The organism is Kribbella jiaozuonensis, from assembly GCF_005233875.1.
Lineage (GTDB): Bacteria > Actinomycetota > Actinomycetes > Propionibacteriales > Kribbellaceae > Kribbella > Kribbella jiaozuonensis.
This window is the reverse complement of the sequence record NZ_SZPZ01000005.1, coordinates 168,697-391,291: the sequence shown is the minus strand read 5'-3', so window position 1 is coordinate 391,291 and position 222,595 is coordinate 168,697. Positions and strand designations below refer to the sequence as shown.

Below are 222,595 nucleotides of genomic sequence, written 5' to 3'. Positions count from 1 at the left end.
GGTGAACGACTGGACCACCGAGTGGACGTACGCCGACGTGATCGAGGTCGTCGCCGGCGCCGGCGCGAACCTGGACTGCATCATGCTGCCGAAGGTGCAGACCGCCGAGCAGGTGGTCGCACTCGACCTGCTCCTCACCCAGCTGGAGAAAGTCCACGGGTACGAGCCGGGCCGGATCGGCATCGAGGCGCAGATCGAGAACGCCCTCGGCCTGACCAATGTGAACGCGATCGCGCAGGCCTCGCCGCGGGTCGAGACGATCATCTTCGGACCGGCCGATTTCATGGCGTCGATCAACATGAAGTCGTTGGTGGTCGGCGAGCAGCCGCCCGGGTACGACGTCGGCGACGCATACCACTACATCCTGATGCAGATCCTGATGGCCGCGCGGGCGCACGGGAAGCAGGCGATCGACGGCCCGTACCTGCAGATCAAGGACATCGACGGCTTCCGTCGCGTGGCGGGCCGCTCGGCCGCGCTCGGCTTCGACGGCAAGTGGGTCCTGCACCCCGACCAGATCGCCGCCGCGAACGAGGTCTACTCGCCCCGCCAGGACGACTACGACCACGCCGAGAACATCCTCGACGCCTACGACCACTACACCTCGGCGGCCGGCGGCGGCCGCGGTGCGGTCATGCTCGGTGACGAGATGATCGACGAGGCGTCCCGAAAGATGGCGCTGGTCATCTCCGCCAAGGGCCGCGCCGCCGGCCTGACACGCACCGACATCTGGCAACCGCCGGCCGACTAAGGCCCGACCTGGGCCATGATCGCCAGCAGGTGACCGTCCGGGTCGGGGAAGAACGCCATCCATTCCTCGACGCCGTCGTCGTGCTTGTGAATCAGGTGCGGGGCCTGCTCGAACTCCACTCCGCGGGCGCGGAGTTCGTCGTACGCCGTCTGGATGTCGTCGACGCGGAAGTACAGGATCGAAGGCTCGGCCGGCTCGTCGGTGGCGCTCAGGAACAGCCGCGTGCCGCCGCAGTCGAAGAAGGCGAGATCGCCGAACGTGTAGAGGTGCGGGAGGCCCAGCACCTTCCCGTAGAAGTCGACCGCGGTCGCGATGTCGCTGACCGGGCGGGCGATCTGTCCGATGTCACCTAGCTCCATGGCCTGGGCTCCTTGTCCTCGTAGCGCGCTGTCCGCGGGCACGCCGCGCCAGGTGCGAAGCTCGGCCCGGCGGTCCAGGCCGAGCTTCAGCAAGGCGTTCGCGACGTGGAACTTGACCGCGTCGACGCTGACTCCGCGGCGTTGTGCGATCTCGCGGTTCGACAGGCCGTGCCGCACCAGGTGCACCACCCGCCACTCGGCAGGTGTCAGTACGTCGGGATGTCTCGGTCGTCCGCGGGTGCCCACGTCGCCACGGTAAGGCCGGGAGGTGGGGAATTACCCTCCCCTCAGAAGCTCCAGACCTTGTAGATGCGGATCGGCTTCACCGGCGGGCCGTCCTGGTCGGGGTCGGCGATGCCGGCGGCGACCATCCGGTCGAAGGTGGACATACCGGCGATGACGTGGCCGAGGACGGTGTAGTTCGGCGCGATGTTCGCGAACGAGTGGACGACGAAGAACTCGCTGCCGTTGGTGCCCGGACCCTGGTTGCCATAGGCAACGGTGCCGCGCGGGTAGGTCTCCTTGCCGGTCACCTCGTCAGGGAACTTGTACCCCGGTCCGCCCTCTTCCTGGCGGTAGATGTCGCCGCACTGCAGTACGCCGAGCCGGGCCGAGTTCGTCAGCCGGAAGCACTGCGTCGAGTCGTAGAACCGGCTCTGCACCAGGTGGACGAAGTTGTGCACGCCACACGGTGCGTTGGCGCGGTCCATCCGGACGACGAACGGGCCGTAGTTCGTCAGGAAGAACACGTCGACCGTGCCCTTCGCCCGCGCGGTCGCGGACGGGATCCGCACCGGCTTGGCGGCCGGATTCTCGGGCGTCGGCGTGAACTCGCATTTGACGACGGGTTTCGGGCGGTGCGCCGGGGCGGCGGACGCAGTACCGGTGGTCAGCGTCGCGGCGACGAGGGCGGCCGCGATCAGGGCGGGAATCGATCGCTTCATGCGACACACCGTAGTACTCCGATCGCAGTCTGCAGAGGTTCCGGAAGGCTTTCTGAAGGATTCCACCGCGGACTCGATCCTCGGCTGCATCCCGCCTAAGGTGTTGCGGTCCACTGCGGAAGGTGTGGTTTGTGAACGGCGAGGTACTGGCAGGTCGGTACCGGTTGATGTCCCTGCTCGGCAGGGGCGGTGCAGGTGAGGTGTGGCAGGCCGAGGACATCGTCCTCGCCCGGCAGGTAGCGGTCAAACTCCTCCGGAGTCTCGACGGCGACCCCATGGACGCGGTCCAGCGGTTCCAGGCGGAGGCGCAGGCCGCAGCCCGGCTGACCCATCCGAACGTCGTCGCGACGTACGACGTCGGCGCTGCCGGCGACCGTGTCTTCCTGGTGATGGAGCTCGTCCAGGGCCCCGACCTCCAGAAGCTCATGCGTACTGCGGGCCTCCCGGCGGCCGAGCTGGTCACGGACATCGCCATCCAGGGCGCCCGCGCGCTGGATGCGGCCCACGAGGCCGGGATCGTCCACCGCGACGTGAAGCCCGGCAACCTGCTGCTGGCCCCTGACGGCACGCTCAAGATGACGGACTTCGGCATCGCCAAGCGGGCCGGCAACGAGACGACCGGACTGGGCGTTCTGCTCGGTACGGCGTCGTACGTGTCGCCGGAGCAGGTCCGCGGCGAACCGGCCACACCCGCGAGCGACTGGTACTCGTTCGGCTGCGTGCTGCACGAGCTCCTGACCGGTACGCCGCCTTTCACGGGTCCGACTGTCGACGTGGTGATGCGGCAGCACCTCGACGTACCGCCGCCGCCGATCACGCGTAGCGACGTACCGCCGGAGCTGTCGAACCTCGTCACGCATCTGCTGGCGAAGAACCCGGCAGACCGCCCGTCGTCGTCCGCTGACGTGGCCGCACTCCTCACACCGGCCAGCCAGACCCAGGTGCTGGCTTTCACCCCACCTGCCGCCGCTGCAGAGGTCCTTGGCGTCGGGAAGTGGGAAGAGGACGACGCGGAGACCAGCAGTGGGCACCGGGCGCCGCGACGTGCGCTCCCGCTGGCCAAGATCGGTGTGGCGGCTGCTGTTGTCGTAGCCGGCGTGGTGGGCGCTCTGCTGCTCCGGTCCGGTGTGACGACTGATCCGCCGGCACAGGCTGGTGGTACGCCGTCTGCGCCGGTGGTGAAGGCGACCAGCGCTCCCAAGGCGACACCGAAGCCGACGCCCTCGAAGACTCCGTCGAAGAAGCCCACGCCCAAGCCGACTCCGACCAAGGAGACCCAGCAGAACCCGCAGGCTGCCCTGGTGCAGAACCTGAGGACGCTGGCCGCACAGGTCCGCGCGACGCAGCAGGGCAGCCGCAGCAAGGCGCCACGCGACGCGGCGCAGCAGTTGGACCGGGCTGCCGAAGCGCTCGACCACGGCGACCTGGGCTCGGCGGCGCGGAACTTCTACGCCGCCCGGCAACGTCTGTTCGAGGCACAGCAGCACCACCGCTGGCAGGCGACGCCGCAGATCGCCGCGCTGTTCCAGACGGTCGGCCAGGCACTGCCGCGCCAGGACCACAACAACAACGACGAGTGAGCCACGCGACCTCCGTCAGGTGGTCGGTGTCACAGCGGGTGTCACCCTCGTACCGGGATGCTGAAAACCGCGATACTCGCGGGTAAGCCGACCGAAGGAGCCGAGGATGAGCAGGCTGCAGCAGACCGACGGGCTGACCGACATCCAGGAGGAGATCCTGAAGACGGTGCGCGCGTTCGTCGAGGCGGAGATCCTCCCGGTCGCCACCGAGCTCGAGCACCGCGACGAGTACCCGACCGAGATCGTCGAGGGTCTCAAGGAGCTCGGCCTGTTCGGGCTGATGATCCCCGAGGAGTACGGCGGCCTGGGCGAATCGCTGCTGACCTACGCGCTGTGCGTCGAGGAGATCGCCCGCGGCTGGATGAGCGTCTCCGGCATCATCAACACGCATTTCATCGTCGCGTACATGCTGCTCCAGCACGGCACCGACGAGCAGAAGCAGAAGTACCTGCCCCGGATGGCGACCGGTGAGGTCCGCGGCGCGTTCTCGATGTCCGAGCCGGGCTGCGGTTCCGACGTCGCCGCGATCAAGACCAAGGCCGTCAAGGACGGCGAGAGCTACGTCGTCAACGGCCAGAAGATGTGGCTGACCAACGGCGGCTCGTCGAACCTGGTCGCCGTCCTCGTGAAGACCGACGAGGGGGAGGATTCGGTCTACAAGAACATGACCACGTTCCTGGTCGAGAAGGAGCCCGGGTTCGGTGAGGTCGACAAGGGCCTCACGATTCCCGGCAAGATCGAGAAGATGGGCTACAAGGGCGTCGACACCACCGAGCTGGTCTTCGACGGCTACCGGATCGACGGCGCCCAGATCCTCGGCGGCGTACCGGGCAAGGGTTTCTACCAGATGATGGACGGCGTCGAGGTCGGCCGGGTGAACGTCGCGGCGCGCGGGTGCGGTGTCGCGCGACGGGCGTTCGAGCTGGGCATCTCGTACGCGCAGCAGCGGGAGACGTTCGGCAAGAAGATCGCCGAGCACCAGGCCGTGCTGTTCCGGCTGGCCGACATGGCGGTCAAGGTCGAGGCGGCGCACGAGCTGATGGTGAAGGCGGCCCGGAAGAAGGACAGCGGCTCCCGCAACGACTTCGAGGCCGGCGTGGCGAAGTACCTGGCCAGTGAGTACTGCTCTCAGGTGGTGGAGGACTCGTTCCGCATCCACGGCGGGTACGGGTTCTCCAAGGAGTACGAGATCGAGCGCCTCTACCGCGAGGCGCCGATGCTCCTGATCGGCGAAGGTACGGCCGACATCCAGCGCATGATCATCGGCCGTCGCCTGCTCGAGGACTACAAGCTCTGACGAACCGGCCGGCACGCTGGGTCGACAGGCGGGGCGGTGCCGGTCGGCCCAGCGTGTGGCGGGGCAGGGGAGTGGGGGGCTAGACGGGTGCCTGCGCCGGCGGACGGGTGTGGCCGGAGCCGTAGCCGGACAGCAGCCAGATGCCCAGCTGGGTGATTTCGTGGCGCACCGACGCACCGGCCCGGCGGGTGGTGATCAGGCCGGCCTCCCGCAGTACCGTCGCCTGGTGGCTGGCGGCGGCCGGGGAGATGTTGCAGCGTTTCGCCAGCTCCGTCGTCGTACAGCCGCTGACGGTCGCCTCCAGCGCGGCCGCGCGGGTCGAGCCGAGCAGTGAGCTCAGCGGATCACTCGAGAGCGCAGGTTCCGCCGACGCCTGCCGCAGGATCCCCGGCGCGTGCTGGATCGGGTACACCAGGATCGGTTTGAGGTCCGGGTCCCGCAGCTTCGTCGGTACCTGCCAGCAGAACGCCGACGGCTGCAACTCGATTCCCCTGCCATCGAGATACAGATCGCGGTCGTTCATGTCCAGCACCTGCAGGACCGGTGCCACCCACCGGACCCGCGGATGCAGCGACGACAGCAGCCGGTCCACCCCGTGACGGGCCAACGCCTCCCCACGATGGGCGTGGTCCGCGGACACATGCGTGCCGATCGACTTCCAGTACGGCGCGATCGCCGCGTCGTGGTACGTCCGGATGGCCCGGCCGAGCTTGTGCATCGACGTCCGGCCGCCCTGCGCCAGCTCCCGCGTCCACGGCGACGCCGGACGGTACGTCGCGAGCAGGTCGAGCTGGCTGCGGAGCTGCTGCCGCGGTGTGGCCAGCGTCTGCTCCAGCGCGGAGTCGAAGTCCGGTGCGGACTCCGCCGGCGTCAGGAAATCGGGGGAGTAACCCTTCGAGGGTGTCAGCTCCAGCAGCAGCCGCATCTGGTCCGGCGCGACCCTGGCCCGTACCTGACGGCGCCAGTCCTCGAAGATCAGCCGGCCGTCCGAGTGCTGCAGCATGTGCAGGCTGAGCAGCACCTCCCACAGCGGCGCCGGCTTGGTCGCGACGGTGACGCGGGCAAGGTCCCGTGGCGTGAAGTGGATTCGAAGCACAGCTGGTCCCTCCCCTTGGTCGCAGAACGTGCTCGATTCCTGACCGAACGCGACGGCAGAATTCAATCAAGGCAGCGGATCGGTCCACAACCGTTTGAACATTCCAATCCGCAAGGACTCCCGGCCATGGCAAAAGGTTGCCAAGTCGTGTTTCAGACGGTAGAGAACACCCGGGTCACAGCCAGTGGTTCCGCTTGAACAACCGGTAAAGGACGAAACACGCGGACGCCATCACGCCGAGTACGACGAAGTACGCGTACTTGAGCCGCAGTTCGGGCATGTAGTCGAAGTTCATGCCGTAGATACCGGCGATCATCGTCGGCACCGCGAGGATGGCCACCCAGGCCGAGATCCGCCGCATGTCCTCGTTCTCGGCCACCTGCACCTGGGCCAGCCCGGCCTGCAGGATCGAGCTGAGCAGCTCGTCGAACGAGATCACCTGCTCCTTCACTCGTTGCAGGTGGTCGTCGACGTCGCGGAAGTAGTTCCTGGTCTCGTCGGCGATCAGCGGGTTCCGCAGGGTCGACAGTGCGCGCATCGGCCCGGTCAGCGGCGCCACGGCCCGCTTCAGCTCCAGCACCTCGCGCTTCAGCTGGTAGACCTTGTCGATGTTCCGCCAGCCACGCGGTGTGAACATGCCGGTCTCGATCGAGTCGATGTCGGCCTGTACGGCGTCCGCGACCTCCAGGTACCGGTCTACGACGTGGTCGGCGATCGCATGCAGTACTGCGCCCGGACCGGTGGCCAGCCTCTTCGGCTCCTTCTCCAGTTCCTGGCGCAGCCCGGTCAGCTCACTGTGTTCACCGTGCCGGACCGTGACGACGAATCCGGGTCCGCAGAAGACCATGACCTCACCGGTCGCCACCACCTCGCTCGTGGCGGTCAGGTCCCGGTGCGGGACGTACGTGACCGTTTTGAAGACCGCGAACAGGGTGTCGGCGTACCGCTCGAGTTTGGGTCGCTGGTGTGCCTCGGAGGCGTCCTCGAGCGCCAGCGGGTGCAGTCCGAACTCGTGGCCGATGATGGCGAGCTGGTGGTCGGTCGGCTCGAACAGGCCGATCCAGACGAACCCCTGACCGCGCCGTGCCCTGGCCAGCGCGTCGGTGTACGAATTGACCCGCTGGTCGCGCACGCCGTCCCGGTAGAGGCCCCAGTCGATCAGAGCGCCCTCGAGCTTGCCGGTGACCACGTCGTCCGGCGGACGGCCGTCAGCACCGCCGCGGCGGGCGAAGAACCCTCCAACTCGGCGTGTCGCGCCCATGTCCCACCGTCGCCCGGCCATCACGGCGAGGCTATCAAGACGCGGTAACCAGCTGTCGGCAATGATGGGGGTGGACGCACGTGGAGAGGAACGACGATGACCACGCAGGGCATGCCCTCGATGGACCCCAGACCGACCGGCCTGACGATCGGGACGTACGACACCTACCGGGAGGCGCAGCGAGCTGTCGACTATCTCTCGGACGAGAAGTTCCCGGTGGAGCACACGACCATCGTCGGCAACAACCTGCGCCAGGTCGAGAAGATCACCGGCCGGCTCACCTGGGGCCGCGCGCTGACCGCGGGTCTGGCCAGCGGCGCGTGGTTCGGTCTGTTCGTCGGTCTGCTGCTGGGGCTGTTCACCACGGGCAACTGGCTCGCGGCGCTGCTCACCGGTGTGGTGCTCGGTGCGTTCTTCGGTCTGGTGTTCGGTGGTCTGAGCTACGCGCAGTCCGCCGGCCGGCGTGACTTCACCTCGCGGACCGCGGTGGTGGCGACGACGTACGACGTACTGTGCGACTTCAAGTTCGCTGAAGAGGCGCGGAATCACCTGGCCAAGCTGGCGCTCAAGGGCGAGGTCCACCCGCGGATGCCGGATCACACGGTGCAGCAGCCCACCCAGGACTGAGCACGACTGGTCGGGTGATGTATCTCTCGCGCCGGTGAGAGCCAGACCACGGTCCGGATGCGCCTGGACCCGGCAGCATGGGGAATCCAGGACCGAGGAGGAACCGCGATGCAGTTCGGGCGCAGCTACGAGGAGTTCGAGGTCGGTGCCGTCTACAAGCACTGGCCAGGCAAGACGGTGACGGAGTACGACGACCACCTGTTCTGCCTGCTGACGATGAACCATCATCCGCTGCATCTGGACGCGCACTACGCCGAAGAGACCACCCAGTTCGGCAAGAACGTTGTGGTGGGCAACTATATCTACTCGATCCTGCTCGGCATGTCGGTCCCCGACGTGAGCGGCAAGGCGATCGCGAACCTGGAGATCGAGTCACTCCGCCACGTCGCGCCGACGTTCCACGGCGACACCATCTACGGCGAGACCGTGGTCCTGGACAAGTGGGAGTCGAAGTCGAAGGACGACCGCGGCATAGTCCACGTAGAAACCAAGGGCTACAAACAGGACGGCACCGTCGTCTGCCTCTTCCGCCGCAAGGTCATGGTCCCGAAGAACAGCTACCTGGAAGCCAGAGGCGGAGAGCAGCCAGGCCGTCCGACCCCCACGTCCTAGCACCTCGCCCGGCCGGCTCCGCCGGCCGGGCGAGGTGGAAAAGCAGCCTGCGGCGCTGGATTCTGAGGCCTCGCGCCTGTACATCACCCGCCCGCCGGCCGGCGTAGCCGGCTGGCGGGCGGGTTGTTCGTCAGCTTAGGAACAGTTCGATGACCGGGACCTCGACGTTCGGCCTCTGAATCGGCAGCTTGAGGGTGAGGGTGTCGGGGGAGACGCCGCCCATGCGGGTGTTCTGGGCGGTTTGGTTCGGGTCGTTGGGGACGCGCTTGATCTCGGAGGCGTCGTTCAGGAGTTGGGCGTACTTGACCTTCCCGCCGAGGCCGGGGAGGTGGACGTGGCCCATCGGCCAGGAGAACAGATGCAGGTAGAGACGGTCGCCCTTCTGCGTGTAGCGAGCGTCGGTCGGCGGCGTGTACTTCGACGGCCGCGCCCCGCGGATGGAGCGCTCGTGCAGCCGCATCCACTCACCGATCGACGCCAGCGTCGCCAGCGCCCGCGGGTCGAACTCGCCGCGCCCGGTCGGACCGACGTTGAGCAGCAGGTTGCCGTCCTTGGAGACCGAGTCGACCAGCATCTTCACCAGCGTCTCCGGTGACTTCCAGTCGAGGTTGTCCCGGTCGTACCCCCAGCTGCCGTTCAGCGTCTGGCACGCCTCCCACAGCACGGGTACGCCGTCGCGCTCCATCGGACCGTCCGGCTGGTACTGCTCCGGCGTCACGAAGTCACCGGGGATGTCCAGCCGGTCGTTGATCAGGATGTCCGGCTGCAACTCCCGGACCATCGCCATCAGCTCGACCGACCGCCACTCGTCCTTGCCCTTGCCGTTGCCCGGCCCGGGCAGCCCGTCCTCGCGGTTCCGGTTCGGGTACGAGAAGTCGAACCACATGATGTCGATCGGCCCGTAGTTCGTCAGCAGCTCACGGGTCTGCGCGTGCAGGTAGTCGGCGTACACCTGGACGTCGCGTCCGGCTGCCTTCGCCTGCGCCTCCTCGTCGTACCGCTGTGGGTGGACGACGTCGATCGGGAACTCCGGGTGGTGCCAGTCGATCAGCGAGTGGTAGAACCCGACCCCGAGCCCCTCGGCCCGGCAGGCCTCGACGAACTGGCGGACGAGATCCTTGTCCTTGCCCCACGCCGTGTGCGCGACCGTGTAGTCGGACACCTCCGAGTCCCACAGGCAGAAGCCCTCGTGGTGCTTGGTCGTGAGTACGGCGTACTTCATGCCGGCCCCACGGGCCGCGCGGGCCCACTTGACCGGGTCGTACAGGTCGGGCTCGAAGTGGTCGAAGTACGGCTGGTAGTCCTCGTCGGTGAGCCGTTCGCGGTTCTTCACCCACTCGTGCCGGGCCGGCAGCGAGTACAGGCCCCAGTGGACGAACAGGCCGAACCGCCAGTCGCGGAACTTCTCGACAGAATGCGCGGGAGGCGCGTCGGTCATACAACTCTCCTTAGGATTAGCGGCCGCCCAGACCGGTCACGAGCAGGCCGCGGACAAGGTGCTTCTGCAGCAGGACCACAAGAAGAACGGTCGGGATCATCGCCATGATCGAGGCCGCCATCATCAGGTTCCATTGGGTGCCCTGCTGGCCGACGAACTGCGCCAGGCCGAGCGGCACGGTGCCCTTGTCCTCGACGCTGTTGATGATGATCAACGGCCAGAGGAAGCTGCCCCAGAAACTGATGAACGTGAAGACGGTGAGTACGGCGATGGCCGGCCGCGCCAGCGGCAGCATGATCCGCAGGAACGACCGGAACGGGCCACAGCCGTCCACCCGGGCCGCTTCCTCGAGCTCGGCCGGCACGGTCAGGAAGAACTGTCTCAGCAGGAACGTGCCGAACGCGGTGAAGGCCCACGGCAGGATCAGCGCCCAGTAGCTGTCCACCCAGCCGAGCGACTGCATCAGCCAGTACATCGGCACGATCAGCACTTCCTGCGGCACCATCAGCGTGCCCAGGAACAGCACGAACAGTTGCTCACGGCCCCTGAATTTCAACCGCGCGAAGGCGTACGCCGACATGCTCGAGGCGACGACCACCACCAGGGTGCCCGCGACCGCGACGAACAGGCTGTTCAGGAAGTACCGGTCGAACGGGGCGAACGTGAAGGCGTCCGCGTAGTTCTTCCAGCGGATCTCGGAGCCGAACAGGTGCGGCGTCGGGGTGAACACCTCGTCGGCAGGCTTCAGCGACGTCGAAACGGCGTACACCAACGGAGCGAGGAAGACGATCGCCACGACGACCAGCAGGGTGTGCGAGACACCGCTGCGGACCTTGCGGGCGGTGCTGTTGGTCTCAGACGTCATAGTTCACCCACCGCTTCTGCCCGACGAACTGGATCGCGGTGATGCCCATGATGATCACGAACAGCACCCAGCCGGCCGCGGACGCCAGTCCCATCTGGAGGAACTGCCAGCCCTGGTTGTAGACGTACATGACGATGGTCTGGGTCGCCACGCCCGGACCGCCCTGGGTCAGGATGAACGGTTGCGCGAACACCTGGAACGAGGTGATCAGCGTCAGGGTGGTGGCGAAGAACATCGACGGGGTGATCATCGGCCAGGTGATGTAGCGGAACCGCTGCAGCGGCCCGGCACCGTCGATCTGCGCGGACTCCAGCTGCGACTGCGGCACCTGGTCGATCGCGGCCGAGAAGACCAGGAAGTTGTACCCGAACCCCTGCCAGATCGACATCGCCACGATCGCCGGCATCGCCCAGTTCGACGAGCCGAGGAAGTTCGGCGCGTCGATGCCGAACCAGCTCTGCAGGCCGCCGTCGATCAGCCCACCGGGCTGGAACAACAGCCGCCAGACCATCACGTTGGCGACCATCGGCGTCATCACCGGGATGAAGAACAGCACCCGGAACACCTGGCGGCCCCTGATCTGCGGGCCGAGCCAGACCGCGAGCCCGAGCGAGACGACGACGTTCAGCGGGACGTACAGCACCACGAACAGCACGGTGTTGAGCACCACCCGGCGGAACACCGGGTCGTGCAACAGGTGCGAGTAGTTGTCGAAGCCGAGGAACGAGCGATCGCCGAACACCGGCCAGTCGAACAGGCTGATGCCCAGGGCCATCGCGGTCGGGAACAACGTGAACAGGGCCAGCCCGACCAGGCTCGGAGCCAGGAAGACCGACGCGTACCGACCGTCCCGGCGCAACGCGGGCCGGCGCCCCGCCCGGACGGCACCCGAAGGTGCGCCCGGGGGAGCGACGGTTGTCGTGTCGGTTGCCATTACGACCCAGCGCCTGCCTGGTCCTGGATGGTCTTCAGCGCCTGGTCGGGCGGGATCTCGCCGTTCAGCGCCTGCGTCCCGAACCGGTTGAGCAGGTCGGCGACCTGGACCCAGTTCTTCGAGGTGACCAGCGGGATCGAGTTCTCGGAGGCGTAGTCGATGGTCTCCTTCGCGCCGTCGATACCGGCGGCGGTGAACCAGGCCGGGTGCGCCACGGTACGGGCCGGGTACGCGCGGCCGGCCTGCGCCAGTACGGTCAGCGGCTTCTCACTCGTCATCGACATGATCGCCTGGAAGGCCGCGTCGGGCGTCTTGCAGGACCGGGAGATACCGAAGCCTGAACCGGCGGTGTAGGTCTTCGATCCGTCCGCACCGGCCGGGATCGGCGCGATACCGAGGTCGAACTTGACCTTGCCCTTGGTGTCGATCAGCGACCACGGACCGTTCAGCTGCATCGCCGCCTTGCCGCCGGTGAACTGCTGGGTCTCGAAGTCCGGGTTACCGCCCGGCACCTGCGGGGCGATCTTGTCGGTCTTGACGAAGTCGGCGTACTGCGAGAAGCCCTGCTCGAACTTCGAGTCGGTCAGGTTGAGCTTGCCGTCGGACAGCGGCTCCGCGCCGGTCATCGTCCGTACCCAGGACATCGTGCCGAGGTCGCCGGGGGTCGTCACCAGGCCGGTCTTGCCGGCGGCCGTCAGCTTCTTCGCGGCAGCCTTGAACTCGTCCATCGTCCAGCCCGGCTTCGGGTCCGGTACGCCGGCTGCCTTGAACATGTCCTTGTTGTAGAAGATCACCATCGGGCCGGAGTCGTACGGGATCGCGATCTGCTTCCCGTCCGCCTTCAGGCCGTCCATGATCGGCTTGTCGAAGTCCTCGGTCTTCAGGCCGTATTTCTTCATCAGGTCGTCCAGCGGCAGCATCGCGCTGGCGTACGACGCCATCCGCAGGCTCTGCATGCCGATGATGCACGGTGCCTTGCCGCCGGCCAGCGTGGTCCCGATCTTCGACCAGTAGCTGTCCCAGGGAGCCCCTTGGAGCTTGACGGTGATCCCGGCGTGATCGGTGTGGGCCTGGTCGGCGACCTTCTGCCAGGCGGCCTGGTCCTCGCTGCCGGCAATCCAGAACGACCAGGTCAGGTCTGCCTTGTCGGCCGATCCCGAACTACTACCGCTACTGCCGTTGTTGCCCCCGCAGGCGGCCACGGCGGTCAGGGCCAGAACCGACAGAGCGGCGGTGACCCAGCGGCGTGTCCGCGCCGGTGATGCTTTCATCGCTGACCTCCAGGGGATGTGCTAGTCATCCGATCTATAGTCGGAAGCATTCGGCGCAGTCAACACCTCAGCGCCATAATTCACGACCTGAACCGGCCATTCGGCCCTAGACATCCGATGTATCGTGCAGGAACATCGGATGTCTCAGCAGATTCAGGAGGTGAGGCGATGCGCGTCACCGACGAAGCCATCGATCGGATCAAGCAGATGATCGTGGCCGGGGAACTGCGGCCCGGCGATCGCCTGCCGCGGGAGGCCGACCTGGCCGCCCGCCTCGGCCTGTCGCGGAACTCGTTACGCGAAGCGGTGAAGGCGCTCGCGCTGATCCGGGTGCTCGAGGTCCGGCAGGGCGACGGCACGTTCGTGACCAGTCTCGATCCGTCCCTGCTGATGGAGACGATGGGTTTCGTCCTCGACCTGCATCAGGACGCGTCGGTCCTGGAGTTCTTCGAGGTACGGCGGATTCTCGAGCCGGCCGCGGCCGCCCGGGCGGCGCTGCGGATGGCGGACGACGACATTGCCGCGCTGCGCAAGATGCTCGACGAGCTGGGGCCGGAGCCGTCGGTCGAGGATCTGCTGACCAGCGACGTGGAGTTCCACAAGGTGGTGGCGCTGGGGAGTGGCAATCGGGCCCTGGCCTCGATCATCGACAGTCTGCGGCAACCGACGTACCGGGCGCGGATCTGGCGGGGGCTGACGCAGAACGACGCCGTCGCCCGGACGCTGGCCGAGCATCGCGCCATCCTCGATGCGATCGAGGGGCGCGAGCCGGAGGTGGCCAGGTCCTGGGCGACGGTTCACATCGCAGGGGTGGAGCGGTGGATCCAGGAGGCCGTCAATCTCGACGAGCCTGACCGGGGCGGTGGGGTGGGGCAAGCAAGGGGTTCTGCAGCTCCACGAGAACTGCGCTCGGCATCGGGAGGGACAGTTCGACCGCTCCGTCGGGCAACTCCAGTGGAGTACTGACGAGCTTGCTCCGCTCGGCGAGGTCGGCAAGCTCCTCGTCCGTCGGCCAGTCGGGCAGACCTTCGGCAGCCGCGGCGATGTCACCGGAGCCGATCGCCAGGGTGGTTGCGGTCGCCTCCCAGGCCGGGTCGACGCCCGGTAGCTGCAGACGAATGTTGCGGGTCAGCTCAGATGCGCCGTCCGCCTTCGTCTGATCGAGGGTGAGATTCCACAGCAGTACGGCGATCCGGTCGCGATCCCGTGACGCCCACGCCTCGACCAGGCTGTCGGCGCCGTCGCCGTCGAGGGTGACGGGGAGCTCGACCGGGCCGAGCCGGCTCAGCAGCGTCATCGCGTGGTAGCGCGGTTTTGCCAACCCACCAACGGTTTGCAGGCCGAACCCGCCGTGCAGCAGACGCGGCGGCCGACCGAGCTCCTCGAAGTGGTCCGAGGCAACCCAGTACGACAGCGCGTCGATCCGCCCGGCCGCCGACTTCATGCCGCGGAGCAGGAACACCCCGGAGAAGACCGAGTCGTTGATCGGGTTGAAGTGCGTCGGCGTCACGCCCCACTCGGTCCACAGCACCCGCGCGTCCCCGAACCCGTGCCGTTCCAGCGACGCCCGTACGTCGAGCGGCGGCGAACCGTACGTATGCGTCGACACGAAGTCCACCGGCGAGCCGTTCGCGGCTGCGTGTACGAGCAGATCGTCGACCCAACCGGCCGCGGCGGACGACGGCCCGCCGACCGCGAGGCGTGGATCCACGGACTTCACAGCCGCGGCGGAGACGTCGTACAGCTGCATCCACTCGGCCTTGGTGCCGGACCAGAAGACCTCGAGGTTGGCTTCGTTCCACACCTCGAAGTCCCAGGTCAGCACCTCGTCGAGGCCGTAGCGGTCGACCAGGTGCTGCACCAGTGCGCGCACCAGGTCGTGCCACGCCTGGTACGACGCCGGCGGCGAGATGATCGCGCCGTACTCGAAGACCTTCTTCGACGGATCACTGGCGAGCTCACGCGGCATGAAGCCCAGCTCGACGACCGGCCGCAGCCCGATCGCGAGCAGCTTGTCGTAGATCGTGTCCACGACGGAGAAGTCGTAGCCGGACTCGGTGACCACGTGCGTGTCGTCGTGGAAGATCGCGTGCGCGCGAACCGTGCGTACGCCGATCTCGTCGTGCATCCGGCGCAGCGCGTCCTCGAGCTCGACGCCGATCTCGTGCCCGCCGGTGCGGTCCGTACAGAGCAGCTGGCTGAGTCGTTCGCTGCCGACCATCGGCACCCACGGCTTGGCCAACTCGGTGCCCTCAGCAACCACATCCACCGTCACCTCGACGGCCGGAACGGTGCCATCAGCAACCAGCGGTACGGCGCCGGCCATCGCGCTCGCCCGTCCGTTCGTCGCGGTCACCTCCGGCACGCTCACCACCGCATAGCGGTACGGCGTGCCGGGCGTGCAGGTCGTGTCGACGTACGGAGGTGCCGGGATCGACAGGATGTCCCGGCTGTGATGATCGACCGGCTCCAGCGGGCCGTGCTCGCCGGCGCCGCGCAGGATCAGGTACCCGGCGGCGCCGTCGACCGGCGACCAGTCGATCGTCACCTGACCGACACCGCCGACCGCGCTGACCTCCTTGGGCGGATCGAGGTCCGGGAAGGCGAACTCGCGCTCCTCGTCACTGCGGAGCGCGATCCGCTCGTCCCAGTCGGTCTGGGCCGATCTCTGGGCGTCGTTCTGCATGAAAGAGTCTCCTACTCGAGGCCGGATTCGAACTTCTCCATCGCGATCAGCGGCCGGATCCGACTCTCCACCGTCCGGCTGCCGAAGCTGCGCCGGATCAGGTCGTTGCCGAACACGTTGCCGATGGCACCCATCACCATGGCCTGGTCGAGGGACAGGTACCGCTTCGCGATCAGCCCGGACTTCACCGCGACCGAGTCGTAGAACCCGCCACCGCCGTACGCGTGCAGGTTCTTCTCGATCTTGCTCAGGTTGTCGATCGCCTGCCGCGGTGCGTACGCCATCGCCAGGAAGGCAGCGTGCGGGGTGACGACGCCGTCGCCGTACGTCGGGTTCGGGTTGGTGCCCTCGCGACAGCCCTCGAAGCCGCCGTCGAAGTTGGTGCCCTCGAGGTCGGACGGGTAGCCGGTCGGGTCCATGCCGAGCGCCTCGACGCCGTAGACGGAGTACCCGCCCTTCGGGTTCGACGCGGGGGAGAAGCCCCAATAGCCGTACTTCGCGTCGTCGAGACCGTGCTCGATATGCGCGCGGACCGTGAGCGGGTGGTTGATGCCCCAGCTCCGCGGCGCCCAGGTCGCTTCCGGGATGAACAGGTCGGGCATCAGCGGCTCGAACATGTCGCCGCCCCACGACGGCACGATCCGCATACCGCGGTACGAGTAGGTGCCTTCGAAGACGTCCAGTCCGAGGTACGTCCGGTGCACGCCCTTCGGCTTCTGCTCCACCCACGACCAGTCACACGTATCCGGGAAGGTGCGGTACGTCGCGAAGTACTGCGTGTGCGGGACCTGACCGAGGGCGAAGCCCATGTAGCCGGCGATCCGCGCCTCGGTGTTGCAGGTGTCGTAGTGGAACTTGCGGTAGTACACGTCCGGGCCGACGCCGGCGTGGTTGCCCTTGTCGGTCTCCTCGTCCGGCGGCGGCGTTTCGAAGAATCCGCCGCGCATCAGACCGCCGGGGCGGGCGTCGGGGTTGTAGTAGAACTTGAAGTTCATCCGGCCGAGCACGGAGTCGGCCAGGGCGCGGGCGCGCGGCTCGGCGTTCCGGACGACCATCAGCGCGCAGGCGAACCAGGCGTTGTCGACACTCGACACGAACGGCGTGATCGGCTTGGTGCCGTCCGGGTCGACGGTCCGGACCGCGCCGGTGGCTTCGTCGTACCAGTTGAAGTACATCCCGCTGGGCTCGTGATGTACGGCGTTCTTCATCGTCGTCAGCGTCTGCGTGATCCGCCGCAAGGACTCCTGCGGCGAGATGATCCCGAGGTGCTTGGCGACGACCGTGCTCCACAGGTAGCCGCCGATGTTGGTGGGGGACGTGTAGTTGCTCCGCACCGGGTTCGTCACCGACTCCCCGATGTTGTCCGCGGGCAGTCCGGTGTGCTCATCGGTCATGGCGACCAAGCTGCGCCACGTGTCCCGAGCCCACCTCCCCACCAACGCCTTGTCGGACCGGCTGGGAGTCCAACCCTCTTTCAATGTCTGGGCGGGCGAGAGTGATCCGCCATAGGCGGGTGCGGTGGCGCCGGCGAGCGCGAGGGCGCCGGTGGAAGCAAGTAAGGTACGGCGACTGATGAAGGCGGTCATCAAAGGTCTCCTATTTCAGTCCGGTAATTGCGATGCCCTTGGTGACGTGGCGCTGGAAGGCCAGGAACATCACCAGCACCGGAAGGACGACCACGACCGCGCCGGCCATCAGCAGGCCGTAGTTCTGCGCGTTCTGTCCGGTCGAGTACAGCGCCAGGGCGACGGGAAGGGTGTACTTGTCCTCGGTCTGGGCGATCACCAGCGGCCAGAGGAAGTTGTTCCAGGAGCCGAGGAAGGTGAGGATGCCGAGCGTGGCCAGCGCGGGCCTGGTCAGCGGCAGCATGATCCGGGCGAAGATGCCCAGTTCGCCGCTGCCGTCGACGCGGCCGGCATCCATCAGGTCGTCGGGCAGCCCGAGGAAGAACTGCCGCATCAGGAACACGCCGAACGGCGAGACCAGGAACGGCAGGATCAGGCCGGGGTAGCTGTTCGCCAGCCCGGCGTTGGTGACGAGCACGAACAGCGGGACGAACGTGACCATGCCCGGGATCATCAGCGTGGCCATCACCACGACGAACAGGGCGTTGCGGCCCTTGAACCGGAGCTTGGCCAGTGCGTACCCGATCATCGAGCAGAAGGTCAGGTTCCCGGCCGTCACGACCAGCGCGACCAGGGTCGAGTTGACGAAGTAGCGCGGGAAGTTCGCCTTGTTGAACAGGTCGTCGTAGTTCTGCGTGGTCGCGTCCTGCGGCCACCACGTCGGCGGGACGCGGAGCAGTTCGCCCTGCGTCTTGAAGCTGCCGAGCACCATCCAGAGGAACGGCGCGGCCACGGCCACCAGGCCGAGCACTCCGATCAGGTAGATCCACCAGGTGCGGCGCATCACTTCTCCCTCAGCAGCCGGAACTGGATGAACGTGATCACCGCGATGACGACGAACAGGATGTACGCCATCGCCGTGGCCAGTCCGTAGTTGCCGAAGCCGAACTGGTTGTAGGTGTACATCGAGACCGAGATCGTGCTGTTCAGCGGACCGCCCTGGGTCATCACGAACGGCTCCTCGAAGAACTGCAGGTAGCCGATACCGGTGGTCACGCTGGTGAACAGGATCGTCGGCCTGAGCAACGGCAGGATCAGGTACCTGAATCGTTGCCAGGAGCCCGCACCGTCGATCTGACCGGCCTCCTCGACCGACTGCGGGATACCTTGCAGGCCGGCCAGGAAGATGATCATCGCGGAGCCGAAGTTCCGCCAGACCGCCATCGCGATCAGCGACGGCATCGCCCAGGTCTTCGACCCCAGCCAGTTGGGCCCGTCGATCCCGACCCAGCCGAGCACGGTGTTCAGCAGACCGGAATCGGGCGCGAGCACGAACCGCCAGATCACCGCGATCGCGACGATCGAGGTCACGACGGGCAGGTAGTACCCGACCTTGAACAACGCCTGGAACCGCTTGACGCCGCGGTCCAGCAGCACGGCCGCCCCCAGCGCGACCACCAACGTCAGCGGCACACCGATCACGACGAAGTACGCCGTGTTGAACGCGGCCTTGCGGAAGGTCTCGTCCTGGAACGCCTTGACGTAGTTCCCGAACCCGACCCCGTTCACCGAGAACGGCGTCCGCAGATCCCGCTGCTTGATATCGGTAAAACTCATCCCCAACGAACCGAGCACCGGCCCGGCCGTAAACGCGAGGAACAACAGAACGAACGGCAGGACGAGGATCCACGCCGCTGCGCTCTCGCGGGTGAGGCGACGCCGGGGCGCGCCGGCGCCGCGCATCCGCGCCGGATCGCTGGTGGAGCCGGCTCGCCGGCCCCCTTCTCTCCTACCACCCGACGAGACGCGCAGCGCCTCGTCGGGTGCCGTTTTCTGGCTCATAGGAATCAGCTGCCGCCGGCGCCGATCTGGGTGGCTTTGGTTTGGATGGCTTTGGCGGTGTCGGCGGGGGACTGGCCGGCCTTGGCCATCTTCTCGACCTCGGTGTCGAACTGCGCCGCGATCTGCTCCCAGTTGACGATCGCCGGCGGCGCCTTCGCGTCGTCGAGCTGCTTACCGAAGACCGGCAGCAGCGGGTCCGACGCGATGCTCGGGTCCTGCCAGGCGCTCTTCACGGCCGGCAGGTCCGCCGACATCTTGAACCACGACGCCTGCGTCTTCGCGTCCGACAGCCACTTGACCAGCTTCCAGGCGCTGTCCTTGTTCTTCGACGACTTGAACACCACGAAGTCCGACCCGCCGACGAACGACGTCGCGGTCTTGTTCTTCGGCAGCTGGAACACGCCGATGTTCGGCTTGATCTTGTCCCCGCCGGCCTTCGCCACCGAGCCGGCCATCCACGGACCGGAGATGAACATCGGCACCTGCCCGTTCACGAACTGCGCCTCGGTCTGGTTCGGCGGCAGGTCCGTCCCGGCGAGCTTGTCGGTGAAGAAGCTCTGGTAGTACTTGAGCCCCTCCTGCATCTCCGGCGTGTCGAACGTGAACGACTTCCCGTCGTCACCGGTGATGTTCGCCCCGGCCGACCACGCGAACGGCATCACGGTCTGCCACGACCCGGTACCACCCGGCTGCAGGTTGATCCCGTACTTCGCGCCGGCCTTGTCCTTCATCGCCTTCGCCATCGCCTTCAGCCCGTCCCAGTCCGTCGGGGGAGTGCTGAAACCGGCCTTCGCGGCGAGATCCTTGCGGTAGAACACCAGCCGCGTCTCGACGTACCACGGAACGCCGTACTGCGTGCCGCCGACCTTCGTGGTGTCGAGTGCGCCCGGGTAGAACCCGGAGTTGTCGAACCCCTGCGGCGTCGGGTCGAGCGCGCCGAGGTCGGCGAACTCACCCATCCACGTGGTGCCGACCATCGCGGCGTCGGGCACGGTGTTCGCGGTGATCGCGGTGGTGAACTTGCTGTGTGCCGCGTCCCACGGGATCGGCGTGACGGTCACGTTCACGCCCGGGTTGGCCTGTTTGAACTGCTCCACCAGCTTGGGCAGGTTCTCGCCCTCGGTGCCCATCGCCCAGACGGTCAGGTTCCCGGTCGCGGGACCCTCGCTGACTGTTGTGGTGGACTGCGCGCCGGCGTCCCCGGAGTCGCTCGACCGGCCACAACCGGCGAGTGCCAGCGCCGTGGCGGTGAGTGCAACGCTGCCGATCACCAGCCGGCGGCGGATGCTGTGGGTGAACATCTGTTGTCTCCTCATCTATTACTGCGGAGTTCCTTCTGCATCCCCCGGTCGGTGCCACAGCTGTCCCGCAGCACCACTTCTGTTGCCAGTACGTCGTTCCGCGCGCGCGACCGCTCTCCGGTCACCCGCTCGTGCAGTCGTTGCGCGGCCACCCGGCCCAGTTCGGCCATCGGCTGCCGTACGGTCGTCAAACCCGGCGACACGTACCGCGCCGCCATCACGTCGTCCCACCCGGTCACCACGACGTCGTCGGGTACGCCGACCCCGTTCGCGACGAACACCGTCAGGGCCGCCAGCGCGAGCTCGTCGTTCGCACACACCAGCCCATCTGGCCGGGTAGTTGCTCCTAGCAACTGTTCCGCGACGGTCCGGCCGGCCTCTTCGGTCAGCGGGACCCGGACGGGCTCAGGTGCCTGCAGTCCGCGGACTGCGTGCGCCTTCGCGAATCCGGCGTGCCGCTCGGCGACGTCGTACCCGCCGGCCGGGTCGCCGACGAACAGCAGGTTGTGGCGGCCATGGTCGAGCAGACGGGTGGTGAGTTGCTCGGCGCTGGCCGCACTCTCGGTGCGGACCGAGTCGCAGCCGCGGATCGGCGGATGCGCGATCAGCACCAGCGGCACGCCCGCCTTCCGCAGCCCCTCGATCGCGGGCAGTTCGAGAGCGTTGCCGTGGACAACGATCCCGTCGACGCGACCGGCCAGGTCCATCACCGTCCGGCGGGGATCCGGGTTGCCGTGCGTGACCGTGATGATCACGCTCTGACCGTGCTCGCCGGCCCAGCGCTCGTACCCCATCAGCAGGTCGCCGTAGAACGGACCGGCCAGATCGGGCAGCACGAGCCCGTGCGCCTCGTGCCGTTGGACGGCGAGACTCCGGGCAGCCCGCAACGGTACGTAGTTGAGCTCCTGCGCCGCCTGGTCAACCCGCGCCCGCGCCTTCGCCGACACCGGTCCGGTCCCTTGCAGGACACGCGAAACCGTCGCGATCGACAGCTTCGCGAGGGCCGCGACGTCGTAGATCGTCGCCGGCCGACCGGTGGGTCCGGATGCCACGGTGAACCCTCCTGAGGGGAAAGTGGAAGCGCTTACAGTTTCGATACCCTGCCCTGGATCGTTCAAACGGTCAAGGGTTCACCCTGCATCGACCGGCGGTCTGCGAGGATGCAAGCGTGACCACACAGGAGCGAGACGACCGGGTCTTCCTGGTCCGGCACGGCGAGACCGAGTGGAGCAGGTCGGGCCGGCACACGTCCGTCACCGACCTGCCGCTCACGCCCGAGGGCGAGCGGGTCGCGGCGGGTCTGAAGGAGCGCCTCGCGGGGGAGTCGTTCGACCTGGTGCTGACCTCACCGCGGCAGCGCGCCCGGCGTACGGCGGAACTGGCCGGCTACCCCGACGCCGTCGTCGACGACGACCTGGTCGAGTGGAACTACGGCGACTACGAAGGCATCACCACCGCGGACATCCGCAAGACCGTCCCGGGCTGGACGGTATGGGACGACCCGGTACCCAACGGCGAAACGCCTGCCCAGCTCACCACCCGGCTCGATCGGGTCGCCGCGCGAATCGCCGCCGTACCGGGAGATGTCCTGGTGTTCGGTCACTCGCACGCGCTCCGCGGCCTCACCGCCCGGTGGCTCGAGCTCGACGTGACCGAGGGTCGTCACTTCGTCCTCAACACCGCCACGCTCTCAACCCTCGGCTGGGAGCGAGGTTCCCCCGCAATCCTGCAGTGGAACAGCTGACCGGTCTCAGCTGAAGGTGGCGACCAGGAGGTCGACGCGGGACTCGCGGTGATCGGGGCGCAGGCGAGCGCCCTGGCTCAGGGTTGCCAAGCCGTGGAGGGAGCTCCAGAAGACCTCCGTGAGCGTTTCCGGATCGTCGGTCGCGAACGGCTCCACCGCGGCGCGGATCTCGTTGAAGGCGTCGATCAGTGAGGCGGGCGTCTCGGACCGGCCGAACTGCAGATCGGTCCGGCGGACGAACATCGCCTCGTAGACGGCCGGGTGTTGGTCCGCGTAGTCGAGGTACGCGTGCGCCAGCGCGCGCAGTCCGGCCGTGTCGTCCGTCGCGCCCGAGCGAGCCGCGCGGAACACGTCGGTCAGCTCCCCGATGCCTTCGAGCGCGACCGCGTCGGCGATCGCGTCCATGTTCTTGAAGTGGCCGTAGAGGACGGGCTGGCTGTAGTCGACGGCTTCGGCCAGGCGGCGGGTGGTGACGGCGTCCCAGCCTTCGGACTCGGCGAGGTCGCGGGCAGTGCGGAGGATCAGCGTACGGCGCTCCTCGCGAGCCCGCTCGCGGCGTGTCTGGGTCGGCATACGCCAGATCCTAGCACTGCTAGACAATCTAGCGGCGGCAGTGTTAGCGTTGCTAGGAAAGTTAGCGCTGCTAGATCAAGGAGACCCCGATGCGTCGCTTCACCACCGTCCTGACCGTCCTGCTCGGCATCTTCCCGCTCACCTTCGGATCCTGGTTCCTGTTCTCCGGGCACGGCGCCGCCGCCGGGTTCGGGATCGACCCGTGGCCGACCGGTGTCGCGGCCGGATACTTCGGCGTCAAGGGGATCCGTGACATCGTCACCGGCCTGAACCTGCTCGCCCTGTTCGCGCTCGGTCAGCGTCGCGCCACCGGCGTGCTGATGGCGATCACAGCACTGATCCCGATCACGGACATGATCATGGTCCTCAGCCACGGCGGGACCGCCGCCACCGCGCTCGGTATCCACGGTCTGACCGCGGTCGTGATGCTCTTCGACGCGTGGCTGCTGCTCCGCGAGGGCCGAACCGTCGAGGCTCCTCAGCCGGTCGGGGTCCACTCGTAGAGCTCGATCGTGCAGTACTCACGGAACCCGAGCCGCTCGTACACGGACCGCCCGGTCGGCGAAGACCCCAGTACGGCGTACTCCGCGCTCACGTCGCGGAGTGCGCCGTACGTGATCGCGGCCCCGATCCCGCGGCGGCGTAGCTCCGGGACCGTCATCACGAAGTACAGCCCGGCGACGCCGGCTCCGAGGAAGACTGTCGCAGTGCCGACGGGTACGCCGTCGAGCCAGCCGATATAGTGCTGCCACGGGTCGTCGTACCCGAGTTTCTGGTAGACCGACGCGACCCATCGGGCTTCCTTCTCGCCCTCCCCGAAGCCCTGGCCGAGCGTCGCCTCCCACACCGCCAGGGCGTCGTCATCACCAACCCGTGTGAGTGACGACCCGGGCACATTGGTTGGGACCAACTCGTCGATCCGCACAGCCATCCCCGGCTCCGAGCCTGCCGCGGCGAAGTCGGCCAGGATGGCGTCGCGAGAGATCTTCATGGACGGTCCGGCGTGCCAGGTGCCCGGCACGCCGTGTTTCTTCAACAGGGCAAGGGATTCCGTGACCGCTCGCTCGTCGGACGCCGCCACGACCGCGTTGTGATAATCGATGGGCGACCCACCGATCGTCCAGCGCGCGACCGCATCGTCCCGCTGCTCGCCACCGCCCGCGGCGCCCATCGCCATCAGCAGTTCGGCCGCGTTGTCCTCGATCGCTCGCACCAGCTCGGCGTCGTCCATCCGCCCAGTCTCGCTGATCAGGCGAACGCAGCGCGATTGCTTTCCACCCACGCGCGAAACGTCCCCGCCGGCCGAGCCAGCACCCGCTCGACGTCGTCCGTCACCGTTCGCCCGCCACCATCACGAACCAACTCCGCACCCCGCACCGCAACGGAGACGAACGCGTCGTCCAGCCCCGCCGCCCGCAACTGCTCCGCATAAACCTTGAGCGGTACGTCGACCACGCGCAACGCCTGCCCGAGGACGTCCGACATCACCGCGACCTGATCCGGCACGCTCAGCAGCTCCGGCCCGGTCAGCGTGTAAGTCTGCTCGTCGTGATCTGGCGAGACCAACGCAGCCGCCGCAACCGCCGCGACATCACGCGGATCCACGAACGCGTGCTGGCCATCCCCGGTCTGGTTGGGAATCGGCTGCCCCGCGCGAATCGCCGGCAACCACCGCAGCACGTTCGACGCGAACCCGGTCGGCCGCAGGATCGTCCACGCCAGCCCACTCTCCCGGATCGCACGCTCCCCGGCGTCGTGCCAGCTCCCAGGCATCGTCCCGATCGCCGACAGCTTCACGATCTTGCTCACGCCACCGTCGACCGCAGCCGCCACCATCGCCAGATCATGCGCCGGAACCAGAGGCCCCGGCGCACTCAGCAGGAACACCGTGTCCACGCCCTCGATTGCCTTCCGCAACGAATCGGGATCCTCGAAGTCCGCTCGGACGAAACCAGGTACCTCTCTGCGCGTCATCCCGAGGGCCGGGATGCCGGAGGCAACCAATTGACGGAGGAGCTCACTGCCGATGGTGCCCGTCGCACCCGTAACCAGGATCATGCCGCCACCCTGCCCAGCCGGGACCGCCGCAGGATAGGAACTTTCGGTACTACGGTCCGCCCCGCCGGCTGGCTACGCTCGAAGCGTGCACGACCCGTGGATCGAGACCGTCACCCTGAAGCCCGCGATCACGCCCGTCACCGTGCTGCCGCCCGACCCCGCGACCACGGTGGTGTGGCGGATGACGCGCGCGGGGGAGAGCGACGTACTCGTCGCCGGACCGCGGACAATGGCGTCGTACCACGTCACGAAGGAGCTGCCGGTGTGCGTGCGGCTCCGGATCCGGACGGGGCGTGTGATGACACTGCTCGGCACCGCCGCGGACGAACTGGTCGACCGGACGGTCCCGCTGGAGGACGTCGTCGGACCGTCGGACCTCGCCGAGCGCCTGGTCGCCTATCGCGATCGGCCCGCCGAGGCAGTCGAGGTTGTTCGCGGCTTCCTGGTGGATCAGTTGCCGGCTCGGCTGCCCGGCCGGCTGGATCTGGTGACCAATGCGGTCGCCGAGCTGTCCGACGGGATGCAGCCGCGGGTGGCCGAGACGGCGGCCGGGCTCGGGGTGAGTGAGCGCTATCTGCGGCGGGTGTTCCGTGAGGACGTGGGCGTGTCACCCAAGCATTTCGCTCGCATCGCGCGGGTGCGCAGCCTGATCGGTCAGGCCCGGCGGCCGTGGGCCGACACCGCGGCGTACGCCGGGTACACGGACCAGTCGCACCTGATCGCGGACTTCCGCTCGTTGATGGGCGTGACGCCGAAAGCGTTCGCGGCCGGCAAGGTCCCGCTCAGCAGCTGCTGAATCAGCCCGGTAGAGCGTTCCACTGTTCCAACGTGGAAACGAGCAGGGTGGTCGTCGACAACGCCAAGAACTCCGACCGCGTGACGTACCGCGCGTCCGACGCGTCGTCACCCGCGGTGAGCTTCCCGCCGACGGCAGTCGCCTCGTAGTCGCGGATCACGTAGAGCTTGCCCTGAGGACCGGGCCGTTCGACCTCGCCGACCAGATCCCCGACCTCAACGGTCAGACCGGTCTCCTCGGCGACCTCGCGTGCGACCGCGGTGGGATCGTCCTCACCGGGTTCGACCCGGCCGCCCGGGATCGACCACAGCCCACGGCCCGGCTCGTTCGCCCGCTTCACAACGAGCAGGCGGCGCTCCTCGTCGTACACGAGGGCTCCCACACAGTCGACGCGCTCCATGCACCCGAAGGATAGGTGTTCTGTGCATAAGTGCCAGGGCTCACCGGTGAACGCCTATAGCATCAGCGGTGACACTTTGACCGGCGAAGGGATTCGGACACCTCGTGCGCATCGACCTGCACACCCACTCGAACCGTTCGGACGGCACCGATCCGGTGCCCGTTCTGATGACGCACGCGCGGGAGGCCGGGCTCGATGTGATCGCGCTCACCGACCACGACACGGCCGACGGCTGGGTCGAGGCCCGGCAGGCCGCGGAGGAGCTGGGGATCGGGTTCGTGCCGGGGCTCGAGATCTCGTGCAAGCTCAACGGGATCAGCGTCCACCTGCTCGCGTACCTGCCCGACCCGTCGTATCCGCCGCTCGCGAAGGACCTGCAGGTGATCCGCGACGGCCGCACCGACCGGATCCCGACGATCGTGGCCCGGCTCAACAGCATCGGCGTACCGCTGACCGTCGAGGAGGTGCTGGCCCAGGCGACCGGTACGCCGTCCGTCGGCCGGCCGCATGTCGCCGACGCGCTGGTCGCCAACGGCACGGTCGCGAACCGGACCGAGGCCTTCGATCGGTACCTCGCCGACGGTCGCGCCGGGCATGTCCCGCATTACGCGCTCGAGCCCGGTCACGCGATCGACCTGGTCCGCGAGGCAGGCGGCGTACCCGTGATCGCGCATCCGTGGGGGCGGTCCAGCTACAAGGTGATGACCGAGGAGAACCTCGCCCACCTGGTCAAGGACCACGGCCTGGCCGGTATCGAGATCGACCACCAGGACCACTCGCCCGAATCCCGTACGGCGTTGCGCGCGATCGCCAACTCCCTGGGCATCTTCTACACCGGCTCCAGCGATCACCACGGCGCCGGCAAGATCGACCACGATCTGGGCGTCAACACCACTGAGCCCGAGCAGTTCGAGCGGCTGCTCGAGACTGCCAAGAACAACGCGGCCGCCTCCGGTGCACAGGTTCCCGAGGCCTACCTTCCGTGAACGGTGTCATCAACGTCGGGCTGCTCAGTGAGGTCGTCGTCACGCTGTTCGTGATCATGGACCCGCCGGGCACCGTGCCGGTCTTCATCTCGCTCACCGCCGGCCAGTCCCGCGCGGTGCGGAAGAAGGCGGCCTGGCAGGCGGTGCTGGTCGCGTTCGGTGTGATCGTGGTGTTCGCGGCGTTCGGTCAGCAGATCCTGCACCACCTCGGCATCACGCTGCCCGCGCTGCAGTGCGCGGGCGGTCTGCTGCTCCTGCTGATCGCGCTGCAGTTGCTGACCGATACCGCCGAGGACCCGGTCCAGACCAAGAACGTGAACATCGCCTTCGTCCCACTCGGTACGCCGCTGCTGGCCGGGCCGGGTGCGATCGTCGCGACGATGGTGTTCGTGCAGCGCGCGAACGGATCGCTGCCGGACGTGGTCGCGATCTCGGTCGGCATCATCGCGATCCACATCGTGATGTGGCTGACGCTGCGGTTCTCCGGCATCATCATGCGGATCCTCGGCGAGAACGGCGTACTGCTCGTCACCCGGATCGCGGGTCTGCTGCTGAGCGCGATCGCCGTCCAGCTCGTGGCCGACGCGGTCACCGACTTCATCAAGGCGGGATGAGCGTGCTTCCCGGGATGCCGGCGCGGTTGTTCGTCGCGACGCCGACGAAGTTGCTGACGTTCGCGGACTGCAAGCGGCGGTACCGGTACACGTATCTCGAGACGCCGCGGCCGCCGAAGGGTCCGCCGTGGGCGCACAACACGGTCGGCGCGATCGTCCACGAGGTGCTCGCCGACTTCTTCGGGCGCTGGCCGGCGGCTCGGCGTACGCCGGACGAGGTCGTCGCGAAGATGCGCTCGAGCTGGCGGAGCGAAGGGTTCCGCGACGAGCAGCAGTCGCTGGACTGGCGCGAGCGCTCCACCGAGATGGTCATCGGCTACCTGCGGGACACCGACCCGTACTACGAGCCGCGCGGAGTGGAGCGCACCGTTGCCTTCACCACCGAACGGGCGTCGCTGCGCGGACGCGTCGACCGGATCGACGAGCGCCCGGCCCGCGACGGCGGCGGCGGGACCGAGCTGGCGATCGTCGATTACAAGACCGGCCGCCGGCCGCTGACTGCTGTCGATGCGCGGTCGTCGCTGGCCATGGCTTTGTACGTCCTCGGTGCGCGTCGTGTCCTGCACAAGCCGTGCACCAGAGTCGAGCTTCACCACCTGCCGACCAACACCGTCGCCGCGGCCGACCACGACGAAGCGTCCCTCGCCCGGCACCAGAAGCGCGCGGAGTCAATGGCCGACGACGCGGCAGCCGCCGAGGCCCGCTGGCGCGAGGGCCTCACCCCAGCCGAGGCCGACGAAGCCTTCCCACCCGAGCCCTCAGCACTCTGCGGCTGGTGCGACTTCGCCAAAATCTGCCCCCAAGGCCGCCGAGAATCCCCACCCCGCGACCCCTGGGCGGGCCTCGACGAGGGCAACCAAGTCCCGGTCGCCGAGGTCGGCTGACCGCGCTGCCGCCACCGCGGCCCCCCGCTCGCTCGCCGCTCCAGCTCCCGGGGCTCCCGCTCCCCGCCCACCCGCCGGCGTGTCAGCGCCGTGTGCGTGCGGTGCCAGTGGATGGGTGAACCCTGATGGTGGACGAAAGGGGTTCGCGTGATGGGTGCGAAGACTGTTAACAAGCTGGCAGTGCCAGGTGCGACGCTGCACTATGAAGTTGCCGGGTCCGGCCCCGTGTTGCTGCTGATTGCCGGTGGTGGGACTGATGCCGGGGTGTTCTCCGGGATGGTCGGGCAGCTGGCGGCGGAGTACACGGTTGTGACGTACGACCCGCGCGGCAACTCCCGCAGCCGGTACGACGGGGACGCGACGGACGAGTGCATCGAGCGGTCGGCCGAGGACGCGCTCGCGCTGATCGAGGCGGTCGGCGGGGACGAGCCGGCGTACGTCTTCGGTAGTAGCTCAGGCGCGATCACCGGCCTCGAGCTGATCACGCGGTACCCGGACCGGGTCCGGATGCTCGTCGCGCACGAGCCGCCGTGCACCGAGGTCCTGCCCGACGCGGACGACGCCAGAGCGTTCTTCGACGAGGTGTACCAGACCTACCGCACCGACGGGCTGACCGCCGCCGACGTGGTGTTCATGATGGGCACCGGCATGGACGGCGACGCGATGCCGCCGCTGGAGGACCTGCTGCCGGAGTACCGCGAACTCGCCGAGCGCATGCAGGCCAACGCGACCAACTTCTACGAGCACAAGCTGTTGCCGTTCACCCGGTACGAGCCGGACCTGGACGCGCTGAAGCGGGTCGCGGACAAGATCGTCCCAGCCGCCGGTCTCGACTCGCACCCGCACCTGCCGGGCCGCCCGATCGAGGTCATCGCCGACCACCTCGGCTGGCCCGTGGTCCTGTTCCCCGGCGGCCACGGCGGGTACTCGAGCCACCCGGGTCCGTTCGCCACCCACCTGGCTCATCTGCTGAAGACCGACACGGTCTGACCCACGGCCACCGGTCCGGGTGCGAGTCTGAGGGGTCTCGCACCCGGACCGGTTATTTGTGTTGACGCTCCGGCGCGCCGCGGCGTACCGTCCGTTCTCTGCCTTGACAATCGGCGTGGTTCAACCATGCCTTCACAGTGGTGTCCGTACCCCCGGGTCCTGATGAATCCGGGGCGGTTTCGCGTGCCGCTGTGCTGATCACCGGCTCTCGGACACCACCACAAGTGCGAGAGGAGGTAGCAGATGGGCGTGTACTGGGCGATCGCCGTACGGTCGTTCCGGCGGTTCTCGACGTACCGGATCGCCACCGCGTCCGGCGCGTTCACGAACACCGTCTTCGGGTTCATCCTCTGCGGCATCTACCTGACCCTGTGGCACGAGCGTCCGAACCTGGGCGGGTACGACGTCTCGGATGCGCTGACCTTCGTGTGGTTGCAGCAGGGGCTGCTGATGCCGGTCGGGATCTGGGGCGCCACGACGACGGGCGAACTGGGGGAGCGGGTCCGCAGCGGTGAGATCGCGGTCGATCTGTACCGGCCGACGCATCTGCTGCTCTGGTGGCTGTCCGTCGACCTCGGCCGGGCGATGTTCCAGTTGCTGGTGCGCGGCGGGGCGCCGTTGCTCGTCGGAGCACTGGTGTTCGACCTCAAGTTCCCTTCAACACCGCTGGCCTGGCTCGCGGTCGTCGCCGGTGTGTTCCTGGCGATCCTGGTGAGCTTCGGGATCCGCTACCTGGTCGCGCTGTCCGGGTTCTGGATCACCGACACACGGGGTATGGAGCAGTTGGCGCTGGTGCTGTCGACGTTCTTCTCCGGGATGATCCTGCCGCTAGTGGTGTTCCCGGGTGCGATCGGAGACTTCGCCCGGGCGACGCCGTGGGCCGCGACGATGCAGGTGCCGATCGACATCTGGCTCGGCCGGAACCCGGGCGGGACCGGTGCGGCGCTGCTGTTCCAGCTGGGCTGGATCGTGGTGCTGCTGCTCGCCGCGCAACTGGTCACGTCGGTGGCGACCCGGAAGGTGGTGATCCAGGGTGGTTGAGCGCGTGCTCCGGGCGCCGTCGCAGTACTGGATGCTGATCATGATGTGGGTGCGGTCCTCGATGGCGTACCCGGCGTCGTTCGTGCTGATGCTGTTCAGCTCGATGGTGCTGACGGTGATGGACTTCGTCGCGATCGTGCTGATGTTCAGCCACATCTCGTCGTTCGGCGGGTTCTCGCTGGCAGAGATGGCGTTGCTGTACGCAACGGCCTCGATGACGCTCGGGATCGCGGACCTGTTCACCGGGTCGATCGAGCGGGTCGGGGAGCGGATCCGGACCGGGACGTTCGACGCGTACCTGATCCGGCCGGTGCCGGCGTTCCTGCAGACCGCGGCCGACGGGTTCGCACTGCGGCGGATCGGCCGGCCGATCCAGGCGCTGGTCGTGATGATCTTCGCGTTCAGCCGGCTCGACGTCGACTGGACGGTTGCCCGCGGCATCATGTTGGTGGTGTCGATCGTCGCCGGGACGGTGATCTTCGGGGCGATCTTCGTGCTCGGGGCAGCGTTCCAGTTCGTGTCGGTGGACTCCGCGGAGCTGGCCAACTCGTTCACGTACGGCGGCCAGACGTTGACGCAGTACCCGTTGGCGGTCTTCGGCAAGGAGATCGTGCGGGCCGTGACGTTCGTCGTACCGCTTGCCTTTGTCAACTATTACCCGGTGCTGTACCTGCTGGGTAAGCCGGCCCCGTTGGGGTTGCCGTCCTGGATCGGGTTGCTGTCGCCGCTGGTCGCGGTCGTCATGGTCGCGCTCGCGTCGCTGGCCTGGCGGGGCGGTCTTCGTCGCTATCGCAGTACTGGGAGCTGAGATGCCTGTCATTGAGTTGTCGGATGTGTCGCGGGCGTTCACGGTGACGTCGCGGGCCGGGTTGCGGCGGACGAAACGTGAGGTGCGGGCGGTCGACGGGATGTCGTTCACCGTCGAGCCGGGGGAGGTGATGGGCTATATCGGGCCGAACGGCGCCGGGAAGTCCACCACGATCAAGATGCTGACCGGGATCCTGGTCCCGTCGGGCGGCTCGATCCGGGTCGCCGGGGTGGATCCGTCGCGGCACCGGTTGAAGCTGGCGAAGCGGATCGGGGTGGTGTTCGGGCAGCGTACGACGTTGTGGTGGGACCTGCCGTTGAAGGACTCGTTCGCGGTCCTGCAGAAGATGTACGACGTACCGATGGCTCGTCATCGCGAGAACCTGGCGACGTTCGTGGCGCTGCTGGATCTGGGCGAGCTGCTGGATGTCCCCGTTCGCCAGCTGTCGTTGGGACAACGCATGCGCGGCGACATCGCGGCCGCGCTGCTGCACGATCCCGAGATCGTCTACCTCGACGAACCCACCATCGGCCTCGACGTGATCAGCAAGGCCCGGCTCCGCGAGTTCCTCGCCGAGATCAACGCCAACCGCCGTACGACGATCATCCTCACCACCCACGACCTCGACGACATCGAAGCCCTCTGCACCAGAGTCATGGTCATCGACCACGGCCACCAAATCTTCGACGGCACCTTGGACGGCCTCAAATCCAGCCAATCCGCGCCCCGCACTTTGGTCGTAGACCTGGCCACATCCCTCCCCCCGATCGAGGTCAACGGCGCCACCGTCACCAAGGTCGACGGCCCCCGCCAACACCTAACCTTCCCACCCACCACCAGCGCGGCCCCCCTCCTAGCCCAAATAGCCGCCAACTACCCGCTAGTCGACCTCTCCGTATCCGAACCCACCATCGAATCCGTCATCACCCAGCTCTACGCGCCAACACCCTCGTAGCCTGCTCCTACTCGGTGTAGCCGGCGGCTATGGAGAGTACGTCGGTGGGGTCTAGGGGTTTTGGGTCGGCGCGCCAGTCGGTGAGGGAGTCGGAGTGTTCTTCTTCGTCGAGGGTGCCGACGCCTTGGCGGATCAAGCGGCGTGCGTCGGCCGGTCCGATCGGCTCGTAGGTGAACGCGCGCTCCATGTAGAAGTCGTTGCGCAGGGCATTGTTGTCGTGGAACTTCCCGGTGTTCGCGACGTACGAGTACATGTGCTCATGCGCCAACGCCGCGACCCAGACCAGCCGCTCGCCGTCTTTCACCAGGTACAGCTTCATCGCGCGATCCCCTCGCCTCGGTCCCGATCTGTGGTCGATCGTCTTGTCAGTTCTGTCGCGCCAGGTTGTCGCTCGGTCACGATCTGTCGGGAGTCACTGTAGTTGTTGACCTTGACGCGTCGTCCGCCCAGCTCTGTGAGGCCGTCGATCCCGGCCGGCGTGCTGAGTTGCGCCGATGCTGCCACGCACTTCTCCCGTGCGGCAGTCCGCTCGGCGTCCGAGGTGGCGAGACTGCGTTCGACTTCGTACCAACGGGTCGTGAGCTCCTTGACCTCGGCGGAGCTGACCGAATGCCACTGAATCTCGAGCCGATCGATGTCCGGCGTACGGAAGTGGGCGTGAACCCCCTTGTACCGCGAGCCGTCCGTGTAGGAATGCATCGCGTACAACACCCGCCACCCGTGATCCGTCAGCGCCTCGGTGGTACTGCGGGTCGACGCGACCAGCTCGCCGGGTGATTCGGTCAGCACGGTGTACCGGAGGAGGTCCTCGACCGGATTCCGGTTGTTCGCGTCGGACCAGGTCCGGATCTTCCGAGCCAGCGACTCCGGCGACTTCACCCGACGGCTGAGCTGGTACGGCGAGCTGTCGGCGGGAATCGAGGCGAGGAACTGGGCGGTGACCCGCGGCTCGATCTCAGCTGTTCGCTGGAGCAGTTCGAGACTCTTGCGGGTCGCCTTCATGCCGTACCGGCGGGCGATGTCTGCCGGCGCGAGTGAGTCGTCGCCCCAGTCGAGCGGGCGGCCGGTCTCGAAGGCTCGCTGCAGGGCGGCGAGGTCGGGCGGATGGTCCGGCGAGCGTGGCATCTGGTCCCCTGAGGCGGTCGGCGTCTTTCTTCGACCGTAGGAAACGTGATGGACGCTGTGGGGTGGATTCTTGGATCTGTGGATAACTCGGGTGCGTTACGAAAGGGGGTGGGTGGTGACGTTGGGGTGGTGGGGTCGTTGAAATGCGGGTAGGGACCCAACCGGGTGGGTGATTCGGGGGGTAGAGAAGGTATGCCGACGATGACGGGTGAACCGGTGGCCGGTGTGGAGGTGCCTCCGGGGGACGGGCCTGGGTTTGCGGCCTGGGTGCGGCCGCATCTGCCGGCGATGGCTCGGTTGGCGGCTCGGCTGGCGGTTGGGGCGGATCGGGACGACATCGTGCAGGAGGCGCTCGCGCGGGCGTGGTCCAAGCGATCGCAGTACGACGCAAGCCGCGGTACGCCGTCAGCCTGGCTGCTCGCGATCACGGCCGACCAAGCACGCAAGGCCGTACGCCGGATGCGTACGGGCCCGCAACTGTCGCTGATCGACACGCCCGACGCCGCACCCGTGTCCCGTCCGGATGTCGACGCCCGGATGGACGTCGAAGAGGCGATCACCTCGCTGTCCGAGCGGCAGCGGCTTGCCGTCGACTGTTTCTACTTCGCCGACCTGTCGATCGCCGACACAGCTGCCGTCATGGGCTGCTCCGAAGGCACCGTCAAGTCGACCCTCTCGGACGCCCGCTCCCGGCTCCGCACCTTGCTGGAGGTCACAGAATGAAGCCGACCGACGAGATCGACGACCTGCTGACGCGGGCGGGCGCTGGCTGGCGGGCCGAGCAGGAAGCACCGCCAGAGCCCGACCTGGAGTACATGCTGACCGGCGGCCGCAAGCCCCGCCGCCGTTGGGTCCCCGCGCTCGCGGCGGCAAGCGTCGCAGTCATCGCGGCCGGAGTACTCACGGTCCTGCCCAGCCCGCCCAAGAACCCCACTGCAGCGGTCGGCAGCCCGCAACCGTTTGCCCAGGGCAACCACCAGCCGAACGACGAACTGCTGGTCAAGCCCGGCGACAAGGTCCAGGTCAGCGGCCGGATCATCGCCGCGCCAGGCAAGACCCCGGTGTTCTGCGCGCCGCTGCCGCAGACGTTGATCGGCTACCTGCCCGGCAAGGAGCCCGCACCGAGCTGCCCCGACGAGTTCGCGGTCAAGCTGAACGGCCTCGACCTGGACCAGATCTCCGACCTGAAGACGATCAAGGACGTCCGCACCGGCAGCGCGTCCGTGACCGGCATCTGGCGCGACCGGACGATCGACGTACAGCAGGTGTCGAAGCCGATCACGCCGGTCGACACGGGTCTTCCGAAACTCCCGTGCGCGGCGCCGGCCGGTGGCTGGCCGTCGAAGCCGAGCAACATCTACTCCGCCCCGGTGAAGGCGTTCCTCGAGGCGAACGCCGGTCAGTTGTACGGACCGGTCACCTTCTACCCGAACGGAACCTCGCGCAACGCACCAGTCGTGATGATGCTCGGTGTGGCACACGGAGACGTTGCCGGAGTCCGCGCGGCCTTCGAGAAGGTCTACCGAGGCAACCTGTGCGTGACCCAGGTGTTGATGAGCAACGCCGACAGCGAGCGCGTCCGGACCCAGTTGGAGACGATCCTCGGACACGACTACCTCGGCGTGTACATGAGCGGCGGCGCCGACGGCATGACCGGCGGCGCCGCACCGATCTCGCTCCTCGTGTACACCGAGCGGGTGAAAGAAGCCCTCGCTCCGGTCGGCCTGGACCTGCTCAACGTGCAGCCGCAGGTCCGACCGGTCAGCTAATCAACCTGGGTAGCCAGGCTCGGGTAGTCGTGGAAGAAGTCGACGAGCAGACGGGCGGTCGCGGCGGGCTGATCGATGGCCGGTGAGTGACCGGCGTCCGGGACGACCTCTGCCTTGACTCCGAGCGCCGCGGCCATCGCGTGCTGCACCGGGATCGGCCAGCCGTCATCCGTCTCGCCATGCAGCACCTGCACGCGTACGCCGGACTTGGCCAGCTGATCCGTCTTGTCCTCGGCGTCCGTCAGCCGCCGCGTGATCTCGGCGAGGCTGAGCGGTACATTGCTGGTGAACCGCGTCCGAAGGAAGGCGGCGACGTCTTCCGGCGGAGCGACGTACCCCGGAACCTCGCGGTCGTGGCCGAGCTTGAGGTCGTACACCTGATCGATCGGCAGGTTCTCCAGCCCGAACGCGAGCATCTGCAGGCTCTGCAGCGTCTGCTCGTCGGTGAACGCACCCGGCCCCGAGCACATCAAGCTGATCGTCGAGAACACCGACGGATCGGTCAGCACCGCCTCCCGCGCGACCAGCCCACCGAACGAATGCCCGACCAGCTGGCTGAACCCGCCGAGCGCCTTGCTCATCGCCACCACGTCAGCGCCAAGCTCCGCCAGCGAGTACGCCGACTTGTCCGCCGGCCCGGTGGTCTCGTACTGACCACGCTGGTCAACGGCCACGGTCCGCCAGCCGTACCGGCACAGGTGGTCCACCAGTGGCGTGAAGTCCTCTTTGCTGCCAGTCCAGCCGGGAACGAGCAGGACGGTGCCCAGCGGCGTACCGATCTCAGGCACCGCAGTCAGCGTGGCGAACGAGCCACGGTCGGTCTCGAGGGTCACGGGGTGCACCCCGTGCGGGAGCGTCAGCGTACGCGGCGTACTCACAAGTAAAGAGGGTAACCGCTCCCGGGTATGAGGCCGGTCCGCGGTGCGGCACAATGGCCGGGTGCCTCGCACTCTCGCGGTTGCCAATCAGAAGGGCGGCGTGGCCAAGACGACCACCGTCGCTACCCTCGGCGCAGCCTTGGGCGAGCTCGGCCAACGGGTTCTGATCGTCGACCTGGACCCGCAGGCATGCCTGACGTTCTCGGTCGGTATCGACCCCGAGGACCTGGACAAGTCGATCCACCACGTGATGCTCGGCGGCGTGAAGGCGCGGGACGTGCTGATCGAGTTCGACGACGCGCCGGACCTGGTGCCGGCCACGATCGAGCTGGCGACCGCCGAGGTGCAACTGGCCCGCGAGAGCGGCCCGGAGCAGGTACTGCGGAACGCCCTGCGGCCGCTGCGCTCGTCGTACGACTGGATCATCGTGGACTGCCCGCCGACGCTCGGCCTGCTCACCGTGAACGGGCTGTCCGCGGCGTCCGACGTCCTGATTCCCTTGCAGTGCGAGACGTTGGCACATCGTGGCGTAGGGCAACTACTTGACACCGTGCACGACGTCCAACGGCTGACCAACCCGGGCCTGCGCGTGCTCGGCGTACTCCCGACGCTGTACGACGGACGCACGACCCACGCCCGTGCCGTGCTGGAGACGATCGCGGACACGTACTCGCTCGACGTACTGCAGCCCGCCATCCCGAAGTCGATCCGGTTCGCGGAGGCGCCGGCGATCGGCGAGACCGTGCTCAGTACGGCGCCGGCCTCGCCCGGTGCGAAGGCCTATCGGGCGTTGGCCGGCGCACTGCTTCACTGACCGGTGGGCTGCTTCCGCAGCAGCCGGTGCCGGAAACGCCACAGCGGTACGGCGATGATCGCGAGCAGCACGAGGAACGGCAGCATCGCACCGACCGCGGTCGCCAGCGCGGAGAACACCGCGGTGAACGCGTTCCAGCCGCCCTTCAGACCGGCCAGGAAACCCTTGTCCTGCGTGGGTTCCGTCTCCACCGGCGGCTTGCCCTTCTCGGTCAGGGTCAGCGTGAGCGTGGCGAGATCGGTCTGCAGCGCGAGGTTCTTCTGCTTGGCCAGGAGAGCTTCCAGGTCGGACTCGCGGCGGGTGAGTTCGCTCTCGACCGAGACGATCTCGGCGATCGTGTTCGCCTTGGTCATCAGCGCCCGCATCCTGTCGAGGCTCGCGCGCTGGGACTCGATCCGGCTGGCGACATCGACAACCTGCTCGGTGACGTCGGTGGACTCCTGGTGGATCTGAAGGCGTTTGCCCAGGTCGGAGAGCCGCTGGATCGCGGTCTCGAACGATTTGGTCGGGACCTTCAGGACGAGGTTTGCCCGGGTGACCTTGCCGTCGGGGTCGCTGCCGGTGTCCTCGGACGAGACCTGGCCGTCCAGCCCGGCGATCGCGAGGACCGCCTTCTGCCGCATGTCCGAGACGTCGTCGCCCTCGACGGTCAGCGAACCGGTCTTGATGATCGCCCGCGTGATCGACGGGTCGTCGTTGCCGCTCGACTGGGACTTCCCGGCCTGTGGCTGCGCCGGGGGTTGTGCCTTGGCGTTGCCGTCGGCCGCCTCGGCCCCCTGCTTCTGCACAGGCGCGGCTTCGCTCGTGCCGCTGGTGTTGTCGCTGCTCGCCCCACAGCCGGACAGCAGCACGATCCCCGCTGTGGCCAGCACGGCTGTTACCGCTCTGATCCGCCCCATCACCCAGCCCCTCTCTCGTGGTTTCCGCCCTAGGACGGCCCACGCAGGGCTGGGTGTTGCAGGCTCAGATCACCGTTCGGAAACGGTCACTCCGGCGCGCTGAAGATCGGCGTCGTAGCCGGCGGAGCAGCCTTCTTCTCCGCAGTCTTCCGAGTACGCGCCCGCTTGACCGGCTTCTCGTCCGTCGGCTCACCGGCGTCCACCTCAGCAGCAGCCTTCGGCGCCGCGGTCTTGCGAGTCCGCGTCCGCTTCACCGGCTTCTCATCGGTGTCTGCAGTGGCCTCGGCAGCCGGCTCCTGCTTCGCCTCGGCGGTCTTGCGAGTGCGCGTCCGCTTGACCGGCTTCTCGGCCGGCTCTTCAGCTACCTCGACGGCAGCCTCGACGGCAGCCTCGACAGCCGGCGCCTCCGCGGTCTTGCGGGTGCGGGTGCGCTTGCGGGGCTTGCGGTCCTCCTCCTGCACCACCTCGGTGGCGGGCGGGACCTCGGTCTTCGTGGTGACGTCGGCGAGCTCCTCGACCGGCTGGCCGGCCCGGGTGCGCTTACGCGTCCGGTTCCGCTTCCGCCCCGACCGGGCGCCATCGCCGTCCGACCGCGCATCCGACCGGCCCTCGGAACGGTTCTCCGAGCGACCTTCGGAGCGACCTTCGGAGCGACCCTCGGACCGGCCCTCCGACCGTTCCGCAGTACCGCCGCGACGGCCACGGGGTGCCTCGTCGCGCGACTCACGGGCCTCGCGGGCCTGCGGTGCGCGGATCCGGCCCTTGGCGTCCGACGGGATGCCGAGGTCGTGGTACAGCTCCGGCGAGGTCGAGTAGATCTCCTGCGGGTCCTCGTACGGCAGGTCGAGCGCCTTGTTGATCACCTTCCACCGGGTCACGTCCGGCCAGTCGACGAAGGTGACGGCGATGCCGCTCGCCCCCGCGCGCCCGGTCCGGCCGATCCGGTGGATGTAGGTCTTCTCGTCCTCGGGGCAGGTGTTGTTGATGACGTGCGTGACGCCCTCGACATCGATCCCGCGGGCCGCGACATCGGTACAGACCAGTACGTCGATCTTGTCGCCGCGGAACCGGGTCAGGGCCCGCTCGCGCGCCTGCTGGTTCAGGTCACCGTGGATCGCGGCCGCCTTGAACCCGCGGTCCTGCAGGTCGTCGGTGAGCCGGGAGGCCTCGCGCTTGGTCCGGCAGAAGATCATCACCCGGCCGCGGTCCTCGGCCTGCAGGATCCGCGCCACCACCTCGGGCTTGTCCAGATCGTGCGCCCGGTAGACGAACTGTGCCGTGGTCGGCACCATCTGGGTGTCCTCGTGCGACTCGGCCCGGATGTTCAGCGGGTGCCGCATGTGGGTGCGCGCCAGCGCGATGACGGCCGACGGCATCGTTGCCGAGAACAACATCGTCTGCCGCAGCTCAGGAGTCTTGCGCAGAATGCGTTCCACGTCGGGCAGGAAGCCCAGGTCGAGCATCTCGTCGGCCTCGTCGAGGACGAGCACCTTGATGTGGCCGAGGTCGAGAACGCCCCGGTTCGCCAGGTCGAGCAGGCGTCCCGGCGTACCGACGACGACGTCGACGCCGCTCTTCAGCGCGTCCAGCTGCGGCTCGTACGCGACGCCGCCGTAGATCGTCAGCACGCGGACCGTACGCACGGTGGACGCGGTGGTCAGGTCCTTGGCGACCTGGATGGTCAGCTCGCGGGTCGGGGTGACGACCAGCGCCTGCGGCTTGCCGGGAGCGGCGAGCTCCTCGTAGTCGGCCTCGCCGGGGGAGATGGTGCGCTGCAGCAACGGAATCCCGAAGCCGAGCGTCTTGCCGGTCCCGGTCCGGGCCTGGCCGATCAGGTCGGTGCCCATCAGGGCGACGGGGAGTGTCATTTCCTGGATCGGAAACGGCTCCACGATGTTGACGCGGTCGAGCGCGTCACAGATCTCGGGCAGCACGCCGAGCTCTCGGAAGGTGGTCAGGCTGATCGCCTCTCACATGCTTGTGCGGACAGATTGCTCAGGGGCCGGGCGCCTTGTTACGTGAGGCGCGGGGACACTGTGCAAGCACCTCGCACCAGCTTGCCCATCTGGGCGCGTCACCGGCGAATCGCTCACCAGTGTAACCGCTCAACCTGTCAACGCCGCTTCGTGTGGTTTGCGCCACTAGAACGCCGGACAGACAGGGTGCCGAGCATCTTCCCCTCCTCCCCGTCTTTTGCTCTTTTGTCCTTTGCCCTCGCCCCCGGCCCGATAGGGTGCCGGGCATGGAGCAGACGGCCTTTGATGATCCCGCCTACCGGGCCGCGGCGGTGGATCTGCTGGGAGTGCTCGCGTACGGCGAGCTGACCGCGTTCGAACGGATGGCCGAGGACGCCAAGCTGGCGCCGACGCTGAACGACAAGGCGGAGTTGGCGGCGCTGGCGACCACCGAGTTCGGCCACTTCCAGCGGCTCCGGGACCGGCTGGTGGAGCTCGGCGTGGACCCGATGGACGCGATGAGCCCGTTCGTCACCCCGCTGGACGCGTTCCACGACCACACCGCGCCCTCGGACTGGCTCGAGGGCCTGGTCAAGGCGTACGTCGGGGACGGGCTCGCGAACGACTTCTACCGGGAGATCTCGTCGTTCGTCGACGCGGAGACCCGGGCCTTGGTGCTGGACGTCTTCGGCGACTCCGGCCAGGCCGAGTTCGTCGTCGACCGCGTCCGCGCCGCCATCGAGGAGGACCCGAAGCTGGGCGGCCGCCTGGCGCTCTGGGGCCGCCGGCTGGTCGGCGAGGCCCTCAGCCAGGCCCAGCGCATCGCCGCCGACCGCGACTCGCTCACCGCACTGCTGGCCGGCAGCGTCGACCGCCCCGGCCTCGACCTGGCCGCCATTGGCCGGATGTTCACCCGCCTGACCGAGGCTCACACCGCCCGGATGACCGCGCTGGGCCTGCAGGCCTGAGAAACGGCAACGGCCGCCTGCCCCTTGCGGGGCGGCGGCCGTTTCGTGGTGCCTGGGCTAGACGGTTTTGGCTTTGGTGTTGCGTGACGAGATGATCGCGATGACGATCGCGGCGCAGATGATCTGGATCAGGTACTGGATCCAGTCCGGGCCCGATGTGTCCTTGACGCCGAGGAAGTAGGCGATCAGACCACCGATGAAGGCGCCGATGCCGCCGCCGAGGATGGTCCAGCCGAGGCTGATGTTCTGCTTGCCGGGGAGCACCAGCCGGGCCAGCGGCCCGAAGATGATGCCCGCGATGAGACTGACGATGATCATCCAGACCCAGTACACGGTTCCTCCTTGTGAGGGATGGCGGACCTGCGCGTACCTGGTGCCCCGTGACAACCAGACCATTCACGACGCAGGTCTTAACGCCATCGTGCCCTCTCGACCGCGCTCCGCAACCCGGACACGCTCTAACGTGTCCGGACCGGGATCAGATCGCGCCGAACCCGACCTTGCGGGTCGACACCTCACCGATCTCGACGTACGCCAGCCGGTCGGCCGGGATCAGCACCCGGCGGCCCTTCTCGTCGGTCAGCTGCAGCAGACCGGTCTTGCCGGCGAGGGCCTCCGCCACCAGTTCCTGGACCTCTTCCGGGCTCTGCTCGCTCTCCAGCACCAACTCGCGATTGGCGTGCTGGACGCCGATCTTGACCTCCACGAAACCCTCCGGGCACGTTCCGACCGGCGGCTCTCGCCGGTAACGCTTTCGAGCCTATCCGCTGCCGCCGCCGAGCTCTCACCCGTCCGCCCAGAGCAGAACCTCAGCTAGCTCAGCTGTCGGTGCGGGGGAAGCCCCGGATGCCGCGCCAGGCCAGCGAAGCGACCAGACTGACCGCCAGCACCATCGACTGCTCGCGGCTCAGGCCCGCGTCCGCGCTGATCACCTCGGACACTGCCTCCGCGCAGGCCTGCGTGACCCGGTCGACCCGCTCGCGGACGGCCGGCTCGTTGGTCAGGTCGGACTCGAACACCAGCCGGAAGGCGCCCTGCGCGTTCGCCACATAGTCGTAGAACGCGTGCATGGTCGCCGCGACCCGGAGCTTGTTGTCCTCGGTGGATTTCAGCGCGTCCTGTACCGAGGCGACGATCGCGTCGCAGGAGGTGTCCAGGAGTGCCAGATAGAGCTCGAGTTTGCCGGGGAAGTGCTGGTACAGGACCGGCTTGGAGACACCGGCCCGGTCGGCGATGTCGTCCATCGCCGCGGCGTGGTACCCGTTCGCGACGAACACCTCCTGGGCCGCCTCGAGAAGTTGCGCGCGTCGAGCAAGCCGGGGCAGGCGGCTCCCGCGTTTGGGTGCTGTCTCCGGAGTGGTCGACACGGTGGCGCTCCTTCGGGTGGTGTTCACCGAATCCTACCCAGCAGTCCTCCCCGTCAGTAGCTTCCCCGCCGAACCAGCCCGATCGCGGTCCGGCGTCAGCGGTAATCGTCTTCCTCGTCGTCGCCCACCTCACGGCGCTGTTCCTCCACGTCCGCGGGGTTGGCGTCGGCGGGCAGGTCCGTCTCGGCGGTCTCCTGGAGGGGGTCCTGCTCGGTGTCGTACTCCGCGTCGAAGGCCGGGTCGTAGTCCGGGCCCTCGAAGTCGGTGTCTGACATGTCGCCTCCTTGCTCAGGTCGGTAGCGGCTGCGGATCGTCGTACAGGCCCCCGAGTACGTCGCCGTACTCCTCGATCCGGGCCAGTACGTCGTGCGGGAGGAACCGGAGCTCCTCCGGTGACGTGGCCGACGCCACCTCGTCCCAGTCGATCGGTGTGGAGACCCGTGGCTCGTCGGAGCCGCGGAGCGAGTACGGCGCCAACGTGGTCTTCGCGCTGGCGTTCTGGCTCCAGTCGATGAACACCTTGTTCGGCCGGAGCGCCTTGGTCATGTTGGCGGTCACGTTCTCCGGCAGGGCCTCCGCCAGCTGCTCTGCCAGTTGTTTGGCGAACGCACTGGTCTTCCGGGACGACGCAGGCTCGATCGGCACGTACAGGTGCATGCCCTTGTTCCCGGACGTCTTCGGCCAGCCCTCCAGACCGAAGTGGCTCAGCAGCTCCCGCAGTGCCAGTGCCACGTCGCAGCACTCCACGATCGTCGCGCCGGGCCCCGGGTCGAGGTCGAACACGATCAGATCCGCCTGCGGGTCCTTGCCGCCGTCGGACAGTCCGATCCGCCACTGCGGCACGTGCAGCTCGAGCGCGGCCAGGTTCGCCAGCCACACCACGGTCTGTACGTCGTCACACACCACGAACTCGGCCTCGTCGCGACCGGTCGAGCTCCCGGGCGTCGGCAGGATCTCCGTGCGCACCCAGGACGGCGTACCGCGGGGTGCGTTCTTCTCGAAGAAGTACGCCGCCTCGGTGCCGTCGGGCCACCGTTTGCGGGTCAGGGGCCGATCGCTCAGGTGGGGGAGCAGCAGCTCGGCCACCTGGTGGTAGTAGTCGATCACCTCGGCCTTGGTGAACCCGGTCTGTGGATACAGCACCTTGCCGAGGTTGGTGAGCTTCATGGTCTGCCCGTCCACCTCGGTCGTCAGCTGCTGCTGCGCGCCCGCCATGCGTCCCAGTCTCCACCTCGCCGGCGTCTTAACATGGGTGTCGTGGAGAGTTACGGACCAGTAACCGGGGACGCCGTGCCCCCGGAGCTGAAGCATTGGCCGGATCGGCGGGTGCCGGTCGCAGGGGTGGATCTGCTCGTCAGGGACGTACCTGGTGCGGGGCCGGATCTCCCGCCCGCCCTGTTCGTCCACGGCCTGGGCGGGTCGTCACTGAACTGGACCGCCTTGGGTCTGATGCTCAACGGCACGATCCGCGGCATCGCCCCCGACCTGCCCGGTTTCGGGCGTACGCCGATCTCCGGCGTGATCGGGATCTCCGAGCAGGCCGCAGTACTGGTCGAGCTGTTGGAGCGTGAGTTCGACCAGCCGGTGCATGTGTTCGGCAACTCGATGGGTGGGGCGTCGTCGGTCGCACTGGCCGCGCTGCGTCCTGACCTGGTGGCCTCGTTGACGCTGATCTCGCCGGCGCTGCCGCATCCGCGGGTGTCGGCCAGCGCGTTGTGGTTCACCGCGCTGGCCACGCCACGGATCGGTCCCGCCGTACTGGAGCGGTCGGCGCGGCTGCCGTTCGAGCGGCGGTTCCAGGCCTCGCTGGCGATGGTGTTCGGTGATCCGCGGTCGCTGGCGCCAGAGGTACGGGCGGCGTACGAGGCCGAGCTGCACCGGCGCGACACCGACCCGTGGGGCAAGCAGGCGACGCTGGACGGCGCGCGGAGCATTCTGCGGTCGTCGCTGGCCAGACCGCGCCGGTCGCTGTGGGCGGACGCGGCCAAGGTGGAGTGCCCGGTGCTGTTGATCTACGGCGGCAAGGACCGCCTGGTCGACGCCCGGATCCGGACCAAGGCCCAGCGCACGTTCCCGAACGCACGGCTGCTCTACCTGCCGCACTCCGGGCACGTCGCCCAGATGGAGCATCCGGAGGAGGTTGCTCGCGCGTTCCGGCAGTTGATCGAGTCGAATCCGAGGCCCGACTGAGACACGACTGAGCGACGGATCCGGTCAACTTTCCTCTCGCCTGACAAGTACTACAGATGACTTGTCGAACGAACGAGAGGACCACTGTGCGAGTGATCGGCAGAACCGCCCGAAGTCTGTCGCTGGGGATGGTCGCACTGCTCGGTGTGGGGACACTCACCGCCACCGCCGCACCGCCGCCGCCATCGGTTGCTCAAGGCAACCAGTGGGACGTACGCGCGGTGACCGGCGGCTACCAGCTCACGCTGCACCTGGACACACCTGCGCCGATGCGCGCGTCGCTTCCGCTGCTGGCGGTCGACGGCAAACCGCTCGGCGTCGCCAAGCAGTCGCCGGATCGCAAGTCGCTGACGCTGGTCAGCGCGGACCCGGCGGTGTTGAAGGCCCGCGACGTACGCCTGGTCTGGTCCGGCGACCTGGGGAAGCAGTCCGGGATGAGCCGTGGCATCACCGCGGCCGGCCCGACCGACGCCGACTGGCTGAAGGCGCGGCGTGGTCCGCTGCTGCCGGCGGACCCTGGTGCGCTGGGCAAGTACAAGGTCGACACAGCGGAGTACAACCTCGGCAATGAGGCTGTCTACCTTCCCGGGCTCAAGCACCGCTCAGAGCTGCTGGGGAAGGTGTACTCGCCGCGTGGTGCGATCGGTCCGCGGCCGCTGGTCGTCTTCCTGCACGGCCGGCACGAGGTCTGCTACGGCGAGCCGACCCACCCGTCCGACAACGACAAGCCATGGCCGTGCCCGGCGGGGATGAAGGCGATCCCGAGTTACCGCGGGTACGACGGTCCGGCGACCGCGCTGGCCGGCAACGGGTACCAGGTCGTGTCGATCAGCGCCAACGCGATCAACGCCTGGGACAGCGAGGCGTACGACGCGGGCGCGCAGGCCCGGGCCGAGCTGATCCTCGACCACCTGGCGTTGTGGCGGAAGTGGTCGACCATCGGCGGCGCACCGTTCGGCACCAGGTTCGTCGGCAGGATCGACCTGCAGAACGTGGGCCTGATGGGCCACTCGCGCGGCGGTGAGGGCGTCGCACGTGCTGCGGTGCTCAACGCGGACCGCGGTGGTCAGTACGGGATCCGTGCGGTGCTGCCACTCGCACCGACCGACTTTGCCCGTGCAACCGTTCCAGGGGTCGCGATGAGCGTCGTGCTGCCGTACTGCGACGGCGACGTGTCAGACCTGCAAGGACAGAAGTTCTACGACGACACGCGGTACTCCGTTGGTGGCGACACCGCACCGCGCTCGACGGTCACGGTCATGGGCGCCAACCACAACTTCTTCAACACCGAGTGGACGCCGGGCCAGTCCGTCGCGCCGTCGAACGACGACTGGTTCGGAGACGAGAAGGCGTCGCCGTGCGGCGCGAAGTACCCAGGCCGGTTGACGGCGAAGGAGCAGCAGGCGGTCGGGACGGCGTACGTCGCCGGATTCTTCCGGTTGCAGCTGGGGCACGAGAAGCAGTTCCTGCCGCAGTTCGACGGGTCGGACTCGCGGGCAGCGTCTGCGGGCAAGGCCGTCGTACGTGTGGTGTCGCAGGCTCCGCTGGGCTCGCGGCGGGACGTGAACCACTTCGACAAGACTCTGCCGGCCGGAGCGGTCACGGGGAAGGTGACTGCGACGGTCTGCGCCGGTGTGACCACCACGGGCCTCAGAGCAGCGACGCCGACGTGCATGGCGACGGATGACTGGTCCAACGCACCGCACTGGGGTACTGCGTGGTTTGCCGCCAAGACGCCGACCACTGCGGTCACGCAGCTGAAGTGGACCGGGACGAACGGGGTAGTGCGCGTAAGTGTGCCGGCCGGACAGCGCGACGTACGGCGGTTTGCCGCGCTGACCTTCCGCGCCGCACCGGACCCGGCCGGCGCGCCCAAGACGGACCTGAGCGTCCGCGTGGTCGACGGGCACGGGCGGGCGGCCGTCGTACCGGTGTCTGCGGTAAGTGATGCGCTGGTGCGGATGCCGGGGAGCAACGACAGCGGTCTGCCGAAGAACCTGCTGCGGACGGTGCGCATCCCGGTGTCGTCGCTGAAGGGCGTGGATCTGCGCGATGTGCGTGCGGTGGAGCTGCGTACGGACAGGGTGGCCAGCGGGTCGGCGTACGTGAGCGATCTGTCGTTCTCGTCGCCAGGCCTCGGGCTGTCGGCACCTGCGGTGCTCCTGCCGAAGCTGTCGGCGTCGAGCGTCACTGTGAAGGAGGGGGACAAGGGCACGCACCTGGTCGACTTCTGGGTGACCATGTCGCGTCCGAGCATCCGGCCGGTCAGCGTGTACGTCGAGACGAACGGCGAGCTCGGCGAGAGCGTCGGAGGCATCGGACGGCAGCTGGTGTTCCAGCCGGGACAGGTACGGCAGAAGGTGACCGTGCCGATCACCGGCAACACCCGGGACAGCTATGACCTGCCGTTCAGCCTGGTGCTCTCCGCACCGCACGACGGGCTGCTGAACGAGTCGTTCGGCCACGGCCTGGTGCTGGACGACGACCCGACGCCGACGCTGACCCTCACCAACCTGAAGACGACCGAGAAGACCGGCCTGGTCAGCTTCGGCGTCAAACTGTCCGCCCCGAGCGACAAGTACGTGTCCTTCACCGGAGTGCTCAAGGACGGTACGGCGGTGATCCGCAAGGACTACACGTCCGCCAACGACGAGGGCACCGGCCCGGTCGACCGCTCGATCGACGGCTATGTCGAGCCCGGGCAGACCACCGGTGACCTGTCCGTGAAGATCCTCGACGACAAGCTCAAGGAACCGGCGGAAACGTTCAGCGCGGTCATCCAGCAGATCGACGGCGCCGAGCTGAAGGTCCCGATGACCCTTACAGCGACGATCATCGACAACGACTAGTTCTACCGACGTGCCGGGCTCCCTGGGGGCGCCCGGCACGTCTCGTTTCTGAGACGACGCTCCCGGGATGTGGACTCCGGCAGGGGTGGCTTGGCAGGTGCGGGAACATGGGGGTGGGAGAGATGGTTGAAAACCTTCAGATCCCGTCCGACGTCTTCTTGAGGAGCCGACAACGTGTCGTCATTGCCACCGCTGGTCGAACCGGCCGATGAGCTCACGATCGACGAGGTGCGACGCTACTCGCGGCACCTGATCATCCCCGAGGTCGGGATGGCCGGGCAGAAGCGGCTGAAGAACGCCAAGGTGCTGGTCATCGGCGCCGGCGGCCTCGGCAGCCCCGCGCTGCTGTACCTGGCCGCGGCCGGTGTCGGCACGCTCGGCATCGTCGAGTTCGACACCGTCGACGAGTCGAACCTGCAGCGCCAGATCATCCACGGCCAGTCCGACGTGGGCAAGTCCAAGGCCCAGTCGGCCAAGGAATCCATCCTCGAGGCCAACCCGTACACGAACGTCGTCCTGCACGAGACCCGGCTGGACAACGACAACGTGTTCGAGATCTTTGAGCAGTACGACCTGATCGTCGACGGCACCGACAACTTCGCCACCCGGTACCTGGTGAACGACGCCGCGGTGCTGCTCGGCAAGCCGTACGTCTGGGGCTCGATCTTCCGCTTCGACGGCCAGGTCAGCGTGTTCTGGGCCGAGCACGGCCCGTGCTACCGCTGCCTGTACCCGGAGCCGCCGCCACCCGGCATGGTCCCGTCCTGCGCCGAAGGCGGCGTACTCGGCGTGCTCTGCGCGTCCGTCGGCGCGGCCCAGGTGACCGAGGCGATCAAGCTGCTCACCGGTATCGGCGACCCGTCGCTCGGCCGGCTGAACATCTACGAGGCGCTCGACCTCAACTGGCGTTCGCTGAAGGTCCGCAAGGACCCGAACTGCGCGATCTGCGGTGAGAACCCGACCGTCACCGAGCTGATCGACTACGAGAACTTCTGCGGCGCGATCACCGAGGAGGCGGCCGACGCCGCCGTCGGCTCGACGATCTCGGTGAAGCAGCTGAGCGAGTGGATCAAGCTCAAGGACAACGGCGAGAAGGACTTCGTCCTGATCGACGTCCGCGAGCCGAACGAGTACGAGATCAACCGGATCCCGGGCTCGGTGCTCATCCCGAAGGCCGACTTCCAGACCGGCGTGGCGCTCGAGAAGCTGCCGCAGGACAAGCAGCTGGTCTTCCACTGCAAGTCCGGCGTCCGCTCGGCCGAGGTCCTCGCGATCGCCAAGGGCGCAGGCTTCTCCGACGCCGTCCACGTCGGCGGCGGCGTGGTGGCCTGGGTCGATCAGATCGACCCAAGCCAACCGTCTTACTAAAACGGCATCCGGCAGGACGCGACCGCCTCAGCGGCTGCGGGGTCACCCGTAACCGCTGGGGCGTCGTCGCGTCCGGACAGCGTCCGCATGTAGGCGACGGCGTCCACCGCGGCGCGACCTACCGGCTCACCCCTCCCGAGTTGATAGGTCCCACCTCCCGGCCCGGTCAGCTCGAGTACGACGGCCGGCCGCTCACCCCAGAACGGTCCCGCGGCCTCGAGGTCGTAGACCACCTGCGCGATCAGCTCCTCGACGTACGGACCGGCGTCGAACGACCGTCCCAGCGCCTGGCACACGTCGTCGCGGTGCATCCACAGGTCGCGCGCCAGCAGGATGTCCCGCACATAGCCCAGCGACATCCGCGGTACGTCGTCCACCTGCATCGTCATCCGCCGCATCAGCTCGGGATTGCGGGAGATCCGGTGGCTGGCCTTCGCCCACACCTCGTCGAACTGCGCGCGCAGTTCGGCCGGCGGCGTACCGCGGTGCTCGTCGGCCTGCACCATCATGTGCGCGTCGAACCGCGGGATGCCGGGGTACACCCGCTTCCCCTTACGGAACCGGCGCGGGAACGACAGCGGCCGGACGACGTCCTCGGCCTGCCCGATCAGATGGCCCGCGATGTCCGCGACATCCCACTCGTCGCAGACGGTACGGCGATGCCACTCGTCCCCCTCGATCGACGCCAGCAACTCGTGCCACGCCTGGAGCTCGGCCTCCCGATGGACCCGGCACCGCGGGCGATCAGCACGCCCGATCTGTTCAGCTAGTACTGCAGTCATTTCTTCCCCCTGGTCGGTGCGTAGTGCTGGTAGAACATCTCGAGTACGACGGGCAGCAGTCGCGTGAACCGTCCCTCTTCGAAGGTCGCGTCGGGCTCGTTCGCCATCTGCTGCGAGAGCACCCCGGACGTCACCGAGGTGAACAGCGCGACCCCCTCCTCGCTCGCCGCGTCCGGATGCAACCGGCCCGCGTCGACTCCCGCCTGGAGGTGCCGCTGCAGCTCGGCCAGCACCTCCTTGGCCGGAGCGAACGCCTCCGGGCTCGGCTCGAACCCGGGCACGGTGCGCCAGAACATCAGCTGCGAGTAGACCGGGTTCTGCATGCTCCACCGGGCGAACGCCGTCGTGCCGATCAGATGCAGCTCCACGACATCGTCGGTGGTCGCGGCCGCGACGGCCTCCTGCTGCGCGGCCAGGAACAACTCGGACCCCCGCTGGAACAGCGCGTCGTAGATCGCCATCTTCGACGGGAAGTACTGGTACAGCGACGGCGGCTGCATGCCGAGCCGGCGGGCGACCGCGGACAGGCTCAGTGCCGCAACGCCCTCGACCTCCATCAGTTCGATGGCGACGTCGAGGATCTCCCCGATCGTCTCCTGACGACGGCGGGTACGGCGGTCCGGCACGGTGGTGCTCATATCATGAGGAAAACCTAAGACCATTAGGGAAGTCAATAGCTCGTAGATTTCGAGCCGCTTGTCCCACCGGCCACGTACTGTCGTGACATGTGCAGAAACATCACCGTGCTCCGGGGACTCGAGCCGTCCGCGACCTCTGAGGAGATCTACGCGGCGGCGCTGCAGTACGTGCGGAAGGTGACCGGCGTCGGCTCGCTCAGTGCGACCACGCGCGGCCCGATCGAGCGCGCGGCCACCGAGGTCGCGAAGATCACCGAACAACTGCTGGAGGAGATGCCGGCCCGCCGGACCCCGCCGCAGACCGTCCCACCGTTGCGGCGCCCCGAGGTCCGCGCGCGCCTCGGTCTCGACTAAGAGCCTTGCAATGGGGGAGGGGGCGGCAGGTCGTCCGGAGCGCCGGCACCAGGGGGTGGTGTTCGGGCTGATCGTTGCCGGTGTGCTGTTGTCGCTGACCAGCGCCAATGCCGAGACCGAGTTGTCCCGTCGTCGGCATGCTGCCTGCGACGGCACGCTGCCGCTGCCGACGAGTGCGTTCGTGCTCAGCTTCACCGGCGTGGCCGTAGGTGCGGTGGCGCTGTACCTGCTGCTGCGCTGGTTCGGGCGGAGCCGGCAGACGCTCGTGCTGATCCTGTTCTGGACCGCGGTCGCCGCGATCGTGTCCGAGGTCTTCACGCTGGTGACGGTCCTCCAACAGAGCCGTCCGATCACCGGCCTGTGCGTCGGCTAGTTGGTAATGTCGCGACCGGGAAACGGTTCCCCTTGAGGAGGCGCGGGATGCGGTTCGCGATCAAGACCAGGCCGGAACACACCACCTGGCAGCAGATGCGGGACGTGTGGGTCGCGGCGGACCAGTTCGAGATCTTCGAGTCCGCCTGGCACTGGGATCATTTCTACCCGCTCAGCGGTGACATCCAGGGCCCGAACCTGGAGGCCTGGACGACGCTCGCCGCGCTGGCGCAGGCGACGTCGCGGATCCGGCTCGGCTGCCAGGTGACCGGGATGATCTACCGGCACCCGGCCGTCCTCGCGAACATGGCGGCGACCACCGACATCATCAGCAACGGCCGGCTCGAGCTCGGCATCGGCGCCGGCTGGAACGAGATGGAGACCGCGGCGTACGGCATCGACCTGTACCCGTTGAAGGAGCGCTTCGACCGCTTCGACGAGGGCACGCAGGCGATGATCGCGCTGCTCACCGAGAAGGTCGCGAACTTCGACGGCAAGTACATCAAGCTCACCGAGGCGTACTGCAACCCGAAGCCGGTGCAGACCCCGCACCCGCCGATCACGATCGGCGGCAAGGGCCCGAAGCGGACGCTGCGCGCGGTCGCCCGGTGGGCGCAGCAGTGGAACGTGATCGTCCCGAACCCGGAGGAGTGGAAGCCACTCAAGGACGTCCTGGTCCAGCGCTGCGAGGAGGTCGGTCGCGACGTCAACGAGATCACCTGCTCGGTCAACGTCCGCGTCGACCCGGACAGCCCGCTCGACAAGGCGGTCGCCGAGGCAGCGGCGTACGGCGAGGCCGGCGTCGATCTGGTGATCATGAATCTGCCGCTCGACGCGCCGCCGTCCGTCCTGGAGCCGCTCGCGAAGGCGCTCGCACCTCTCGCCTAGATTGATCCCGTGGACAGGGAGGAATACGTCGAGGCCGTGCTGCGGGCGGTCGAGTCGATCCCGGAGGGCAGCGTCGCGACGTACGGCGATATCGCGGAGTACGTCGGACAGGGCGGGCCGCGGCAGGTCGGCGCGATCATGCGTGAGTACGGCGCGAGCGTGCCGTGGTGGCGGGTGATCCGCGCGTCCGGCGTACCGGCGGACGAGGTCGGCGACGAGCAGCTGCACCGGCTGCGGTCGGACGGGGTGCGGATCACCAACGGGCGCGTGAACCTCCGCGACGCCCGTTGGGATCCACAGGGCTGACTGTTACTCGCCGTTCAGCGGCGTGCCCGCCTGCGAGGTGCGCAGGAAGTAGATCGGGTCGTTGAAGGTGCCCGGGACCTTGCCCAGGCTCTGGATGACGGTGGCCGTACCGTTGGCGTGACCAACGGCGTACAGGTACGCCGAACCGGTGTCGGTGTCGATCGCGGCGAGCAGCGTGGATTGCGTCCCGCACTTCTCCGCGACGATCGCCTCGAAGCCCTGCCAGGTCGACGAACGGACGACCTTCACGACCGGCGACAACGGCGACGTGGTCGGGATGTGGATCGTGTACAGCGCACCGGCCTTGGTGGTGGCCAGGAACGTGTCGTACGTCGACGTCGTGCTGATCAGCGTCATCGTCTTCACGGCCGAGAACCCGGCGAACGTGCCGAGCGGGTGGAACCCTTTGGCGTCACGCTTCCACCGCACCAGCGTGCCGTCGTTGCGCATCGCGTAGAAGTACTGCCGCGTCGGCGCGGCGCCCTTCGGGTACGCCGCCCGCGCGATCGAGGTGTACGCGTTCATGTCGAACATCGCCACCCCGCGGCCCCACCACGGTCCGTCCGGCACGTTGTTGATCACCGTGCTGTAGAGCGTGTCGCCGTACAGCGCATAACCGCTGTCCGAGCTCCCGCCCTCGGGTTCGGGCTTGAACTCCCAGGTCGCGCTCGCCCGCGTCTCGCCCGGATCGGCGATCTTCGGACCGACCCGGCGTTCGCTCGCAACTGGCGGGCTGGCGGCGGACACCACCTGGTCGACATAGTTGCCCTGCGCGGTGATCGAGCCGAGGTCCAGTGAACAGATCGACTGGATCTTCGGATTCGCCGTGGTCGCCGCGGGGGCAGTGGCGGTCCCGAGACCTGCCAGCAGAACAGCCGCCCCCAGGAGGGCGGCCGTGCGTCGCATCGTCCTCATTCGGTGCTCCTCATCGTTGGTGTTGCTTCCGAGGTACTCGATGCGATCCGGGTGCGGAAAGTTATGGCTCGGCTACGTTGCCTTGTCCGGTTTCCGGCTATCCGGGCGGGGTCCGGGGTGGCTCGTCGCAGATTGTCGGTGGGGTCTGTTGGGATGGTGCGATGGTCAGCAGACAGGGGTCCCGGTATCGGTTGGTCCGGGCCGAGGGACGAAGCGCGGCGGCGCCGGTCCTGGATGCTGATCAGCAGGCGGTGGTGGATCATCCCGGCGGACCGTTGCTGGTGCTGGCGGGCCCCGGGACCGGGAAGACGACGACGTTGGTCGAGGCGGTCGTCGACCGGGTGCGCAATCGCGGACTGAGTCCGGACGAGGTGCTCGTGCTGACCTTCGGGCGGAAGGCGGCGACCGAGCTCCGGGATCGCATCACGAGCCGGCTCGGGCGGACGACCCGGGTGATGCCATCCATGACTTTCCATTCCTTCTGCTACGCGTTGCTCCGACGGTTCACGCCGGCCGACGCGTTCGACGTGCCGCTGCGGCTGCCGTCCGGGCCGGAACAGTCGTTGCGGTTGAGCGAGGCGTTGTCGGGCAGTCGCGAGGTCGGTGCGGTGCACTGGCCCGGCAGTCTGCATCCGGCGTTGAAGACGCGCGGGTTCACCGACGAGGTGCAGGCGGTGATCGGCAAGGCGCGGCAGCTCGGTCTCGACCCGGAGGACCTGTCCGCGATCGGCCGGTCGGCGGAGCGGGCCGAGTGGGTCGCGGTCGGCGACTTCTTTGAGGAGTACCTGCAGGTCCTCGACGCCGAGCAGGTGCTGGACTACTCCGAGCTCATCCATCGCGCGGTGATCCTCGCGCAGCAGCCGTCGGTGCAGGCCAAGTTGCGAGCCGAGTTCAAGGCCGTCTTCGTCGACGAGTATCAGGACACCGATCCCGGTCAGACCAAGCTGTTGCAGGCGATCGCGGGTGACGGCCGGGACCTCGTCGTCGTCGGCGATCCGGACCAGTCGATCTACACGTTCCGCGGAGCCGACGTCCGCGGTCTGCTGCGGTTCGCCGACGAGTTCCCGAATCGGGACGGCTCCGAGGCGGCCCAGATCGCGTTGGGTACGACGCGACGCTTCGGTACGACGCTGCAGCGCGTATCGCGCAACGTCGTCAACCGGCTCGGCGTACCGGGATCGCTCGACCGGGAGACGTTCGAACGGTTCCGCAACCCGGATGCGTCGGCGTGCGTGTTCGGCCCGGGCAAGGTCGAGGCGAACCTCTACTCGACGAGCGGCGCCGAGCTCGAGCACATCGCGGATCTGCTGCGACGCGCGCACGTGCAGGACGGCGTCGGGTGGCACGAGATGGCGGTGCTGGTGCGGTCCGGCAGCCGTTCGATCCCGCCGCTGCGACGAGCGCTCTCCGCGGCCGGGATCCCGGTGGACGTCGCGGGTGACGAGTTGCCGCTGTCGCGTGAGCCCGCCGTACGACCGATGTTGCTTGCGTTGCGGGCGGTGGCTGATCCCGAGACGCTGACCGTTGAGGTCGTACGGGCGTTGGCGTTGTCGCCGTTGGGGGCGATGGATGCGGGGCAGTTGCGGCGACTGGCCCGGGTGCTGCGCCGGCGCGATCGCGATGCTGCGGGCGGTCAGCGGTTGCCGCGCTCGTCGGACGAGTTGCTGCGGGAAGCGTTGATGAATCCGTTGCTGCTCGACGAGGAGGCGTCACCGGCCGAGGCGCGGTTCGCGGCGCTGGGCGAGCGGTTGCTCAAGGCAAGGAACATCGTGACCGCGGGCGCTGCGCCGGACGAGGTGATGTGGTCGCTGTGGTCCGAGTCGCCGTGGTTGCGGCGGTTGCGCGGGCAGGCCGGTTCGGGTGGCGAGATCGCCCGCACCGCGAACCGGGATCTGGATTCGTTGTGTGCGTTGTTCGACGCCGCGAGCCGGGCGGAGGAGCAGGTCGGGTTCAAGGGCGTGTCGGCGTTCCTGTCGGAGTTGGAGTCGCTGGACATCGCGGGGGACAACCGGTTCGACGGGACGTACCGCGAGGCCGGCGTACAGCTGATGACCGCGCACCGGTCGAAGGGTCTGCAGTGGCGGCTCGTCGTGGTGGCTTCGGTGCAGGAGGGACAGTGGCCCGACCTGCGGCGACGTGGGTCGTTGCTGGAGCCGGACCGGTTGGGGACGGACGGGCTGATCGATCCGTTGTCGGCCGGTGCGTTGCTGGCCGAGGAGAGACGGTTGTTCTACGTCGCGATCACCCGGGCGCGGGAGCGGTTGATCGTGACGGCGGTGCAGGCACCCGAGGCCGACGGCGACCAACCATCCCGATTCCTTGCCGAGCTGGACATTCCTTTGAAACTGGTCGCGGGCCGACCGCGGCGGCCGCTGTCGTTGCCTGGTCTGGTTGCTGATCTGCGTTGTGTGCTTGCCGATCCTTCGTCGTCGCCTGCGTTGAAGCGGGTGGCGGCGGACCGGTTGGCTCAGCTGGCGGACGCCGTCGACGACCGCGAGTATGCCTTGGTTCCGACGGCTGATCCTTCGCGGTGGTGGGGCGTGCGGGAGCGGACCGAGTCGGTGCTGCCGATCGCGGATCCTTCGCTGCCGGTGCCACTGTCCGGGAGTGCGTTGACGACGATCGTGGACTGCCCGTTGCGCTGGTTCCTGACGCGGCGTGCCGGGGGAGAGACGCCGAGTACGTCGGCGCTCGGGTTCGGTTCGGTGCTGCACGCGTTGGCCGATGCGGTCGCGACCGGGACGCTGCCGCCGTCGGTCGACGAGCTGAACGGATGGCTGGACAAGGTGTGGACGCAGCTCGAGTTCGAGTCCGCGTGGATCTCGGACAGGGAGCGCGGCGAGGCTGAGCAGGCATTGCGCCGGTTCGTCGCGTGGCACCAGGGACGGCCGGACCGGACGCTGGTGGGGTCCGAGGTGGAGTTCGACGTCCTGCTGCCGGATGAGGAGAAGCCTGCGGTGCGGGTGAAGGGGCGGATGGACCGGGTCGAGAAGGACCCGGAAGGGACTGTCCGGGTGGTCGACCTGAAGACCGGGCGGACGATCCCGACCAAGCCGGCGCTGGAGCGGCATGTCCAGCTGGCGATCTACCAACGGGCGATCAACTCGCGCCAGATGAAGAAGCTCGGCGAGGAGGCGGTCGCCGGTGGCGCCGAGCTGGTCCAGCTGCGGCACGACGACAACGGCGGCTTCCCGAAGGTGCAGCACCAAGGCCCGCTGGAAGCTGACGACGACGGCCGCACGTGGCTCGACGAAGCCGTCGATGACGCCGAGTCGATGATCCGCACCGAGCAGTTCACCGCCCAACGCAACGACGGCTGCAACCGCTGTGAAGCCCGAGCTCTCTGCCCGATCCAGCCAGAAGGCCGGGAGATCGTCTGATGGCCGCCGCTCAACTCCGGACCACTGCAGACCTGTGCGACCTCCTCGGCATCCGGTTCTCCGACCAGCAGCTGGCCGCGATCACAGCCCCGCTCGCGCCCGGCGTGATTGTCGCGGGAGCCGGCTCCGGTAAGACGACGGCGATGGCTGCTCGCGTGGTCTGGCTGATCTGCACGGGGCAGGTGAAGCCGGAGGAGGTTCTCGGGCTGACGTTCACGAAGAAGGCCGCCAACGAGCTCGACGTACGGATCCGGGACGACCTGACGAAGGCGGGCGTACTCGGATCGACCTTGCCGAAGGACGTCCACCCGCTGCTGGCGGCGCATCTGCGCAGCAACATCCCCAACTGGGAGCCTGAAGAGCCGGGCGAGCCGGTTGTGTCGACGTACCACGCGTTCGCCGGCACATTGATCGCGGAGCATGGGCTGCGACTCGGCCTCGAGCCGGATTCGCGAGTGCTTGCAGATGCGACGCGTTTCCAGCTCGCCGGTCGGGTCGTACGGCGGTCTGCAGGGCCGATCCGGTTCGCGTCGCATCACGTGCCGACGCTTGTGAACAGCCTGCTGGCGCTCGATGGTGAGCTGGCGGATCATCTGCTCCGGGCGGACGACATCCGCGACCACGACGACGCCGTACGGCAAGAGGTTGCGGCTGCTCGTAAGCAGACGGTGGAGGTCCGGAAGCTCGCTGAGACCTCGTTGAAGCGTGGCGAGATCCTGCAGTTGGTTGAGGAGTACCAGGCTTACAAGGCTGAGCGTGGTGTGGTCGACTTTGCCGATCAGATGGCGCTCGGTGCGCGGCTGGCGGAGGAGTGTCTGGAGGTCGCGGCGGTCGAGCGAGGGCGGTACAAGGTGGTGCTGCTCGACGAGTATCAGGACACGTCTGTCTCTCAGCGCCGGATGCTGACGGCTTTATTTGCTGCAGGCGATGGCCGGGGTCATCCCGTCACCGCGGTCGGCGATCCGTGCCAGGCGATCTATGGGTGGCGCGGGGCGTCGGTTGCGAACCTCGACGAGTTCCCTGAGCACTTCCCGCAGGCCGACGGCACGCCCGCCCAGCGGTACGTGCTGAGCATCAACCGCCGCTGTGGCAGTCGCATCCTCGCGGCCGCCAACCAGCACGCCGCCGAGCTCTACGAGCAGCACCCCGGTGTCATCCCGCTCGAGGCGCCGCCGGACGCGCCGGAGGGTGCGATCACGGTCGGGCTGTTCGAGACGCGCTCGCAGGAGATCGAGTGGGTCGCCGACGCGATCGTCGCCGCGCACCAGACCAGGAACCGCCGCTGGAAGGACATCGGCATCTTGATGCGGACGAACGTCGACCTCAGCGCGGTGCACGAAGCGCTGATCGCTCGCAAGGTGCCGGTCGAGGTCGTCGGTCTCGGCGGACTCCTCGCACTGCCCGAGGTCGTCGACGTCGTCGCCACGCTGCAGGCCGTCAACGACCTGACGGCGAACGCCGCGATGCTCCGCATTCTCACCGGTCCGCGTTACCGGATCGGCCACCGCGACCTGGCGCTGCTCGCCAACCGTGCCCGTGCCCTCGCCGATGCGGGCGAACGACCAGCCGCTGACGACCTGGTTGCCGCGCTGGACGCTGCTGTTGCCGGGATGGATTCGACCGAGGTCATCTCGCTCGTGGAAGCGGTCGACGATCCGGGGCGGGCGGAGTACGCGCCGGAAGCCCTGGTCCGCTTCAAGGAACTTTCGACCGAGCTCCGCGAATTGCGTGCGCACGCCAGTGAGCCGCTGCTCGATCTTGTCCGGCGTGTGATCAGCACGATCGGCCTGGACGTCGAGTTGACCGCGACGCCCGATCACGTCGACGCCGGTCGCCGCGACCACCTCGCTGCCTTTTTGGATGCCGTCGGCAACTTCGTGTCGACGGAGTCGGACGGTTCGCTCGACGGCCTGCTGGCGTATCTGGCGGCCGAGGAGGAGTACGCTGCCGGCCTCGACCTCGCCGTACCGAGTGAGGCGGACTCGGTGAAGCTGCTGACGACGCACCGGTCGAAGGGGCTGGAGTGGCCGGTCGTGTTCGTGCCGACGCTGGTTTCGAAGGTGTTCCCGTCGGATCGCGGCCGGGACAAGTGGACGACGAACGCGAAGGTGTTGCCGTGGCCGTTGCGCGGTGACGCGGACACGCTGCCGGATATCCACGACCTGTCGAACGCTGGGCTGAAGGCGTTCGCGGACGAGTGCAAGGACATGAACGCGCTGGAGGAACGGCGGCTCGGGTACGTCGCTTTCACCCGCGCGAAGGACCTGTTGGTCGCGACCGGGCATTGGTGGGGGCCGACGCAGAAGCGCCCGCGCGGTCCGTCGTCGTACCTCTCGACGCTGAAGAAGCACGCCGGTGAGCGCGTGATCGCGTGGGCGGAGCAGCCGGAGCTGACCGCGGAGAACCCGGAGTTGGCGGAGCAGACGCAGGCGCCGTGGCCGACGGCGTACGACCTGGAGTCGTACCAGCGGCGGCTCGACGCGGCGGCGCTGGTGCAGCTGTCGCGGGCGGAGGGGCCCTCGGTCGAGGCCGAAGAGTCGCTGCTGCTGGACGAGCAGGCGACGGTCGCGCGCTGGGACTCCGAGCTCGAGCGATTGTTGTCCGAGGCAAGGGAAAGCCGGAGTCGGAAGGCGTACGACGTGACCCTGCCGGCGGCGTTGTCGGCGACGCAGGTGATGCGGCTGGCGAAGGACCCGGACGGTCTGGCCGCCGAGCTCGCCCGCCCGATGCCTCGCAAACCCAACCGGGCGGCGCGTTTCGGCACCCGCTTCCATGCTTGGGTGGAAAGCTACTTCGGCCAGCAATTGCTGCTGGACCCGGACGATCTTCCGGGCGCAGCGGACGAGGACATCGTCGACGACACGGATCTGACCGACCTGATGGATGCGTTCCGCGACGGGCCGTTCGGCGAGACCACGCCGTACGAGATCGAGGCGCCGTTCGCCCTCGCGCTCGACGGTCGTGTGATCCGCGGCCGGATCGACGCCGTGTACCAGGTGGTCCGCGAGGACGGCTCTCGCGGCTATGACGTCATCGACTGGAAGACGCATCGCTCCGAGACCGCCGACCCACTTCAGCTGGCCATCTACCGAGTCGCCTGGTCAGAGCTGATGAATATCCCGCTGTCGCAAATCACAGCGGCCTTCTACTATGTCCGCACGGGCGACATCGTCCGCCCGGAAAACCTTCCGGACAAGGCGGAACTCGTGAGTCTCCTCAACGGATGAGGTCATGCCGCGGCGGCCTCCTCGAGCGCCGCGAGCAGGGCCGCGATCGCGGGTGGGTCGGGTGGCTCGCCGTACGTCGCGGCGTACACGTGCCGGCGCGAGTCGGGGATCTCGGTCGCGAAGATGCCGTCGATCCGGTGGCTGCGTAGAGCCAGACCGGGGATGGTCGTCACCCCGAGACCGGACCTGACCAGGGCCTGCATCACCACCATGTCGTCGGACGTGTACCCGACCCGCGGTTCGTAGCCCTCCACCGCGCACAGAGAAATCAGATGACTGCGGCAACGATCACAGCCGGCGATCCAGGTCGCGTCGCTCAACTCGGCCAGCGTGACCGGCCGGTCCTTCGAGAGCAGGTACACCGGGTCGTCCAGCAGATGATGCAGTCGTACGCCGGCGGGCTCCGGCTCGGTCTCGTCGTACCGGAAGACGATCGCGACATCGATGGTGCCGGTGCGCAGGAGCTCGAGCGCTTCGGGCGGATGCATATCGGTCAGGCTCACCTCGAGCCCGGGGTGCTTGCCGGCCAGCGCCTCGACGGCCGCCGGTACGAGCGATCCGATCGCCGACGAGAACCCGGCGAGACGAACCCGTCCCACCCGCAGGCCGACGTGTGCGGCGAGCTCGGCGTCGGCTGCGTCGATCCGGCCGATGATCTCCGCGGCCCGGGCGGCGAGCATCCGGCCGGTTTCGGTCAGCCGGATACCGCGGCCGGCGCGCTGCAGCAGCTGGGCGCCGGTCTCGGCCTCGAGGCGGGACAGGTGATGCGTGACGGACGGCTGCGAGTAGTGCAGTTCGCGGGCGGCGGCGGTGACCGATCCGAGGCGGGCGACGGCGTCGATGACGCGCAACTTCGTGACATCGAGCATGTATCAAACCCATCTATGGGTGAGAACGGATCTTGGCATTAGACGCTATGGGTTGAGGGGGCGCACGCTCAAGACATGACGACGACAACGACCTCCACCAGCACACTGACAGACCTCGCCGCGGGCGTTCGTACCGCAATCGGTCAGCACGCCGACTGGCACGGCACCGCTCAGCTCGTGGCCGAGGAGCTACGCCGCCACCTGCCGACTCCCGACGTACTGACAGCCGAGCAGCGCCTCGGCTCGGCAGACCGGTACCAGAGCCACACGTTGCACGTCGAGCCCGACGGCTCGTTCTCGATCATCGCCCTGGTCTGGCGCCCCGGCCAGCTGACCCGGATCCACGATCACGTCACCTGGTGCGTCTTCGGAGTGATCCAGGGCGTCGAACACGAGGACCTGTACGACGCCGACCTCAACCTGGTCGGCCAGAGCGACAACCACGTCGGCGACGTCAGCGGCTTCGCCCCACCCGGCGACATCCACCGAGTCAACAACACCTCCGACACCACAGCAATCTCCATCCACATCTACGGCACCGACGTAACCCGCATCGGCTCCAGCGCCCGCCGCTACTACAACTGACGACAGCCGGCGTGTTCTTCAGCGCTCGCGGAGTAGCTCGGCGGGGACGATCTGTGCGGGGAACGGCAGCGTCGCCTCGAAGACCTTCTCGCCGACCACGACATCTCGCTCGACGTACAGGCCGTCCACGAGTTCGAGCACGGTCAGGGTCTCTTGCTCCGGATCCAGAATCCAGTAGGACTGCACACCTGCTTGCTCGTAGACCCCACGCTTCAGCAGGAGATCCAGCATCTTGGTGCTGGGCGACAGGATCTCGACCGCGAGAGCCAGCGGCATTCGCGCGTGCTTCGAGCCGTGCTCGTCCGGACTGCAGACCAGCACATCGGGCTGGACCGAACGCTTGGAGGTCGGCCGGTAGTCGAACGGCGCAACGAGGACTTCAAAGCCGGCGGGGCAGGCGATGTTGAGTGTGCTGCTCAGTCGGACGACCGCCCGCTGGTGGACCCGCGCAGGTGCAGGCGTCACGAACAGACCGCCGTCGATGATCTCGCGCCGTCTCCCGTCGTCGGGTGCGGTGTCGAGGTAGGCCAAGGTGTAGGGCCCTGACTCAAGTGGTTCCACGGACACAATGGTGCCTCCTTCTCGGTCACTGCACCAGCATGGTGGGTACCGATGGGTGATCGACACCGTTTCGACGATCTGCCCCGGGTTGCCCCGGAATACAGGGCAATCTGCCCCGACATGCCCCGGTCTGCCCCGCTATCCAGTCAGGGCAGCGGGTGTCAGGTCGACGGGAAACGGATGGGTGGCGTGGAAGGTTTCTTCGGCTTGGACTACGGCTTGGCAGGTGTAGCCGGTGGGGGTGAGGTCCAGGATTGTCAGTTCTTGGGTGGTGGGGTCGAGGAGCCAGTAGGACGGGATGTGGTGGGTTTCGTAGAGGGTGCGTTTGAGGACTACGTCTGTCGTGCGAGTGCTCGGGGAGAGGACTTCGACGGCCAGGACCGGTGGCTGGGTGGCTGAGTAGTTGCGCGGGCAGACGAGGAGGTCGGGGCGGAGGGTGGTGTGGGGAGTCGGGCGGAAGGCGAGGGAGCCGACCGAGACGAGCAGATCGGGTGGGCAGGCTTGTTTCAGGACCACCATCAACGCGATCACGGCCGCGTGGTGGGCAGGGGGTTGGGCGCCGGTGATGAGGAGGCGGCCGTCGACCACCTCGTAGCGGCGGCCGTCGCGGGGTGCTTCAACCGTGGTCACCGCAACAGCTTGACCGATTACGCCGTACTGCGACGTGAGTTATCCACAGGCGAGCGGGTTCTCCAGCGTGCCGACGAACTGCAGTGATCCGGCAACATCCGTGAGGTCGACCATCTGCTGGTTGTTGCGGAGCTGCAGCCGGTTCAGGCAGGACAGCGCGAACTCCGGCGTGAACATGTCGTACTTCGCGAACGCCTCCGCCAGCTCCGGCGTCGCGGCCTGGTAGTCGCGCACCGCCTCCGCCACCACCGACCAGAACTCGTCGGGCGTCAGCAGACCCTCGCGATCCAGCAACGGTGACAAGAACCGGAAGATGCAGTCGAAGATATCGGTGAAGATCGACAGCAGCTTCTCGTCGTCGGGCAAATCGGCGCGCACCCGCTCCGCCTCCGCCGGGATCGGCGTCGACGGGCTCAGTACGGCGATCTCCTCCGCGATGTCCTTCATGATGACGCGGATCGGGATCGCGTCCCGCAGTACCAGGATCAGGTTCTCGCCGTGCGGCATGAACACCAGCTCGTACGCGTAGAAGCTGTGCAGCAACGGGATCAGATACGCGTCGACGTACGCGCGCAACCAGTCCGTCGGCGCCAACCCCGACGCCCGCACCAACGCCGCCGCGAGCGAAGCCCCATGCCGATCGACATGCAGCAGCGACGCCATCGTCGCCAGCCGCTCACCCGGCTCCAACGACGGCACCGGGCTCTCCCGCCACAACGCCGACAACATCTTCCGGTACGGCGAAGTCTTGTCCGTAGCGTTCTCGTAGTACCGGTTGTGGTATCCCGCCGCCGCGATCTCGCGCAGCACGCTGAAGCCGTACCGCTTCAGCACAAGGTCGTTCGAGACCACGGAATGGACCCAGTCATTGATCGCCGGCGTCGCCGCCATGTACGACGGCGACAGCCCGCGCATGAACCCCATGTTGAGCACCGACAACGCCGTCTTCACATAGCATCGCCCCGGCGCAGACCGGTTGAAGAACGTCCGGATCGACTGCTGCGGCTGGTAGACGTCATCCGTCGACCCCAGCTGAATGATGTGCCGCTGCGCGATATCGGCCGCGAAGGTGATCGACGTCTTGTTCTCCCACTGCCACGGATGCACCGGCAGATACACGTACTCCGCAGGATCGGCGCCCACGGCAACAATTCGCGCGGCGAAGCGGTCGAGCACCTCCGTCCCGAGCTCCGCGCGAAGCAGTTCGTCGTAGGACAGCGTGTTGCTCTGAGCAACCGTGGTCCGATCCCGACGCGTGGCGATCCAGGTCAGCCGCACCGGCGCCCCGGTCTCCGGTGCATACGCTAGGTAGTCGCTCACCCCGAACCCGAGCCGCCCGTTGTTCGCCACGAAGCACGGATGCCCCTCGGTCATCGCCGCCTCGATCACCTGGAAGTCCGCGGTGACCAGGTCTGCCGCGGTCAGGTCCGGCTTCGACAGCTTGTACGCCGCCGACGCCAGCGTGCTGCTGATCTCCTCGAGGTACACCGGCAGCATCTCCGCGCCGATCCCCAACTCCTGGTGGAACGTCGTGATGAACTCCAGCACATCGATCGGCCCGCCGTCGTCCCGGACGATGCTCGCGGCATCGATATCCCAATGATTCAAGGGATACAGCCGAGCCGCGAACCGATACCCGCCGACCGCAAACCCGTTGCCGACGAGAACAGGGATGAGAATGCGCTCGTGCGCGAACTCGGCCAGCGCCTTCCGCACCAGGGCGCGGTTGACCACGGCCCAGACGTCCGGGTTCAAGTGCGAGATCATCAGCCTGCCTCGTTCATTCGATGTGCGTCGGCGTACTGGTCGCGGGTGCAGAAGCTCAACCACGCCTGCTTGTCGGCCAGTTGTACGACGCTGTGCTTGCGGAACCCCATCCGCTCGTTCAGCGCCTGGATCTTCACGTTCCGTACGTCCGGCTCGACCACGACCCGATCGACCAGCGGATCGCTGAACAAGCTGTCCATGATCGTCTCGAACACCGCCGCGGTGAACCCGGCGATCGGCGTGGTCGCCGGCCCGACCAGCACGTGCATGCCGATGTCGCCCGGCGCGACGTCGTACACCTGACCGACCGCGTCGTACCCCGGCTCGTAGCGCTCCATCAGGAACGCGGGCCGGCCGTCGTGCTCGCCGAGGAACGCGCGGTGGTGCGCGCTCTGCTCGATGCGGAGGTACTCCGCGTGTACGTCGGCGACCGATGCGTCGAGGAGACCCCAGTACCGCGCGTACGGCTGGGTGACCCAACTGTGCAGCGTGGTCACGTCCTCGGCCAGGTCGAACGGCCGGAGGCTGAGGGTGCCGAGGCCGGCGACGAAGCGCCGGTACGTCGGCTCGGGCAGTGCTCTGGTCATGGCGGGCTCTGCTTTCGAGGTGGGCGAACCTGTTAGCTAAGGCTTACCTTACTAGACGCTCGACCCTGCGAAGAACCGGGTCCGTATCCTGAGGGTCACCTCGTCCGTCCAGACAGGTATGACCATGACTGACGCTCTCGACCTACCCGAGCTGAAGGCGACCCGGCAGGCGCGCAGGGAGTTCCTCGACCGCCTCGAGCCGCTGCGCTCCGACCTGTATAAGTACTGCCGCCGACTGACAGGCAACGCGTTCGACGCCGAGGACCTCGTCCAGGAGTCGCTGGCGCGCGCGTTCACGCAGGCCGCGCAGGCGCACAGCCCGATCGTCAGTCCGCGCGCCTGGTTGTTTCGCGTCGCCACCAACGCGTACGTCGACAGCTACCGCCGCCAGTCGCCCGTACTCGTCGACGCGCCGGAGCAGGCCGCTCCGGACGCAGCCGACCCGGCGGAGGTCCGCGACGCCTGGGCTGAGCTCGTGACTCTCCTCCCGCCGCAGGAGCGCGCCGCACTCGCCCTCAAGGACCTCTTCGGCTTCACGCTCACCGAGGTCGCCGACGTACTGCGGACGTCGGTCGGCGCCGTCAAAGCAGCACTCCACCGTGGCCGCGGACGCCTGGCCGACCCGGAGCGCTCACTGAAGACCCGTGAGGCCCCGGACCGCCGCCTGCTCGATGCGGTCGCCGAGGCGTTCACGGCGTACGACGTACCTCGGCTGACTGCTCTGCTGCTGGCCGACGCGGACAGCGAGATCCTCGGCGTGCTGACGGAGTACGGCGCCGAGAACATCCGCGGGGGTTCGATCGAGCACACTCTGGACCTGTCCAAGCCGTACCGCTACACAGCCGACGTCGTGGACCTCTGGGGCGAGCCCGTCCTGGTGATTCACATCGTCCGTGACGGCCACCGCGCTGTGAACGATCTGATGCGCCTCACCACCGAGGACGGCAAGGTCCGATCGATCCGCTGGTACTACTTCTCCCCGAACTTCCTCACCGAGGTAGCAGCCACGCTCGGCGAGCCAGTAGAGCTGAACGGCCACCACTACTGATTACGGTAGAGGCATGTTGATTGCCGAGGACCTGCTGTTGCTCATGTACGACGACGAGACCGGCAAGCCGATCACCGGGTCGCCAGGGCTGGACTACGCGCTCGCCGGTGCGGTGCTGATCGAGCTCACGCTGCAGCACAAGCTCGACATCACCGGCCAGGACAGCGGGGAGAAGCCGGGGCGCCTGAAGGTGCTGGACGGTGCTCCGACCGGAGACCCGATCCTGGACGAGCGGCTGTCGTACGTGGTCGACAAGCCGGGTAAGAAGCCGAAGGACCAGATCGGCAAGCTCTCGAAGCACCTGCGCGACCAGTTGCTCGCCCGGCTCGCAGAGCGCGGTGTTCTGGAGGCAGAAGAGGGCAAGGTGCTCGGTCTGTTCCCGGTGACCCGCTGGCCGGCCAAAGACGCACGCCACGAGTCGGAGATCCGGGCCAAGCTGCACAGCGTGCTTGCCCAAGGACTGACGCCGGACGAGCGCACCGGCGCGTTGATTGCACTGATGAGCGCGCTGAACGTCGTACCGAAGGTTGTCACCGACGCCGTGGACAAGCGCGCCCTGAAGCAGCGGGCCAAGGAGATCGCCGAGTCAGACTGGGCCGCAGAGGCTGTGAAGAAGGCCGTTGCGGAGATGCAGGCCGCAGTAACCGCCGCCATCGTGGTCTCCGCGACCGCAGGAGCATCATCCAGTAGCTAGACGCGCCTTGATCTCCGGCTTGACCACCTTGCCGACCTTGGAGCGTGGCAGGTCGTGCCAGACGAGGACCTGCTTCGGTGCCTTCACGCTGCCGATGCGTGCCTTCGCGAACGCGATCAGCTCGTCCGGCCCGACCAGACTGCCGGGCTGCAGCTGGACGACGGCGACGACCCGCTCGCCCCACTTCTCATCAGGTTGTCCGACAACTGCGCAATCCTGTACGTCGGTGTGCGCCATCAGCGCCTGCTCGACCTCGGTGGAGTACACGTTGAAGCCGCCGGTGATGATCATGTCCTTCGCCCGGTCGACGATGTACAGGAAGTTGTCGCCGTCGAGGTAGCCGATGTCACCGGTGTGGTGCCAGCCGTACGCCGACGCCGCTGCGGTCGCATCGGGGTTGCGGTAGTAGCCCCGCATCACCAATGAGCCGCGGACGACGATCTCACCTCGCTCGCCCGAGGGAAGGAGAGCGCCGTCCGCGCCCATGATCGCCACCGTGACCAGCGGTGACGGCCGCCCGGCCGACGACAGCCGGCCCCGCGCAATGTTGCCTGAGGCATCGAAATGCGCGGCCGGCGGCAGGATCGAGATCATCATCGGCGCCTCGGTCTGCCCGAAGAGCTGCGCCATCACCGGACCGATCCGTTGCAGCGCCTCCTCGAGCCGGGCGACCGACATCGGCGCCGCACCGTACCAGAAGCACCGCAACGACGACAGGTCCGTGGAGTCCAGCTCCGGCGCCGCCAGCACCATGTAGATCAGCGTCGGCGGCAAGAACGTGTGCGTCACCCCGTGTCGCGGTATCAGCTCCAGGAACGCGTGGACGTCGGGAGCTCGCATGATCACGATCTCCCCGCCGGACGCGAGCACCGGGAAGCAGAGCACCCCGGCCGCGTGCGTCAACGGCGCCAGCGCCAGATAGACCGGCCGCTCGCCGAAGGGGTACCCCATCAGTGTCAGCGCGGTCATCGTCTCGAGGTTGGCGTTGCCGAGCATCACTCCTTTCGGACGGCCCGTCGTACCGCCGGTCCCGACGATCATCGCGAGATCGTCCGGATCGGTCAGATCGGGTGCCGGCTGGGACGCGCCCCCGCTGAACGCGTCCCAACCGACGATTCTCCGACCGCTGGGGTGGGGGTCTGGGTCGGAGTCTGTGGGCTCCCCGTCGAGGCACACGAACGTGTGCACCTTGGGCAGCGAGTCCCGGATGCGGTCCACCAACGGCGCGAACGCCGACTGGTAGATCAGTACTTCGCAGTCGAACTGGTCGAGCAGCTCACGGTTCTCAGCGGCCTCGTTGCGCGGATTGATCGGGCACCAGATCGCACCGGCCCGGCTGATCCCGAACACGCAGCTGAACGCGATCGGGTCGTTCGCGGACAGGATCGCGACCTTCCCACCCGGACGTACGCCGGTCGCCTCCAGTGCGCCCGCGATCCGGTACGACAGCTGCTGCACCTCGGCGTACGAGAGCGTCTCGCCGTCCGTGGTGAGGCAGGCCGCATCCGGGCCCAGCGAGGCGCCCTTGTCCAGGTAGTCGACCAGTCGCACAACAGCTCCCTTAGTGCTGCACAGTCAGCTGCGGCTCGGACACCAGCCCGAAGCTCCGCAGTACGCCGAGCAGCTCGCGGTGACCGAACGCCTGGCAACCACTCGCGAACCCGACCCGCTTCGGTGGCGTCTGCAGCAGCGAGTACGCGGCGTACGCCTGCATCAGCCCGGTCTGCTGGTAGTTGCTGTTGCCGTGGATGACGCAGTGCGCCCGACCGAGCGGTCCGGAGGCGTGCACCGAGTCCAGGGTCTTGTTGACCCGTGGGTTCTCCCGCGGCGGCATCTCGTTCATCACCTGGCGCGCGGTGGCGGTCAGTGCCTCGTTGCGCTCGTCCGGCGCCATGTCCTTGGTCGCCTCGAGCGCTGCGGCAACGATCTGCGGTACGCCGTTCATCAGCGCCGCGTTGAAGACACCGCCCTGCGCCTTACAGTTGGCGACTCGCGGATCGCGCTTGAACCAGACCGGGTGCGACATTCCACCCCATGGCAGCGACAGGGCCAGCTCGTGCTGCCCGGGAACGACCAGCTGCACCAGACCCTGCGTCGGGAACTCGGCGTACTGGTTGTTCTCCAGGTAGTGCGCCTTGGAGGTCGCAGCGTTCACCAGGATCGTGCGGGTCGAGGCGATGGTCGGGCTGCCGCCCCAGAACACCGCGATGTCCAGAGTGTCCAGGCCCGGCTGCTCCAGGCAGAGCTGCGCGGCGATCTCGCTCGTCGTGTACATCTGTGCGATGCCGGGCGCCAGCACCAGACCGGCCTCGGCGAACTGCGGACCGTACTTCTCGTCGCAGGTCATCAGCCAGTCCTGCTCACCGGTCGTGTCGGTGTAGTGAGCACCTGCCGCCAGTGCTGCTTCCACAGCGGCCGGACCGAGCTCACTGAACGGCCCGACGGTGTTCAGCACGACAGACGCGCCCTTGAACAGATCGGTCAGTGCGGCGGTGTCGTGGTCGACAACGGCGATCTCGTAGTCCGCTGTCTCGATGCCGGGAACGTGCGCATCCATCGAGGCCTTCAGCTTGGCCTCGTCGCGACCGGCCGCGACGAACGGGACGTGGTACTGCCGGAGGTACTCGCAGACCAGGCGGCCGGTGTAGCCGGAGGCGCCGTAGACGACGACAGGCTTGCTGCTCACGCGATCACATCCCCATTCCGCCGTCGACCGGCAGGCCGATGCCGGTGATGAACCGGGCCTCGTCCGATGCCAGGAAGACGACCGCGTCGGCCATGTCGGCGACCTCGCCGAGCCGGCCGGCCGGGGTCAGTGCGATGACGGCGCCGACCGCTGCCTCGGGAGACTCGAACAGCCCGAGTTGCGCGCAGTCGTTGGCCAGGCCCATCCCCATCTCGGTCGGGACCAGACCGGGGTACAGGCAGTTGACGCGGACGCCGTACCCGAGCTTGCCGGACTCCATCGCGGCGACCTTGGTGAGGCGATCGACCGCGGACTTGGTCGCGGAGTAGACCGCGATGCCGGGGAACGCGATGGTCGCGGCGACCGACGCGATGTTGATGATCGCGCCGCCCTGACCGGCCAGGCCCTCGGGACGCATCGTGCGCAGGCCCCACTTGACGCCGAGCGTGGTGCCGAGGACGTTCACCTCGAGCATCTTGCGGATCTCGTCGGCGGTCACCTCGGTGAGCAGGCTGGTGATCTCGATCCCGGCGTTGTTCACCAGGATGTCCAGGCCGCCCATGATGTCGTTGGCCGCGACGACCGCGTTCTCCCACTGCGCGTCGTCGGTGATGTCGTGCGCGACGAAGCCGTTACCCGCTCCGTACTCGCTGTCCAACGCGTCGGCGACCTTCTCGCCCGCGTCCTTCTGCAGGTCGCTGATCACGACCTTCGCGCCGGCTGCCGCGAGGGCCTTCGCCATGCCCTCACCCAGCCCCTGGGCGCCGCCGGTGACGAGGGCCCTGCGGCCGGAGAGATCGAGAGAACCCATCTGTAGCTCCTTTGCTGACACGACGAGGCTGGCTGTTTCACACTCTGGCCAGGTCTTTGACACCCGTCAAGACTTTGTTTGACACTTGTCAAGAAATCTCCCCGCACCGGGACGCGCCTGGCCCGGGGCGGGGTACTCTGACGCAACGACCCGATGAGGAGAGGGCGGTGTGGCAGTGACGTCAGCGAGCGTGACCGAACCGGACCGGCCGGCCCGGGTCTCCGGGATCGACAAGATCGAGCGACGCCGGGTGGCGCTGGCCGAGTCCGCGCTGAAGACCCTCGGCGAGCTCGGGTACGCGCGGACCAGCCTGCGGGAGATCGCGAACAACTCCGAGTTCACCCACGGCGTCGTGCACTACTACTTCCGCGACAAGATCGACCTGATCAGCTACTGCGTGCGCTACTACAAGACCAAGTGCGCCCGGCGGTACGACGAGGTCGTCGAGACGGCGACGTCGGGGGAGGAGCTGGTCACCGGGTTCCTGGCGAAGATGACCCAGACCCTGGTCGACGAGACCCCGATGCACAAACTCTGGTACGACCTGCGCGCGCAGAGCATGTTCGAGGAGCAGCTCCGCCCGGACGTCGAGGCGATCGACAAGCTGCTCGAGGAGATGATCTGGCGCATCCTCGGCCGGTACGCCGATCTCACCGCGACCACGCCGACCGTTGACGCGCCCACGGCGTACGCGCTGGTCGACGGCCTGTTCGAGCAGGCCGTGGTCGGCTACGCGGCGAACCCGGACAAGACCCCGGACCTGCTGACCGATCGGCTCCTGCAGGTCCTGCCCAAGCTCGTCACGGCGTAGCTGCTATCTGAGTCCTACTCAGCTCCGCAGTCGACCTTGCAGAGCTTGTCGGTCAGCGTGAGGATCGCTCCGGGCTGATCGGTGTCCGCCTCGGTCGAGAACTCGACCGTCCAGTCGCCGGCCGTGGTCTGCGCGGATGCCTTGCTCTGCTGCTGCTTCAGCCAGTCCGCGATCTGGCCGCGCGGGTTCACGTGCGCGAGCTCCAGCGCCTGCGGTGCGAAGTCGGACAGCTTGGTCGCGGCCTCCGCAGCGACCCCGGTCGCCTGCAGCGAGATCACCGGCGGCCGCGGCTGCTTGCCGATCAGGACCTGGATCGACGTGACGCCCTGCGCGCACGTCTGGTACGCCTCGTCGGTGCTGCACTTGTAGCCCTTGCCGGCAAAGGCTGTCACGACCTGTGCGGCGGTGAGGTCCGGCAGCTTCTCCTCCGGACCTGTCGAAGACGCACTGCTGCTGGTGGTGGTGCCCGGAGCAGTGGAGCTGCTGGAGCTACCTGCGGCGTTCGGCTTGTTGTCGTCGGACTTGCTGCCCGAGCACGCCGCCGTACCGAATGCCATCACGGCGCAGGCCAGTACGGCGGCGCCGTACCGCGGCTTCAGACCGGCACCTCGATCGCCGCGTCGAGGGCGATCGTGATCATCTCCGAGAAGGTCGTCTGGCGCTCTTCCGCCGTCGTCTCCTCCTTGGTGATGAGGTGGTCAGACACCGTCATGATGCCGAGCGCCCGGCGGCCGAACTTCGCAGCCAGCGTGTAGAGCGCCGACGCCTCCATCTCGATACCCAGTACGCCATACTCCGCGGTCCGCGAGACCAGGTCGGCGCGGTCGTTGTAGAACAGGTCGCCGGAGAACACCTGGCCGACGTGCACGTTCAGTCCGGCCGCCTCGGCCGCGTCCACCGCCGCACGGAGCAGCTGGTAGTCGGCGGTCGGCGCGTAGTCGATGCCGTGGAAGCGCAGCCGGTTCATCTGCGAGTCGGTGCTCGCGGACATCGCCACGATCACGTCGCGGACCCGGACCGCCTCGGTCAGCGCACCGCACGTCCCGACCCGGATCAGGGTCTGTACGTCGTACTCCGCGAACAGCTCGTTCGCGTAGATGGACGCGGACGGCTGGCCCATCCCGGAGCCCTGCACGGAGATCCGCTCACCCTTGTAGGTGCCGGTGAAGCCGAACATGTTCCGGATCTCGGTGTAGCAGATCACGTCGTCCAGATAGGTCTCCGCGATCCACTTGGCCCGCAGCGGGTCCCCGGGGAACAGCACCCGCGGTGCGATCTGCCCCTTCTCGGCGGCGATGTGAATACTCATGCGGGGATGCTCTCATGATGCCGGGGTAGGTTGAGGCACGTGGCCTACTCGATTGACCCTGGTTCGCTAGCCCTGTCCCGATCGGTCCTGGACCGTGCCGCCGACCGCCGCCGTGACGACGACTGGCTGGAGAAGGCCTGGGGTTCGTCCGACACCCAGGTGGTCGCCGTCGTCGGTGACCAGGTGCAGGTGGTCGATGACCGCTCCGCACTGCGCTTCGTCCCGCCGTCCGAGGCGCCGGAAGGCATCCGGATCTTCCTCGGCATCGACCGCGAGTCCGGAGCCGGCATGACCGCCGAAGGCCGCGCCGTCTTCGGTGTGCTGGTGAAGGGCGAGGCAGACGAGTCGTACGGCGGCCTGCGCGAACTCGGCGCGCTGCTCGACGACCGTGAGGCCGGTATCGCGGTCAACGTGATCGGACTGTCCAACTGGCACGGCGTCCACACTCACTGCGCGAACTGCGGCGAGCACACCGAGGTGGTGGAGGCAGGCCACGTCCGGCGCTGCCCGAACTGCGGTCTGTCGCACTTCCCGCGCAGCGACCCGGCGATCATCGTGCTCGTCACCGACGACCAGGACCGCGCTCTGCTCGGCCGCAACGAGGCCTGGCCGGCGGGGCGGTACTCGACGCTGGCCGGCTTCGTCGAGCCGGGCGAGTCGCTCGAGGCCGCCGTACGGCGTGAGGTGCTCGAAGAGACCGGTGTGATCGTCGGCGAAGAGGTCCTGTACGCCGGGAGCCAGCCCTGGCCGCTGCCCGCGAGCCTGATGCTCGGGTTCTACGCGAAGGCGTCGAGCTTCGACATCGACGTGGACCAGGACGAGATCGCCGAGGCGAAGTGGTTCACCCGGGAGGACGTCCGCGCGCTGGTCGAAGCCGGCACCATGGCCCTCCCGGGTGCGATCTCGATCTCCCGCCGCCTGATCGAAGGCTGGTACGGCGAGAGCCTCACCGGCAGCTGGTGATCACCGGCCCACGTTGGACCGGGCCGCCGCGACCCTGATCAGGACGCCCTCCCAGCGCTCGACCGTGCCGGCCTGCTCGAGCTGGCGGAGCTTTCGGTCGACCGCGATGACGTACGCCGCGTGGTTCGGCCAGTCCGCCTTCGCACTGGGCAGTGTGTCGGTCAGCGTGCAGCCGTAGGTCAGGAAGCGGTTCGACACGTGGCTGTCGATGTTCCCGGTCCAGACTGTCGGCCGGACGTCGGACTGCGGACACGAGTCGACCGGTGGCGTGTACGACGCCAGGTTGGTCGGGTTGGTGAAGCCGTCCGGTCGCAGCAACGAGTAGTAGGTGCCGTCCGGGGTCTGCGTGAGCCGGTTGAGGCCGTGGTCGCGCAGGACGGTGGCGTGTCCGCTCAGGCTGTCCAGGACGAACAGTCGGCCGCCGGTCACGCCGTACAAGTGGCCGTCGCGCCAGGAGAGCGCGCCGTCCTGTGAACCGGTGACTGCGCTGAACACGGGCAGCAGCCGCAGTACCTCACCTGTCGTCGGGTTGACGACGAAGACGATCCCGTCGGCCAGTCCCCAGATGTTGCCGTCCGGTCCGTAGGTCAGCTCGTTGATGCTGGCTGCGCCCGACACCGGGACGATGTCGGTGAGCACGGCGCCCGTCTCCGGGTCCACCTTGATCAGGTGGGCCTCGGTGGCTCTCGGGTCGGTGCCCTGACCGCCTTCGATGCTGGAGCCGGCCCACACGTTCGCGCCCGCAGGCAGGATGGACGCGATCGTCTGGTCGGTCACCAGGTTGCGGTAGACGGTGTGGCTGCCGGTCGGTACGTCGTACACGGTCAGCGCGCCGCCGTACTCGCCGTACGCCGGCGTGGTGCCGACGTACACGTGGTTGCCGTCGGGGACCACCGACACCGGCCTGTTCTGGTGGTCGCTGTCGACCAGGCTGAACAGTTCCTTCGGGTTGGTCGTGCTGTCCGGTTGCGCCGGGTCCCAGAGCGACAACCGGCCGTACGGATAGATGCCGACGTACATCTTGCCGGTGCCGTCCCAGGCCCAGCCCTCGACCTGTCCCTGCCGGGTGGTGACGGTGGACTTGCCGGTCGCCGGGTCATAGATGGCCGTGGAGCCGTTCAGGTAGACGTTGACGAACACCTTGCCCGTCACGGGGTCAGCCAGCTCGTGCATCAGCGGCGACGGCACGTACTGGAACGGTGAGCTCCACTGCGCCAGCGTCCCGTCGGCCGGGTTGTAGCGGAACGTCCCACCGGAGTAGTTGCCGGCCAGGCCGTACAGCACGGGTACACCGTTCTCGGTCACCCAGCCGTAGCCGATGGATGCGCCACGCGTCAGTGTCCGCGGCGGCGAGACCGGACCGACCGTGTTGGTGTCCAGGTCGTAGTGCGTGAGGGCCAGGGTGTTGTTGGTGAAGTAGACGCCGCCTGGTCCGGCTGCGGAGACGCCGCGGGCAGCGATCGGGTAGTCCATCACCTGCTGGCCAGTGGTCGCGTCGGTGTACTTGATCTGCTCACCGGTGACCGCGTCGACCACCACCAGTCGGCTGCTGGCGTTCGCGAACACCTTGCCGCCGGCGTAGTCCAGGTCGATGAAGTCCTTGGCCGTCGTACCCGGGGGAGTGATGTCCTCGACCGCCTTGGTGTCGACGTCGATCCGAAGCAGGCGGGCATTCGGAGTCGAGACGCCGACGAACAGCTTGCGGTGGTCGGGGTCGTAGACCGTGGATCGTGCGTACTGCTGCACCGGGTCGAGTGAGCCGTAATCGGTGACCTGTCCGTTCGACGGGTCGTACTTGAAGGCGTGCGCGGTCGGATAGGTCCCGGCGTACACGTTGCCGTCCGGGTCAGCGGTCAGGCCGTAGATCTGGGACTCACCCGGAATGGGCTGGCCCAGGTCCGTCACCTCGCCGGTGCCGGGGCTGTAGCGGTAGAGGTGCGCGTACGGGTACGTGCCGAGGTAGACGTCCCCGTTCGGCGTCACGACGATCGCCCAGCCGCCGGCAGCGCCCGGCAGCGGTACGGCGCGGATCAGCTCGCGGGTGTGCAGGTCCACCACGTTGAGCCGGGCGTTCTCGCCGGAGGGTACGGCGTACACGACGTCGCGGCCGTCCGGGGTGCGGCCGACCGCGCCCTCCATGACCGTGAGCGAGCTGACCGGCGAGCCGAGGTCCTTGATGACGTCGTCGGCCGGCGCGAACGGCTTCGTCGGCGGCCCGAGCGGCCAGGTCTCCGACGGGAACGGATCAGGCATCGGCGGGGCCGCCGTGGCGTGCAACCCGCCCGTGGCGAGCAGACCGATCGAGACGACGACGGTCGTCAAGGCAGCGCGAAGGTGACGGCGCGAGAACATGGGCGGACTCCCTGCGACGTAGTTCATCGCAAGGTATAACGGTCATGACCGTAAAGTCCATAACTCAGGCGATATGACCTGAGTCAGGTTGTTCAGGCGGCGAGCTTCTCCGCGACCTGCGCAATCGACGGGTTGGTCATCGCGGTGCCGTCGGCGAAGACGACCGTCGGGACCGTCTGGTTGCCGTTGTTGATCTGCTCGACCAGCTTCGCGGCGTCCGGGACCTGCTCGATGTCGACCTCGGTGAACTCGATGCCGGCTCGCTTGAGCTGGCCCTTGAGGCGGTGGCAGTAGCCGCACCACGGCGTCGAGTACATAGTGAAAGCAGCCATTTGGCTGACTCCTTGAGGCTGGGAGGGGTTTTGTCGGGCCGCCCGTCTAGGGTTGCCTTCGACCTATTCGAACCATGCCGTAGGTGGTGCTGTTCCCGCGTGTCTCACCCCGTGAGCGACCTCACACGATCTGCTTCTGCCGAGAGCCTGTTGGAGGCCCTCGACCCGGAGCAGCGAGCGGTCGCGTCCGCACTGCACGGCCCGGTCGTGGTGATGGCCGGCGCCGGGACGGGCAAGACCCGGGCGATCACCCACCGGATCGCGTACGGCGTCCAGACCGGGACGTTCGACCCGGTCCGGGTGCTCGCGGTGACGTTCACGCAGCGGGCGGCGGGGGAGATGCGCGGGCGGCTGGCCCAGCTCGGCGTACAAGGGGTGCAGGCCCGCACGTTCCACTCGGCCGCGCTTCGGCAGGCCCGCTTCTTCTGGCCCAAGGTGTACGGCGGGGAGCTGCCGCCGATCGCGGACCGGAAGTTCCCGCTGCTGACCGAGGCCGCCTCCCGCTGCCGGGTCCGGGTGGACACGCCCGCGCTGCGCGACCTGGCCGGTGAGGTGGAGTGGGCCAAGGTGAGCAACGTCCGCCCGGACGACTACGCCCGGCTGGCGCCCAAGTCGTCCCGGACGCTGGCTGCCTTCGACCCGGCGACGATCGCGCGCATCTTCGCGGCCTACGAGGACGTGAAGCTGGAGCGCGGCCGGATCGACCTGGAGGACGTGCTGCTCTGTGCGGTCGCGTTGCTCGCGGAGGACGAGCGGGTGGCCGCGGAGATCCGCCGCCAGTACCGGACGTTCGTCGTGGACGAGTACCAGGACGTCTCGCCGCTCCAGCAGAGCCTGCTCGACCTGTGGCTGGGCGGCCGGGAGGACGTCTGCGTGGTCGGCGATCCGGCGCAGACGATCTATTCGTGGGCCGGCGCCGAGCCGGAGAACCTGGTGCGCTTCGCGTCCCGGCATCCGTCCGCCACGGTGATCAAGCTGGTCCGCGACTACCGGTCGACGCCGCAGATCGTCGATGTGGCCAACAAGATCCTCGACGCCGCCGGTCCGACCGGCCTGCCCGGCCGGGTGACGCTGCGATCCCAGAAAGAGGCCGGTCCGACTCCGGTCTACCGCGAGTACTCCGACGAGGTCGCGGAGGCGGACGCGGTGGCGCGCGCGGTCGTGAAGCTGCGGGACGAGGGTGTGGCGCTGCGGGACATCGCCGTACTGTTCCGGACCAATGCGCAGTCGGAGAACTTCGAGCAGGCGCTGGCCGAGCGGAAGATCCCGACCGTGCTGAAGGGTGCGGAGCGGTTCTTCGAGCGGGCCGAGATCCGGCAGGCCGCCGTACTGCTGCGGGGTCAGGCCAAGGCGGGGGACCTGTCCGACGACCTGGTGACCACGGTGACCGGCGTGCTCGGCGGGGCTGGATGGACGCCGGAGCCGCCGACCGGGACCGGAGCGGTGCGGGACCGGTGGGAGTCATTGAGCGCACTGGTCACCATGACGTCCGACTTCGCTGCAGCCAACCCCGAGGCGCGGCTGCCTGAGCTGATGGCGGAGCTGGACCGACGGGCGTCGATCCAGCATGCGCCGCTGGCCGAGGGCGTCACGCTGGCGACGCTGCACGCGGCCAAGGGCCTGGAGTGGGAGTGCGTCTTCATCGTCGGGGCGCATGAGGGGACGCTGCCGATCACGTACGCCCAGACTCCGGTGCAGGTGGAGGAGGAGCGTCGGCTGTTCTATGTAGGCGTGACGCGGGCGAAGCAGCAGCTGTCGATCAGTTGGTCCACGTCCCGCTCACCGGGCGGTCGCGGTACGCGCGGTCCGACCCGCTTCCTCGACCCGATCGGCGTCCGTACGGCGCGGACCGAGTGGACGCCGTCCTCGCCGACCAGTTTCGAGCGTCCGTCGAGCGCACCGCGTTCCAGCCGGCCGATCCCGAAGTGCCGGGTCTGCGGTCGCGGCCTGCTCGACCCGGGCGCCCGCAAGCTCGGCCGCTGCGAGGACTGCCCGTCCAAGATCGACCAGAAGCTGTACGACGCGCTGATCGAGTGGCGCACCGAGCAGGCCGAGTCCGAGCGGATGCCGGCGTTCGTCATCCTCACCGACGCGACGCTGACCGCGATCGCCGAGACCCGCCCGGAGGACGCGCAGGCGCTGCGTCAGATCCCCGGCATCGGCCACACCAAGCTGGCCAAGTACGGCGAACACATCCTGAACCTCTGCACTCGCTGATTGCCCCTTCGGGCAAGTGCTGCGGGAAATGTTCTTGCCAGGCACAGCTTTCGGGGCGCACCCTGGAGTACGTGCCGTGTTCTGCTCCTGGCAGACGTGGCAGTTAGGTGACAGAGGCAACGATCCCGCAGCGTGCGGACGGCGTCCCGGAGAGTGCTGGAAACCCTGTCACGGCAACCAGATCCGGTCGCCGTGGCGGCAACTTCCGGCCAACTTCGCAAACTGGCGATAAATAGTTTGCGGGCTCCGACGCGGACGGCGTACTGTTCTTTCTGCGGTCGAAGCCTGGCCGAAAACTTCAAACCACCATAGCGATCGAGCTAACCGCCCGCTTCGCCACAACGAGAGGAGGTGCCCTGGAAATGATTACCAACACGGTCAAGATGCCGTTCAGCGACGCTGCCGCGCTGCCGTGCGCCCAGATCCCGGGTGCCTCGCCGCGTCTGCACGTCGCGACCGTTGTGCTCATGGCCTCCGGCATCGCCCAGTTCAAGGGCGGAGCTGTCGGCGATGTGAAGTACGGCGGTTCGGGTTCTCGAGCATGGAGTCCACCGGTCTGACAAGCGTCAGAGCCGGCACCTCCAGGCCGCGGAACCCACCAAAGGGTCCCGCGGCCCTTTTGTTTGTCCAAAGATTTGGCGACTACCAACCGGTAATCGTCACCGACGACAAGAGACCAGCATCCAAAAGTCACTGGGAGGTGACCGGAATGAGCGTTAGCTTCCTCGATGTCTTCACCGAGGTTGCAACGTCGCAGGACCTGCCCTGTCGGTCCTACGCGCCAGAACTCTTCTTCGCCGAATCGCCGGCGGACGTCGAGTACGCAAAGTCTCTCTGCACGACCTGCCCGCTGAAGGCCGAGTGCCTGGCCGGAGCGCTCGAGCGTTCCGAGCCGTGGGGAGTGTGGGGTGGCGAGCTGTTCGTCCAAGGTGTGGTGGTTCCGCGCAAGCGGCCCCGTGGGCGTCCCCGCAAGAGCGACACCGTCACCGCAGCCTGAACGACACCCAACCATCCGAAACGAGACCGAACGATGACCAACCAGACTTCACACAGGAGCACCGAAATGCATTTACTCAATGAAGATCTCGCCCGTGCTCACTGTCGGGCTTCACTGAAGGCCGCAGAGCAGAACCGGCGCTTCCGCCTCGCTCACCAGATCGAGAAGGCGCAGAAGCAGGCCGAGCGGGCAGGCCGGCGAGCTGAGAGGGCCAGCGCACGCGCGCGCCTCGCACTCGCCCGTCTCGTCTGATCCACCAGAAACACCAAGCAACACAGCCTGACCAGCTGAACAAATTGAGGGGCGGCACCCAAAGGGGGTGCCGCCCCTTCAGCGTTCCTGGATCAACAGTTGCTGCAGCCCGACCAACGTGATCCCACTGACGATCTCCCGCCGCCCAATCATCCCGGGTACGTCGCCTACCGGTACCCACTCGATCCGATCCGACTCGTTCCGCTCCGTCGGCTCCCCGACCCACACCGCGCTAGTAGCCCGGAACACGTAATGCCGCGAGTCCATGATCCCGGCCGCAGGCTCCGACCGAATCAGCTCGGTCAACCCCTCAGCCCGCCACCCGGTCTCCTCCTCGAGCTCCCGAGCCGCGGCCGCCTCCGGCGTCTCACCAGCCTCGATGATCCCCATCGGCAGCTCCCAGGCCCACGTGTCGGTGAGGAAGCGGTGCCGCCACATCAGCAGCACGTGCTCGTCCCGAGTGACGACCGCGGCGGCGATGTCCTTCAGCCGGACCGCGTGATAGTCGAACCGCTCCCCGTCAGGCTGCTCGACGTCCAACCGCCGTACGCTCAGCCATCGATTGCCCCAGACCTCGGCCTCGCCGTGAATCACCCATCGCACGCGGTGCAGACTAGGGCATGTCACCCGATCCCACGCCTACTGCGCGGCACTCGGCACGGCACCTCGCCGCACTGGAGCAAAGGCGACGATGAAACCACATCGACGCCTTCGCTCCAGCACGCCGAGGCACCGCACCGAGCACCTGCTCGCTACGGCGTGGGACCGGGCGACATACCCTGATGCCATGGTGAGAGCTACCTGTGCGTTGTGTGGTCAGCAGGCGGAGTCGGAGGACGTGCCGTTGACCTGGATGACCTCGATCGAGGACGGACGCAAGCTGCTGTACTGCGACCGGTGTGCCCGGGACAACGTCCGCAGTATCGAGGGCAAGCTCGACTCGGTCTACTGGTAAGTCAGTACTGATCCGGGACACGCATCGCGGGTCCGCCGACGTGTAGCCCGAGCGGCTCGGCGCGTCCCTTCGGCTCCTCCCACGCCTCCTGCCGGCCGAGAACGGTCAGGTCGAGGTACCGATAGCCGTTGTGGAAGTCCTCGATCCCGCGCCCGAACGTCGAGTACGTGTGGAACACCTCGTCGTCGACCCGGAGGAACGTGCTGATCCCTGGCAGCTCGTCGCCGTTCATCTCGTCGGTCCACGGCCCGCCTGACCACGGCGTACCCTTCTCGTTCGCCAGCTGCTCCTTGGTGCGGAAGTGGAGCAGCACCGGCGCGACCCGGTCGTCCAGCGTGGCGTGGAAGTCGTAGTTGAAGTCACTCCCGTACGACGAGACCCACGGAAACGTCCACCCCAGCCGCTCCTTGAACCCCGCGATCTTCGGGTACGGCGCCCGCGAGACCGCCACCAGCGACGTGTTCCGCACGTACAACTGCCGGAGGTTGCCGATCTCGTCCGCGGCCGACGAGCAGCTCGAGCACCCCTCGTCCCAGTCCGGGCTGAACATGAAGTGGTGGATCACCAGCTGATCCCGCCCGTCGAACAGGTCCAGCAGCCCGACCTCCCCGTCCGGCCCCGCGAAGACGTACGGCTTGTCGATCCGGACCATCGGCAGCCGACGGCGCTCGGCGTTCAGCCGGTCGCGCGCCCGCGTGACTTCCTTCTCCAGCCTCAGCAGCTCCAGCCGGGCGGCCAGCCACTCCTCCGGTGGCACGACCTCGGGCAGATTTCCGAATGTCGTCATTGCCCGAACATAGTCCCGCCCGGTGTCGATCCCGGAACACTTCGTCCGACGCAGAAGTGAAGAGACCCCCTGCGGAAGGACCGGATCATGACCGTCGAGGCCGACATGGTGACCACCAGTAAGCGGCAGTGGATCGCGCTGGGCGTCCTGTGCCTCGCCACGCTGCTGGTGTCGCTGGACCTGTTCGTGATGCTGCTTGCAGTCCCGGCCGTGACCGAGGCCCTGGGCGCCACCAGCAGCCAGCAGCTGTGGATCCTGGACGTGTACGGGTTCATGGTGGCCGGCCTGATGATCACGATGGGCAACCTCGGTGACCGGCTCGGTCGTCGTCGGCTGCTGCTGATCGCGGCTGCCGTCTTCGGGATCGCCTCGGTCGTCGCGGCGTACTCCGTCGATCCCGGCATGCTGATCGGGGCCCGCGCGGTGCTCGGCATCGCCGGGGCGGCGATCGCGCCGTGCACGCTGTCGCTGATCTCCACGCTGTTCCCCGACGAGGGGCAGCGGGCGAAGGCGCTGGGCGTCTGGGCCGGCTGCTTCACGGTCGGCGCGGTGGTCGGCCCGATCGTCGGCGGCATCCTGCTGAACCACTTCTGGTGGGGCTCGGCCTTCCTGATCGGCGTACCGGCGATGGTCGTGTTGCTCGTGGTCGGGCCGTTCCTGCTCCCGGAGTACCGGAACGAGAAGGCCGGGCGGATCGACGTACCGAGTGTGCTGCTGTCGCTGGCCGCGATCCTGCCGGCGATCCACGGCCTGAAGCACCTCGCCTCGCATGGCCTCGGTGTGCAGTCGATCGGCGCGCTGGTGGTCGGCGGGGTGTTCGGCTGGATCTTCGTACGGCGGCAGCGTCGCCTCGACGACCCGCTGGTCGACGTACGGCTGTTCACGCGGCGGACGTTCAGCGTGACGCTCGGGAGCATGCTGGCGTTCTCGATGCTGTCCGGCGGCGTGATGGTGTTCGTCGCGCAGTACTTCCAGCTGGTCCAGGGGATGACCCCGCTGGCCGCCGGGCTCGCGCTGGTCCCGGGCATGCTGACGACGACCGTCGCCTTCCAGGTAGCGCCCCGGCTGGCGCAACGGATCCGGCCGAGCGTGCTGATCCCGGCTGGGATTGCGTTCACGGTCGTCGGGATGTTCATGACGTCGATGGCGACGTCCACGACGGTTCTGGCGATCGCGTTCGCGATCCAGTGCGTCGGCCCGGCGCCGCTCGTCACGCTCGGCACGAACCTGGTCATCGGCTCGGTCCCGCCGGAGAAGGCCGGCTCGGCGGGTGCGCTGACGCAGACCAGCAACGAGTTCGGCTACTCGCTGGGCATCGCAGTCCTCGGCAGCGTGGTGACCGCGGCGTACCGCAGCCACATGGACGGCCGCGGCGGTAACTCGCTCGGCGAGGCGATCGCCCAGGGCGCCACGGGCGACCTGCTGGACCAGGCACGTGACGCCTTCACCAGCGGCATGCACCTCGCCGCGGGCATCACCGCCGTGGCTCTGGCAGCCGTAGCGGTCCTGCTGGCCGTGACGCTGCGCGCCGTACCGGCCCTCAGCCGTCGGTGAAGCCGGGCAGGAGCTCCTCGAGCACGGTGCGGAACGGGGCCTCCGCCTCGAGTTGCGACAGTACGGCGATGCCGCCGATCCAGACGCGATGGATCAGCAGGTACGACGGGGGCAGGTTGAGCCGGAGGGCGAGCGACGCGTTGGGCGACCGGAAGTCACCGGTCCGGTTCGCCTGCGCGCGCATCCAGGCCCGGCTGAACTGGAACGTCTCCTCCCGGGCCGGCTCCGCGAACGGCGCCAGGTAGTCCATCAGCTGCTCCGGGTCGATCTCCATCCGCGGCTTGATGAAGCCCTCGGCCTTGAGCCCGTCCCGGACCGCCTCGCCGTCGCCCTTCAGCGAGATCCGCAGCAGCCGCCCGATAGCCGGCGGCAGCCCGTCCGGGAGCCGCGCGCAGAGGCCGAAATCGACCACGCCGAGCCGTCCGTCGGCCATCACCCGGAAGTTCCCCGGATGCGGGTCCGAGTGCAGCAGACCGGCGTACTTCGGCCCGCTGAACATGAACCGGACGTACTTCAGCCCGATCGCGTCCCGCTCTTCCTTCGTACCCTCGGTGATGTACGACGACAGCGGCCGGCCCTCGATCCATTCGGACACGATGACCGTGGGGGAGTGCTTGATCACCCGCGGTACGACGAACTCCGGGTGGTCCTTGAACGCGTCGGCGTACTGCTGCTGGGCCTGCGCCTCGCGGTCGTAGTCGAGCTCCTCGCCGATCCGCTCCTGGAGCTCCGCGACGAGCGGCTTCACCTCGAGACCCGGGACCACCGCGCCGATCGTCCGCGCGAACCGTCCCAGCTGCCTGAGGTCCGACCGGAGCGCCTCCGCGGCGCCCGGGTACTGCAGTTTGACCGCGACCTCGCGACCGTCCTTGAGCCGCCCACGGTGCACCTGGCCGATCGACGCGGCCGCCGCGGGCACGTCGTCGAACTCCTCGAACCGGTCCCGCCAGCGCTTGCCCAGCTCCCGCGACAGGATCGTGTGCACGGTCGAGGCCGGCATCGGCGGGGCGGAGTCCTGCAACTTGGTCAGGGTCGCCCGGTACGGCGCCGCGAGCTCCTCCGGCATCGCGGACTCCATCAGGCTGAGCATCTGCCCGAACTTCATCGCGCCGCCCTTGAGCTCACCCAGGACGGCGAACAGCTGATCGGCCGTCCGGCGCTGGAACTCGGCGAACACGGCCTCGGCGGGAGCACCGCCGATGCGCTTGCCCAGGCCGAGCGTCGCGCGCCCGGCGGCACCCAGGGGCAGGCTGGCAAGTTTCGCGGTCCGGCTCAGCGCCTTGCGAGGAAGGTCCGACACGACTCCATTCTGTCCGGTCGCCCAAGCCGGGACGAACCAGGGGCGGTGCCCGGCACAGACATCGTGCCGGACACCGCCCCTACGAGCTGGTGCGTCAGGCCTTGCCGAGGATCCGGTTCAGGTTCGTACCGCACTCGGGGCACTTGGCCTTCGCCATGCGCGTGCCCTTGTCGTTGACCTTGACCTCGCCGTCGGCGGTGCGCTTGGCCTTGCACTTGACGCAGTAGAACTCGCCGCTCCAGGTCTCTGCCATGAGGGCCCTCTCCTTGCTTGAATTCCAGCCCGGGGTCTCGCCCCGGGCAGTCGTTGGATGCTGAACGGCAGACCGTCCTGCCGTAGGCCGTGCGGCCCAGTCGGGATTCACCCTACGGCCTCCTGGCTCAGGCTCAAGCGCACCTCACGGTCCGCGCGCCGCCCGAATCCCCCGAGGAAAGCCCTTACCGAAACTTTCGCCGGCATAGAACAGGCTCCCGGTGATCCGCCTCCGGAGCAGCTCGGCTTCCCCTCCGAGCGGCCCCGGAGGCGGTCCGGGAGCCTGTTGCAGATGACGCTAAGAGGCGACGGCCGCGCAGGCAAGCCCGCGTTGTCCACCCCTGTGGATAACTCTGTGCGCAACCTGTGGGGCGCGCCGCGCGACGCTGTGGACGGGCGGGGGAACACGATGTGAACAACGTAGGTCGGAGGGTTCAAGATCTGGCGTCTGACCTGCGGAAACGCCGATGCACAGGATGTGGACCGAAGAAAGTTGTCGGATTCGGGGGGTACATTTTTGAGCCATGGCCGACTCCCCACCGCGCCCGATCCCGCCGTATGTGGATATCCGGCGCAGCAAGCGCCGCAAGCGCACGGTCAGCGCGTACCGGGACGGCGAGCGGGTGGTCGTGCTGATGCCCGACCGGCTGTCCGCCGTCGAGGAGGCGCGCTGGGTCGAGACCATGCTGGCGCGACTCGAGAAGCAGCGCAGCCGATCGCGCGTGTCGGACGAAAAATTGTTGGCCAGAGCACACGAACTCGCGTGTCGCCACCTCCCAGAAGTGCCCGAACCTGCATCTGTGAGGTGGGTTTCGAACCAAAACAGACGGTGGGGATCCTGCACTCCGGCGGACAGATCGATCCGTTTGTCCACCCGGTTGCAGTCGATGCCGGGCTGGGTCGTCGACTACGTGCTGGTCCACGAGCTGGCTCATCTGATCGAGCCGACCCACAACGCCACCTTCTGGGACCTGGTCCACCGCTACCCGAAGGCCGAGCGCGCCGAGGGGTATCTGGAGGGCGTCTCGGCCGCCTCGTCGCTCAACCTCGAGGACTTCTGACGTCCGATCGCCCCGGCTCGTACGGCGTACGGCAAAGGGTGGGGTAGGGCTAGCACCAGGGTCGACTGGGTGGCTTCCTCCATGGCCGCGACCTGCCCCGGCCGGTCAGGCTTTTGCCCGTAGCCAGCGTCACGCCAGGAGCGCTGGGTGGGGTGCCCGAGGGGGCGCAGAGGGGCAGGGAAACATGGCCAGGGGACAGATCACGGTACGGGCGGCACGCTGGAGTGCCACCCATCCGTGGCGGGCGATCGGGATGTGGGTTGTCGTCGTGGTCGCGTGTTTCGCGCTCGGCTCGATCACCGGTACCAAGGAGTCGAAGAACGAGGGCGACATCGGCGAGGTGACCCGGGCGGACAACATCGTCAAATCCGGCAACTTCGACGACCCGGACGTCGAGAGCGTGCTGATCACGGCACCGTCCGGACAGCTCGACCAGGCCGCGGCGAACAAGGCCGCCGGCGTCGTCATCCAGCGCATGCGCGCCCTCGGTGGGGTCGCGGAGGTCGCGCAGCCGATGCCGTCGCCGAACAAGGACGCGGTCATCGTGAGGGTCACCCTCAAGGACGGTGACGGTGACGACCGCGTTCAGCCGTTGCTCGACACGACCGCCCAGGTCCAGCAGCAGTACCCGAACCTCCGGGTCGAAGAGGTCGGTGGACTGTCGATCGACAAGGCGCTCAACGAGACGCTGGGCAAGGACTTCAAGCGGGCCGAGATGTTCAGCCTGCCGGTGACACTGGCGATCCTCTTGATCGCGTTCGGTGCGCTGATCGCCGCTTCGGTGCCGTTGCTGCTGGCGCTGTCCGCAGTAGCCGCAGCGATCGGCTTAGCGGCGGCGGCATCACAGCTCGTACCCGCGGTCGATGCGGTCAACAGCGTCATCCTGCTGATCGGTATGGCGGTCGGCGTCGACTACTCACTCTTCTACCTCCGCCGTGAACGCGAGGAGCGCGCCAAGGGCCGCGGTCATGTCGACGCGGTCGAGATCGCGGCGGCGACCTCCGGGCATGCGGTCGTCGTCTCGGGTACGGCGGTCATCATCTCGATGGCGGGCTTGTTCCTCGCTCGCGATGCGGTCTTCTCGTCCTTCGCGGTCGGCTCGATCCTCGTCGTCGCGGTTGCCGTCGTCGGTTCGCTGACCGTGCTGCCCGCCGTACTGGCGAAGCTCGGTCGGTGGGTCGATCGCCCGCGGATCCCGCTCGTTTGGCGGTTGACGGCGTCGAAGGGTCAGCCGCGGTTCTGGCCGACGGTGCTGAAGCCGGCGCTGAAGCACCCGATCGCCACGCTGCTCGTCGCTGTCACTGCGCTGCTCGCGGTTGCGTCGCCGGCGCTGGGGATGCAGCTGAAGTTCCCGGGCACCGAGGACCTGCCCCGGACGACGTCGGTGATGAAGGCGTACGACCGGCTGACGGCGGCGTTCCCGAGCACGGGTACGAGCCATGAGGTCGCCGTACGGGCGCCGGCCAACCAAGCACCGGCGGTCAAGGCTGCGCTGGCTGATCTGATGCAGCGCACCAAGGACGACAAGCTGTTCGCGTCGGACGGTCTCGAGGAGCCGCGTGTCTCCAAGGACGGCACGGTCACGACGCTCGAGGTCGCCACGCCGTACGAGGGCGGCAGCCAGCAGGCGCGGGACTCGCTGACCAAGCTGCGCAAGGAACTGATGCCGGAGACGGTCGGCAAGGTGCCGGGTGTCGAGTACGCCGTCGGTGGGTTCGTCGCCGCGGATGTCGACTATGCGGCGCACACCCGGGACAAGCTGCCGCTGGTGATCGGGTTCGTCCTGCTGCTGACGATGATCGTGATGATGGTGACGTTCCGCTCGGTGGTCGTCGCGGTCACCGCGATCGGACTCAACCTGCTGAGCGCGGGAGCGGCGTACGGCGTCGTCACCGCGGTCTTCCAGAACACCTGGGCCGAAGGGCTGCTGCACTTCCGGTCGAACGGCGCGGTCGTCAGCTGGCTGCCACTGTTCCTCTTCGTGGTGCTGTTCGGTCTGTCGATGGACTACCACGTGTTCGTCGTCAGCCGGATCCGCGAGGCGGTACTGCGGGGCGTCCCGACCAGGCAGGCCGTTGCCGAGGGCATCACCGGCTCGGCCGGCGTGGTGACCAGCGCGGCGGCGGTGATGATCGGCGTGTTCGCGGTCTTCGCGACGCTGAGCACGCTGGACATGAAGCAGCTCGGAGTCGGCCTCGCGGTCGCGATCCTGATCGACGCAACGATCATCCGCGCCGTAGTTCTCCCCAGCGTGATGATCCTGCTGGGCGACGCCAACTGGTGGGCCCCCAAGTGGCTCCGCCCCAAGCCCGCCAAGCACGCCTCCATCCCGCCCGCCCCGGAGGAAGACCGCGAACTCACCCCGGTCGGCTGACCCCAGCCCGGCGCCCCACCCGAAATCCATCCGGGTGGGGCGCCGTTGCGCTGTCAACAGGCCGTGTGGCTGGCGTGGCCGGAGAGCGCCTTGCCGATCAGGAGATCGGTGCCTTGACCCTCGAGGAACTTGCCGACGGTCCAGCGGGTGCAGGTCTGTCCGTCAGGGCCGTCGATCCCGTTCTGCCTGCTGACGAAGGAGACCTGGGCCAGGAGCCGGCCGTCCGTTGCGGTGCTGAGTCCGAGCAGCGTGATCTCCGAGTCCACGGTCGAGCGGAAGCCGTTCGTGAACTGTTTGCGAGTCTGCGTCGCCAGCGCGGCCGGAGTGAGGAGCACCTGGTAGCTGTCGTAGTCATGGTCGTTGATAGCGGTGAAGTACGACGTCAGCAGCCGGACGACATCGGCCGCCGCCGGTTCCTCCGCGGCCGCGGGATCAACGGCGATCAACTCGTTCCCCACCTCAGGAGTGGGAGTCGTCTCGATCGGCACAGGCTCGCTCGTCTCGTCCTCCGTTGCCGGCGGCACCCATGAGTCGCTCGGAGTCTCCTCCGCCGGTTTCGGACCCGACGTGATGTAGCCGTCGGGTGTGAGCCACTGGTTCTGCAGGACCTGATCAGAGGCGGCCGCCGTGGCTCGTCCGATCATCGCGTCGATGCCGAGGATCCCACCGGTCACGACCACCGCGAGAACCATGGTGAGGCCGACGAACCAGCTCGTCCCGTGTCCGGGCGGACCATCGGCCGACCGTGTTTCGTCGGTGTCCTTGAAAGCAGCCTCGCAGTGCGAGCAGACCTCGTCCCCCTCTGCTCGACGCGTGCCGCAGGATGTGCAGTAAGCAGGCATTGCAGTGTCCCCCCGGACAGTCAGAAGATCGCGGCAACCGCCTGCTGTACGACGGTCACCGCGCCGCCGATCGTGGCGATCGACTTGGCGCCGGACGCGATCAGTTCCAGCAGTCGCAGTACCGAGTTCTTGTCGGGCTCGTCCTTGGCCAGCTCGTGTTCGGCGAGCTCGGCCATGGCGATCGTGTCGTCGGGCCGCTCCAGCCGCTCGGACTGCGCGTGCAGCAGTTCGGGAGCTGGGACATCCCGGCGCGCGCGTCCGCGAGCGACCCGGCGGACACCGCGGAGACGTTCGTCGCGGTGGCGCCTTCGCCGGCAGCCATCGCACCGGCGGTGACGCTCCCACCGGAGACCCGGATTCCGTAGTTCTTCTCCATCAGTGCTCAGTTCCTTCCGGCTGCTTCGTTGACGCCCTGCTTGGCTGCGTTGGCGACTCTCATCAGTACGGAGCTCGCGCGGGCGCCGGTCCCGACCGCAAGGCTCTCGGCTTTCACGGTGCCGCCGTCGGCGACGTACACGCCGTGGTTCTCGATCGTGGTCCGGTGCTGGCTCAGCTCGGCGGTGTCGATCCCCTTGGACTCGAGGAAGCGGTTCAACGACTGGAGCAGCCGCCGTTCGATCACCTTGGTGTACAGGTCGTTGTCGAGCTGCTGGAAGTACCGCTGGTACCGGCTGTCGCTGGCCGTTTCCCGCGGGCTCCGAGCGGCGCCGTAGTTGAACCGGAGCGAGCTGAGGATCTCCCGCCGCTGCCTCGACCGCTGGAGCGCGGCCGTTACCGGGCTGAGCAGATGAGCCGCGATCGCGAACGGAGCACGCAGTACATGCCCCGGCGTACGCCGCAACGCCCGTCCGCCGATCCGGATCCCCTGCCGCAGCGTCGGCTGCGGCAGCAGCCTGTCCACCTCCTGGAACTCGTCGCGTACCGGTGCCAGCAGGCAGTGGCTGACCTCCATGAACAACTCCTGTGGCGTCACGACGAATCGCAGGAACGTCGACAGGACGAGCTGGCCGCGCCAGCCGCTCGACTGGATCGTCAGGTACGGACGCGCCTGGTCCTCGGGCTCCAGCGTCAGGCTGCGGACCAGCGAGCGATCGACAGCAGGCCTCGGTACGTCGAGCTGATCCGGCAGGAACCGGCGATCACCGCGGATATCGCGGCCGTCGACGAACACGCGGTCCGACATCGTCACCTTGCCGGTGCGCAGGTCGCGCAACTGCTCCTGGACGAAGTCGTGGATCTCCAACGCGCTGAACGACTCGGCGATCCGCCCCGCGGCCGCTTGGTGCGTGTCGAGCGCGAACGACCAGGAATTGAGAGTGATCCCGCAGCCGACGAACGGCGTGTAGCCGCTGTAGACGCTGACATTCCCCTGACCAGCCGCCGCGACCTGCTTCAGGCGTCGACCGAGTTTGCTGTTGCCCGGCGGCGACATCGCGTCCGGCTGGAACCGGCCCGGACGGAGATCGTGCGCGACCACGCCGTACGTCGCGACCAGGGTCTCGCCGACGACGACCACCCAGCACAGCGCGAGCGTCAGCAGCACCGCGACGTACCTCGAGCTGTACAAGCCCCACACAGCAGTGCAGACCAGCAGCGTGAGCAGGAGATCGCGGATCAGTTGGCGTTTGCGGGCCGCGACGGCGTGCAGCATGACCGGCACCAGGTCGACGTCCGGCGACGACGGTGGCGCAGTGAACTCCTCGTCCACGATGTCGCGGACGACTTCCTTGGCGAGCCGGCTGTCCAGTTGCACGGCCGCGCACAAATAGCGCGTGGCGTCCGACGGTGGTGAATCCCTGGACGGTCTCGCAGTTTCGTCGATCGCTGGAAGCCGCACTCCACACGTGCCGCAGTAGGTGGCGCCGGCCCGATTGCCCGCACCACAAGAACCACAGTTCTGCATTTGTATTTCCCCCCAACCGGACTGAACGGTACGACGATCGCCAGTTCTGGTCCAGCGGTTGGGCAAAGCCAAGGAAACTTGACGCAAGCGCTCATTGGAAACGCTGCCGGGTTCCGAACTTGGTGGCCGATAGCAACTAGTTTTCGGCGGATCCGCTCGTGTTTGCAGGATTCTGGCGGGCGCGGTGGGCGGCGGCTTTGACGCGGCTCTGGCATTGGGGGGAGCAGAAGCGGCGTTGGCCGTTCTTGGAGACGTCCACGAAGACGCGGTCGCACTGGGGGGCGGCGCAAACGCCGAGGCGGCCGGCCAGGTCGCTGCCGACGGCAAGGGCCAGGCCGGCTGCGCAGCCGGCTGCCCAGCCGTTGGCGAGTTGTTCGTCGGGGCCGTGGAAGTGGAGGCTCCAGGGGCGGTCACGGCCGCGGTCGAGTTGGGGGCGCGCATTCGTGTCGAGGAGGAGCTGGTTGATCTCCGTTGCGGCGGCGTCGAGGTCGTCGGCGGCGGCGCACTCGAAGACGATGCGCATGCGGCGAGCCAGTGCCACGAGGCGGCGAGCGTCGTCGACCGGGACCGACTTCGGTGGATAGCCGATCGCGGTCAGGGCGTCGGCGACCGCGGCTGTGACGGACTCGGGGTCGTCGGCGGGTGCGGCGTACGCGACACCACCGGAGTATCCGGGGGTCAGTCGGTTCACGTACTCGACCGACGCCGCCAGCACACTGCGGGCGTGACTATCAAAAGACACTTGACCGGTCATGGGTCCTCTCCGTAGGCTCTCGCGTGACCGATCATATCCGTTTAGACAGTCATGGAGCTGTGATGAGTGCTGTTGCCACGCTGACCGCGCCGTGGCGCGGGCTGTCCCGGACCGTCTGGATCCTGGTCGTCGCCCGCGCGGTGAACAAGCTCGGCGCGTTCACGCTCCCGTTCCTCGGGGTGGTGCTCACGGTCGAGTTCGGTGCGTCGCTCGGTCAGACCGGCCTGATCCTCGCGGTGTTCGGCGCCGCGACGATCCCGTCGCGACTGCTCGGCGGTCACCTGGCCGATCGCCTCGGTCGGCGCCGGACGATCGTCTTCGGGTTGACCGGGTGCGCGATCTCGCAGCTCTGGATCGCGTTGAGCCACACCTTGTGGTCGGCGGTGTTCGCGACGATCCTGCTCGGCCTGGCGTTCGAGATCTACGAGCCGCCCAGCCAGGCGATGATTGCCGACGTCACCGAGCCGGCCGATCGTCCGGCGGCGTACGGCCTCTACAGCGCAGCACTTGCCGCCGCGGGTGTGCTCGCCGGGCTGCTGGCTGCTGCGATCAGCCATGGCGACCTCCGCTGGCTGTTCGTCGCCGATGCGATCACCTGTCTGTCCTGCGCGGCACTCGTCGCGCTGGCCCTCCCGGCCGACGCGCGACTGGGACGAGAGGCGTCTGCGCCGGGCGCGACCTCAGGACCGTTGCAGCAGCAGCCGGTCGAGGTCGGCTCGCAGGTGTCGGTATGGCGCGATCGCCGCCTGCTCCTACTCCTTGCCGGTGGCACCGTCTTCGCAACGATCTACATGCAGATCATCATCGGACTGCCACTAACCCTCGTCGCACAAGGTCTCCCGAAGTCCGGCATCGGCATCATCCTCGCCATCTCCGCGATCACGCTGATCGCCGCGCAGCGCCTGCTCCGCGTCCAGAACCTCGACGACTCCCGATCAATCGCGATCGGCTACGTGCTGCTCGCCGCCGGGCTGGTCGTCTGCGCCGTCGCAGGAAACCTGGCGTTGTTCGTCATCGCCTCGATCCTCTGGAGCCTCGGCGACCTCTTCCTCCTGACCCGTTACCTCACACAGGCCTCCGGCCTAGCCCCCGACCAGGCCCGCGGCCGGTACCTGGCCGTCTTCGGCCTCAGCTGGGGCATCGCCACCACGATCGCCCCGCTCACCGTCACCCAACTCCTCGAGAACGTCGGCCCGACAGGCCTCTGGCTCACAAGCGCAGCGGTTGCCGTCGCACTCGCAGTACTCCAGCCGTGGTTCAGGAAGCGACTGGCTCCAGCCTGACCGTGAGGCCCTTCGCGACGGGCGTGTTGCTGCCCTTCGCGACGTCGTCGGCCGACATCAGCACGTTCGTCTCCGGGTAGTACGCCGCCACGCAACCGCGAGCCGTCGGGTACGACACCAAGCGGAAGTGCGATGCCCGCCGCTCGACACCACGGAACTCGCTGACGATGTCGACGTACGTGCCGTCCTTGAGGCCGAGCTCGGCCAGGTCGTCCGGGTTCACGAAGACGACCTCACGCGTTCCGTTGATGCCGCGATACCGATCTTCGAGGCCGTAGATCGTGGTGTTGAACTGGTCGTGACTGCGCATCGTCTGCAGCAACAGCCGGCCCGGCTCGGTCGGCAGCCAGGTCAGATCGTTCGCGGTGAACTGCGCCCGCGCGTCGGACGTCTTGAACTCGCGCTTGTCCCGCGCCGCATGCGCCAGCAGGAAGCCACCCTCGTTCGCCCGCAGGCGGTCCTCGAAGTCCTCGTACCCGTCGGCGACCCGCCCGATCCGCTGCCGGATCAGGCTGTAGTCGTCCGCGAAGTCGGCCCACGGAATCTGGCCCACGTCAGGTACGACGGCCCGCGCCAGCCCGCAGATGATGCCGATCTCCGACTTCATCTCCGGCCCGGGCGGAATCAAGTTGCCGGTCGAGAGGTGTACGGCGCCTTGTGAGTCCTCGACCGTGACCGACTGCGGACCCGCCGGGGTGTGGTCGTGGTCGGTCCGCCCGAGCGTCGGCAGGATCAGCGCCTCGCGCCCGGTGATCGTGTGCGACCGGTTGAGCTTCGTCGACACGTGCACGGTCAGGTCGCACTCACGCAGACCGCGATGCACGACCTCGGTGTCCGGCGTCGCGGAGGCGAAGTTCCCGCCCATCCCGACGAACACGCGTACGGCGCCATCCCGCAGCCGCTTCACAGTCTCCGCCGCGTCGATGCCGTGCTCCCGCGGCGAGGTGAACGAGAACTCGGAGTCCAGCTTGTCGAGGAACGTCTCCGGCATCTTCTCCCAGATGCCCATGCTGCGGTCGCCCTGCACATTCGAGTGACCGCGAACCGGGCACGGGCCGGCGCCCGGCTTGCCGATGTTTCCCTGCAGGAGAAGGACGTTGACGATCTCGCTGATCGTCGCGACGGCCTCGCGATGCTGCGTCAGACCCATCGCCCAGCAGATCACCGTCGCCTTGGACTTGATGAACCGCTGGGTGAGCTCCTCGATCTCGGCCCGCCGCAGCCCGGTCGCCTGCTCGACCGCCGGCCAGTCGACCTCGGTGTTGTGCTTGGCATAGAGGTCGAACCCGCTGGTGTGCGAGTCGATGAACGACTTGTCCAGCACGGTGCCCGGGTGGGTTGCCTCGGCAGCGAGCAGAAGGTGGCCGATGGCAAGGAACAGCGCCTGGTCGCCGCCGATCCGGATCTGCAGGTACTGGTCGGCCAGCTTCGTGCCCTTGCCGATCCAGCCGCGCGCTGCCTGCGGGTTCTTGAAGTTGATCAGGCCGGGCTCGGGCAGTGGGTTCACCGCGACGATGTCGCCGCCGTTGCGCTTGGCGATCTCGAGGTGGCTGAGCATCCGGGGCGCGTTGGTGCCCGGGTTCTGCCCGACGACGACGATCAGTTCGGCCTCTTCGAGCATCTCCAGCGTGACGGCGCCCTTACCGCTGCCGATCACCCGCGACAGCGCCGTACCGGAAGACTCGTGGCACATGTTCGAGCAGTCGGGCAGGTTGTTGGTGCCGTAGGCGCGGACGAACAGCTGGTAGAGGAAGGCGGCCTCGTTGCTGGTCCGGCCGGAGGTGTAGAAGACAGCATCGTTGGGGTCGACCAGCGCTTTGAGGTGCCGCGCGACGACCTGGAACGCCTCGTCCCAGCCGACCGGCTCGTAGTTGGTCGCACCGGCCCGGAGCAGCATCGGCTCGGTGATCCGGCCGAGCTTGCCGAGGTCGAACTCGGAGATCTCGTTCATCGCCTCGACCGGGTGCTCGGCGAAGAACTCCCGCGGCACCCGCTTGCGGGTCGCCTCCCAGGCCACCGCCTTGGCGCCGTTCTCGCAGAACTCGGCCGCGTGCTTGCGTTTGTGGTCGGGGTCCGGCCAGGCGCAGGACGGGCAGTCGAAGCCGCCGTCCTGGTTCATCTTCAGAAAGACCTTGCCGGTCCGCGCGGGACCCATCTCCCGGAAACCGAACTTGAACGACGAGAGCACCGCGGGCACACCGGCGGCCTTCTTCTTCGGATGTTCGATATCGACCATGTTTCAACAATAGATCGCGCTATCGACACCTGCAGGTTTGATAGGCACGGCTGTGGATAAGTGGCGTGTCGCCCCACATCATCCGCCCGGGTTGTGTGCCCCGATCCCATAGTGCGCCGCGGCATCGATTTCTACAGTCGTCGGCCATGGAGACCCGTCGAGCCCTCGTCACCGGTGCCGCGTCAGGTATCGGCGCCGCCTGCGCCCAACGCCTGGCCGCGGACGGCGTCCACGTGATCGCCGTGGACCTGGACCAGGCCGGACTCGACGCGCTGGACGGCGTCGAGGCGATCAGCGCCGACCTGTCGGACCTGGAGCGACTGTCCGAGCTGCCGACCGATATCGACATCCTGGTCAACAACGCCGGCGTACAGCAGGTCGCACCGGTCGAGCAGTTCCCGCCGGAGCGGTTCAGCTACATCGTCCGGCTCATGCTCGAGGCGCCGTTCCGCCTGATCCGGCAGACGCTCCCACACATGTACGGCGCCGGCTGGGGTCGCGTGGTGAACATCAGCTCGGTCCACGGGCTCCGGGCCAGTCCGTTCAAGGCGGCGTACGTCGCGGCGAAGCACGGGCTGGAGGGTCTCAGCAAGGTCGTCGCACTGGAAGGCGCGGCGCACGGGGTGACCAGCAACTGCGTCAACCCGGCCTACGTCCGTACGCCGCTGGTCACCGCACAGCTGGCGGACCAGGCTGCGACGCACGGCCTGTCCGAGTCAGAGGTGCTCGACAAGGTCCTGCTCGAACCGGTCGCGGTGAAGCGGCTGATCGAACCGGCCGAAGTGGCGGAGCTGGTGGCCATGCTGTGCGGCCCGGCCTCCGCCTCCATCACGGGGAGCTCGTTCGTACTCGACGGCGGCTGGACCGCCCACTAACTCAGGAGAGAGCCCGCCCATGACAGCAACAGAACCGGTCCGCACCCGTACGTCGATCGTCCGGGTGGTGGGCGCGAGTCTCGTCGGTACGACGGTCGAGTGGTACGACTTCTTCCTGTACGGCGTCGCCGCATCGGTGGTGTTCGGCGATCTGTTCTTCCCGAAGGGCGAGGAGCTCAGCGGGACGTTGCTGAGCTTCGCGACGTTCGCAGTCGGCTTCTTCGCGCGGCCGATCGGCGGCGTGGTGTTCGGGCACTTCGGTGACCGGCTGGGACGCAAGCAGCTGCTCGTGCTGTCGCTGCTGATGATGGGGCTCGCTACCTTCGCCATCGGCCTGCTCCCGACGTACGCGCAGGTCGGCTCGCTCGCACCGATCCTGCTGACGGTACTGCGGCTCATCCAGGGTTTCGCGCTCGGCGGCGAGTGGGGTGGCGCCGTACTGATCGTGTCCGAGCACGGTGATCCGGCTAGGCGTGGCTTCTGGGCGTCATGGCCGCAGGCTGGTGCGCCCGCAGGTCAGCTGATCGCGAACGGCGTGCTGGCAGGGCTCGCTGCGTTCCAGTCGGACGCTGACTTCAACGCATGGGGCTGGCGCATTCCGTTCCTGCTGTCCGCAGTACTCGTGCTGGTCGGGCTGTGGGTGCGGCTGCGGATCGAGGAGTCGCCCGTGTTCCAGGAGGCGCGGGCGAAGCAGGAGCCTGCCGACAAGCTGCCGTTGCTGGAGGTGCTCACGCGGTACCCACGTGAGGTGCTGACCGCGATGGGTGCACGGATGGCGGAGAACGTTAGCTACTACATCTTCACGATCGTCATCGCGACGTACGCCAAGGAACACCTCGGCATGGGCAAGTCCTTCGCTCTGAACGCCGTACTGATCGGCGCTGCCATCCACTTCTTCGCCATCCCGGCGTGGGGTGCGCTGTCGGACCGCGTCGGTCGCAGGCCGGTCTGTCTGATCGGTGCGATAGGCGTTGGCATCTGGGTGTTCGTCTTCATTGCGCTGATCGACACTCGCAACTTCGCGCTGGCGACTCTGGCCGTGACTGTAGGTCTGATCTTCCACGGTGCGATGTACGGACCGCAGGCGTCCTTCTTCACCGAGCTGTTCGGCACCCGGGTGCGGTACTCCGGTGTCTCGGTCGGCTACCAGCTCGCCTCGATCATTGCGGGCGGTCTGGCCCCGTTCATCGCGGTAGCGCTGCTGAAGGCGTACGACTCGGGCTATGCGATCGCTGTGTACGTCGCAGCCTGCGCAGTGATCTCAGTGATTGCGGTGACGTCGTACTCCGAAACGCATCGCCGGGATCTCACTACTCTGTAGAACCATGGAGGAGCTTCTGCGGCTGCTGGCCGAGGATGCGCCCGGGAGCGAGCTGGCCCGGGCAGCGGGCGAGGACGCGGTGGCACGCGACCTCGCCCTGCGCATCCGGGCCGGCATGGACGCCAGCAAGAAGCGAGAGGCGGAGCTGTCCGCACTGGTCGACGTAGCGCGGGAACTGGCATCGGCGCGCGATCCAGGCGGAGTACTCGACACCATCGTCCACCGCGCCCGCACCCTGATCGGCACGGACGTCGCGTACCTGACGCTGTACGACGAGACACGTGGTGACACGTACATGCGGGCCACCGACGGCTCCGTGTCGGCAGCTTTCCAGCAACTGCGACTGCCCCTGGGCGCTGGACTCGGCGGTCTGGTCGCGGAGACGTACAAGCCGTACTGGACCGCGGACTACCCGTCCGACCGACGCTTCCGCCACACGATGCCGATCGACGATGCAGTGGGCGAGGAGGGGCTCGTGGCGATCTGCGGTACGCCGCTGATCGTCGACGGAGCCTTTGTCGGTGTGCTGTTCGCGTCCAACCGGACAGCGCGGCCGTTCAGTCGCGACGAGGTGTCGCTGCTCGGCTCGCTCGCCACTCTGGCCGCGGTGACGATCGTCCAGGTGCGTGCGGCGGCCGAGACAGCTGCTGCGCTTGACCAGCTGTCGGCAGCGCACGCCGGTGTGGAACACGCTGCAGCCGCACATGACCGCTTCGCCGACATCGTGTTGTCCGGCGGCGATGTGGACGCCATCGCGGCCGCACTGGCTGAGTTGCTCGACGTGTGGGTTGTCCTGGTCGATGCTGCTGGCAACGAACTTGCCGTTGCCGGCGCAGTGCCTGGATCTGTGCCCTGGCAGGAGTCCGAATCCGGTCGCCTGACTCGCATTGGTGACTGCTGGGTCGTCGCAGCGACCGCTAATGGTGAGAGGCTCGGTGCGCTCGTGATCGGCGGCGCAGACGACCTGTCCGGCGCGGACCGGCGCATCGTGGAACGCGCTGCCGTTGTCACTGCACTGGTGTTGCTGTTCCGACGCCAGTCCGCTGAGCAATCCCAACGTGCACAGGCCGATCTGCTCGCCGACGTACTCAGTGGGAGCGCCGATCCACGCACACTGACCGATCGGCTCCGGCTGCTCGCGCCGAACCATCGCCACGACCGCCTTGTCGTAGCAGTGTGCCGCGGCGACCACTCCGCCGTACGCGCACGGTTGTCTGCACCGCTGGAGGACAGGCTGGTGCTGACGGGTCCGTACGGCGGCGACCTGGTGCTGCTGTTCGCTCGTACGACGCCAACCGGCGCGGCACGCGATCTGGCCGAGGTGGCGAAGCGGGCCGGTGTGACGATCTCTGTAACCGGTCCTGCGGCGTGGGGTGAGCCTCTGGTCGAAGTCCACCGCCAGGCTGCCCGGTTGGTCGCCACCATGCTCCGGTTGGGCCGCACCAGCGAGTCCGCGACACCCGACGGCCTGGGTGTTGCTGGATTGGTTGGCGCGTCCGATGTCGACGTACGGAGTCACGTGCATCATGTGCTCGGCAAGGTCATCGACTACGACACGCAGCGCGGTACGGACCTGATCGGCACCCTTCACGCGTACTTCGCCGCGGGTCAGAGTCCGACCCGCGCTGCGACGTCACTGCACATCCATCCGAACACTGTCCAGCAACGGTTGGACCGCGTCACCGCTCTGCTCGGCGACGGCTGGCAGTCCCCGGATCGCTCGCTCGACCTCCAGGTGGCGCTGCGCCTCCACTCAGCCCTGGGGTAGCAGCACGACTCGACCCCGGACTCCTCCTGCAGCGACACGCTTGTAGGCAACCGCCGCCTCCTCGAGCCGATAGGTGTCGGCGACACGGGTCGAGAGGACCCCGGCCTCGACCAGGCGGACGAGTTCCTGCAGATCCTGTGGGTTGGTGTGGATGAATTGCTGTTCCACGGTGATGCCGCGTAGGTGCGGTGGTCGGGGGCCTGGTTGCACGTGCACATGCCGGCCGCCGTTGCGCACGGCCTCCTGCGCGCCGATTCCGACCACGGCGGCGTCCACCACCCCATCCACGCCGGACGGCACGATCCGTCGTACCGCTGCTGCCAGGTCATCGTTCCGATCGACGAAGTGGTCCGCGCCAAGTCGCCGTACCAGCTCTTCGTCGCGTGCTCCGGCGCTGGCGATCACTGTCAGACCGCGGTGTTTCGCCAGCTCAACGGTGTACCCGCCGACGCCTCCGGCGGCCCCGGTCACGAGCACCGTCTGGCCCTCCAGCCGCCTGACTGCTTGCAGCGCGGTCAGACCGTTGAGCCCGAACGTCGCTGCGTTGACCAGCTCCAGACCCTCCGGTGCGGCTACGACAGCATCCAGGTCCAGCACGACGTACTCGGCGTGCGTCTTGAGACTCCGTCCCAGCAAGTCCGCCACTCCGACCACAGCGTCCGCCGGTGCCTGGGTATTAGGCCCGACCGCGTCCACGGTCCCGGCGACATCCCATCCGAGACCGAACTGCTCCCGGACGGCAGTCAGTCCGACCTCCACGGCTGCTCCCGCGCTGACGGCCAGGTCGACCGGATTCACCGCCGCGGCGGCCACCTTGATCCGGACCTGGCCCTCGGCGGGCTCGGGTACGGCGGTCTCGATCAGCTCGATCGCGTCCGGCCCGTCGAGCCTGCGGGCGACCAATGCGCGCATATCGTCTCTCTCCTTGTTTCTCGGGTGTGGACACCACTGTGGGAGAGTTACTCTCTATCGGGAAGTACGCACTTCAGGGTGCCTATCGCACGACGAGGAGAGCCATGCCGACCCGCACCGCCGCCCAGCTCCGCGAAGAAGCAGCGCGCGAGTACGACGCGTTCCTGGCGAGTTGTCCGGCCCGGCAACTCCTCGACCGCATCAGCGACAAATGGGTGACGCTCATCCTCACCGCCCTCGCCGACGGCCCGCAGCGGTACTCCGACCTGTCCCGCCGCATAGCCGGCGTCAGCCAGAAGATGCTGACCCAGACCCTCCGCTCCCTCGAACGCGACGGCCTTCTCACCCGCTCGGTCACCCCGTCCGTCCCGGTCCGCGTCGACTACGAACTCACGCCACTGGGCGAGACGCTGATGCCACTCATCGCCTCGATCAAAACCTGGGCCGAGACCCACATGCCACAGGTCAACGCAGCCCGCGAGACCTATGACGACGTAAGCGCCACCGCATGACCGAGCCAGACGCTCTCGACCGACGCGTTGTGGTTGTCGTCGTACCGGCTGCGGGTACCTGGGCGCCGCCCGGCCGGGATCCCGAGGCATGGCGGCTGGCGCTGGCCGAGGACACCTACGAAGTACTCGCCGCGCTGGACCGCGTCGAGGTGGCGGTCGCCGTCGCGGGTGGAGACGAGGACGCCGTCGCAGAGGTGAGCGCACTGACCTGGCCCGGCACACCGACGTACGCCGTCGACGCCGCCCGCCCGGTCCTGCACGCGGTCGAGCTGGCCGGTCCGGCCGCGGCAGTTGTCGCCGTCTCGTATGACGTACCCGATCTGCCCGGGCTCCTGATCGGCAAGCTGTTCCGGGCCCTCAGCAGCGCCGACATCGCTGTCACTCCGGCCGAGGACGGGACCCTCGCGGCGATCGGGACCAAGACACCGGTCGCGGGCTGGGTTTCGGAGATCGCTCCAACGTTCGACACGCCGCTTTCCGCCCTGGAAGCCCGCAAACCTCGCCGGCACGCCGTCGCGATCGGCCCGGGCTGGCACCGGCTGCGTTCCGCGGCTGACATCGCACGTCTTGATCCCGGCCTGGAGGGCTGGGACGCGACCAGGTCGCTGTTGCGCCATTCCTGACGCCTTGTCGGGCGAACGACCGACACGTGTCGGTCGGGTGGCCAGGGACGTCGGGCGTTCACCCGCTGTGACGCGGGGCTTGCAGAGGCGAGTCTTTGACGCGGCAGCAAAGCATCATCCGGGGGGATGTGTGGGGCGGATCCGGCTGGATTTACAGGGGTCGAGCCGAGGTCCACGTTCGCGCTGCCGCGCCTGGAAGACCCCGTCTCCGTCGCTTGCCGGAGCATCTGTAAAGGAAGCAGCAATGAACTACCCGCTTCGGGCCGTCGTCGCCCGAACAATCCGCCGTGCCCGCAACCAGAGGACCCGCACCAGAAACCAGTCCGGCTTCACCCTGATCGAGCTGCTCGTCGTGATCGTCATCCTCGGCGTGCTGTCCGGGGTCGTCGTCTTCGCGGTCTCCGGCATCCAGGACCGCGGCAACGCGGCTGCGTGCAAGACCGACAAGAAGAGCGTCGAGGTCGCCGTCGAGGCGTACTACGCGAAGAACGGCACCTATCCACCCGCCGGTGACCCCGGCTGGCTGGAGCTCACCGTCGGCGTCAACCAGCTGCTGCGCAGCCGCCCGGTCGGTGACGGCTACACCATCACGCTCGGCGTGAACGGCCTGGTCACCGCCGCCGGCGCCTGCACCTGACCCGGTCCTGCACGGACACACCGGTCGGAGGAGGGCCGGTGCGTCCGGGGGCGTCGTGTTCGATCATGCCGAAGGGACCCCATGAGAATTCCCGTGCCTGGCAGCCGGGTGGATCTGTTGCTCGAAGAACTCTGGAACGCCGGTGGCACCGACCTGCTCCTCACCGTCGGAATGGCGCCACAGCTGCGGGTCCACGGTGTCCTGCGCCCGGTGGCGGACAAGACGCCGCTGACCAGGCGGGACACCGACGCGATGCTTGCCGAGATCCTGAACCCGCACCGCTCGAACGTCTGGCAGACGACGTACGAGCACGACTTCTCGTTCTCCTGGCGGGACAACGCGCGGATCCGCGCGAACGCCTTCACCCAGCGCGGAGACACCGCACTCGCGCTGCGGGTCATCCCGCGCAGCATCCCGACGATGTCGGAGCTGGGACTGCCGCCGGTGATCGGCACGTTCGCCCGGCTGCATCAGGGCCTGGTCCTGGTCACCGGGCCGACCGGATCCGGCAAGTCGACCACGCTGGCGTCGGTCATTCACCAGATCAACACCGACCGGGCCTGCCACATCATCACGATCGAGGACCCGATCGAGTACGTGCATGAGCACCGTCGTTCCGCGGTGAACCAGCGTGAGGTCGGCAGCGACACGGCGTCGTTCCCGGATGCGCTACGAGCCGCACTGCGCGAGGACCCCGACGTACTGCTGGTCGGTGAGATGCGAGACCTGGAGTCGATCCGGTTCGCGCTGACGATCGCAGAGACGGGCCACCTGGTCTTTGCGACCCTGCACACCAACGACACCGCGCAGTCGCTGGCTCGCATCATCGACGTCTTCCCGCCGGAGCAGCAGTCCCAGGTACGGGTGCAGCTGGCTGCGGCGCTCAGTGGCGTCGTACATCAGCGGCTGATCCCGCGGGTCGGTGGCGGACTGGTGGCGGCGTTCGAGGTGATGGTCGCGAACGCCGGCATCCGCAACCTGATCAAGGAGGGCAAGACGCATCAGCTGCGCAACGCACTCGTCACCGGCCGGCGCGAAGGCATGATCACTCTCGAGCAGTCGCTCTCGGAGCTGATCATGGCCGGCCAGATCACGCCGGAGGACGCGTACTCACGCAGCTCGCATCCGAAGGAAATCGAGCTGCGGCCGCGGGTTCGCTCCGGGGCGGTGCAAGTGTGATGCGACACCGCGGCCAGCCGAAGCAGACGGAACCGCCCACGCCTCCGTCCAGTCCACCTGAGCTTGCAGCCGATCTTCCGACCGCACGGCGGCGGGCTGCGCGGTTGGCCGAGCGCCATGGCATCCCCATGGTGGACCTGTGGACCGTCACGCCCGAGTCCGACGCGACAGCCCTCATCGACGAGCGGACGGCTCGTCGGCTGACCGCGCTGCCGCTGGCGGTTCGCGAGGGCGAGGTCCTCGTCGTACTCGCGGATCCGGCGCTCGGCTTGCAGGTCCAGGAAGCCCTGGGTCGCCCGGTGCGGCTCGCTCTCGCCGCGGCGCCGGACATCGTCCGCGCGATCGACAACAGCTTCCGGGCGTTGGCGGGGATCGACGAATCGGTGAAGCTGTTCCAGGCCAGGGGTACGGCATTGGAGCCGGACGAGCTCGTGGTGAACGAGGACGCGCCGGTGGTCCAGGTGGTCCAGCTGATCATCACGCAGGGGCTGCGCGACCGGGCCTCCGACATCCACATCGAGCCGCACGACGCCCGGGTGCGAGTGCGGTTCCGGGTGGACGGCGCGCTGCGCGACCAGCTCGACCTGCCCGCCGCGATCGGGCCTGCCGTGGTCAGCCGGATCAAGGTGCTGGCTGATCTGAACATCGTCGAACGGCGGCGCTCGCAGGACGGCCAGATCCGGATGCAGGTCGAGGGCCGCGACGTCGACATCCGGGTCTCGACCGCCGCCGTCGTCGGCGGGGAGAAGGTCGTACTGCGTCTGCTCGACAAGAGCCGGCCGCTGTTCCGTCTCGAGCAGCTCGGGATGCCCCCTGAGCTGGCGGAGCGGTACGCCGCGCTGCTGCGAACGCCGTACGGGATGGTGATCTGTGCGGGGCCGACCGGGAGCGGCAAGACCACCACGCTGTACGGGTCGCTCGGAGAGATCGACAGCCCTGAGCGGAACATCATGACGATCGAGGACCCGGTCGAGTACAGCTACGCCTCGATCAACCAGATCCAGATCAACGAGGCGGCCGGTATCACCTTCGCCTCGGGGCTGCGGTCGATCCTGCGGCAGGACCCCGACGTCATCCTGGTCGGAGAGATCAGGGACGCGGAGACGGCGCGCATCGCCGTACAGTCTGCGCTGACCGGGCACCTGGTCCTGTCGTCGGTGCACGCCACCGACACCGCGACCGCTCTGCATCGCCTGCTGGACATGGGAATTGAGAACTTCCTCGTCGCGTCCTCGGTGAGCGCGGTGATCTCGCAGCGGCTGATCCGCAAGGTCTGCGAGAACTGCCGCGAGTACTACGAACCACCCGCGGCGGAGCAGGCGTTCCTGCGGAGTGCGGGCGCAGAGGTTCCGGTCGGCGGGCTGATCCGTGGCGTGGGGTGCAACTTCTGCGCACACACGGGCTATCTGGAACGGACTGGCGTCTATGAGCTGTTGCCGGTGACCGATCCGATCCGAGAGCTGGTCATCGATCGCGCTCCGCTGGCCGAGATCCGCAAGGTCGCCTGCTACGAGGGCATGCGGACGCTGCACGAGGAGGGTGCCCGGCTGGCACAGACAGGAGTCACGACAGTCGCCGAGGTACTCCGATCGATCTACACGGTGGGGATCCGATGACGAGATACGCGTACGTCGCGGCCAGGCCCGACGGAAGTACCAAGCGCGGTACGACGCGGGCCGAGAGTCGCGAGGAGGCTGAGCTGGCGCTGTACGAGCGGGAGCTGCGGAACATCCGGCTGTCCGAGAAGCCAGGCCTGCTGCAGTTGGAGATCACCGCACGACGGGTGAAGCGAGAAGAGGTCATGCACCTGACCCGGCAGCTCGGTGCGTTCGTCGGAGCGGGGCTACCGCTGACCGAGTCGGTGCACAGCCTGGGCCGTGAGGCGGAGAACTCGTCGGTCCGCCGGATGATGCTGGAGGTCGAGGACGGCCTCCGCGACGGCGAGCGGCTGTCGGACTGCTTCGACCGGCATCCGCGGATCTTCCCCGAGTTCTACCGCGGCATCCTGCGCTCGGCCGAGTTGAGCGGCCGCCTCGACACCGTGCTCGGCCAGCTCGCCCGCTACCTGGAACGTGACCTCGAAGCCCGCCGGCGGATCAAGCAGGCCACCATCTACCCGGCGGTCGTCGCCGTGATGTCGGTGGTGACGCTGATCGTGCTGGCCGGCTTCGTCCTGCCGCGGTTCAAGGCCTTCTTCGACAGCCTCGGCGCCCGGTTGCCCTTACCGACCCGGATCCTGCTGGGCATCACGAACTTCCTCACCAGTTGGTGGTGGGCGCTGATGATCGGTTGCGGTTTGCTGGTGCTCTTGCTCGTCTACGTGCTGAGTACGACGCCCGGCCGCTACCTGCGGGACCGGCTGGTCCTCGCGGTGCCAGTGATCGGGCCGACCATCCAGTACGCGCTGGTCGAACGTTTCTGCCGGATCCTCTCCTCGATGGTCAGCGCGGGCGTCCAGCTGCCACAGGCGTTGCGGGTCGCGACCGGATCGCTGCCGAACCGCGTCTATCGCCGGTCGCTCGCAGGGGTGATGGAGGCGATGCTGCAGGGCGAGGGACTGGCCCGGCCGCTGGCCGCCACCAAGCTGTTCCCCGCCACGGCGGCCCAGATGATTCGGGTCGGCGAGGACACCGGAACGATGGACGCCCAGCTGGAGGTCACCGCGCAGTACTACGAGGGCGAGCTGGACTACAAGCTGAAGAAGCTCATCGGACTGTTCGAGCCGGCCGTGATCGTGCTGATGGGCGGAGTCGTCGGCTTCGTGGCGATCGCGCTGGTGTCCGCGATGTACGGGATCTTCCGGCAGGTGCAGGGCTGATGCGCGAACGTGGCGAGAGTCTGCTGGAACTGGTGGTCGCGATCGCCCTGATGGGCGTTGCCGTCGTCGCGGTGATGGCAGGGCTGACGACAACGATTCTGATGTCGGACACCCAGCGCAAACAGGCCACTGCGGTGACGACGGTCCGCAACTACGCCGAGGCGCTGCAGCAATACGTTGCCGATGGCCACTATGTCGCGTGTGCGTCGTCGTACACCGTGCCGGGCTTCTCTCCGCCGGCCGGGTTCACGGCCCGAGTGGTGAGCGGATCGGTGCAGTACTGGACCGGGGCGCTGTGGTTACCGCTCTGCCTGCCGGACCGTGGGTTGCAGCGGTTGCGGGTCTCAGTGGCGAGCACTGACGGACGGGCGGCCGAGACGCTGGACGTCGTACTGCGGAAGCCGTGTCGGCTCGGGGATCCGCCGTGCGGTTGAGGCGTACCGAGCAAGGCTTCACGCTGATCGAGCTGCTGATCACCATGACCCTGATGGGGGTCGTGACTGTCGGCCTGGCCGATCTCGTGGTCAACGCCCTGCATCAGATGAGTGCGACGTCGGACCGGCTGGACATGGCGCAAGATGCCCAGCTCGGCGCGACGTACTTCGCCCGCGATGTCGCTGCGGTCGGGCTGCGTGACTACGGTGCCGTCGCTCTGGACGGATCGCTGCCGTTCGAGCCATCGGTTCAGCTCGACGCGGTGGACTCGGCCGGGGGAGTGGTTTGTGGTCCGGTGCCGGTCGCCGCGGTTCGGCTGCTGTCGGACTACTGGGACACGTCGGTTACGCCGGCCGTTCGGCGTACGGCGGTTGTCGCGTACTACGTGAATGGGGCCGGGGAGCTGCACCGGGCACGCTGTCTCGGGGGCACAACCCCGTCATCCGATCTGCGGCTGGCGTCGAACGTGAAGCCGGGGAGCGTTGCGGTGACCTGCTCGACCGCGTGTGACTCCGCCGTGCTGCCAGAGGGGATCACTCTGCGGCTGGTGATGTCGAAGCCGTCCACGGGCGACTACCCGGTCGCACTGAGCGGACTGCGGAGACAGTCGTGAGGCGCCGGGACGAGCGTGGATCGTCGTTGTTGCTGGTCCTCGTCGTCATCACGGTGATCGGACTGGCGCTGTCGGCACTGCTGTCCCGGACCGACTCGGCCGCACGGGTGTCTGCGAGTCTCCGGGATCAGACGTCAGCGTCGTACGCCGCCGATGGTGCGATGGAGGCGGCGATCAACAACTTGCGCAACAGCGGGTACAACGGGGAATCGGGGCAGCGATGCTTCGGGCTGTCGGACACGCTGTCGCTCCTCCTCTTCAACGGTCTCGACTCCGCCGCGGTGACGTGCAAGCCGGATCCGAAGCAGGTCGTGGTGCACTGCCGAGACTCGAGCGAGTGCAACCGACCGGACAACGCGTTGCTGACCCTTGGACAGATATCGGGTGAGGCCGGTCTCACCGTCGACCAGCCGGCGGGCTCGACCCTGCAGATCCACGGCAAGGTCGTGTCTCACTCGTCCGTTGACGTGCCGGCCGGAAAGCTGAGCGCTGGCGCGCTGTCCGCCCGCGGCGGGTGCTCCGGGGACCTGTTGGGGAATCCGCTCTGCAACCTGTCCGCGCTGCCGGGCGGCGACGATCCGGCGTACCCGTCGCCGTTGAGTAGTGTGCCTGCGCTGCGAACCCTGCCGGCCTGTACGACGCCGAACTCGGTCGTCACCTTTCTGCCCGGGTACTACGACGACGCGGTCGGGCTGAGCGCGATGATGAAGAGCGACAGCGCGTGCCGCGGGAGCACCTGGTGGTTCAAGCCCGGCATCTACTACTTCGACTTCCAGAACGAGTCGAATCCGTTGCTGGACAGCGGCTCCAACGTCTGGACGGTCGACGGCGGCAACCTGGTTGGCGGGACGTTGGCGGGTGGGTCGTGTGCGAGTCCGCTGGATGGCACAACCGGCGGCGTGCAGTTCGTCTTCGGCGGAGACAGCCGGCTGGTCGTGAAGTCGGGCAAGGCGGAACTCTGCGGCAGCTATTCGTCGACGCAGCCGCCGATCGCCCTCCGAGGCCTCACCAGCGGGACCGGTTCGTCGGTCGACTCAAGCGGGGCGAGCGCGTTGAAGCCGACCGCGGTCTCGCTGGTGAGCAAGTTCGGGCTGACCGCGACGCCGTCCCGCCTGTCCACGGCAGACGGCGTCGCGGCCACCTGGAAGAGCTCGGTCCCGAATGACACCGCTCCGGTGACGATCAACGGCTTCGCTCCGCCTGCAGCGATCCCGGCCGGCTCGGTACTTGAGTCCGCCGCGTTGAAGATCACTCATCGGCACGCTGACGCGACGTCGACGGACAAGCTGGACGTGTCGCTCGACGTCGGATCAGGTACGCCGCTGACCGCGTCGGTCACCGGTGCCGCGGGCGGAACGGCGTACCGGACCGAGACTGTCCCGCTCGATGCGAGCCGCACTGGATCGCTGGCGCAGGCCGTCTATGCGGGGACCTTCACTGGAGCGAGCCTGGCGCTGACTGCGGGGCTGGCGGTGAAGGGGGATACCGAGGACATCGATGCGGTTCGGCTGGAGCTCAGCTATACGCCGCCTGCTCTGCGGGCTGGGGACGGCTGTGTGGTTGAGGGGCCGTATCCCAGTAATACAAGCGCTTGTGCGCTGGTCTCGGGTCGGATGTCCGTTCAGGGAACGGTCTACACGCCTGCCGCGGTTCTGGATCTCAGTGTTGCTCCGGGGGCGCCTGTGTTGGGGGCGGGTGCGGTGGTTCGCGCTTTGCGGCTCACCGCCTCGGGGACGCTGTCCGGGGCGGCGATCGACCTGCCGGACGATTCGCCTGGATTCACGTTCGGGGTGCAGCTCACGGCGTACATCTGCCCTGGCGGGCTGATCTGCCCGGCCAGCGGGCGGCCGGCTCTGCAGGCGAGGATCGGACTCGTCGACGCCGATCCGTCCTCGCCCGTCGCCGGCCGGCGTGCGGTGACCGTGCTCGGATGGTGGCGGCCGGGCTGATGGGGTTGTGTCTGGTGCGGCCAGATCTTGCGGTAGACGAGACAGTCTCTACCGCAACTGCGTCACGCTGCGTAGTTTGGTCCGCGGGGGGAGCCATGAACGATTGCGTCAGGGTCGTCGTCATCGACGATCACACATTGGTCCGCTACGGCCTGGCAGGCCTGGTCGACCAAGAACCAGATCTGGAGATTGTCGGCGACACCGGCCAGCGCACCGAAGCGGTCGGCATCGTGTTGTCGACGCGCGCGAACGTCGTCGTACTCGATGTGACGCCGCCCGACCACGACGGTCTGCGGATCGCGCGCGAACTCCGCAACAGGTATGCCGAGCTCGGGATCGTGCTGCTGGCACCGGAGGGGGAGGACAGCGTCCTGTTCGAAGCGCTCGAGTCGGGGGTGTCCGCGTTCGTCGCGAGGACTGCGCCGACGGGCGAGATCCTGGCGGCGATCCGGCACGCGGCGGTCGCTCCCACCTCGTTCACGGCGACCGGGCTCGGGCCTGCGATGGCTCGCCGCGACCACTCGCCGGTACAGGCGCTGCTGAGTCCGCGGGAGGCGCAGGTGCTCGAGCTGCTCGGGCAAGGTCTGTCGGTCCGGGCGATCGCGGTGGCGCTGTCGGTGAGCGTGTCCACGGCGAAGACGTACGTCGAGCGGCTGTACGAGAAGCTCGAGGTCTCGAACCGGGCGCAGGCCATCATGACGGCACTCCAGCGAGGGCTCATCGAGCCGAAGTCGTGAATCGTTTGAAACTTCTTCTGTCTGACCCGTCACCTTCCTGCTGACGGCTCGTTTCATCAGGCAGCGGGGACTTCGGGGGAAGCCCAGCTGATCGCCGATGCCGTTCAGGGGCGGCACCCGACATCAGCCCACTGCCGGCCGCACCCGGGGGGATGCGGCCAGCCTCGGCAGCGGGCACAGCAGTACGACGGGGATCGCACGGGGGATGAACACAGCACCACAGATCACGGGGGAGCACGGGGAACAGCAGTACCAACGGGGGATTTCACGGGGCCGGGGGGCCACGGGGATCCGGGGGGATCACGGGGACGCAGTACCAGCGGGGAACGGGGATCGCAGGACCAGGGGGATCACGGGGATCGCAGTACAGGGTGAACACGGGGCGTAGTGCGAGGGATAGCAGGGCTGAGGAACGCTGATGCCCTGCTGTGGGGAGGTGGGCCGACCACTCGGGTCGGCCCACAGTTCCGCACGCCAGGTGCGAACCAATCAGGCTCGCGGCGCGATGCCGTGAGCTGTCAGGCTCGGGAGAGTTGCTCGCGTGCTCGGGCCGCGAGTTCCTGCACCGACGGATCCGTGTCTGCGGGAAGCTCATCCAGCGGGAACCACTTGAGGTCATGCGATTCCTCGCTCACGACGTACTCCGTTCCCTCCGTCGCGGTGACGAGGAACTGCACGTCGAGGTGATATGCCCCCGCGCACCCGCCGCCCAGAAGCAGATGCCGCGAAAGCTGCAGTGGCTCCCGGCCGATCGTCAGGCCGGTCAGCCCTGACTCCTCAGTCGCTTCCCGCAGCGCCGCCCCGCCCAACGTCGTGTCGCCGGGCTCGCAATGCCCGCCGAGCTGAAGCCACCGCCCAACGGTCTTGTGCAACGTCAGCAGCGTGTTCTGCCCCGCGCCGTCAACCACCAACGCACTGGCCGTCACATGCTCCGGCCGGCAGCTCCGCCACATCCCGTCCGCATGCGCCGCGAGATGCCGCAGGTAGTGCGCCCGCAGCTCCTCTTGCTCCGCGTCGGGCGCACTCCAGCCCTCCAAGACCTCAACCGCATTCCGAAGAAGCACCCGGCAAGTCTCCCCGCCGCCCGGGACGGACTACTTGGTGGGGTTCTCTCCGTCGTCGTCCGAGGTGGAGTCGGTCGGCTTGTCTTCATCGGTGAGGAAGTCGGTGATGTCGATGTTCGAGAGCTCGCCCGCGTGCTGCGCGAACCCGATCGGGTCGTCCAGGTCCGCCGTGCTCGGCATCAGGTCGGGGTGCGACCACAGGTTGTCGCGACCGTCGACCCCACGGGCGTCCCGAACGGCAGCCCACAGGTTCGCGGCATCGCGCAGACGACGCGGTCGAAGCTGAAGACCGACAAGAGTCGCGAACGTCTGCTCAGCCGGACCGCCGGCCGCCCGACGACGCCGTACCGTCTCGGAGAGCTGGATCGCGGATGGCATCCGGTCCCTGGTCGCCTCGCGTACGACGTCGTCCACCCAGCCCTCGACCAGCGCGAGCGTGGTCTCGAGTCGGACCAGCGCCGCCTTCTGCTGCTCGGAGTCCTCGGGCTCGAACAGGCCGCCCGCGAGCGCCTCCTGCATGGCCTCCGGGTTCTGCGGGTCGATGTCGGCCATCGCGCGCTCGATCTTGCCGGTGTCGACCTCGATACCGGCCGCGTAGTCGGCGACCGCTGCCAGGAGGTGCTGCCGCAGCCAGGGCACACCCGCGTACAGCCGCTGGTGCGCCACCTCGCGCAGCGCCAGATACAGCCGGACGTCCTCGTCGGACAGCCCAAGCCCTTCGGCGAACTTCGCGACGTTGTCGGGCAGCAGGATCGCCTGCCCGGTCGGCCCGAGCGGCAGGCCGATGTCGGACGAGCTCACGACCTCGCTGGCGAGCTCCCCGAGACCTTGGCCGACCTGCGCGCCGAAGACTGAACCGCCGAGCTGCCGCAGCATCCCGGCCATCGGCCCCGCGAACTGCTGCGCCTCGGCGGGCAGCGCGTTGCCCATCGCACCCGCGACATGCTCGGCGACCGGGTCGACGACCGTCTGCCACACCGGCAGCGTGTTCTCGACCCACTCGGCGCGGCTCCAGGCCGCGGAGGTCGCAGACACCTCGGGCAGCGTGGTCGCCTCGTCCAGCCAGTGCTCGGCGAGCCGGACCGCGTCCGCCACGCGATCGCCGTCGGCGGACGTCATCGACCGGTCCCCGGCGGTGGCGACGGTCTTGCGGGCAATGTCCTTGGCCAGGTCCCAGTTCACCGGCTTGCCGTCGGTCGAACCGCTCAGCAATTGCTGGACCTGGGCGAAGATCGCGTTCAGGTCCGGGGTGCCGCCCGCGCCGGCCGCACCGGAGAACTGCTGGAACATGGCCTCGAACGGCGTTCCCTTGAACGGGTTGTCCGGGTTGTCCGGTTCGTCGCTCATCGGAGGGCCTTCCTGTGCGGGTGGGGCGTACAACTCCAACGTACTGGTTCTGTCGATCAGTTCCTCCACCGGCGAACGCATCATCGCCCGTGTTCGCCGGTAGGTGAGGAAGGCAACAGTCTCTCCGGGTGCCCGGCGCGCCACGCACCGCAGCCTCCGGGACGCCGAAATGCCGGTGCGAAAGGGAGGGGATGTGTGGACAGTGGCGGTCGGGAGGGAGAATTGCGCGACGGGGGATGCGATGGTGTGCGGGAGAGCACGGGGGACCGGCGGGAATGAGGAACGGATGAGCGACGCGATCAGGCTGCTGGACATACGGGAGAGCCCGTTGTCCAGCGACGAGGTGCTGGCTGCCGTTGCCGATCCGACGGCGGGTGGAACCGCGATCTTCATCGGCACTGTGCGCAACCACGACCACGAGAAGCCGGTCGACAAACTGGCCTACGAGGCGCACCCCGACGCGCTGGAGCACCTGCGGAAGGTTGCGCAGCGTATCTGTGACGACCCCGCCGTGACCGCGCTGGCGGCGGTGCACCGCACCGGGGACCTGAAGATCGGTGACGCCGCCGTGATCGTCGCCGTGGCGGCTTCGCACCGCGACGTCGCCTTCACCGCGTGTCGGCGGCTGATCGACGACCTCAAGGCCGAGGTCCCGATTTGGAAACACCAGCACTTCATCGACGGTGGCAGCGAGTGGGTCGGCGCTCACTGACACGTACGCTGGGCGCATGAAGGTGGCCGGATGAAGGTTTTGGCGTGGCTGGCGTTCCCGCTGATCGCCACGCTGCTGGCGATGTGCTGGGCCGCCTGGCGCGGCTGGCGCAGCCGTGAGCGGCCGCGGTCCGGCGGCGCCTTCGCCTCGGTCGAGGATTTCCGCCGCTTCAACGCTGCCCTCGCCGCACCTGGTCCGCGGGCCACTCCGGAACGTCGCCGGGGCCTGGGTCGTCGTAATCATCAGCAGGCCTCCACCAAGATCGCAGGGCAGGGTTCGTGACACGTCGTACCGCCACATTGGTCACCTCGATCGTCGTGCTTCTCGTCTCGCTCGGGCTGGTGACCGCGTTCCCGGTGCCGTTCGTCTCGTTCAGCCCCGGTCCGGTCAAGGACACCCTGGGAACGGCGAAGAACAAGCCCGTCATCGAGATCACCGGGCACGAGACGTTCCCGACCTCCGGCCAGCTCGACCTGACCACGGTGTCCGTGACCTCGCCGGACCGTCAGCTGACCCTGCCGCAGGCGATGCGTAACTGGCTCGACCCGCACCACGATCTGTTCCCGCGCGACATCATCTATCCGCCCGACCAGAGCGCCGACCAGGTCCAGGAGCAGAACACCGCCGAGATGACCGGCTCGCAGGACAGCGCGGTCGCGGCCGCACTGCAGGCGGCGAAGGTCCCGTTCCACACGAAGGTGTCGACGGTCGCGGACAAGTCGCCGGCCCAGGGCAAGCTGAAGCCCGGCGACATCATCCTCGCTGTCGACGGCCAGACGGTGACGCAGGTCCCGCAGGTCGGTGACCTCGTCCGCAAGCACAAGGTCGGCGAGAACGTCGTCTTCCTGATCCGCCGCGGCACGGAAGAGCAGACGGTCCAGCTGAAGACCGCCGCGACTCCCGGGGACGCGACCCGCCCGATGGTCGGGATCTCGATCGGCGTCGAATCGCAGGTCAAGGTCACGGTCAACCTCGGCCAGGACATCGGCGGCCCGAGCGCCGGTACGGCGTTCGCGCTGGCCATCTACGACAAGCTGACTCCTGGCCCGCTGCTGGACGGAAAGCACGTCGCCGGCACCGGCACGATCGACGCGCTCGGCGAGGTCGGTGCGATCGGTGGCATCCAGCAGAAGATCGCCGGCGCCAGGAACGACGGCGCCACGGTCTTCCTGGTCCCGGCGCCGAACTGCGAAGCCGCGCTGCACGCCGACGTGAAGGACATCCAGCTGGTGAAGATCAGCACGCTGACCGGTGCGATCAGCGCGCTGCAGGCTGTCGCCAGCGGCAAGGGAGATGTCCCGTCGTGCAGCTGATGAGCGACCCGTACGTCCCGGTGACCCGAAGGGAAGACCTGCCGGCATGGAATCCGTAGGCACGCTGCCTCCTGACGCGCTCAACCGCGCGGTGATCGAGATCGAGAAGCACGTGAGCAGCGCGGGCTGGGACCAGCCCGCGCAGTTGTTCGCGCTGGTCCCGACCGAGGAACTGCTCCGCGCCGAACCGCAACTGGCCGCGCAACTCGGTGCCGACGACGCCTCCCAGCCGCTCACCCCGGTCGCCCAGGGTGAGCTTCCCGGTGGTGTCGAGGACGACAACCTGGCCGACGCGCTCGGCCGGATCGAATGGCCCGACGGAGTCGCCGGCTGCGCGCTGGCGATCGAGAGGATCGTGCTCCCGGCTTCGGCCGAGGCCGGTCTGTCCAGCGTCGAGTCCGACTCCCGACTGGCCCAGCTGGCCGGCAGCGATCCGCGCCGGCACGAGGTCAGGATGGTCGCGGCGGTGCTCCGGGACGGCGGACGGTTCGGCGCCGTCCGGCTCCGCGAGCACGACGAAGACAGCGCTGTGCTTGCCGGCGCCGACTTGGTCCCCACGCTGTGCGAAGTACTGTCTTTGACATTCGAACCTTCGGTCGGCAGCCGGCCGGGCGATGGTCCTGGGGTCGACGGCATGAGTGACGACGAGGAGAAGCGACGATGAGCGACGGCGTCTACGACATGCCGGAGGAGCCGCCGGCCCGCAGATCGCGGCGAACAGGCGGACGTCCTCGGGCCCTGCTGCCGACGATCGCGACCCTGATCGTCCTTTTGATCCTCTTCAGCGTCTTCACCGACGTCTGGACCCAACGGCTCTGGTACCGCTCGGTCGACCTCGGCTCGGTCTTCAGCACCGTGCTCGGGACCCGGGTGCTGCTGTTCGTGATCGTCGGTCTGCTGATGGCGGCCGCGGTCGTCGCGAACATCATCGTCGCGTTCCGCGCCCGTCCTCGCGTCGCCCTGGCGCCGTCGCCGAGCCCCGGCTTCGAGCGGTACGGCGACCTGTTGCAGCAGCACGGGAAGATCGCGGTCGGAGTGGTCGCGACCCTCATGCTGGTCTTCGGCGGCTCGGCCGCGTCGGGGGAGTGGAAGGTCTTCCTGGCCTGGAAGAACCGGACCCCCTTCGGTGTCACCGACAAACACTTCAACAAGGACATCGCGTTCTTCGTCTTCGACTACCCGTGGCTGCGCGTACTGCTCGGCTTCGGCTACTCGATCGTCCTGCTGTCGCTCGTCGCCGCGATCATCACGCACTACTTGTACGGCGGCTTCCGCCCGTCCGCGAAGGGGCAGAAGGCCTCCGGCGCGGCGCAGGTGCAGTTCTCCGTCCTGCTCGGTCTGCTCGTGCTGCTCAAGGCCTTCAGCTACTGGCTGGACCGCTTCGGCCTCACCACCTCGGACAGTCGGCTCTTCACCGGCATCTCCTACACCGGCGACAACGCGGTCCTGCCCAGCAAGGAAATCCTGGCCGTCATAGCGGTCCTCTGTGCGTGTCTGTTCTTCGCCAATGTGGTCCGCAAGACCTGGCTGCTGCCAGGTGTCGGCACAGTCGTGCTGATCCTGTCGGCGATCCTCCTCGGCGCTCTCTGGCCCGCCGCGCTCCAGCAGTTGCGCGTCCGGCCGAGCGAGCCGGTGAAGGAAGGCCCCTACATCACCAAGAACATCGAGGCCACGCGTGACGCCTACGGCCTCGCGGGGACCGAGGTGACCGACTACCAGGCCAAGACGACCGCGACGCCCACCGAACTGCTGCAGGACACCGAGGTGCTGCCCGGCATCCGGCTGATCGACCCGAGCGTGGTCGGACCGACCTTCGAGCAGCTCCAGCAGGTGCGCGGGTTCTACTCGTTCCCGACCGATCTGGACGTCGACCGGTACAAGATCGGCGACAAGGTCAACGACACCGTCATCGCGGTCCGCGAGGTCCAGGTCGACCGCCTGCCGGCCGGCCAGCGCAACTGGAACAACGACCACACTGTCTACACCCACGGCTACGGCGTCGTCGCCGCGAACGGCAACCAGCGGGCCGCGGACGGTACGCCGGTCTGGACCGAGAAGGACCTGCCGCCGACCGGCCAGCTGGGCGACTACGAACCGCGGATCTACTTCGGCGAGCAGTCCCCGGACTACTCGATCGTCGGCGGTCCGGAGGGCGGCCAGCCGGTCGAGCTCGACACACCGGAAGGTAAGACCGGCGGCGATCCGACGCTGAACACCTACCACGGCAAGGGCGGCGTCTCGATCGGGTCCTTCGGCAACCGGTTGCTCTACGCAACCAAGTTCCGGGACGCGAACATCCTGCTGTCGAGCCGGGTGAACTCGGACTCGAAGATCCTCTACGACCGCACCCCGCGCGAGCGGGTCGAGAAGGCGGCGCCGTGGCTCACGCCGGACGGAGACCCGTACCCGGCGATCGTCGACGGCCAGGTGGTCTGGATCGTCGACGGTTACACCACCTCGGACAACTACCCGTACTCCGAGAAGGTGGCCCTGGACGTCAGCACCCGGGACACCACCACCGGTCGCGGGACGATCGCTCAGCAGCCGAGCGAGAAGATCAACTACATCCGCAACTCGGTCAAGGCCGTGGTCAACGCCTACGACGGCTCGGTCGAGCTGTACGCGTGGGACGACAAGGACCCGGTGCTGAAGACCTGGATGAAGGCCTTCCCCGGCACGGTCAAGCCGAAGTCCGCGATCTCGCCGGACCTGCTGGCCCACCTCCGCTACCCGGAGGACATGTTCAAGGTCCAGCGCGACCTGCTGGCGAAGTACCACGTCACCGACGCCGGCACCTGGTACCAGAACAGCGACCTGTGGCGTGTCCCGGACGACCCGACCGCGGTCTCGTCCGGCGGCGACTCCTCGACGCATATCAGCCAGCCTCCCTTCTATCTCTCGTTGCGGATGCCCGATCAGACCGAGCCGAAGTTCTCGCTGACGTCGGTCTACGTGCCGAACGCCGAACGGGAGAACCTCACTGCGTTCATGGCCGTCGATTCCGAGGCGACATCTCCGGACTACGGCAAGTTCCGAATACTGCGATTGCCCGGCAACCTGCAGATACCTGGTCCGGGGCAGGTCTACAACAAGTTCCAGACCGACGAAGGCATCAGACAGGCGCTGCTCCCGATCAACCAGCCGAGCAGCGGCGCCAGAGCGCAGTACGGCAACCTGCTGACGCTGCCTCTCGGTGGTGGACTGCTCTATGTCCAACCGGTCTACTCGGTGCGGACGAGCGGGCCCGGTAGTTATCCCGTGCTGAGGTACGTCCTGGTGTCCTTCGGCGATGGGGTCGCCTTCGGCTCCACGCTGCAGGAAGCCCTGGCCACGGTCTTCAAGACCAACGTCGACACGGGTGAGCAACCACCAGGTACCAAGACGCCGCCTGCGAACCAGCCGAACCAGACGGTCAAGCAGGCGTTGGCGGACGCCCAGGCGGCGTACGACCGGGCGCAGGAAGCCCTCAAGAAGAGTGATCTCGCGGGCTACCAGGCGAACGTCAACCAGATGAAGGCTGCGCTGGACAAGGCTGCGGCAGCTGCCGCAGCAACCAGTCCGACGCCGACCACGAAGCCGTCCGGCGCCCCGTCGACCCCGGCCAGTCCGCCGGCATCGACGCCGACGACCTCACCGACAGGCTGAGCCACAGGGTGACTCCCGGGGCGGCGACACCGACAACAGTCGGGGTCGCCGCCCCGTTCCGTTGCCTAGGGCATCAGGTGGTGGACTCCGGATGGAAGCCCGCCGCGGTGTCGAGCACGTCCTCGTCGGTGAAGCGCTCGTGGTCGATCGTCACCTCGGCCGCGACACCCGGCGCGACGAAGTAGAACACCTCGTCGCCGGAGAACAGGCCGTCGTACCCACCGACCTTGACCGGGGTCAGCTGCCAGGAACCCGGCTCCTTCTCCTCGTACTCGACGAGGAAGTCCTTCAGGGCCTCGAGATCGGTGAGCTTCTCGCCGCGGATCGTCTTGACCGTGAGGTCGACCTTGTACGCCCCGTCCGGATCCGGGCCGGTCTCCCAGACCCGGCTGTGGAAGGACACGTCCTCCCACTCGTACTCGAAGTCGCTCGGCGTGCCGATGCCGTCGGGAAGGTTCTCGATCACGAAGCCGTCCAAGGTGCCAGCCCTCTGCTCGGTCGATGGAGATGCCGCGGAGTACGTCGAAGTTGCTGAGGCAGGCACGGTCGTCGAGAGCCCGAGTGAGGCCAGGACGACCGCGCTCCCGATCACGATACGACGGGCGGACGGCACGACTCGGGAACGAAGCGGTGAACGCGACATGACTGCCTCCTGGGGAAGAGGGCGCCTCGCCTGCTGCGAGACGCCTTACGCCCAAGAAGATGCCGCGATCGGCACGTGCCAGGACACGCGAATTCGATCCTGTGGACAACGCCGGAATCAGTGGCCGATCAGTCGGTGCAAGCGATGGAACGTCTGCCGGAACCCGAGCCGGGGCCAAGCTCGCGACGACAACAGGTTCGTCACCCGCCAGTCGGTCACGACCGACGTGTAGCCGGTGTCAGCCGACCACTGCAGCACCGCCTCGCCCAGCGCACGTCCGGCGCCGAGCCCACGCGCCGACGGCAGTACCGCGGCGAACCCGAGGAAGCCGGCATTGTCCGGCTTGGCCAGCCCGTTGTGCGCGCTCGACTTGTCCAGCGAACAACCCACCGCGGACCCGATGACCTGACCGTTGTACTCGGCAACGAAGGTCGCGTAGTCCTGGTCGTCGATCGACTCCTCCCAGTCCGCCACCGCCTCCTCGAGCGTCGGGATCTCCCCGGACGAGAACACCGGCGACAGACCCTGGTGCTGGGGCAGGACGAGATCGAGCTCCGCGAGTACCGGGATGTCCGCGCGGGCAGCACGGCGTACGACGAGATCGCGTGCCGGGGGCAACGGAGTGTCCGGCACCGGGCGGACCGCGTGCGCGTGCTGCGAGCCGAACGCCAGGCGGAACCAGGCATCGATCAGCTCGGCATCATCGGGCACCAGCACGTAATGCGCGATGCGGCCGTCGTCGACCCATTGCTCGGCGGCGGCGCCGTACAGGTCGCGAATGTGTTCCGGCTCGCGGACGGTGTGACCGGCCGCCTCGACCCAGATGTTCGGACCCCAGACCGCCGACGGCTTGGGCGCGGCGAGCAGGTAACCGGTGACTTCGCCGCCCTCGACCATGACCGCGCCGGACGCGCCCTCGCTCTCCCAGGCCGCGGTCACCTCGACGAGCGCAAGTCGCTCGTCTTCGTAGTCCGCCGGAAGCAAAGGGTGACGCTTGCGGTGCTCCCGATGCCGCTGGGCGAGCAGACTGGCGGCGGCTGCCAGATCCGCCTCCTCGAACGGACGGATGACGTGTCGGGACATACTCGGAAGGTACGCCGATCCGCCCCCGCCGAACACAGGATTTCGGCACTCCGGGAACCGATTTGGTTGCTCAGCCCCGATCCTCTAAACTAAAGACACAACGGCGCGGGGTGGAGCAGCTCGGTAGCTCGCTGGGCTCATAACCCAGAGGTCGCAGGTTCAAATCCTGCCCCCGCTACCACAGAAGGCCCGGACCATCAGGTCCGGGCCTTCGCCTTTGTCTGGGGTTACTGGGTGATGATGACCTTGAGGGCTTCTTGTTCGGCGGCGTTGGTGAAGGTGTTGTAGGCCTCGTCGAACTGGTCGAAGGTGAAGTGGTGGGTGATGAACTTCTCGGGGGCGATGGTGCCTGCCTTGATGTCTTCGAGGAGTTCGGGGGCGGTGATGGCGTTGACCAGGCCGGTGGTGATGGTGAGGTTGTTGATCCAGTGCCGCTCGATCGGGAACTGGACGCTCTCGCCGTGGACGCCGACGTTGGCGACGTGGCCGCCGGGGCGGACCGACTCGAGGGCTGTGCCGAAGGTGCCGGGGAGGCCGACCGCCTCGATGGCGACATCGACGCCGAGCCCGTCGGAGCTGAGCTCGCGTAGTGCTGCCGCGACGTCCTGGCCGGAGCTGACTTCGAGGGTCTCGGTCGCGCCGAAATCACGCGACTGATCGAGCCGGAACTTGTTGGTGTCGACGGCGATAACGGCCGACGCGCCGGCTGTGCTGGCGGTCATGATCGCCGCGAGTCCGACCGGACCGGCGCCGATGACGGCGACGACGTCCCCGGCCTTCACGGCACCATTGAGTACGCCGATCTCGTAGCCGGTGGGGAGGATGTCGCTCAGCATCGTGCCCGCTTCGGCCGAGACGCCCTCTGGGAGCGGGATCAGCCCGTTGTCGGCGTACGGCACGCGCACGTACTCGGCCTGCGTCCCGTCGATGAGGTGCCCGAAGATCCAGCCGATTCCGCCGAGCGTCTTGCAGTGCGAGGGCAGGCCGGCCTTGCAGTAGTCGCATGTCCCGCACTTGCTGATGCAGGAGATGATGACCCGGTCGCCGACCTTCACGTTCTTGCAGCCGGAGCCGACCTCGGTGACTACACCGACTCCTTCGTGGCCGAGGATCCGGCCGTCGGTGACGGCGGGAACATCCCCCTTGAGGATGTGCAGGTCCGTGCCGCAGATGGTGGTGGCCTCGACCTTGACGATCGCATCGGTCGGGTCCTTGATCGCGGGATTCGGGACCTCTTCCCATGCCTTCTGGCCAGGTCCGTGGTACACGAGAGCCTTCATCGGTACTCCGTTCTCATCGGCCACGCGGGTGACTCGATCGGCACCAAGGGCGCGCACCGGTACCTAACGGATGGTCACATCGCAGCAGCACGGCGCTGATCTCATCTTGAGACAGCCCCGCTGAGCCGCCTCTCAAATCGAGACATACCGGACGGCAGCAGGTGGTGAGACTGATCACAGCCGGGGACGCACCCCGGAAAGGAGCTCGCCATGACCACTATCGATGCCGATGCCCACAGCCTCCAAGAACAACTACCTGCCGAAGCCGCCCCGGCTGTGACCGGAGACCCGGCCCTGATCGGTCTGCCCAGCTTCATCGTCGGGTCGGTCGCGCTCGGTCTCGTGCTTGTCGGCTACGTATCTGCTGCGGGGGTCGGGGCTTCGCTCCCGATCATCGTCGCGGCAACCAGCGTGGGTCTGCTGGTCGCGGCAATCTGGTCGGCGGCTCTCGGGCAGAGCGCCGTGGCCGGAGTGTTCGGCATCTTCGCCGGGTTCTGGCTGAGCTACGCGACGCTCGTGCTCGGCCTGACGCACAACTGGTTCGCTATCGCTGCCGGGGACGCACTCCATACGCAGGGCCTCTACGTGATCTCGTGGCTGGTGGTGGTCGGGATGCTGACCCTGGCCACACTCCGGCTGCCGATGGCCTACACAGTGCTCTTCGCGCTGATCGAACTTGCCCTGGTGCTAGTTCTGATCGGCACGCTGCAGCAGTCAGCGGGCACGCTGAAGGTTGCCGGTGTGGTGGTGTTCGTCTTCGCCGCAGTAGGTGTCTATCTGTTCTTCAGCTCGGCCTCGCAAGCGACGGGTGGTAAGGCGCTTCCGCTCGGACAGGCGCTCGTCCGCTGACGTCACGAGATCCAGATGACGATGCCGGTGTGGCGGGAGAGGACTGCCGCGGCACCGGCTCGGAGGGCTGCGTCGGCGTGGGCCGGGGTGAACGACGCCGGGTCGAAGCTCGTCGAGGTGCCCAGACCTTCGCCGCGGTACGAGGCGCCGGCCCAGGTCGCCGCGGTGACGTTCGCCGTGGGTTCGGCCAGTTCGGCGCCGATGACCAGGAACTGCCGGTCGAGGTGGTTGGCAGTGATGACGGCCAACGGGTCGACGAGCGCGTTGCCTGCGCTGATGATGAGGTCCGGTGCGAGCTTGATCGCTTCGGTTGCCTTGTCGACGTACTGGCTCGGTGCATCCGCGGTGACGGTCTTGAGACTGACCTTCTCCGCGGCTGCCCAGTCATGGACGGCGGTGACCAGGGTCTTCGTCTGCGCGTCGGTTCCGGCGGTCAGCAGCACCACCCGATAGCCCTTCCCCGGATGGACGTCGTCCCACGAGCCGGGGCTCGGCGTGATCGTGGCCTCCGGAGACGGCGGCGCGGACGGGTCGACGAAACCACTGCCGAGGGCACCGACCGGGGCCGGTACGGCGTGTGGCTGGGACCACTCGTCGGACGAGTTGCAGCCGGCCAGCAGGAAGACGGTGGCGAGCGCGCAGGCCGACCGGCGTCGTACGGGCAAAGGATCGTCTCCGGGGTGAGGTGATCAGGCCGGAACCCTTCATACCTCATGGCGTCGACTTCGAAGTGGCGAGACGGCCAGCGTTCGCCTGGGGGTTGTCCGGTGTTCACTGGTCGGGTGCAGCGTGCGAGCCATGCGAGGTCTTGGGCGGTGTGCCCTTCTTGTGGTGGCTCTCTGGCTGAGTGTCGTGCCTGCCCAGGCCCATGGATTCAGCTCGACCGTGTACGTCGATCTGTCCGCGCCGGCGACTGGTCACGTGCGCGCCCAGCTCGGACTGGAGTACGACCTGCTCGTCGTGTCCGCAGCGGACTACGAGAAGGACGATCCGCTGTTCAAGGCAGGTACGGCGGCGTTCGACGCAGGCGACGCGACCAAGCAGGCGCAAGCGCTGGCCGCACATGACGCATCGGTCCTGAAGTACGTCACCCAGCGCTTCGACATCAAGGCCGACGGTCAGGCGTGTACGCCGACGCAGCAAGGCGACTTCACCATTCAGCAGCGTGAAGGCGTCCCGTACGCGTTCCTGGTGCTCGACTACGGGTGCCCGAAGGCAGACGCACACGAGGTGCGCAGCGGTCTGTTCCCCGACAGCGAGACGTATGTGAAGGGGACCAAGACGATCGTCACCTACGACCTGGACCTGCAGAAGGGCAGCAGCGCGCTCGACTCGGCGCATCCGTCGTTCTCGACCCATCAGGCGTGGACCGAACGCTTCTGGGAGTTCTTCCGGCTCGGCGCCGAACACCTGCTCACCGGGCTCGACCACATCCTGTTCCTGCTCGCGCTGATCGCCGGATCGCGTCGGCTGCGAGAAATCGTGCTCGCGGCAACGACCTTCACGCTCGCCCACTCGGTCACCTTCATCCTGGCCGCGCTCGGCGTCGTCCACGTGTCGCCGTCCTTCATCGAGCCGGTGATCGCGCTGTCCATCGCGGTCGTTGCCGGCTGGCATCTGTGGCGGCTCTGGCGGCGCGGCCGGCTCGCGACCGATCTCGAGACCGAGAGTCGCAGTCACCTGAGTCTCGACCGGGCCGGGTGGACCCGGCTCGGGGTCGTCTTCTGCTTCGGCCTGGTCCACGGGATCGGCTTCGCCGGAGCGCTCGGTATCCAGCAAGCCTGGTCGTGGACGTTGCTGTGGTCGTTGCTCGTGTTCAATGTCGGCATCGAGACCGTCCAGCTGGGGCTGATCGCGATCACCTTCCCGCTGCTCGCCGTACTGCGTCATCGCGCGCCGACCGTGGCGCTGTGGACGACCGGGGCGATCGCCGCCGGGGTGACCGTCGCGGGACTGGTGTGGTTCGTACAGCGGCTCTAGAGCAAGACGTAAACCACGGTTCACCTTAATTACATCGGCCAGGGAGACATTCAGCCTGGGTCTCTTCCGACCCGCTCATCAGAACGGACGGACACTCGATGAAGCTCATCAACCGGGCACGGTCCCGCGTGGCCGCGTGCCTCACCGTGGCGGTCGTCGCGACCGCAACGGCGTTCGGAGGTGTGGGCCAGGCTGCCGCCAGTACGACGGCCACCACCGCCGGATCAGCTCCGACCGGCATCGTCCTCGGCGTCGGCGCGAAGGAGTCGCAGCGCGTCGTCAGCTGGTACGCCCCGACCGGTGCGAAGCAGTTCGTGCAGGTCGCTCCCACTCGCCAGGTCGTCCACGGCAAGTTCCCGCGGCACACCGCGACGTACTCCGCGACCGTGGCGGCGAACAAGGTCAACGGCGGCTACAACGGACACGCGACGATCGACGGCCTGCGCCAGTACACGTCGTACTCGTACCGGGTCGGCAGCGACGGCAACTGGTCGCCGACGTACTCGTTCAAGACGCAGTCCTTCAACGGCGACTTCAACTTCCTGTTCTTCGGCGACCCGCAGATTGGCTCGTCCGGCGACGTCGCCAAGGACGGCGCCGGCTGGCTGGACACCGTGAACGTCGCCCTCACCGCCAACCCCAGCGCCGAGCTGCTGGTGTCGGGTGGTGACCAGGTCGAGGTCGCGAACACCGAGACGATGTGGAACGCGTTCCTGGCGCCCGACAAGCTCCGCCAGTACCCGTGGGCCGCGACCATCGGTAACCACGACGTCGGCGGCAAGGCCTACGAGCAGCACTTCTGGACGCCGAACACCGACCGCTCGGCCGCCTTCTACCAGGGCGACTCGAGCACGCAGTCCGGTGGCGACTACTGGTACCTCTACAAGGACGTGCTGTTCATCGACCTGAACAGCAACGCCTACGCCAACGGCGCGGACGCCGCGCACCTCGACTACGTCTCGAAGGTGGTCAAGGCGCACGGCAGCAAGGCGAAGTACACGGTGCTCGTGTACCACCACTCGATCTACTCGCCGGCCGACCACGCCAACGACTCCGACAACCAGGTACGCCGTCAGGACTTCCCGACCGCGTTCTCGAAGCTCGGCGTCGATCTGGTGCTGCAGGGCCACGACCACAGCTACTCGCGCAGCTACGTGATCAAGAACGGCAAGAAGGCGAACGCGGCCGAGCAGCCGGGCGCGGCCCAGGTCGTGCAGGGACCGGGCGGTGTCATCTACGTGACGGCCGACTCGGCGTCGGGGTCGAAGTACTACGACCTGACCGCGCCGGACACCACCAAGGACCCGAACTACGGTCCGGACCCGCTGAACCCGAAGAACCACTGGGCCAACTCGGTGGAGAACCAGGAGCACGTGCGGACCTACGTCAAGGTGGAGGTGCGCAAGGACAAGCTCGTGGTCGAGAACGTCCGCAGTGGCACCTGCGCGGCCCCGAACGCGGCGGTCGAGCTCGGCAAGGTCTCCTGGTGCGGCCCGAACAGCGGCGCCAGCCCGGCCAAGCCGGTCGGCTCGCTGGTCGACAAGGTGACCATCCGTCCGTACAACAGCCACGGCCACGGTTCCTGGGGTCACCCGGGCGGCCACGACTGGACGGTCAGCAAGAACCAGAAGGGCGTCACGACGCTCACCAGTGTGAGCTGACCTGACCAATCCGATCGGGGTGGGCGTCAGGAGGCGCCCATCCCGATCTCCTCATTTCGGAAGGACCCCATGCGCGGACTACTCGCGACACTCTTGGCAGCGGTCGGTGTGATGACCGGTGCCGGGACGGCCGTTGCTGCCGACGACGTCCCCTGGTCGGTCAGTACGGCGGCCAACAGCTTCGGGTCCGATCGGCAGAACTACAGCTACACGGTCGACCCCGGCGGCGAGGTCCAAGACGCCCTCGTCGTCGCGAACAGCAGCAAGACCCCGCTCACGCTCGGGGTGTACGCCGCTGACGGGTTCACCACGGACGACGGACGGCTCGATCTCCTCACCGACGACGCCAAGTCGACCGGTGTGGGGACGTGGGTCCACACGCCCAGCGCGCAGGTGACCATCCAACCTGGCAAGTCGCTCCAGGTACCGTTCACCCTCGCCGTCCCGGCCGGCGCCACACCCGGCGACCACCTGGGCGGGATTGTCACGTCGTTGAAGCAGAGCGGTGATGTGGACCGCCGCCTGGCGATCCGGATCCGGGTGCGAGTGAGTGGCGCACTCGAGCCGAGCGTGTCGGTCGACGACGTCAAGATCCACTACTCGGGTACGGCGGTCCCGTTCGCGAAGGCCGACGCCACCGTCACCTACACGATCCGCAACACCGGCAACGCAATCCTCGCCGCGCGCCCGTCGACGTCGCTGGTCGGACTGTTCGGGGCCGGCCGAGTCGGGTCGGCCCACGTCGACGACACGCCTCAGCTACTCCCGGGTGAGAGCTGGAAGGTCTCCGCGAAGGTCGACGGAGTCAGGCCGCTCATCCGCGAGACGGGAACCGTCACGCTGCTCCCGCTCCTCACCGATGCGGCCGGCTCGACCGGCACGCTCGACACGGTCACTGCGACCGCCCACGCCTGGAGCATCCCGTGGGCGGCCCTGCTCGTCCTCGTCGTACTGTGCCTGGCCGTTGTGGTGCTGGTTACTTCACGGCGAGTTCGCCGAGCTCGGACCAGTCATCCTGAGGCAGCTTGAAGTTCACGATCCGCGGCGTCTCGACCAGGTGCGGAGGCAGGTGCTCCTGGGCGGCCTTGAAGTGGGCCGAGGTGACATGGTGAGTGGCGGCGTCGTCGTCGGCGAACGCTTCGACCAGGACGTACTCGTTCGAGTCGTCGAGGGAGCGGGACCAGTCGAACCACAGGCAGCCCAGCTCGGAGCGGGTCGCAGTGGTGAAGTCGGCGGTGATGGACGGCCAGTTGTCGGCGTGTTCAGGCTTCACCCGGAACTTGGCGGTGATGAAGATCATCAGGCTTCCTCCGCTGGATCGATGGGACCGGGACCGATGCTAGCGGTCGCGACGCGGGTGAGCGGTCGCAATCTGAGATGACAAAAGCCGCTGTCCGCCCCTCGTCGGGGGCAGGCAGCGGCTCGAGCGGCCTGGGACAGGTGGTCAGGCAGCTTGCAGTGCGCGGTTCCGGGCGGCCCAGACGGCTCGCCGCAGCTGCGCCTTGTCCGGATAGCCGGCTTCTCGACCGACCGCGTAGACGTCGTGGTTGCGCATCTTGACCATGCCGGCGACGTACCAGACCGGGCTGCCCTCGGCCAGCATGTTGATGATCATGTTCCGGGTGTCGGTGGTGATGTTCATTCTGACCCTCTCCCTTGGTCGCTCTTACTGATACGTCGGACAAGGTGGGCCGGATTCGACACCGTCGCCAAGAAAAATCTGGAAAACAAAGCGCCCCGATCAGTGATCGGGGCGCTCGTCCGTGTGGGTCCCGGGGGGAGTGGGACCACCACACGTTGGGGGGGACTTTGACGTTAACGCGACCAAGGGGTCACGCCCGGTCGTTTCACCGCCAAACCTTCGCCGAACGGTCCGAGTCCTGCGCTCAGCGGCTGTTGCGTCTGCGGTACAGCGAGGTCGCCAGCACAACCGAGAACAGGAGCAGACCGGAACACCAGGCCAGCGCGGCTCGACCGCTGTTGCCCATCGGTGTCCCGATCAGCAAGCTGCGGATCGTCTCGATGACCGGAGTGATCGGCTGGTGCTCGCTGACCGGCTGCAACCACGACGGCATCGACTCCGGTGGCACGAACGCACTACTCAGGTACGGCAGGAACAGCATGAAGAAGCTGAGAGTGCTGGCCGACTCCACCGACTTGGCGATGACACCGAGCCCCGCAGCCAGCCAGGACAGCGCGACGACGTACAGCAGCAGTAGGCCAACAGCCGCGAGCCAGTCGACTACTCCGCCGGCTGGGCGGAACCCCATGGCCAGTGAGGCGAGGATGACGATCGCCGTCGACGCGGCGTTGCGCGCCACGCTCGCGACCACGTGTCCGGTGAGTACGGCGAAGCGGTGGATCGGCAGGGACCGCAGCCGGTCGATCATCCCGCTGTTCATGTCGTCGGCGACGACCATCGCCGTCGACGCGGCGCCGTACCCGGTAGTGAGCAGCAGGATTCCCGGTACGACGTAGTTGACGTACTCCGTCCCCGTGTTGATCGCGCCGCCGAACACGTAGACGAACAGCGCCATCATCAGCAACGGCAACAGGATCGAGGCGAACAACGTGTCGACGTTGCGCCGCGCCAGCCGCACACTGCGGTCGATCATGGTCGCCGCGTCCGAGCAGGCGGCGACAACTCCCTGATGTGACATCAGCAAACCCCTCAGGCCGTCAGAGCGAGGAACACGTCGTCGAGCGTCGGCCGGTGGGACGAGACCCGCTCCGGCTCCAGTCCGTTGTCCCGGAGTACGTCGAGCACGTGGTGGAGATGAGCCGCCGTACCGTCCGACGGCACGTTCAGCACCAACTCGTTCGCGACCCCGTCCAGTACTCCGGTCGCTTTCAGCAGCTGTACCTCGTCCGAGAACCGCAGCTCGATCCGCTCGCCACCGATCTGGGTCTTGAGCGCATCCGCCGTACCACTCGCCACGATCCGGCCGTGGTCGAGCAGCACGACCCGGTCCGCCAGCCGGTCCGCCTCCTCCAGGTACTGCGTGGTGAGCAGGATCGTCGTACCGCCGCGGACCAGCTCGACGATCGCGTCCCACATCGCCGAACGGCTGGCCGGATCCAGTCCGGTGGTCGGCTCGTCCAGGAAGATCACCTGCGGCCGGGCGATCAGACTCATCGCCAGGTCGAGCTTCCGACGCATACCCCCCGAGTACGTCTTCACGCGCCGGTCCATCGCGTCAGTGAGCCCGAACTGCCCCAGCAGCTCGGCCGTACTACGCTGTGCGGCCCGCCGGCCCAGATGCATCAGCCGGCCGACCATCACCAGGTTCTCCCGACCAGTCTGGTTCTCGTCGACCGCGGCGTACTGCCCGGTGAGACTGATCGCCCCGCGGACCCGGGCCGGCTCGCGCAGTACGTCGTACCCCGCGATCGTCGCCGTACCGGAGTCCGGCTTGGTCAGCGTGGTCAGGATGCGTACCGCCGTGGTCTTGCCGGCGCCGTTCGGGCCGAGCAGCGCGAGCACCGAACCTTCCTCGACGCTCAAGTCGACCCCGGTCAGCACCTCGTTCGCGCCGTACGACTTCCGCAGTCCGATTGCCTCGACGATCATCGTCCCCTCCTTACTGCGTATCGAATACGCTAAATAGCGTAGAAGGTACGCAGTACTGCGACGCAAGCCCTAAACTGACCCGGTGGAGAACGATGAGCTGCCGGCCGATGTCGCGGCGATGTGGCGGTTGCGGGAGACCCCGCGGCGCGGGCCGAAGCCGTCGCTGACGCTCGACGACATCGTCGGCGCCGCGATCGAGATCGCCGACGCCGAGGATCTGGCCGCCGTCTCCATGGCTCGCGTCGCCGAGCGGCTCGGCAACTCGACGATGGCGCTCTACCGGCACGTGAAGAGCAAGGACGAGCTGCTCGTGATCATGTCGGACGCCGCGCTCGAGCGACCGGAGCCGATGCCGGAGGGCGTCGACTGGCGGACCGGGCTGACGTTCTGGGCCGACGGCGTACTGACGGCGATCCGGCGGCACAGGTGGTACGCGAAGGTGCCGATCTCGGGTCCGCCGGCCGGTCCGAACAACCTAGCGTGGTTCGACTCGGCCCTCGGCGTACTGAAGGACACCGGTCTGCCGGAGGAGGCGAAGGTCGGCGTCGTGATGGGGCTCATCACCTACGTGCAGGGCGAGATCCGGATGGCGTTCGACCTGGCGGCGGGCTACGCGGACAACCCGGACGCGTTTCAGCGGTTCGGCGCGACGTTGCGGCGGGTCGCGGATCCGCGGGTCTATCCGGCGGTCGCGCGGACGGTCGAGGCCGGCGTGTTCGACGAGGTCGGGAGCTTCGAGGAGGACAACGAGGCCGATTTCGACTTCGGTCTGCAGCTCTACCTGGACGGCGTTGCCGCGTTCATCGAGCGGGTGTGCGTCAAGGGTGAATGATCGCGTCGGCCGCCTGTGCGGTGGCCGCGATCAGGTGCGCGTTGCGTTCGTCGGAGCCGTACGTGCGTTCGTGTGCTTCCTCGGCTGATCTGCCGAAAGAACGGTGGCGGGCCTCGAGTCGTGCGTGGCGCAAGCCCTCGGCCACCTCGACGTACCAGCACTGATCGATCAGCGTGCGGAGACCGGTCCAAGGCGATTCGTCGAGGAGCAGGTAGTTGCCTTCGGTCACAACCAGGGTTACTGAAGGAGCAATGCCGATGCTCGCGGCGATCGAGTCCTCGATGCTGCGGTCGAACCGCGGCGCCCAGATCTGCTCGTCCGGCGATTCCTTCAGCCTCCTCAGCAACGCGACGAAGCCGTAGCCGTCGAAGGTATGCGGCGCGCCCTTCACCCCGGCGAGGCCGAGGTCTTCGAGCACCGACTGCGCGAGGTGATAGCCGTCCATCGGCACCAGCGCGACCTGATGACCGTCGGCGCTCAGCTTCGCGGCCAGTTGCTCGGCGTACGTCGACTTGCCCGCCGCCGGCGCCCCGGTGATCCCGAGGATCTGCCGCCGCCCTCGTGTCGCCAGCTCGACGGCACGATCGTAGGCGGCGGCTGCATCCAGGGTCTGCACCCGAAAATCCTAAGCGAGGTAACCGTCCGGACGGATCAGGATCTCGTCGCCCGGCTGCGCGTGATAGATCGCGAACGCTTCCGGTGAGGTGATCTCGACAGCGTGCGGATGGTCCGACGCAGTGGTGGGGGAGAAGCGCAGCAGGGTCTCGTGCGGGCCGCGGAACAGCTCGAAGAGCCGGACCTTGTTGCCGGAGGCATCGATCAGCGGAGCGTCGGGAGCGCGGTCGCCGGAGACGAGTGGGCGGCCGTCCGACGGGTCGCGGTACGACACGTCCAGCTGGCGGGTGTTCTCGCCGCGCTCCATCGCCGACTCGTCGCCGTCGACGTGCTTCTGCATCAGCTCCTCGCTGATCCCGAGCACCCGCATCGCGTTGGTCCGGCGCTCGGTCTCGTAGGTCGCCAGCAGCTCTTCGCGACCGTCCGCCAGCTTCCAGCCGAGGTTGTACGCGTCCTGGACGCCGGTGTTCAGGCCCTGGCCGCCGGTCGGCGGGTGCACGTGGGCGGCATCGCCGGCGATGAAGACGCGGCCGACCCGGAACTTCGCGGCCAGGCGCACGTTCGGCCGCCACACGGTCGACCAGGTCAGGTCGCGGAGCTTCGCAGTACCGGCGCCGGCGTACTTGTCGACCAGCGCCTGCAGGCCCTCGATCGAGGTGTCGGCATCGTCCGCGTCGAGCGGCGCGCCGAACTGGAACTGGTCGCCGCCGCTCAGCGGGGTCATAGCGATCCCTGCCATCGGGTTGTCCTTGCCTGCGAACCAGTAGCCGACCTCGTGGTCGAGCCCGTCGGCCGCTACATCGCCGAGCAGAGTGCGGATCGACTCGTCGGTCGTGCCTTCGAACGCGATCCCCAGCTGCTTGCGGACGAAGCTCTTGCCGCCGTCCGCGCCGACCAGGTAGTCGACCGCGACGGTCTCGCCGGTGGACAGCTCGGCGGTGACCGAGTCGCCGGTCTGGGTGAAGCCGACGATCGCGGTGTCGAGCTCGACGTTCACGCCGTACTCCGCGAGCTTGTCGCGCAGGATCTTCTCGGTCCGCGACTGGCCGAGCATCCGGGCGTTCGGGTACGGGATGTCCGGGGTGGGGTCGACGGGCTCGGCCATCCGGCGCTCGCCGACCAGCTCGCCGTCGAGATAGATCTTCATCAGCGGGATCGTGATGCTCTGCTCCAGCACCTGGTCGAGTACGCCGAGGTCCTCGAACACCTCCAGGGTCCGCGGCTGCAGGCCGTCCCCGCGCGATCCGTCGAAGTACTCGGTGGCCTTGTCGATCACGCGGACCGCGATCCCGCGCCGGGCCAGCTCGATGCCCAGGGTCAGTCCGGTCGGTCCGGCACCCGCTATCAGGACGTTCATAGTGGTCTCCTTGACTGAATTATGATTCACTGAATTCAGATTCAGTATGAGCCTGGCTAAGGTTCGATGTCAAGGAGGTTGTCGTGACGGACACGGTGAGCCGCCGGCAACGGGCGGCCGGGACCGAGGTGGCGCTCAAGCAGGCCGCACGCGAGGTTTTCGCCGAGCGCGGATACCTGAACACGAAGATCACCGACATCACCGCGGCGGCGGGCCGCGCGACGGGGTCGTTCTACAACCACTTCGCGGGCAAGGAAGAGCTGCTCGAGGCGCTGCTCAAGGACATGCTGCTGGAGGCCGACGAGGCAGTCGTCGATGTCGCCGGCCACGACGCCGACTTCAGCAAGCTGTCAGCGGTGCGCTGGCATGTGGAAGCGTTCTGGCGTTTCTACCAGGCGCATCTGCCGGAGATGATCGCGGTCAAGCAGGCCGCGATGGTGGACCCGGAGCTCGGGCTGCGGCTGCAGCGGATCATGGCCGACGACGACCAGCACATGATCGAGCACTTCTCTCACTTGCCCAATCCACCCGCGGATCCGCTGGTTGCGATCTCGGCGATGAACGCGCTGATGGAGGGTTTCGCCTACACCTGGCTGGTGGTCAACCCGGCCAACGGAAAGACGATCCCGGACGAGCAGGCCGTCGATACGCTCACCAATCTGCTGCATCACGGGCTGGTGGGTTAGTCCTCCGGCGGTTCCTCGGCGCCTTCGCGTTCATCCCGCTCTGCCCACTCCATCAGTGTCGCCAGCGAGTAGACGTCGTTGTCGATTCCGGCGTGCAGGTCGCCGAGCTCGGCGAAGCGGGCCGGGACAGTCGCGATCGTGAAGTCCTTCGGGTTCACGTCGTCGATCTCGTCCCAGTGGATCGGCGTCGACACCGTGCCTTCGGGGTTGCCGCGGACGGAGTACGCGCTGGCGATCGTGTGGTCGCGGGCGTTCTGGTTGTAGTCGACGAACAGCTTCTTCGGGTCGCGGTCCTTGCGCCACCAGGTGGTGGTCACGTCATCCGGCGTACGTCGCTCGACCTCACGCGCGAACGCCAGCGCCGCACGCCGTACGTCGGAGAAGCCGTACGCCGGCTCGACCCGGACGTAGATGTGGATGCCCTTGCCGCCGGACGTTTTCGGGTAGCCGACCGCGCCGAGCTCGTCGAGCACTTCGTGGACGGTGTGTGCGACCCGGCGCACCCGATCGAACGGGCAGTCGGGCATCGGGTCGAGGTCGATGCGCCATTCGTCGGGCTTCTCGGTGTCGGCGCGGCGGGAGTTCCACGGGTGGAACTCGACCGTCGACATCTGCACCGCCCACGCGACGTGTGCGATCTCGGTGACGCACAGCTCGTCGGCGGTCCGGTTGTACCGCGGGAACTTGACGCGGACCGTCTCCATCCACGGCGGCGCGCCGTGCGGCAGCCGCTTCTGGTGCACCTTCTCGCCCGCGACGCCCTCGGGGAACCGGTGCATCATGCACGGCCGCTCGCGGAGCGCGTTGACGATGCCGTCACCGACGGACAGGTAGTACTTGACCAGGTCGAGCTTGGTCTCGCCGCGGGCAGGGAAGTACACGCGGTCCGGGTTCGAGACCCGGACCGTCCGCTCGCCAACCTCCAGCTCGATCGCCGGAGACTTTCCCTTGGACTCGGCCATGACGCCAACTTAACCGGCGCCGGGGACAAACGGCATCAGGCGAGGCGCGTGAGCCAGCCTCGGGTGTCCGGCGTGCGGCCGTATTGGAGGTCGAGCAGCGTGGAGCGGATCTTCGCGGTGACCGGGCCGACGCCGTAGTCCACCGAGTGGTCGCCGATGGTCAGGTCGCCGTCGGGCCACGCGAGGCGGCCGATCGGGGTGATGACGGCGGCGGTGCCCGACGCGAAGACCTCGGTGATCTCGCCGGAGCGTACGCCGTCGCGCCACTCGTCGGCGGAGACGCGGCGCTCCTCGACCGGGTGGCCGAGGTCCGCGGCGAGCTCGATGACGGATGCGCGGGTGACGCCTTCGAGGATCGACCCGTTCAGTTGCGGGGTCGCGATCCGGCCGTCGGCGTACACGAAGAACATGTTCATGCTGCCGATCTCCTCGAGCCACTTGTGCTCGACCGCATCGACGAACGCGACCTGCTCACAGCCGTTCGCCACCGCCTCGGCCAGGCCGGCCAGGCTGGACGCGTAGTTGCCGCCGCACTTGGCTGCACCCGTCCCACCCGGCGTTGCCCGGATAGTGGAGGTCGTCAGCCAGATGGAGACCGGCTTGGGGCCGGTGTTGAAGTACGGACCGGCCGGTGATGCGATGACGCCGAACAGCACCTCGTGCGACGGCCGGACGCTCAGTGCGGCCTCGGTGGCGATCATGTACGGCCGGAGATACAGACTGGTCTCGCTCGCCTCGGCTGACGGCACCCAGGCCTCGTCCACGGTCACGAGCGCGCGCAGAGCCGCGACGAACTCGTCCTCCGGCACCTGCGGAAGCGCCAGCCGCTCTGCGCTCGCAGTGAACCGGGCTGCGTTCCGGTCGGGGCGGAAGGCCCACACCGAGCCGTCCGGGTGCCGGTATGCCTTGAGTCCCTCGAAGATCTCCTGCGAGTAGTGGAAGACAGCAGCCGCAGGGCTCAACTTCAGCGGCGCGTACGCCGTGACCTTGGCGTCGTGCCAGCCCTGATCCAGTGACCAGTTGGCAACCACCATGTGGTCGGTGAACGACTGCCCGAACGCCGGCTCCGCGAGTACGGCGGCCCGAGCCTCCGCGCCGGCCGGATCACTGCGCAGTTCGACTGCGAAGTCCCACGTGTCTGCCACTGCCGTTGTCCGCTGTTCACCTGTCACTCACCGCACGCTACCCCTGCTCTCACCTCCAGCTCGACCCGCTGCCCACACTCCGGCCCTTGGTGGTCAGTAGCCTCCGTAGCTCGACTGCACCGCGCTCGCTCTCCGGTACGACGCGGAGCACCCGATCGGCAGCGTCGTCCACCCAGAGGTCGCGCCACTCGTCCGGCAGCTCGACCAGGACGCGCAGTGCCGTGGCCAGGCCAGCTGGCACCTCACCGGCGACGGCCAGGCTCTCCGCCAGGGCGAGGTCGATCCTGGCGCGTTCGCCGATCCAGTGCTCCGGGCAGAGCTCCCGGGCTCGCTCCAGCAGTACGCAGCCGGCCACGCCGTAACCCAGTCGCGCGCACACTCGTCCCTCGGCCGAGTGGAGCTGGTACGGCATCCAGTCGGTCGGCCGCGCGGCAGTCACGACGGTCTCATCGCCGACGCCCACCAGCAGTTGCAGCGCCTGCTGCGTCTCCTCTCTCCGCCCGAGCTCGGCCAGGACCAACGCGCGGGCTGCATGAGGCACCGCGCTTGGGGACTGTTGTGCCACGGCTTTGTCGGCCAGCTCCAGCAGTGGCGGCAGCGGACGCCGCTCGGCGAGACCGCTGATTGCCTCCCTCGCGCACACCAGCGCCTCGCCGTCGCCGACCGCGGATGCATGGGCGGCCCACCACCAGCGTCTCGCCGAACGTCGCTCGCCAAGCCCGGTGAGGGTCTCCGCGATCAGGATGCTCAGCTCGGCCACCTGCACTGCGTCGACGCCCCGGGCCTGCAGCAGCTGCAGCTCACTCACCAGCTCGGGCAGCAACACAGCCGGCGGAGTACTCCGGAAGTCGTCGAAGGCAATGGTCTGGTCAGCCGCGACCAGCCCTTGCCAGGCCGGCTCGGACGGGTCGGCTGTCTGTCGCTCTGTGCGGGGAGGCCTTCGCTCGAAGGTGCCGGTCAGCTGGTCGCCGGTGCCGAGCTCACGGTCGCAGAGCCGCGCCAGGTCCGCAGAGCCCGGCCGCTGCCCGCGCTCCACCTGCGACAGGTAGCTGTGGTCGTACCCGACGCGGGCTGCCAGTTGCCGCAGGCTCAGGTCGGCCGCCTGCCTGGACTGCCGCAAGTGCGCTCCGAAAGTCGTCTGAGTAGATAGGTCTGTCACAGGACCACCCCGTTCACGCTTCGAGCTCATGTGGTGCGTGCCGCGACGCTACAAGCCCTCGCCGACAAAAACCGTACAAAACAAGGGCATGTGGGCTGTGGGCTGTTCCCACAGCCCACAGCCCACACCTGTTGTGCACAGTGCGTTCTGGACGAGGCTGGAGCGGTGAACACACTGCAGCGACAGGCCCGCCTCTTCCACCTGGTCCACCGAACCACCACCCTCGCCGAAGGCGTGGAGTGGTCCGACGGCGCGGTCACAGTCCGCTGGCGCGTTCCCCGGCGCGGCACGTCCACCTGGGACGACGGTGTCGACGCCCTCCTCGACACCCACGGCACCGGCGACAGCACCGAGCTTCACTGGTCCACAGGCCCGACGCTCAGCCGGCGGACTGCAGCGCCCGACCGGACCGCACCGACAACCACCATCTGGCTCCCGGTCTCAGCTCCGGACGGGCGGTGCTCACGCTGCGGCAAACTCTGGCCGTGCTTCAGCTGTGGCCCGTGATCGCTCCCGGTTCACGCCCGGCGCCGACGCCGGGGTCTGTCGGCGTCTGTGAGACAACGCTGTCAAGAGTTAGTTGACGCGGTTTAGTGTGAGGGCGTTTGGCGTCGGTGAGGGGTGATGGTGGTGGTTGATCCGCTCGACGAACTGGATGTGCAGTTGGCGCGGTTGCGGAGTGTGGCCGATGACCTGCGGGGGCGGCGCGGGACGCCGGTTCTGGAAGGGAATCAGGTTGAGCTGATCGAGGACGGGCCGACGCTGCTGCGCGCGTACGAGGAGCTGCAGAGGGGGTCTCGTCGCGAGGTCAGGGTGCTGGACCGGCCGCCGTACGTCACGCCGCCGTCGACGCAACAGAAGCTCGAGCTGGATCGCCTGGCCGACGGGATCGAGTACCGGGCGATCTACGGGACCGAGGTGTTCGAGTCCGAGGACATCATGGGCGTGCTGCCGGAGTTGCAGGCGGCCGGTGAGGTCAGTCGGGTGCTGGCGCAGGTGCCGATGAAGATGGCTGTGGGGGACGACGACACCGCGTTGATCGGGCTGACCAAGCGGGCGCCGGCCGAGTCGAACCTGCTGATCCGTTCGTCAGGTCTGCTGGACGGGTTGATCGCGACATTCGAGATGCTGTGGGCGCTGGCGATCCCGATGCCCGCGTTGCTCGCGAGCGGTGAGGTGCCGGCGCTGACCGAACCGGACCGGGACATCCTCTTGCTGCTGGCCGGTGGTGCGACCGACGACATGATCAGCCGGCGGTTGCGGATCAGTCCGCGGACGACCCAGCGCCGGGTCCGCGCGCTGATGGATGCACTCGGCGCGCAGACCCGGTTCCAGGCGGGCGTTCAGGCCGCCCGCCGCCGCTGGATCTAGTTGATCGTCACCACCGTCCCGGCCCGGTTCGGGAACTCGACGAAGCCGGTCGAGCGCTTGTCGGTCGGCAGCCCCGACCAGGACGCAGTGACCTGGAAGGGCTTGAACGCGGCCGGAGCCACCGGAGGCGACGTCTTGAGCGTGTTGCCCGACGAGGCGGTCACGACGTTGGTCTGCATCGTGTACTCCGTCGTGTCTGCGCCCGGCGGGTTGGACAGCGTGATCGCGAGAACGCCCCAGAGCCCAGCGGACGGTGCGGGCACGCTGGCCGACGCCTGGTTCGAACCGTCACCGATGAACGACAGGAACTGCTTCTGACCGTTCACGACCTTGTAGAGCACCAGCCAGATGCTGCCGGCCGGGTCCACCGTCTTGATGTTCCACTGCACCGCCTTGGTCTGTGCGGTTGCCGTCACCGGGTAGTCCGGCAGATCGGCGTCCGCAGCACCCGCGGGCACTGCGCCAGCGACCAGCGGAGCGGACACCACGCCGTACGAGCGGATCGGCGCACCGGCCTTGCCAGAGGTGGCAGTGAACGACACCGAGCCAGAGGCACCCGAGCTGGACACTGCGGTCGGAGCGAGGACAGACGTCGGTACGGCGACGACCGGGCTGCGGACTGTCTTCCCAGCGCCCTGCCAGGTCAGCCAACCGCTCGTGGTCGCACCGGAGTCGCCGGTGTCCAGCGTGAGCTTCACCTTGAACGTCTTGGTCTGACCGGCCTCGGTGAAGTTCAGGATCGACGGCGTCACCACGGCCTTCATCCCCGGCACGGAAACCGTCGCCCGGTACAGGCCCGGAGTCACAGCGGTCACGCGACGGGTGATGGTCTGAGAGCCGAGCAACTGGCCGACAGCGATCGACGGAGCGTTGTAGTCGCTCGGGTTGATCGCAGGTACTCCGGTGCCGGTGTTGACGCCGCTGCCCTCGAGGTAACCCAGCCAGTCCGCGTCACCCGAGTCGTAGACCAGACCGGGATCGAGCATCTTGGACGGCTGCACCTCGCCGGCACCTGCGTCGAACGGGTTGCTGTCGACCGACCCGGTAGAAGTGAGCACGTTCCCAGCGGTGGTCATCAGGGCGGACTTGACTGCCATGGGCGACCAGTCCGGGTGCTTCGACAGGTAGAGCGCTGCCAATCCCGCAATGTGCGGCGCGGCCATCGACGTACCGGAGAGGAACGCGTAGCTCTGGCCGTTGTTCGTGGGTGGTGCGACAGCGGCCAGCACGTTCACACCCGGCGCAGCGATGTCCGGCTTCAGCAGGTTGCCATGGCTCGCAAGAGAAGGACCGCGTGACGAGAAGTCGGCCATCTGCGGGTACGGCGTCTTGGTGCTGGTCGTGTTGCCCGGTACGAGTTCAGCCGTCGCACCGTCCTGCGCGGCATAGGCCTTGATCGACAGGGCATCCGGTGCGTTCACGTGCACGGTCGGTACGGCGTGGGAGTCGCCGACCACGTCCTGCGGGAACAGGTTGAGCAGCACCATCCCGACACCACCGGCCCGCTTCACCTCGGCGGACTTGTCGACCCGGGCGTTGACACCTCGCTCACACGCGACGATCTTCCCGGCCGTCTTGCTCGGGTCCAGCGTGTTCGCCATACAGAGCAGTGCGTCCGCGTCGCTGGCTGTCGCGTTCTTGACCGCAGCCGGGCTGACGAGCGGCTTGCTGCCGGACGGCATGGCCACCGTCGTACTGAGGCCGGCGTACTTCTGGCCGTTGCCCAGCACGACAGTGCCTTCGTACGGCGCAACTGTGGTCGCGCCGACCGTGGTTACCCAGGGGGAGGTGTTGTCGAGCGTGGACGCGTCCGGTCCGGAGTTGCCACCGGCCGCGGAGACGAAGACACCGGCCGACGCTGCCGACAGGAACGCCAGCTGGATCGGATCGGTGTGCTCGGACTCGAAGATCGATCCGACCGAGTAGTTGATGACGTCGACGCCGTCCGCGACCGCCTGGTCGATGGCGGAGAGGATGTCCGAGGTGAGGCCGCCGGAGTTCTGGCCGTCCTTCCCTGACCAGAGTGCCTTGTATACGGCGATCTTGGCGGCCGGAGCGACGCCGGTGACCGTACCGAAGCCGACGCCGCCGACGGAGACATCCACATTGGCCCGGCCGGCTGCAGTGGTCGCAGTGTGGGTGCCGTGGCCCTCGCCGTCGCGGGGAGATACGTAGTCGGCCCGCTGGTCCGGTGGGACCAGGTTGAGCCAGCCGTCACCGAAGTACTTCGCACTGATCAGCTTGGTGTTGCACTGGTCGGCGGTGAAGTCCTCACCGGCCTCGCAGCTACCAGTGAAGGTCCCGCCGTCGGCCTTCTCCATCACGGTCGTCGAGCCGGACAGGTACGGGCGGTACGGGTCGGCCGCGGTCGGCGGCTTCGTACCGAGCTTGGGACCGGACAAGGACGCGCTCTCCGGCCAGATGCCGGTGTCAACCACGCCGACAACGACGCCCTGGCCGGCGGTCGCCGTACCGCCGAGTGCGTTCCAGACGCCGTTCTTGCCGGACAGCTTGAGGAAGTCGGTCGACTTGCGGTCGTCCAGCGCGACATGCAGCTGGTCGGGCACGACGGACACCACGCCCGGTGTCTTGCTGAGCTCGTTGACCTGCTTGGAGGTCAGCGAGGCAGCAAAGCCGTTCAGCGTGGTCGAGTAGTCGTGGTCGACCTTGGCGCCGACCTCTGCAGCAACCTGTGCGTGCTTACCGGTCAGGAAGGACCTGTACGCCTTGCCGTTGCTGCTGTTGACCTCGACCTTGCGGCCGACGGCCGGCTTGGTGGCCTTGAGCCCGGTCACACCACCCTGGTACGTCGCCAGTGGCTTGTCGGCCAGCGTGACGACGTACCGGCCGGGTGCGAAGCTCGACCGGCCCTGTGGGGTGGTGGGAGGGGTTGCTGATCCTGGTGGAGCCACCAAGGCGGTGGTGATCAGCGCGGCGCCGGCCAAGAGTGCGGCACGCCTGCGCAGGTTCGGATGGTTCACGTGATGCCTCCACGGCATGTTGTCCTGGCCGTGGGCTGTAGCCCCGGCCGCCCGCCCCCGAGCACGGACGCCGAAGAGCCTGCCAATCCGTGGCTCCGGCTACACGGTTTTGGCTGACACTGGCCGCTGGCGAAAATCTGCCAACGATCAGCGGGTGGCAGTCGCCAACAGGTACTGCGCGGGCAGGCGGACCTGGCCGGTTGTGTCGGTCCAGTTGTCATCGAGCGTCTGGAGGAAACGGGCTCGTACGTCGTCGAGACGGCCCGCTTGTTCCAGGATGGGGAAGGTCGTGACACCGAGTGGGTGGTTGGCGATGCGGGTGTCCCAGTAGCTCTCCGCGGACGGCGTGACCACCTCGAGCTCGAGAGTGGTCGCGGTGACCTGGTAGCCGTGCGGGGCCAAGAGGGTGGTGAGGGCTGCAGGGTCGTGCCAGTCGATGCGGCCGGCTGCTGGGTTCTGGCCGGTGACTTCCCGGACCGCGCCGACAATGACGCCGACCAGCTTGCCCATCACGCCGGGCAGCCAACTGGTGAGCAGGATGCGGCTGGTCGGGGCGGCGACGCGGGAGAGTTCGGCGATCGCCGCGGCTGGGTCGGGGGCGAAGATCACGGCGAAGTTGGACAGGATCACATCGGCGGAGCCGTCGCGCAGCGGGATCGACGCCGCCGTACCGTCGACGACGGTGAGGTCGCGGGCGCCGGCTGTCTCCTGGATGACTTCGCGAAGCCGGGCGGCGGGCTCGACGGCGGTGACGCGGGCGCCGAGGTCGGCGGCGAGCAGTGCGACGTTGCCGGTGCCTGCGCCGACGTCGACCACGTGTTCGCCGGGTTTGAGCTGCGCCGCGTCCACCAGTTCGCGAGCGGCCGGCAACAGGTCGGCCGCCGTCGTTTCGTACGTGCCTTGACCCCAGTCGATGTCACTCACGCGCTCACAGTAGGCCGGATCCCGACAGCGTCGGATACCCGCCGCCGGTGATGCATTGACGTGGATTTATGGAACCTCTCTACTAAATCGCATCGTCGAGGAGGTTCTATGCGTGCACGGTGGCTTGCTGTGGTGGTCGGGGTATTGCTGGCGGCCGGTGTCACGGTGCCGGCGCAGGCGGCGAACATTCTGAGCAATCCGGGGTTCGAGTCCGGTTCGCTGAGTGGCTGGAGCTGCTCGGGTGGGTCCGTGGTCAGCAGTCCGACTCACAGCGGTGGCTTTGCGTTGAACGGCGCGGTGACGAGTTCCGACTATGCCCAGTGCAGTCAGACCGTGTCGGTGCAGCCCAACACGGCGTACACGTTGTCGGGGTGGGTGCGCGGTTCGTACGTGTACCTCGGGGTCACAGGTGGCCCTTCTAGCTGGACGCCGTCGGCGGCGAGCTTCACGCAGTTGAGTCTCTCCTTCACGACCGGAGCGAGTCAGACGTCCGCACAGATCTATATGCACGGCTGGTACGGGCAACCGGCGTACCAGGCGGATGACTTCAGTCTGGATGGTCCTGGCGGTACGCCGGGTGCTCCGACCGCTCCTGGTACGCCGACTGTCACCAGTGCGACCAACTCCGCCATCTCGTTGAGCTGGCCGGCTGCGACGGGCACTGTCACCGGTTACCGGGTCTATGAGGGCACCAGCGTCGTCCAGACCGTCGCCGGAACGACGGCGACCATCAGCGGGCTCGCCGCGTGCAGTAGTCACAGTTACACGGTGGCGGCGTACAACAGCGTTGGTGAGTCGGCGAGGTCAGCAGCTACCAGCGGTACGACGGGAGGCTGCACGAGTACCGGGCTGGCGAAGCACGCGCTGATCGGCTACGTGCACGCGAGCTTTGCGAACGGATCCGGGTATGTGCGCATGGCCGACGTACCGGACCAGTGGGACATCGTCGATCTGGCGTTCGGCGAGCCGACGTCGGTGACGTCCGGGGACATCCGGTTCAACAGGTGTCCTGCCAGCGAGTGTCCGAACGTGGAGAGCGATGCTGAGTTCATCGCGGCGATCCGGGCCAAGCAGGCCGCTGGGAAGAAGGTGCTGATCTCCATCGGCGGTGCGAACGGACAGGTGCAGTTGACCACCACCGCGGCGCGGGACGCGTTCGTCAGTTCGGTCAGCGCGATCATCGACCGCTACGGGCTGGACGGGCTCGACATCGACTTCGAAGGGCACTCGCTGTACCTGAACGCCGGTGACACCGACTTCCGCAACCCGACCACGCCGGTCATCGTCAACCTGATCTCGGCGCTGAAGACGCTGAAGGCGAAGTACGGGTCCGGCTTCGTGCTGACCATGGCGCCGGAGACGTTCTTCGTGCAGGTCGGCTACCAGTTCTACGGCGGCGCAGGTGGCGGCGACAACCGGACCGGTTCGTACCTGCCGGTCATCCACGCGATGCGGGACTCGCTGACCGTCCTGCACGTCCAGGACTACAACTCCGGTCCGGTGATGGGGCTGGACAACCAGTACCACAACATGGGCGGCGCCGACTTCCACATCGCCATGACCGACATGGTCAAGGCCGGTTTCCCGGTGGCGAACACCGGACAGACGTTCCCGGGACTGCGCGACGACCAGATCGGTATCGGGCTCCCGGCAGCAGTCAGCGCGGGCAACGGCTACACCGCCCCGGCAGCCGTGCACCAGGCGCTCGACTGCTTGGTGAAGGGCCAGAACTGCGGCGGCTACAGCCTCCGCGGCGGCGCTTCACCGGGCTTCCGGGGGCTGATGACGTGGTCGATCAACTGGGACCACTACTACAACTGGGAGTTCCAGAACAACCACGCGCCGTACCTCGACGCCCTCCCCTGACGGGTCGCTCCGCGGGCACCACAGAGCCCACGGATCCCCGGACGAGCCGATCCGGTCCGCGTCAGCCCCCGCGGACCGGATTCGGCCTGTGGATGAACGATCCCGATTTGTGCGGTTCCGCTGGTATGAAGGAGGCATGACAGCGTCAACGACCCGCGCGGTGATCCTCACCGTGGACGACGATCCCGGTGTTTCCCGGTCAATCGCCCGTGACCTCCGCCGTCGGTACGGCGAGGATCATCGCATCGTCCGGGCGGAGAACCCGGCGCAGGCGCTCGACGCGCTGAAGGAGCTGAAGCTCCGCGGTGAGCCCGTCGCCCTGCTGCTGGCCGACTACCGGATGCCCCAGATGTCCGGCATCGAGTTCCTCGAGGCCGCGATGGACCTGTTCCCCCTCGCCCGCCGCGTGCTGCTGACGGCGTACGCCGACACCGACGCGGCGATCCAGGCCATCAACGTGGTCGACCTCGACCACTACCTGCTCAAGCCGTGGAACCCGCCGGAGGAGAAGCTGTATCCGGTGGTCGACGCGATGCTCGACCTGTGGAAGTCGACCCCGGAGCCGTCCGGCGACGAGACCCGGGTGATCGGTCACCGCTGGTCGGCGCCGTCGTTCGCGGCCCGTGACTTCCTCGCCCGGAACGCGGTGCCGTACCGGTGGCTGAACGTCGACGACGAAGAGGCGAAGCGTCTCCTCGACGCTGCCGAGGTCGACGGCTCGACGCTGCCGGTCGTGATCACAGCTGACGGCACCGTGATGGTCGCACCGACCGAGGTCGAGCTGGCGAACAAGGTCGGTCTGTCCACCGCCCCGGCCAAGGACTTCTACGACCTGGTCGTGGTCGGCGGCGGTCCGGCCGGGCTCGGAGCTGCGGTGTACGGCGCCAGCGAGGGCCTGCGGACCGTGCTGGTCGAGCAGTTGGCGACCGGTGGCCAGGCCGGGCAGTCCAGCCGCATCGAGAACTACCTGGGCTTCCCCGACGGGGTGTCCGGTGCACAACTCACGGACCGGGCCCGGCGGCAGGCCGTCCGGTTCGGCGCCGAGCTGCTGACGACCCGGCAGGTTGTCGGGCTGGAGACGCTCGGCAACGCGCGGCAGCTGCGGTTCGCCGACGGCAGTGAGATCTCGGCGCACTCGGTGATCCTGGCGACCGGCGTCTCCTACCGGACGCTCCAGGCGCCGGGTGTCGACGATCTGTGCGGTCGCGGGATCTACTACGGCTCGGCGACGACCGAGGGGCCGGCGTGTGCCGGTTCGGAGGTCTACATCATCGGCGGCGCCAACTCGGCCGGCCAGGCCGCGGTCTATTTCGCCAGGTATTCGAAACGCGTGCATATGCTGGTAAGAGGACCATCGCTCACCGCGACGATGTCGTCGTACCTCATCGACCAGATCGAGGGGATCGACAACATCGAGGTGCATACCTGCACGCAGGTCGTTGCCTGCAAGGGCTCGGAGCACCTGGAGTGTCTCACCCTGCTGAACAGCGAGACCGGGGAGAGCCACGACGTGGACACGGAATGGATGTTCGTGTTCATCGGCGCGGCTCCTCGGACGGACTGGCTGCCCGGTGACCTGCTCCGCGACGATCGAGGCTTCGTCCTCACCGGACCAGACCTGCCCGGCAGACCGCCGGGCTGGCCGCTGGAGCGGGAGCCGTACCACCTGGAGACGAGCATGCCCGGCGTGTTCGCCGCTGGCGACGTGCGGGCCGAGTCGGTGAAGCGGGTCGCCTCGGCGGTCGGCGACGGAGCGATGGCCGTGACACTGGTGCACCGATACCTGGAGATGCTCTGATGACTGACCAAGCTGTGGAGCCGCGGCGGCTGACTCCCGACGAGCTGCGCACGCTGTTCCTCTTCGAGAGCCTCACCGACGAGCAGCTGCAATGGCTGTCCGAGGCCGGGTACGTCGAGAGCTGGGACGACGGGATCGTCTTCAACGAGGGGGACGAGGCGACCTGCTGCTACGTCCTGATCACCGGGGAGATCCGGCTCTGCAAGCTGTCGCACGGTGAGCTGGTCGAGATCAACCGGACCGGCCAGCGCGGGGTGTACTCGGGCGCGTTCAACGCGTTCTTCGGCGCCAACGACCACAAGTCGTACACCGCGACGATGCAGGTGACCCGGCCGTCGGAGTTCTTCGTCATCAGCGCCGAGACGATGGCGACGATGATGAACACCTGGTTCCCGATGGCGGTGCACCTGATCGAGGGCTTCGTGATGGGTATGCGCCGGACCAACGAGACCCTGGGGGAGCGCGAGCGGTTGCTCGCCCTCGGTTCGTTGTCCGCCGGCCTGACCCACGAGCTGAACAACCCGGCCGCCGCGGCGGTCCGGGCCGCGGCCACTCTGCGGCAGCGGGTCTCCGGGATGCGGTCGAAGCTGGCCATGCTCGCCGACGGCACGCTGGACGCGACCAAGCTGCACCAGATCGTCGCGCTCCAGGACGACGCGGTCGAGCGGCTCGACAAGAACAAGGACAAAGACGTCCCGCCGATGGAGCTGTCCGACCGCGAGGACGCGCTGACCGACTGGCTGGACGACCACGACGTCCAGGCCAGCTGGGACATCGCGCCGGTGCTGGCGGCGGCCGGGCTGGACGTGCCGTGGATGGAGGAGGTGCTGACGGCCGTCGGCCCGAAGTACCTCGAAGGTGCGGTGCGGTGGTTGATGTACACGATCGACACCGAATCGCTGATGAACGAGATCGACGACTCGGTCACGCGCATCTCGACACTCGTTGGTGCTGCCAAGCAGTACTCGCAGATCGACCGCGCGCCGTACCAGACCGTCGATCTTCGGGAGTTGCTGAAGTCGACGCTGGTGATGATGTCGGGCAAGTTGCAGGGGTACGAGGTGGTGAAGGACTTCGATCCCGAGCTGCCGCAGATCCCGGCGTACGCCGCCGAGCTCAACCAGGTGTGGACGAACATCATCGACAACGCGGTCAGCGCGATGGGCGGATCCGGGACGCTGACGATCCGGACCCGGAAGGACGGCGCCTACGCGGTCGTCGAGATCGGCGACACCGGCCCGGGGATCCCGGAGGAGATCCGGCGGCGGATCTTCGAGCCGTTCTTCACCACCAAGCCGATCGGCGAGGGCACCGGTCTGGGGCTCGACATCTCCTGGCGCATCGTGGTGAAGAAGCACCACGGCGATCTGCGGGTCGAGTCCGAGCCCGGCCGGACGGTGTTCAAGATCGTGCTTCCGCTCGATCCCGAACGCGAGCTGGAGTCCGACCCGGCGCTGCTTGCTTAAGGCAACCAGTCGACGATGGTGCTGACGGCTACAGGGTCCACATTCCCGGGGACCTGGTAGTCGGCCATCGTCGATGGACCACTGCCCGCGAAGAACAGATGGTTGTCGGCGTCGAGGATCTTGACGGTGGCGTTGGGTAAGCCGTCGCGCCAGGCAGGGAGATCGTCGGCGACGGTGACCTGGTAGTCGCGACCGCCTTGCAGGACGAGGATCGGTACGTCGAGCTTCGCCGCGGTGGCGACGGCGTCGTACTCGCGAAGGTCCAGCCAGAATGACGCCGGCATGCCGAACGGGAGATCTGTCAGCGGGGTGTCGGGGGAGAGGTCGGGGCTGTCGACGACGGCCGCCTGCCGCTCGAAGAGCGCGACAGTCTCGGGCGGGACGGCCCCGGTTTCGGCGAGGTACTTCATCACGCGGACGGCGGAGTGGTGCATTGGCTGCGTGTCCCCGGCCATGATCACCAGGCCCGCGACCATCGGCTCCTCTGCGGCGATCTTCGGTGCGACCTTGCCGCCCATGCTGTGACCGACGAGGAAGACCCGGTCGACGTGTTCGGCCAGCTTGCGTACGGCGGCCGTCGCGTGCGGCAGGTATTCCGCGGTCATCGTGTAGCCGGGCGCTGCCATCGCTTCGGGACGGTTCGCGGTCAGCTTGTCGAAGCGCAGTACGGCGATGCTCTGCGTGGCCAGGCCCCAGGCGAGATCCTTCAACGGCTTGTTCGGTCCGCTGGTCTCGTCGCGGTCGAACGGGCCGCCGCCGGCGAGCAGTACGACGCCGACTGACGGGTGGGGCGGGAGCGTGAGGGTGCCAGGCACCGTCTGGCCGGCCGCTTCGAGGACGAGGTCCTGCTCGGTGAAGGCGGTCGGATCGGCGTACGGCGGGGGAGTCCAGGCGGTCATCGGCACTACCTTTCTCAGTATTTGAGAAAGGTATCACGGCATGAGATCGTTCTGCCATGGATCCTTTGGAGCTGCTGGGACATCCGGTGCGGTTGCGGATCGTCCACGCGCTGCGCGGCGGCCGGCAGCTGACGACCGGCGAGCTGGGTGAGCGGATCGGCGACGTTTCGAAGGCGACGCTGTACCGCCACGTCGAGCTGCTCGCCGAGGGCGGCATCCTCGAGGTCGCCGAGGAGCGCCGGGTCCGCGGCGCTGTCGAACGCCGCTTCCGCCTGCGGCAGGAGCGTGCGTCGATCACGCCGGAACAGCTCGAGCAGCTGACCGCCGACGATCATCGGCGTGCCTTCGCCGTCGCGATGGCCGCGCTGGTGGCCGAGTTCAACACGTACCTCGATCACGAGGACGCGGATCCGCTCACGGATCTCGTGGGCTATCGCCAGCACGGCATCTGGCTCAGCAAGGAAGAGCTACACCAACTGATCGAAGGCATGCGGTCAGCGATCCTGCCGGCCCTGTCGAACGAAGCTGCCCCGGGCCGATCGCGGTATCTGCTCAGCCCGATTCTCTTTCCCGTCGAGGACTAGCGAAGCGCGGTGCCCTGGGCGTGAGCCAGCAGGGTCAGGTCGGTGCGCGTCGGGAGGGATTCCCAGTCGCCGTACGCCGTGACGCAGAAGGCGCCGGACGTGGCGGCGCGTTCGAGGCGGGCTTCTACGGGTAGTCCGTCGAGGGTGGCCGAGAGGTAGCCGGAGACGAAGGCGTCGCCGGCGCCGATGCTGTCGATGACGGTGACCGGCAAGGCGGGGCGGTGGATGGTGCCTTCGGCGGAGTGTGCCCAGGCGCCCTTGCCGCCGGCGGTGACGACGACCTGGTCGACGGACTGGAGCAGGTCGGCGATCGGGTCGGAGGCGTCGGTGAGGAGATCAAGTTCGTCGTCGGAGGCGAAGATCGTGTCGACGTGGGGAAGGAGTTCGCGGATGGCGGCGGCTGCTTCAGGGCGGGACCAGAGGCGGGCGCGGTAGTTCACGTCCAGTGAGACCTGAGTGCCTGCAGCGGATGCCGCGCGTACGGCGGCCAGCGTCGCAGCGCGAGCCGTGTCGGAGAGGGCCGGAGTGATGCCCGTGACATGGAGCAGAGTCGGCGTCGCCGTAGCAATGGCCGCTGTGGCTTCAGCGGGTGTCAGCGTGGACGCGGCCGAGCCGCGGCGGTGGTAGCTCACCCGGGTGATGTCGTGCGACGGCTGGTCGAAGGCGATGAAGCCGGTGAACGAGTCGTCCGAGAACCGCAGGTACGTCGTGTCGACGTTCTCGGCGCGCAGCGTCCGCTGGATCAGCCGACCGGGCTCATCGTTGCCTACGGCACTCAACCAGGCAGCGTCGTGCCCGAGCCGGGCGACGCCGATCGCGACGTTGCTCTCGGATCCGGCGATCGACAGATGCGCGTCGCCGCCCAGCCGCATCGGCCGCGCAGTCCGTACGGACACCATCGTTTCACCGAAGGTCAGCACATCGGTCATGAGTGACTCCTAGACCCCGAGCTCAGTGCGGAACGTGCTCGCCCGAATCGCGAGCTCGGCCAACGATCCGCCGATGCCTGCGTCGCCCAGCAGCGGCGATCCAACGCCGACCGCAAGCGCTCCGGCGGCGAGGTACTTCGGCGCGGACTGCGCATCGACCCCGCCGACGGCGATCAGCGGTGCGTCCGGGAGCGGGGCCCGGAGCTCGCTGAAGTACCCGGGACCGTGCAGCTTCGCCGGGAAGATCTTCACCGCAGTCGCGCCGAGATCCAGCGCGGCGACAACCTCCGTCGGCGTCAGCGCACCGCAGAGAAGCGGCAGACCGAGCTGAACCGCACGATGGGCACCACGCGTGATCGCCGGAGTGACGACGAAGCCGGCCCGAGCCGCGGCGACCTCGTCAGCCTGCGCCGCGGTCACGACCGTCCCGGCGCCGATCAAGATGTGCGGGTCGTACTGCGAACGCGCCTTGGCGATCGCCTCGACCCCGCCCGGCGTCGTCAGCGAGATCTCCAGCGCGGTGACACCGGCCTCGACGAGCGTCTCGACGCAGGCGAGCGCGGTATCCGCCCCGTCCGCCCGGATGATCGCGAGCAGCTTCCGGTTCCGGAGTTCGGCAAGCAGGTCCATGGTCTCCAACCTAGGTGATCGATTCAGAAATAGGACGTCCTATGAGCTCTGTTCGAGACGGCTGATCTGTGGCTAAATTACTAAGTGAACAACCGCCCCGTTGTTTACTTTCAGGAGGCATCCGCCCATGCCCAAGCTCAAACTCCTGCTGACGGCCCTCGCCCTGGTCGTGCTCAGCATTCAGGCGCCGCAAGCCCAAGCGGCCATCACCCAGACCGTGCTCTTCAACAAAGGAGACGCCGGCTACGGCTGTTACCGCATCCCCGCGATCGTGAAGACCAAGGCGGGGACGCTGCTCGCGTTCGCCGAGGCCCGGCGTGCGTGGTGCGCGGACTCCCAGGAGATCGACCTGGTCCTGCGCCGCTCCGAGGACGACGGCCGCACCTGGTCGGCGACCCAGACCGTACTGTCCGGAACCGACACCGATCCGAATGCCGTTGCGACCCGCGGCAACCCGGCCCCGATCGTGGACTACGAGACCGGCCGGATCGTGCTGCTGAGCACGATGGATCCAGGTACGACGACCCGCCCGCGGACGCCGTACGTCCAGTTCAGTGACGACGACGGGAAGACCTGGAGCAAGGCAAAGAACATCGGCGACCAGATCGACGACCCGGCCTGGGGCTGGTACGCGACCGGTCCCGTGCACGGCATCCAGCTCACCCGCGGCGCGCACGCTGGGCGCCTCGTGGCGGGTACGAACTACGACAACGGCGCCGGCAAGAACGCCGGTCAGCTCGTCTACAGCGACGACCACGGCGACACGTGGCACAAGGGCGGGACCGATCTCCGGTCGGACGCGACGCCGCAGGAGATCAGCGTGGTCGAGAAGGTCGACGGCGGTGTGTACGCCGGTGCCCGCAACAACGCCGGTACGTCGGGAGCCAGCCGGATGGCCGCGGTCAGCAACGACGGCGGGGAGACGTTCGCCGCGCCGTTCGCGACGATCGCCGGTCTGACCACACCCGTCGTACAGGGGTCGCTGCAACGGCTTAGGGCCGTCGACCAGGGTGACAGGTACAACCGGATCCTGTTCGCGTCGCCGGCGGATCCGGATCGGCGCCGGTACATGACGATCCGGTCGAGCTTCGACGAGGGCAAGACCTGGCAGACCGTTGCCGAAGGCACCCGAATCACCAGCGACTGGTCCGGGTACTCCGATATGGCGATCCTCGACACCGGCGAGATCGGCCTGCTGTACGAGGGCGGTACGGTCGACGCGCGCGACCAGATCCGCTTCGCCCGCTTCACCGAGAACGACATCGGCCACCCGGACGCACCCCTCGGCGCGACGACCCCGGATGTGTCCGGGCTGCACAACGACAGCTACCTGCGCGGCGGGCCGACAGTCGTACCCGGCAAGTACGGGCAGGCGCGGGACTTCGACGGCACCGATGATGCGCTCCAGCTCCCGTATGCCGAGGCGCTGGCCGTCGGCGCGGGTGACTTCACCGCGATGGCGTGGATCAAGTACGGCGCCAGCACCACCCCGCAGGCCATCTTCTGGGGCTACAACATCAACGAGTTCTCCCAGTTCTGGCTGCGGGCCGAGCCCGCGGACAGCCGGATCCGGGGCCTGATCACGACCGGCGGCAACACCGCGGCCGTGCAGACGACGAAGGCGTACAACGACAACGCCTGGCACCACGTCGCCCTGCAACGCAAAGCCGGCACGCTCTCGATCTGGATCGACGGCACCCAGGCCGCGAGCGCCACCGCACCGAGCGGCTCGGTCAGCCCCGGCCGCCCGTTCAAGATGTATGTCGGCCAACGGCTGGACGGCGCTCATCACTTCGACGGCTCGATGGACGAGGTCCGCCTCTACAAACGCGCGCTGACGGCGACCGAGCTCAACAGCATCCGCACCACCAACAGCACGACGGTGCCGAACGCCGTACTCGATCTGCCGCTCGGGTGACATCACACTGGCCTGGCGGACAACGTGAGCCGCCAGGCCAGCTCACCGCTCTCCGGCACAACCGCAGCATCGTCCGGCCCGGCCTCCGCGAGGTCGAACACCCGGCCGAGCATCGGCTCGACACCCAGACTCCGGTACGGCGCATCGGCCGGGAAGCCGCCCTGGTTCCGCCACAACGCGGTGGAGACTGGTTGCCCCGGGCAACTCAATGTCATGGTCAGCTCTGCGCCGCGATCGCGGACCGAGATCGTTGGGCAGTCCACCAGTACGGCACCGGCTGCGGTGCCGTCGGACTCGCCGTACATCGAGAGGTCGAGGGGAGTCGGCCAGCCGGCTGTCACCCAGGGTGCGTCGTCGGGCCAGGCCCACGGGAGGAGCGTGGCTGCCTCCGGATACAACCTGCATTCGGTCCCGGGTGGCGCGGAGATGACTGCTCCGGCGGCGCAGTCGAGCAATGCGTGTGCTGCCCAGATGAACCGGTAGCCCGGGGCTGTTTCGAGGCGGTAGTCGACGGTCAGCGTGTCGGTGCCGGGGGTGAAGGCGCGGGTCAACACCGCACCGTCGTACTCCACGGAGCCGTCCCACGGCTGGTTCCAGAGGCTGCCGTGGTCCGGGGTGCCGCGCACGGTGGGGAGGCACTCGTCGAGTCCGCCGGCGTCGATGAAGGTCGCGAAGCCGGCCCGGGAGCCGCTGACAAGGCCGGGGCCGGGCCAGAGCCACTCCCGACCGGCCAGTTGGAGAGAGGTCCAGCGGCCGCCGTCGGCAGGGTCAACGGTCACGAGCCGACCGGCCGCGTACTCGGTCACCATTCGGCGAAGGAGCCGTCTTCGTGGGTCCACACCGGGTTGCGCCACGAATGACCGATCTTGTCGGCCGCACGGACGGCCGCCTCGTCGACGGTGATTCCCAAGCCGGGCAGGGGATTCCACTCCGCGTGCCCGTTGACCCAGGTGAACGGCGCCGGATCCACGACGTACGACGTGAGGTCGCTCGACACGTTGTAGTGGATTCCGCGGCTCTGCTCCTGGATCAGGAAGTTCGGCGTTGCGAACGACACCTGCAACGAAGCCGCCAGCGAGATCGGCCCGAGCGGGCAGTGCGGCGCAAGCATCGCACCATGCGCATCTGCGAGTACGGCGATCCGCCGCAGCTCGGAGATCCCGCCCGCATGCGACACGTCCGGCTGTACGACGGCCACACCCGCGTTCAGCGGCGCCATGAACTCGGCCCGGTGATAGAGCCGTTCGCCGAGCGCGACCGGGATGGTCGACGTCTCCACCACCGACGACAGATGCGCCATCTGCTCCGGCAGCACCGGCTCCTCGACGAACATCGGCTGCAGACCCTCGACCGCATGCAGGATCCGCCGCGCACCGGCCACACCCACACGCCCGTGCAGATCGATCGCAACATCGCGCGAGTCACCCAGCACCTCACGCGCCGCTGCGAGCCGGGTGACGATGTCGTTGACCTCGGCAACCGACGGCGAGGTCTGGATCTGCCCGCTGGCGTTCATCTTCACGGCCGTCATCCCCGCCGCAACCTGCTCCGCGACGGCGTCACCGATCGACGACGGCTCGTCCCCGCCGACCCACGCGTACACGCGGACCCGATCACGGACCCGCCCACCGAGCAGAGCCGCGACCGGAGCGCCGTACACCTTGCCGGCGATGTCCCAGAGCGCGTGGTCGAGCCCCGCGACCGCGCTGCTCAACACCGGCCCGCCGCGGTAGAAGCCACCCTTCGTCAACACCTGCCAGTGCCGCTCGATCTGCAGCGGGTCCTGGCCGATCAGGTACTCCGCGAGTACGTCGATCGCGGCTCGTACGACTTCCGCGCGACCCTCGACGACCGGCTCGCCCCAGCCGACGACGCCGTCGCTGGTCTCGACCCGGCAGAACAACCAGCGCGGCGGGACGAGGAACGTCTCGATCTTCTCGATCTTCACCGGCGCCGCCGACGAGTCGATCCGCGTACTTCGGTGAGGTCCTCGGCCGCCTTCGCCAGCAGCTCCCGCATCGCGAGCTCAGCGCCCTCGGGGTCGTGCGCGCGGATCGCGTCAACGACCAGCCGGTGGCTGGGAATCGGATCGTCGGACGGCTTCACCGTGTGCACCAGCCGGTCGCGATCGGCGAGCCCGGTCTCCATGATCACTTCCATCTTCGTCAGCAGTTCGTTACCCGTTGCCGCCAGCAACGCCCGGTGGAACGCGAGGTCCGCGGCCGCCGCGGCGAGGTTGTCGTCCGCCGACTCCATCCCGGCCAGCGCCTCGTCGAGTGCCGTGAGGTCCGCGTCGTCGGATCGCAGCGCGGCCAGTCGCGCCGCGGCCGGCTCGACGATCCCGCGCACTTCGTGCAGCTCCTCGAGCAGCTCGGGCCGCGAGTCGGCGTCCTTGAAATGCCAGCGGATCATGTCCGCGTCGAGCAGGTTCCAGTCCGAACGCGGCCGGACGAACGTGCCGCGCTTCTGCCGTGCGTCGACCAGGCCCTTCGCGGTCAGCACCTTCAACGCCTCCCGGACCGCGGTCAGGCTGACGCCGAGGTCGGCCTGCAGCTCGGTCACGTTGATGGTCGCGCCCTCCGGGATCTGCCCGGACAGGATGCGATCCGCCATCACTTCGACGATCTGTCCGTGCAACCCGCGCGACACTCCGCGCTGAATCCCCGTCACACTGCTCTCCCTCATGCCGAGTCCTTCACCGCGGACCATCCGCCGTCGACCACCAGGCTTGTCGCTGTCACGAACGACGCCTCGGACGACAGCAGGAACGCCACCGCCTGAGCCACCTCGTCCGGCTGCCCGAGCCGCTTGAGCGCCGTTGCCTGCGCGCTCTGCTCGCGACCCTCGGCGTCGACGCGGTCCCACATCGCGGTCAGCACCGGTCCCGGAAGCACGCTGTTCACCCGGATCGAGCGACCGTACTCGACCGCCAGTTGGCGTCCGAGCGAGATCAGTGCGCCCTTCGTCGCGGCGTACGCCGGATGTCCGGGCAGCCCCGCGATCGCGTGCACCGACGAGACCAGTACGACGGAACCGGCGTTCGCGACGAGATCGTCGTACAACGCCTGGAAACCGAGGAAGGCTGCGGTGAGGTTGACGTCGAGCTGGCGTTGCCAGGACGGCGGCGACAACTCGTGGGCCGGCTTGACGTCGACGACGACCGCGTTGCTGACCAGGCCGTCGATCGGGCCGAGCTCGTCGTGGCCGCGGGACCGGGCCTCGGCCCAGGTGTCCGGAGACGCGACGTCACCGACCACGCTGATGGCCTTGCCCGGCAGCTCCTTGCACGGGTGGATGTCCACCTGCACGACCTGCGCACCCTCGGTCAGCGCCCGCTCGACGCAGGCCGCGCCGATCCCCGACGCGGCCCCGGTCACCACGATCACCCGCCCAGCCAGCCGCACCAGCGCCTCCTCGAATCACCCCTACCCAAGCACGCAGGCAGGCCCGTTCCAACGATGAACGAGCCATCAGTTGACCCTGACCACGCTGTCCCGTCAAGCGATTTGCTCGTAATTTACGAATTAATATTGACACCTGGGATCGTCCGCCGCAAGATCGTCCGCAACACACCACTTACTCGACTGGCATCGCCGGTCGGGCAGAGCTCAGGAGTTCGGCATGACGGGTCTGGCAGCAGATCGGCGGACGTTCCTCAAGGGACTCGGACTACTCGGGGCGGCCACGCTGGTCCCCGGATGCGCGACATCGACGAAGAGCCCGGGCAGCGGCAGCGCGGCGACCGGTGAGCTCTCGCTGCAGTCGAACCTGTCCAGCGAGCAGGCCAAGGCCGCGATGGAGAAACTGGTTGCCGCGTACAACAAGACCGGCGGGTCGCAGGTCAAGCTGAACACGGTCGCCGCGGAGATCTTCCGGACCCAGCTGCCGACGTACCTGACCTCGGCGAACCCGCCGGACGTCTACACCTGGTACGCCGGGTCGGTCGCGGACTCGTACGCCAAGAAGGACCTGCTGCTCGACGTGACCAGCGTCTGGGACAGCATGGGCAACTACTCGAAGGCGATGCAGACGCTGTCCACCAGCAGCGCCGGGCAGAAGATCTTCGTGCCGACCAGCTACTACTGGTGGGGCATGTTCTACCGGAAGTCGAACTTCGCCAAGTGGGGCGTGACGCCGCCGAAGACCTGGGCCGAGTTCGTCGACGTCTGCAAGAAGATCCAGGGCAAGGGGATCCCGCCGATCGGCATCGGCCTCGGCGACACGCCGTGGGTCGCATCGGCGTGGTTCGACTACCTGAACATCCGGATCAACGGCGCGCCGTTCCACCGCCAGCTGCTGGCCGGAGAGGGCGACTTCACCGACCCGAAGGTGAAGGCGGTCTTCACGAAGTGGCGCGAGGTGCTGCCGTACTTCGACCCGAAGGGCAAGTCGTTCCCGTTCCAGGAGGCGACCTCGGCGCTGCTCGCGGGCAAGACCGGGATGTTCCTGATCGGCACGTTCTTCGCGGACTCGGCGCCGAAGGACGCGCTGGACGACATCGACTTCTTCCAGTTCCCGATCATCGATCCCGCCGTACCGGTCGCCGAGGAGGCGCCGACGGACGGGTACTTCGCGTCGAAGAAGGTGAAGGATGCGGAGGGGACGAAGAAGTTCCTCGCCTGGCTGGCGACGCCGGAGGCGCAGAACATCTACGTGCAGAGCTCTTCCGGTACGGCGATTCCGGCGAACCCGGACGGCAAGTCGGCCGACACCGCGCTGGTCAAGAAGGGCAAGGCGATGATCGAGGGCGCCGCGGAGCTCACGCAGTTCTTCAACCGCGACTCGAGCGACGCGCTCCAGCCCACCGCCGACGCGGCTCTCACCAAGTTCCTCGACAAGCCCGACCAGATCGACCAGATCCTGAAGGACTGGCAAGCGGCAGCACAGAAGGTCTTCAAGGCGTGACCGCAACAGCTGTGGGATCTCGGAGCCGGACCGGCAGCGGTTCGGCCTCGAGATCACGTCGTCGCGGTGTCTCACCGCTCATCCTGGCGTTCGTGCTGGTGCCGTTCGTCATCGAGGCGATCTGGGTGTTCTGGCCGGCGTTGCAGGGGTTCTGGCTGGCATTGACCAGCTGGGACGGGTTGTCCGCGCCGCGGTTCGTCGGTTTCGGCAACTTCGGGGACATGGTCTCGGATCCGATCTTCCGTACTGCGCTGAAGAACACCGCGATCTGGCTGGTGCTGTTCGGTGGGTTGAGCGTGATCGGCGGCTTCGGGATGGCGTTGCTGTTGCAGCGCGAACGCCGCGGGGTCGGGATCTATCGGGCCGCGCTGTTCACCCCGGTCGTGTTCTCGCTGGTGGTCACGGCGCTGATCTGGCGCGTGTTCTATCAGCCGGATGGACTTGTCGACACGGTGTTCCGAACCGTTGGCCTGGGCAACTTCGTCCGCCCCTGGCTCGCTGACCCCGACACCGCGTTGTACGCCGTGATCGTGCCGGCGCTCTGGCGACAGATCGGGTACGTGATGGTGCTGTACCTGGCCGGTCTGAAAGCGGTCGACCCCGCGCTCTACGAAGCGGCGAAGGTCGACGGCGCGTCCGCTTGGCAGCGCACGCGGTACGTGACGATCCCGCAGCTCAAGGGCGTCAACTCCGTCGTACTGTCGGTGATCGTGATCGACTCGCTGCGATCCTTCGACATCGTCTGGTCGATGACGAGGGGCGGCCCGTACCACTCGTCCGAGCTGCTCAGCACGTACATGTACTCGACCGCGTTCCAGTCCACCCAGCTCGGCTACGCCTCGGCGCTGGCTGTGGTGATCTTCGTACTCGCTCTGGCCGTGATCCTCGGCTACCTGATCCGCGCCTTCCGGGAGGAATCGTGATTCGCCGTACGGGGTACCACGTGGCGATGTCGATCGTGTCGTTCCTGTGGGTCGCGCCGATCCTCTGGGTGATCGTGATCTCGTTCCGCAGCTTCGACGACGTCGCCGCGAACGGACTCGGATCGTTACCGCATTCGTTCACGTTCTCGACGTACAAGTCGGCGTGGGAGGACGCGGACGAGTTCCGGGCGCTGATCAACAGCCTGCTCGTGACGATCCCGGCGGTTCTGCTGAGCCTCGGGCTGGCGTCGATCGCGGCGTACGGGCTGGCGCGGTACAACATCCCGTTCCGGCGGACGATCCTGTTGCTGATGTTGATGGGGAACCTGCTGCCGCCGCAGATCCTGCTGATCCCGATCTCGCGGTTCGTGGAGTTGATCGGGTACTACGACACGCTGATCGCGCTGATCGCGGTCCATGTCGGGTTCGGGCTCGGGTTCTACACGTTCGTGCTGCACGGGTTCATGCGGGACCTGCCGCGGGAGATCCAGGAAGCCGCCACGATCGACGGTGCGGGGCCGGGTCGGATCTACTCGAGTGTGATCCTGCCGTTGACGCGACCGGCGCTGGCGGCGTTGGGCGCGCTGTCGTTCACGTGGATCTTCAACGATCTGTTGTGGTCGATCACGGTCATCAGGTCCGGCGAGAAGATGCCGGTCACGCCGGCGCTGCTCGGTCTGCAAGGTCTGTTCGTGTCGTCGTGGAACGTGATCGCGGCCGGCACGGTCATCGCTGCGGTGCCTACGGTGGCGGTGTTCTTGCGCTTCCAGAAGCACTTCGTGGGCGGGCTGGCGATCGGAGCCGTCAAGTGAGGACGTGGACGTTGCGCGGTACGACGACGTCGTACGTCGTCGGCGTACCGGACCACGGGCTGTGGGCACAGCTGGTTGCCTGGGGCCCGCATCCCGTGGAGATCGTCGGCACGGAGCATTTCGTGCCGCGGGCGGATGTGGAGCCGCTGGAGTACGCCGTCCGCGGGGTGCGTTACACCGCGCCGGTCGACCTGGTCGTCAGCGGACCCGACGGCTCGGACGAACTCCGTCCCGTCTTCGACGAAGCAGCAACCGGCGAGCCCCGCGTCGTCCTCCCCGGGACCGAGCTGCAGTTGGTCTTCCGGGACGGCGTCCGGGGAGCGCGGGTCGAGTTGCACTACCTGGTGGTCGGGGACGTTGTCGAGCGATGGGTCTCCGTCGGCAACGACGGCGCCGACGAGCTCACGCTGCATCGGCACGACTCGGCGGGGTTCGTGGTGCCTGTTGGGAACACCATCAAATACTTGTGGGGCGAGTGGAACAGCGAGTTCCAGCAGGCCTCCGTGACGCTGCCGCGCGGCCGGTTCACGATCGGGAGTGCGCAGGGGATCACCGGGCATTCGTACTCGCCGTTCCTCGCCACCGATGGACCGGTCGCGTATGGCGTGCAGCTTGCGTGGTCCGGGTCCTGGGAGATGTCGGCGGATGTCGACACGACCGGGCTGCTTCGTATCCAGGCCGGTCGCAGCTCGTCGAGCTTGGGGCTACGGCTCGGTGTCGGGGAGACGTGGACCTCGCCGAAGGCTGTTGGCGCCTGTAGTGCCGAGGGTGCCGATGGGTTGGCGCGGGTGTTTCACGAGTACGAGCGTGCGATATCGCGGGGGCGGACGCCGCACGTGTTGTACAACTCGTGGTTCGCGACCGAGTTCGACATCCGCGCCGAGCACCAGCTCGAGTTGGCGCGTCGGGCGGCGGGCATCGGGGTCGAGACGTTCGTGGTCGACGACGGCTGGTTCGTCGGGCGGTCCGACGACACGGGCGGGCTGGGGGACTGGGAGGTCGATCCGGCCAAGTTCCCCGACGGGCTCGAAGGGTTCATCGCGCAGCTTCGCGACCTGGGCCTCGACTTCGGCCTGTGGATCGAGCCCGAGTCGGTCAGCCCGTCGTCACGGCTGGCTTCCGAGCACCCGGAGTGGATCCTGCGTACGGCGGGGCGCGAGCCGGTCCTGATCCGGAATCAGTTGCTGCTCGACCTCAGCCGGGACGATGTCAGGGAGTTCATCTGGAGCACGCTGGATCGGCTGCTGACGACGTACGACATCAAGTACCTGAAGTGGGACGCGAATCGGCCGCGGCTGGACAGCGGCGACCAGCGGCGGGATCTCGACGGGCTGGTGGTTTCGAATCTCTACGCGATCCTGGATCGACTGCGGGCGCAGCACCCAGAGGTGTACGTCGAGGGGTGCGCTGGTGGTGGGGCCCGGGTGGATCTGGGGATGGCTTCCCGGGTGGACACGCTTTGGCCAAGTGACAACACGGCCCCGCTGGATCGGCTCAGGATTCAGGAGGGGTTCCGGACCGGGTTCGCGCCGCATCTGATGAGCTCGTGGGTGACCGACGCGGTCGGCACGCATGACGGTCGTGAGCGGTCGCTCGATTTCCGGTTCCATGTCGCGATGGCCGGCGTACTCGGGATCGGTGCGGATCTGTCCCGCTGGACCGACGAGCAGTTGAAGACGGCGACTCGCCAGATCGAGCAGTACAAGGGCTTTCGTGAGTTGATTGCCGATAGCAAGGTCTATGGACTGGCGGCCGGCATGCAGTACGTCGGTGCGACGCGGTCCGTGGTGTTCCTGTCGCAGACCGGCGACGGCAACGTGCGCGGCACACTGCCGACCCGGCCGCGGCGGGTGCCGCTGGCCGGGCTGGATCCGGCGAAGAACTACCGGGTGGGCGACGACGTCCACGCGGGCAGCTACCTGCTGCAGGTCGGGGTCGCGTTCGACGGCCCGGCCGACTCACAGTGCCTGATCGTCGAGGCACTGGACTGAACCCCCGTTCCGCTCAACGGAAGAGGTTTTACAGATGAGGCGATTCCTAGGTGGGGTGATCGCGGCGGCGCTGGTGGCCGGCGCGATCGCCACCACGACGACCCCGGCGGTGGCGGCTCAGGCCACCGCACCGGTCCTCAGCCCGACGCCGTACATGGGCTGGAACACGTACTACGGTCTCGGCGGCGACTTCACCGAGGACACGATCAAGTCGGTCGCGGACTCGCTGGTGAGCCGTGGGCTGGCGAAGGCCGGCTACGACATCGTCTGGCTGGACGGCGGTTGGCAGGCCGACCAGTCGCGCAGTGACGCCGGCGACCTCGTGCCGAACCCGGCCAAGTTCCCGAACGGTCTCAAGCCGCTCGTCGACTACATCCACAGCAAGGGCCTGAAGGCGGGTATCTACACCGACGCCGGTCCGTACATCCCGGGCAAGTGCGGTCTCGGCAGCGGCGGCCACTACCAGCACGACGCCGACACGTTCGCCGCCTGGGGATTCGACGCGGTCAAGGTCGACTACCTGTGCGGGATCGCGGCCAACCTGGACCCGAAGACGGTCTACACCGAGTTCGCCCAGGCGCTGCGGAACAACGCGAGCCACCGGCCGATGATCTTCAACCTGTGCAACCCGGTCACGTCGCCGGACTGGGGCAACTACCCCGAGTCCCAGCAGTCGATCAACTCCTGGTCGTACGCGCCGGGGATCGCGCAGTCGTGGCGCACGTACACCGATGTCGGCTTCCAGGGCGACATCAAGTTCAAGGACGTACTGCGTAACTACGACGCGAACGCGCGACACCCGGAGGTCGTGAAACCGGGTGCGTTCAGCGACCCGGACTACCTCGCGCCCGAGCTCGGGATGACCGACGAGGAGTTCCGTACGCAGCTGACGCTGTGGGCCGTTGCGGCTGCTCCGCTGGTGGTCGGCAGCGACGTACGGAAGCTGTCTGCGACGACGGTTGGCATGTTGACGGATCCTGACGTCATCGCGATCAACCAGGACAAGGCTGCGGTGCAAGCCGTCCGAGTCGGTGCCGCGGGTACGACCGAGACGTGGGTCAAGCGGCTCGCTGACGGCAGCCGCGCCGTCGTACTGCTGAACCGGGGTGACAGCGCGAAGACGCTGACCACGACGGCGTCGGCGGTCGGTCTGCATGGCTCGCGGTTCACGTTGAAGAACGCCTGGACCAACAAGGTGACCGAAAGCGCCGGCGTGATCAGCGCCGCGGTTCCGGCACACGGTACGGCGCTCTTCCGCGTCGAGCCGGCCCGCGGCGTACCGGGGATCCCGCATGTCACGGCTGGGATTCCACAGGTGACCAAGGTCGGCACGGATGCCCAGCCGGAGGACGCTGCTCCGGTTGTTGCCGGTGGCGACGAGCTGACGGTTCAGGTCAACGTCCGCAACGACGGCGTACTGCCGGTGCTGCAGCCCACCGTGACACTTGCGGGTGGCACCGGATGGACGGTCACGCCGTTGTCGAAGGCACCCGCCGTCCTTGCCGGTGGCAAGCAGGCGAACTTCACCTTCACGGTCAAGCTCCCCGTCGGCGCAGCTCCAGGTACCGCGAGCGTGACCGCGCAGACGGCATACCAAACGGTATTGTATGGCGTGCAGAAGCAGACGACCGTGCTGTCGTCAATCGTGATCGCGCCGGCGCCGCCGAGCGGGACTGTGCCGCTCTCGCACCACGACTGGATCACGGCCACCAGCGGGTGGATGTCGCCGACCATCGACGAGAGTGTCGGCGGCGGTAACCCGATCAAGCTCACCGGTACGACGTACCCGACCGGGATCGGCGTCGCGTCGCCGTCGCTGATCCGGTATTACCTCGGCAAGTCGTGCTCGCGGCTGACCGGGATTGCGGGTGTCGACGATGTGGTCAGCAACGTCGGACCGGAGGGTGGCACGTCCACGTTCCAGGTAGTCGGCGACGGAAAGGTCCTGTTCGACAGCGGGACCGTCGACCGCTTCACCCCGAAGCAGTTCGACGTCGACCTCACCGGCGTACGCGTCCTCGACCTGGTCGTCGGCGATGCGGGCGACGGCGGCTACAACGACCGCGCCGACTGGGCTGCACCTACCGCAACCTGCTGACAGTTGATCGGAGGGGCGGACCTGTTGCCGGGTCCGCCCCTTCTGCTATTTCCAGTCGACCTCGGTTGACTTCAGCCACGTCCAGGTGCGGTTGCGCCAGGCCTGGGATTGGTGCGCGAGGCGTGCGGAGTACTCCGCCCAGTCGGTGACGGTCTCGTGGGACCAGCCCTTCTCCGCGGCGCCGGGGAGACGGGGGAGGAGCATCAGTTCGAGGTCCTGGCTCGTGACGATCGACTCGCACCAGATCGCGGCCTCGACACCGATCACCTGCTCGACGGAGTCGACACCGCGCAGGCTCTCCACCGGGTCCCAGGAGATCCCGTCCTGGATCGACGCCGGTCCGTAGAACTGGAGGCCGAGACGTTTGCGGGCCTCCTCCTGGGCAGGGTCACTCGTGGCGTCCTTGTGGGGGCGGTCGAAGTACAGCCAGGTTGTCGGAGAGGCGAGGATGCGGGCGCCGGCGGCGAGCGCCTTCGGTACGTCGTGCTGTGCCTTCTGGAGACCCTCGACCAGGATCGGGAGCAGGTCGTCCGGCAGGTCGGACGGCGCGGAGGCGGTGTCCATGGAGTCGAGATCGACGTCCATCCAGTACTGGACCACGTCCGCGGGGTCGATGGCGGCACGCGCGATCTCCTGCCAGCCGACGACCTGCTTGCCACGAGCGCGGACCAGAGCTGCGGCCCGTTCGACGAATGCAGCGTGATCCTCGTCGGACATCCCCCACGCCTCGTCACCACCGATGTGCACGAAGGCCGACTGCGGGAACTGCGGAATGATCGCGTCCAGCACGTCCTCCACGAACGCCCAGGTCTCGTCGAGCCCGGGCTGCATCGTGCTCAGTTGCATACTCGCGCCGTTGCCCAGGTCAACGGTCCGGATCTGCGCCGGAGCAAGCTCCGGGTACGCCGTGAAGACCGAGGTGGTGTGCCCCGGCATGTCGATCTCCGGCACGACAGTCACGAACCGCTCGGCGGCGTACGCCACCAACTCAGCCAACTCCGACCGCGAGTAGTACCCGCCAGGCCGGTCGTCGATCGCCCCCTTCGCCGCAACATCCGTGAGAGCAGGCCGCGACGGCACTTCAACCCGCCAGCCCTGGTCGTCCGTGAGGTGCAGATGGAGCACGTTCAGCTTGTACAGGCTCAGCATGTCGATGATGCGGCGCACTTCGTCCGGCCCGTGAAACGTCCGCACGACATCAAGCGACAACCCACGCCACGCAAACCGCGGCCCGTCGACGATCCGACCTGCGGGCAGGACCGCGACCCCGTCCTGCAGATGTGCGGAGATCAACTGGCGCAGCGACGTGAGGCCCCGATGGACTGCCTCCGGCGTCGACCCCCACACTCGAATGCCGTCGTCGATGATCTCCAGGCCGTGGCGCTCGTCGACCTCACCGCCATCAGCACGCACTCCGTTGGCTGTTGGTACGTCGTCAACGGGCTCGAGCGCGAGCGTGATGCCGGTGTCGCCGGTCAACGTGAGGCCGGTGTCGAGCGCGACGTCGGCGGCGAAACGCTCGGCAACCCCGGCGAGCTCGGCAGGTGGCGCGGCGATGCCGTGCCCCGCGCCGACAGCGAACGAGCCGTTGGATGCCGACGAGGAGGCGGGTGCGGGAATGACAGGAAGGTTCACGGGGCTCCCCAGGTCAGGTGGTGCCAGCAGCCTACGTCCCGGTGCCGACCGGACAAACGTTCGGCGGAAAGATCGCGCCCCCGAATTTGCCAGGATGGTAGAAAACTGCCTGTAACGGTCCGCATCCGCCCCGCGATGTTACAGACTGTAAAGGGGTGGCTGTGCATTTCCGTAAGCTCTGGGGATCGTCGGAATGCAGTACCACAGGAATCCGATGATCGCGGGGGCGAATGATGGAACCGATCAGTATTGCCGCTGTCACGGCGGTGGCAATGAAGTATGTGATCCCGGCGATCCGGGAATTTGGCGCGCAGGTGCTGGAGAAATCCACCGACACGGCCAGTGACTCGGTGGTCGGGTTCGGGCGGCGGGTCCTGCAGTTGCTGCTCGGCGGGCGGACGCGGGGAGACCAGCCGGTGCTCGAAGCGGCGATCGCAAGCCAGGTCGTCGCGGTCGCTGCGGATCCCGCGCAGCCGAAGGCCTCCGAGCAACTGAAGCTTGTGATCGAGGACCTGCTGGACGCGGACCCGGCGCTGCTCAAGACCCTGTCGGAGTTGCTCGATCGTGCTCCGGACAAGAGATCGGTGTACGTCGGTCGAGACAACAGCGGACCGATCGTCAACGGCGACGGCAACACCGTGTTCGGTCGCTGACCGCCATGACCGATCAGGCGGACGGCCACGTAAGCATCGGCAGAGACAACTTCGCGCCGATCATCAACGGCAACAACAACACCTACCACGCAGTCGAACCGCTGGACGTGACCGCGGCGAGACACCGAGCCGCGGGAGTGTGGAAGTTACGCCATGGCATGGCTTCTGAGGCCGTCGGCCAATTCCGGTTGGCGCGAACCGCCGAACCGGGAAACCCGGACGACTACTATTTCGGTGCGATTGCCGAACTCGGCGGAAAGAAAGCGTTCCTGGCGCCGCTGCGTTGCGTCCGGGCGGCCGATCTTCTGATTCACGGTGCGCTCGACCTCGAAGACCGGCCGGAGTTCCATTACTTTCTCGCCTATCTGCGCTTCGACTACTACGCGCGCAAACATCTGCGACCGCCGGCGCCGTGGCAGGTGTCGTTCGCCGAGGCGTGGGCCAAAGGTCTGACCCAGAGTCGGATCGACTCGTTGTTCACCTTGTTGTCGGTGGAAGATCCACTGCCGGCCGTCCGGTGATGGGGGGAGCCGGGTCAGTAGACCCGGTCCGTCACCGTCGGCCGATTTCATTCGAGCTCTGCCCTGGGAGGGGACGGCATGGCTGACATCAACTACGCACAGAACGAGAAGTATTTCAAACCGGTGTCCTACAAACCCGGCATCATCAGCATCGTCATCGGCGTGCTGCTGCTGTTCTTCGCCAGCTTCGGTCCGGTGGTGATCGGTCTGCTGCTGATCGGGCTCGGGTGCTACCTGATCTACCGCCAGACGGCGGACCGGCCCACCGATGCCGACTTCGACCACCAGATCAGCATCGCGCTGGGCGGCCTGCGGAAGCGCGCGCTCGAGAAGCTCGACCTGGACGAGAGCGAGGTCGAACTGATCAAGCCCGTCATCGTCGGCGGCAAGATCTTCGGCGGCACCAGCGACGTGAAGCGGGGCAAGGACGGGATCTACCGCACCAGCGAGTGCGAGGGGATCGTGATCTTCTTCGCCGAGCAGGAGCTGCACGCCTTCAAGTACCAGGTCTCGCTGGTGAACTCCGCCCGCACGAAGGAGTCCACCGACGTGTACTTCTACCGGGACGTCGTCTCGGTCTCGACGCGCTCCGACTCGATCCCGGTCCGGGTCGACCAGACGCAGGTGCCGGTACATCTCGACGTGTTCCGGTTGACCACGTCGGGTGGAACGAACATCGAGTGCTCGATGGGCGCGGCCATCACCAGCAGCGACAACGAGATCCGCGCGGCGCGGCAACTGATCCGCGACAAGAAGATCAACGCGTCCTAGCGCGACGCCAACTCCGCCAGGGCCCGATCCTGGCGGAGTTGGACAACAGTCATCCCGCGAGCTTGCGGCAGTACAGCGCGTCCGGGGTACCGGTGGAGCCGGGTCGGGTGGTGAAGGCTAGGCCGGCGGCGTATTCGTCGTTGGCGCATTGGCCTTTGTAGTTGCCGGTTGCGAAGTCGCCGCCGGCGCCGGTTCGGTTGTCGCCGCGGTCGAACCAGATGGTGCGGGCGGTCGAGCCGAGGGATTGGGAGGTGGCTGTGCAGAGGGCGGCGGAGACGCGGGCGCCGCGGACGCTGTAGCCGGTCAGGTAGAAGTTCGGGGGGCATTCGTACTTCGTGTAGCCGGAAGCCCAGTCGGACGAGACATGGCGCTCGTCCTTCACGACCTCATATGCGCTCGACGAGGTCGGTCCGCCGGAGCGGCAGAGTCCGCGGTTGGCGGTGTGGCTGAGGCCGATCAGGCGGAGGCCGTCGGGGCACGCGGCTTTGCGGGCGCCGTTGTCCCAGTCGCCGGCTGCGCGCATCCGGAGGGACTCGACGAAGTCGCCGTGGTCGGGGCTGAGCATCTTCCAGATCGTTGCCGTGTCGACCGGTCCGGTCTTGGTCGATGCGTTCATCAGTCGGGTCCAGGCGGGCGCGCGCCAGTCGTCGCCGTCGTACAGGCCGATGCGGTGGCCGGTGGAGTCCCACGCCAGCAGGGCCCAGCCGTTGTCCGGGGTGCCGTCGGTGTTGTGCCAGCCGACCAGCGGCCAGTACGCGAAGTCTGCGTCGGTGCGGATCAGTTGATCGACGAAGTGCTCGAACCAGGCACGCTGCAACGTTCCCGTCCCCTGACGGCCGATGCCGAACTCGCTGATCCAGAGCGGCGCGGTGAAATGACCCTCTTCGCCGGTGACGAAGAACGCCTGCCGGTTCAGCTCACTGATCAGTTCCTCCGGCGACAGATCGCGGTACCGCGGATCACTCGTCTCACCCATGCCGGTCGCGCCGCTGTGGCGTGGGCCGGTGTAGTCGTAGAAGTGCGCCGAGTACACGAGCTTGTCGGAGGCAACCAACGTGTGGGACAGGTAGCGCGCCGGGGTCAGTGTCGGCCGGTCGTGCGGGAAGCCGTCGACCGGGATGCCGGTCCAGTTGATGCCTTCGACAACGATCAGCAGGTTCGGGTTTGCCTCGGTGAGGATCCGGTCGCCGAGGTGCTGGGACGCGGCGAACCAGTCGTGGTCGTCGCCGAGGCCCCAGTTCGGGTCGTCGAGGACGTTGCGCCGTACCTCGTTGTAGAGGTCGGCGCCGACGACGCGCGGGTTGGTCTTGTAGCGGTTGACCATGAACAGCCAGTCGTTCTCCCAGGTGTCGGTCGACTGGCTCGCGTTCCAGCGTTCGTTGCCGTCCACCCCGCAACACCAGCGGGTCGTGTTGGTGTGGTTGTTGAGGATGACCGCGAATCCGGCGGCGGTCAGCTGCTGTACGACGACGTCGTACACCTGGAGCGGTGTCTTGCCGGCCAGGCTCGGGTTCGCGGCGACGGCGGCGGCCGGGATCGGTGCGGTGTCGTGGATCATTTCGTTCGAGAACTGGAGGCGGATGCTGTTCAGTCCGAGTTCGGCAAAGCCGGAGATGATGTCCGCGATCGGGGCTCGATCGAGCCCTAGCGGCATGCGGTTGCTGTTCTCGCCGGCATGGTGGTTGGAGTTGTCGTTCTGGTCGCCGGAGCCGTTCCAGGTACCGCTGGCGCCGTGCCAGTTGCCTGACTTGAGGCGGAAACGGTTGCCGTTGGCGTCGACGATGTAGCGACCACGGGTGCTCAACGGGGGAGTCCAGTCGGCGACGAGCTGAGCGGACGCGCGGGCGGGAGCGGAGGCGGTCGCGGGGACTGTCGGGGTGATGACGGCCAGGAGCATGACGATGACTGCAGACGGGGCGATTCTGCGCATGTTCCGATCGTCCGGGCTCGTGGTGGTCGGCGCCCGTGGGCCCGGCGCGTCGCACCGGGCCGACGGCGGTTACTTCACGCTGCCGATGACCTTGAGTGAGATGACGGACAGGTTCGGGACTGTTGTTTCGCCGCCCAGTTGGGTGTCGTAGGACAGGGAACCCAGGACCTGGATGTTGGCCTGGAAGAGGTCGTCCTCGACCAGGTCGGAGACGTCGGCGGAGAGGTTGGTCAGGACGGTGTTGGTCGGGTAGTCGACGAAGCCGTACTCCACCTTGTGTTTCACGCCGTCGACGTCGGCCCGGAAGGCGTCCTCGCCGGTTGCGGCGTCGAACTGCGTGACGCGGCCGTAGACGACGTACGCCTCGCCGATGTGGTCGTCGGGGCTCTTGGCGATCTTCGCCCATTGGCGAGCGGTGAGCTTCTTGTAGGTGGTCTTGGTGGTCTTCGGCGCCGTGGTTGGTTTGGTGTCGGTTGGTGGCTTGGCGGGTGGAGCTGTGACGGTGACGGTTGTCGGTGGGGCGGTGACCTCGACCGGCTTGCCTGGGATCGTCACGGTGATTGTCGGTGCGGGCAGGTCCGCCGAAGCGGTCGACTGCTTGCCGGCGCCCGCGTTGCCGGCCGCGGCGCCGAAGGCGAACAGGATGAGGCCGGACACCACAGCCCACCCGACCTTCGCACCCTGCGAGAGCGGCTTCTTCTTCGACCCCGGTGCCGGCGGCTGCGGCGAGTACGGCGCCTGATGCCGCGGGTACGGCGGGTACGGCGGCTGCGGCGGTTGCTGTGGTGAGTGGTACTGCGGGAACTGCGGTTGGTTCGGGTCGTGCGGATGCTGCTGAGACATGATGATTCCTTCCCCCCGGTCCCCGAGCCCCCCTCGGGATCCGCCACTACGGTAACGGTGAGTGATCATTTTGCCTAGACCAGAACGCATTGTGTTGGCGGACGACCGCGTCGTCGAGATCTGGGAAGGCGGCGACCCGGCAGGCGAGCCGGTGATCTTTCACCACGGGACGCCGTCCGGGCGGCTGCAGGCATCGCTCGGTGACGGGGCCGCGCGGCGGTGTGGGGTGCGGCTGATCTCGTTCAGTCGGCCGGGGTACGGCGGGTCGACGTACACCTCGCCGAGCTTGGCATCGGTTGGTCACGACACCTTGCTGGTTGCTGACCAGTTCGGCATCGGCGACTTCACCGTACTGGGCGCCTCGGGAGGTGGGCCGTACGCGATCGCCACCGGGCTTGCGGATCCGCAACGGGTGAAGGCGGTTGGGCTTGCGGGTGGGGTCGGGCCGTGGCGGTTGATCGAGCCGCCGGATCCGGACGACCCGGATCTGCCGCTCCTCGCGTTGGTGGATGCGGGTGATGTCGTCGGTGCGCTGGACGGCTTCCGTGAGCAGGCGGCGCAGGACTTCGACCGGATGCTGAGCCTCGACGACGCGGACGTGGTTGATGCGTTCTTCGAGGGAGTGCCGGGGGAGGAGCTCGGCTGGCTGGACGCGGCGGCGCGTGAAGTGTGGGCGGCCGACATGCGTGAGGCGCTCGCGTCGTACGACGGTTATGCGCGTGACAACGTGGCCTGGGGAGGTGCGTGGGATGTGGATCCCACGCAGCTCACCGTGCCGACGTGGTTGTGGTACGGCGAGACGGACCGAATGGTGCCGTCCTCACACGGCCGTTGGTTCGCCCAACGGATCCCGGACGCCACGCTGATCGTCCGCCCCGGCGAGGGCCACGGCCGGACGATCTTCGGGCACTGGGACGAGCTGTTCAGCGCGCTCGGTGCAGGGCGGCCGGCTGTTTGAGGTACCGCGGCCTCGTTCATCCGGTGGGGATGAGGCGTCGGGCTTGTCGTCGGTCGAGGCTGCTGATGACGGACAGACCGACCAAGGGAGTGCACGATGGCGACACTGACGGTGTGGAAGTTCGAGAGCCCGACAGCAGCCCAGGACGCGGTCGGAACATTGGAGATGCTGGCCAAACAACAGCTCATCCAGGTGCACGACGCGGCGACGGTGTCCTGGGAGCCGGGTAAGAAGAAGCCCAAGACCCGGCAGTTGCACAGCCTCGCGGGCGCCGGGGCGATGGGCGGCATGTTCTGGGGCATGCTGTTCGGGCTGATCTTCCTTGTTCCGTTCCTCGGTGCGGCCATCGGTGCCGCGACCGGTGCGCTGGCGGGATCGCTGAGCGACGTCGGCATCGACGACAACTTCATCAAGTCTGCCCGCGACAAGATCACCCCCGGAACCTCGGCACTCTTCCTGATGTCGAGCGACGCTGTGGGCGACAAGGTGAAAGCGGCCTTCGACGAGCGCGGGCTGCGGCCCGAGCTGATCGAGTCGAACCTCTCGGCCGAGCAGGAGGCCGAACTGCGCGAGATGATCGCCCAGTAGCGGGCTCCGGAACCGCATAGCGCCCGCCGGCGCGCGTGACGACGCGGCGCCGAGCCGGCGGAACAGGCTCGCCCTGATGCTCACCCGATGATCGCAATGAGGCTCTGCGCCAGGGTCATCGCCGGCACCAGGGCGAGCCGCGGGTTCGCCTTCGTAGGAACAGCCGGGATGGGGGAGAGCAGCATGCTGCGCAGGGTGTCGTCAGAGTTCCCGGATCCTGTCCCGCCGACCTGCCAGGGTCTGCCCGGCAGCCTCTCGCCGGGCGCACCCTCAGTGGATCCGGCCGACGGCGCGTTGCCGATCGGACCCGGCCGGATCCTGCGCTACCGGCTCGACACGCCGCTCCTCGACGTCATCGGGCTCAGCTGCCTGCTACGGATCAAGCATCCGGCGCCGACGGTCAGTTCCTCGTTGCGGATCCTTCAGCTCGGGGACGCGTTCGACCTGGGACTCGAGCCACTGACGACCCGCCAGGCCCTCATCCGGGTCAAGCTGCAACGGGTCGTTCATGACCTGGGTCAGTTGCCGACACCCAGCACGCGCTTCACGGAGTTGCGCCTCGACTGGCACACCAGCGGCAAGACCTTCCTGCGCGTGGACGGCAGGCTGGTCGGCTATCACGACCGGCTCGGTCGAAATCACCGGCTCAGCATCGAGGAAGTCACCTTCGGCTCGGACACCGGATCGCAGGGGTCGCCGGGGGCGCAGTACCAGGTGGACGAGTTCTCCGTACGGGTGCTCCTCAGCCGGCCGCGCTGGCCGCGCCGGCACACGACGGTCGTGCGCCGGCCCTGACGCCGAGCGGATCCACGGGCGGCTGCCGCTACGCCATCGGTGGTACGCGCTCTTCGGTCGCGCTTGGTTGAGTGTTGCTCTGCTGGCCGTCCCAGGCGGCGTCCTCGGAGCGCCGGCCGATCCGGTCGCGCGCCTCACCCCACCCGGAGGTCAGCGCGTACAGCACGGCGATGTCCAGCGCGACCATCAGCAGTGACCACACCGGGTAGGCGCCGAGCGACAGGATCTGCAGTACGGCGTGCAGCCCCACGAGGATGATCGCCGTGATCCTGGCCCACGACTGCGCCGCCAGCACACCGCATCCTGCGGCCAGCAGGAGCAGCCCGGAGATCAGCAGAACCCATCCCCAGCCGGTCAGATCCACGACGACGAAATGCTCCGGCGTGATCACCAGACGCTCGTCGTTGAACAGAGCAACAAATCCTTCGAACACGTTGACCAGCCCGGTGATGACGAGCATCACACCCGCGAACACGACCAAACCGGTCATGGCCGCCCCGGCCCGTTTCGCAGCCATTTCGACATCCCCCTTCGTGCGTCAGGTACCGCCGGAACCGGCGGCTCCTCCTCTGGATGGTGTCTCCGTCGACGCACCCCGCACCTCACCCCACGCGGATGAATCCGGCCGCCGAGCCGCTGCGGCTGACGGCTCTTGGCGCCATCCACCCCTCAGAGAATGACACCAAGAGCGACGCCGGCGGGTGCGTCCGGATCGATCCTGACGATCCGTCGCACGCTCCACCTATAGGCCGACCGTAGGCGCGGTCGGCCGGACGCGCGTCATCCTCGGCGGACGATCTCGTCCCGTCGGTACCTGTCACTCGGTCGGGCGCCGGGCTCCGTGGATGTAGGGCAACGGGTCACCGGACGCGCGCGCACCCGAGGCGAACCAGGCCGCGAGTCCGCGCGGCGATCGCCGCTCGAGTTCGTCGAGGTACTGCTGCCGCCGCGCGATCAGGGTCAAGCGCTCGTATGCCGACGACGCCGCCTCCAGCTGGACGAAGCTCCGGCGCCACGCCAGGCAGAGCGCCTCGTCGTCGAGCTGACCAAGATCCGACTGCGCCTCCGCTTCCGGCGTTGTCTCCGTCCGCGGTTGCCCCTGTGCGGTCGGCTGCTCCTCGGCGGGCCGGATCGGGACCGCGCCGTCCGGCTGGCGCTGTTGCGACGGATTGCCGCCGGCCGCGAACCATCGGGTTCGGACCCACGTGACGAGCGCCGGCGTCGTACCGATCAGAATCAGCACGATCAACAGGCCGACGGCGCCGAAGGCTCCGACCAGTCCGGCCACCGCCGGTCCGAGAACAGCGCCGGCAACTGTCGTCAGGGTGATCTTGCGCGTCGCTCCCTGGACGAAGTCGCCCGACCAGATCGATGAGGCGACGACGGCCGCCACCAGCGCGCCGAGCCCCACGAAGACGACTGTCGCCGACACCCCCCATTGGGCGAGCACGCAAACCGTTCCGACCCCGGCCACCAGACAGGCACACCACCACCAGACCAGCCGGCCTACGCCTCGTGGTCCGCGGGCGTCGGGTTGTTCGGCACCGGATCGCCGCTGCGCCTCACTCACCCTCAGGAATGTGTCATTTTCAGGCCGGGCCTGCCTCATCCTCGCCGGATGAGGCAAGCGGGGCCGACTGGGCGAAGGCTGGAGCCGAGGATTCCATCGAGGGGAGACGGCCATGTCGCATTCCACGTCGAACTCCACGAAATCGAGCGAAGCAGCTGACGTGGCTGAACCGGGCCGGAGGCACGGTGTCCCGCCCACCATGATGTCGGGCTGGGTGGGCTGGATCGCGTTCGCCGGCGTGATCATGGTGCTGCTCGGGGTCTTCCATGTGCTCCAGGGACTCGTGGCGCTGTTCGAGGACGGCTACTACCAGGTCGAGAAGTCAGGGCTCGCCGTGCAGGTCGACTACACGGTCTGGGGTTGGGTCCACATCGTCGGTGGTGTCGTCATCGCCGCAGCCGGACTGGCCGTGTTCGCCGGCAAAATGTGGGCCCGGATCGTCGGTGTCCTGGTGGCCATGGCGAGTGCGATCGTGAACGTCGGATTCCTGGCCGCCAGTCCGGCCTGGTCGCTCACGATGATCGCGATGAACCTGCTGATCATCTGGGCGCTGACTGCCCACGGGCGCGAGATCGCCGAGTAGCCACCGACGACCTCACGACGTCCCGCGGCCCCGGTGCAGGGCGGCGAGCTCCTTCAGGTACAGGGCGCTCCGTTTGGGCGTTCGGCTCTGGGTTTCGTAGTCGACGCGGACGATGCCGAAACGCTTGACGTAGCCGTAGGCCCATTCGAAGTTGTCCATCAGGGACCAGGCGAGGTAGCCGCGGATGTCGGCGCCCTGCCGGATCGCGTCGGCCACGGCGGCGAGGTGGGAGGTGAAGTACGCCGTACGGTCGGTGTCGTCGACGAAGCCCTCGGAGTCGGGGACGTCCTCGAAGGCGGAGCCGTTCTCGGTGATGACCATCGGGAGGCCGGGGTAGTCGCGGGCGATGCTGAGCAGAAGATCGGTGAAGCCTTCGGGAACGATCTCCCAGTCCATCGCGGTGCGCGGCTTGCCGAGCGGTACGTCGCGACTGACAGGCAACCCTGAAGCGTCGAGCGTGCTGCCGTCCTCGGCGTAGCCGGTGAACTTCTGGCTGAAGTAGTAGTTGACGCCCAGCACGTCGATCGGCGCCGAGATGATCTCGAGGTCGCCGTCCTCGATCGGCAGCTCGACTCCTTCACGGGCGAGATCGGCGACCACATCGGCCGGGTAGTGGCCGTGCACCAGCGGGTCGAGGTAGATCCGCCGGCCCATCCCGTCGGCCCGGCGTGCGGCGTCGACATCCGGCTCTGCATCCGAGGCGGGGTACGCCGTGGCGACGTTGAGGGTGATGCCGATGTCGAGCTTGCGGGGTGAGGCCGTGCGCATCGCCTCGGTTGCAAGTCCGTGGGCGAGGAGCAGGTGGTGTACGGCGGCGATCGCGGCCGGGTACTCGCGCCGCCCCGGAGCATGTGCGCCGTACGCGTACCCGAGCATCGCCGAGCACCACGGCTCGTTCAGCGTGGTCCAGGTGTCGACCCGGTCCTTCAACGCGTCGAACACCAGCATCGAGTACTCCGCGAACCGGTACGCCGTATCACGCACCGGCCAGCCGCCCGCGTCCTCGAGCTCCTGCGGCAGATCCCAGTGGTACAGCGTCACCCACGGGTCGATGCCCTGGGCAAGCAGCTCGTCGACCAGCCGGTCATAGAACCCGATACCGGCCGGATTCACCGGACCCTTGCCGTGCGGCTGCACCCGCGGCCATGCGACCGAGAACCGATAGGTATCCAGGCCGAGATCCTTGATCAGGGCAACATCGGCCGGCATCCGGTGATAGTGGTCGCAGGCAATGTCCCCGGTGTCACCGTTGTCGATCGCGCCGGGCACCCGGCAGTACGTGTCCCAGATCGACGGCGTCCGGCCGTCCGCGCTGATCGCGCCCTCGATCTGGTACGCCGACGTCGCGACGCCCCAGCGGAATCCGGACGGGAGTCCCGCGACCAGCTCAGAATCGTTGCTCATAATCGCCTTTCTAAGCCGTGCGGCCGGGCAGCCAGCACGCGACGGAACGGGTGGGGTCGTTGCGTGCCGCCGGGATTCCCAGCACGGGAATCTCCGTGGAGCAACGCTCGAAGGCCTGCGGGCAGCGGGGGTGGAAAGAGCAGCCTGACGGCATGCCGCGCAGGTCGGGCGGAGAACCTGGAATGCCGGACAGCTCGCGCCGTTCGCCTCGCAAGGCAGGGAAGGACTTCAGCAGGCCCTCGCTGTAGGGGTGCAACGAGTCCTTGTACAGGTCGCCGGAGCGCGCCTGCTCGACGATACGGCCGCCGTACATGATCGCGATCCGGTCAGAGAACTCGACCAGCAGCGACAGGTCGTGCGTGATGAAGAGGACAGAGAAGCCGAGGCGTTCCCGTAGTTCCACCAGCTGCGCCAGGATCTGCCGCTGCATCACCACGTCGAGTGCGGTGGTCGGCTCGTCCATGATCACGACCTGCGGCTCGAGGACGAGCGCCATCCCGATCATCACCCGCTGCCGCATCCCGCCGGAGAGCTGGTGTGGGTACGCGTCCATCCGGTCGGCCGAGATCCCGACCAGCTTGAGCATCTCCTGCGCCCGTGCGATCCGTGCCGACGGACTCAGCTGCGGCTCGTGTGCCTTGACCACGTCGATCATCTGGGTGGAGATCTTGTGCACCGGGTTCAGCGAGTTCATCGCGCCCTGGAACACGATCGACGTCTCGGCCCAGCGGAACTTCCGCAGCTCCGCATCGGTCAGCGCCATCACGTCGTACGAGTCGCCGGTCGGCGGGTGGTAGATCACCGAGCCGCCGCTGATCACGCCGGGCGGCGGCAGCAGTCGCGTCACGCCGTACGCCAGCGTCGACTTCCCGCTACCGCTCTCGCCGGCCAGGCCGAGTACTTCGCCGCGGTGCAACGTCAGCGTCACGTCGCGGACTGCCTGCACCGCCTCGTCGCCGAGACCGTAGTCGACATGGAAGTTCTTGATCTCGAGTACGGGTGTCTTCACGCGACCTCCTCCTGATGACTGCGAGGTACGACGGGGGTCACCGGCTCGCGCGACGACGACAGGACCGGGGTGAACCCGACCCGCATCCGGACCGAATGGCCGTCCTTGGTCTTCACCCGGGTGTGACCGCTGGACCGCAACCGCGGGCTGACGAACTCGTCGATGCCGAAGTTGATCAGCGACAGCGCCGTACCGAGAACCGCGATCGCCAGGCCGGCCGGGACGAACCACCACCACGCGCCTTGAGCCAACGCCTGCTGGCTCTGCGCCCAGAACAGGATCGTGCCCCAGTTCCACTCGGAGATCGTCGAGATGCCGATGAACGCCAGCGTGATCTCGGACATCACCGCGAAGATCACCGTACCGACGAAACCGGACGCGATGATCGCGGTCAGGTTCGGCATGATCTCGAAGGTGATCAGCCGCCAGGTGCTCTCACCCGTCGCCCGCGCCGCCTCGACGTAATCGCGCCGTCGTAAGGACAGCGTCTGCGCGCGAAGGACGCGTGCGCCCCAGGCCCACGAGGTGAAACCGATGACCAGGGCAACCATCAGGTCGCCGGCCGATGGGATGGTTGAGGCAACGATGATGATCAGCGGCAGCGCCGGGATCACCAGGAAGACGTTCGACAACGCGGACAGACTGTCGTCCGCGGCGCCGCCGAGGAAGCCCGCGCTGACGCCGATCAGGATCGACAACGTAGTCGCGACCAGGCCGGCCAGCAGGCCGACGAACATCACCCCACGCGTGCCGACGAGAACCTGGCTGAAGATGTCCTGGCCGAGGTGCGTCGTACCGAACCAGTGCTTGCCCGACGGCGGCTGGATCAGGTCACTGCTGCGCGCCGACGGGTCGAACGGCGCGATCCACGGGCCGATGATCGCGATCAGGCAGAAGAACGCGAGTACGACGAGGCCGGTCGCGGCCTTCGGGTTCGCGATGAACCGCAGCCGGCGGCGCTTGGCGGGAACAGCCGCGACTTCCGGCCCTTCCGGGGTGACCGCGGTGATGGTGCTGGTTGGTGCGGACACGTCAGCCCTCCTTCCGGGTACGCGGGTCGAGAAGCAGGTACGCAACATCGGCCAGCAGGTTCGCGACCAGGACCGACAGCGTGATCACCAGGAAGACGCCCTGCATCAGCGGATAGTCCTTGGCGCCGACGGCCTGGAACAGGTTGTAGCCGATGCCCGGGTACGAGAAGACGATCTCGACCAGCAGCGTGCCGCCGACGATGAAGCCGAGCGACAGCGCGAAGCCGGAGACGTTCGGCAGCAGGGCGTTGCGGGCGGCGTAGCTGACCATCACCCGCCGTTCGGAGAGGCCCTTCGCGTGCGCGACGGTGATGTAGTCCTCCGAAGCGACCGTCACCATCATGTTCCGCATGGTCAGGATCCAGCCGCTGACCGACGAGATCAGGATCGTCAGCGCCGGCAGCAGACTGTGCTGGATCGCGCTGCCGATGAACTCCGCGGTCCAGCCCGGCACCAGACCGGGTTCGTACCCGCCGGACGACGGGAAGAAGCTGTCCGGACCGGCCAGCAGCGTGATCGCGAGCAGACCGAGCCAGAAGTACGGGATCGACGACAGGAAGGTTGTCACCGGCAACAAGCCGTCCATGATCGAGCCGCGCCGCCAGCCGGCGATGACGCCGAGCGACGTACCGATCATGAAGCTGGCGAAGGTCGTGATGCCGACGAGCGCGATCGTCCACGGCAGGCTCTGCTTGAGGATGTCCGCGACCGGCGTCGGGAAGAACGTGAACGACAGCCCGAGGTCGCCGTGGAACACCTGCCCCCAGTAGTCGACGTACTGGCTCCAGAGCGACGCGTTCTTGTCGAGGCCGAACAGCACGTACAGCGAATTGATCGCCTCGGTGCTCATCTGGCCCTGGAACTTGTTGATCAGCGAGGTCACCGGGTCGCCCGGGATCAGTCGCGGGATGAAGAAGTTGATGGTCAGCGCGGCCCACGCGGTGAAGACGTAGAAGGCCAGCCGTTGCAGAAGGAACTTCATCGAGTGGCCCCTTCCTCGTAGAGCCAGCACGCGGCCCAGTGACCTTGGGCGGGCAGCTCGAAGCGGGGCGGCAGCTCGGTCGAGCACTTCGGCATCGCGTGTACGCAGCGCGGGTGGAACCGGCAGCCGGTGGGCGGTGCGATCAGGCTGGGCGGTTCGCCGCCGGCCTGGTCCTCCGGCGTACTGAGCTCGCCGAGGCGGTCGGGGTCGGGCGCGCTGTCGATCAGCAGTTGCGTGTACGGGTGGGCCGGGTGCTGCGTGACGGTTTCCGATTCGCCGCCCTCGACCAGGCGACCGGCGTACATCACCAGGGTCTCGTCGGCGAAGTACCGAGCGGACGCGATGTCGTGGGTGATGTAGAGGATGGCGAGGTTGAGCCGTTCCTTCAGGTCACGCAGGAGATTGAGTACGCCGAGGCGGATCGAGACGTCGAGCATCGAGACCGGCTCGTCCGCGAGCAACGCCTCGGGATCGGCGCCGAGCGCGCGGGCGATCGAAACCCGTTGCCGTTGGCCACCGGACAGCTCGTGCGGGAACTTGTCGAGGTACCGCTCCGGAGGCGTGAGTTGCACGCGCTCCAGCAGGTCGCGGAGGTTCTGCTCGAGTTCGCCGGCGCGACCGTGGATCTTCAACGACCGGGTCAGGTGGTACCGGACGGTGTGCGTCGGGTTCAGCGAGGCGAACGGGTCCTGGAAGATCATCTGCACGCGGCGCGCATACGCGCGGAACTTGCGGCCGCCGCGCACCGTGACGGACTCGCCGTGCAGGCGGATGTCACCGGCCGTCCGCCCGTACAGCTGGGCCATCAGCCGCGCGACCGTCGACTTGCCCGATCCGGACTCGCCGACCAGCGCGGTCACCCGGCCCCGGCGGAGCGTGAGCTTGATGTCGTCGACCGCGTGCACGACCTTGTGCTCGCGGGACAGCAGATCACGGACGCCCCGTCGTACCGGGAAGTGTTTGGTGAGGCCTTCCGCCTCCAGAACGACCTCGGTCTCGGTGACCGTCATGGGTCTCCAATCGTGGGTCCGCGGCGCCGGGGGAGTGGCCCCCGGCGCCGCGGTCCGGAATCACTGGCTGCCGGCGGGCTTCAGGTTGAGGATGATCTGCAGAGCGTTCTGCTGGGTCGGCTGCGCCGGCCCGTACTGGTTCTGCTCATCGGGCCAGCCGACCCAGTTCTTCGTGCTGTAGAGACCGCCGACGTTGGACGCCGAGGTGGGGATGATCGGCATCTGCTCGACCATGATCTTCTGCAGCGTGTTCAGCGCGGTGGTGCGGGTCGCGTCGTCCGCGGCGTTGGCGTACTGGTCCAGCGCCTTGGTCGCCTCCGGGCTGTTGAACCGGCCGTAGTTGCCGCTCACGCCGCCCTTGCCGACCGGCTTCAGGATCTTGCCGTCCATGATGTTCTGGTAGATGTCGAACGGCGTCGCGCCGCCGTTGGTCCAGTGCATCGCGGCGTCGAAGTTGCCCTCGTCGATGTTCTTGAACCACGCGTCCTGGTTGGCCTTGTCGACGGTCGCCTTGATGCCGATCGTGGACAGGTTGTCCTTGATGATCTCCAGGTCGGTGATGTAGTCGGACCAGCCGGCCGGGTCGGTCAGCGTGATCGTCACCGGCTTGCCGGTCGGGTCCTTCAGTACGTCGCCCTCGAGCTTGAAGCCCGCGTCGGTGAGCTCCTTCTTCGCGCCGTCGACGTCGACCGCGTGCTTCTTGTCCTTGTACTCCGGGGCGATGAACGAGTCACCGGCCGGGGTCGGGATCCCGGTGACGGACTCGACCTTCGGGTAGAAGTAGCCGGCCTCACCCTGGTTGAAGATGTCGTCGCGGTTGATCACCAGGTTCATCGCACGGCGCAGGGCCGGGTTGTCGAACGGCTTCTTGGTGGTGTTGATCCACAGACCGTGGATACCGAGGTTCGCCGGGAACCAGAGCTTGTGGTTCTTCGGGTCCTTGTCCTGGTAGACGGCCTTGACGTTCGGGACGAAGACGAAGCTCCACTCCGACGAGCCGTTGGCCAGCGCGGTGGTCTGCGCGTTGTTGTCGTTGTACGACGTGTACCGCAGTTCCTTGACCTTCGGGAGGTCCTGCCAGTACGAGTCCCGCAACGTCAGCGTGGTGGTCTGCGGGGTGAACGACTTGACCGTGTACGGGCCGGTGCCGATCGGGTTCTTCAGCGTGTCCTGGGTCGGGTCCTTGAGCGTGGACCACTGGTGCTTCGGGACCACGAAGACGGTCAGGATCTTGTTCTGGTTGGTGAACTGCGACCGGGTGAAGGTCAGGTCCACCTTGTTGCCGGACGCGGTGATCGTGCCGTACGGGATCGCGTCCTGGTTCAGGCCGTCGTACTTCTTCCGCAGCTCGAACGAGTACGCGACGTCGTCGGCGGTCATCGGCTGGCCGTCGGAGAACTTCACGCCGTCCCGGATGGTCAGCGAGAGCTTGGTGTAATTCGCGTCCCACGTCCACTCGGTCGCCAGCCAGGGCTTGCCCGGCTCGGTCGGCTTGATCCCGTTGATCATCACCAGCGGCTCGAAGATCATCCAGCGGTAGCCCAACGAGGCGCCGGCGGAGGAGCCGAGGAACGGGTTGTGGTTCTCGGTCTGCGGCCCGTTCGGCATGCCGATGTTCAGCACGGTCGCGCCACTGCTCGACCCGCTGCTTTCGGTCTTCCCGTCCCCGTTACTGCAGGCAGCCAGCGTGGCTGCCGCGAGCAAGCCCGTGAGGGCCAGCGCGACGGTACGTCGTGCTCGCATCGGTTCCTCCTGTGCATCTGTTGGCGGATGGCCCACCCTGAGCCGGTGGGCCAGTGCATCGTGGCGTGAGAACGCTCTCATCGGAAGAGCGAACGCCATATCGGTTCGGTGTCGGGAGGTACGCCGGCGGCGGAACAGGGGCAGCTGTCCCGCCGCCGGAGTCTTCTAGCGGGACCGGTGTTTCGGGGCGGGTCTGGTCCGGGAATCGACTTTCGGGGCGGTTGAGCTGCGGACGATCAGCGTCGTCGGCAGCACCTGCGGGGTCTCGGGCAGCGGCGTGCCGCCGAAGTACCCCATCAGCATCCGGGCCGCGGCCTGACCCATCTGGCGCATCGGCTGATGCACCGTGGTCAGCGGCGGTTCGGTGTGTTCGGCGTACGGGATGTCGTCGAACCCGACCACCGACACGTCGTTCGGCACGTTCCGCCCGGTCTCCCGGACGGCCTGGATGGCACCGCCGGCGGACAGGTCGTTGTGCGCGAAGACCGCGTCGAAGTCGAGTCGTTCGTCGAGCGCGTACTGGACGCCGCGGCGTCCGCTCTCATGGGTGAAATCGCCTTCGAACACGAGTCTCTGGTCGAGCTCGATACCGGCCTGCGCGTAGGTGCCGCGGAAGCCGTCCAGGCGTTCGTGGGTACAGCCGAAGCGCTCGACGCCGGTGATCACCAGTGGCCGGCGACGACCGAGCTCCAGCAGGTGCCGGGCGGCGGACTCGCCGCCGGCGTAGTTCGTGGTGGCGACGGACGGGAACTGCGGGCGCTTGTCGCGGTCGTCGATCAGGACCACCGGCAGACCACGCGCGTGGAGTTGCTCGATGAAGGTGAGCGTGCCTTCCGGCTCGATCACCAGCAGGCCGTCGAACGACTGCGACGAGACCTGGGAGGCGAACTGCTGCATGGATTCCGCACCCCGGTTGAAGGTGAACAGCAGCAGGCCGTACCCCTCGCTCTCGACCACGTCGACCGCGCCCTGCAGCACCTCGCCCATCCAGGGCCAGGTGAGCGACGGGACCAGCATTCCGACGATCCGGGTCCGGCCGCGGGCCAGGCCGACCGCGCGGGCGCTCGGCACGTACCCGAGCTCCTCGATCACCTGGCGGACGCGCTCGGCGGTGCGGAGGTCCAGCTCGCCCTTGCCGTTGAGGACGCGCGACACGGTGGTCTTGCTGACACCGGCGCGGGCCGCGACATCGGCGATGGTGATGGACACGCTGAATCTCCCCTCGGGCGGTCGGGGTGCTGGGCGGATCAACCGGTCGGAACCGGTTTCGGAAGCGGTTCCGTAGATCAAAGCTGAGCCGCAAGTCACCGTCAATCACGGAGCGGTAACGAATCGAGTCTTAGTTCACGACCTGGAAGAAGGGAGCTCTTCCGTGCTGCCGGACGGCATGATGGACTCGGGTTCGAGTGGCCCGCCCGGGGCCGGGCAGGGTGAGGTAAGGATGGAAGTACGCCGGACCACGGTGCGTGACATGCGCCGGTCCAACCGCTCGGTGATCCTCACCAGCATCTACCGCGAGGGTCCGCTGAGCCGCCAGGAGCTGACCGTGCGGACGTCGCTCAGCGCCGCGAGCGTGAGCAACCTGGTCGCCGAGCTGATCACCGAGGGCGTGGTCGAGGAGGCCGGCTCGGTCGAGTCCGAGGGCGGCCGCCCGCGCGTGCTGCTGCGGGTCGCACCGACGTTCCGGTACGTCGTCGGCGCCGAGGTCGGTGAGACCCGTGTCCGGGTGGAGCTGTTCGACCTCGCGATGAACGTGCTTGCCCGCGCCGATCATCCGATCAGCTCGCCGACGCCGGCAGAGGTCGTGAAGCACGTACTGGAAGGGCTTTCGAGCGTCATCGCGACGTCCGGCCTCCAGCCTTCGCAGGTTCTCGGCCTCGGTGTCGCGGTCGCCGGCGTGGTCGAGGACAACGCGGTCGTCGACGCGCAGACCCTCGGCTGGGAGGCCGTTCCGCTCGCCGAGATGCTTGCTGAGGGCACCGATATCCCGGTACACGTCGACAACGGCGCGAACATGCTCGGCCAGGCCGAGATGTACTTCGGTGCGGGCCGCGGCGCGACCGATGCGGTCGTGGCGCTGGTCGGCTCCGGTGTCGGCTCCGCCCTTGTGGCCGGGGGATCCAGTTATCGCGGCACCCGCAGCAGCGCGGGCGAGTGGGGCCACATGACGATCGTGTACGGCGGGCGCCAGTGCCGCTGCGGCGCGCTCGGCTGCCTCGAGGCGTACGTCGGCGCGGAAGGTGTTCTCGATCGGTACCGTGAGGCCGGCGGGCTGGTCGAGGGCGACGAGGAGACCGCCTTCGTCGAGCTGCTGTCGTCGACTTCGGAGCCGGCGGCAACCATCATCGCGGACACGATCGGCTACCTGGCCGCGGGATTCGCGAACCTGGTCAACCTCGTCAACCCCGAGCGCATCGTGCTCGGCGGCTGGGCCGGTCTGCTGCTCGGTGAGAAGCACCTGGACGAACTTCGCGCCGAGGTGGGCAAGCACGCCCTGCGCCGGCCGTACGCGCAGGTGTCGATCGTGCTGTGCGAGCTGGGCCGCGACGCCGTAGCACTCGGCGCCGCGACCCTTCCCGTGGTGCGGTTGTTGCGCGACGGTGGCGCGCTACCTCGTTAGACGGTCCACTTCTGGTTCGCACCGCCGGTGCAGGTCCAGACCTGCGTCGGGGTCGAGTTGGCGGAGTTGTTGCCGGTGACATCGAGGCACTTGTTGGCGTGCGGATTCACCAGGTCGTGCCCACCTGTGTAGGTCCATTGCTGGGCCGCGTTGCCGTTGCACGTGGCCAGTTGAACTCTGGTGCCGTCGGCAACGCCGGCGTTCGCGACGTCCAGGCACTTGCCCAGGGCACGGATCGTGCCGTCGCCGGGGCGGCTCCACTTCTGGGCGTTCGTACCGTTGCAGTCGTACAGCTGGACCGTCGTACCGTCCGCAGCGTTCGCGCCGGCGACGTCCAGGCACTTGCCGGCCAGGCCGGTGATCTGCGAGCCGCCTCCGCCGGAGCTGCCCAGCGTGGAGACGCGGACGTAGTCGACGGTCATGGTCTGCGGCATCTGCGTCGTACCGTCGGGGTAGCCCGGCCAGTAGCCGCCGACCGCGAGGTTCAGGATCATGAAGAACGGGTGGTTGAAGACCCAGGTGTTCCCGTTCAGATCGGCCGGCGTACGGCGCTCGTACTGCACGCCGTCGACGTACCAGGTGATCGAGTCCGGGGCCCAGTCGACCGCGAACGTGTGGAAGTCGTCGGCGAACGACCAGCCGTTCGGATGGTTGTACGCGGCACCGATCCCGCCGGCGCCGGAGTACCCCGGTCCGTGGATCGTGCCGTGCACGGTCGCGGGCTCCCTGCCGATGTTCTCCATGATGTCGATCTCGCCGTCGTTCGGCCAGTTGCCGCCGCCGAGCATCCAGAACGCGGGCCAGATCCCCTGTCCGCGCGGGATCTTGATCCGCGCTTCGAACCGGCCGTACGTCTGGGTGAAGGTCTGCGCGGTCAGCAGCCGGGCCGACGTGTACTGGCACGGTCCGTAGTGGCACTGGTAGCCGGCGTTCTCCTGCCGGGCCGTGATCACCAGGTTGCCGTTGCCGTCGAGGGCGGAGTTGCGGGTGCTGTTGGTGTAGTACTCGCGCTCGTCGTTGCCCCAGCCGCTGCCGCCGATGTCGTACCGCCACTTGGCGGGGTCGGGGGCCTGGCCGGAGGGGCCGTCGAAGTTGTCCTCCCAGATCGTTGCCGTGGTGGCGGCAGCGGCCTGCTGATGAGCTGTGGCTGCAGGCTGGAGGAGCGCGGTGCCGGCCAGTGCGGCACCGATCGCGAGGATCGCGAGCATGCGGGGACGCTTCATGAGTACCTCATTTCCGGGGGCGTCTGAATGAGGACAGGAATTGGACCGCAGCGTGCCGTGAGAACGCTCTCAGGTCAACCCCGGGACTAAATAAAAGATCTGAAAAAAGTCTCGGTTTCGACGTTGACACCGGTTTGCACGGATGGTTACCTCTTGCTGACCACCAGTTGCGGCGCGGGCAGACGCGGCAACTACACCGCCCCAAACTCCTTTATACAAAGGGAGAACCGCCCCATGAAACGCTTCCTGCCGCTCGTGGTCGCTGCGCTCTGCGCGGCCGCCGCCGGAATCGGCATCGGCACCGCTCCACCGGCGCAGGCCGCCGGCGAGCAGGTCAACATCTGGCTGACCACCACCAACGACAGCGCCGGCCAGAACGTCACCCGCGGCCTGCAGCAGCAGACCCCGGTCGCCTTCAGCCCGGCCGGCGGATCGGCGAACCAGACCATCACGGTCAACGAGAACACGACGTACCAGTCCTTCGAGGGCGGCGGCGCCTCGTTCGCCGACAGCTCCGCCTGGCTGCTGAACAGCAGCAACACGATCTCGGCCGCGACTCGCAACCAGGTGATGAAGGACCTGTTCGACCCGGTCGACGGGATCGGCCTGGCCTTCATCCGCAACCCGATGGGCGCGTCCGACCTGGCCCGGTTCAACTACTCGTTCGACGACACCTGCTGCGACCTGAACGACTTCAGCATCCAGCACGACCTGGCGGACGTCGTACCGCTGACCAAGCAGGCCCGGCAGCTCAACCCGGCGGTCAAGGTGATGGGTTCGCCGTGGAGCGCGCCGGCCTGGATGAAGGACAACAACGACTTCGTCCACCGCGGCTGGCTGAAGGCCGAGTACTACCCGATGTACGCGCAGTACTTCGTCAAGTACCTGCAGCAGAACGAGGCCCAGGGTAACCACATCGACTACGTCTCGGTGCAGAACGAGCCGACCTGTTGCGGTACCGACAGCACCGGCTACGCGTCGATGAACTGGAACGGCTCCGGGCTGCTGGAGTTCACCAAGAACAACCTGATGCCGGCGCTGCACGCCGCCGGGCTGACGACCAAGGTGCTGATCCTCGACTACAACTGGGGCAACTACAACGACCTCGGTTCGGTCCCGATCGCGGACGCTGCCCTGCGCAACGATCCGAACTTCGGCGGGATCGCCTGGCACGGGTACGGCGGTGACGTGAACCTGCAGACGCAGATCCACAACCAGTTCCCGAACGTGAACGCGTACATGACCGAGCACTCGGGCGGCACCTGGATCGCGAACCAGCAGGTCGAGGACATGAACAACCTGATCGACTACACCCGCAACTGGGACAAGTCGTGGGTCAAGTGGGGTATCGCGCTGGACGAGAACCACCTGCCGTACGTCGGCTCCGGCTGCAACGTCTGCACCGGACTCGTCACCGTGCACCGCAACGACAGTCAGCGCGGTCAGGTCACCAAGACCGTCGAGTACTACACGATGGGCCACCTGACCAAGTTCGTGAAGCCGGGCGCGCTGCGGATCGACTCGACCGCGAACAGCTCGGTGAAGAACGTGGCCTGGAAGAACCCGGACGGCTCGAAGGCGCTGATCGCGTTCAACACCACCGGCAGCTCGCAGTCGGTGCGGGTGAACTGGGGCTCCCAGTCCTTCACCTACACGCTTCCGACCAAGACCTCGGCGACGTTCACCTGGTCCGGGAACCAGAGCGGCGGCGGTGGCGGCGGCGGTCAGATCACCGGCCTCGGCGGCAAGTGCATCGACGTCGCGGGAGCCAACAGCGCGGACGGTACGGCGGTGCAGCTCTACGACTGCAACGGTACGACGGCCCAGCAGTGGGACCGGCCCGGTGACGGGACGATCCGTGCCCTCGGCAAGTGCCTCGACGTCAACGCCGGCTCCGTCGCCAACGGCGCGAAGGTGCAGCTGTATTCGTGCAACGGCAGCGCCGCCCAGCAATGGACCTACACGAGCGGGAGAGATCTGGTGAATCCACAGGCGAACAAGTGTCTCGATGTCACGGGCAACAATTCCGCGAACGGTACGCCGTTGCAGCTGTGGAGCTGCACCGGTGCCGCGAACCAGAAGTGGAGCGTGTCATGAAGCGCGTGGCGGCAGTAGTCGGGGCACTGGTGCTCGGCGCCGGTCTGTTGATGACGGCAACTCCGGCGCAGGCGGCGACCGGGGCGATCACCGGGCTGGCCGGGAAGTGTGCGGACGTGGCGGCCGCGAACAGTGCGGACGGTACGGCGGTCCAGCTGTACGACTGCAACGGCACCGGCGCGCAGCAGTGGAGCCGGTCGAGTGACGGGACATTGCGGGCCCTCGGCAAGTGTCTGGATGTGTCGGGCGGATCCGTGGCCAACGGCGCTCGCGTCCAGCTGTGGACCTGTAACGGCAGTGCCGCGCAGCAGTGGACCTACACGGCCGGGCGCGATCTGGTGAACCCGCAGGCGAACAAGTGTCTCGATGTCACCGGCAACAATTCCGCGAACGGTACGCCGCTGCAGCTGTGGAGCTGCACGGGGGCGGCGAACCAGAAGTGGAACGCTCCGGCCTCGGACGACGGTCCGCCGCCGACGGGTGGCGCGCCGATGGCGGCAGCGCCGTACCTGTACGAGGGCTGGGGTGACCCGCCGAACCCGGCGACCGTGATGAACGCGTCCGGGGTGAAGTGGTTCACGATGGCGTTCATCCTGTCCAGCGGGTACTGCAACCCGCAGTGGGACGGCGGCCGGCCGCTGACCGGCGGCGCGGACCAGCAGGCGATCAACACGATCCGGTCCAACGGCGGCGACGTCGTGGTGTCGTTCGGCGGCTGGTCCGGGAACAAGCTGGGGCAGAGCTGCGGGTCGGCGAGTGAGCTCGCAGCGGCGTACCAGAAGGTGATCAACGCGTTGTCGCTGAAGGCGATCGACATCGACATCGAGGACCAGGAGGTGGCGCAGCCGGCGGTCCGGCAGAAGGTCATCGACGCGCTGAAGATCATCGAGCAGAACAACGCGGGGATCACGACCTACCTGACCTTCGGTACGACGACGTCCGGGCCGGATGGCAACGGGCAGGACCTGATCCACCGTGGCGCGGCGTCCGGGCTGAACCTGGACGGCTGGGTGATCATGCCGTTCGACTTCGGTGGCGGGTCGAACAACATGGGCACGCTGACGCGGCAGGCGGCCGACGGGCTGAAGAACCAGGTGAAGGCGGCGTACGGGCTGAGCGACGACGCGGCGTACCGGAAGATCGGTATCTCGTCGATGAACGGGAACACCGACAACGCCGGTGAGCGGGTGAACCTGTCCGACTTCGAGTCGATCCTGTCGTACGCGTCCGAGCACCACCTGGCCCGCTTCACGTTCTGGTCGGCGAACCGCGACCGCCCGTGCACAGGCGGCAGCGCCGACAGCTGCTCCGGCATCTCCCAGAACCCCTGGGACTTCAGCAAGGTAATAGGCCGCTACCGCGGCTGAAGGTGATCGCAGCAGCCCCGCCACTCCATCGGGTGGGTGGCGGGGGTGCTGCCCCACCGCCCCCGGCGGCTGTCCGCTGGATCGCCTTTCCTTCAGCCCGCCCGCGACGCGAAGCGTCGCGGGCGGGTGCTTGTTGACCCTCCGGTTACCGGAGGGTGGAAGCTTGTCGCATGACGGCGACGGTGACGGTGGGGGAGTTCTCCCGCCTGACGCATCTGAGTGTGAAGACTCTGCACCACTACCACGAGATCGGCCTGCTTGCGCCAGCCTCGGTTGACGCTTCGTCCGGCTACCGGCGGTACAGCACCGCGCAAGTCGACACCGCGCAGCTGATCCGCCGGTTACGCGAACTGCGGATGCCGCTCGCCGACGTACAAGCCGTGGTCGACGCCGGCGACGGCACGGCCCGCGAGGAACGCCTGCGCACGCACCTCGAGCGGATGGAGCAGGAGCTCCAGCACACCCGCGACGTAGTCGTGTCACTGCGCGAGCTCCTCACCCCCGGTCAGCCGGTCCTCGACGTCGAGTACCGGTTCATCCCGTCGTTCCGTGCGTATGGCGTCCGCGGACAAGTACCCCGAGACGAGATCGGCCCCTGGTGCGGCTACGCCTTCGGGCGACTCGACGAGGTGGGCCGCGACATCCGCGCGACCGCGGGAGCGACGTACAGCGACGAGTTCTTCACCGACGACAAGGGCGAGGTCGTCGCCTTCCTGCCGGTCGCGCCCGACCAGGCGCCGGCCGACGGGGTGGAGCTCGTCGACCTCCCCGGCGGGTACTTCGCGATCGCCGTCCACGCCGGGCCGATGACCGACTTCGACCGCACGTACGGCGCCCTCGGCAGCCACGTCGCGGAGTACTGCGAGGTCGCACCAGGCCCGATCCGTGAGCTGTACCCGATCGGCCCGGGCGACGTGGCCGATCCGGCCGACTACCGAACCGAAGTCTGCTGGCCGATCCGGCAGATCCCTTCCCTGAAAGGCTGAACCGTGTCCATTTCCCTTGAGAACATCGCCTTCGACTGCGCCGACGCGGCGACGCTGGCCGCCTTCTGGGCCGGCGTCCTCTCCACCGAGGTCGATGCTGACGGCAACGAGTTCTTCGCGACCGTGAACCGGGCCGCGGACGGGCCGACGCTGATGTTCCTGCAGGTCCCCGAGCCGCGCAACGGCAAGAACCGCCTGCATGTCGACCTCGCCGCGACCGACTGGGCCGCCGAGGTCGACCGCATCGTCGGGCTCGGTGCCAAGCGCGTCGACGAGCACACCGAGTACGGCACGCACTGGATCACGCTGGCCGACCCCGAAGGCAACGTCTTCGACGTGGCCGAGCACTAGTCCATCTGGTCGAGATGCGCTTCGAGCGCGTCGAGGCGGTCGCGCCACAGGTCGCGGTACGGCGCCAGCCAGGCGTCGACCTCGGCCAGCGGCGCCGGGCGGAGGCGGTACCAGCGGCGCTGGGCGTCGTGACGGACCTCCACCAGCCCGGCGTCGCGCAGTACTTTCAGATGTTTCGACACCGCGGGCTGGCTGAGGGACAGCGCGTCGACAAGCTCGCCGACGGGTCGCTCGCCGGCCCGCAACAGATCGAGGATGTCCCGGCGCCGAGGCTCCGCCAACACCTCGAACGTAGTTGCCATACCAGGAATATAACCCGATTCCTCACTTTTCACGCTGTTCAGAGCGTGTGCCCGAAGGTGGCCGCGAAGGCCTCGCGGAAGAGGTTGGGCAGGTTGGGTTCGCCGTTGGCGGCGGCCCAGCGGAGCAGTGCGACATGGGTTACGCCCAGGCAGGCGCTGGCGGCTGCTTGGGCGGCGTACTCGAGGGTGGGGTCGTCGGCGCAGATTGCTGTGACGAACGCGTTCTGCAGGCGGAACTGGCTGTCCAGGTGGCGGGCTTGCAGGGCCGGCGTCGAGATCATCAGCTGTAGGCGGACGAGGAGGAGGTCCGTGCTCGCCTGATCGAGGGTGGCGAGGATGGCGCGGCCGATGCGGTCGGTGAGGGCCCCGGTCGGCGGGAGGTCCGCGATCGAAGTTGCGGCCAGTTGGTCGAAGTCGTCGTACAGGACGAGGTCTTCCTTGGTGGGGAAGTTCCGGTAGACGGTCATCGCCGAGACGCCGGCCGCGTCGGCCACCTGGTTGACCGTGGTCGCGTCGTACCCCTGGTCGCTGAACAGGCGGAGTGCCTGGCGCTGGATGCGTTGCCGGGTGTCGGCGCGCTGGCGGTCCCTCAAGCTCATGTGGTAGATACTAACAACATGATAGTTTCTAACATGAATGACAGGGTTGCGTTGGTGACGGGTGCGTCGCGCGGCATCGGGCGGGCGATCGCCGAGCGGCTGGCTGCGGCGGGGGCCGAGGTGGCGGTGCATTACAACCAGGACAAGGCCGGCGCGGAGGAGACGCTCGAGCGGATCGGTGGTCGCGGGTTCGTGATCGGGGCCGAGCTTGGTGTGCCGGGGGATGCCGACGCCGTGGTTGAGCAACTGGCTGCGGGGCTGTCGGGTCGACGGCTGGACGTGTTGGTGAACAACGCCGCGGCGCCGCCGGCCGGGCCGATCGGTACGGACTCGGTGGAAGCGTTCGATCGGTTGATGGCGGTGAACGTGCGCGCGCCGTACTTCCTGATCCAGCGGCTGCTGCCGGTATTGGCCGACGGAGGGCGGATCATCTCGGTCTCTTCGGTCGCGACCCGGATGGCGAACCCGACGCAGACCTCGTTCGCGATGACGAAGGGCGCCGTCGAGACGATGACTCGCACGCTGGCGCAAGAGCTTGGTCGTCGGAGCATCACGGTGAACGCTGTGGCGCCGGGCGCGACGCGAACCGAGGCGAACGGGGCGATCTTCGAGACTCCGGGGTTGTCGGAGCTGATCGTCAGTCACACCGCGCTCGGCCGGCTGGGCAGCGGTGAGGATGTCGCCGAGGTGGTCGCGTTCCTGGCCTCACCCGAGGCGCGGTGGATCACGGGTCAGGTGGTGGATGCGTCCGGCGGTCTACACCTCGGCGTTGGCTGATTCTGTGTCGAGGAAGAGCTGTATGTCGGCGTGGGTGCGCAGCGCCGTGCCGGGATAGTCGGGGCTGATCGGCTGCGTGAGGGTGTCGTGGACGGCCTGTCGCTTGACTGATCCGGGGACCGAGCCGATGAGAGCCTGCGCGTTGAGCAGGCGGGGGATCGTCACCGTGACGGCGTGGGTGGGTACGTCGTCCATCGTGGCGAAGTTGCCCTCGTCGACCTGCTGGCGGCGGCTGGTCTCGTCCAGCGCGACGATCTTCGCGGCGCGCGGGTCGTCGAAGTCGGCGGGCGGGTCGTTGAAGGCCAGGTGGCCGTTGACGCCGAGCCCGAACAGGACGAGGTCGAACGGCTCGTCGCCCATCAGCTCCGCGTAGCCGTCCGGGCCGGCTTCCGGCGCCATCGGGTGGAAGGTTGCCTGCGGCACCTGATCGAAGAAGCTCCGATGCAGCCAGTTCCGGAACGACTGCGGGGCGTCCGGCGACAGGTCGACGTACTCGTCCATGTGGAAGCACTCGACGCGGGTCCAGTCGATGTCCGGCTCCACGGCGAGGGCCGCGAGCGTCGCGGTCTGGCTCGGTGCGGCGGCCAGCATGATCCGCGCGCGTCCGGTCGCTGCGATCGCCTTGCGGATCTGCTCGGCGGCTGCGGTGGCCGCGGCCCGGCCGAGCTCTTCGCGCGACGGGTGCGTGCTGATCCGGGGAGCGTGCTCGACTGTCATCAGAACCCTTTCTATCGTCGGTCAATCCTTTCACAGCGGGGGTTTTCCCCCGGTCGGTACGGTGGGTGGCTCCAGTGTGTGCGGCGCATCCGCGGACCTAGCGTCGCACCCATGATGACGACGGATCAGGTGATGATGACCGCGCTGCAGGCGACGCATGAGCCGACCGGTGGAGTGGCCGGGTGGGCGATCGATCTCATGGAGCGAATGGGACCGGCGGGTGCCGGGCTGGCGGTCGCGCTGGAGAATCTCTTCCCGCCGTTGCCGAGTGAGGTGATCCTGCCGCTGGCCGGGTTCGCGGCGGCGCGGGGTGATCTCGGGCTGGTCAGCGCGATCGTGTTCACCACGCTGGGGTCGGTCGTCGGTGCGCTCGCCTTGTACGGCGTGGGCCGGGCGCTCGGGCGGGATCGGACTCGCGCGATCGCCGGGAAGTTGCCGTTGGTGAAGGTGGCTGACGTCGACAAGGCCGAGGAGTGGTTCCTGCGGCACGGTCCCAAGGCGGTGCTGATCGGGCGGCTGGTTCCGGTCGTCCGGAGCCTGATCTCGGTGCCGGCCGGGGTGGAGCGGATGCGGGTCGCACTGTTCCTGCCGCTGACCGCGCTCGGGAGCCTGGTGTGGAACTCGGTGCTGATCCTGGCCGGTTACCAGCTCGGCGAGCGGTGGCATCTGGTCGAGTCGGGGGTCGGGGTGTTCCAGAAGCTGGTGATAGCCGGCGCGGTCGCCGCTGTGGTGTGGTTCGTGGTCGTGAAGCTGCGCGGGCGTTCAGATCCTGAGAAAGTCAAGTAGCGCGCTCGACTTTGACTACGCTCGAGGTATCACTGCCGATGCCTCAGGAGTTGGGTCAGATGCCCTCAGTCGCGTTCGAGTCGCAGGTCGTGCCCCAGGATGCGCCGGTCTGGCCGCAGTCCGTGGTCACGGTGGTCGGCAATCCACGGGCCGGTTCGCGGACGGCGGCCGCGGCGGCGTCGGTCGCGGAGTTGCTCGCCTCCGAGCTCGGTACGCCGTACCGGATCGATGAGCTGATCGACCTGGTGACGTTCGCACCGGCGATCTTCCAGGGTGATCGCGCCGGCGAGGAGGACCACGCGGCACTGGAGAGCGCGGTCGACCTGGTGTCGTCGGCATCGGTGATCGTGGTTGCCACTCCGGTCTACAAGGGCAGCTACACCGGTCTCCTGAAGAGCTTCCTCGACGTACTGCGGCCTTCGGCGCTGGCCGGATCCGTCGTCGTACCGGTCACCGTCTCCGCGGCCCCGAGCCACAAGCTCCTCGCCGACCAGCACCTCCGCCCGGTCCTCGCCGAACTCGGCGCGAGCGTGCCGGTCCCCGGAGTGATCCTCGAGGAACGAGACCTCGAGGACCTCCAGGTAGTCCTCTCCAGCTGGATCCGCACCAACGCCGCCATCGTCCAGGCCACCACGATCGCCCTCCAGCCGGTGGCCGAACCTACGCCGGCCCGGTAACTAGTCGTTGTAGCTGGGTTGGGTGGGTGCGTGGCGGAGGGTTGTGGTTGCGGGGAGGAGGGTTGAGCCGAACGTCAGGATCGTGGCGGCGGCGACGATGACGCCGTAGATCCAGAGGGGCCCGGTGGGGAGCGTGCTGTTGGAGACCTTCGCGGAGAAGGGGAGCAGGCAGGCCAGGGCTACTGCGGTGCCCAGCGTGACTCCGGCGAGGGTGACCAGGGTGCTTTCGGTCCACAGCATGCGGAGGACCTGGAATCGGGTCGAGCCGGTCAGGCGTTGGAGCGCGAACTCGCGGCGGCGGCGCAGGGTCGACGAGACGAGCGTGTTGACGACCGAGACCGCGGTGTACGCGATCAGCATTCCGACGAGCATGTAGTTGACCCACGCCTGCGTCTGCAGATCTTCGGCGTTCGCGGCGACCAACGTACTGCGGTCAGCCACCTGGACAGTCGGATGAGCCGCAGCCAACTTCGCCAGCCCCGGTCGTACGTCGGCACCTGGTGCGGCGCGGACGAGGATCTGCTTCGTCAGACCGTCCGTCGTGTGAGCGGCCACCAACGACGCCGGCATCATGATCGTCTCGTACCCGCGTTCCGCCGCGAACGTCGCGACCACCCGCAGCTTCACCGGGGTCCCGTCGCCCATCGTCATCGAGACCTCCGACCCGACTCCACGGCCGGTCTTCGTGGCCATGTAATCCGGGATCGCCACGGTCGAACCGGTCAGCCCGGCGAGCGATCCGCTCGTCAGCCGGACCGGCGCCGTACCGTCCGCGCCCTGGGCGTCCACACCGATCACCGGCGCACCGTCCTCGTCGAACGGCGACTTGCGCGGGTCGTCGACCGCCCCGATGCTCCGGACGTACGCCGACGCGCTCGCCACGCCAGGCACGCTTCGAACCTGCTGAAGCAGTGCCGGCGACAAACCAGCGTCCGAGACCAGTACGGCGTCGGCGCGCAGATCCCGCGTGAACGCCTCGGAGGAGGCGTGTACCTGCGTGGTCTGCATGTACAGGTTGGCGGTCGAGATTCCGACGGCAAGCATCACCGGCATGACAGCGGCCGACATCGCGACCGACCGCGCCGACAGGTTGCGGATCGCGAGGCGACCATTGACCCGGGTCAGTGCCTGCACCGGCCACCGCCAGAACGCGAGCACGACCTTGGTCCAGAACGGACCGAGCAACGCGACACCGATCGCCCAGCAGAGGATCGACGGACCTGCGGTCGAGGCCGCGAGCGGTCCGGTCATCACCGTCGCGGTGACGATCAGCAGCGCGAGCCCACCACCGAGGAACAGCAGGCCGAACAGCAGCCGGATCCAGCTGAACCACTTCCGCTGCAGCGACGCTTCCATGAGCGCCTCGACCGGCCGGATCTTCGCGGACTTCCGGGCCGCGATCAGACCCGCACCGACGGCTGCGAGTACGGCGGCACCTGCGCCGGCGGCGAACGGGATCAAGCCCTGCGAGAACTGGATCACCGGCGACGCGACGCCGTGCGTGCTGAGCTGGTCGAAGAGGAACCGTCCCAGGAACGTGCCCGGGATGACTCCGACCGCAACGGCCGGCAGCGAGACGAGAAGTGCTTCGCCGAGGATCATCCGCCGGACCTGACCGGGCGTCGTACCGATGCCGCGGAGGAGGGCGAACTCGCGCTCGCGGTGCTGCGCGGCCAGGGCGAGCGTCGAGGCGACGACGAACATCATCGTCATCGTCGCGATGCCGCCGAACGAGCCGGCCACCGCGATGAGCGCGGTCTTGTGAGACTCGGCGTCCGGGTGCTCGGCCAGGCCGCGGTCGACGCCCTGGCGGACGGTGAGGTTGCCGTCCAGCTTCTCCAGGCTCTTCTTGACGTCGCCGAGGTTGGTGCCGGGGGCAACTTGTACGCCGACGTCGGCGAAGCGGTCCGGGTTGCGGACGAGCTGCGCGGCGTCGTCGTCGGAGAGGAAGGCGTTGGTGCCTGCTGTCGGGGCGATCCCGCTGACGGTGAAGGTCTTGGGGTCGCCGTTGACGATCAGAGTAAGGTGATCGCCCGGCTTACCGGACGAAACCACTACTTCACCGGAGCGTGGCGCGTGCCCGCTGGTGAGGTGATACGGAGCCAATGCGGCGCTGGACCAGTTGTGGCCTTCAGCAACCGATGGGCCGACTGCCGGGAAGGTGTAGTCACCGACGGCGGACGAAACGCCTTGGGTGGAACGGATCTTGGCGAGGGCATCCACGGGGACGCCGACGCGTTCCGGCAGGGGAGTGGCGTCTTCTTCGCCGGGGCGGAGGTGGGACTGCTTGCCGGTGACAACCAGCGAGGTGCCGGCCAGGCGCTGGGGTTCGACGTTGGAGCGGATGCCGGTCTCCATCAGGCCGCCGCAGGCCATCACGATCGCCGTACCGAAGACGACCGCGACGAACGTGGCGATGAATCCGCTCTTGCGATGGCGCAAGGTGCGGATGGCTTGGCGCATCATCCCGCCACCACCTGCAGGTTGGACCGCGCACCGAGGTGGGTCATCCGGTCGGCGACCTGTTCGGCCGTCGGCGTGGCCAGGCTGCCGGCTAGTACGCCGTCGGCTAGGAACACGACCTGGTCGGCGTACGACGCCGCGACCGGATCGTGGGTGACCATGACGACGGTCTGGCCCTGGGTGCGGACCGGCTCACGGAGCAGCTCGAGTACGTCGGCCGCGGTCTGCGTGTCCAGCGCGCCGGTCGGCTCGTCGGCGAAGATGACCGCCGGACGGGCGACGAGGGCGCGAGCGATCGCGACGCGCTGCTGCTGGCCGCCGGACAGCTCGCCCGGGCGACTCCTCTGCTTGTCAGACAAGCCGACGCGCTCCAGGACCTGGCGGACCGCGGCCTTGTTCACGCGGCGGCCGTCGAGCTCCTGCGGCAGGCAGACGTTCTGCCAGACGGTCAACGCAGGCAGCAGGTTGAACGACTGGAACACGAAGCCGATCCGCTCGCGGCGGAGCTCGGTCAGCCGGCGCTCGCTCAGCCCGGCCAGCGCCATGCCGTCGATCAGCACGGTGCCCGACGTCGGCCGGTCGAGCCCGGCCGCGCAGTGCAGGAACGTGCTCTTGCCAGAACCCGACGGACCCATCACCGCGGTGAAGGTGCCGGGGGCGAACTTCATCGAGATCCCGTTGAGGGCGGTGACGGTGTTCCCGCCACGGCCGTAGACCCGTCGTACGTCCTGCAGGACGACCGAGTATCCGGTCCCGTCGACTGCTTCCTGCTTCCGCTTTCTCATGCCGTCGACGCTACGGAGCAACGACGTACCGCCCCATGGTGCTGGACCACCGTACGGGGTGGGTGAAAGTCCACCCTCTACGAGCGCAACAGCGCCCGCAGGCCGGCCGTGTAGGTGGCCGGAGTGATGTCGCCGATCAGCAGCCGCTGCAGGACGAATCCCGGGATCATGCTGAACATGACCTGCGCGACGTGCTCGGGATCGACGTCCGGGTCGAGGGTGCCGTCGGCCTGCGCACGGCGGGCGATCACGACGAAATGGTTGCGGAGCTGGCAGTACTTGCCCTTCGCCACTTCGCGGATCGAGTCGTTGCGCAAAGCCTCCGCCCAAGCCTGCACCGCGACCCGGGTGACGTCTCCGGGTGGGGTCGTGGCGACCCGCACGACATGCTCGATCGTGGCTTCGAGCGCGGCCAGCGGGGTGAGCGGCTCGTCGGACGCGAGTAGGTTCTCGAAGAGCTCGTCGACCGTGCCGAGGGCGTCCTCGGCGATCGCCGCGACGATCTCCTCCTTGCTCTTGAAGTAGCCGTAGACGGCGCCCGCCGACAGGCCGGACTCGCGGATCACGTCGGCCATCGTCGTCTTGTGGAAACCCTCCGCGTTCATGCAGGCACGCGCCGCGGCGACGATCTGCTCGCGGCGGGCCAGGCGGTGCTCCTCGGTGACCTTCGGCACGCTCGCAACATAAAACGAATGTCCGTTCTTGACAAGTCGCCAGGCCGTCGCGAGTCTATAAAGAACGGTTATTCGGTTTTCTTGTCGAAGGAGTTCCCGCCATGACAACTGAGGCGCACGCGGCCGAACGTCGCCGGCCGCCCCTGATCGCCGTCATCGTGCTGTTGACCGCGGTCCTCACGGTGTTCCTGATCGCCTTCGCCTGGCCGTCCGCGCGCTCCGAGCCGCGGAACGTCCCGATCGCGGTGTCCGGCGCGACGCCGGCGGTCGAGCAGGTCAAGACGCAGCTCGGCCAGGCGATGCCGGGCGGCTTCGAGATCACCGCCGTACCGGATCGGCAGGCTGCCGTGCAGCGGATCGAGGACCGGGACGCGTACGGCGCGATCGTGCTCGACTCGGCGCAACCCGAAGTACTCACGGCGTCCGCGGGCGGACCGGTTGTGGCGCAGCTGCTGACGCAGCTATCTGCACGGATGGACAGCCGGGCGAAGGTCACGGATATCGTCCCGCTGCCGAAGGACGATCCGCGCGGCGCCGGACTGGCTGCCGGAGCTCTGCCGCTCGTGCTCGGCGGGATCATCGCGGCCGGCGCGTTGACCCAGCTGGTGCGGTCCGGGCCGAAGCGGATGGTCGGCGCGATCGTGTTCTCGATCACGGGCGGGCTCGCGCTGGCCGCCGTACTGCAGTACTGGCTGGGCTCTTTCGAGGGCAGCTACCTCGGCAACGCGGGCGTCATCGCGATGTCGATCGGAGCCATCAGCCTCACCCTGCTCGGGCTCGAGTGGCTGATCGGTACGGCGGGGCTCGCGCTCGGCGGCGCGACGATGATGCTGCTCGGCAACCCGCTCTCCGGGATGACCAGCGCGCCGGAGATGCTGCCGAACGGCTGGAGCACTCTCGGGCAGTTGCTGCCGCCGGGAGCAGCGGGTACGGCGCTACGTTCCGTGAGCTTCTTCGACGGTGCCGGGGCGGCCAGACCACTCGTCGTACTGGCGTGCTGGCTGCTCCTCGGGGTCGTGCTCTGCGGACTCGGCGCGATGCGGACCAGAGGACGCGCCGTGCAGCCGCGACATGAGGCGTCGGCCGTTGCAGCCTGACAAAGTAGACGTATGACAGCGCGGTGACCGGATCGTTACACCCCGGTCACCGCGTTCCTGCGTACCTGCCGCGACAACGTTGTCTGTCAAGCATTGACTTCGGCTGTTCAGGACTCCTACGGTCGCGAGAAAGCCCGCAGGGTTTGGGCCGTGGTACCGGCATGACAACGATTGCCCGAAGGTGGACCTGATGGTGACAAGGAAACGTTTCATGGCAGCGGCCGCCGCGGGCGCGCTGCTGCTGGGGGTCTCGGCCTGTAGTCAAGGCTCGACGACCAAGCAGCCCGAGGCCGGCGGCTCGCAGAGCTCCGGTCCGGCGCACATCAAGATCGCGTACCAGCAGTGGGGTCCGGGCGTGGTGATGAAGAACTTCCTCACCGGCGTCAAGACCGAGTACGAAGCCGCGCACCCGGGATCCCAGGTCGAGATCGTTCCCGTCGTTGCCAGCGAGAACGACTACTACACCAAGATCCAGTTGATGATGCGCTCGCCGAACACGGCGCCGGACATCGTCTACGAGGACACCTTCCTGATCAACTCCGACATCACCGCGGGGTACCTGAAGCCGCTCGACGACTACATCGGCAAGTGGGACCAGTGGAGTCAGTTCGAGGACACCGCCAAGGGCGCGGCGCGGGGCCAGGATGGCAAGACGTACGGCGTACCGGACGGCACTGACACCCGGGCGCTCTGGTACAACAAGCAGATCTTTGCCAAGGCCGGCCTGCCCGCCGACTGGCAGCCGAAGACGTGGGACGACGTACTCAGCGCGGCGCGCACCATCAAGCAGAAGGTGCCCGGCGTGATCCCGTTCAACATGTACTCGGGCAAGCCGATGGGTGAGGCCTCGGCCATGCAGGGCTTCGAGATGCTGCTCTACGGCACCAAGGACACCCTGTACAACTTCGACCAGAAGAAGTGGGTCGTCGGCAGCCAGGGCTTCAAGGACTCGCTGAACTTCGTCAAGACCGTCTTCTCCGAGGGCTTGGCGCCGTCGCCGAAGGACGCGCTCAGCCCGAACATGGGCAGCAAGGTCGGCACCGAGCTGCTGCCGCAGAGCAAGCTGGCGATCGACCTCGACGGCTCCTGGATCTACGGCAACTGGCTGAAGTCCGGCGCCAAGCCGTGGCCGCAGTGGAGCACGGTGCTCGGTCAGACCGCGATGCCGACGCAGGACGGCGGCGGTAAGGGCAAGGTCAGCCTCTCCGGCGGCTGGACCTGGGCGATCCCGGCCAAGTCGAAGAACCCCGATGCGGCCTGGGACTTCATCAAGACCCTGCAGACGCAGAAGAACGCGGCGAAGTACGCCACCGACGGCGCGCAGATCGCGGTCCGCAAGGACGTTGCCTCCGACGCGGCGTACAAGTCCTCCTCGGCGAGCACGCAGTTCTTCACCGACCTGGTGTCGGTGACGGTCTACCGGCCCGCGCTGCCGGAGTACCCGAAGGTCTCGAACGAGATCATCACCGCGATGGAATCGGTGATGACCGGTCAGTCCCAACCCGATGCGGCCGCGAAGAACTACGACCAGGCAGTTGAGGGCATCGTCGGCGGCAAGGACAGTACGACGACGCAGAGCACCGGTCAGTAGTCTCCCGGCTCGAAGGGATATCTCCCCTGTGACGACGACTGTCGCCCCCACCTCGGCCACCGCTCCCTCCGGTAAGTCCACCGGAGGGAGCGGGAAGCCGAAGGCCGCCAAGCTGGTCCGGATGCTGCCGCTGTCGCCGGCGATCGGACTGATGCTGGTCTTCCTGGCCGGCCCGATCATCTACTGCGTGTACGCCGCGTTCACGAACATGGCGCTCACCGGTACCGGCGCGGCGAACGTGAAGTTCGTCGGGCTGGACAACTTCCGCAAGGCGTTCTCCAGCGGTGCCTTCACGAACTCGATCTGGCTGACGCTGGTCTTCACGCTGATCTCCGCGATCATCGGCCAGAACACGCTCGGCCTCGGGCTCGCGCTGCTGATGCGCCGGTCGACGAAGCCGGTTCGCAACTTCGTCGGTACGGCGGTGATCGGCGCGTGGGTGCTGCCCGAGGTCGTCGCGGCGTACCTGCTGAGCGCGTTCTTCAACGACGACGGCACGCTGAACGTGATGCTGCACGCGGTCGGCCTGCCCGGCCAGGACTGGTTGTACGGGGCACCGATCATCGCGGTGTCGCTGGCCAACATCTGGCGCGGTACGGCGTTCTCGATGCTGGTGTACTCCGCCGCGCTGAGCGAGATTCCCAAGGAGATCGAGGAATCCGCCGAGATGGACGGCGCCGGCGGGTGGCGGCGACTGCTGTTCGTCACGCTGCCGATGATCACCCGCGCGGTGATGACCAACCTGATGCTGATCACGCTGCAGACGCTGAGTGTGTTCGGCCTGATCTACGCGATGACCCGGGGCGGCCCGGGGACCAAGAGTCAGACGTTGCCGCTGTACATGTACGAGCAGGCGTTCAGCTTCTCCCAGATCGGCTACGGTACGGCGATCGCGTTGGTGATGCTGGCGATCGGTGCGGTCTTCTCGCTGATCTACCTGCGTGGACTGAACTCGGAGGCAGCATGATTGCCCGCGACCGGATGAGCAAACTCGCGTCGAACCTGGTGCTGCTGGCCATCGGCGTACTGTTCGTCCTGCCGTTGCTGTGGGTGCTGTTCGCATCGATCAACCGGACGGCGGGGCTGCGGGTCGAGTTCCCGACGCATCCCACGCTCGGGAACTTCAAGGCGGTGCTGAACACCGACACGACGTACCGGCCGGTGCTGAACGGGATCGTGCTGTGTGGCGGGGCGGCGTTGCTGACGATGATCTGCGCGGTGCTCGCGGCTTATCCGTTGTCGCGGTTCCGGACGCGGTTCAACCGGCCGTTCCTGTTGACGGTGCTGTTCTGCACCGGGTTGCCGATCACTGCGGTGATGGTGCCGGTGTATGGGCTGTTCGTGCAGCTGAACCTGGTGGACACGCTCGGCGGCACGATCATGTTCATGGCGACGAGCGCGTTGCCCTTTGCGATCTGGCTGACGAAGACGTTCATGGACGGCGTACCGCTGTCGTTGGAGGAAGCGGCTTGGGTCGACGGCGCGGGGAACATGCGCGCGCTGTGGGCGATCGTGCTGCCGCTGATGTGGCCGGGGATCGCGGTCGTGCTGATCTTCACGTTCATCGGCATGTGGGGGAACTTCTTCGTCCCCTTCATGCTGCTGCTGTCACCTGAGCGGCTGCCGGCCTCGGTCAGCATCTTCACCTTCTTCGGCCAGTACGGCGAACCGAACTACGGCCAGCTGGCGGCGTACTCCCTCATCTACACGATGCCCGTCCTCCTCCTCTACCTCCTCCTCAGCCGCAAACTCGGCGGCGCCTTCGCCCTCGGCGGAGCCATCAAGGGCTGACCTGCCAAACCACCAGCCGCCGCGAAACGGACACCGCTCCGCGGCGGCTGTTCTATTGCCCGGCTTCGCCGGGTGCGTGGACCGGGCTGAGCTGGACCGTTGTTGGCGTAGCAACTGCTCAGCCGCCGCGAAGGACACCGCTTCGCGGCGGCTGTTCTTTTGCCGGCTTCGCCGGGTGCTTGTGTCGAGCTGGACCGTTGTTGGTGTGGCAACTGGCTCGGCGGGCAAAGGACACCGCTTCGCGGCGGCTGTTCTATTGGCCGGCTTCGCCAGCGTGCGGGAGTCGCGGCGAGCTGGTTCGTGTCTGCGCGGCAGCTGCATCCGTGGGGAACTCGCGGTGCTGCTTCGCCGTAGCAGCTGAGTGTCGGCAACGGTGACGCTTCGGCCAGCCGCCGCGGAACGGACACCGCTTCGCGGCGGCTGTTCTATTGGCCGGCTTCGCCGGCTGCCTGAGTCGCGGCGAGGTGGTTCGTTGTCTGCGAGCAGCTGCATCCGTGGGGAACTTGCGGTGCTGCTTCGCCCTAGCAGCTGAGCGTCGGCAACGCTGCCGCTTCGGCGAGGTACCGGCTACCTCAGCCTGTCCGGCTCGAGTGAGTGTTCAGTTGGAGTTGTCGACTGCGTTGCTTACCGGGGTCCACTCATCGAGTTCTGCGATTCGGGCTACTAGGGCGGTGCGGATGTCCTGGACGGCGGTGCTTCCGGTTGCGATGCGGTGTGGTGGGGTGTTTGCCTCGGTGGCGGCGATGATTGCGTCCACGACACCGTCGGCGGTGTTGTACGCGGTCGACGGCAGGGCGCCGATCGTCTTGAGGACTTCGCGGACCGTCTGGTCGTAGTCGCTGATCGTCTCGACGTGGTCCAGGTTGGCCAGGAAGGACGTCGCTGTGAGGCCGGGCTCGACGAGCGTGACCTTGATGCCCAGCGGGTCGAGCTCTCCGAACAGGGCTTCGGTCAGACCCTCGACGGCGTACTTGGTTGCCGCGATCATGCCGACGCCCGCGTGCGCCATCTGCCCGAAGTACGAGGAGCCCTGCAGGATGTGGCCCGACTTCTGGGCGCGCAGCGTCGGCAACGTCGCGCGAAGGACGTTCAGTACGCCGTGCACGTTGGTGTCGAAGATCGCGCGGACCTGTGCGTCGGTCGCTTCCTCGACAGCGCCGAAGACGCCGTACCCGGCGTTGTTGGCAACGAAGTCGATGCGACCGAACCGCTCGAGGCCGGCGCTGACGGCGCTCTGCAGCTGACTGAGGCTGGCGACGTCGGCGCCGGCCTCGAGCACCTGGTCGCCGTACTTATCGGTGAGCTGCGTCAGGCCTTCGGCGCGACGGGCGACGGCGATCACGTTGTCGCCGCGTTCTGCCGCGCGGACGGCGAGGGCTAGGCCGATTCCGGATGAGGCGCCGGTGATGAACCAGGTGCGGGTGGTCGGGGTGTCGAATGAGTTCGTCATGGTGAGGACCATAACAGCTTCACTCATAACGTCAAGATGCCCTGTGGAGATTCTGTTATGATCAAAACGCGAGTGACCACAACCATCGGAGAGGAGCGCAGCGTGAGTACTTCGACGTTGTCCGCGCTCGAGCTGGTGCTGGCGTTCGCGAACACGCATGCAGACGCCGGCGACCGCGTAGAGCGGTTCGCCGACACTGAAGGATTGACGACCTGGCTGGGCGAAGTGGCCTGGGGCGGCGCCGAGCCGGCGAGAACCGTCGCGGACTCAGACGTCGTCGAGGCTCGAGAGCTTCGGGACGCGCTGGTGACGGTGCTGCTCTCGCACTCGAATGACCCGGCTACCTCGGACCCGGCGGTACGGTCTGCTGAGGCAATACTCGAGAGAGCCGGCGACAGATGTCCGGTCGCCGTGCGGCTGAGTGGTGCAGAGGCACGTCTTGGTCCAGGATGCGGCGGAGTAGCAGGCGCGTTCGCAGGCGTGCTGGCCGCGGCGACCGAGCTTGCATTGTCAGGTCAATGGGCTCGGATCAAGGCATGCCGCAACGAGCCCTGTCACTTCGCGTTTTTCGACCGAAGTAAGAACACATCGGCCGGCTACTGCAGCACCCAGTGCTCGAGCCAGGCGTCGATGCGCGCCTACCGTGCCCGGAAGAAGGATGCGCTCGCTGGGGGCACGTCGAAGCACACCGACAACACGTAAGACTGATCTGTCGTTGGCTACGTGTTTGGGGTGAGGGTGGTGCGGGTCTGCTTCCAGAAGTCGAGTTTCTGGTCGAACGGCCAGTCCCATTGGGTGTCCGGCGAGGACTTGGCGTAGCGGTCGAGTGCGATCGGCGCCAGCGTGGCTGTTGATTCTGGTGCGCTGTCGGTGACCACGGCCAGGCGGACGACGAAGGTGACCAGGCGGGTGAGCTTCGAATGCTCGTGGGATGTCTCGAGCTCTTTCAGTTGCGAGCGGAGTTGCTTGATCGTGCGGAGGGCCGCGCGATGCTCGCCTCGGCCGGGTGACGTGAGCTCGTCGGTGGGGATGCCCAGCAGGTCAGCGATGTCGTCGTCGGCGTCAGCCTGCGCGGAGGACTTGCCGAAGAGGCCGGGTTTCTGCGACTGGAGGCGGTCGGCGATCTCGTCGAGCAACTGATCGAGTCCGTGGACCACGTCGGGGAGGACGCGGTCGGCGGTCCTCCGGCGGTTGGTGGCGAGCGCGACGACGCGAGCATGCTCCGCCTCGACGGCCGAACGCAGTGACTCGGGCCAGTCGTCCAGCCCCGTCAGCTCTTCCTGCGGTGGCGCCGACGTGTTCAGGTCGCTTGGCTGCAGCGGCTTGGCGCCGGAGCGGGCCGCGTCGATTTCCTGCTCGAGCTTCTTCTGCGGACCCGGAACGATTGAGCTCACCCCTCCACCCTACGCACGTTCAGATGTCCAGACGACGCAGGTTCCAGACGGAGGGGACGATGAGGGTGAGGACGGTGATCAGTACGAAGAGGGCAGCGCCGTACAGCTCGACGGCTTTCACGCTGACCACGGCAGCGACGTACCCGACGGTGAGTTGACCCGCGGGGCCGGCGATGAACGAGCCGAGCATGTCGTACGACGAGACTCGCGAGAGCTTCTCGATCGGTACGTGCTGGCCGAGCGCCGTCTCCCAGCTGATGCCGAAGATATCGAAGCCGACGCCGAGGAGGAACGCGGCGATCGCCATCGCCCAGGTGTACGGGAGCAGCGCGAGGCAGAGCATGACCGGGACCGTGAGCAGCATGCCGAGCATGCCTGTGCGCAGCGGGCGGCGTGGTTTGAGCCGGAGCATGATGATGCCGCTGGCAACTAGTCCGGCGCCGAAGCAGGCGCTGACGACACCCCAACCGGTTCGCCCGAACGTACGGTCCGCGATCACCGGGCCGAGCGTCTGGTAGCAGGCGGTGAAGATCAGGTTCAGCAGTCCGAACGCGAGCACGATCACCCAGATCCACTGCCTGGACACGAACTCGCTCCAGCCGTCGCGCAGGTCGGTCAGCATCGAGGTGGCGGCGCGTTCGATCCGCGGGATCGTCAGGCGGGACAGCAGTACGGCGGCGATCAGGAACGTCGCGCCGTCCACCGCGAGCCCGACGCCCGGCCCGGTCAGGCCGACGATCACACCCGCGACCGCGCCGCCGCCGATCATCGCGCTCGAACGCGCGAAGCCGGCGATCGCGTTCGCCTGCGGGAGTTCGCTGCGGTCGACGATCGACGGGAGGATGCCGGTCATCGCGGGCATCACGAACGCGGCCGCGATCCCGTTGACCGCCTCGATCGCGGCGAGCTGCCAGATGGTGGCGTGGCCGGAGAGTACGAGCGCCGCGGCGAGGCCCTGGGTGAGCCCGCTGACCGTGTTGGCGACGACCAGCACCAGATGGCGGGGGAGCCGGTCTGAGATGACGCCGCCGACCAGCAGGAAGATGATGTTCGGGATGCTGCGCGCGGCGAGTACGATGCCGACCGCGCTGGCGGAGTCCGAGACGTCCAGTACTGCGAACACCAGCGCCACGGGCGCGATCGTCGACCCGAGAATCGAGATGAACCGGGCGGAGATGAACACCCGTACGTCGCGATGCCGCAGTACGGCCAGATCCTGCCGGAACCCCACCGCGCCCCCTCCGTCGTGCCGAACCTGGCGATCCTACGGGCTGCGGGTGCCGACGGGCCCCTTGTTTTCGGAGGGCAGAGCGGCCTAGGCGTCGGCCAGGCGGAGGTCGAGCTCGACGATCCATTTGGTCTTGCGCGGCTCGGTCCTGGGGTCGGTGCGGAAGGCTTCGTACCGGCAGGCGAAGAGATCGCCCTCGGGGACTTCGCGACGGTCGAGGACGAGCCCTTCGGCGGTCGCCCAGTCGAGCAGGGCCCGGTTGGCGCGAAGCGAGTGGTTGCGGTAGGTGAGCGTGGCGTACTGCCCGGCGGGGAGCGTGGACGGGCGGACGCGGTCGTCGCCTGCCACCGGTCCCGGCGTCATCATGCCGACCTCTAGGTCCATTGGCCCGGCCATGTCGATCACGTGCAGGCGAAGGAAGAACATGCCGGAGTCGTCGGTGCCGGTCTCCCGAAGCCAGCCGAACAGCTCCTCGAGCAGTTCGTTGCGCTTGGACAACATCCCGCGGAACGGCGTGATGGTCCGAATACCGAGGCAGTGCTGCTCCGGTCGCTCGACGACGCGGGGTGGCTCGAGTAGCTCCATGTTCCTCCCTTCGGTCGCTCGACTATAAGCCGGGGCTCCTGGGTTGCTGGTGAGCTCCGTAGGAAGTCCTCTACAGGTCTGTGGTTGGTGTAGAGGTTTTCCTACGGTGGCGACCCGAGCAGCTATCCAGTCAGCCTGCGCCCAGGACCTGGCCGCCCAGCAGGTCCAGGACGAGCACACCCGACCGCGTCCGCCGGTGAAGCGAAGCACGCTGCGCTAATTGCAAGCAGCCAGCGCAGCAGTCCGCTTGACGAAGCGTGCTCGCCCCGCAGTCCGCCGCGACCCAGCTCGGGCAGCTCACGTGGTCGAGCTGCAGCACCGATCGGCTCCTCTTCCCGTCGCGGCTGCCCGATCGGGTGCAGCCCGCGGGGCGGACCCCAGTACGCGGGGCGCGGCCGTCCGATCGAGGTGGGTCGGCTTAGTAGTCACCTGCGAGCGATAGCGAGCAGAGTCCGGCGATAGCCGGAAGGGATGCACGGCGATGAGCCGGGGGTGGGTGGGTGCGTGTGGAGCGGTCGCGTGTGAGGAGCGCAGCGACGAACGGAGCGACTGCGTAGCACGCGGGGGCTTCTCCCGTCACGGGTTGTCCTTCGTTGTCACGGGGTGTAGTGGGGGGTTTGCCGTTACCTTGGGGTATTGGTCCTCGATCTGCAGGAGGCTCCGTGAAGATCAACGACGTACTGCGCGGTAAGGGCAATCAGGTCGTCACCATCTCCCCAGAAGCCACTGTCACCGAGCTGCTCGCACTGCTGGCCGAGAAGAACATCGGCGCGGTGGTGGTCAGTGCGGATGGGTCGACGGTGTCGGGCATCGTGTCGGAGCGTGACATCGTGCGGCTCTGGAACGGTACGCCGGACGCGGGCGACGTACGGGTGAGCGCGATCATGACGTCCGAGGTGCGCACCGCGACACCGGACGACCTGATCGACAATCTGATGCGGCTGATGACCGAGCACCGGATCCGGCACGTCCCGGTCGTTGTCGACGGCAACCTCGCCGGGCTGGTCAGCATCGGCGACGTGGTCAAGTCCCGCATCGGCGAACTCGAGTTCGAGAAGGAACAACTCTCCAACTACATCAGCAGCTGACCCGGCAGCCCTGTTCCCTCAGCCCAACGGAGCTGAGGGAACTAACGCTGCCTGCGTTCAGCTGAGGTCGATCAGGTCGCCGAGGTCGAGGCCCTCGAGCTGTGGGCGGACGTCCTTGGACTCGCCCACGACGACGACCAGCAGGCCGTCGGTTGCGACGTACCGGCGGTAGGCGTCGGTCGCCTCGGCTGCGGTCGTGGCGGCGATCTGGGCGAGGTACGTGTCGGCGAAGTCGATCGGTACGCCGTTCGCGATGTTGCTGCCGACCTGTTGGGCCACCGAATCGGCCTGCTCGTACCGCAGGGGAGCGGTCCGGATCAGGCTGTCCTTCGCCTCCTGCACCTCCTGCTCCGTGAGCCCGTCACGAGCCTCGCGCAGAATCCGCAACGCGTCACCGATCGCCGCCCCGGTTACCTCGGTGCGTACGGCGCCGCCGAGGCTGAACGTCCCGCCCTTCCGCGGCGCGGCGAAGCTGGTCCGCGTGCCGTACGTGTACCCCTTCTCCTCGCGCAGCACGGTGTCCACGCGGGAGGTGATCGTCCCGCCGACCACGTGGTTCGCGACCGCAGCCGAGCCCCACAACGGGTCGCGCCGATCAGGACCCTTGCATCCGATCAGCAGCTGGCTCTGCACCGAACCCGGCCGGTTGACGAGCACGACCCGGTTGCCCGGCAGGTACAACGGCTCCGGCGTCTCGCCCACCGGGCCCGCGCCTGACGTCCAGCCGGCGAAGGCCTCGTCGATGATCGCGGCCGCGTCCACTCCGGTCGCGTCGCCGGCGAAGAGGATCTCTGCCCGCTCCGGCCCGATGTTCCGCCGGTAGAAGTCAGCGACCTCGACGTTCGTCAGCGGCCGGATCGTGTCCGGCGTACCAGCGGTCGGCCGCGACCGCCGCGTCGCCGTATCGAATAGATGCGAGGCGAAGGCCTCGCGCGCCCGGTACCCGGCGTTCGCCCGCTCCTGGTTGATCTCGCCGAGCCGGATCGTCACGTGCCGGCCGACATCGGCCTGGTTGAACGCGGGCCGCGTGATCGCCTCCGCCAGCAGCGCGACCGCCGGCGCGAGGTGCGACACCGGCACCGAGATCTCCACGTGCAACGCGTCCGAGCTGACATCCACGCCGTACGCCGCTCCGTGCCGCTCCAGCGCGGCCGCGAACTCGTTGGCCGAATGCAGCTCGGTACCTTCGTCTAGCGTCCGCGACATGATCGTCGCGACGCCTTCGAGTTCACGCGGCTCGGCGATCAGCGGCATCGCGATCGTGACCCGCACGGTAGCGACGTACTGCCCGGGGCGGTCGAAGACGTGTACCGGCGTGCCGACGCTGGTCCGCGTCGTCACGGCCTCCGGGAACTTCCACGGACGCGGTGCGCCGACGGCCGGTGGGGTGGTCAGAACCTGGTTCATTCCTGCTCTCCTGCCGTCTCTGCCGCGGACTCCTGACGGCGGTAGGTCACCTGGACCCGCCCTGAAGAACGGATCCATTTCGCGGCGGCCGCCTGCACCTGCTCGACGGTCACGGCCTGCACCTGGTCGATTCGGGTGTTGATTCGCCCGGGATCCCCGAACAGCAAGGCGTGGTGAGAGATCTCGTCCGCGCGCCCGGCGCAGGTAGCCAGCTGCTCGAGCCAGTCCCGCTCGGCCTGTGCCTGCACGGTGGCCAGCTCTTCCGTGGTCACACCCTCGGTGGCGAGCTTCTCGATCTCCTCGAGCAGCGCGTCCTCGACCTTCTGCAGCTCGACGCCGTCCGACGCGATCCCGGTCAGCGTCCCGAACGAGACCCCGCCGATCAGCGGCAGCGCGCCACCGGACACCGACTGGGCGATCTGCTCGTCGCGGACCAGCCGCCGGTTCAGCCGGCCGCTCTGCCCGGCCGCGAGGATGTCGAGCGCGAGCCCGGCTGCGTCGAGCTCCGGCGTCCCGTCCACCGGCAGCCGGAACATCATCGTGATCAGGTCGGACGGTACGTCCGACTCCACGTCGTCCTTCTGTACGTCGGTCATCGGCCCGATCGTCCCGTCCGGCGCCGGCGGCGGCGCGGGGATCGCGGGCAGGTGGCCGAAGTATCGCTTGGCGGCGTCGAACGCGTCGTCCTCGGACACATCGCCGACGATCGTCAGGACGGCGTTGTTCGGCCCGTAGTACTTGCGGAAGAACGCGTGCACGTCCTCCAGCGACGCGGCGTCCAGGTCGGCCATCGACCCGATCGTCATATGCGCGTACGGGTGGCCCTCGGGGAACGCGAGCCGGACGAGCCGCTCGTACGAATCGCCGTACGGGCGGTTGTCGTACGACTGCCGCTTCTCCTCCTTCACCACGTCGCGCTGGTTGTCGAGGTTCTCCTGGTTGACCGCGTCGAGCAGGTAGCCCATCCGGTCCGCCTCGAGCCAGAGCGCGAGGTCGAGACCGCCGCTGGGCAGCGACTCGAAGTAGTTGGTGCGATCGAAGAACGTGCTCGCGTTCAGGCTGGCGCCGGCGGTCTCCAGCAGGCTGAAGTGCTGACCGGAGGCGACATTGCGCGACCCCTGGAACATCAGGTGCTCGAAGAGGTGCGCGAACCCGGTCAGACCCGGCGGTTCATGGCGCGATCCGACGTCGTACCAGAGGTTGACGGCGACGATCGGGACGGCGCGGTCCGAGCTGACGACGACCCGCAGGCCGTTGTCGAGCGTCTGCTCGGCGATGGGGTACGTCAAGGGCATACCGGCCACCTTACGTGGTCACGAAATTCTCGGCAGGTGCTGTCGATTTCGTCCCGGGTCGCGCATCGGAGTGGTAGATGCTGGAATCGGGAGTGGACGAGAGAGGTGACCCCGAGTGGGCAAGTACCTGGTGATGATCTACGACGACGAGGCGAAGTGGGCCGCGGACGACGGGTCGGTGATGGAGCAGAACCACAAGAACCATCAGGCCTTCGTCGAGGCCAACGGATCCGCGGTGCGCGGCGGCGGGCAGCTCGACGGGAGTGAGACCGCGACGTCGATCCGTTCCGACGGCAACGGCGGGTACGTCGTCACCGACGGCGTCTTCGCGGAGACCAAGGAAGTGATGGGCGGCTACTACATCATCGAGGCGGCCGACCTGGACGAGGCGCTCGCGATCGCCAAGCAGGTGCCGTCGCCGATGGGTGGTGTCGAGGTCCGCCCGCTGGTCAACGGTGGCTGACCCCATCGTCGAGGCGGTGGCGGAGGCTCACTCGACCGAGTGGGCCTCCGTGCTTGCCGCGACCGCACGGGTCGCCGCGGATCTCGATCTGGCCGAGGACTGCGTGCAGGACGCGTACGCGAAGGCGCTCGTGCACTGGCGGGCCGACGGCGTACCGAAGAAGCCGGGCGCGTGGCTGACGACGGTCGCGACCCGGCGGGCGCTGGAGCATCGGCGGCGGGCGGATGTCGCCCGGCGCAAGCTGCCGCTGCTCGTGCTCGAGGACGACGTGACCGATGAGCTCTTCCCGGACGACCGGTTGCGGTTGGTGTTCACGTGTTGCCACCCGGCGCTCGCCCAGGAGGCGCAGATCGCGCTCACGCTGCGGCTGGTGTGCGGGTTGTCGTCGGCGGAGATCGCGAAGGCGTTCCTGGTCAAGGAAGCGACGATGCAGGCCCGCATCACTCGGGCCAAACAGAAGATCTACCGCTCCGGCATCGCGTACCGAATCCCGCGTACGGCGGACTTCCCGGAGCGGATCGACGCGGTTCTCGACGTGGTCCATCTCGTCTACACAGCCGGGCACAGCCCGCGGGGCATTGATCTCGCGCGGATGATCCGTCTGCTGCTACCGGACAGCGCGGAGGCGGCGGGTTTGCTGGCGTTGCTGGTGCTGACGGAGGCGCGGCAGGCCGCCCGGGTAGATGACGCCGGGCGGTTGGTGTTGATGGAGGACCAGGACCGGGCGGTGTGGGACCGGACCCTGATCGCCGAGGGGCTGGAGTTGGTGCCCGTCGCGGTGCGGGCGGATGGACGGTTCGGGTTGATGGCGGCGATTGCTGCTGTGCATGCCGAGGCCGAGCGCTGGGAGGACACGGACTGGGCCGAGATCCTGGGACTGTATGACGTGTTGCTCAGCCGGTGGCCGTCCCCGGTGGTGGCGTTGAATCGGGTGGTGGCGCTCGCCTACGTGCGCGGCCCTGCGGAGGCGCTCGGCGCGCTCGACGACCTCGCCGCCGATCCCGCCCTCGCGACATACCCGTATCTGGCGTCGACGCGTGGGGAGTTGCTCTGGCGCACCGGAAGAGCAGAGGAGGCGCGGGCGGCCTACGAGGAGGCGTTGGCGTTCACCAGCGATCCGGTGGAGGTGGAGTTCCTCCAGCGGCGGATCACTCGAGGCGTTTGAGTACTTCGTCGTGGAGGCGGCCGTTGGTGGCTACCGCGTTGGGGCCGTTCGGGCCGGGGGCGCCTTCGACGGAGGTGAACTTGCCGCCGGCCTCGTCGACGATGATCGCCAGCGCGGCCATGTCGTAGAGGTTGAGCTCCGGCTCCGCGGCGATGTCGACCGCGCCTTCCGCGACCAGCATGTACGACCAGAAGTCGCCGTACGCGCGGGTCCGCCAGACCGTGTCCATCAACTCGGACCACTGGTTCTTCTTGCCGATCTTCTCCCAGCCCTTGAGCGACGCGTACGACAGCGAGGCGTCCTCGATCTTGCTCACGTCGCTGACCCGGCACGGCTGCGACGAGTGCAGCGCGCGGCCGGTCCACGCGCCGTCGCCGTACGACGCCCACCAGCGCTTGCCGAGTGCCGGCGCGGAGACGACGCCGACGACGACCTGGTCCTCGATCATCAGGCTGATCAGCGTCGCCCAGACCGGGACGCCGCGGATGTAGTTCTTGGTGCCGTCGATCGGGTCGACCACCCAGCGGCGTACGCCCCAGCCGGAGGTGCCGTCCTCTTCGCCCACGAACGCGTCCCGCGGGCGGGCCCGGGAGAGCGTCTTGCGCATCACATCTTCGACCTTCTTGTCCGATTCGCTCACCGGGGTGAGGTCGGGCTTGGTGGCCACGTGCAGGTCGAGCGCCTTGTAGCGGTCCATCGTGGTCGAGTCCGCGTCGTCGGCCAGGATGTGGGCGAGCCGCAGGTCATCCGTGTGCGAAGGCATGCCGGAAGGCTAGCCTGAGCGCCGCCCGGGCGGTTCAGCCGTCCGCGAAGTGTTGCGGATCGGTTGCGACGGGGATTGAACCAAATCGAGTCGTTGAACGTGCCATTAGTGTCTGACCACGCTGTTACGACTGCCATGGAGGCTGTCCATGTTCGAGCGCTTCGGGGACCTGCCGCTGCACGTGCTCGTGATCCACCTGACGGTTGTGCTGCTACCGGTGGCGGCGCTGACCCTGATCGCCTTCGCAGTGGTGCCGAAATGGCGCCGTATCCTGCGCTGGCCGGCCCTGGTCCTCGGCGTCGGGGCGCTGGTGTGCGCGTTCGTGGCGAAGGAGAGCGGCGAGGCGTTCGTGAACGCGGTGCCGACGCTGTCGAAGGCGGTCGAGCTGCACTCGAAGCGCGGTGACTTGCTGTTCTGGTACTGCCTGATCTTCGCGGTCGTCTCCGTCGCGGCCTTCCTGCTGCTGGCCGGCGTGAGGGGTGACAGCGCAACGAAGATCCGTCCGCTGGAGCTCGTGACCCAGGCGGCGGTGGTTGTGATCGCAGTGCTGGTCATCTGGCAGACCGTCCGTACCGGTGACGCCGGTGCGCGGGCGGTCTGGGAAGGCCAGTTGCCGGCTAAGTAGCCTCTTCCGTCGCGTCCCGGAGCTCGCGGCCTTCGCGGCTGGCCAGCAGGCGGCGGAACGAGTCGACCCGGGCCGCGTCGGCCCGGCCCTCGGCCACGGCCTCGTCCAGCGCGCAGTCGGGGGCGTCGGCGGTATGGGTACAGCCGCGCGGGCAGTTTTCGGCGATCTCGGCCAGGTCCGGGAAGGCGTTGATCAGCTGATCCGGCTGGACGTGGGCCAGGCCGAAGGAGCGGATGCCCGGGGTGTCGATGAGCCAGCCGCCCTCGGGTAGACGCAGTACCAGCGTGTTCGTCGAGGTATGGCGGCCGCGGCCGGTCACCTCGTTGACGACGCCGATCGCCCGGTCCGCGCCGGGGATGAGGCCGTTGACCAGCGTGGACTTGCCGACGCCGGAGTGGCCGACGAGAACGCTCGTCCGGTCGTCCAGCTGCTCACGGAGACTGCTGAGGTCGCCGTTCTGATGCGTCGCCACCGACTCGACGCCGAGCGGGCGGTAGATCGACAGCAGCGGATCCGGGTCGGCCAGGTCGGTCTTGGTCAGGCAGAGCAGCGGTCGCATGCCGGCGTCGTACGCCGCGACCAGGAAGCGGTCGATGAGACCGGTCCGGGGCTCTGGGTTGGCTACGGCGACCACGATGACGAGCTGGTCCGCGTTCGCGACCAGGGGGCGCTCGACCGGGTCGTCGTCATCGGCGGAGCGGCGCAGCAGCGTCGTACGGGGGAGGACCTCGACGATCCGGGCCAGCGAGCCTTCGTCGCCGCTGGCGTTGCCGTCGAGTTTGACCCGGTCGCCGACGATCACGCCGGTGCGGCCGAGCTGGCGGGCCTTCATCGCGGTGACCTCGCGACCGCCGTCCGAATCCTCGACCCAGCAGGCGTACCGCCCGCGGTCGCGGGTGAAGACGAACCCGATCACGGCGTCGTCGTACGAGGGGCGGTCCTTGGTCCGCGGCCGGGTCCGGCGCTTGGGCCGGTCGTACTTGGCCTCCTCGTCGTACCGCGACATCAGCTGGTGAGCCCCGACCACATGTCAGGGAACTCGGGCAAGGTCTTCGCCGTCGTGCCGATGTTCTCGATCTGCAGGCCGTCGACGAGCAGGCCGAGTACGGCGGCGGCGTGCGCCATCCGGTGATCGTCGTACGTGTGGAAAAGACCGCCGTGCAAGGCCTTCGGCCGGATCTCCAGCCCGTCCTCGAGCTGCTTGACGTCCCCGCCGAGCGCGTTGAACTCGGTCTCGAGCGCCGCCAGCCGGTCGGTCTCGTGGTTGCGCAGGTGCGCGATCCCGCGCAGGTACGACGGCCCGTCGGCGAACGCCGCCACCGCCGCGATGACCGGCGACAGCTCGCCGACCTCGCTCAGGTCGAGGTCCACGCCCTGCACCCGACCGGTGCCGCGGACGGTCAGGCCACCGTCCGTGAGGGTCGCCGAGGCGCCGAAGCGGGTGAAGATGTCGGGCAGTTGGCCGCCCGGCTGCGTGGTCTGCGACGGCCAGCCGGTGACGGTCACCGACCCGCCGGTGATCACGGCCGCCGCCAGGAACGGCGCCGCGTTCGACAGGTCCGGCTCGATCGCGGTGTCCAGCGCGCGAACGGGGCCCGGGGCAACGACCCAGCGGTTCGGCTCGGCGTCGTCGACCTGGACGCCACGCTCGCGCAGCATCCCGACCGACATGTCCAGGTGCGGCTGGGACGGCACGGGCTTGCCGTCGTGCCGGATGTCGACGCCCTCGTCGTACCGCGCGCCGGCCAGCAGCAGCGCGGACACGAACTGGCTCGACCCGGACGCGTCCAGCGTCACCTCGCCGCCACGCACCGAACCCGTGCCCGACACCGTGTACGGCATCCGCCCGGTCCCACCGTCATCGATCTGTACGCCGAGGGTCCGCAGCGCGCCCAGGATCACGCCCATCGGCCGCTCCCGCGCGTACTCGTCACCGTCGAACGCCACCACGCCGTCAGCCAGCGCGGCGACGGGCGGGACGAACCGCATCACGGTGCCGGCCAGACCGCAATCGACGCTGGCCGGGCCCTTGAGCGAGCCGGGCGTGACGGTGACCGACGTACTGCCGTCGCTGATGCCGACGCCGAGTGAGACCAGGGCGGACCGCATCAGCGCGGTGTCGCGAGCGGCCAGCAGCCCGGTCAGGTGGGACGGGCCGTCGGCGAGCGCGGCGAGGATGAGGGCACGGTTGCTGATCGACTTCGATCCCGGCACCGTCACAGTGCCGCTCACCGCTCCAGTTGCCCGCGGCGCCGGCCAGCCCTGCTGCTCGCTCATCCCACTCCCTCGACTCAGGTGTCTACAGCCCTGAGCCTAGGGCATTCAGCCGAACGGGAGCTCCGCCTTTGCCAGCTTCGCGGCCTGCTTGGCCTCGCGGGCCAGTTGCTTGGCCTCGCGCTTGGCTGCCTTGGCGCCGCGCTTGGTCTCGCGCTTCGCCGCCTTGGCACCGTGCGAGGCGCGCCAGGCGACACCCGGCTTGCCCTCGGTGTCGACTGCTGCGAGCAGCAGTCCGCCCATCAGGCCGAGGTTCTTCATGAAGTTGATGCGCTGCTGGTTGCGGACGGTCTTGTCCTTCTCCAGCCAGAACGGATGGCCGGCCAGCGTCGTCGGAATCAGCGAGGCCGCCAGCAGCGTCGCCCCGAGCCGACGGCCCTTACCGGTCGCCAGTGCGAGACCGCCGAGCACATGGACCGCGCCGTTCAGCCGGACCAGGTTGGCGGTCGTGTCAGGGAGCCGGTCGCTCACCTGCGGCGGCGCGACCCGCTTCACCATCGGCACCATCCGGTCGGTGACCGGCTGCGCCTTCGGTACCAGCGGCTCCGGGTTGCGGATCGCGTTCGTGCCCTGCACGACGAAAATGACGGACAGCAACGGCCTGGCCAATGCGCGCACGACAGTCATGCCTCCTTCATACACCACGGTTTGTACGACTTCCGGTACCCACCGCTGATGCGGATGCTCAGATCGGGCAGCCGTCGGGCCCGCACGCGGCGTCACCGTCGGTCGTCGCACCAGGGGCGGTGATGAGCGTCACCGGCTTGCGGTCCGCGTTGGCCCGGCGCAGTGCCTCCTGGAAGACCTCCACCGGCTGCGCGCCGCTCACGCCGTACTTCTCGTCGATGACGAAGAACGGTACGCCGTTGGCGCCGTACGCCAGAGCTTGTGCCTGGTCCGCCGCGACCTCGTCGGTGTACGTCGTATCCGCCAGGACCTCACGCACTCGCTCGGCGGGCAGACCGACCTCGGTGCCCAGCTCGGTCAGCGTGGCGTGGTCGCCGACCGGGAGGCCGTCGGTGAAGTACGCCTTGAGCAGCCGCTCCTTGAGCGCGCCCTGCGTACCCGCGGGCACCTCACCGGCGTCCTCGAGGTCGCGGGCGAGGTGGAGCAGCCGGTGCGCGTCGACGGTGTTGGCCGGCTTCGCCTGGTCGAGGTGGTACTCCAGACCGACCTCTGCGGCGATCCCGGTGACGTGGGCGTTGGCCTGCAGGGCCCAGTCGCGGCCGCGGCCGTACTTCTCGCCCAGCCGGGTGGCCAGGTCCCGTGGGTCGTCGTTCGTGGAGGAGGGGTCGAGCTGGAAGCTGTGCCAGACGATCGCGGCGGTGTCACCGCTGGCGGTCAGAGCCTCTTCGAGCCGACGCTTCCCGATGTAGCACCACGGGCAGACGACGTCGGACCACACATCAATGCGCATAACAGTGGGCAACTGACCACTCCGCGGACCTATTCCCAACCACTCGCTGTTGTGACGCGTCTGACGGTCCATGGACGACGAACTCGTGCGGACCCTGCTGAAAGAGCAGCACCCGGACCTGGCCGAGCTGGAGCTGAAGGAGGTCATCGGGGGCTGGGGCAACCAGATGTGGCGCCTCGGCGAGGACCTGGCCGTCCGGATGCCTCGTGCCCACGGATCGCCCGAACAGCTCCGCAAGGAGCACCACTGGATGCCTGACCTCTCCGCCCGGCTTCCGCTACCGGTCCCGGCCCCGGTCCGCCTCTGTGAGCCATCGGACCGCTTCCCCAACCCGTGGCTGATCACGAGCTGGGTCCACGGCGTACCTGCGGAGCATGCTCCGATCACGGACCCGGCCGCGGCCGACGTACTGGCCGACTTCCTGCAGGCACTGCACACCGAGGCGCCTGCGGACGCACCGGTCAGCGACCGGACCGAACTGCCGCCGGGCCTGGGCTTTCCGGAGGTCCAGGAGTACGTCGGCCGCCGCGACGCGCTCCGTGCGGTCTGGGAGGACGCGGCCGCCGCCCCGGCGTGGAGCGGGCCGCCGCTGTGGGTACACGGTGACCTGCACCCTGCCAACGTGATAGTTGCCGATGGCACACTTACTGGCGTGGTGGACTTCGAGGAGCTGGGCTCAGGGGATCCGGCCACCGATCTCGCGTCCGCCTGGGTCCTGCTCCCGGACGGCGCTGCCGACCGGTTCTTCGAGCGCTACCAGGCGGACGAGGCAACGGTACGGCGAGCGCGCGGGTGGGCTGTGACGCGGGCGCTGTTCCTGATCGCCATGGGTATCAACGGCGAGAAGGGCATCCCGGGCGGCAAGACCCACTGGGGACCGGCCGGCCAGGCTGCACTCGAACGCCTGCTGTAATACGGGGAATTCCGGCGAAAGGTTGAGGGTGCGCGATGAGTTGGCGGGGCAGCTGTCACAGCTGCGCGACCTGACCGGACGGAGCCTGCGCGAGCTCGCACGCGACATCGACGCCAGCAGTTCCTCGCTCTCGCGGTACTTCTCCGGCCAGGCTGTACCGCCCTGGCCGACGGTCGTTGCGCTCTGTAAAGCAGCGGGTCGGGATCCGCGACCACTGCGCGAGATCTGGGAGCGCGCCAAGGAGGGACCGCAGACGGCTCCGGCCGCTCCTGTACGCAATGACCTTCCGCACGACGTCACTGCCTTCACCGGACGCCGGGCCGAGCTGGACGCGCTTCTCGGTGCTGCCCGGACCACGCAGGTCGTGGCGATCGACGGAATGGGCGGAGTGGGGAAGTCGGCGCTCGCAGTACACGCTGCGCACCTGCTGACGGCGGAGTTCCCTGACGGGCAGTTCTACTTGGACCTGCACGGGTTCACTCCGGGACGGGAGCGGGTGGAGCCGGCCGAGGCGCTGCGGGTGCTGCTGTCCGCGTTGGGGTTGCCGCTGGGCCGGATTCCCGAAGGACTCGCGGAGCGGGCCGCGCTGTGGCGGTCGGAGCTGGCGACGCGGCGCGCGATCGTACTGCTGGACAACGCCGCAGACGCCGACCACGTACGGGACCTGCTGCCCGGTGCCGGTCAGATCTTCGTCGTCATCACCAGTCGACGCCGCATGGTCGAGCTGGACGGCGTACAGCCGATCTCGCTGGACGTACTGCCCAGTGAGGATGCCGCACAGCTGTTCGTCGAGTCCGCAGGCGGAGCACGGCCTGGCGACGTCAACGAAGTACTGCGTCGTTGCGGCAACCTGCCCCTGGCAATCCGTGTCGCTGCGGCGCGACTCCGGCACCGACCCGCATGGACGCTCGACACTCTGGTGGAGCGGCTACGCGAGGGCGAACTGGCGGTGTCGGACGTCTTCGAGATGTCACTGCGACAGCTGGACCCAGCGCAGCGCCGCATGTTCCGCCTGCTCGGCCTGGTCCCCGGCGAAGACATCGACGCGTACGCCGCGGCCGCACTGGCCGGCATCCCCCTGGCGAACGCGCGCTCGCTGCTGGAAGACCTCGTCGACGTCCATCTGGTCCAGGAGCCGTCGGCCGGCCGCTACCGGATGCACGACCTGCTGCGACAGGCCGCTCGCGCAGACGACCCGACTGCCGATCCGGCTCCGGCGATCAGCCGGCTGGCCGATTACTACCTGAGCTGCATGCTCGCGGTGAGGGAGCAGATCCGGATCTTGATCCCGCTCCCGACGACCGTGTCACAACCACCGCCATCGCTTCCAGACCTGTGCGACCACGACGCGGCCATCAAGTGGCTGGACACCGAGTGGGACAACCTCATGGCGATGTTCGCACTCACGGTGCAGCTGGGTGTCGACACAGCGGCGGTCGGACTTGCACAGCTCGCCACGATGGCTCATGCGCGACGCGGCGGTTCTGAGCTGCTGCGCAAAGGTCTAGATGTCACCCTGCCCGTCGCAGAACGGCTCGGCGACCGCCGCGTGCTGGCCTCCCACAAGTACCTGCTGGGCAGTCTGCTGCTGCGCATGGGCCGGCTGGACGAGGCGATGTCCGAGCTCGAGGACGGCCGCGTGCTGATGGCTGCAGAAGGCGACGCCGTCGGCGAAGCCATGTGCCTGTTCCAGCAGGGGGAGGTCCAGGGGGAGCTCGCTGACGCAGAAGGCGCCGTGCAGCTCCTGGAGCGTGCGGTGGCCGTGGTGCCGCCGCACGAGGTCGCCGTACGCGCGCGACTGCGGGCCAGCCTCAGTCATGCTCTGCGGAGCCACGGCGACTATGCCGCGGCCCGTGAGATTGCCGCCGACGTACTCGAGACGACTCGGGAGACCGACCGGCAGACCGCCCGCATGTGCCTGGACGTGCTCAGCCAGGCCGCACTCGACCTTGGCGACGCGCAGACCGCGCTCGACCTCGCCGAACAGGCCGTCGACATCAACCGGGAGACCCACCATGCGTTCTTCGAGGCGATCAGCCTCGCCGACGTAGCCGTGGCGCTGCTCCACCTCGGACGCCCGGAGGAGGCCGCGGCCAGGCAGGCCGAGGCGGTCGCGATCCTCGAACTGGCCGCCGAGCCGGACCGGCTGGCGCGCGTTCACCTCCCGTACGCGGAGGCATGCCTGGCCACCGGCAACCGGGACACCGCTGCTCGGCACTTCCAGGAGGCGCTGGAGCTCGCGACCGCTCATGGGCTCGATTACCTGGCGCCTGAGGCCCGCTCCGGCCTGTCCCGTGCGTCCTGAGCTGTCCCGTCCCGTCCCGGGACAGCCGTTCGATCCTGCAAAAGTGCAGGTCAGCCGTCGATTCCGCGTCCCGGCGGGACAGCTGTGGGTGGTCCGGGCCGAGCGCCTCGGCCAGTCTCTCCACCATGCTGCTCAACGAACTGGACGCACTGCCCACGCTGTGGGAGGTGCAGGGCACGGTCGCCGCGCCCGTCGCAGCGGTCGCCGAGCTGCTCCTCGCCGTCACCGCGGGACGGGTCGGCGACGACAACCTGCTGGTGCTGGCCAGGGCTTCGGCAGCACGCCAGGGAGCGATGACCGTTGTAGCTGACGGACACACCTTCCGGGCCGAGCTGGCAGGGCACGTCGAGCCGGTGGAGATCCAGGTGGACGGCTGCAGGCTCGCAGTACAGAGCTGGTACGGCGGTGTTCACGCCGTCACTGCCTGCTCGACCGGCACGCGAGTCGTCCACCGTGTGCAGCGGGTCCTACCCGAGCATCCCGGGTTCGCGCCCGGCATCGCCGAGCTCGGAATGCGGACCCGGATGGCACGTGACCTGCAGCAGGTGCTGGCTGTCATCGCCGACCGCCTGGGCTGCTGACACGTGTCAGGGGCCGTGTCAGGGCTACGGCGGCCCGGTGTCAGGGCGGTCTTCGAAGCTGGTCGCAGTCAAACAAACTCAACGAATCCGAAAGGTACGACAATGTCTACTTTCAACACCCCCGAGCCGATCTCCGCAATCCTCGACATCCCCGCCGGCCGCATCGAGCTCGTCGCCGCCGACCGGGCCGACACCACCGTCGAGGTCCTGCCCGCCGACTCCTCCAAGAGCCGCGACGTGAAGGCGGCCGAGGAGGCCAAGGTCGCGTACGCCGACGGCGTACTGCGGGTCGAGATCACCGCGAAGAAGCAGTACTTCGGCCCGTCCGGCTACGTCGCGGTCAAGGTCGAGCTGCCCGCCGGCTCCAAGGTCGACGTGAAGGTCGCCAGCTCCGAGCTGCGCTCCACCGGCCGTCTCGGCGACGTGGCGATCAACAGCGCGCACGGCTCGATCGACCTCGAGGACGTCGCGAGCGCCAAGCTCACCCTGACCGCCGGTGACGTCTCGGTCGGCCGCCTCAACGGCCCGGCGGAGATCCGCACCAGCAAGGGCGACATCCGGATCGCCGAGGCCGCCGCCGGCGCGCTCGAACTGCGTACCGACGTCGGCGAGATCGAGGTCGGCGCCGCCGCCGGTGTCTCGGCCTCGCTGAACGCCGGCACCACCACCGGCCGGATCGACAACGCGCTCAAGAACGCCGAGGGCGCCGGCGCCCAGCTCACCATCCGCGCGACCACCACTGTCGGCGACATCGTCGCCCGCAGCCTCTGATCTCCAACTACCAATCGAAGGAGCACCCCACGATGTCCACCACCAACGGCTTCACCGAAACGGGTCTGCGCCGGCTGCACGACGTACTCGCCCGGCACGTCGACTCCGGGAAGATCCCCGGCATCGTCGCCCTGGTCAGCCGGGGCGACGGTGAGCCGCACGTCGAGACGCTCGGGACCATGCGCCACGACGGTGGCGCCCCGATGCAGCGCGACACCATCTTCCGGATGGCGTCGACGTCGAAGCCGGTCGCGATCTCGGCCGCGATGGTGCTGCTCGACGAGTGCCGGCTGCGGCTCGACGACACGGTCGAGCCCTGGCTGCCCGAGCTCGCGAACCGCCAGGTGCTGAAGCGGATCGACAGCCCGGTGGACGACACCGTGCCGGCGAAGCGGCCGATCACGGTCCGGGACGTGCTCACCTCGACCTTCGGGCTCGGCATGGACATGACGATGATCGGTACGCCGATCATGGGCGCCCTGTTCGAGCAGGGCATCACGCCGAACGGGCCGGTGCCGATGCCCGAGCAGGACGAGTGGATGCGCCGGCTCAGCACGCTTCCGCTGATGTACCAGCCGGGCGAGCGCTGGCAGTACCAGATCAGCAGCGACCTGGTCGGCGTACTCGTCTCCCGGGTCACCGGTCAGTCGTACGACGAGTTCCTGCGCGAGCGGATCTTCGAGCCGCTCGGCATGAAGGACACCGGCTTCTGGGTGCCCGGTGACCAGATCGACCGCCTGCCTCCGCTGTACGCGCCGGACCCGGCGACCGGCGAGTTCCAGGTGTGGGACGAGGCGGAGGGCGGCCGGCACAGCGCTCCGCCGGCGTTCCAGGGCGGTGGCGGCGGACTGAACTCCACCGCCGACGACTACCACGCGTACTTCCGGATGCTGCTGAACCACGGCGTCCACAACGGCGAGCAGATCCTGTCCAAGCCGGCTGTGGAGCTGATGACCAGCAACAGCCTCACTCCGGAGGTGCTGGCCGCACGCGAGACGCTGGCCCGGGACAACGTGCACATCTCGTTCGGCCAGGGACAGCAGGGCGGCTGGGGCTACGGGATGGCCGTCCGCACCTACCGGGGCGACTACGCGCCGGTAGGCCAGTTCGGCTGGGACGGTGGCGCCGGTACGTCGACGTACGCAGACCCGACCAACCAGATCGTCGGCATCCTGCTCACCCAGGTCGGCACGACGGTGCCGTCCGCGGTGCAGCTCGCGGGTGACTTCTGGACCACGCTCTACCAGGCCATCTGAGTACCAGCCGGCCGGACCGCTTCATGCAAGCGGTCCGGCCGACGGCTGTTTCAGCGGGCTGCCTGCTCGATGACGCGGGCGACAGTGCTCGAGTGCGACAGGGCGACCAGGTGCGATGCGCCCGGCACCTCCACGACCGTGGCGTGCGCGCGCTGGGCCATGAAGCGCTCCGCGGCCGGTGCGATCGCGTGGTCAGCGGTGGGGATCACGGCGTACTTCGGGAGTCCGGCCGGCGCGGTCGTCAGGACCTTCTCGTCGAACGCCGCCGCGTTGATCGGACGCTGCGAGGCACCGAGTACTGCGGCCTGTCGCGCGGGCAGGTCGGCAGAGAACACCTGGTGGAACGCCTCCGGCTTCACCAGCAGGTCCACACCGCCCGGGTAGGCGATCGTGCTCGTCGTGTCCGGCCCGAGCTCACTGCCCGGGTACTGCGCGTTGAGCGCGCCGATCGTCTCACCGGCCTGCGGGATGAACGCGGCGACGTACACCAGCGACTTCACTCCACTCGTCCCGGCCAGCTCGCTGACCAGCGCACCGCCGTACGAGTGCCCGACGAGCACCTTCGGACCGGGGATCGTGTTCAGCACGCCCTGCAGGTACGTCGTGTCCGATGCGATCCCACGCAGCGGTACCGCGGGGGCGACGACGGTGTAGCCGTCCCGCTGGAGTCGGCCGGCCACCTCGGACCAGCTCGCCGCATCGGCGAACGCGCCGTGCAGCAGAACGATGGTCGGCTTGGGCTTGTGCTCGGTCTGAGCGCTCGCGGTGGTGATGCCGGTGACGGTGATGACCGCCGCTGCGGCGACTGCGATCAGGTGACGGAGTCTCATGTCGATGTTCCCTTCGTGGTTGCTTGCCACAAAGGAAACCGCTGAACCCCGACCTGCCGGATCGAGCGAACAGGTGAACCTGTCAGCGCCGGATCACGTGTTCGGCGCCGCCGGTGCACCCGAATCTCATGCGTTCGGGGGAGGGCCGAACCGCTCCAGCACCAGACGGGTCAGCTGGACCCGCGAGTTGACCCCCAGCTTGCCGAACACGGCCCGCAGATGCGTCCCGACCGTGCTGGCCGACAGGACCAGCTCCTCGGCAGCAGACCGGTTGGTGTGCCCCTCGGCCACGAGCAGTGCAACCCGGCGTTCCATCGGGGTGAGCGCCTCCCACCCCTCCTGCGCTCTCGGCGGTACTGCGGCCCATCGTCGTCGCCGTACTCCGGCCGCCTGCAGCACTGCCTGGATCCGCCCGGCCGGCGCGGTGGCGCCCAGAGCGGTCAGACTGTCCAGCGCCCGCTCCAGCGCCGGGACACCGGTCTGGCGATCGCCGGCCGCCAGAGCAGCTCGGCCCAGGCGTTCCTCGGCCAGGGCGAGCAGCAGGGGTCGGTTCGCAGTACGTACCACTTCAACAGCCTCCAGCAATTCAGTGACATCGTTGCCCGCAGCCACGACCGCGAGTGCCCCGCGGCTTGCTGCGGACGGACTGAGCCGTGCCAGTTCATCGGCGGCATCGGCCTGCAGTAGAAAACTGATCCGGTCGGGGAAGTCCGGCCGCGTGACGGCCAACCGACCGACGGCCTTCGCATCGCCGTCCGCGATCGCCAGCAAGGTGGTGATGGTCGGATCGCTACCGGCGAGCTTTCTGGCGTGGGTCAGGTGACCGCGGGCCAGTGCGATGAGTGCAAGCACCTGGTCCGCCGCGGGCGCCAGCGTCCGGTCGTGCAACTGGTCCATCCAGCGCAGACCCAAGGTGGCAGCGCTCTCTGCTTCCTGCAGGTTGCCGGCGGCGTACTCAAGCCGCGCGCGCAACACAGCCAGCTGCGGAGCCGACCAGGAATCACCTGCGGTCGTCAGCTCACGAGCACGCTCCAGTGCGGCTGCCAGCTCGTCGGCCTCAGCGCGGCAGTACAACTCACCGACCTCGACCAGAGCGTCGGGCAAACTCCCCAGTCCGGTCTCCGCTTGCCGCGCAGCGACGTACAGGTCGCGGGCGTCGGCGTACCTGCCCTCAGCGCGGGCCTGCTCGGCCGCAGCGACCTGCAGGATCGCCTGCGCCACGGGGTCGTCCGATGCTCCGGGGACGTCTGCTCCAGCCAGCACACGGTAGGCCGCCAGTCGCGGGTCGCTGGGGCTGAGCTCCTGTACGTCGAGACGTTGATTACCCCACTGGTACGGCGCCAAATGCAGCCGGACCGTCGTCACCAGCTCAGGCGTGATCGGT

General features: G+C 67.8%; 217 protein-coding genes, 1 tRNA gene and 1 pseudogene (2 of these 219 running past the window's edge). 110 read left to right on the top strand and 109 right to left on the bottom strand.

Features of this window, described 5'->3' with window-relative positions; translation table 11 throughout:
- Positions 1–751: the 3' portion of an HpcH/HpaI aldolase/citrate lyase family protein gene (locus tag FDA38_RS33920; protein ID WP_137258257.1), read on the top strand. Its footprint begins 212 nt before the window's first position; the window shows 751 of its 963 coding nt (coding positions 213–963); the start codon falls outside the window, past its left edge; its stop codon occupies positions 749–751.
- On the opposite strand, the gene FDA38_RS33915 is transcribed toward FDA38_RS33920, so the two are convergent.
- Positions 748–1,356: a VOC family protein gene (locus FDA38_RS33915; RefSeq protein ID WP_137258256.1), complete on the bottom strand. Its 609-nt coding sequence runs from the start codon at positions 1,354–1,356 to the stop codon at positions 748–750. The two genes, FDA38_RS33920 and FDA38_RS33915, sit on opposite strands and share 4 nt — an antisense overlap.
- 41 nt (positions 1,357–1,397) lie before the next feature.
- The gene (locus FDA38_RS33910) at positions 1,398–2,054 is read right to left on the bottom strand and encodes a peptidylprolyl isomerase (protein ID WP_137258255.1); all 657 of its coding nucleotides are present in this window, start codon (positions 2,052–2,054) and stop codon (positions 1,398–1,400) included.
- A 131-nt stretch (positions 2,055–2,185) separates the two neighbouring features.
- On the opposite strand from FDA38_RS33910, the gene FDA38_RS33905 reads away from it, so the two are divergent.
- Both FDA38_RS33905 and FDA38_RS33900 read left to right on the top strand, forming a co-directional pair.
- Positions 2,186–3,634: a serine/threonine-protein kinase gene (locus FDA38_RS33905; protein ID WP_233715091.1), complete on the top strand. Its 1,449-nt coding sequence runs from the start codon at positions 2,186–2,188 to the stop codon at positions 3,632–3,634.
- A 106-nt stretch (positions 3,635–3,740) separates the two neighbouring features.
- The gene (locus FDA38_RS33900; RefSeq protein WP_137258254.1) at positions 3,741–4,931 is read left to right on the top strand and encodes an acyl-CoA dehydrogenase family protein; all 1,191 of its coding nucleotides are present in this window, start codon (positions 3,741–3,743) and stop codon (positions 4,929–4,931) included.
- 79 nt (positions 4,932–5,010) lie between these two features.
- On the opposite strand, the gene FDA38_RS33895 is transcribed toward FDA38_RS33900, so the two are convergent.
- The gene (locus FDA38_RS33895; protein ID WP_137258253.1) at positions 5,011–6,027 is read right to left on the bottom strand and encodes an ArsR/SmtB family transcription factor; all 1,017 of its coding nucleotides are present in this window, start codon (positions 6,025–6,027) and stop codon (positions 5,011–5,013) included.
- Positions 6,028–6,202: 175 nt separating this feature from the next.
- Positions 6,203–7,309: a magnesium and cobalt transport protein CorA gene (locus FDA38_RS33890; protein ID WP_233715090.1), complete on the bottom strand. Its 1,107-nt coding sequence runs from the start codon at positions 7,307–7,309 to the stop codon at positions 6,203–6,205.
- A gap of 75 nt (positions 7,310–7,384) precedes the next feature.
- Between FDA38_RS33890 and FDA38_RS33885 the strand changes: the two genes are divergently transcribed.
- A complete protein-coding gene (locus tag FDA38_RS33885) occupies positions 7,385–7,915 on the top strand; it encodes a general stress protein (protein WP_137258252.1) in 531 nt (176 codons plus the stop codon).
- Between the two features lie 57 nt (positions 7,916–7,972).
- Complete coding sequence (locus FDA38_RS33880; protein ID WP_325053128.1) at positions 7,973–8,527, top strand: MaoC family dehydratase; 555 nt, start codon at positions 7,973–7,975, stop codon at positions 8,525–8,527.
- A gap of 130 nt (positions 8,528–8,657) precedes the next feature.
- Here FDA38_RS33880 and FDA38_RS33875 read toward each other — a convergent pair whose 3' ends face one another.
- The 4 genes from FDA38_RS33875 to FDA38_RS33860 are packed head-to-tail and all read right to left on the bottom strand — an operon-like array spanning position 8,658 to position 13,035.
- Positions 8,658–9,965 carry an alpha-L-fucosidase gene (locus FDA38_RS33875; protein WP_137258250.1) on the bottom strand — a complete coding sequence of 436 codons (1,308 nt, stop codon included), beginning with the start codon at positions 9,963–9,965 and terminating at the stop codon, positions 8,658–8,660.
- A 16-nt stretch (positions 9,966–9,981) separates the two neighbouring features.
- Positions 9,982–10,830, bottom strand: coding sequence for a carbohydrate ABC transporter permease (locus tag FDA38_RS33870; RefSeq protein ID WP_137258249.1), 849 nt, complete (start codon positions 10,828–10,830; stop codon positions 9,982–9,984).
- Positions 10,820–11,764 carry a carbohydrate ABC transporter permease gene (locus FDA38_RS33865; protein ID WP_137258248.1) on the bottom strand — a complete coding sequence of 315 codons (945 nt, stop codon included), beginning with the start codon at positions 11,762–11,764 and terminating at the stop codon, positions 10,820–10,822. The genes FDA38_RS33870 and FDA38_RS33865 overlap by 11 nt, the downstream gene beginning before the upstream one ends.
- Positions 11,764–13,035, bottom strand: a complete 1,272-nt coding sequence (locus tag FDA38_RS33860) for an ABC transporter substrate-binding protein (protein WP_137258247.1) — start codon at positions 13,033–13,035, stop codon at positions 11,764–11,766. The genes FDA38_RS33865 and FDA38_RS33860 overlap by 1 nt, the downstream gene beginning before the upstream one ends.
- A gap of 117 nt (positions 13,036–13,152) precedes the next feature.
- On the opposite strand from FDA38_RS33860, the pseudogene FDA38_RS43275 reads away from it, so the two are divergent.
- A pseudogene (locus FDA38_RS43275) lies at positions 13,153–13,830 on the top strand (FadR/GntR family transcriptional regulator); the annotation flags it as partial.
- 40 nt (positions 13,831–13,870) lie between these two features.
- On the opposite strand, the gene FDA38_RS33850 reads toward FDA38_RS43275, so the two are convergent.
- From FDA38_RS33850 to FDA38_RS33825, 6 genes are read right to left on the bottom strand one after another with little or no spacing between them, the layout of a single operon-like run.
- A complete protein-coding gene (locus FDA38_RS33850) occupies positions 13,871–15,721 on the bottom strand; it encodes a GH39 family glycosyl hydrolase (protein ID WP_137258245.1) in 1,851 nt (616 codons plus the stop codon).
- A gap of 11 nt (positions 15,722–15,732) precedes the next feature.
- A complete protein-coding gene (locus tag FDA38_RS33845; protein WP_137258244.1) occupies positions 15,733–17,307 on the bottom strand; it encodes a glucoamylase family protein in 1,575 nt (524 codons plus the stop codon).
- 10 nt (positions 17,308–17,317) lie between these two features.
- The gene (locus tag FDA38_RS33840) at positions 17,318–18,130 is read right to left on the bottom strand and encodes a carbohydrate ABC transporter permease (RefSeq protein WP_137258243.1); all 813 of its coding nucleotides are present in this window, start codon (positions 18,128–18,130) and stop codon (positions 17,318–17,320) included.
- Positions 18,130–19,128 (bottom strand): carbohydrate ABC transporter permease, encoded by a 999-nt coding sequence (locus tag FDA38_RS33835; protein ID WP_233715088.1) that lies wholly within the window; start codon positions 19,126–19,128, stop codon positions 18,130–18,132. Before FDA38_RS33835 ends, FDA38_RS33840 begins: the two co-directional genes overlap by 1 nt.
- A 5-nt stretch (positions 19,129–19,133) precedes the next feature.
- Positions 19,134–20,429, bottom strand: a complete 1,296-nt coding sequence (locus FDA38_RS33830; protein WP_137258242.1) for a sugar ABC transporter substrate-binding protein — start codon at positions 20,427–20,429, stop codon at positions 19,134–19,136.
- A gap of 11 nt (positions 20,430–20,440) precedes the next feature.
- Positions 20,441–21,481 (bottom strand): LacI family DNA-binding transcriptional regulator, encoded by a 1,041-nt coding sequence (locus FDA38_RS33825; RefSeq protein ID WP_137258241.1) that lies wholly within the window; start codon positions 21,479–21,481, stop codon positions 20,441–20,443.
- Positions 21,482–21,597: 116 nt separating this feature from the next.
- Between FDA38_RS33825 and FDA38_RS33820 the strand changes: the two genes are divergently transcribed.
- On the top strand, positions 21,598–22,173 hold the full coding sequence (locus FDA38_RS33820; RefSeq protein WP_137258240.1) for a histidine phosphatase family protein: 576 nt from the start codon (positions 21,598–21,600) through the stop codon (positions 22,171–22,173).
- 6 nt (positions 22,174–22,179) lie between these two features.
- Here the strand turns inward: FDA38_RS33820 and FDA38_RS33815 are convergent, their stop codons facing one another.
- Positions 22,180–22,746 (bottom strand): TetR/AcrR family transcriptional regulator, encoded by a 567-nt coding sequence (locus FDA38_RS33815; protein ID WP_137258239.1) that lies wholly within the window; start codon positions 22,744–22,746, stop codon positions 22,180–22,182.
- Between the two features lie 89 nt (positions 22,747–22,835).
- Between FDA38_RS33815 and FDA38_RS33810 the strand changes: the two genes are divergently transcribed.
- Entirely contained in the window at positions 22,836–23,249 is a 414-nt protein-coding gene (locus FDA38_RS33810; protein ID WP_137258238.1) for a DUF4267 domain-containing protein, read from the top strand.
- Here the strand turns inward: FDA38_RS33810 and FDA38_RS33805 are convergent.
- Together FDA38_RS33805 and FDA38_RS33800 are read right to left on the bottom strand one after the other, a co-directional pair.
- The gene (locus FDA38_RS33805; protein WP_137258237.1) at positions 23,225–23,977 is read right to left on the bottom strand and encodes a GNAT family N-acetyltransferase; all 753 of its coding nucleotides are present in this window, start codon (positions 23,975–23,977) and stop codon (positions 23,225–23,227) included. The genes FDA38_RS33810 and FDA38_RS33805 overlap by 25 nt on opposite strands.
- 17 nt (positions 23,978–23,994) lie before the next feature.
- Positions 23,995–24,804, bottom strand: coding sequence for an NAD(P)H-binding protein (locus FDA38_RS33800; protein WP_137258236.1), 810 nt, complete (start codon positions 24,802–24,804; stop codon positions 23,995–23,997).
- 85 nt (positions 24,805–24,889) lie between these two features.
- Between FDA38_RS33800 and FDA38_RS33795 the strand changes: the two genes are divergently transcribed.
- Positions 24,890–25,600 carry a helix-turn-helix domain-containing protein gene (locus FDA38_RS33795; protein ID WP_137258235.1) on the top strand — a complete coding sequence of 237 codons (711 nt, stop codon included), beginning with the start codon at positions 24,890–24,892 and terminating at the stop codon, positions 25,598–25,600.
- A gap of 1 nt (position 25,601) precedes the next feature.
- Here FDA38_RS33795 and FDA38_RS33790 read toward each other — a convergent pair whose 3' ends face one another.
- On the bottom strand, positions 25,602–26,000 hold the full coding sequence (locus tag FDA38_RS33790) for an NUDIX hydrolase (RefSeq protein ID WP_137258234.1): 399 nt from the start codon (positions 25,998–26,000) through the stop codon (positions 25,602–25,604).
- A 104-nt stretch (positions 26,001–26,104) separates the two neighbouring features.
- Here FDA38_RS33790 and FDA38_RS33785 point away from each other — a divergent pair, with 104 nt between their 5' ends.
- The 7 genes from FDA38_RS33785 (at position 26,105) to FDA38_RS33755 (ending at position 32,278) form a co-directional block, all read left to right on the top strand.
- Positions 26,105–26,986 carry a PHP domain-containing protein gene (locus FDA38_RS33785; RefSeq protein WP_137258233.1) on the top strand — a complete coding sequence of 294 codons (882 nt, stop codon included), beginning with the start codon at positions 26,105–26,107 and terminating at the stop codon, positions 26,984–26,986.
- Positions 26,983–27,600: a MarC family protein gene (locus FDA38_RS33780; protein WP_137258232.1), complete on the top strand. Its 618-nt coding sequence runs from the start codon at positions 26,983–26,985 to the stop codon at positions 27,598–27,600. Before FDA38_RS33785 ends, FDA38_RS33780 begins: the two co-directional genes overlap by 4 nt.
- Positions 27,597–28,484, top strand: a complete 888-nt coding sequence (locus tag FDA38_RS33775) for a RecB family exonuclease (RefSeq protein WP_202877969.1) — start codon at positions 27,597–27,599, stop codon at positions 28,482–28,484. Before FDA38_RS33780 ends, FDA38_RS33775 begins: the two co-directional genes overlap by 4 nt.
- 150 nt (positions 28,485–28,634) lie before the next feature.
- Positions 28,635–29,474 carry an alpha/beta fold hydrolase gene (locus tag FDA38_RS33770; RefSeq protein WP_137258231.1) on the top strand — a complete coding sequence of 280 codons (840 nt, stop codon included), beginning with the start codon at positions 28,635–28,637 and terminating at the stop codon, positions 29,472–29,474.
- A 243-nt stretch (positions 29,475–29,717) separates the two neighbouring features.
- A complete protein-coding gene (locus tag FDA38_RS33765) occupies positions 29,718–30,515 on the top strand; it encodes an ABC transporter permease (protein ID WP_137258230.1) in 798 nt (265 codons plus the stop codon).
- The gene (locus FDA38_RS33760; RefSeq protein WP_233715087.1) at positions 30,508–31,323 is read left to right on the top strand and encodes an ABC transporter permease; all 816 of its coding nucleotides are present in this window, start codon (positions 30,508–30,510) and stop codon (positions 31,321–31,323) included. The genes FDA38_RS33765 and FDA38_RS33760 overlap by 8 nt, the downstream gene beginning before the upstream one ends.
- Before the next feature lies 1 nt (position 31,324).
- A complete protein-coding gene (locus FDA38_RS33755; protein WP_137258229.1) occupies positions 31,325–32,278 on the top strand; it encodes an ABC transporter ATP-binding protein in 954 nt (317 codons plus the stop codon).
- 7 nt (positions 32,279–32,285) lie between these two features.
- Here the strand turns inward: FDA38_RS33755 and FDA38_RS33750 are convergent, their stop codons facing one another.
- Complete coding sequence (locus FDA38_RS33750) at positions 32,286–32,597, bottom strand: hypothetical protein (RefSeq protein WP_137258228.1); 312 nt, start codon at positions 32,595–32,597, stop codon at positions 32,286–32,288.
- A complete protein-coding gene (locus FDA38_RS33745; RefSeq protein ID WP_137258227.1) occupies positions 32,594–33,403 on the bottom strand; it encodes a hypothetical protein in 810 nt (269 codons plus the stop codon). Before FDA38_RS33745 ends, FDA38_RS33750 begins: the two co-directional genes overlap by 4 nt.
- A gap of 201 nt (positions 33,404–33,604) precedes the next feature.
- Between FDA38_RS33745 and FDA38_RS33740 the strand changes: the two genes are divergently transcribed.
- Both FDA38_RS33740 and FDA38_RS33735 read left to right on the top strand, forming a co-directional pair.
- Entirely contained in the window at positions 33,605–34,126 is a 522-nt protein-coding gene (locus tag FDA38_RS33740; protein WP_233715086.1) for an RNA polymerase sigma factor, read from the top strand.
- On the top strand, positions 34,123–35,172 hold the full coding sequence (locus FDA38_RS33735; protein WP_137258225.1) for a hypothetical protein: 1,050 nt from the start codon (positions 34,123–34,125) through the stop codon (positions 35,170–35,172). The genes FDA38_RS33740 and FDA38_RS33735 overlap by 4 nt, the downstream gene beginning before the upstream one ends.
- Here FDA38_RS33735 and FDA38_RS33730 read toward each other — a convergent pair.
- The gene (locus tag FDA38_RS33730; protein ID WP_137258224.1) at positions 35,169–36,050 is read right to left on the bottom strand and encodes an alpha/beta fold hydrolase; all 882 of its coding nucleotides are present in this window, start codon (positions 36,048–36,050) and stop codon (positions 35,169–35,171) included. The two genes, FDA38_RS33735 and FDA38_RS33730, sit on opposite strands and share 4 nt — an antisense overlap.
- 61 nt (positions 36,051–36,111) lie before the next feature.
- Between FDA38_RS33730 and FDA38_RS33725 the strand changes: the two genes are divergently transcribed.
- On the top strand, positions 36,112–36,864 hold the full coding sequence (locus FDA38_RS33725) for a ParA family protein (RefSeq protein ID WP_137258223.1): 753 nt from the start codon (positions 36,112–36,114) through the stop codon (positions 36,862–36,864).
- Here FDA38_RS33725 and FDA38_RS33720 read toward each other — a convergent pair.
- Together FDA38_RS33720 and FDA38_RS33715 are read right to left on the bottom strand one after the other, a co-directional pair.
- Positions 36,858–37,763, bottom strand: a complete 906-nt coding sequence (locus FDA38_RS33720; RefSeq protein ID WP_137258222.1) for a DUF4349 domain-containing protein — start codon at positions 37,761–37,763, stop codon at positions 36,858–36,860. The genes FDA38_RS33725 and FDA38_RS33720 overlap by 7 nt on opposite strands.
- An 86-nt stretch (positions 37,764–37,849) precedes the next feature.
- A complete protein-coding gene (locus FDA38_RS33715) occupies positions 37,850–39,631 on the bottom strand; it encodes a DEAD/DEAH box helicase (protein WP_137258221.1) in 1,782 nt (593 codons plus the stop codon).
- Between the two features lie 374 nt (positions 39,632–40,005).
- Here FDA38_RS33715 and FDA38_RS33705 point away from each other — a divergent pair, with 374 nt between their 5' ends.
- Complete coding sequence (locus FDA38_RS33705; RefSeq protein WP_137258219.1) at positions 40,006–40,686, top strand: ferritin-like fold-containing protein; 681 nt, start codon at positions 40,006–40,008, stop codon at positions 40,684–40,686.
- 57 nt (positions 40,687–40,743) lie between these two features.
- Here FDA38_RS33705 and FDA38_RS33700 read toward each other — a convergent pair whose 3' ends face one another.
- The 5 genes from FDA38_RS33700 to ligD (FDA38_RS33680) all read right to left on the bottom strand — a co-directional run bounded on the left by FDA38_RS33700 (position 40,744) and on the right by ligD (FDA38_RS33680) (position 43,268).
- Positions 40,744–41,019 carry a GlsB/YeaQ/YmgE family stress response membrane protein gene (locus FDA38_RS33700; protein WP_137258218.1) on the bottom strand — a complete coding sequence of 92 codons (276 nt, stop codon included), beginning with the start codon at positions 41,017–41,019 and terminating at the stop codon, positions 40,744–40,746.
- 145 nt (positions 41,020–41,164) lie between these two features.
- A complete protein-coding gene (locus tag FDA38_RS33695) occupies positions 41,165–41,392 on the bottom strand; it encodes a DUF3107 domain-containing protein (RefSeq protein WP_130439935.1) in 228 nt (75 codons plus the stop codon).
- Between the two features lie 112 nt (positions 41,393–41,504).
- Positions 41,505–42,053, bottom strand: coding sequence for a TetR/AcrR family transcriptional regulator (locus tag FDA38_RS33690; protein WP_137258217.1), 549 nt, complete (start codon positions 42,051–42,053; stop codon positions 41,505–41,507).
- A gap of 95 nt (positions 42,054–42,148) precedes the next feature.
- A complete protein-coding gene (locus FDA38_RS33685; RefSeq protein WP_137258216.1) occupies positions 42,149–42,328 on the bottom strand; it encodes a hypothetical protein in 180 nt (59 codons plus the stop codon).
- Positions 42,329–42,341: 13 nt separating this feature from the next.
- A complete protein-coding gene (ligD, locus tag FDA38_RS33680; protein ID WP_137258215.1) occupies positions 42,342–43,268 on the bottom strand; it encodes a non-homologous end-joining DNA ligase in 927 nt (308 codons plus the stop codon).
- 42 nt (positions 43,269–43,310) lie between these two features.
- Between ligD (FDA38_RS33680) and FDA38_RS33675 the strand changes: the two genes are divergently transcribed.
- From FDA38_RS33675 to moeZ, 3 genes are all read left to right on the top strand, one after another.
- Positions 43,311–44,243 (top strand): alpha/beta fold hydrolase, encoded by a 933-nt coding sequence (locus tag FDA38_RS33675; RefSeq protein WP_137258214.1) that lies wholly within the window; start codon positions 43,311–43,313, stop codon positions 44,241–44,243.
- 92 nt (positions 44,244–44,335) lie between these two features.
- Positions 44,336–47,092, top strand: coding sequence for a Calx-beta domain-containing protein (locus tag FDA38_RS33670; protein ID WP_233715085.1), 2,757 nt, complete (start codon positions 44,336–44,338; stop codon positions 47,090–47,092).
- 174 nt (positions 47,093–47,266) lie between these two features.
- Complete coding sequence (gene moeZ, locus FDA38_RS33665; protein WP_137258212.1) at positions 47,267–48,460, top strand: adenylyltransferase/sulfurtransferase MoeZ; 1,194 nt, start codon at positions 47,267–47,269, stop codon at positions 48,458–48,460.
- Here moeZ and FDA38_RS33660 read toward each other — a convergent pair.
- Positions 48,457–49,242 carry a maleylpyruvate isomerase family mycothiol-dependent enzyme gene (locus FDA38_RS33660; RefSeq protein ID WP_137258211.1) on the bottom strand — a complete coding sequence of 262 codons (786 nt, stop codon included), beginning with the start codon at positions 49,240–49,242 and terminating at the stop codon, positions 48,457–48,459. The genes moeZ and FDA38_RS33660 overlap by 4 nt on opposite strands.
- A complete protein-coding gene (locus FDA38_RS33655) occupies positions 49,239–49,880 on the bottom strand; it encodes a TetR/AcrR family transcriptional regulator (RefSeq protein WP_170989963.1) in 642 nt (213 codons plus the stop codon). The genes FDA38_RS33660 and FDA38_RS33655 overlap by 4 nt, the downstream gene beginning before the upstream one ends.
- An 87-nt stretch (positions 49,881–49,967) precedes the next feature.
- On the opposite strand from FDA38_RS33655, the gene FDA38_RS33650 reads away from it, so the two are divergent.
- Genes FDA38_RS33650 through FDA38_RS33635 form a run of 4 tightly spaced genes read left to right on the top strand, consistent with a single transcriptional unit; the run spans position 49,968 to position 51,800 of the window.
- The gene (locus FDA38_RS33650) at positions 49,968–50,234 is read left to right on the top strand and encodes a DUF2277 domain-containing protein (protein WP_137258209.1); all 267 of its coding nucleotides are present in this window, start codon (positions 49,968–49,970) and stop codon (positions 50,232–50,234) included.
- Positions 50,235–50,244: 10 nt separating this feature from the next.
- Entirely contained in the window at positions 50,245–50,607 is a 363-nt protein-coding gene (locus FDA38_RS33645) for a hypothetical protein (RefSeq protein WP_137258208.1), read from the top strand.
- Between the two features lie 47 nt (positions 50,608–50,654).
- Positions 50,655–51,494, top strand: coding sequence for a TIGR03560 family F420-dependent LLM class oxidoreductase (locus tag FDA38_RS33640; protein ID WP_137258207.1), 840 nt, complete (start codon positions 50,655–50,657; stop codon positions 51,492–51,494).
- A 9-nt stretch (positions 51,495–51,503) separates the two neighbouring features.
- Complete coding sequence (locus FDA38_RS33635) at positions 51,504–51,800, top strand: MGMT family protein (protein ID WP_137258206.1); 297 nt, start codon at positions 51,504–51,506, stop codon at positions 51,798–51,800.
- Between the two features lie 3 nt (positions 51,801–51,803).
- Here FDA38_RS33635 and FDA38_RS33630 read toward each other — a convergent pair whose 3' ends face one another.
- Complete coding sequence (locus tag FDA38_RS33630) at positions 51,804–52,715, bottom strand: hypothetical protein (RefSeq protein WP_233715084.1); 912 nt, start codon at positions 52,713–52,715, stop codon at positions 51,804–51,806.
- A gap of 161 nt (positions 52,716–52,876) precedes the next feature.
- On the opposite strand from FDA38_RS33630, the gene FDA38_RS33625 reads away from it, so the two are divergent.
- On the top strand, positions 52,877–56,095 hold the full coding sequence (locus FDA38_RS33625; RefSeq protein ID WP_137258205.1) for an ATP-dependent helicase: 3,219 nt from the start codon (positions 52,877–52,879) through the stop codon (positions 56,093–56,095).
- On the top strand, positions 56,095–59,322 hold the full coding sequence (locus tag FDA38_RS33620) for an ATP-dependent DNA helicase (RefSeq protein WP_137258204.1): 3,228 nt from the start codon (positions 56,095–56,097) through the stop codon (positions 59,320–59,322). The genes FDA38_RS33625 and FDA38_RS33620 overlap by 1 nt, the downstream gene beginning before the upstream one ends.
- Before the next feature lie 2 nt (positions 59,323–59,324).
- Here the strand turns inward: FDA38_RS33620 and FDA38_RS33615 are convergent, their stop codons facing one another.
- Positions 59,325–60,191, bottom strand: a complete 867-nt coding sequence (locus FDA38_RS33615) for a LysR family transcriptional regulator (protein ID WP_137258203.1) — start codon at positions 60,189–60,191, stop codon at positions 59,325–59,327.
- Positions 60,192–60,266: 75 nt separating this feature from the next.
- On the opposite strand from FDA38_RS33615, the gene FDA38_RS33610 reads away from it, so the two are divergent.
- On the top strand, positions 60,267–60,776 hold the full coding sequence (locus FDA38_RS33610) for a cysteine dioxygenase family protein (RefSeq protein WP_137258202.1): 510 nt from the start codon (positions 60,267–60,269) through the stop codon (positions 60,774–60,776).
- Between the two features lie 18 nt (positions 60,777–60,794).
- Here the strand turns inward: FDA38_RS33610 and FDA38_RS33605 are convergent, their stop codons facing one another.
- The 4 genes from FDA38_RS33605 to FDA38_RS33590 form a co-directional block, all read right to left on the bottom strand.
- A complete protein-coding gene (locus tag FDA38_RS33605) occupies positions 60,795–61,337 on the bottom strand; it encodes a Uma2 family endonuclease (RefSeq protein WP_233715083.1) in 543 nt (180 codons plus the stop codon).
- A gap of 138 nt (positions 61,338–61,475) precedes the next feature.
- Positions 61,476–61,967 carry a Uma2 family endonuclease gene (locus FDA38_RS33600; protein WP_137258201.1) on the bottom strand — a complete coding sequence of 164 codons (492 nt, stop codon included), beginning with the start codon at positions 61,965–61,967 and terminating at the stop codon, positions 61,476–61,478.
- A gap of 39 nt (positions 61,968–62,006) precedes the next feature.
- Positions 62,007–63,734, bottom strand: a complete 1,728-nt coding sequence (locus FDA38_RS33595) for an IucA/IucC family protein (protein ID WP_137258200.1) — start codon at positions 63,732–63,734, stop codon at positions 62,007–62,009.
- The gene (locus FDA38_RS33590) at positions 63,734–64,321 is read right to left on the bottom strand and encodes a GNAT family N-acetyltransferase (protein ID WP_137258199.1); all 588 of its coding nucleotides are present in this window, start codon (positions 64,319–64,321) and stop codon (positions 63,734–63,736) included. Before FDA38_RS33590 ends, FDA38_RS33595 begins: the two co-directional genes overlap by 1 nt.
- Before the next feature lie 124 nt (positions 64,322–64,445).
- Between FDA38_RS33590 and FDA38_RS33585 the strand changes: the two genes are divergently transcribed.
- Both FDA38_RS33585 and FDA38_RS33580 read left to right on the top strand, forming a co-directional pair.
- Positions 64,446–65,369: a sigma-70 family RNA polymerase sigma factor gene (locus FDA38_RS33585; RefSeq protein ID WP_170989962.1), complete on the top strand. Its 924-nt coding sequence runs from the start codon at positions 64,446–64,448 to the stop codon at positions 65,367–65,369.
- Between the two features lie 13 nt (positions 65,370–65,382).
- Positions 65,383–66,063, top strand: a complete 681-nt coding sequence (locus tag FDA38_RS33580) for a GOLPH3/VPS74 family protein (RefSeq protein ID WP_137258197.1) — start codon at positions 65,383–65,385, stop codon at positions 66,061–66,063.
- On the opposite strand, the gene FDA38_RS33575 is transcribed toward FDA38_RS33580, so the two are convergent.
- Genes FDA38_RS33575 through FDA38_RS33565 form a run of 3 tightly spaced genes read right to left on the bottom strand, consistent with a single transcriptional unit; the run spans position 66,049 to position 69,560 of the window.
- Complete coding sequence (locus FDA38_RS33575) at positions 66,049–67,614, bottom strand: acyl-CoA synthetase (RefSeq protein ID WP_137258196.1); 1,566 nt, start codon at positions 67,612–67,614, stop codon at positions 66,049–66,051. The two genes, FDA38_RS33580 and FDA38_RS33575, sit on opposite strands and share 15 nt — an antisense overlap.
- Positions 67,615–67,624: 10 nt before the next feature.
- On the bottom strand, positions 67,625–68,749 hold the full coding sequence (locus FDA38_RS33570; protein ID WP_137258195.1) for a DUF5938 domain-containing protein: 1,125 nt from the start codon (positions 68,747–68,749) through the stop codon (positions 67,625–67,627).
- Between the two features lie 4 nt (positions 68,750–68,753).
- A complete protein-coding gene (locus tag FDA38_RS33565; protein ID WP_137258194.1) occupies positions 68,754–69,560 on the bottom strand; it encodes an SDR family NAD(P)-dependent oxidoreductase in 807 nt (268 codons plus the stop codon).
- Positions 69,561–69,729: 169 nt separating this feature from the next.
- Between FDA38_RS33565 and FDA38_RS33560 the strand changes: the two genes are divergently transcribed.
- The gene (locus FDA38_RS33560) at positions 69,730–70,371 is read left to right on the top strand and encodes a TetR/AcrR family transcriptional regulator (RefSeq protein ID WP_233715082.1); all 642 of its coding nucleotides are present in this window, start codon (positions 69,730–69,732) and stop codon (positions 70,369–70,371) included.
- Between the two features lie 14 nt (positions 70,372–70,385).
- Here FDA38_RS33560 and FDA38_RS33555 read toward each other — a convergent pair whose 3' ends face one another.
- Positions 70,386–70,928 (bottom strand): hypothetical protein, encoded by a 543-nt coding sequence (locus FDA38_RS33555; protein ID WP_137258193.1) that lies wholly within the window; start codon positions 70,926–70,928, stop codon positions 70,386–70,388.
- Positions 70,929–70,966: 38 nt separating this feature from the next.
- On the bottom strand, positions 70,967–71,680 hold the full coding sequence (gene deoD, locus FDA38_RS33550) for a purine-nucleoside phosphorylase (protein ID WP_130439886.1): 714 nt from the start codon (positions 71,678–71,680) through the stop codon (positions 70,967–70,969).
- A 39-nt stretch (positions 71,681–71,719) separates the two neighbouring features.
- Between deoD and nudC the strand changes: the two genes are divergently transcribed.
- A complete protein-coding gene (gene nudC, locus FDA38_RS33545; protein ID WP_137258192.1) occupies positions 71,720–72,643 on the top strand; it encodes an NAD(+) diphosphatase in 924 nt (307 codons plus the stop codon).
- Here the strand turns inward: nudC and FDA38_RS33540 are convergent, their stop codons facing one another.
- Positions 72,644–74,995: a hypothetical protein gene (locus FDA38_RS33540; protein ID WP_233715081.1), complete on the bottom strand. Its 2,352-nt coding sequence runs from the start codon at positions 74,993–74,995 to the stop codon at positions 72,644–72,646.
- Between the two features lie 92 nt (positions 74,996–75,087).
- Positions 75,088–75,327 (bottom strand): mycoredoxin, encoded by a 240-nt coding sequence (locus FDA38_RS33535; RefSeq protein ID WP_137258191.1) that lies wholly within the window; start codon positions 75,325–75,327, stop codon positions 75,088–75,090.
- Between the two features lie 99 nt (positions 75,328–75,426).
- Between FDA38_RS33535 and FDA38_RS33530 the strand changes: the two genes are divergently transcribed.
- The 4 genes from FDA38_RS33530 to FDA38_RS33515 all read left to right on the top strand — a co-directional run bounded on the left by FDA38_RS33530 (position 75,427) and on the right by FDA38_RS33515 (position 78,793).
- Entirely contained in the window at positions 75,427–77,544 is a 2,118-nt protein-coding gene (locus tag FDA38_RS33530) for an ATP-dependent DNA helicase UvrD2 (protein WP_137258190.1), read from the top strand.
- Between the two features lie 362 nt (positions 77,545–77,906).
- On the top strand, positions 77,907–78,104 hold the full coding sequence (locus tag FDA38_RS33525; RefSeq protein ID WP_137258189.1) for a hypothetical protein: 198 nt from the start codon (positions 77,907–77,909) through the stop codon (positions 78,102–78,104).
- A 149-nt stretch (positions 78,105–78,253) separates the two neighbouring features.
- Entirely contained in the window at positions 78,254–78,541 is a 288-nt protein-coding gene (locus FDA38_RS33520) for a WhiB family transcriptional regulator (RefSeq protein ID WP_131285495.1), read from the top strand.
- A gap of 33 nt (positions 78,542–78,574) precedes the next feature.
- On the top strand, positions 78,575–78,793 hold the full coding sequence (locus FDA38_RS33515) for a hypothetical protein (protein ID WP_233715080.1): 219 nt from the start codon (positions 78,575–78,577) through the stop codon (positions 78,791–78,793).
- A 78-nt stretch (positions 78,794–78,871) separates the two neighbouring features.
- Here the strand turns inward: FDA38_RS33515 and FDA38_RS33510 are convergent, their stop codons facing one another.
- Positions 78,872–79,396 carry an NUDIX hydrolase gene (locus FDA38_RS33510; RefSeq protein ID WP_137258188.1) on the bottom strand — a complete coding sequence of 175 codons (525 nt, stop codon included), beginning with the start codon at positions 79,394–79,396 and terminating at the stop codon, positions 78,872–78,874.
- A gap of 184 nt (positions 79,397–79,580) precedes the next feature.
- On the opposite strand from FDA38_RS33510, the gene FDA38_RS42450 reads away from it, so the two are divergent.
- Entirely contained in the window at positions 79,581–79,748 is a 168-nt protein-coding gene (locus FDA38_RS42450) for a hypothetical protein (protein ID WP_170989961.1), read from the top strand.
- A gap of 1 nt (position 79,749) precedes the next feature.
- Here the strand turns inward: FDA38_RS42450 and FDA38_RS33505 are convergent, their stop codons facing one another.
- Positions 79,750–80,535: a DUF899 domain-containing protein gene (locus FDA38_RS33505; RefSeq protein WP_137258187.1), complete on the bottom strand. Its 786-nt coding sequence runs from the start codon at positions 80,533–80,535 to the stop codon at positions 79,750–79,752.
- 87 nt (positions 80,536–80,622) lie between these two features.
- Between FDA38_RS33505 and FDA38_RS33500 the strand changes: the two genes are divergently transcribed.
- Positions 80,623–82,089, top strand: a complete 1,467-nt coding sequence (locus FDA38_RS33500; protein WP_137258186.1) for an MFS transporter — start codon at positions 80,623–80,625, stop codon at positions 82,087–82,089.
- On the opposite strand, the gene FDA38_RS33495 is transcribed toward FDA38_RS33500, so the two are convergent.
- Both FDA38_RS33495 and FDA38_RS42445 read right to left on the bottom strand, forming a co-directional pair.
- Positions 82,076–83,389: an ABC1 kinase family protein gene (locus FDA38_RS33495; RefSeq protein ID WP_137258185.1), complete on the bottom strand. Its 1,314-nt coding sequence runs from the start codon at positions 83,387–83,389 to the stop codon at positions 82,076–82,078. The two genes, FDA38_RS33500 and FDA38_RS33495, sit on opposite strands and share 14 nt — an antisense overlap.
- A gap of 94 nt (positions 83,390–83,483) precedes the next feature.
- Positions 83,484–83,642 carry a DUF5679 domain-containing protein gene (locus FDA38_RS42445; protein ID WP_012922897.1) on the bottom strand — a complete coding sequence of 53 codons (159 nt, stop codon included), beginning with the start codon at positions 83,640–83,642 and terminating at the stop codon, positions 83,484–83,486.
- 523 nt (positions 83,643–84,165) lie between these two features.
- Here FDA38_RS42445 and FDA38_RS33490 point away from each other — a divergent pair.
- Both FDA38_RS33490 and FDA38_RS33485 read left to right on the top strand, forming a co-directional pair.
- Entirely contained in the window at positions 84,166–84,702 is a 537-nt protein-coding gene (locus FDA38_RS33490; protein WP_137258184.1) for a M48 family metallopeptidase, read from the top strand.
- A gap of 184 nt (positions 84,703–84,886) precedes the next feature.
- Entirely contained in the window at positions 84,887–87,076 is a 2,190-nt protein-coding gene (locus FDA38_RS33485) for an MMPL family transporter (protein ID WP_137258183.1), read from the top strand.
- 53 nt (positions 87,077–87,129) lie between these two features.
- On the opposite strand, the gene FDA38_RS33480 is transcribed toward FDA38_RS33485, so the two are convergent.
- Positions 87,130–87,918 (bottom strand): hypothetical protein, encoded by a 789-nt coding sequence (locus FDA38_RS33480; protein WP_137258182.1) that lies wholly within the window; start codon positions 87,916–87,918, stop codon positions 87,130–87,132.
- 20 nt (positions 87,919–87,938) lie between these two features.
- Positions 87,939–88,094 (bottom strand): hypothetical protein, encoded by a 156-nt coding sequence (locus FDA38_RS42440; protein WP_170989960.1) that lies wholly within the window; start codon positions 88,092–88,094, stop codon positions 87,939–87,941.
- 42 nt (positions 88,095–88,136) lie between these two features.
- Here FDA38_RS42440 and FDA38_RS42435 point away from each other — a divergent pair, with 42 nt between their 5' ends.
- On the top strand, positions 88,137–88,283 hold the full coding sequence (locus FDA38_RS42435; RefSeq protein WP_170989959.1) for a hypothetical protein: 147 nt from the start codon (positions 88,137–88,139) through the stop codon (positions 88,281–88,283).
- A 17-nt stretch (positions 88,284–88,300) separates the two neighbouring features.
- On the opposite strand, the gene FDA38_RS33475 is transcribed toward FDA38_RS42435, so the two are convergent.
- Together FDA38_RS33475 and FDA38_RS33470 are read right to left on the bottom strand one after the other, a co-directional pair.
- Positions 88,301–89,671 (bottom strand): hypothetical protein, encoded by a 1,371-nt coding sequence (locus FDA38_RS33475; RefSeq protein ID WP_137258181.1) that lies wholly within the window; start codon positions 89,669–89,671, stop codon positions 88,301–88,303.
- Positions 89,672–89,957: 286 nt separating this feature from the next.
- On the bottom strand, positions 89,958–90,575 hold the full coding sequence (locus FDA38_RS33470; protein WP_137258180.1) for a CGNR zinc finger domain-containing protein: 618 nt from the start codon (positions 90,573–90,575) through the stop codon (positions 89,958–89,960).
- A 62-nt stretch (positions 90,576–90,637) separates the two neighbouring features.
- On the opposite strand from FDA38_RS33470, the gene FDA38_RS33465 reads away from it, so the two are divergent.
- Positions 90,638–91,858: an MFS transporter gene (locus FDA38_RS33465; RefSeq protein ID WP_137258179.1), complete on the top strand. Its 1,221-nt coding sequence runs from the start codon at positions 90,638–90,640 to the stop codon at positions 91,856–91,858.
- Here the strand turns inward: FDA38_RS33465 and FDA38_RS33460 are convergent.
- Positions 91,833–94,094 (bottom strand): FdhF/YdeP family oxidoreductase, encoded by a 2,262-nt coding sequence (locus FDA38_RS33460; RefSeq protein WP_137258178.1) that lies wholly within the window; start codon positions 94,092–94,094, stop codon positions 91,833–91,835. The two genes, FDA38_RS33465 and FDA38_RS33460, sit on opposite strands and share 26 nt — an antisense overlap.
- Positions 94,095–94,240: 146 nt before the next feature.
- On the opposite strand from FDA38_RS33460, the gene FDA38_RS33455 reads away from it, so the two are divergent.
- Genes FDA38_RS33455 through FDA38_RS33445 form a run of 3 tightly spaced genes read left to right on the top strand, consistent with a single transcriptional unit; the run spans position 94,241 to position 98,058 of the window.
- Positions 94,241–94,969 carry a 3-hydroxybutyrate dehydrogenase gene (locus tag FDA38_RS33455; protein WP_137258177.1) on the top strand — a complete coding sequence of 243 codons (729 nt, stop codon included), beginning with the start codon at positions 94,241–94,243 and terminating at the stop codon, positions 94,967–94,969.
- Between the two features lie 19 nt (positions 94,970–94,988).
- Complete coding sequence (locus FDA38_RS33450; protein WP_137258176.1) at positions 94,989–96,290, top strand: MFS transporter; 1,302 nt, start codon at positions 94,989–94,991, stop codon at positions 96,288–96,290.
- A 4-nt stretch (positions 96,291–96,294) separates the two neighbouring features.
- Positions 96,295–98,058, top strand: a complete 1,764-nt coding sequence (locus tag FDA38_RS33445) for a helix-turn-helix domain-containing protein (protein WP_137258175.1) — start codon at positions 96,295–96,297, stop codon at positions 98,056–98,058.
- On the opposite strand, the gene FDA38_RS33440 is transcribed toward FDA38_RS33445, so the two are convergent.
- The gene (locus FDA38_RS33440; protein ID WP_137258174.1) at positions 98,044–98,970 is read right to left on the bottom strand and encodes an NADP-dependent oxidoreductase; all 927 of its coding nucleotides are present in this window, start codon (positions 98,968–98,970) and stop codon (positions 98,044–98,046) included. The genes FDA38_RS33445 and FDA38_RS33440 overlap by 15 nt on opposite strands.
- Positions 98,971–99,074: 104 nt before the next feature.
- Between FDA38_RS33440 and FDA38_RS33435 the strand changes: the two genes are divergently transcribed.
- From FDA38_RS33435 to FDA38_RS33390, 10 genes are all read left to right on the top strand, one after another.
- The gene (locus FDA38_RS33435; RefSeq protein WP_137258173.1) at positions 99,075–99,482 is read left to right on the top strand and encodes a winged helix-turn-helix transcriptional regulator; all 408 of its coding nucleotides are present in this window, start codon (positions 99,075–99,077) and stop codon (positions 99,480–99,482) included.
- A complete protein-coding gene (locus tag FDA38_RS33430; RefSeq protein WP_137258172.1) occupies positions 99,479–100,105 on the top strand; it encodes a DUF2064 domain-containing protein in 627 nt (208 codons plus the stop codon). The genes FDA38_RS33435 and FDA38_RS33430 overlap by 4 nt, the downstream gene beginning before the upstream one ends.
- Before the next feature lie 244 nt (positions 100,106–100,349).
- Positions 100,350–100,742 carry a type II secretion system protein gene (locus FDA38_RS33425; RefSeq protein ID WP_137258171.1) on the top strand — a complete coding sequence of 131 codons (393 nt, stop codon included), beginning with the start codon at positions 100,350–100,352 and terminating at the stop codon, positions 100,740–100,742.
- Between the two features lie 81 nt (positions 100,743–100,823).
- A complete protein-coding gene (locus FDA38_RS33420) occupies positions 100,824–101,921 on the top strand; it encodes a type IV pilus twitching motility protein PilT (RefSeq protein WP_137258170.1) in 1,098 nt (365 codons plus the stop codon).
- 128 nt (positions 101,922–102,049) lie between these two features.
- A complete protein-coding gene (locus tag FDA38_RS33415) occupies positions 102,050–103,537 on the top strand; it encodes a GspE/PulE family protein (RefSeq protein WP_233715079.1) in 1,488 nt (495 codons plus the stop codon).
- The gene (locus FDA38_RS33410) at positions 103,534–104,739 is read left to right on the top strand and encodes a type II secretion system F family protein (RefSeq protein WP_137258169.1); all 1,206 of its coding nucleotides are present in this window, start codon (positions 103,534–103,536) and stop codon (positions 104,737–104,739) included. The genes FDA38_RS33415 and FDA38_RS33410 overlap by 4 nt, the downstream gene beginning before the upstream one ends.
- Entirely contained in the window at positions 104,739–105,173 is a 435-nt protein-coding gene (locus tag FDA38_RS33405) for a type IV pilus modification PilV family protein (RefSeq protein WP_137258168.1), read from the top strand. Before FDA38_RS33410 ends, FDA38_RS33405 begins: the two co-directional genes overlap by 1 nt.
- On the top strand, positions 105,164–105,787 hold the full coding sequence (locus tag FDA38_RS33400) for a PulJ/GspJ family protein (RefSeq protein ID WP_233715078.1): 624 nt from the start codon (positions 105,164–105,166) through the stop codon (positions 105,785–105,787). Before FDA38_RS33405 ends, FDA38_RS33400 begins: the two co-directional genes overlap by 10 nt.
- Entirely contained in the window at positions 105,784–107,736 is a 1,953-nt protein-coding gene (locus FDA38_RS33395) for a hypothetical protein (RefSeq protein WP_137258167.1), read from the top strand. The genes FDA38_RS33400 and FDA38_RS33395 overlap by 4 nt, the downstream gene beginning before the upstream one ends.
- A gap of 95 nt (positions 107,737–107,831) precedes the next feature.
- A complete protein-coding gene (locus FDA38_RS33390; protein ID WP_137258166.1) occupies positions 107,832–108,473 on the top strand; it encodes a response regulator transcription factor in 642 nt (213 codons plus the stop codon).
- 518 nt (positions 108,474–108,991) lie between these two features.
- On the opposite strand, the gene FDA38_RS33385 is transcribed toward FDA38_RS33390, so the two are convergent.
- Both FDA38_RS33385 and FDA38_RS33380 read right to left on the bottom strand, forming a co-directional pair.
- Entirely contained in the window at positions 108,992–109,537 is a 546-nt protein-coding gene (locus tag FDA38_RS33385; RefSeq protein ID WP_233715077.1) for an NUDIX hydrolase, read from the bottom strand.
- A gap of 30 nt (positions 109,538–109,567) precedes the next feature.
- A complete protein-coding gene (locus FDA38_RS33380) occupies positions 109,568–110,884 on the bottom strand; it encodes a zinc-dependent metalloprotease (protein ID WP_137258165.1) in 1,317 nt (438 codons plus the stop codon).
- Positions 110,885–111,170: 286 nt separating this feature from the next.
- Between FDA38_RS33380 and FDA38_RS33375 the strand changes: the two genes are divergently transcribed.
- Genes FDA38_RS33375 through FDA38_RS33355 form a run of 5 tightly spaced genes read left to right on the top strand, consistent with a single transcriptional unit; the run spans position 111,171 to position 116,554 of the window.
- Positions 111,171–111,596 carry a molybdenum cofactor biosynthesis protein MoaE gene (locus FDA38_RS33375; RefSeq protein WP_137258164.1) on the top strand — a complete coding sequence of 142 codons (426 nt, stop codon included), beginning with the start codon at positions 111,171–111,173 and terminating at the stop codon, positions 111,594–111,596.
- 30 nt (positions 111,597–111,626) lie between these two features.
- Complete coding sequence (locus FDA38_RS33370; protein WP_137258163.1) at positions 111,627–111,878, top strand: hypothetical protein; 252 nt, start codon at positions 111,627–111,629, stop codon at positions 111,876–111,878.
- Complete coding sequence (locus tag FDA38_RS33365) at positions 111,875–112,909, top strand: YlbL family protein (protein ID WP_137258162.1); 1,035 nt, start codon at positions 111,875–111,877, stop codon at positions 112,907–112,909. Before FDA38_RS33370 ends, FDA38_RS33365 begins: the two co-directional genes overlap by 4 nt.
- 46 nt (positions 112,910–112,955) lie before the next feature.
- Positions 112,956–113,573, top strand: a complete 618-nt coding sequence (locus FDA38_RS33360) for a PPA1309 family protein (RefSeq protein WP_202877968.1) — start codon at positions 112,956–112,958, stop codon at positions 113,571–113,573.
- Positions 113,570–116,554: a UPF0182 family membrane protein gene (locus FDA38_RS33355; protein WP_137258161.1), complete on the top strand. Its 2,985-nt coding sequence runs from the start codon at positions 113,570–113,572 to the stop codon at positions 116,552–116,554. The genes FDA38_RS33360 and FDA38_RS33355 overlap by 4 nt, the downstream gene beginning before the upstream one ends.
- Positions 116,555–116,627: 73 nt before the next feature.
- Here the strand turns inward: FDA38_RS33355 and FDA38_RS33350 are convergent, their stop codons facing one another.
- Both FDA38_RS33350 and FDA38_RS33345 read right to left on the bottom strand, forming a co-directional pair.
- Entirely contained in the window at positions 116,628–117,197 is a 570-nt protein-coding gene (locus tag FDA38_RS33350) for a hypothetical protein (protein ID WP_137258160.1), read from the bottom strand.
- 117 nt (positions 117,198–117,314) lie between these two features.
- Complete coding sequence (locus tag FDA38_RS33345) at positions 117,315–118,280, bottom strand: GNAT family N-acetyltransferase (protein WP_170989958.1); 966 nt, start codon at positions 118,278–118,280, stop codon at positions 117,315–117,317.
- A gap of 104 nt (positions 118,281–118,384) precedes the next feature.
- Here FDA38_RS33345 and FDA38_RS33340 point away from each other — a divergent pair.
- Positions 118,385–118,461 (top strand) — tRNA-Met (locus tag FDA38_RS33340).
- A gap of 46 nt (positions 118,462–118,507) precedes the next feature.
- Here the strand turns inward: FDA38_RS33340 and FDA38_RS33335 are convergent.
- Positions 118,508–119,560 (bottom strand): zinc-dependent alcohol dehydrogenase family protein, encoded by a 1,053-nt coding sequence (locus FDA38_RS33335; protein ID WP_137258159.1) that lies wholly within the window; start codon positions 119,558–119,560, stop codon positions 118,508–118,510.
- Between the two features lie 210 nt (positions 119,561–119,770).
- On the opposite strand from FDA38_RS33335, the gene FDA38_RS33330 reads away from it, so the two are divergent.
- On the top strand, positions 119,771–120,409 hold the full coding sequence (locus FDA38_RS33330) for a GPR1/FUN34/YaaH family transporter (protein ID WP_137258158.1): 639 nt from the start codon (positions 119,771–119,773) through the stop codon (positions 120,407–120,409).
- A 2-nt stretch (positions 120,410–120,411) separates the two neighbouring features.
- Here FDA38_RS33330 and FDA38_RS33325 read toward each other — a convergent pair whose 3' ends face one another.
- On the bottom strand, positions 120,412–121,074 hold the full coding sequence (locus FDA38_RS33325; RefSeq protein ID WP_137258157.1) for a type 1 periplasmic-binding domain-containing protein: 663 nt from the start codon (positions 121,072–121,074) through the stop codon (positions 120,412–120,414).
- A 166-nt stretch (positions 121,075–121,240) separates the two neighbouring features.
- On the opposite strand from FDA38_RS33325, the gene FDA38_RS33320 reads away from it, so the two are divergent.
- The 3 genes from FDA38_RS33320 (at position 121,241) to FDA38_RS33310 (ending at position 125,079) form a co-directional block, all read left to right on the top strand.
- The gene (locus FDA38_RS33320; RefSeq protein ID WP_233715076.1) at positions 121,241–122,389 is read left to right on the top strand and encodes a HupE/UreJ family protein; all 1,149 of its coding nucleotides are present in this window, start codon (positions 121,241–121,243) and stop codon (positions 122,387–122,389) included.
- A 98-nt stretch (positions 122,390–122,487) separates the two neighbouring features.
- Complete coding sequence (locus FDA38_RS33315) at positions 122,488–124,050, top strand: purple acid phosphatase family protein (protein WP_137258155.1); 1,563 nt, start codon at positions 122,488–122,490, stop codon at positions 124,048–124,050.
- A 69-nt stretch (positions 124,051–124,119) separates the two neighbouring features.
- Positions 124,120–125,079, top strand: a complete 960-nt coding sequence (locus FDA38_RS33310) for a WxL protein peptidoglycan domain-containing protein (protein ID WP_137258154.1) — start codon at positions 124,120–124,122, stop codon at positions 125,077–125,079.
- On the opposite strand, the gene FDA38_RS33305 is transcribed toward FDA38_RS33310, so the two are convergent.
- The 4 genes from FDA38_RS33305 to FDA38_RS33290 all read right to left on the bottom strand — a co-directional run bounded on the left by FDA38_RS33305 (position 125,027) and on the right by FDA38_RS33290 (position 127,621).
- Complete coding sequence (locus FDA38_RS33305; protein WP_137258153.1) at positions 125,027–125,350, bottom strand: putative quinol monooxygenase; 324 nt, start codon at positions 125,348–125,350, stop codon at positions 125,027–125,029. The genes FDA38_RS33310 and FDA38_RS33305 overlap by 53 nt on opposite strands.
- 144 nt (positions 125,351–125,494) lie before the next feature.
- Positions 125,495–125,692, bottom strand: coding sequence for a hypothetical protein (locus FDA38_RS33300; RefSeq protein WP_134108795.1), 198 nt, complete (start codon positions 125,690–125,692; stop codon positions 125,495–125,497).
- 244 nt (positions 125,693–125,936) lie between these two features.
- Complete coding sequence (locus FDA38_RS33295; protein WP_137258152.1) at positions 125,937–126,710, bottom strand: ABC transporter permease; 774 nt, start codon at positions 126,708–126,710, stop codon at positions 125,937–125,939.
- Between the two features lie 11 nt (positions 126,711–126,721).
- Positions 126,722–127,621 (bottom strand): ATP-binding cassette domain-containing protein, encoded by a 900-nt coding sequence (locus tag FDA38_RS33290; RefSeq protein WP_137258151.1) that lies wholly within the window; start codon positions 127,619–127,621, stop codon positions 126,722–126,724.
- 82 nt (positions 127,622–127,703) lie between these two features.
- On the opposite strand from FDA38_RS33290, the gene FDA38_RS33285 reads away from it, so the two are divergent.
- Positions 127,704–128,453 carry a TetR/AcrR family transcriptional regulator gene (locus tag FDA38_RS33285; RefSeq protein WP_233715075.1) on the top strand — a complete coding sequence of 250 codons (750 nt, stop codon included), beginning with the start codon at positions 127,704–127,706 and terminating at the stop codon, positions 128,451–128,453.
- On the opposite strand, the gene FDA38_RS33280 is transcribed toward FDA38_RS33285, so the two are convergent.
- Together FDA38_RS33280 and FDA38_RS33275 are read right to left on the bottom strand one after the other, a co-directional pair.
- Positions 128,440–129,069 carry a nucleoside/nucleotide kinase family protein gene (locus FDA38_RS33280; protein ID WP_137258150.1) on the bottom strand — a complete coding sequence of 210 codons (630 nt, stop codon included), beginning with the start codon at positions 129,067–129,069 and terminating at the stop codon, positions 128,440–128,442. The two genes, FDA38_RS33285 and FDA38_RS33280, sit on opposite strands and share 14 nt — an antisense overlap.
- 9 nt (positions 129,070–129,078) lie before the next feature.
- Positions 129,079–130,425, bottom strand: a complete 1,347-nt coding sequence (locus FDA38_RS33275) for an FAD-dependent monooxygenase (protein WP_137258149.1) — start codon at positions 130,423–130,425, stop codon at positions 129,079–129,081.
- An 83-nt stretch (positions 130,426–130,508) separates the two neighbouring features.
- On the opposite strand from FDA38_RS33275, the gene FDA38_RS33270 reads away from it, so the two are divergent.
- Positions 130,509–131,111 carry a TetR/AcrR family transcriptional regulator gene (locus FDA38_RS33270; protein ID WP_202877967.1) on the top strand — a complete coding sequence of 201 codons (603 nt, stop codon included), beginning with the start codon at positions 130,509–130,511 and terminating at the stop codon, positions 131,109–131,111.
- Here FDA38_RS33270 and ligD (FDA38_RS33265) read toward each other — a convergent pair.
- Genes ligD (FDA38_RS33265) through FDA38_RS33255 form a run of 3 tightly spaced genes read right to left on the bottom strand, consistent with a single transcriptional unit; the run spans position 131,108 to position 134,338 of the window.
- On the bottom strand, positions 131,108–132,073 hold the full coding sequence (gene ligD, locus FDA38_RS33265) for a non-homologous end-joining DNA ligase (protein WP_137258148.1): 966 nt from the start codon (positions 132,071–132,073) through the stop codon (positions 131,108–131,110). The two genes, FDA38_RS33270 and ligD (FDA38_RS33265), sit on opposite strands and share 4 nt — an antisense overlap.
- 35 nt (positions 132,074–132,108) lie before the next feature.
- Positions 132,109–133,218 (bottom strand): branched-chain amino acid aminotransferase, encoded by a 1,110-nt coding sequence (locus FDA38_RS33260; protein WP_137258147.1) that lies wholly within the window; start codon positions 133,216–133,218, stop codon positions 132,109–132,111.
- Between the two features lie 49 nt (positions 133,219–133,267).
- Positions 133,268–134,338 (bottom strand): helix-turn-helix domain-containing protein, encoded by a 1,071-nt coding sequence (locus FDA38_RS33255; protein ID WP_170989957.1) that lies wholly within the window; start codon positions 134,336–134,338, stop codon positions 133,268–133,270.
- Between the two features lie 204 nt (positions 134,339–134,542).
- On the opposite strand from FDA38_RS33255, the gene FDA38_RS33250 reads away from it, so the two are divergent.
- Positions 134,543–134,884, top strand: a complete 342-nt coding sequence (locus tag FDA38_RS33250) for a hypothetical protein (RefSeq protein ID WP_137258145.1) — start codon at positions 134,543–134,545, stop codon at positions 134,882–134,884.
- A gap of 123 nt (positions 134,885–135,007) precedes the next feature.
- Positions 135,008–135,748 carry a helix-turn-helix transcriptional regulator gene (locus FDA38_RS33245; protein WP_137258144.1) on the top strand — a complete coding sequence of 247 codons (741 nt, stop codon included), beginning with the start codon at positions 135,008–135,010 and terminating at the stop codon, positions 135,746–135,748.
- Here FDA38_RS33245 and FDA38_RS33240 read toward each other — a convergent pair.
- Both FDA38_RS33240 and FDA38_RS33235 read right to left on the bottom strand, forming a co-directional pair.
- A complete protein-coding gene (locus tag FDA38_RS33240; protein WP_170989956.1) occupies positions 135,745–138,729 on the bottom strand; it encodes a S8 family serine peptidase in 2,985 nt (994 codons plus the stop codon). The genes FDA38_RS33245 and FDA38_RS33240 overlap by 4 nt on opposite strands.
- A gap of 147 nt (positions 138,730–138,876) precedes the next feature.
- Positions 138,877–139,653, bottom strand: a complete 777-nt coding sequence (locus FDA38_RS33235; RefSeq protein ID WP_170989955.1) for a class I SAM-dependent methyltransferase — start codon at positions 139,651–139,653, stop codon at positions 138,877–138,879.
- 108 nt (positions 139,654–139,761) lie between these two features.
- On the opposite strand from FDA38_RS33235, the gene FDA38_RS33230 reads away from it, so the two are divergent.
- The 3 genes from FDA38_RS33230 to FDA38_RS33220 all read left to right on the top strand — a co-directional run bounded on the left by FDA38_RS33230 (position 139,762) and on the right by FDA38_RS33220 (position 144,783).
- A complete protein-coding gene (locus tag FDA38_RS33230; RefSeq protein ID WP_137258141.1) occupies positions 139,762–141,519 on the top strand; it encodes a chitinase in 1,758 nt (585 codons plus the stop codon).
- Between the two features lie 136 nt (positions 141,520–141,655).
- Positions 141,656–143,317, top strand: a complete 1,662-nt coding sequence (locus FDA38_RS33225) for an FAD-dependent oxidoreductase (protein ID WP_137258140.1) — start codon at positions 141,656–141,658, stop codon at positions 143,315–143,317.
- Positions 143,317–144,783 carry an ATP-binding protein gene (locus tag FDA38_RS33220; RefSeq protein ID WP_137258139.1) on the top strand — a complete coding sequence of 489 codons (1,467 nt, stop codon included), beginning with the start codon at positions 143,317–143,319 and terminating at the stop codon, positions 144,781–144,783. Before FDA38_RS33225 ends, FDA38_RS33220 begins: the two co-directional genes overlap by 1 nt.
- On the opposite strand, the gene FDA38_RS33215 is transcribed toward FDA38_RS33220, so the two are convergent.
- Complete coding sequence (locus tag FDA38_RS33215) at positions 144,780–145,682, bottom strand: alpha/beta hydrolase family protein (RefSeq protein ID WP_137258138.1); 903 nt, start codon at positions 145,680–145,682, stop codon at positions 144,780–144,782. The two genes, FDA38_RS33220 and FDA38_RS33215, sit on opposite strands and share 4 nt — an antisense overlap.
- Positions 145,683–145,738: 56 nt before the next feature.
- Between FDA38_RS33215 and FDA38_RS33210 the strand changes: the two genes are divergently transcribed.
- Entirely contained in the window at positions 145,739–146,266 is a 528-nt protein-coding gene (locus tag FDA38_RS33210; RefSeq protein ID WP_137258137.1) for a helix-turn-helix domain-containing protein, read from the top strand.
- On the opposite strand, the gene FDA38_RS33205 is transcribed toward FDA38_RS33210, so the two are convergent.
- Together FDA38_RS33205 and FDA38_RS33200 are read right to left on the bottom strand one after the other, a co-directional pair.
- Positions 146,263–147,195 (bottom strand): sugar kinase, encoded by a 933-nt coding sequence (locus tag FDA38_RS33205; protein WP_137258136.1) that lies wholly within the window; start codon positions 147,193–147,195, stop codon positions 146,263–146,265. The genes FDA38_RS33210 and FDA38_RS33205 overlap by 4 nt on opposite strands.
- A gap of 9 nt (positions 147,196–147,204) precedes the next feature.
- Complete coding sequence (locus FDA38_RS33200) at positions 147,205–147,825, bottom strand: bifunctional 4-hydroxy-2-oxoglutarate aldolase/2-dehydro-3-deoxy-phosphogluconate aldolase (RefSeq protein WP_137258135.1); 621 nt, start codon at positions 147,823–147,825, stop codon at positions 147,205–147,207.
- 127 nt (positions 147,826–147,952) lie between these two features.
- On the opposite strand from FDA38_RS33200, the gene FDA38_RS33195 reads away from it, so the two are divergent.
- On the top strand, positions 147,953–149,743 hold the full coding sequence (locus FDA38_RS33195) for a sialidase family protein (RefSeq protein ID WP_137258134.1): 1,791 nt from the start codon (positions 147,953–147,955) through the stop codon (positions 149,741–149,743).
- A 2-nt stretch (positions 149,744–149,745) separates the two neighbouring features.
- Here FDA38_RS33195 and FDA38_RS33190 read toward each other — a convergent pair whose 3' ends face one another.
- Genes FDA38_RS33190 through FDA38_RS33175 form a run of 4 tightly spaced genes read right to left on the bottom strand, consistent with a single transcriptional unit; the run spans position 149,746 to position 153,147 of the window.
- Complete coding sequence (locus FDA38_RS33190; RefSeq protein ID WP_137258133.1) at positions 149,746–150,552, bottom strand: hypothetical protein; 807 nt, start codon at positions 150,550–150,552, stop codon at positions 149,746–149,748.
- Positions 150,546–151,691, bottom strand: a complete 1,146-nt coding sequence (gene dgoD, locus FDA38_RS33185) for a galactonate dehydratase (protein ID WP_137258132.1) — start codon at positions 151,689–151,691, stop codon at positions 150,546–150,548. The genes FDA38_RS33190 and dgoD overlap by 7 nt, the downstream gene beginning before the upstream one ends.
- Positions 151,688–152,428, bottom strand: coding sequence for a FadR/GntR family transcriptional regulator (locus FDA38_RS33180; protein WP_137258131.1), 741 nt, complete (start codon positions 152,426–152,428; stop codon positions 151,688–151,690). Before FDA38_RS33180 ends, dgoD begins: the two co-directional genes overlap by 4 nt.
- Positions 152,425–153,147 (bottom strand): SDR family NAD(P)-dependent oxidoreductase, encoded by a 723-nt coding sequence (locus tag FDA38_RS33175; protein ID WP_137258130.1) that lies wholly within the window; start codon positions 153,145–153,147, stop codon positions 152,425–152,427. Before FDA38_RS33175 ends, FDA38_RS33180 begins: the two co-directional genes overlap by 4 nt.
- Positions 153,148–153,364: 217 nt before the next feature.
- Between FDA38_RS33175 and FDA38_RS33170 the strand changes: the two genes are divergently transcribed.
- From FDA38_RS33170 to FDA38_RS33150, 5 genes are read left to right on the top strand one after another with little or no spacing between them, the layout of a single operon-like run.
- Positions 153,365–154,648, top strand: a complete 1,284-nt coding sequence (locus FDA38_RS33170) for an ABC transporter substrate-binding protein (protein ID WP_137258129.1) — start codon at positions 153,365–153,367, stop codon at positions 154,646–154,648.
- Positions 154,645–155,571, top strand: a complete 927-nt coding sequence (locus FDA38_RS33165) for a carbohydrate ABC transporter permease (RefSeq protein ID WP_233715074.1) — start codon at positions 154,645–154,647, stop codon at positions 155,569–155,571. Before FDA38_RS33170 ends, FDA38_RS33165 begins: the two co-directional genes overlap by 4 nt.
- On the top strand, positions 155,568–156,383 hold the full coding sequence (locus tag FDA38_RS33160; protein ID WP_233715073.1) for a carbohydrate ABC transporter permease: 816 nt from the start codon (positions 155,568–155,570) through the stop codon (positions 156,381–156,383). The genes FDA38_RS33165 and FDA38_RS33160 overlap by 4 nt, the downstream gene beginning before the upstream one ends.
- Positions 156,380–158,374, top strand: a complete 1,995-nt coding sequence (locus FDA38_RS33155) for an alpha-galactosidase (protein WP_137258128.1) — start codon at positions 156,380–156,382, stop codon at positions 158,372–158,374. The genes FDA38_RS33160 and FDA38_RS33155 overlap by 4 nt, the downstream gene beginning before the upstream one ends.
- 34 nt (positions 158,375–158,408) lie before the next feature.
- Complete coding sequence (locus FDA38_RS33150; protein ID WP_137258127.1) at positions 158,409–160,472, top strand: NPCBM/NEW2 domain-containing protein; 2,064 nt, start codon at positions 158,409–158,411, stop codon at positions 160,470–160,472.
- 45 nt (positions 160,473–160,517) lie between these two features.
- Here FDA38_RS33150 and FDA38_RS33145 read toward each other — a convergent pair whose 3' ends face one another.
- Positions 160,518–162,107, bottom strand: coding sequence for a beta-N-acetylhexosaminidase (locus FDA38_RS33145; protein WP_137258126.1), 1,590 nt, complete (start codon positions 162,105–162,107; stop codon positions 160,518–160,520).
- A gap of 272 nt (positions 162,108–162,379) precedes the next feature.
- Between FDA38_RS33145 and FDA38_RS33140 the strand changes: the two genes are divergently transcribed.
- The 3 genes from FDA38_RS33140 (at position 162,380) to FDA38_RS33130 (ending at position 164,052) form a co-directional block, all read left to right on the top strand.
- Positions 162,380–162,760 (top strand): hypothetical protein, encoded by a 381-nt coding sequence (locus FDA38_RS33140; protein ID WP_137258125.1) that lies wholly within the window; start codon positions 162,380–162,382, stop codon positions 162,758–162,760.
- Positions 162,761–162,765: 5 nt separating this feature from the next.
- Entirely contained in the window at positions 162,766–163,281 is a 516-nt protein-coding gene (locus tag FDA38_RS33135; RefSeq protein WP_137258124.1) for a hypothetical protein, read from the top strand.
- 78 nt (positions 163,282–163,359) lie between these two features.
- Complete coding sequence (locus FDA38_RS33130) at positions 163,360–164,052, top strand: intracellular growth attenuator family protein (protein ID WP_137258123.1); 693 nt, start codon at positions 163,360–163,362, stop codon at positions 164,050–164,052.
- 49 nt (positions 164,053–164,101) lie between these two features.
- On the opposite strand, the gene FDA38_RS33125 is transcribed toward FDA38_RS33130, so the two are convergent.
- Both FDA38_RS33125 and FDA38_RS33120 read right to left on the bottom strand, forming a co-directional pair.
- A complete protein-coding gene (locus tag FDA38_RS33125) occupies positions 164,102–165,982 on the bottom strand; it encodes a glycoside hydrolase family 5 protein (RefSeq protein WP_137258122.1) in 1,881 nt (626 codons plus the stop codon).
- Positions 165,983–166,051: 69 nt separating this feature from the next.
- The gene (locus tag FDA38_RS33120) at positions 166,052–166,825 is read right to left on the bottom strand and encodes a hypothetical protein (RefSeq protein ID WP_137258121.1); all 774 of its coding nucleotides are present in this window, start codon (positions 166,823–166,825) and stop codon (positions 166,052–166,054) included.
- Positions 166,826–166,886: 61 nt separating this feature from the next.
- On the opposite strand from FDA38_RS33120, the gene FDA38_RS33115 reads away from it, so the two are divergent.
- The 3 genes from FDA38_RS33115 (at position 166,887) to FDA38_RS33105 (ending at position 169,166) form a co-directional block, all read left to right on the top strand.
- The gene (locus tag FDA38_RS33115; protein ID WP_137258120.1) at positions 166,887–167,783 is read left to right on the top strand and encodes an alpha/beta fold hydrolase; all 897 of its coding nucleotides are present in this window, start codon (positions 166,887–166,889) and stop codon (positions 167,781–167,783) included.
- 96 nt (positions 167,784–167,879) lie between these two features.
- On the top strand, positions 167,880–168,371 hold the full coding sequence (locus FDA38_RS33110) for a DUF1269 domain-containing protein (RefSeq protein WP_137258119.1): 492 nt from the start codon (positions 167,880–167,882) through the stop codon (positions 168,369–168,371).
- A gap of 183 nt (positions 168,372–168,554) precedes the next feature.
- The gene (locus FDA38_RS33105; RefSeq protein WP_137258118.1) at positions 168,555–169,166 is read left to right on the top strand and encodes a hypothetical protein; all 612 of its coding nucleotides are present in this window, start codon (positions 168,555–168,557) and stop codon (positions 169,164–169,166) included.
- A 28-nt stretch (positions 169,167–169,194) separates the two neighbouring features.
- Here FDA38_RS33105 and FDA38_RS33100 read toward each other — a convergent pair whose 3' ends face one another.
- Complete coding sequence (locus tag FDA38_RS33100) at positions 169,195–169,683, bottom strand: DUF7144 family membrane protein (RefSeq protein ID WP_137258117.1); 489 nt, start codon at positions 169,681–169,683, stop codon at positions 169,195–169,197.
- 300 nt (positions 169,684–169,983) lie between these two features.
- Positions 169,984–170,736 (bottom strand): hypothetical protein, encoded by a 753-nt coding sequence (locus FDA38_RS33095; protein WP_137258116.1) that lies wholly within the window; start codon positions 170,734–170,736, stop codon positions 169,984–169,986.
- A 160-nt stretch (positions 170,737–170,896) separates the two neighbouring features.
- Here FDA38_RS33095 and FDA38_RS33090 point away from each other — a divergent pair, with 160 nt between their 5' ends.
- Positions 170,897–171,319 (top strand): DUF7144 family membrane protein, encoded by a 423-nt coding sequence (locus tag FDA38_RS33090; RefSeq protein WP_137258115.1) that lies wholly within the window; start codon positions 170,897–170,899, stop codon positions 171,317–171,319.
- A gap of 12 nt (positions 171,320–171,331) precedes the next feature.
- Here the strand turns inward: FDA38_RS33090 and FDA38_RS33085 are convergent, their stop codons facing one another.
- From FDA38_RS33085 to FDA38_RS33055, 7 genes are all read right to left on the bottom strand, one after another.
- On the bottom strand, positions 171,332–172,723 hold the full coding sequence (locus tag FDA38_RS33085) for a GH1 family beta-glucosidase (protein WP_137258114.1): 1,392 nt from the start codon (positions 172,721–172,723) through the stop codon (positions 171,332–171,334).
- 10 nt (positions 172,724–172,733) lie between these two features.
- Positions 172,734–173,732, bottom strand: a complete 999-nt coding sequence (locus tag FDA38_RS33080) for an ABC transporter ATP-binding protein (RefSeq protein WP_137258113.1) — start codon at positions 173,730–173,732, stop codon at positions 172,734–172,736.
- Complete coding sequence (locus FDA38_RS33075; protein ID WP_170989954.1) at positions 173,729–174,763, bottom strand: ABC transporter permease; 1,035 nt, start codon at positions 174,761–174,763, stop codon at positions 173,729–173,731. Before FDA38_RS33075 ends, FDA38_RS33080 begins: the two co-directional genes overlap by 4 nt.
- A 1-nt stretch (position 174,764) precedes the next feature.
- Positions 174,765–175,745 carry an ABC transporter permease gene (locus FDA38_RS33070; protein ID WP_137258111.1) on the bottom strand — a complete coding sequence of 327 codons (981 nt, stop codon included), beginning with the start codon at positions 175,743–175,745 and terminating at the stop codon, positions 174,765–174,767.
- The gene (locus FDA38_RS33065) at positions 175,742–176,755 is read right to left on the bottom strand and encodes an ABC transporter ATP-binding protein (protein WP_137258110.1); all 1,014 of its coding nucleotides are present in this window, start codon (positions 176,753–176,755) and stop codon (positions 175,742–175,744) included. Before FDA38_RS33065 ends, FDA38_RS33070 begins: the two co-directional genes overlap by 4 nt.
- Positions 176,756–176,815: 60 nt before the next feature.
- Positions 176,816–178,498 (bottom strand): ABC transporter substrate-binding protein, encoded by a 1,683-nt coding sequence (locus FDA38_RS33060; protein WP_137258109.1) that lies wholly within the window; start codon positions 178,496–178,498, stop codon positions 176,816–176,818.
- 165 nt (positions 178,499–178,663) lie between these two features.
- Positions 178,664–179,707, bottom strand: a complete 1,044-nt coding sequence (locus tag FDA38_RS33055) for a LacI family DNA-binding transcriptional regulator (protein ID WP_137258108.1) — start codon at positions 179,705–179,707, stop codon at positions 178,664–178,666.
- A 232-nt stretch (positions 179,708–179,939) separates the two neighbouring features.
- Between FDA38_RS33055 and FDA38_RS33050 the strand changes: the two genes are divergently transcribed.
- The gene (locus FDA38_RS33050; RefSeq protein WP_137258107.1) at positions 179,940–181,118 is read left to right on the top strand and encodes an ROK family transcriptional regulator; all 1,179 of its coding nucleotides are present in this window, start codon (positions 179,940–179,942) and stop codon (positions 181,116–181,118) included.
- Here FDA38_RS33050 and FDA38_RS33045 read toward each other — a convergent pair.
- Positions 181,115–182,341, bottom strand: a complete 1,227-nt coding sequence (locus FDA38_RS33045) for a glycoside hydrolase family 16 protein (protein WP_137258106.1) — start codon at positions 182,339–182,341, stop codon at positions 181,115–181,117. The genes FDA38_RS33050 and FDA38_RS33045 overlap by 4 nt on opposite strands.
- A 234-nt stretch (positions 182,342–182,575) precedes the next feature.
- Between FDA38_RS33045 and FDA38_RS33040 the strand changes: the two genes are divergently transcribed.
- From FDA38_RS33040 to FDA38_RS33025, 4 genes are all read left to right on the top strand, one after another.
- Positions 182,576–184,438: a ricin-type beta-trefoil lectin domain protein gene (locus FDA38_RS33040; protein WP_137258105.1), complete on the top strand. Its 1,863-nt coding sequence runs from the start codon at positions 182,576–182,578 to the stop codon at positions 184,436–184,438.
- On the top strand, positions 184,435–185,805 hold the full coding sequence (locus FDA38_RS43270; protein WP_137258104.1) for a chitinase: 1,371 nt from the start codon (positions 184,435–184,437) through the stop codon (positions 185,803–185,805). Before FDA38_RS33040 ends, FDA38_RS43270 begins: the two co-directional genes overlap by 4 nt.
- A gap of 170 nt (positions 185,806–185,975) precedes the next feature.
- The gene (locus tag FDA38_RS33030; RefSeq protein WP_137258103.1) at positions 185,976–186,791 is read left to right on the top strand and encodes a MerR family transcriptional regulator; all 816 of its coding nucleotides are present in this window, start codon (positions 185,976–185,978) and stop codon (positions 186,789–186,791) included.
- 3 nt (positions 186,792–186,794) lie between these two features.
- Positions 186,795–187,142, top strand: a complete 348-nt coding sequence (locus tag FDA38_RS33025; RefSeq protein ID WP_137258102.1) for a VOC family protein — start codon at positions 186,795–186,797, stop codon at positions 187,140–187,142.
- Here the strand turns inward: FDA38_RS33025 and FDA38_RS33020 are convergent.
- On the bottom strand, positions 187,139–187,444 hold the full coding sequence (locus FDA38_RS33020; protein WP_137258101.1) for an ArsR/SmtB family transcription factor: 306 nt from the start codon (positions 187,442–187,444) through the stop codon (positions 187,139–187,141). The two genes, FDA38_RS33025 and FDA38_RS33020, sit on opposite strands and share 4 nt — an antisense overlap.
- 38 nt (positions 187,445–187,482) lie before the next feature.
- On the bottom strand, positions 187,483–188,043 hold the full coding sequence (locus FDA38_RS33015) for a TetR/AcrR family transcriptional regulator (RefSeq protein WP_137258100.1): 561 nt from the start codon (positions 188,041–188,043) through the stop codon (positions 187,483–187,485).
- A gap of 33 nt (positions 188,044–188,076) precedes the next feature.
- Here FDA38_RS33015 and FDA38_RS33010 point away from each other — a divergent pair, with 33 nt between their 5' ends.
- Positions 188,077–188,820, top strand: a complete 744-nt coding sequence (locus FDA38_RS33010) for an SDR family NAD(P)-dependent oxidoreductase (RefSeq protein WP_202877966.1) — start codon at positions 188,077–188,079, stop codon at positions 188,818–188,820.
- Here FDA38_RS33010 and FDA38_RS33005 read toward each other — a convergent pair.
- Positions 188,800–189,537, bottom strand: coding sequence for a 6-phosphogluconolactonase (locus tag FDA38_RS33005; protein WP_137258098.1), 738 nt, complete (start codon positions 189,535–189,537; stop codon positions 188,800–188,802). The genes FDA38_RS33010 and FDA38_RS33005 overlap by 21 nt on opposite strands.
- A 111-nt stretch (positions 189,538–189,648) precedes the next feature.
- On the opposite strand from FDA38_RS33005, the gene FDA38_RS33000 reads away from it, so the two are divergent.
- The gene (locus tag FDA38_RS33000) at positions 189,649–190,323 is read left to right on the top strand and encodes a DedA family protein (protein WP_137258097.1); all 675 of its coding nucleotides are present in this window, start codon (positions 189,649–189,651) and stop codon (positions 190,321–190,323) included.
- Positions 190,324–190,382: 59 nt separating this feature from the next.
- Positions 190,383–191,000, top strand: a complete 618-nt coding sequence (locus FDA38_RS32995) for an NADPH-dependent FMN reductase (protein ID WP_137258096.1) — start codon at positions 190,383–190,385, stop codon at positions 190,998–191,000.
- On the opposite strand, the gene FDA38_RS32990 is transcribed toward FDA38_RS32995, so the two are convergent.
- The 3 genes from FDA38_RS32990 to FDA38_RS32980 all read right to left on the bottom strand — a co-directional run bounded on the left by FDA38_RS32990 (position 191,001) and on the right by FDA38_RS32980 (position 194,922).
- Positions 191,001–193,466 (bottom strand): ABC transporter permease, encoded by a 2,466-nt coding sequence (locus FDA38_RS32990; protein ID WP_137258095.1) that lies wholly within the window; start codon positions 193,464–193,466, stop codon positions 191,001–191,003. It lies immediately after the preceding gene.
- Positions 193,463–194,248, bottom strand: a complete 786-nt coding sequence (locus FDA38_RS32985) for an ABC transporter ATP-binding protein (RefSeq protein WP_137258094.1) — start codon at positions 194,246–194,248, stop codon at positions 193,463–193,465. Before FDA38_RS32985 ends, FDA38_RS32990 begins: the two co-directional genes overlap by 4 nt.
- 77 nt (positions 194,249–194,325) lie before the next feature.
- Positions 194,326–194,922, bottom strand: a complete 597-nt coding sequence (locus FDA38_RS32980) for a TetR/AcrR family transcriptional regulator (protein WP_137258093.1) — start codon at positions 194,920–194,922, stop codon at positions 194,326–194,328.
- Positions 194,923–195,023: 101 nt separating this feature from the next.
- Between FDA38_RS32980 and FDA38_RS32975 the strand changes: the two genes are divergently transcribed.
- The 4 genes from FDA38_RS32975 (at position 195,024) to FDA38_RS32960 (ending at position 199,401) form a co-directional block, all read left to right on the top strand.
- Positions 195,024–196,019 carry a hypothetical protein gene (locus tag FDA38_RS32975; protein WP_137258092.1) on the top strand — a complete coding sequence of 332 codons (996 nt, stop codon included), beginning with the start codon at positions 195,024–195,026 and terminating at the stop codon, positions 196,017–196,019.
- 190 nt (positions 196,020–196,209) lie between these two features.
- Positions 196,210–197,610 carry an extracellular solute-binding protein gene (locus FDA38_RS32970; RefSeq protein ID WP_202877965.1) on the top strand — a complete coding sequence of 467 codons (1,401 nt, stop codon included), beginning with the start codon at positions 196,210–196,212 and terminating at the stop codon, positions 197,608–197,610.
- Between the two features lie 28 nt (positions 197,611–197,638).
- Positions 197,639–198,577: a carbohydrate ABC transporter permease gene (locus FDA38_RS32965; RefSeq protein ID WP_202877964.1), complete on the top strand. Its 939-nt coding sequence runs from the start codon at positions 197,639–197,641 to the stop codon at positions 198,575–198,577.
- Positions 198,574–199,401, top strand: a complete 828-nt coding sequence (locus FDA38_RS32960) for a carbohydrate ABC transporter permease (RefSeq protein WP_137258091.1) — start codon at positions 198,574–198,576, stop codon at positions 199,399–199,401. Before FDA38_RS32965 ends, FDA38_RS32960 begins: the two co-directional genes overlap by 4 nt.
- A gap of 598 nt (positions 199,402–199,999) precedes the next feature.
- On the opposite strand, the gene FDA38_RS32955 is transcribed toward FDA38_RS32960, so the two are convergent.
- On the bottom strand, positions 200,000–200,851 hold the full coding sequence (locus tag FDA38_RS32955; RefSeq protein ID WP_137258090.1) for an SDR family NAD(P)-dependent oxidoreductase: 852 nt from the start codon (positions 200,849–200,851) through the stop codon (positions 200,000–200,002).
- Positions 200,852–200,953: 102 nt separating this feature from the next.
- On the opposite strand from FDA38_RS32955, the gene FDA38_RS32950 reads away from it, so the two are divergent.
- Entirely contained in the window at positions 200,954–201,553 is a 600-nt protein-coding gene (locus FDA38_RS32950) for a CGNR zinc finger domain-containing protein (protein WP_233715072.1), read from the top strand.
- A 17-nt stretch (positions 201,554–201,570) separates the two neighbouring features.
- On the opposite strand, the gene FDA38_RS32945 is transcribed toward FDA38_RS32950, so the two are convergent.
- The 3 genes from FDA38_RS32945 to FDA38_RS32935 form a co-directional block, all read right to left on the bottom strand.
- Entirely contained in the window at positions 201,571–202,245 is a 675-nt protein-coding gene (locus FDA38_RS32945; RefSeq protein WP_137258089.1) for a hypothetical protein, read from the bottom strand.
- Positions 202,246–202,264: 19 nt separating this feature from the next.
- Positions 202,265–203,476, bottom strand: coding sequence for an MFS transporter (locus tag FDA38_RS32940; protein WP_137258088.1), 1,212 nt, complete (start codon positions 203,474–203,476; stop codon positions 202,265–202,267).
- Between the two features lie 84 nt (positions 203,477–203,560).
- Positions 203,561–204,058 carry a GyrI-like domain-containing protein gene (locus FDA38_RS32935; protein WP_137258087.1) on the bottom strand — a complete coding sequence of 166 codons (498 nt, stop codon included), beginning with the start codon at positions 204,056–204,058 and terminating at the stop codon, positions 203,561–203,563.
- 662 nt (positions 204,059–204,720) lie between these two features.
- Between FDA38_RS32935 and FDA38_RS32930 the strand changes: the two genes are divergently transcribed.
- Positions 204,721–205,146, top strand: coding sequence for a CBS domain-containing protein (locus FDA38_RS32930; protein ID WP_137258086.1), 426 nt, complete (start codon positions 204,721–204,723; stop codon positions 205,144–205,146).
- A 57-nt stretch (positions 205,147–205,203) separates the two neighbouring features.
- Here the strand turns inward: FDA38_RS32930 and FDA38_RS32925 are convergent, their stop codons facing one another.
- Positions 205,204–206,553 (bottom strand): M16 family metallopeptidase, encoded by a 1,350-nt coding sequence (locus FDA38_RS32925; protein ID WP_137258085.1) that lies wholly within the window; start codon positions 206,551–206,553, stop codon positions 205,204–205,206.
- Positions 206,550–207,848, bottom strand: a complete 1,299-nt coding sequence (locus FDA38_RS32920) for a M16 family metallopeptidase (RefSeq protein ID WP_137258084.1) — start codon at positions 207,846–207,848, stop codon at positions 206,550–206,552. The genes FDA38_RS32925 and FDA38_RS32920 overlap by 4 nt, the downstream gene beginning before the upstream one ends.
- Before the next feature lie 115 nt (positions 207,849–207,963).
- On the opposite strand from FDA38_RS32920, the gene FDA38_RS32915 reads away from it, so the two are divergent.
- Together FDA38_RS32915 and FDA38_RS32910 are read left to right on the top strand one after the other, a co-directional pair.
- A complete protein-coding gene (locus tag FDA38_RS32915; protein WP_137258083.1) occupies positions 207,964–208,311 on the top strand; it encodes a YciI family protein in 348 nt (115 codons plus the stop codon).
- The gene (locus FDA38_RS32910; protein WP_202877963.1) at positions 208,304–209,476 is read left to right on the top strand and encodes an RNA polymerase sigma factor; all 1,173 of its coding nucleotides are present in this window, start codon (positions 208,304–208,306) and stop codon (positions 209,474–209,476) included. The genes FDA38_RS32915 and FDA38_RS32910 overlap by 8 nt, the downstream gene beginning before the upstream one ends.
- On the opposite strand, the gene hisN is transcribed toward FDA38_RS32910, so the two are convergent.
- Positions 209,460–210,239 (bottom strand): histidinol-phosphatase, encoded by a 780-nt coding sequence (hisN, locus tag FDA38_RS32905; protein WP_137258082.1) that lies wholly within the window; start codon positions 210,237–210,239, stop codon positions 209,460–209,462. The two genes, FDA38_RS32910 and hisN, sit on opposite strands and share 17 nt — an antisense overlap.
- A gap of 148 nt (positions 210,240–210,387) precedes the next feature.
- On the opposite strand from hisN, the gene FDA38_RS32900 reads away from it, so the two are divergent.
- A complete protein-coding gene (locus FDA38_RS32900) occupies positions 210,388–210,864 on the top strand; it encodes a DUF2231 domain-containing protein (RefSeq protein WP_137258081.1) in 477 nt (158 codons plus the stop codon).
- Here FDA38_RS32900 and rsgA read toward each other — a convergent pair.
- The 4 genes from rsgA to FDA38_RS32880 are packed head-to-tail and all read right to left on the bottom strand — an operon-like array spanning position 210,857 to position 214,555.
- Positions 210,857–211,870, bottom strand: coding sequence for a ribosome small subunit-dependent GTPase A (gene rsgA, locus FDA38_RS32895; RefSeq protein ID WP_137258080.1), 1,014 nt, complete (start codon positions 211,868–211,870; stop codon positions 210,857–210,859). The genes FDA38_RS32900 and rsgA overlap by 8 nt on opposite strands.
- The gene (gene aroA / locus FDA38_RS32890) at positions 211,870–213,141 is read right to left on the bottom strand and encodes a 3-phosphoshikimate 1-carboxyvinyltransferase (protein WP_137258079.1); all 1,272 of its coding nucleotides are present in this window, start codon (positions 213,139–213,141) and stop codon (positions 211,870–211,872) included. Before aroA ends, rsgA begins: the two co-directional genes overlap by 1 nt.
- Positions 213,142–213,186: 45 nt before the next feature.
- The gene (locus FDA38_RS32885; protein WP_137258078.1) at positions 213,187–213,765 is read right to left on the bottom strand and encodes a DoxX family protein; all 579 of its coding nucleotides are present in this window, start codon (positions 213,763–213,765) and stop codon (positions 213,187–213,189) included.
- Positions 213,766–213,823: 58 nt separating this feature from the next.
- On the bottom strand, positions 213,824–214,555 hold the full coding sequence (locus FDA38_RS32880) for a DsbA family oxidoreductase (protein ID WP_137258077.1): 732 nt from the start codon (positions 214,553–214,555) through the stop codon (positions 213,824–213,826).
- Positions 214,556–214,625: 70 nt separating this feature from the next.
- Here FDA38_RS32880 and FDA38_RS32875 point away from each other — a divergent pair, with 70 nt between their 5' ends.
- The 5 genes from FDA38_RS32875 (at position 214,626) to FDA38_RS32855 (ending at position 220,381) form a co-directional block, all read left to right on the top strand.
- Positions 214,626–215,468, top strand: a complete 843-nt coding sequence (locus FDA38_RS32875) for an aminoglycoside phosphotransferase family protein (RefSeq protein ID WP_137258076.1) — start codon at positions 214,626–214,628, stop codon at positions 215,466–215,468.
- Positions 215,469–215,496: 28 nt separating this feature from the next.
- Complete coding sequence (locus FDA38_RS32870) at positions 215,497–217,773, top strand: ATP-binding protein (RefSeq protein ID WP_137258075.1); 2,277 nt, start codon at positions 215,497–215,499, stop codon at positions 217,771–217,773.
- Positions 217,774–217,898: 125 nt separating this feature from the next.
- The gene (locus tag FDA38_RS32865; RefSeq protein WP_137258074.1) at positions 217,899–218,354 is read left to right on the top strand and encodes a hypothetical protein; all 456 of its coding nucleotides are present in this window, start codon (positions 217,899–217,901) and stop codon (positions 218,352–218,354) included.
- A 102-nt stretch (positions 218,355–218,456) separates the two neighbouring features.
- The gene (locus tag FDA38_RS32860) at positions 218,457–219,125 is read left to right on the top strand and encodes a DUF4097 family beta strand repeat-containing protein (protein WP_137258073.1); all 669 of its coding nucleotides are present in this window, start codon (positions 218,457–218,459) and stop codon (positions 219,123–219,125) included.
- 32 nt (positions 219,126–219,157) lie between these two features.
- Complete coding sequence (locus tag FDA38_RS32855) at positions 219,158–220,381, top strand: serine hydrolase domain-containing protein (RefSeq protein WP_137258072.1); 1,224 nt, start codon at positions 219,158–219,160, stop codon at positions 220,379–220,381.
- A 50-nt stretch (positions 220,382–220,431) separates the two neighbouring features.
- Here the strand turns inward: FDA38_RS32855 and FDA38_RS32850 are convergent, their stop codons facing one another.
- Both FDA38_RS32850 and FDA38_RS32845 read right to left on the bottom strand, forming a co-directional pair.
- Positions 220,432–221,211, bottom strand: a complete 780-nt coding sequence (locus FDA38_RS32850) for an alpha/beta fold hydrolase (RefSeq protein ID WP_137258071.1) — start codon at positions 221,209–221,211, stop codon at positions 220,432–220,434.
- A 126-nt stretch (positions 221,212–221,337) separates the two neighbouring features.
- Positions 221,338–222,595 carry the final stretch of an ATP-binding protein gene (locus FDA38_RS32845; protein WP_137258070.1) on the bottom strand. The gene runs 1,304 nt beyond the window's last position, so the window shows 1,258 of its 2,562 coding nt (coding positions 1,305–2,562); the start codon falls outside the window, past its right edge — the gene reads right to left on this strand; it ends in the stop codon at positions 221,338–221,340.

What these genes read in the sequence shown, in the direction of transcription:
- FDA38_RS33150 (WP_137258127.1), top strand. Translation starts at nt 158,409, where the DNA reads ATGAGGCGATTCCTAGGTGGGGTGATCGCGGCGGCGCTGGTGGCCGGC.
- FDA38_RS33430 (WP_137258172.1), top strand. Translation starts at nt 99,479, where the DNA reads ATGACCGAGCCAGACGCTCTCGACCGACGCGTTGTGGTTGTCGTCGTA.
- FDA38_RS33610 (WP_137258202.1), top strand. Translation starts at nt 60,267, where the DNA reads ATGACGACGACAACGACCTCCACCAGCACACTGACAGACCTCGCCGCG.
- FDA38_RS32990 (WP_137258095.1), bottom strand. Translation starts at nt 193,466, where the DNA reads ATGATGCGCCAAGCCATCCGCACCTTGCGCCATCGCAAGAGCGGATTC.
- FDA38_RS33425 (WP_137258171.1), top strand. Translation starts at nt 100,350, where the DNA reads ATGAACTACCCGCTTCGGGCCGTCGTCGCCCGAACAATCCGCCGTGCC.
- FDA38_RS42440 (WP_170989960.1), bottom strand. Translation starts at nt 88,094, where the DNA reads ATGGCCGAGCTCGCCGAACACGAGCTGGCCAAGGACGAGCCCGACAAG.
- FDA38_RS33505 (WP_137258187.1), bottom strand. Translation starts at nt 80,535, where the DNA reads ATGACGACATTCGGAAATCTGCCCGAGGTCGTGCCACCGGAGGAGTGG.
- FDA38_RS33000 (WP_137258097.1), top strand. Translation starts at nt 189,649, where the DNA reads ATGATGACGACGGATCAGGTGATGATGACCGCGCTGCAGGCGACGCAT.
- FDA38_RS32955 (WP_137258090.1), bottom strand. Translation starts at nt 200,851, where the DNA reads ATGACGAACTCATTCGACACCCCGACCACCCGCACCTGGTTCATCACC.
- FDA38_RS33790 (WP_137258234.1), bottom strand. Translation starts at nt 26,000, where the DNA reads ATGGAGCGCGTCGACTGTGTGGGAGCCCTCGTGTACGACGAGGAGCGC.
- FDA38_RS33125 (WP_137258122.1), bottom strand. Translation starts at nt 165,982, where the DNA reads ATGCGCAGAATCGCCCCGTCTGCAGTCATCGTCATGCTCCTGGCCGTC.
- FDA38_RS33210 (WP_137258137.1), top strand. Translation starts at nt 145,739, where the DNA reads ATGGATCCTTTGGAGCTGCTGGGACATCCGGTGCGGTTGCGGATCGTC.
- FDA38_RS33225 (WP_137258140.1), top strand. Translation starts at nt 141,656, where the DNA reads ATGACAGCGTCAACGACCCGCGCGGTGATCCTCACCGTGGACGACGAT.
- FDA38_RS32920 (WP_137258084.1), bottom strand. Translation starts at nt 207,848, where the DNA reads ATGCCCTTGACGTACCCCATCGCCGAGCAGACGCTCGACAACGGCCTG.
- FDA38_RS33870 (WP_137258249.1), bottom strand. Translation starts at nt 10,830, where the DNA reads ATGACGTCTGAGACCAACAGCACCGCCCGCAAGGTCCGCAGCGGTGTC.
- FDA38_RS32880 (WP_137258077.1), bottom strand. Translation starts at nt 214,555, where the DNA reads ATGCGCATTGATGTGTGGTCCGACGTCGTCTGCCCGTGGTGCTACATC.
- FDA38_RS33455 (WP_137258177.1), top strand. Translation starts at nt 94,241, where the DNA reads ATGGAGACCCGTCGAGCCCTCGTCACCGGTGCCGCGTCAGGTATCGGC.
- FDA38_RS33290 (WP_137258151.1), bottom strand. Translation starts at nt 127,621, where the DNA reads ATGATCGTCGAGGCAATCGGACTGCGGAAGTCGTACGGCGCGAACGAG.
- FDA38_RS33850 (WP_137258245.1), bottom strand. Translation starts at nt 15,721, where the DNA reads ATGCAGAACGACGCCCAGAGATCGGCCCAGACCGACTGGGACGAGCGG.
- FDA38_RS33410 (WP_137258169.1), top strand. Translation starts at nt 103,534, where the DNA reads ATGACGAGATACGCGTACGTCGCGGCCAGGCCCGACGGAAGTACCAAG.
- FDA38_RS33580 (WP_137258197.1), top strand. Translation starts at nt 65,383, where the DNA reads ATGTTGATTGCCGAGGACCTGCTGTTGCTCATGTACGACGACGAGACC.
- FDA38_RS33065 (WP_137258110.1), bottom strand. Translation starts at nt 176,755, where the DNA reads ATGACGGTCACCGAGACCGAGGTCGTTCTGGAGGCGGAAGGCCTCACC.
- FDA38_RS33355 (WP_137258161.1), top strand. Translation starts at nt 113,570, where the DNA reads ATGAGCGACGGCGTCTACGACATGCCGGAGGAGCCGCCGGCCCGCAGA.
- FDA38_RS32960 (WP_137258091.1), top strand. Translation starts at nt 198,574, where the DNA reads ATGATTGCCCGCGACCGGATGAGCAAACTCGCGTCGAACCTGGTGCTG.
- FDA38_RS33555 (WP_137258193.1), bottom strand. Translation starts at nt 70,928, where the DNA reads ATGGCATTCGGTACGGCGGCGTGCTCGGGCAGCAAGTCCGACGACAAC.
- FDA38_RS33350 (WP_137258160.1), bottom strand. Translation starts at nt 117,197, where the DNA reads ATGTCGCGTTCACCGCTTCGTTCCCGAGTCGTGCCGTCCGCCCGTCGT.
- FDA38_RS33840 (WP_137258243.1), bottom strand. Translation starts at nt 18,130, where the DNA reads ATGCGCCGCACCTGGTGGATCTACCTGATCGGAGTGCTCGGCCTGGTG.
- FDA38_RS33330 (WP_137258158.1), top strand. Translation starts at nt 119,771, where the DNA reads ATGACCACTATCGATGCCGATGCCCACAGCCTCCAAGAACAACTACCT.
- FDA38_RS33880 (WP_325053128.1), top strand. Translation starts at nt 7,973, where the DNA reads ATGCGCCTGGACCCGGCAGCATGGGGAATCCAGGACCGAGGAGGAACC.
- FDA38_RS33375 (WP_137258164.1), top strand. Translation starts at nt 111,171, where the DNA reads ATGAGCGACGCGATCAGGCTGCTGGACATACGGGAGAGCCCGTTGTCC.
- FDA38_RS33705 (WP_137258219.1), top strand. Translation starts at nt 40,006, where the DNA reads ATGGAGCAGACGGCCTTTGATGATCCCGCCTACCGGGCCGCGGCGGTG.
- FDA38_RS33535 (WP_137258191.1), bottom strand. Translation starts at nt 75,327, where the DNA reads ATGGCTGCTTTCACTATGTACTCGACGCCGTGGTGCGGCTACTGCCAC.
- FDA38_RS33205 (WP_137258136.1), bottom strand. Translation starts at nt 147,195, where the DNA reads ATGACCGATGTGCTGACCTTCGGTGAAACGATGGTGTCCGTACGGACT.
- hisN (WP_137258082.1), bottom strand. Translation starts at nt 210,239, where the DNA reads ATGCCTTCGCACACGGATGACCTGCGGCTCGCCCACATCCTGGCCGAC.
- FDA38_RS33640 (WP_137258207.1), top strand. Translation starts at nt 50,655, where the DNA reads ATGCGGTTCGCGATCAAGACCAGGCCGGAACACACCACCTGGCAGCAG.
- FDA38_RS33195 (WP_137258134.1), top strand. Translation starts at nt 147,953, where the DNA reads ATGCCCAAGCTCAAACTCCTGCTGACGGCCCTCGCCCTGGTCGTGCTC.
- FDA38_RS33540 (WP_233715081.1), bottom strand. Translation starts at nt 74,995, where the DNA reads ATGTTCTCGCGCCGTCACCTTCGCGCTGCCTTGACGACCGTCGTCGTC.
- FDA38_RS33390 (WP_137258166.1), top strand. Translation starts at nt 107,832, where the DNA reads ATGAACGATTGCGTCAGGGTCGTCGTCATCGACGATCACACATTGGTC.
- FDA38_RS33890 (WP_233715090.1), bottom strand. Translation starts at nt 7,309, where the DNA reads ATGGCCGGGCGACGGTGGGACATGGGCGCGACACGCCGAGTTGGAGGG.
- FDA38_RS32985 (WP_137258094.1), bottom strand. Translation starts at nt 194,248, where the DNA reads ATGAGAAAGCGGAAGCAGGAAGCAGTCGACGGGACCGGATACTCGGTC.
- FDA38_RS33860 (WP_137258247.1), bottom strand. Translation starts at nt 13,035, where the DNA reads ATGAAAGCATCACCGGCGCGGACACGCCGCTGGGTCACCGCCGCTCTG.
- FDA38_RS33300 (WP_134108795.1), bottom strand. Translation starts at nt 125,692, where the DNA reads ATGAACATCACCACCGACACCCGGAACATGATCATCAACATGCTGGCC.
- FDA38_RS33615 (WP_137258203.1), bottom strand. Translation starts at nt 60,191, where the DNA reads ATGCTCGATGTCACGAAGTTGCGCGTCATCGACGCCGTCGCCCGCCTC.
- FDA38_RS33140 (WP_137258125.1), top strand. Translation starts at nt 162,380, where the DNA reads ATGAAGTATGTGATCCCGGCGATCCGGGAATTTGGCGCGCAGGTGCTG.
- FDA38_RS33085 (WP_137258114.1), bottom strand. Translation starts at nt 172,723, where the DNA reads ATGAGCAACGATTCTGAGCTGGTCGCGGGACTCCCGTCCGGATTCCGC.
- FDA38_RS33130 (WP_137258123.1), top strand. Translation starts at nt 163,360, where the DNA reads ATGGCTGACATCAACTACGCACAGAACGAGAAGTATTTCAAACCGGTG.
- FDA38_RS32875 (WP_137258076.1), top strand. Translation starts at nt 214,626, where the DNA reads ATGGACGACGAACTCGTGCGGACCCTGCTGAAAGAGCAGCACCCGGAC.
- FDA38_RS32850 (WP_137258071.1), bottom strand. Translation starts at nt 221,211, where the DNA reads ATGAGACTCCGTCACCTGATCGCAGTCGCCGCAGCGGCGGTCATCACC.
- FDA38_RS33465 (WP_137258179.1), top strand. Translation starts at nt 90,638, where the DNA reads ATGAGTGCTGTTGCCACGCTGACCGCGCCGTGGCGCGGGCTGTCCCGG.
- FDA38_RS33480 (WP_137258182.1), bottom strand. Translation starts at nt 87,918, where the DNA reads ATGCCTGCTTACTGCACATCCTGCGGCACGCGTCGAGCAGAGGGGGAC.
- FDA38_RS33755 (WP_137258229.1), top strand. Translation starts at nt 31,325, where the DNA reads ATGCCTGTCATTGAGTTGTCGGATGTGTCGCGGGCGTTCACGGTGACG.
- ligD (WP_137258215.1), bottom strand. Translation starts at nt 43,268, where the DNA reads ATGGCGGGCGCGCAGCAGCAGCTGACGACCGAGGTGGACGGGCAGACC.
- FDA38_RS33750 (WP_137258228.1), bottom strand. Translation starts at nt 32,597, where the DNA reads ATGAAGCTGTACCTGGTGAAAGACGGCGAGCGGCTGGTCTGGGTCGCG.
- FDA38_RS33420 (WP_137258170.1), top strand. Translation starts at nt 100,824, where the DNA reads ATGAGAATTCCCGTGCCTGGCAGCCGGGTGGATCTGTTGCTCGAAGAA.
- FDA38_RS33525 (WP_137258189.1), top strand. Translation starts at nt 77,907, where the DNA reads ATGATTACCAACACGGTCAAGATGCCGTTCAGCGACGCTGCCGCGCTG.
- FDA38_RS33830 (WP_137258242.1), bottom strand. Translation starts at nt 20,429, where the DNA reads ATGTTCACCCACAGCATCCGCCGCCGGCTGGTGATCGGCAGCGTTGCA.
- FDA38_RS32865 (WP_137258074.1), top strand. Translation starts at nt 217,899, where the DNA reads ATGCTGCTCAACGAACTGGACGCACTGCCCACGCTGTGGGAGGTGCAG.
- FDA38_RS33650 (WP_137258209.1), top strand. Translation starts at nt 49,968, where the DNA reads ATGTGCAGAAACATCACCGTGCTCCGGGGACTCGAGCCGTCCGCGACC.
- FDA38_RS43270 (WP_137258104.1), top strand. Translation starts at nt 184,435, where the DNA reads ATGAAGCGCGTGGCGGCAGTAGTCGGGGCACTGGTGCTCGGCGCCGGT.
- FDA38_RS33310 (WP_137258154.1), top strand. Translation starts at nt 124,120, where the DNA reads ATGCGCGGACTACTCGCGACACTCTTGGCAGCGGTCGGTGTGATGACC.
- FDA38_RS33775 (WP_202877969.1), top strand. Translation starts at nt 27,597, where the DNA reads ATGAGCGTGCTTCCCGGGATGCCGGCGCGGTTGTTCGTCGCGACGCCG.
- FDA38_RS33170 (WP_137258129.1), top strand. Translation starts at nt 153,365, where the DNA reads ATGACGGGTCTGGCAGCAGATCGGCGGACGTTCCTCAAGGGACTCGGA.
- FDA38_RS33885 (WP_137258252.1), top strand. Translation starts at nt 7,385, where the DNA reads ATGACCACGCAGGGCATGCCCTCGATGGACCCCAGACCGACCGGCCTG.
- FDA38_RS33660 (WP_137258211.1), bottom strand. Translation starts at nt 49,242, where the DNA reads ATGACTGCAGTACTAGCTGAACAGATCGGGCGTGCTGATCGCCCGCGG.
- FDA38_RS33360 (WP_202877968.1), top strand. Translation starts at nt 112,956, where the DNA reads ATGGAATCCGTAGGCACGCTGCCTCCTGACGCGCTCAACCGCGCGGTG.
- FDA38_RS33060 (WP_137258109.1), bottom strand. Translation starts at nt 178,498, where the DNA reads ATGCGAGCACGACGTACCGTCGCGCTGGCCCTCACGGGCTTGCTCGCG.
- FDA38_RS33910 (WP_137258255.1), bottom strand. Translation starts at nt 2,054, where the DNA reads ATGAAGCGATCGATTCCCGCCCTGATCGCGGCCGCCCTCGTCGCCGCG.
- FDA38_RS33445 (WP_137258175.1), top strand. Translation starts at nt 96,295, where the DNA reads ATGGAGGAGCTTCTGCGGCTGCTGGCCGAGGATGCGCCCGGGAGCGAG.
- FDA38_RS33470 (WP_137258180.1), bottom strand. Translation starts at nt 90,575, where the DNA reads ATGACCGGTCAAGTGTCTTTTGATAGTCACGCCCGCAGTGTGCTGGCG.
- FDA38_RS32860 (WP_137258073.1), top strand. Translation starts at nt 218,457, where the DNA reads ATGTCTACTTTCAACACCCCCGAGCCGATCTCCGCAATCCTCGACATC.
- FDA38_RS33515 (WP_233715080.1), top strand. Translation starts at nt 78,575, where the DNA reads ATGACCAACCAGACTTCACACAGGAGCACCGAAATGCATTTACTCAAT.
- FDA38_RS33655 (WP_170989963.1), bottom strand. Translation starts at nt 49,880, where the DNA reads ATGAGCACCACCGTGCCGGACCGCCGTACCCGCCGTCGTCAGGAGACG.
- FDA38_RS33490 (WP_137258184.1), top strand. Translation starts at nt 84,166, where the DNA reads ATGGCCGACTCCCCACCGCGCCCGATCCCGCCGTATGTGGATATCCGG.
- FDA38_RS32935 (WP_137258087.1), bottom strand. Translation starts at nt 204,058, where the DNA reads ATGGAGCTACTCGAGCCACCCCGCGTCGTCGAGCGACCGGAGCAGCAC.
- FDA38_RS32975 (WP_137258092.1), top strand. Translation starts at nt 195,024, where the DNA reads ATGACAACTGAGGCGCACGCGGCCGAACGTCGCCGGCCGCCCCTGATC.
- deoD (WP_130439886.1), bottom strand. Translation starts at nt 71,680, where the DNA reads ATGAGTATTCACATCGCCGCCGAGAAGGGGCAGATCGCACCGCGGGTG.
- FDA38_RS33305 (WP_137258153.1), bottom strand. Translation starts at nt 125,350, where the DNA reads ATGATCTTCATCACCGCCAAGTTCCGGGTGAAGCCTGAACACGCCGAC.
- FDA38_RS33485 (WP_137258183.1), top strand. Translation starts at nt 84,887, where the DNA reads ATGGCCAGGGGACAGATCACGGTACGGGCGGCACGCTGGAGTGCCACC.
- FDA38_RS42445 (WP_012922897.1), bottom strand. Translation starts at nt 83,642, where the DNA reads ATGGCAGAGACCTGGAGCGGCGAGTTCTACTGCGTCAAGTGCAAGGCC.
- FDA38_RS33875 (WP_137258250.1), bottom strand. Translation starts at nt 9,965, where the DNA reads ATGACCGACGCGCCTCCCGCGCATTCTGTCGAGAAGTTCCGCGACTGG.
- FDA38_RS33135 (WP_137258124.1), top strand. Translation starts at nt 162,766, where the DNA reads ATGACCGATCAGGCGGACGGCCACGTAAGCATCGGCAGAGACAACTTC.
- FDA38_RS33110 (WP_137258119.1), top strand. Translation starts at nt 167,880, where the DNA reads ATGGCGACACTGACGGTGTGGAAGTTCGAGAGCCCGACAGCAGCCCAG.
- FDA38_RS33740 (WP_233715086.1), top strand. Translation starts at nt 33,605, where the DNA reads ATGACGGGTGAACCGGTGGCCGGTGTGGAGGTGCCTCCGGGGGACGGG.
- FDA38_RS33050 (WP_137258107.1), top strand. Translation starts at nt 179,940, where the DNA reads ATGGAAGTACGCCGGACCACGGTGCGTGACATGCGCCGGTCCAACCGC.
- FDA38_RS33105 (WP_137258118.1), top strand. Translation starts at nt 168,555, where the DNA reads ATGCTGCGCAGGGTGTCGTCAGAGTTCCCGGATCCTGTCCCGCCGACC.
- FDA38_RS33315 (WP_137258155.1), top strand. Translation starts at nt 122,488, where the DNA reads ATGAAGCTCATCAACCGGGCACGGTCCCGCGTGGCCGCGTGCCTCACC.
- FDA38_RS32900 (WP_137258081.1), top strand. Translation starts at nt 210,388, where the DNA reads ATGTTCGAGCGCTTCGGGGACCTGCCGCTGCACGTGCTCGTGATCCAC.
- FDA38_RS33845 (WP_137258244.1), bottom strand. Translation starts at nt 17,307, where the DNA reads ATGACCGCCTTCATCAGTCGCCGTACCTTACTTGCTTCCACCGGCGCC.
- FDA38_RS33585 (WP_170989962.1), top strand. Translation starts at nt 64,446, where the DNA reads ATGACTGACGCTCTCGACCTACCCGAGCTGAAGGCGACCCGGCAGGCG.
- FDA38_RS33215 (WP_137258138.1), bottom strand. Translation starts at nt 145,682, where the DNA reads ATGACCGCCTGGACTCCCCCGCCGTACGCCGATCCGACCGCCTTCACC.
- FDA38_RS33800 (WP_137258236.1), bottom strand. Translation starts at nt 24,804, where the DNA reads ATGATCCTGGTTACGGGTGCGACGGGCACCATCGGCAGTGAGCTCCTC.
- ligD (WP_137258148.1), bottom strand. Translation starts at nt 132,073, where the DNA reads ATGGCCGAGTCCAAGGGAAAGTCTCCGGCGATCGAGCTGGAGGTTGGC.
- FDA38_RS42450 (WP_170989961.1), top strand. Translation starts at nt 79,581, where the DNA reads ATGGTGAGAGCTACCTGTGCGTTGTGTGGTCAGCAGGCGGAGTCGGAG.
- FDA38_RS33200 (WP_137258135.1), bottom strand. Translation starts at nt 147,825, where the DNA reads ATGGACCTGCTTGCCGAACTCCGGAACCGGAAGCTGCTCGCGATCATC.
- FDA38_RS33045 (WP_137258106.1), bottom strand. Translation starts at nt 182,341, where the DNA reads ATGAAGCGTCCCCGCATGCTCGCGATCCTCGCGATCGGTGCCGCACTG.
- rsgA (WP_137258080.1), bottom strand. Translation starts at nt 211,870, where the DNA reads ATGTCGCGGTACGACGAGGAGGCCAAGTACGACCGGCCCAAGCGCCGG.
- FDA38_RS33405 (WP_137258168.1), top strand. Translation starts at nt 104,739, where the DNA reads ATGCGCGAACGTGGCGAGAGTCTGCTGGAACTGGTGGTCGCGATCGCC.
- FDA38_RS32885 (WP_137258078.1), bottom strand. Translation starts at nt 213,765, where the DNA reads ATGACTGTCGTGCGCGCATTGGCCAGGCCGTTGCTGTCCGTCATTTTC.
- FDA38_RS33900 (WP_137258254.1), top strand. Translation starts at nt 3,741, where the DNA reads ATGAGCAGGCTGCAGCAGACCGACGGGCTGACCGACATCCAGGAGGAG.
- FDA38_RS33520 (WP_131285495.1), top strand. Translation starts at nt 78,254, where the DNA reads ATGAGCGTTAGCTTCCTCGATGTCTTCACCGAGGTTGCAACGTCGCAG.
- FDA38_RS33765 (WP_137258230.1), top strand. Translation starts at nt 29,718, where the DNA reads ATGGGCGTGTACTGGGCGATCGCCGTACGGTCGTTCCGGCGGTTCTCG.
- FDA38_RS33715 (WP_137258221.1), bottom strand. Translation starts at nt 39,631, where the DNA reads ATGACACTCCCCGTCGCCCTGATGGGCACCGACCTGATCGGCCAGGCC.
- FDA38_RS33015 (WP_137258100.1), bottom strand. Translation starts at nt 188,043, where the DNA reads ATGAGCTTGAGGGACCGCCAGCGCGCCGACACCCGGCAACGCATCCAG.
- FDA38_RS33625 (WP_137258205.1), top strand. Translation starts at nt 52,877, where the DNA reads ATGGTCAGCAGACAGGGGTCCCGGTATCGGTTGGTCCGGGCCGAGGGA.
- FDA38_RS33370 (WP_137258163.1), top strand. Translation starts at nt 111,627, where the DNA reads ATGAAGGTTTTGGCGTGGCTGGCGTTCCCGCTGATCGCCACGCTGCTG.
- FDA38_RS32970 (WP_202877965.1), top strand. Translation starts at nt 196,210, where the DNA reads ATGGTGACAAGGAAACGTTTCATGGCAGCGGCCGCCGCGGGCGCGCTG.
- FDA38_RS33120 (WP_137258121.1), bottom strand. Translation starts at nt 166,825, where the DNA reads ATGTCTCAGCAGCATCCGCACGACCCGAACCAACCGCAGTTCCCGCAG.
- FDA38_RS33590 (WP_137258199.1), bottom strand. Translation starts at nt 64,321, where the DNA reads ATGACCAGAGCACTGCCCGAGCCGACGTACCGGCGCTTCGTCGCCGGC.
- FDA38_RS32855 (WP_137258072.1), top strand. Translation starts at nt 219,158, where the DNA reads ATGTCCACCACCAACGGCTTCACCGAAACGGGTCTGCGCCGGCTGCAC.
- FDA38_RS32995 (WP_137258096.1), top strand. Translation starts at nt 190,383, where the DNA reads ATGCCCTCAGTCGCGTTCGAGTCGCAGGTCGTGCCCCAGGATGCGCCG.
- FDA38_RS33435 (WP_137258173.1), top strand. Translation starts at nt 99,075, where the DNA reads ATGCCGACCCGCACCGCCGCCCAGCTCCGCGAAGAAGCAGCGCGCGAG.
- FDA38_RS33190 (WP_137258133.1), bottom strand. Translation starts at nt 150,552, where the DNA reads ATGGTGACCGAGTACGCGGCCGGTCGGCTCGTGACCGTTGACCCTGCC.
- FDA38_RS33630 (WP_233715084.1), bottom strand. Translation starts at nt 52,715, where the DNA reads ATGAGGACGATGCGACGCACGGCCGCCCTCCTGGGGGCGGCTGTTCTG.
- FDA38_RS33565 (WP_137258194.1), bottom strand. Translation starts at nt 69,560, where the DNA reads ATGGGTTCTCTCGATCTCTCCGGCCGCAGGGCCCTCGTCACCGGCGGC.
- FDA38_RS33810 (WP_137258238.1), top strand. Translation starts at nt 22,836, where the DNA reads ATGCGTCGCTTCACCACCGTCCTGACCGTCCTGCTCGGCATCTTCCCG.
- FDA38_RS33450 (WP_137258176.1), top strand. Translation starts at nt 94,989, where the DNA reads ATGACAGCAACAGAACCGGTCCGCACCCGTACGTCGATCGTCCGGGTG.
- FDA38_RS33835 (WP_233715088.1), bottom strand. Translation starts at nt 19,128, where the DNA reads ATGAGCCAGAAAACGGCACCCGACGAGGCGCTGCGCGTCTCGTCGGGT.
- FDA38_RS33295 (WP_137258152.1), bottom strand. Translation starts at nt 126,710, where the DNA reads ATGTCACATCAGGGAGTTGTCGCCGCCTGCTCGGACGCGGCGACCATG.
- FDA38_RS33645 (WP_137258208.1), top strand. Translation starts at nt 50,245, where the DNA reads ATGGGGGAGGGGGCGGCAGGTCGTCCGGAGCGCCGGCACCAGGGGGTG.
- FDA38_RS33595 (WP_137258200.1), bottom strand. Translation starts at nt 63,734, where the DNA reads ATGATCTCGCACTTGAACCCGGACGTCTGGGCCGTGGTCAACCGCGCC.
- FDA38_RS33180 (WP_137258131.1), bottom strand. Translation starts at nt 152,428, where the DNA reads ATGAGGGAGAGCAGTGTGACGGGGATTCAGCGCGGAGTGTCGCGCGGG.
- FDA38_RS33440 (WP_137258174.1), bottom strand. Translation starts at nt 98,970, where the DNA reads ATGCGCGCATTGGTCGCCCGCAGGCTCGACGGGCCGGACGCGATCGAG.
- FDA38_RS33745 (WP_137258227.1), bottom strand. Translation starts at nt 33,403, where the DNA reads ATGCCACGCTCGCCGGACCATCCGCCCGACCTCGCCGCCCTGCAGCGA.
- FDA38_RS33770 (WP_137258231.1), top strand. Translation starts at nt 28,635, where the DNA reads ATGGGTGCGAAGACTGTTAACAAGCTGGCAGTGCCAGGTGCGACGCTG.
- FDA38_RS33010 (WP_202877966.1), top strand. Translation starts at nt 188,077, where the DNA reads ATGAATGACAGGGTTGCGTTGGTGACGGGTGCGTCGCGCGGCATCGGG.
- FDA38_RS33275 (WP_137258149.1), bottom strand. Translation starts at nt 130,425, where the DNA reads ATGAACGTCCTGATAGCGGGTGCCGGACCGACCGGACTGACCCTGGGC.
- FDA38_RS33735 (WP_137258225.1), top strand. Translation starts at nt 34,123, where the DNA reads ATGAAGCCGACCGACGAGATCGACGACCTGCTGACGCGGGCGGGCGCT.
- FDA38_RS33005 (WP_137258098.1), bottom strand. Translation starts at nt 189,537, where the DNA reads ATGACAGTCGAGCACGCTCCCCGGATCAGCACGCACCCGTCGCGCGAA.
- FDA38_RS33220 (WP_137258139.1), top strand. Translation starts at nt 143,317, where the DNA reads ATGACTGACCAAGCTGTGGAGCCGCGGCGGCTGACTCCCGACGAGCTG.
- FDA38_RS33685 (WP_137258216.1), bottom strand. Translation starts at nt 42,328, where the DNA reads ATGTCAGACACCGACTTCGAGGGCCCGGACTACGACCCGGCCTTCGAC.
- FDA38_RS33030 (WP_137258103.1), top strand. Translation starts at nt 185,976, where the DNA reads ATGACGGCGACGGTGACGGTGGGGGAGTTCTCCCGCCTGACGCATCTG.
- FDA38_RS33815 (WP_137258239.1), bottom strand. Translation starts at nt 22,746, where the DNA reads ATGCCGACCCAGACACGCCGCGAGCGGGCTCGCGAGGAGCGCCGTACG.
- FDA38_RS33720 (WP_137258222.1), bottom strand. Translation starts at nt 37,763, where the DNA reads ATGGGGCGGATCAGAGCGGTAACAGCCGTGCTGGCCACAGCGGGGATC.
- FDA38_RS33020 (WP_137258101.1), bottom strand. Translation starts at nt 187,444, where the DNA reads ATGGCAACTACGTTCGAGGTGTTGGCGGAGCCTCGGCGCCGGGACATC.
- FDA38_RS33380 (WP_137258165.1), bottom strand. Translation starts at nt 110,884, where the DNA reads ATGAGCGACGAACCGGACAACCCGGACAACCCGTTCAAGGGAACGCCG.
- FDA38_RS33805 (WP_137258237.1), bottom strand. Translation starts at nt 23,977, where the DNA reads ATGGACGACGCCGAGCTGGTGCGAGCGATCGAGGACAACGCGGCCGAA.
- FDA38_RS33230 (WP_137258141.1), top strand. Translation starts at nt 139,762, where the DNA reads ATGCGTGCACGGTGGCTTGCTGTGGTGGTCGGGGTATTGCTGGCGGCC.
- FDA38_RS33620 (WP_137258204.1), top strand. Translation starts at nt 56,095, where the DNA reads ATGGCCGCCGCTCAACTCCGGACCACTGCAGACCTGTGCGACCTCCTC.
- FDA38_RS33040 (WP_137258105.1), top strand. Translation starts at nt 182,576, where the DNA reads ATGAAACGCTTCCTGCCGCTCGTGGTCGCTGCGCTCTGCGCGGCCGCC.
- FDA38_RS33865 (WP_137258248.1), bottom strand. Translation starts at nt 11,764, where the DNA reads ATGGCAACCGACACGACAACCGTCGCTCCCCCGGGCGCACCTTCGGGT.
- FDA38_RS33500 (WP_137258186.1), top strand. Translation starts at nt 80,623, where the DNA reads ATGACCGTCGAGGCCGACATGGTGACCACCAGTAAGCGGCAGTGGATC.
- FDA38_RS32925 (WP_137258085.1), bottom strand. Translation starts at nt 206,553, where the DNA reads ATGAACCAGGTTCTGACCACCCCACCGGCCGTCGGCGCACCGCGTCCG.
- FDA38_RS33415 (WP_233715079.1), top strand. Translation starts at nt 102,050, where the DNA reads ATGGTGGACCTGTGGACCGTCACGCCCGAGTCCGACGCGACAGCCCTC.
- aroA (WP_137258079.1), bottom strand. Translation starts at nt 213,141, where the DNA reads ATGAGCGAGCAGCAGGGCTGGCCGGCGCCGCGGGCAACTGGAGCGGTG.
- FDA38_RS33100 (WP_137258117.1), bottom strand. Translation starts at nt 169,683, where the DNA reads ATGGCTGCGAAACGGGCCGGGGCGGCCATGACCGGTTTGGTCGTGTTC.
- FDA38_RS33335 (WP_137258159.1), bottom strand. Translation starts at nt 119,560, where the DNA reads ATGAAGGCTCTCGTGTACCACGGACCTGGCCAGAAGGCATGGGAAGAG.
- FDA38_RS33345 (WP_170989958.1), bottom strand. Translation starts at nt 118,280, where the DNA reads ATGTCCCGACACGTCATCCGTCCGTTCGAGGAGGCGGATCTGGCAGCC.
- FDA38_RS33070 (WP_137258111.1), bottom strand. Translation starts at nt 175,745, where the DNA reads ATGAAGTTCCTTCTGCAACGGCTGGCCTTCTACGTCTTCACCGCGTGG.
- FDA38_RS33460 (WP_137258178.1), bottom strand. Translation starts at nt 94,094, where the DNA reads ATGGTCGATATCGAACATCCGAAGAAGAAGGCCGCCGGTGTGCCCGCG.